Source organism: Pseudomonas sp. MOIL14HWK12:I2, from assembly GCF_000510745.1.
In the GTDB taxonomy this organism is placed as follows: Bacteria; Pseudomonadota; Gammaproteobacteria; order Pseudomonadales; family Pseudomonadaceae; genus Chryseomonas; species Chryseomonas oryzihabitans.
The window spans coordinates 653311-878552 of the sequence record NZ_KI783313.1 but is presented as its reverse complement, the minus strand read 5'-3'; the positions used below and the strand labels follow the sequence as shown (position 1 = coordinate 878552).

At 66.9% G+C, this 225242-nt stretch carries 205 protein-coding genes and 2 pseudogenes (1 of these 207 running past the window's edge); 61 read left to right on the top strand and 146 right to left on the bottom strand.

The genetic code is table 11. The annotated features are described in order from the left end of the window. The 6 genes and pseudogenes from PSK12I2_RS0120355 to PSK12I2_RS0120330 all read right to left on the bottom strand — a co-directional run. Nucleotides 1-1817: the 5' portion of a hybrid sensor histidine kinase/response regulator gene (locus PSK12I2_RS0120355; RefSeq protein WP_027599838.1), read on the bottom strand. It extends 370 nt beyond the left edge of the window; only the first 1817 of its 2187 coding nucleotides appear in the window; the start codon lies at nt 1815-1817; its stop codon lies off the left edge, out of view. Further along, nucleotides 1814-2341: a chemotaxis protein CheW gene (locus tag PSK12I2_RS0120350; protein WP_027599837.1), complete on the bottom strand. Its 528-nt coding sequence runs from the start codon at nt 2339-2341 to the stop codon at nt 1814-1816. Before PSK12I2_RS0120350 ends, PSK12I2_RS0120355 begins: the two co-directional genes overlap by 4 nt. Beyond that, nucleotides 2338-3588: a protein-glutamate O-methyltransferase CheR gene (locus PSK12I2_RS0120345; RefSeq protein ID WP_027599836.1), complete on the bottom strand. Its 1251-nt coding sequence runs from the start codon at nt 3586-3588 to the stop codon at nt 2338-2340. The genes PSK12I2_RS0120350 and PSK12I2_RS0120345 overlap by 4 nt, the downstream gene beginning before the upstream one ends. Then, entirely contained in the window at nt 3585-4040 is a 456-nt protein-coding gene (locus PSK12I2_RS0120340) for a chemotaxis protein CheW (RefSeq protein ID WP_027599835.1), read from the bottom strand. The genes PSK12I2_RS0120345 and PSK12I2_RS0120340 overlap by 4 nt, the downstream gene beginning before the upstream one ends. A 2-nt stretch (nt 4041-4042) precedes the next feature. Beyond that, entirely contained in the window at nt 4043-5848 is a 1806-nt protein-coding gene (locus tag PSK12I2_RS0120335; protein WP_027599834.1) for a methyl-accepting chemotaxis protein, read from the bottom strand. 218 nt (nt 5849-6066) lie between these two features. Continuing rightward, nucleotides 6067-6243, bottom strand: a pseudogene (locus PSK12I2_RS0120330) (general stress protein); the annotation flags it as partial. A 672-nt stretch (nt 6244-6915) separates the two neighbouring features. On the opposite strand from PSK12I2_RS0120330, the gene PSK12I2_RS0120320 reads away from it, so the two are divergent. From PSK12I2_RS0120320 to cysE, 3 genes are read left to right on the top strand one after another with little or no spacing between them, the layout of a single operon-like run. Beyond that, nucleotides 6916-7458 carry a helix-turn-helix domain-containing protein gene (locus PSK12I2_RS0120320; RefSeq protein WP_027599832.1) on the top strand — a complete coding sequence of 181 codons (543 nt, stop codon included), beginning with the start codon at nt 6916-6918 and terminating at the stop codon, nt 7456-7458. A 9-nt stretch (nt 7459-7467) separates the two neighbouring features. Then, on the top strand, nt 7468-8034 hold the full coding sequence (locus tag PSK12I2_RS0120315; protein WP_037007875.1) for a GNAT family N-acetyltransferase: 567 nt from the start codon (nt 7468-7470) through the stop codon (nt 8032-8034). A gap of 15 nt (nt 8035-8049) precedes the next feature. After that, a complete protein-coding gene (cysE, locus tag PSK12I2_RS0120310) occupies nt 8050-8838 on the top strand; it encodes a serine O-acetyltransferase (protein WP_027599830.1) in 789 nt (262 codons plus the stop codon). On the opposite strand, the gene PSK12I2_RS0120305 is transcribed toward cysE, so the two are convergent. From PSK12I2_RS0120305 to PSK12I2_RS0120290, 4 genes are all read right to left on the bottom strand, one after another. Next, complete coding sequence (locus tag PSK12I2_RS0120305; RefSeq protein WP_027599829.1) at nt 8820-9560, bottom strand: NUDIX domain-containing protein; 741 nt, start codon at nt 9558-9560, stop codon at nt 8820-8822. The genes cysE and PSK12I2_RS0120305 overlap by 19 nt on opposite strands. 5 nt (nt 9561-9565) lie before the next feature. Then, entirely contained in the window at nt 9566-12091 is a 2526-nt protein-coding gene (locus tag PSK12I2_RS24215) for a mechanosensitive ion channel family protein (protein WP_037007874.1), read from the bottom strand. A 65-nt stretch (nt 12092-12156) separates the two neighbouring features. After that, complete coding sequence (locus tag PSK12I2_RS0120295) at nt 12157-13200, bottom strand: AraC family transcriptional regulator (protein ID WP_027599828.1); 1044 nt, start codon at nt 13198-13200, stop codon at nt 12157-12159. Continuing rightward, a complete protein-coding gene (locus tag PSK12I2_RS0120290; protein WP_027599827.1) occupies nt 13197-14219 on the bottom strand; it encodes a hypothetical protein in 1023 nt (340 codons plus the stop codon). Before PSK12I2_RS0120290 ends, PSK12I2_RS0120295 begins: the two co-directional genes overlap by 4 nt. A gap of 228 nt (nt 14220-14447) precedes the next feature. On the opposite strand from PSK12I2_RS0120290, the gene PSK12I2_RS0120285 reads away from it, so the two are divergent. From PSK12I2_RS0120285 to PSK12I2_RS0120275, 3 genes are all read left to right on the top strand, one after another. After that, complete coding sequence (locus PSK12I2_RS0120285) at nt 14448-16469, top strand: NADPH-dependent 2,4-dienoyl-CoA reductase (protein WP_027599826.1); 2022 nt, start codon at nt 14448-14450, stop codon at nt 16467-16469. Between the two features lie 287 nt (nt 16470-16756). After that, nucleotides 16757-18070, top strand: coding sequence for a chromosome partitioning protein ParA (locus PSK12I2_RS0120280; RefSeq protein WP_171991242.1), 1314 nt, complete (start codon nt 16757-16759; stop codon nt 18068-18070). An 11-nt stretch (nt 18071-18081) separates the two neighbouring features. Then, a complete protein-coding gene (locus tag PSK12I2_RS0120275; protein ID WP_084222125.1) occupies nt 18082-19005 on the top strand; it encodes a 1-aminocyclopropane-1-carboxylate deaminase/D-cysteine desulfhydrase in 924 nt (307 codons plus the stop codon). Here the strand turns inward: PSK12I2_RS0120275 and PSK12I2_RS0120270 are convergent. Further along, entirely contained in the window at nt 18978-19958 is a 981-nt protein-coding gene (locus tag PSK12I2_RS0120270) for a DUF1853 family protein (RefSeq protein ID WP_084222124.1), read from the bottom strand. The genes PSK12I2_RS0120275 and PSK12I2_RS0120270 overlap by 28 nt on opposite strands. A gap of 40 nt (nt 19959-19998) precedes the next feature. Here PSK12I2_RS0120270 and PSK12I2_RS0120265 point away from each other — a divergent pair, with 40 nt between their 5' ends. From PSK12I2_RS0120265 to PSK12I2_RS0120255, 3 genes are read left to right on the top strand one after another with little or no spacing between them, the layout of a single operon-like run. Next, complete coding sequence (locus tag PSK12I2_RS0120265) at nt 19999-20883, top strand: NAD(+) kinase (protein ID WP_007158929.1); 885 nt, start codon at nt 19999-20001, stop codon at nt 20881-20883. Then, on the top strand, nt 20883-21842 hold the full coding sequence (locus PSK12I2_RS0120260) for a metallophosphoesterase (protein ID WP_027599823.1): 960 nt from the start codon (nt 20883-20885) through the stop codon (nt 21840-21842). Before PSK12I2_RS0120265 ends, PSK12I2_RS0120260 begins: the two co-directional genes overlap by 1 nt. Further along, nucleotides 21839-22708, top strand: a complete 870-nt coding sequence (locus PSK12I2_RS0120255; RefSeq protein WP_027599822.1) for a rhomboid family intramembrane serine protease — start codon at nt 21839-21841, stop codon at nt 22706-22708. The genes PSK12I2_RS0120260 and PSK12I2_RS0120255 overlap by 4 nt, the downstream gene beginning before the upstream one ends. Here the strand turns inward: PSK12I2_RS0120255 and PSK12I2_RS0120250 are convergent, their stop codons facing one another. After that, on the bottom strand, nt 22709-23026 hold the full coding sequence (locus PSK12I2_RS0120250; RefSeq protein WP_231501006.1) for a hypothetical protein: 318 nt from the start codon (nt 23024-23026) through the stop codon (nt 22709-22711). A gap of 75 nt (nt 23027-23101) precedes the next feature. Beyond that, nucleotides 23102-24868, bottom strand: a complete 1767-nt coding sequence (locus tag PSK12I2_RS0120245) for a thiamine pyrophosphate-requiring protein (RefSeq protein ID WP_027599820.1) — start codon at nt 24866-24868, stop codon at nt 23102-23104. 252 nt (nt 24869-25120) lie between these two features. Between PSK12I2_RS0120245 and prmB the strand changes: the two genes are divergently transcribed. Then, nucleotides 25121-26035 carry a 50S ribosomal protein L3 N(5)-glutamine methyltransferase gene (gene prmB / locus PSK12I2_RS0120240; protein ID WP_027599819.1) on the top strand — a complete coding sequence of 305 codons (915 nt, stop codon included), beginning with the start codon at nt 25121-25123 and terminating at the stop codon, nt 26033-26035. 50 nt (nt 26036-26085) lie between these two features. Further along, complete coding sequence (locus PSK12I2_RS0120235) at nt 26086-27405, top strand: DEAD/DEAH box helicase (RefSeq protein WP_027599818.1); 1320 nt, start codon at nt 26086-26088, stop codon at nt 27403-27405. Between the two features lie 54 nt (nt 27406-27459). Here PSK12I2_RS0120235 and PSK12I2_RS0120230 read toward each other — a convergent pair whose 3' ends face one another. The 4 genes from PSK12I2_RS0120230 to PSK12I2_RS0120215 form a co-directional block, all read right to left on the bottom strand. Continuing rightward, nucleotides 27460-29295 (bottom strand): bifunctional diguanylate cyclase/phosphodiesterase, encoded by a 1836-nt coding sequence (locus PSK12I2_RS0120230; protein WP_027599817.1) that lies wholly within the window; start codon nt 29293-29295, stop codon nt 27460-27462. A 114-nt stretch (nt 29296-29409) separates the two neighbouring features. Beyond that, nucleotides 29410-30372 carry an L-histidine N(alpha)-methyltransferase gene (egtD, locus tag PSK12I2_RS0120225; protein ID WP_027599816.1) on the bottom strand — a complete coding sequence of 321 codons (963 nt, stop codon included), beginning with the start codon at nt 30370-30372 and terminating at the stop codon, nt 29410-29412. 3 nt (nt 30373-30375) lie between these two features. Then, nucleotides 30376-31659: an ergothioneine biosynthesis protein EgtB gene (gene egtB, locus PSK12I2_RS0120220; protein WP_027599815.1), complete on the bottom strand. Its 1284-nt coding sequence runs from the start codon at nt 31657-31659 to the stop codon at nt 30376-30378. A gap of 98 nt (nt 31660-31757) precedes the next feature. Continuing rightward, entirely contained in the window at nt 31758-32987 is a 1230-nt protein-coding gene (locus PSK12I2_RS0120215) for a carbohydrate porin (protein WP_027599814.1), read from the bottom strand. Nucleotides 32988-33193: 206 nt separating this feature from the next. On the opposite strand from PSK12I2_RS0120215, the gene PSK12I2_RS0120210 reads away from it, so the two are divergent. Both PSK12I2_RS0120210 and PSK12I2_RS0120205 read left to right on the top strand, forming a co-directional pair. Then, nucleotides 33194-34138, top strand: a complete 945-nt coding sequence (locus PSK12I2_RS0120210; RefSeq protein ID WP_027599813.1) for a 2-hydroxyacid dehydrogenase — start codon at nt 33194-33196, stop codon at nt 34136-34138. 53 nt (nt 34139-34191) lie between these two features. Next, on the top strand, nt 34192-38538 hold the full coding sequence (locus PSK12I2_RS0120205) for a DEAD/DEAH box helicase (protein ID WP_027599812.1): 4347 nt from the start codon (nt 34192-34194) through the stop codon (nt 38536-38538). Nucleotides 38539-38541: 3 nt separating this feature from the next. Here PSK12I2_RS0120205 and PSK12I2_RS0120200 read toward each other — a convergent pair whose 3' ends face one another. Next, nucleotides 38542-39267 (bottom strand): TorF family putative porin, encoded by a 726-nt coding sequence (locus tag PSK12I2_RS0120200; RefSeq protein WP_027599811.1) that lies wholly within the window; start codon nt 39265-39267, stop codon nt 38542-38544. A gap of 469 nt (nt 39268-39736) precedes the next feature. Here PSK12I2_RS0120200 and PSK12I2_RS25320 point away from each other — a divergent pair, with 469 nt between their 5' ends. Further along, the gene (locus PSK12I2_RS25320) at nt 39737-39868 is read left to right on the top strand and encodes a hypothetical protein (RefSeq protein WP_007158915.1); all 132 of its coding nucleotides are present in this window, start codon (nt 39737-39739) and stop codon (nt 39866-39868) included. A gap of 70 nt (nt 39869-39938) precedes the next feature. Here PSK12I2_RS25320 and PSK12I2_RS0120190 read toward each other — a convergent pair whose 3' ends face one another. The 5 genes from PSK12I2_RS0120190 to PSK12I2_RS0120170 all read right to left on the bottom strand — a co-directional run bounded on the left by PSK12I2_RS0120190 (nt 39939) and on the right by PSK12I2_RS0120170 (nt 44217). Continuing rightward, nucleotides 39939-40703: an ABC transporter ATP-binding protein gene (locus PSK12I2_RS0120190; RefSeq protein ID WP_007158914.1), complete on the bottom strand. Its 765-nt coding sequence runs from the start codon at nt 40701-40703 to the stop codon at nt 39939-39941. A 34-nt stretch (nt 40704-40737) separates the two neighbouring features. Then, on the bottom strand, nt 40738-41850 hold the full coding sequence (locus tag PSK12I2_RS0120185; RefSeq protein ID WP_007158913.1) for a succinylglutamate desuccinylase/aspartoacylase family protein: 1113 nt from the start codon (nt 41848-41850) through the stop codon (nt 40738-40740). Nucleotides 41851-41887: 37 nt separating this feature from the next. Beyond that, complete coding sequence (locus tag PSK12I2_RS0120180; protein ID WP_007158912.1) at nt 41888-42598, bottom strand: ABC transporter permease; 711 nt, start codon at nt 42596-42598, stop codon at nt 41888-41890. Beyond that, nucleotides 42595-43335 (bottom strand): ABC transporter permease, encoded by a 741-nt coding sequence (locus PSK12I2_RS0120175; RefSeq protein WP_007158911.1) that lies wholly within the window; start codon nt 43333-43335, stop codon nt 42595-42597. Before PSK12I2_RS0120175 ends, PSK12I2_RS0120180 begins: the two co-directional genes overlap by 4 nt. Before the next feature lie 102 nt (nt 43336-43437). Further along, nucleotides 43438-44217, bottom strand: a complete 780-nt coding sequence (locus PSK12I2_RS0120170) for a transporter substrate-binding domain-containing protein (protein ID WP_007158910.1) — start codon at nt 44215-44217, stop codon at nt 43438-43440. A gap of 393 nt (nt 44218-44610) precedes the next feature. Here PSK12I2_RS0120170 and PSK12I2_RS25110 point away from each other — a divergent pair, with 393 nt between their 5' ends. Further along, nucleotides 44611-45006 (top strand): GNAT family N-acetyltransferase, encoded by a 396-nt coding sequence (locus PSK12I2_RS25110; RefSeq protein ID WP_177324660.1) that lies wholly within the window; start codon nt 44611-44613, stop codon nt 45004-45006. Between the two features lie 3 nt (nt 45007-45009). Further along, nucleotides 45010-45495: a hypothetical protein gene (locus PSK12I2_RS0120160; protein ID WP_027599810.1), complete on the top strand. Its 486-nt coding sequence runs from the start codon at nt 45010-45012 to the stop codon at nt 45493-45495. Here the strand turns inward: PSK12I2_RS0120160 and PSK12I2_RS0120155 are convergent. The 31 genes from PSK12I2_RS0120155 to PSK12I2_RS0120005 all read right to left on the bottom strand — a co-directional run bounded on the left by PSK12I2_RS0120155 (nt 45435) and on the right by PSK12I2_RS0120005 (nt 82590). Further along, the gene (locus PSK12I2_RS0120155) at nt 45435-46538 is read right to left on the bottom strand and encodes an FUSC family protein (protein ID WP_027599809.1); all 1104 of its coding nucleotides are present in this window, start codon (nt 46536-46538) and stop codon (nt 45435-45437) included. The two genes, PSK12I2_RS0120160 and PSK12I2_RS0120155, sit on opposite strands and share 61 nt — an antisense overlap. A gap of 3 nt (nt 46539-46541) precedes the next feature. Continuing rightward, nucleotides 46542-48263: an ATP-dependent DNA ligase gene (locus PSK12I2_RS0120150; protein WP_027599808.1), complete on the bottom strand. Its 1722-nt coding sequence runs from the start codon at nt 48261-48263 to the stop codon at nt 46542-46544. Beyond that, nucleotides 48260-49279: a ligase-associated DNA damage response exonuclease gene (locus tag PSK12I2_RS0120145; protein WP_027599807.1), complete on the bottom strand. Its 1020-nt coding sequence runs from the start codon at nt 49277-49279 to the stop codon at nt 48260-48262. Before PSK12I2_RS0120145 ends, PSK12I2_RS0120150 begins: the two co-directional genes overlap by 4 nt. 61 nt (nt 49280-49340) lie before the next feature. Then, nucleotides 49341-50087 (bottom strand): uroporphyrinogen-III C-methyltransferase, encoded by a 747-nt coding sequence (cobA, locus tag PSK12I2_RS0120140; RefSeq protein WP_027599806.1) that lies wholly within the window; start codon nt 50085-50087, stop codon nt 49341-49343. Between the two features lie 241 nt (nt 50088-50328). After that, on the bottom strand, nt 50329-51129 hold the full coding sequence (locus PSK12I2_RS0120135) for an ABC transporter ATP-binding protein (RefSeq protein WP_017642296.1): 801 nt from the start codon (nt 51127-51129) through the stop codon (nt 50329-50331). A gap of 12 nt (nt 51130-51141) precedes the next feature. Next, nucleotides 51142-51987, bottom strand: a complete 846-nt coding sequence (gene ntrB, locus PSK12I2_RS0120130; protein WP_017642297.1) for a nitrate ABC transporter permease — start codon at nt 51985-51987, stop codon at nt 51142-51144. 29 nt (nt 51988-52016) lie between these two features. Beyond that, the gene (locus PSK12I2_RS0120125; RefSeq protein WP_027599805.1) at nt 52017-53342 is read right to left on the bottom strand and encodes a CmpA/NrtA family ABC transporter substrate-binding protein; all 1326 of its coding nucleotides are present in this window, start codon (nt 53340-53342) and stop codon (nt 52017-52019) included. 289 nt (nt 53343-53631) lie between these two features. Beyond that, nucleotides 53632-54876, bottom strand: coding sequence for a nitrate regulatory protein (locus tag PSK12I2_RS0120120; RefSeq protein WP_027599804.1), 1245 nt, complete (start codon nt 54874-54876; stop codon nt 53632-53634). Nucleotides 54877-54939: 63 nt separating this feature from the next. Further along, entirely contained in the window at nt 54940-56610 is a 1671-nt protein-coding gene (locus tag PSK12I2_RS0120115) for a bifunctional protein-serine/threonine kinase/phosphatase (protein ID WP_027599803.1), read from the bottom strand. A 73-nt stretch (nt 56611-56683) separates the two neighbouring features. Beyond that, a complete protein-coding gene (locus PSK12I2_RS0120110) occupies nt 56684-58717 on the bottom strand; it encodes a M13 family metallopeptidase (RefSeq protein ID WP_177324659.1) in 2034 nt (677 codons plus the stop codon). A gap of 150 nt (nt 58718-58867) precedes the next feature. Then, the gene (gene nuoN, locus PSK12I2_RS0120105) at nt 58868-60319 is read right to left on the bottom strand and encodes an NADH-quinone oxidoreductase subunit NuoN (RefSeq protein ID WP_027599801.1); all 1452 of its coding nucleotides are present in this window, start codon (nt 60317-60319) and stop codon (nt 58868-58870) included. A gap of 7 nt (nt 60320-60326) precedes the next feature. After that, complete coding sequence (nuoM, locus tag PSK12I2_RS0120100) at nt 60327-61859, bottom strand: NADH-quinone oxidoreductase subunit M (RefSeq protein ID WP_007158896.1); 1533 nt, start codon at nt 61857-61859, stop codon at nt 60327-60329. Between the two features lie 27 nt (nt 61860-61886). Continuing rightward, the gene (nuoL, locus tag PSK12I2_RS0120095) at nt 61887-63734 is read right to left on the bottom strand and encodes an NADH-quinone oxidoreductase subunit L (protein ID WP_027599800.1); all 1848 of its coding nucleotides are present in this window, start codon (nt 63732-63734) and stop codon (nt 61887-61889) included. After that, complete coding sequence (gene nuoK, locus PSK12I2_RS0120090) at nt 63731-64039, bottom strand: NADH-quinone oxidoreductase subunit NuoK (protein ID WP_007158894.1); 309 nt, start codon at nt 64037-64039, stop codon at nt 63731-63733. Before nuoK ends, nuoL begins: the two co-directional genes overlap by 4 nt. 25 nt (nt 64040-64064) lie before the next feature. After that, nucleotides 64065-64577, bottom strand: coding sequence for an NADH-quinone oxidoreductase subunit J (gene nuoJ / locus PSK12I2_RS0120085; protein WP_027599799.1), 513 nt, complete (start codon nt 64575-64577; stop codon nt 64065-64067). A 9-nt stretch (nt 64578-64586) separates the two neighbouring features. Then, nucleotides 64587-65135: an NADH-quinone oxidoreductase subunit NuoI gene (gene nuoI, locus PSK12I2_RS0120080; protein WP_007158892.1), complete on the bottom strand. Its 549-nt coding sequence runs from the start codon at nt 65133-65135 to the stop codon at nt 64587-64589. A 10-nt stretch (nt 65136-65145) separates the two neighbouring features. Then, a complete protein-coding gene (gene nuoH / locus PSK12I2_RS0120075; RefSeq protein WP_007158891.1) occupies nt 65146-66156 on the bottom strand; it encodes an NADH-quinone oxidoreductase subunit NuoH in 1011 nt (336 codons plus the stop codon). Then, on the bottom strand, nt 66153-68870 hold the full coding sequence (gene nuoG / locus PSK12I2_RS0120070) for an NADH-quinone oxidoreductase subunit NuoG (RefSeq protein ID WP_027599798.1): 2718 nt from the start codon (nt 68868-68870) through the stop codon (nt 66153-66155). The genes nuoH and nuoG overlap by 4 nt, the downstream gene beginning before the upstream one ends. Nucleotides 68871-69010: 140 nt before the next feature. After that, nucleotides 69011-70360 carry an NADH-quinone oxidoreductase subunit NuoF gene (gene nuoF / locus PSK12I2_RS0120065; RefSeq protein ID WP_017642309.1) on the bottom strand — a complete coding sequence of 450 codons (1350 nt, stop codon included), beginning with the start codon at nt 70358-70360 and terminating at the stop codon, nt 69011-69013. Continuing rightward, nucleotides 70357-70857 carry an NADH-quinone oxidoreductase subunit NuoE gene (gene nuoE / locus PSK12I2_RS0120060; RefSeq protein WP_007158888.1) on the bottom strand — a complete coding sequence of 167 codons (501 nt, stop codon included), beginning with the start codon at nt 70855-70857 and terminating at the stop codon, nt 70357-70359. Before nuoE ends, nuoF begins: the two co-directional genes overlap by 4 nt. Nucleotides 70858-70859: 2 nt before the next feature. Continuing rightward, nucleotides 70860-72644: an NADH-quinone oxidoreductase subunit C/D gene (nuoC, locus tag PSK12I2_RS0120055; protein ID WP_017642311.1), complete on the bottom strand. Its 1785-nt coding sequence runs from the start codon at nt 72642-72644 to the stop codon at nt 70860-70862. Nucleotides 72645-72695: 51 nt separating this feature from the next. Next, complete coding sequence (locus PSK12I2_RS0120050) at nt 72696-73370, bottom strand: NADH-quinone oxidoreductase subunit B family protein (RefSeq protein ID WP_007158886.1); 675 nt, start codon at nt 73368-73370, stop codon at nt 72696-72698. Nucleotides 73371-73380: 10 nt separating this feature from the next. After that, complete coding sequence (locus PSK12I2_RS0120045) at nt 73381-73794, bottom strand: NADH-quinone oxidoreductase subunit A (protein ID WP_007158885.1); 414 nt, start codon at nt 73792-73794, stop codon at nt 73381-73383. A 258-nt stretch (nt 73795-74052) separates the two neighbouring features. After that, a complete protein-coding gene (locus PSK12I2_RS0120040; RefSeq protein WP_027599797.1) occupies nt 74053-74814 on the bottom strand; it encodes a secretin N-terminal domain-containing protein in 762 nt (253 codons plus the stop codon). Then, nucleotides 74811-75341 (bottom strand): hypothetical protein, encoded by a 531-nt coding sequence (locus PSK12I2_RS0120035; RefSeq protein ID WP_027599796.1) that lies wholly within the window; start codon nt 75339-75341, stop codon nt 74811-74813. Before PSK12I2_RS0120035 ends, PSK12I2_RS0120040 begins: the two co-directional genes overlap by 4 nt. A 12-nt stretch (nt 75342-75353) precedes the next feature. Next, on the bottom strand, nt 75354-76532 hold the full coding sequence (locus PSK12I2_RS0120030) for a cupin domain-containing protein (RefSeq protein WP_027599795.1): 1179 nt from the start codon (nt 76530-76532) through the stop codon (nt 75354-75356). 58 nt (nt 76533-76590) lie between these two features. After that, entirely contained in the window at nt 76591-77961 is a 1371-nt protein-coding gene (gene purB / locus PSK12I2_RS0120025; protein ID WP_027599794.1) for an adenylosuccinate lyase, read from the bottom strand. Between the two features lie 87 nt (nt 77962-78048). Then, nucleotides 78049-78669 carry a high frequency lysogenization protein HflD gene (gene hflD / locus PSK12I2_RS0120020; RefSeq protein WP_007158880.1) on the bottom strand — a complete coding sequence of 207 codons (621 nt, stop codon included), beginning with the start codon at nt 78667-78669 and terminating at the stop codon, nt 78049-78051. Continuing rightward, nucleotides 78666-79775 carry a tRNA 2-thiouridine(34) synthase MnmA gene (mnmA, locus tag PSK12I2_RS0120015; RefSeq protein WP_027599793.1) on the bottom strand — a complete coding sequence of 370 codons (1110 nt, stop codon included), beginning with the start codon at nt 79773-79775 and terminating at the stop codon, nt 78666-78668. Before mnmA ends, hflD begins: the two co-directional genes overlap by 4 nt. Before the next feature lies 1 nt (nt 79776). Further along, a complete protein-coding gene (locus PSK12I2_RS0120010) occupies nt 79777-80229 on the bottom strand; it encodes an NUDIX hydrolase (protein ID WP_007158878.1) in 453 nt (150 codons plus the stop codon). 129 nt (nt 80230-80358) lie between these two features. Then, a complete protein-coding gene (locus PSK12I2_RS0120005; protein WP_027599792.1) occupies nt 80359-82590 on the bottom strand; it encodes an NADP-dependent isocitrate dehydrogenase in 2232 nt (743 codons plus the stop codon). Between the two features lie 423 nt (nt 82591-83013). On the opposite strand from PSK12I2_RS0120005, the gene PSK12I2_RS0120000 reads away from it, so the two are divergent. Continuing rightward, the gene (locus tag PSK12I2_RS0120000) at nt 83014-83223 is read left to right on the top strand and encodes a hypothetical protein (RefSeq protein ID WP_007158876.1); all 210 of its coding nucleotides are present in this window, start codon (nt 83014-83016) and stop codon (nt 83221-83223) included. Between the two features lie 100 nt (nt 83224-83323). Here PSK12I2_RS0120000 and PSK12I2_RS24205 read toward each other — a convergent pair whose 3' ends face one another. The 4 genes from PSK12I2_RS24205 to PSK12I2_RS0119980 form a co-directional block, all read right to left on the bottom strand. Next, complete coding sequence (locus PSK12I2_RS24205) at nt 83324-83506, bottom strand: hypothetical protein (RefSeq protein ID WP_007158875.1); 183 nt, start codon at nt 83504-83506, stop codon at nt 83324-83326. 141 nt (nt 83507-83647) lie between these two features. Further along, nucleotides 83648-85114, bottom strand: coding sequence for an inorganic phosphate transporter (locus PSK12I2_RS0119990; protein ID WP_007158874.1), 1467 nt, complete (start codon nt 85112-85114; stop codon nt 83648-83650). 82 nt (nt 85115-85196) lie between these two features. Next, nucleotides 85197-85553 (bottom strand): 6-carboxytetrahydropterin synthase QueD, encoded by a 357-nt coding sequence (gene queD / locus PSK12I2_RS0119985; RefSeq protein ID WP_074583066.1) that lies wholly within the window; start codon nt 85551-85553, stop codon nt 85197-85199. 105 nt (nt 85554-85658) lie between these two features. Next, nucleotides 85659-85916: a hypothetical protein gene (locus PSK12I2_RS0119980; RefSeq protein WP_007158872.1), complete on the bottom strand. Its 258-nt coding sequence runs from the start codon at nt 85914-85916 to the stop codon at nt 85659-85661. 114 nt (nt 85917-86030) lie between these two features. Between PSK12I2_RS0119980 and PSK12I2_RS0119975 the strand changes: the two genes are divergently transcribed. Further along, the gene (locus tag PSK12I2_RS0119975; protein WP_027599790.1) at nt 86031-86648 is read left to right on the top strand and encodes a hypothetical protein; all 618 of its coding nucleotides are present in this window, start codon (nt 86031-86033) and stop codon (nt 86646-86648) included. Here the strand turns inward: PSK12I2_RS0119975 and PSK12I2_RS0119970 are convergent. The 3 genes from PSK12I2_RS0119970 to PSK12I2_RS0119960 form a co-directional block, all read right to left on the bottom strand. After that, nucleotides 86603-88474 (bottom strand): ABC transporter ATP-binding protein, encoded by a 1872-nt coding sequence (locus PSK12I2_RS0119970; protein WP_027599789.1) that lies wholly within the window; start codon nt 88472-88474, stop codon nt 86603-86605. The genes PSK12I2_RS0119975 and PSK12I2_RS0119970 overlap by 46 nt on opposite strands. A 95-nt stretch (nt 88475-88569) precedes the next feature. After that, nucleotides 88570-89124: a peptidylprolyl isomerase gene (locus PSK12I2_RS0119965; protein ID WP_027599788.1), complete on the bottom strand. Its 555-nt coding sequence runs from the start codon at nt 89122-89124 to the stop codon at nt 88570-88572. A gap of 62 nt (nt 89125-89186) precedes the next feature. Beyond that, nucleotides 89187-90077, bottom strand: coding sequence for a LysR family transcriptional regulator (locus tag PSK12I2_RS0119960; RefSeq protein ID WP_007158868.1), 891 nt, complete (start codon nt 90075-90077; stop codon nt 89187-89189). A 172-nt stretch (nt 90078-90249) separates the two neighbouring features. Between PSK12I2_RS0119960 and PSK12I2_RS0119955 the strand changes: the two genes are divergently transcribed. The 3 genes from PSK12I2_RS0119955 (at nt 90250) to rarD (ending at nt 92671) form a co-directional block, all read left to right on the top strand. Next, a complete protein-coding gene (locus PSK12I2_RS0119955; protein WP_027599787.1) occupies nt 90250-90840 on the top strand; it encodes a DUF3060 domain-containing protein in 591 nt (196 codons plus the stop codon). A 74-nt stretch (nt 90841-90914) separates the two neighbouring features. Next, nucleotides 90915-91766 (top strand): EamA family transporter, encoded by an 852-nt coding sequence (locus PSK12I2_RS0119950; protein ID WP_007158866.1) that lies wholly within the window; start codon nt 90915-90917, stop codon nt 91764-91766. Then, the gene (rarD, locus tag PSK12I2_RS0119945) at nt 91763-92671 is read left to right on the top strand and encodes an EamA family transporter RarD (protein WP_027599786.1); all 909 of its coding nucleotides are present in this window, start codon (nt 91763-91765) and stop codon (nt 92669-92671) included. The genes PSK12I2_RS0119950 and rarD overlap by 4 nt, the downstream gene beginning before the upstream one ends. Here the strand turns inward: rarD and PSK12I2_RS0119940 are convergent. From PSK12I2_RS0119940 to puuE, 4 genes are read right to left on the bottom strand one after another with little or no spacing between them, the layout of a single operon-like run. Continuing rightward, entirely contained in the window at nt 92668-93168 is a 501-nt protein-coding gene (locus tag PSK12I2_RS0119940; protein ID WP_027599785.1) for an ureidoglycolate lyase, read from the bottom strand. The genes rarD and PSK12I2_RS0119940 overlap by 4 nt on opposite strands. Continuing rightward, complete coding sequence (gene alc, locus PSK12I2_RS0119935; RefSeq protein WP_027599784.1) at nt 93165-94172, bottom strand: allantoicase; 1008 nt, start codon at nt 94170-94172, stop codon at nt 93165-93167. Before alc ends, PSK12I2_RS0119940 begins: the two co-directional genes overlap by 4 nt. Nucleotides 94173-94196: 24 nt before the next feature. Next, nucleotides 94197-94709, bottom strand: coding sequence for a 2-oxo-4-hydroxy-4-carboxy-5-ureidoimidazoline decarboxylase (gene uraD / locus PSK12I2_RS0119930; protein WP_027599783.1), 513 nt, complete (start codon nt 94707-94709; stop codon nt 94197-94199). After that, nucleotides 94706-95614, bottom strand: a complete 909-nt coding sequence (gene puuE, locus PSK12I2_RS0119925) for an allantoinase PuuE (RefSeq protein WP_027599782.1) — start codon at nt 95612-95614, stop codon at nt 94706-94708. Before puuE ends, uraD begins: the two co-directional genes overlap by 4 nt. Nucleotides 95615-95830: 216 nt before the next feature. On the opposite strand from puuE, the gene uraH reads away from it, so the two are divergent. Continuing rightward, nucleotides 95831-96202 carry a hydroxyisourate hydrolase gene (uraH, locus tag PSK12I2_RS0119920; RefSeq protein WP_027599781.1) on the top strand — a complete coding sequence of 124 codons (372 nt, stop codon included), beginning with the start codon at nt 95831-95833 and terminating at the stop codon, nt 96200-96202. A 68-nt stretch (nt 96203-96270) separates the two neighbouring features. On the opposite strand, the gene PSK12I2_RS0119915 is transcribed toward uraH, so the two are convergent. After that, nucleotides 96271-97317 (bottom strand): SGNH/GDSL hydrolase family protein, encoded by a 1047-nt coding sequence (locus tag PSK12I2_RS0119915; protein WP_007158859.1) that lies wholly within the window; start codon nt 97315-97317, stop codon nt 96271-96273. Between the two features lie 187 nt (nt 97318-97504). After that, nucleotides 97505-97828, bottom strand: a complete 324-nt coding sequence (locus tag PSK12I2_RS0119910) for a helix-turn-helix transcriptional regulator (RefSeq protein WP_027599780.1) — start codon at nt 97826-97828, stop codon at nt 97505-97507. A gap of 107 nt (nt 97829-97935) precedes the next feature. On the opposite strand from PSK12I2_RS0119910, the gene PSK12I2_RS0119905 reads away from it, so the two are divergent. Both PSK12I2_RS0119905 and PSK12I2_RS0119900 read left to right on the top strand, forming a co-directional pair. Further along, a complete protein-coding gene (locus PSK12I2_RS0119905) occupies nt 97936-99033 on the top strand; it encodes an NADH:flavin oxidoreductase/NADH oxidase (RefSeq protein ID WP_027599779.1) in 1098 nt (365 codons plus the stop codon). A 143-nt stretch (nt 99034-99176) separates the two neighbouring features. Continuing rightward, nucleotides 99177-100340: a pyridoxal phosphate-dependent aminotransferase gene (locus PSK12I2_RS0119900; protein WP_027599778.1), complete on the top strand. Its 1164-nt coding sequence runs from the start codon at nt 99177-99179 to the stop codon at nt 100338-100340. Nucleotides 100341-100553: 213 nt separating this feature from the next. On the opposite strand, the gene guaD is transcribed toward PSK12I2_RS0119900, so the two are convergent. From guaD to xdhA, 4 genes are read right to left on the bottom strand one after another with little or no spacing between them, the layout of a single operon-like run. Beyond that, entirely contained in the window at nt 100554-101858 is a 1305-nt protein-coding gene (guaD, locus tag PSK12I2_RS0119895) for a guanine deaminase (RefSeq protein WP_371100760.1), read from the bottom strand. A gap of 36 nt (nt 101859-101894) precedes the next feature. Further along, entirely contained in the window at nt 101895-102722 is an 828-nt protein-coding gene (gene xdhC / locus PSK12I2_RS0119890) for a xanthine dehydrogenase accessory protein XdhC (RefSeq protein WP_027599776.1), read from the bottom strand. After that, complete coding sequence (xdhB, locus tag PSK12I2_RS0119885) at nt 102719-105118, bottom strand: xanthine dehydrogenase molybdopterin binding subunit (RefSeq protein WP_027599775.1); 2400 nt, start codon at nt 105116-105118, stop codon at nt 102719-102721. The genes xdhC and xdhB overlap by 4 nt, the downstream gene beginning before the upstream one ends. Then, nucleotides 105111-106550, bottom strand: a complete 1440-nt coding sequence (gene xdhA / locus PSK12I2_RS0119880) for a xanthine dehydrogenase small subunit (protein WP_027599774.1) — start codon at nt 106548-106550, stop codon at nt 105111-105113. Before xdhA ends, xdhB begins: the two co-directional genes overlap by 8 nt. Before the next feature lie 314 nt (nt 106551-106864). Here xdhA and PSK12I2_RS0119875 point away from each other — a divergent pair, with 314 nt between their 5' ends. Continuing rightward, nucleotides 106865-109441: an EAL domain-containing protein gene (locus tag PSK12I2_RS0119875; RefSeq protein ID WP_256204007.1), complete on the top strand. Its 2577-nt coding sequence runs from the start codon at nt 106865-106867 to the stop codon at nt 109439-109441. On the opposite strand, the gene PSK12I2_RS0119870 is transcribed toward PSK12I2_RS0119875, so the two are convergent. From PSK12I2_RS0119870 to cydP, 8 genes are all read right to left on the bottom strand, one after another. Beyond that, nucleotides 109431-110063, bottom strand: a complete 633-nt coding sequence (locus tag PSK12I2_RS0119870; protein ID WP_027599772.1) for a LysE family translocator — start codon at nt 110061-110063, stop codon at nt 109431-109433. The two genes, PSK12I2_RS0119875 and PSK12I2_RS0119870, sit on opposite strands and share 11 nt — an antisense overlap. Nucleotides 110064-110218: 155 nt before the next feature. Then, the gene (locus tag PSK12I2_RS0119865; RefSeq protein WP_037007873.1) at nt 110219-112180 is read right to left on the bottom strand and encodes a methyl-accepting chemotaxis protein; all 1962 of its coding nucleotides are present in this window, start codon (nt 112178-112180) and stop codon (nt 110219-110221) included. Between the two features lie 513 nt (nt 112181-112693). Further along, entirely contained in the window at nt 112694-114655 is a 1962-nt protein-coding gene (locus PSK12I2_RS0119860; RefSeq protein WP_037007959.1) for a methyl-accepting chemotaxis protein, read from the bottom strand. Between the two features lie 217 nt (nt 114656-114872). Then, nucleotides 114873-115175 carry a cyd operon YbgE family protein gene (locus PSK12I2_RS0119855; protein WP_042133531.1) on the bottom strand — a complete coding sequence of 101 codons (303 nt, stop codon included), beginning with the start codon at nt 115173-115175 and terminating at the stop codon, nt 114873-114875. Then, on the bottom strand, nt 115156-115272 hold the full coding sequence (gene cydX, locus PSK12I2_RS24700) for a cytochrome bd-I oxidase subunit CydX (RefSeq protein ID WP_007158843.1): 117 nt from the start codon (nt 115270-115272) through the stop codon (nt 115156-115158). Before cydX ends, PSK12I2_RS0119855 begins: the two co-directional genes overlap by 20 nt. A 23-nt stretch (nt 115273-115295) precedes the next feature. Then, nucleotides 115296-116435, bottom strand: coding sequence for a cytochrome d ubiquinol oxidase subunit II (cydB, locus tag PSK12I2_RS0119845; protein WP_027599768.1), 1140 nt, complete (start codon nt 116433-116435; stop codon nt 115296-115298). Between the two features lie 10 nt (nt 116436-116445). Next, nucleotides 116446-118059, bottom strand: coding sequence for a cytochrome ubiquinol oxidase subunit I (locus PSK12I2_RS0119840; protein WP_027599767.1), 1614 nt, complete (start codon nt 118057-118059; stop codon nt 116446-116448). A gap of 33 nt (nt 118060-118092) precedes the next feature. Further along, entirely contained in the window at nt 118093-118236 is a 144-nt protein-coding gene (gene cydP, locus PSK12I2_RS25105; RefSeq protein ID WP_169742405.1) for a cytochrome oxidase putative small subunit CydP, read from the bottom strand. A 259-nt stretch (nt 118237-118495) separates the two neighbouring features. Here cydP and PSK12I2_RS0119830 point away from each other — a divergent pair, with 259 nt between their 5' ends. Together PSK12I2_RS0119830 and PSK12I2_RS0119825 are read left to right on the top strand one after the other, a co-directional pair. Continuing rightward, complete coding sequence (locus PSK12I2_RS0119830; RefSeq protein WP_027599766.1) at nt 118496-118756, top strand: hypothetical protein; 261 nt, start codon at nt 118496-118498, stop codon at nt 118754-118756. A 166-nt stretch (nt 118757-118922) separates the two neighbouring features. Next, the gene (locus tag PSK12I2_RS0119825) at nt 118923-119837 is read left to right on the top strand and encodes a membrane dipeptidase (protein ID WP_256204006.1); all 915 of its coding nucleotides are present in this window, start codon (nt 118923-118925) and stop codon (nt 119835-119837) included. A gap of 28 nt (nt 119838-119865) precedes the next feature. Here the strand turns inward: PSK12I2_RS0119825 and PSK12I2_RS0119820 are convergent, their stop codons facing one another. Then, nucleotides 119866-121053, bottom strand: a complete 1188-nt coding sequence (locus tag PSK12I2_RS0119820; protein ID WP_027599764.1) for an NAD(P)/FAD-dependent oxidoreductase — start codon at nt 121051-121053, stop codon at nt 119866-119868. A gap of 191 nt (nt 121054-121244) precedes the next feature. Further along, on the bottom strand, nt 121245-121748 hold the full coding sequence (locus tag PSK12I2_RS0119815) for an Lrp/AsnC family transcriptional regulator (protein WP_197027415.1): 504 nt from the start codon (nt 121746-121748) through the stop codon (nt 121245-121247). A gap of 138 nt (nt 121749-121886) precedes the next feature. Between PSK12I2_RS0119815 and PSK12I2_RS0119810 the strand changes: the two genes are divergently transcribed. Beyond that, nucleotides 121887-122822 carry a DMT family transporter gene (locus PSK12I2_RS0119810; protein ID WP_256204005.1) on the top strand — a complete coding sequence of 312 codons (936 nt, stop codon included), beginning with the start codon at nt 121887-121889 and terminating at the stop codon, nt 122820-122822. 25 nt (nt 122823-122847) lie between these two features. On the opposite strand, the gene PSK12I2_RS24200 is transcribed toward PSK12I2_RS0119810, so the two are convergent. Continuing rightward, complete coding sequence (locus PSK12I2_RS24200; RefSeq protein ID WP_027599761.1) at nt 122848-125316, bottom strand: PAS domain-containing protein; 2469 nt, start codon at nt 125314-125316, stop codon at nt 122848-122850. A 548-nt stretch (nt 125317-125864) separates the two neighbouring features. Between PSK12I2_RS24200 and PSK12I2_RS0119800 the strand changes: the two genes are divergently transcribed. Next, nucleotides 125865-126857 (top strand): dienelactone hydrolase family protein, encoded by a 993-nt coding sequence (locus PSK12I2_RS0119800; protein WP_027599760.1) that lies wholly within the window; start codon nt 125865-125867, stop codon nt 126855-126857. A gap of 261 nt (nt 126858-127118) precedes the next feature. Then, a complete protein-coding gene (locus PSK12I2_RS0119795) occupies nt 127119-127568 on the top strand; it encodes a DMT family transporter (protein WP_027599759.1) in 450 nt (149 codons plus the stop codon). Between the two features lie 67 nt (nt 127569-127635). Here PSK12I2_RS0119795 and PSK12I2_RS0119790 read toward each other — a convergent pair whose 3' ends face one another. The 6 genes from PSK12I2_RS0119790 to PSK12I2_RS0119765 form a co-directional block, all read right to left on the bottom strand. Next, the gene (locus PSK12I2_RS0119790) at nt 127636-128538 is read right to left on the bottom strand and encodes an allantoinase PuuE (RefSeq protein WP_027599758.1); all 903 of its coding nucleotides are present in this window, start codon (nt 128536-128538) and stop codon (nt 127636-127638) included. 52 nt (nt 128539-128590) lie between these two features. After that, the gene (locus PSK12I2_RS0119785; RefSeq protein ID WP_027599757.1) at nt 128591-129460 is read right to left on the bottom strand and encodes a MurR/RpiR family transcriptional regulator; all 870 of its coding nucleotides are present in this window, start codon (nt 129458-129460) and stop codon (nt 128591-128593) included. A gap of 36 nt (nt 129461-129496) precedes the next feature. Next, nucleotides 129497-130732, bottom strand: coding sequence for a cysteine desulfurase-like protein (locus tag PSK12I2_RS0119780; protein WP_027599756.1), 1236 nt, complete (start codon nt 130730-130732; stop codon nt 129497-129499). A 20-nt stretch (nt 130733-130752) separates the two neighbouring features. Next, on the bottom strand, nt 130753-131487 hold the full coding sequence (locus PSK12I2_RS0119775; RefSeq protein WP_027599755.1) for an amino acid ABC transporter ATP-binding protein: 735 nt from the start codon (nt 131485-131487) through the stop codon (nt 130753-130755). Continuing rightward, the gene (locus tag PSK12I2_RS0119770) at nt 131484-132161 is read right to left on the bottom strand and encodes an amino acid ABC transporter permease (RefSeq protein ID WP_027599754.1); all 678 of its coding nucleotides are present in this window, start codon (nt 132159-132161) and stop codon (nt 131484-131486) included. The genes PSK12I2_RS0119775 and PSK12I2_RS0119770 overlap by 4 nt, the downstream gene beginning before the upstream one ends. A gap of 64 nt (nt 132162-132225) precedes the next feature. Next, nucleotides 132226-133002 carry a transporter substrate-binding domain-containing protein gene (locus tag PSK12I2_RS0119765; RefSeq protein ID WP_027599753.1) on the bottom strand — a complete coding sequence of 259 codons (777 nt, stop codon included), beginning with the start codon at nt 133000-133002 and terminating at the stop codon, nt 132226-132228. Nucleotides 133003-133575: 573 nt separating this feature from the next. Between PSK12I2_RS0119765 and PSK12I2_RS24195 the strand changes: the two are divergent. Then, a pseudogene (locus tag PSK12I2_RS24195) lies at nt 133576-134757 on the top strand (glutamate carboxypeptidase). A 48-nt stretch (nt 134758-134805) separates the two neighbouring features. Here the strand turns inward: PSK12I2_RS24195 and PSK12I2_RS0119755 are convergent. Next, nucleotides 134806-135768 carry an endonuclease gene (locus PSK12I2_RS0119755; protein ID WP_027599752.1) on the bottom strand — a complete coding sequence of 321 codons (963 nt, stop codon included), beginning with the start codon at nt 135766-135768 and terminating at the stop codon, nt 134806-134808. Nucleotides 135769-135998: 230 nt separating this feature from the next. Here PSK12I2_RS0119755 and PSK12I2_RS0119750 point away from each other — a divergent pair, with 230 nt between their 5' ends. Then, entirely contained in the window at nt 135999-136208 is a 210-nt protein-coding gene (locus tag PSK12I2_RS0119750; RefSeq protein WP_027599751.1) for a hypothetical protein, read from the top strand. Between the two features lie 94 nt (nt 136209-136302). Here PSK12I2_RS0119750 and PSK12I2_RS0119745 read toward each other — a convergent pair whose 3' ends face one another. Continuing rightward, nucleotides 136303-136557: a DUF2790 domain-containing protein gene (locus PSK12I2_RS0119745; RefSeq protein WP_027599750.1), complete on the bottom strand. Its 255-nt coding sequence runs from the start codon at nt 136555-136557 to the stop codon at nt 136303-136305. 239 nt (nt 136558-136796) lie between these two features. Next, a complete protein-coding gene (locus tag PSK12I2_RS0119740) occupies nt 136797-137237 on the bottom strand; it encodes a GNAT family N-acetyltransferase (RefSeq protein ID WP_027599749.1) in 441 nt (146 codons plus the stop codon). A gap of 444 nt (nt 137238-137681) precedes the next feature. Here PSK12I2_RS0119740 and PSK12I2_RS0119735 point away from each other — a divergent pair, with 444 nt between their 5' ends. Together PSK12I2_RS0119735 and PSK12I2_RS0119730 are read left to right on the top strand one after the other, a co-directional pair. Beyond that, complete coding sequence (locus PSK12I2_RS0119735; protein WP_027599748.1) at nt 137682-138032, top strand: CidA/LrgA family protein; 351 nt, start codon at nt 137682-137684, stop codon at nt 138030-138032. Next, the gene (locus PSK12I2_RS0119730) at nt 138025-138711 is read left to right on the top strand and encodes an LrgB family protein (protein ID WP_027599747.1); all 687 of its coding nucleotides are present in this window, start codon (nt 138025-138027) and stop codon (nt 138709-138711) included. The genes PSK12I2_RS0119735 and PSK12I2_RS0119730 overlap by 8 nt, the downstream gene beginning before the upstream one ends. 50 nt (nt 138712-138761) lie before the next feature. Here PSK12I2_RS0119730 and PSK12I2_RS0119725 read toward each other — a convergent pair whose 3' ends face one another. From PSK12I2_RS0119725 to PSK12I2_RS0119700, 6 genes are all read right to left on the bottom strand, one after another. Next, the gene (locus tag PSK12I2_RS0119725; protein WP_027599746.1) at nt 138762-139262 is read right to left on the bottom strand and encodes a hypothetical protein; all 501 of its coding nucleotides are present in this window, start codon (nt 139260-139262) and stop codon (nt 138762-138764) included. Between the two features lie 187 nt (nt 139263-139449). Next, entirely contained in the window at nt 139450-140007 is a 558-nt protein-coding gene (locus PSK12I2_RS0119720; RefSeq protein ID WP_027599745.1) for a hypothetical protein, read from the bottom strand. Nucleotides 140008-140289: 282 nt separating this feature from the next. Continuing rightward, nucleotides 140290-140718 (bottom strand): nuclear transport factor 2 family protein, encoded by a 429-nt coding sequence (locus tag PSK12I2_RS0119715; RefSeq protein WP_027599744.1) that lies wholly within the window; start codon nt 140716-140718, stop codon nt 140290-140292. 302 nt (nt 140719-141020) lie between these two features. Beyond that, nucleotides 141021-142859, bottom strand: coding sequence for an amidohydrolase (locus tag PSK12I2_RS0119710; protein WP_027599743.1), 1839 nt, complete (start codon nt 142857-142859; stop codon nt 141021-141023). A 73-nt stretch (nt 142860-142932) separates the two neighbouring features. Continuing rightward, complete coding sequence (locus PSK12I2_RS0119705) at nt 142933-143496, bottom strand: antibiotic biosynthesis monooxygenase (protein WP_027599742.1); 564 nt, start codon at nt 143494-143496, stop codon at nt 142933-142935. Nucleotides 143497-143562: 66 nt separating this feature from the next. Further along, nucleotides 143563-144249, bottom strand: a complete 687-nt coding sequence (locus PSK12I2_RS0119700; protein ID WP_027599741.1) for a hydrolase — start codon at nt 144247-144249, stop codon at nt 143563-143565. A 269-nt stretch (nt 144250-144518) separates the two neighbouring features. Between PSK12I2_RS0119700 and PSK12I2_RS0119695 the strand changes: the two genes are divergently transcribed. Further along, nucleotides 144519-144980 (top strand): Rid family hydrolase, encoded by a 462-nt coding sequence (locus PSK12I2_RS0119695; protein ID WP_027599740.1) that lies wholly within the window; start codon nt 144519-144521, stop codon nt 144978-144980. Here PSK12I2_RS0119695 and PSK12I2_RS24190 read toward each other — a convergent pair. Beyond that, entirely contained in the window at nt 144977-145978 is a 1002-nt protein-coding gene (locus PSK12I2_RS24190) for a LysR family transcriptional regulator (RefSeq protein ID WP_051398762.1), read from the bottom strand. The two genes, PSK12I2_RS0119695 and PSK12I2_RS24190, sit on opposite strands and share 4 nt — an antisense overlap. A 273-nt stretch (nt 145979-146251) precedes the next feature. On the opposite strand from PSK12I2_RS24190, the gene PSK12I2_RS0119685 reads away from it, so the two are divergent. After that, entirely contained in the window at nt 146252-146473 is a 222-nt protein-coding gene (locus tag PSK12I2_RS0119685; protein ID WP_027599739.1) for a hypothetical protein, read from the top strand. Nucleotides 146474-146602: 129 nt separating this feature from the next. Here PSK12I2_RS0119685 and PSK12I2_RS0119680 read toward each other — a convergent pair whose 3' ends face one another. From PSK12I2_RS0119680 to PSK12I2_RS24185, 11 genes are all read right to left on the bottom strand, one after another. Further along, nucleotides 146603-146848, bottom strand: coding sequence for a hypothetical protein (locus PSK12I2_RS0119680; RefSeq protein ID WP_027599738.1), 246 nt, complete (start codon nt 146846-146848; stop codon nt 146603-146605). A 288-nt stretch (nt 146849-147136) separates the two neighbouring features. Further along, nucleotides 147137-148726, bottom strand: a complete 1590-nt coding sequence (locus tag PSK12I2_RS0119675) for a gamma-glutamyltransferase family protein (RefSeq protein WP_156930166.1) — start codon at nt 148724-148726, stop codon at nt 147137-147139. 11 nt (nt 148727-148737) lie between these two features. After that, nucleotides 148738-149610, bottom strand: a complete 873-nt coding sequence (locus PSK12I2_RS0119670) for an ABC transporter permease (protein ID WP_027599736.1) — start codon at nt 149608-149610, stop codon at nt 148738-148740. Continuing rightward, nucleotides 149607-150554, bottom strand: a complete 948-nt coding sequence (locus tag PSK12I2_RS0119665; RefSeq protein ID WP_027599735.1) for an ABC transporter permease — start codon at nt 150552-150554, stop codon at nt 149607-149609. The genes PSK12I2_RS0119670 and PSK12I2_RS0119665 overlap by 4 nt, the downstream gene beginning before the upstream one ends. 2 nt (nt 150555-150556) lie before the next feature. After that, a complete protein-coding gene (locus PSK12I2_RS0119660) occupies nt 150557-152059 on the bottom strand; it encodes an ABC transporter substrate-binding protein (RefSeq protein ID WP_027599734.1) in 1503 nt (500 codons plus the stop codon). After that, on the bottom strand, nt 152056-153144 hold the full coding sequence (locus PSK12I2_RS0119655; RefSeq protein ID WP_027599733.1) for an ABC transporter ATP-binding protein: 1089 nt from the start codon (nt 153142-153144) through the stop codon (nt 152056-152058). The genes PSK12I2_RS0119660 and PSK12I2_RS0119655 overlap by 4 nt, the downstream gene beginning before the upstream one ends. Then, on the bottom strand, nt 153141-154127 hold the full coding sequence (locus PSK12I2_RS0119650) for an ABC transporter ATP-binding protein (protein ID WP_027599732.1): 987 nt from the start codon (nt 154125-154127) through the stop codon (nt 153141-153143). The genes PSK12I2_RS0119655 and PSK12I2_RS0119650 overlap by 4 nt, the downstream gene beginning before the upstream one ends. Next, on the bottom strand, nt 154124-154846 hold the full coding sequence (locus PSK12I2_RS0119645; protein ID WP_027599731.1) for a FadR/GntR family transcriptional regulator: 723 nt from the start codon (nt 154844-154846) through the stop codon (nt 154124-154126). Before PSK12I2_RS0119645 ends, PSK12I2_RS0119650 begins: the two co-directional genes overlap by 4 nt. A gap of 635 nt (nt 154847-155481) precedes the next feature. Then, nucleotides 155482-156843 carry a CitMHS family transporter gene (locus PSK12I2_RS0119635; RefSeq protein ID WP_027599730.1) on the bottom strand — a complete coding sequence of 454 codons (1362 nt, stop codon included), beginning with the start codon at nt 156841-156843 and terminating at the stop codon, nt 155482-155484. A gap of 86 nt (nt 156844-156929) precedes the next feature. Further along, entirely contained in the window at nt 156930-157634 is a 705-nt protein-coding gene (locus PSK12I2_RS0119630) for an S-adenosylmethionine--2-demethylmenaquinone methyltransferase (protein ID WP_027599729.1), read from the bottom strand. Further along, on the bottom strand, nt 157631-158527 hold the full coding sequence (locus PSK12I2_RS24185) for a DUF1932 domain-containing protein (RefSeq protein ID WP_037007868.1): 897 nt from the start codon (nt 158525-158527) through the stop codon (nt 157631-157633). Before PSK12I2_RS24185 ends, PSK12I2_RS0119630 begins: the two co-directional genes overlap by 4 nt. A 212-nt stretch (nt 158528-158739) precedes the next feature. On the opposite strand from PSK12I2_RS24185, the gene PSK12I2_RS0119620 reads away from it, so the two are divergent. Further along, complete coding sequence (locus PSK12I2_RS0119620) at nt 158740-160704, top strand: sigma-54-dependent Fis family transcriptional regulator (RefSeq protein WP_042133590.1); 1965 nt, start codon at nt 158740-158742, stop codon at nt 160702-160704. 228 nt (nt 160705-160932) lie between these two features. On the opposite strand, the gene PSK12I2_RS0119615 is transcribed toward PSK12I2_RS0119620, so the two are convergent. The 3 genes from PSK12I2_RS0119615 to PSK12I2_RS0119605 form a co-directional block, all read right to left on the bottom strand. Next, nucleotides 160933-162156: an MFS transporter gene (locus tag PSK12I2_RS0119615; protein WP_027599727.1), complete on the bottom strand. Its 1224-nt coding sequence runs from the start codon at nt 162154-162156 to the stop codon at nt 160933-160935. A gap of 383 nt (nt 162157-162539) precedes the next feature. Beyond that, the gene (locus tag PSK12I2_RS24180) at nt 162540-163448 is read right to left on the bottom strand and encodes an EthD domain-containing protein (protein WP_051398761.1); all 909 of its coding nucleotides are present in this window, start codon (nt 163446-163448) and stop codon (nt 162540-162542) included. A 168-nt stretch (nt 163449-163616) separates the two neighbouring features. Continuing rightward, nucleotides 163617-164342: an SDR family NAD(P)-dependent oxidoreductase gene (locus PSK12I2_RS0119605; RefSeq protein WP_027599726.1), complete on the bottom strand. Its 726-nt coding sequence runs from the start codon at nt 164340-164342 to the stop codon at nt 163617-163619. 103 nt (nt 164343-164445) lie between these two features. Here PSK12I2_RS0119605 and PSK12I2_RS0119600 point away from each other — a divergent pair, with 103 nt between their 5' ends. After that, nucleotides 164446-164838, top strand: a complete 393-nt coding sequence (locus tag PSK12I2_RS0119600; RefSeq protein WP_027599725.1) for a helix-turn-helix domain-containing protein — start codon at nt 164446-164448, stop codon at nt 164836-164838. A 181-nt stretch (nt 164839-165019) separates the two neighbouring features. Here the strand turns inward: PSK12I2_RS0119600 and PSK12I2_RS0119595 are convergent, their stop codons facing one another. Next, nucleotides 165020-165745, bottom strand: a complete 726-nt coding sequence (locus tag PSK12I2_RS0119595) for an RNA methyltransferase (RefSeq protein WP_027599724.1) — start codon at nt 165743-165745, stop codon at nt 165020-165022. After that, nucleotides 165745-167394 carry an NAD(P)/FAD-dependent oxidoreductase gene (locus PSK12I2_RS0119590; RefSeq protein ID WP_027599723.1) on the bottom strand — a complete coding sequence of 550 codons (1650 nt, stop codon included), beginning with the start codon at nt 167392-167394 and terminating at the stop codon, nt 165745-165747. Before PSK12I2_RS0119590 ends, PSK12I2_RS0119595 begins: the two co-directional genes overlap by 1 nt. A 244-nt stretch (nt 167395-167638) precedes the next feature. Here PSK12I2_RS0119590 and rlmE point away from each other — a divergent pair, with 244 nt between their 5' ends. Together rlmE and PSK12I2_RS0119580 are read left to right on the top strand one after the other, a co-directional pair. Further along, complete coding sequence (rlmE, locus tag PSK12I2_RS0119585; protein WP_007158737.1) at nt 167639-168259, top strand: 23S rRNA (uridine(2552)-2'-O)-methyltransferase RlmE; 621 nt, start codon at nt 167639-167641, stop codon at nt 168257-168259. A 352-nt stretch (nt 168260-168611) separates the two neighbouring features. Then, nucleotides 168612-168983 (top strand): hypothetical protein, encoded by a 372-nt coding sequence (locus PSK12I2_RS0119580; protein WP_027599722.1) that lies wholly within the window; start codon nt 168612-168614, stop codon nt 168981-168983. Nucleotides 168984-169105: 122 nt separating this feature from the next. Here the strand turns inward: PSK12I2_RS0119580 and PSK12I2_RS0119575 are convergent, their stop codons facing one another. The 3 genes from PSK12I2_RS0119575 to PSK12I2_RS0119565 all read right to left on the bottom strand — a co-directional run bounded on the left by PSK12I2_RS0119575 (nt 169106) and on the right by PSK12I2_RS0119565 (nt 173183). Further along, entirely contained in the window at nt 169106-170764 is a 1659-nt protein-coding gene (locus tag PSK12I2_RS0119575) for a methyl-accepting chemotaxis protein (RefSeq protein ID WP_027599721.1), read from the bottom strand. 786 nt (nt 170765-171550) lie between these two features. Further along, nucleotides 171551-172297, bottom strand: a complete 747-nt coding sequence (locus tag PSK12I2_RS0119570) for a BPL-N domain-containing protein (protein WP_037007865.1) — start codon at nt 172295-172297, stop codon at nt 171551-171553. 133 nt (nt 172298-172430) lie between these two features. Continuing rightward, on the bottom strand, nt 172431-173183 hold the full coding sequence (locus PSK12I2_RS0119565; protein ID WP_027599719.1) for a DeoR/GlpR family DNA-binding transcription regulator: 753 nt from the start codon (nt 173181-173183) through the stop codon (nt 172431-172433). A gap of 104 nt (nt 173184-173287) precedes the next feature. Between PSK12I2_RS0119565 and PSK12I2_RS0119560 the strand changes: the two genes are divergently transcribed. After that, complete coding sequence (locus tag PSK12I2_RS0119560; RefSeq protein ID WP_027599718.1) at nt 173288-173884, top strand: NUDIX domain-containing protein; 597 nt, start codon at nt 173288-173290, stop codon at nt 173882-173884. Nucleotides 173885-173964: 80 nt separating this feature from the next. On the opposite strand, the gene PSK12I2_RS0119555 is transcribed toward PSK12I2_RS0119560, so the two are convergent. Both PSK12I2_RS0119555 and PSK12I2_RS0119550 read right to left on the bottom strand, forming a co-directional pair. Further along, nucleotides 173965-174525 (bottom strand): DUF1993 family protein, encoded by a 561-nt coding sequence (locus PSK12I2_RS0119555; RefSeq protein ID WP_027599717.1) that lies wholly within the window; start codon nt 174523-174525, stop codon nt 173965-173967. A 40-nt stretch (nt 174526-174565) separates the two neighbouring features. Further along, nucleotides 174566-175198, bottom strand: a complete 633-nt coding sequence (locus PSK12I2_RS0119550; RefSeq protein WP_027599716.1) for a pyridoxamine 5'-phosphate oxidase family protein — start codon at nt 175196-175198, stop codon at nt 174566-174568. 305 nt (nt 175199-175503) lie between these two features. Here PSK12I2_RS0119550 and PSK12I2_RS0119545 point away from each other — a divergent pair, with 305 nt between their 5' ends. Beyond that, a complete protein-coding gene (locus tag PSK12I2_RS0119545) occupies nt 175504-176208 on the top strand; it encodes a glutathione S-transferase family protein (protein WP_027599715.1) in 705 nt (234 codons plus the stop codon). A gap of 58 nt (nt 176209-176266) precedes the next feature. Here PSK12I2_RS0119545 and PSK12I2_RS0119540 read toward each other — a convergent pair whose 3' ends face one another. Further along, nucleotides 176267-178282, bottom strand: a complete 2016-nt coding sequence (locus tag PSK12I2_RS0119540) for a U32 family peptidase (RefSeq protein WP_027599714.1) — start codon at nt 178280-178282, stop codon at nt 176267-176269. Nucleotides 178283-178640: 358 nt separating this feature from the next. Between PSK12I2_RS0119540 and PSK12I2_RS0119535 the strand changes: the two genes are divergently transcribed. Next, nucleotides 178641-180014, top strand: coding sequence for an MFS transporter (locus PSK12I2_RS0119535; protein ID WP_144959075.1), 1374 nt, complete (start codon nt 178641-178643; stop codon nt 180012-180014). A gap of 81 nt (nt 180015-180095) precedes the next feature. On the opposite strand, the gene PSK12I2_RS0119530 is transcribed toward PSK12I2_RS0119535, so the two are convergent. Continuing rightward, the gene (locus PSK12I2_RS0119530; RefSeq protein ID WP_027599712.1) at nt 180096-180995 is read right to left on the bottom strand and encodes a LysR family transcriptional regulator; all 900 of its coding nucleotides are present in this window, start codon (nt 180993-180995) and stop codon (nt 180096-180098) included. A 97-nt stretch (nt 180996-181092) separates the two neighbouring features. Between PSK12I2_RS0119530 and PSK12I2_RS0119525 the strand changes: the two genes are divergently transcribed. Both PSK12I2_RS0119525 and PSK12I2_RS0119520 read left to right on the top strand, forming a co-directional pair. Next, nucleotides 181093-181713 carry an RraA family protein gene (locus PSK12I2_RS0119525; RefSeq protein ID WP_027599711.1) on the top strand — a complete coding sequence of 207 codons (621 nt, stop codon included), beginning with the start codon at nt 181093-181095 and terminating at the stop codon, nt 181711-181713. A gap of 15 nt (nt 181714-181728) precedes the next feature. Next, the gene (locus PSK12I2_RS0119520) at nt 181729-182598 is read left to right on the top strand and encodes an NAD(P)-dependent oxidoreductase (RefSeq protein ID WP_027599710.1); all 870 of its coding nucleotides are present in this window, start codon (nt 181729-181731) and stop codon (nt 182596-182598) included. A 59-nt stretch (nt 182599-182657) separates the two neighbouring features. Here the strand turns inward: PSK12I2_RS0119520 and PSK12I2_RS24175 are convergent, their stop codons facing one another. After that, complete coding sequence (locus PSK12I2_RS24175) at nt 182658-183566, bottom strand: LysR family transcriptional regulator (RefSeq protein ID WP_037007863.1); 909 nt, start codon at nt 183564-183566, stop codon at nt 182658-182660. Between the two features lie 103 nt (nt 183567-183669). Here PSK12I2_RS24175 and PSK12I2_RS0119510 point away from each other — a divergent pair, with 103 nt between their 5' ends. After that, entirely contained in the window at nt 183670-185196 is a 1527-nt protein-coding gene (locus PSK12I2_RS0119510; RefSeq protein ID WP_027599709.1) for an NADH-quinone oxidoreductase subunit L, read from the top strand. Then, nucleotides 185193-187640 (top strand): YbcC family protein, encoded by a 2448-nt coding sequence (locus PSK12I2_RS0119505; RefSeq protein ID WP_027599708.1) that lies wholly within the window; start codon nt 185193-185195, stop codon nt 187638-187640. The genes PSK12I2_RS0119510 and PSK12I2_RS0119505 overlap by 4 nt, the downstream gene beginning before the upstream one ends. Nucleotides 187641-187718: 78 nt before the next feature. Here the strand turns inward: PSK12I2_RS0119505 and PSK12I2_RS0119500 are convergent, their stop codons facing one another. The 3 genes from PSK12I2_RS0119500 to PSK12I2_RS0119490 all read right to left on the bottom strand — a co-directional run bounded on the left by PSK12I2_RS0119500 (nt 187719) and on the right by PSK12I2_RS0119490 (nt 189835). Next, nucleotides 187719-188135, bottom strand: coding sequence for an NUDIX domain-containing protein (locus PSK12I2_RS0119500; protein ID WP_027599707.1), 417 nt, complete (start codon nt 188133-188135; stop codon nt 187719-187721). 119 nt (nt 188136-188254) lie between these two features. Beyond that, nucleotides 188255-188470: a hypothetical protein gene (locus PSK12I2_RS0119495; protein WP_027599706.1), complete on the bottom strand. Its 216-nt coding sequence runs from the start codon at nt 188468-188470 to the stop codon at nt 188255-188257. A gap of 210 nt (nt 188471-188680) precedes the next feature. Continuing rightward, a complete protein-coding gene (locus PSK12I2_RS0119490; RefSeq protein WP_027599705.1) occupies nt 188681-189835 on the bottom strand; it encodes an epoxide hydrolase family protein in 1155 nt (384 codons plus the stop codon). A gap of 88 nt (nt 189836-189923) precedes the next feature. Here PSK12I2_RS0119490 and PSK12I2_RS0119485 point away from each other — a divergent pair, with 88 nt between their 5' ends. After that, nucleotides 189924-190532 carry a TetR/AcrR family transcriptional regulator gene (locus PSK12I2_RS0119485; RefSeq protein ID WP_027599704.1) on the top strand — a complete coding sequence of 203 codons (609 nt, stop codon included), beginning with the start codon at nt 189924-189926 and terminating at the stop codon, nt 190530-190532. Nucleotides 190533-190625: 93 nt separating this feature from the next. On the opposite strand, the gene PSK12I2_RS0119480 is transcribed toward PSK12I2_RS0119485, so the two are convergent. The 10 genes from PSK12I2_RS0119480 to PSK12I2_RS0119435 form a co-directional block, all read right to left on the bottom strand. Next, nucleotides 190626-191333 (bottom strand): FadR/GntR family transcriptional regulator, encoded by a 708-nt coding sequence (locus PSK12I2_RS0119480; RefSeq protein WP_027599703.1) that lies wholly within the window; start codon nt 191331-191333, stop codon nt 190626-190628. Nucleotides 191334-191397: 64 nt separating this feature from the next. After that, a complete protein-coding gene (locus PSK12I2_RS0119475; RefSeq protein ID WP_027599702.1) occupies nt 191398-191736 on the bottom strand; it encodes an L-rhamnose mutarotase in 339 nt (112 codons plus the stop codon). A 29-nt stretch (nt 191737-191765) separates the two neighbouring features. Then, a complete protein-coding gene (locus PSK12I2_RS0119470) occupies nt 191766-192776 on the bottom strand; it encodes a zinc-binding alcohol dehydrogenase family protein (protein ID WP_027599701.1) in 1011 nt (336 codons plus the stop codon). A 112-nt stretch (nt 192777-192888) separates the two neighbouring features. Then, nucleotides 192889-193905 carry an aldo/keto reductase gene (locus tag PSK12I2_RS0119465; protein WP_027599700.1) on the bottom strand — a complete coding sequence of 339 codons (1017 nt, stop codon included), beginning with the start codon at nt 193903-193905 and terminating at the stop codon, nt 192889-192891. A 14-nt stretch (nt 193906-193919) separates the two neighbouring features. Continuing rightward, the gene (locus tag PSK12I2_RS0119460) at nt 193920-194864 is read right to left on the bottom strand and encodes an ABC transporter substrate-binding protein (protein WP_027599699.1); all 945 of its coding nucleotides are present in this window, start codon (nt 194862-194864) and stop codon (nt 193920-193922) included. A 30-nt stretch (nt 194865-194894) separates the two neighbouring features. Continuing rightward, on the bottom strand, nt 194895-195881 hold the full coding sequence (locus PSK12I2_RS0119455; protein WP_027599698.1) for an ABC transporter permease: 987 nt from the start codon (nt 195879-195881) through the stop codon (nt 194895-194897). 37 nt (nt 195882-195918) lie between these two features. Then, entirely contained in the window at nt 195919-197469 is a 1551-nt protein-coding gene (locus PSK12I2_RS0119450; RefSeq protein ID WP_027599697.1) for a sugar ABC transporter ATP-binding protein, read from the bottom strand. Nucleotides 197470-197823: 354 nt separating this feature from the next. Beyond that, nucleotides 197824-199059: a nucleoside permease gene (locus PSK12I2_RS0119445; protein WP_037007855.1), complete on the bottom strand. Its 1236-nt coding sequence runs from the start codon at nt 199057-199059 to the stop codon at nt 197824-197826. Nucleotides 199060-199107: 48 nt separating this feature from the next. Then, a complete protein-coding gene (locus PSK12I2_RS0119440) occupies nt 199108-200178 on the bottom strand; it encodes a sugar phosphate isomerase/epimerase (RefSeq protein ID WP_027599695.1) in 1071 nt (356 codons plus the stop codon). A 2-nt stretch (nt 200179-200180) separates the two neighbouring features. Then, nucleotides 200181-201353, bottom strand: coding sequence for a Gfo/Idh/MocA family protein (locus PSK12I2_RS0119435; RefSeq protein ID WP_027599694.1), 1173 nt, complete (start codon nt 201351-201353; stop codon nt 200181-200183). 162 nt (nt 201354-201515) lie between these two features. On the opposite strand from PSK12I2_RS0119435, the gene PSK12I2_RS0119430 reads away from it, so the two are divergent. Beyond that, nucleotides 201516-202511 carry a LacI family DNA-binding transcriptional regulator gene (locus tag PSK12I2_RS0119430; RefSeq protein WP_027599693.1) on the top strand — a complete coding sequence of 332 codons (996 nt, stop codon included), beginning with the start codon at nt 201516-201518 and terminating at the stop codon, nt 202509-202511. Between the two features lie 24 nt (nt 202512-202535). Here the strand turns inward: PSK12I2_RS0119430 and PSK12I2_RS0119425 are convergent, their stop codons facing one another. The 4 genes from PSK12I2_RS0119425 to PSK12I2_RS0119410 form a co-directional block, all read right to left on the bottom strand. Further along, on the bottom strand, nt 202536-202772 hold the full coding sequence (locus PSK12I2_RS0119425; protein WP_027599692.1) for a hypothetical protein: 237 nt from the start codon (nt 202770-202772) through the stop codon (nt 202536-202538). Continuing rightward, complete coding sequence (locus tag PSK12I2_RS24965) at nt 202769-203080, bottom strand: hypothetical protein (protein WP_156930165.1); 312 nt, start codon at nt 203078-203080, stop codon at nt 202769-202771. The genes PSK12I2_RS0119425 and PSK12I2_RS24965 overlap by 4 nt, the downstream gene beginning before the upstream one ends. A gap of 90 nt (nt 203081-203170) precedes the next feature. Further along, nucleotides 203171-203383 carry a hypothetical protein gene (locus tag PSK12I2_RS0119415; protein ID WP_177324658.1) on the bottom strand — a complete coding sequence of 71 codons (213 nt, stop codon included), beginning with the start codon at nt 203381-203383 and terminating at the stop codon, nt 203171-203173. Nucleotides 203384-203677: 294 nt separating this feature from the next. Beyond that, nucleotides 203678-204565 (bottom strand): LysR family transcriptional regulator, encoded by an 888-nt coding sequence (locus PSK12I2_RS0119410; protein WP_027599689.1) that lies wholly within the window; start codon nt 204563-204565, stop codon nt 203678-203680. 202 nt (nt 204566-204767) lie between these two features. Between PSK12I2_RS0119410 and PSK12I2_RS0119405 the strand changes: the two genes are divergently transcribed. From PSK12I2_RS0119405 to PSK12I2_RS0119385, 5 genes are read left to right on the top strand one after another with little or no spacing between them, the layout of a single operon-like run. Then, nucleotides 204768-206150, top strand: coding sequence for a glutamine synthetase family protein (locus PSK12I2_RS0119405; RefSeq protein WP_027599688.1), 1383 nt, complete (start codon nt 204768-204770; stop codon nt 206148-206150). Between the two features lie 11 nt (nt 206151-206161). Continuing rightward, entirely contained in the window at nt 206162-207655 is a 1494-nt protein-coding gene (locus PSK12I2_RS0119400) for an aldehyde dehydrogenase (RefSeq protein ID WP_027599687.1), read from the top strand. 55 nt (nt 207656-207710) lie between these two features. Continuing rightward, nucleotides 207711-208988: an FAD-binding oxidoreductase gene (locus PSK12I2_RS0119395; protein ID WP_027599686.1), complete on the top strand. Its 1278-nt coding sequence runs from the start codon at nt 207711-207713 to the stop codon at nt 208986-208988. 45 nt (nt 208989-209033) lie between these two features. Further along, the gene (locus tag PSK12I2_RS0119390; protein ID WP_027599685.1) at nt 209034-209780 is read left to right on the top strand and encodes a gamma-glutamyl-gamma-aminobutyrate hydrolase family protein; all 747 of its coding nucleotides are present in this window, start codon (nt 209034-209036) and stop codon (nt 209778-209780) included. Nucleotides 209781-209838: 58 nt separating this feature from the next. Continuing rightward, nucleotides 209839-211380, top strand: coding sequence for an APC family permease (locus tag PSK12I2_RS0119385; RefSeq protein WP_027599684.1), 1542 nt, complete (start codon nt 209839-209841; stop codon nt 211378-211380). A 30-nt stretch (nt 211381-211410) separates the two neighbouring features. On the opposite strand, the gene PSK12I2_RS0119380 is transcribed toward PSK12I2_RS0119385, so the two are convergent. Then, complete coding sequence (locus PSK12I2_RS0119380; protein ID WP_177324665.1) at nt 211411-212556, bottom strand: MFS transporter; 1146 nt, start codon at nt 212554-212556, stop codon at nt 211411-211413. A 173-nt stretch (nt 212557-212729) separates the two neighbouring features. On the opposite strand from PSK12I2_RS0119380, the gene PSK12I2_RS0119375 reads away from it, so the two are divergent. Next, the gene (locus PSK12I2_RS0119375) at nt 212730-213341 is read left to right on the top strand and encodes a TetR/AcrR family transcriptional regulator (protein ID WP_027599682.1); all 612 of its coding nucleotides are present in this window, start codon (nt 212730-212732) and stop codon (nt 213339-213341) included. 16 nt (nt 213342-213357) lie between these two features. Here PSK12I2_RS0119375 and PSK12I2_RS0119370 read toward each other — a convergent pair whose 3' ends face one another. Both PSK12I2_RS0119370 and PSK12I2_RS0119365 read right to left on the bottom strand, forming a co-directional pair. Next, nucleotides 213358-213897 carry a nuclear transport factor 2 family protein gene (locus PSK12I2_RS0119370; RefSeq protein WP_027599681.1) on the bottom strand — a complete coding sequence of 180 codons (540 nt, stop codon included), beginning with the start codon at nt 213895-213897 and terminating at the stop codon, nt 213358-213360. Between the two features lie 204 nt (nt 213898-214101). After that, entirely contained in the window at nt 214102-215808 is a 1707-nt protein-coding gene (locus PSK12I2_RS0119365; RefSeq protein ID WP_027599680.1) for an amidase, read from the bottom strand. A gap of 228 nt (nt 215809-216036) precedes the next feature. On the opposite strand from PSK12I2_RS0119365, the gene PSK12I2_RS0119360 reads away from it, so the two are divergent. Then, a complete protein-coding gene (locus tag PSK12I2_RS0119360) occupies nt 216037-216975 on the top strand; it encodes a cation diffusion facilitator family transporter (protein ID WP_027599679.1) in 939 nt (312 codons plus the stop codon). A gap of 7 nt (nt 216976-216982) precedes the next feature. Here PSK12I2_RS0119360 and PSK12I2_RS0119355 read toward each other — a convergent pair whose 3' ends face one another. Together PSK12I2_RS0119355 and PSK12I2_RS0119350 are read right to left on the bottom strand one after the other, a co-directional pair. Further along, nucleotides 216983-218239 (bottom strand): DUF2254 domain-containing protein, encoded by a 1257-nt coding sequence (locus tag PSK12I2_RS0119355; protein ID WP_027599678.1) that lies wholly within the window; start codon nt 218237-218239, stop codon nt 216983-216985. 6 nt (nt 218240-218245) lie between these two features. Next, a complete protein-coding gene (locus PSK12I2_RS0119350; protein ID WP_027599677.1) occupies nt 218246-218878 on the bottom strand; it encodes a cyclodeaminase/cyclohydrolase family protein in 633 nt (210 codons plus the stop codon). Between the two features lie 184 nt (nt 218879-219062). Here PSK12I2_RS0119350 and PSK12I2_RS0119345 point away from each other — a divergent pair, with 184 nt between their 5' ends. The 4 genes from PSK12I2_RS0119345 to PSK12I2_RS0119330 all read left to right on the top strand — a co-directional run bounded on the left by PSK12I2_RS0119345 (nt 219063) and on the right by PSK12I2_RS0119330 (nt 222496). Further along, on the top strand, nt 219063-220430 hold the full coding sequence (locus PSK12I2_RS0119345) for a gluconate:H+ symporter (protein WP_027599676.1): 1368 nt from the start codon (nt 219063-219065) through the stop codon (nt 220428-220430). Between the two features lie 13 nt (nt 220431-220443). After that, entirely contained in the window at nt 220444-220992 is a 549-nt protein-coding gene (locus tag PSK12I2_RS0119340; protein ID WP_027599675.1) for a chromate transporter, read from the top strand. Beyond that, nucleotides 220989-221513, top strand: a complete 525-nt coding sequence (locus PSK12I2_RS0119335; RefSeq protein ID WP_007158686.1) for a chromate transporter — start codon at nt 220989-220991, stop codon at nt 221511-221513. Before PSK12I2_RS0119340 ends, PSK12I2_RS0119335 begins: the two co-directional genes overlap by 4 nt. A gap of 71 nt (nt 221514-221584) precedes the next feature. Further along, nucleotides 221585-222496, top strand: coding sequence for a bestrophin family protein (locus tag PSK12I2_RS0119330; protein ID WP_027599674.1), 912 nt, complete (start codon nt 221585-221587; stop codon nt 222494-222496). Nucleotides 222497-222905: 409 nt separating this feature from the next. Here PSK12I2_RS0119330 and PSK12I2_RS24170 read toward each other — a convergent pair whose 3' ends face one another. Together PSK12I2_RS24170 and PSK12I2_RS0119320 are read right to left on the bottom strand one after the other, a co-directional pair. Continuing rightward, nucleotides 222906-223091: a DUF1272 domain-containing protein gene (locus PSK12I2_RS24170; protein WP_256204015.1), complete on the bottom strand. Its 186-nt coding sequence runs from the start codon at nt 223089-223091 to the stop codon at nt 222906-222908. A 25-nt stretch (nt 223092-223116) separates the two neighbouring features. Next, nucleotides 223117-224103 (bottom strand): GlxA family transcriptional regulator, encoded by a 987-nt coding sequence (locus PSK12I2_RS0119320; RefSeq protein ID WP_027599673.1) that lies wholly within the window; start codon nt 224101-224103, stop codon nt 223117-223119. A 137-nt stretch (nt 224104-224240) separates the two neighbouring features. Between PSK12I2_RS0119320 and scpB the strand changes: the two genes are divergently transcribed. Then, nucleotides 224241-224987, top strand: a complete 747-nt coding sequence (gene scpB, locus PSK12I2_RS0119315) for an SMC-Scp complex subunit ScpB (protein ID WP_027599672.1) — start codon at nt 224241-224243, stop codon at nt 224985-224987. Nucleotides 224988-225242 lie beyond the last annotated feature (255 nt).

Sequence of the window (225242 nt, the reverse complement as noted above, 5' to 3'; positions counted from 1 at the left end):
ACCCGCCGGCTGTCCAGGACGGCGCCGCTCTGCACCTGGCGCAGGCGGCCTTCGCCGAGCAGGCGCTCGATGCCGGTGAGCAGATCGGCGACGTCCAGCAGGAGCACCGGACTGCCGTCGTCGAGCAGCGCCCCGGCGGTGACCGAGCGCAACTTGCCAAAGATCTCGTCCAGCGGCTTGAGCGCCAGGCCCTGCTCGCCCCGCAGGCGATCCACCACCAGCCCGTAGCGCCGGTCGCCGCTGCCGATCACCAGCACGGCGAGATCGCCGCTGGGCGGCGCGCCGTCCAGCTCCAGCAGCTGATGGGCGGCGACCAGGCCCAGGCGATCCTCGCCGAGCAGGAAGAAGGCCTTGCCCTCCAGCGAGTGCACCGCGGCCGGATCCAGGCGCAGCACCCGTTCGATCCGGTTGACCGGCAGGGCATAGGCCTCGCCGGCGATGTCGACGATGAGGGCGCGGACGATGGAGCGGCTGACCGGAACCAGCAGGTGGGTGCTGAAGCCCAGCCCCGGGCGGGTTTCCAGGCGGACCTCGCCATCCAGGGCGCGAATGGCGTCAGCCACCACGTCCAGGCCCACGCCGCGCCCGGACAGCTCGGTCACCGTCTCCTTGAGACTGAAGCCGGGCAGCAGCAGGAATTCCAGTAACTCCGCCGGGCTCAGCTCGGCGGCCACTGGCGGCGGACTGAGGCGGCGGGCGATCACCGCGGCGCGGATGCGCTCCAAGTCCAGGCCACGACCGTCGTCGTGCAGACTGACCTGCAGGCGGCCGGCGACATGCCGCGCCTCGAGGCGAATCTGGCCGCACTCGGGCTTGCCCAAGGCGCGGCGTTCGGCCGGGGTTTCCAGGCCGTGGTCGACGGCGTTGCGCAGGAGGTGATTGAGCGGGCTTTCCAGCCGCGCCAGCACCTCGCGATCGATCAGGGTGTCGGCGCCGTCCACCTGCAGCACGGCGTCCTTGTCCAGCCCCCGGGCCAGGTCGCGCACCAGTCGCGGAAAGCCCTGGACGGCATCGCGCAGCGGGCGCATGCGCACCCCCAGCACCTCGTCCAGCAGTCCCTGGCAGACCCCAAGCAGGCGCCGCTCATAGGCTTCCAGAGCCTGCAGCTGCTGCTGATAGCGATCGAGCAGGCCTTCCTGGCGCTGACGCAACTCGCTGCTGACCGCCTGGGCCTGGCCGAACAGTCCCTGCAATTCGGCGCGATAGCCCTGGAAGCCCTGGACCAGGCCATGCAGGCCGAGGCCCATGACCCGCGCCTCGCTGGTGAGGGCGAGAATCTGGTTGAAGCGACCACTGTCCACCCGCAGCGGATCCCGACTGCGCTCGGCGTCAGGTGCCGGTTCGTCCTGGACCGCCGGGGCAGGCATCGGCTCCTGGGGGGCGGCCACGACAGGCGGGGGCGCTTCGCTGTCAGTGGCGCTGAGCGCCTGCGCCAGTGCCCGCTGGGCATCACGCTGCTCGCGCTGCCAGCGCTGGCTGGCGGCTTCGTCCAGGCGACTGACCTCGCCGAGGACGTCGACGCAGCGAAACAGCTGGTCGATATCCGCCGGTCCGAGCCTGCGGCGCCCGGCCTGGACGGCGACCAGGCAGTCCTCCATGGCATGGGCCAACTCCACCAGGCCGTCGAGATCGACGATGCGCGCCGCACCCTTGATGGAATGGGCCGCGCGCATCATCGGCTCGATCACCCCCGTGTCTGAGGGATCGCGCTCCAGACGCAGCAGGCCGGCATCCAGCGGCTGCAGATGACTCTGCACTTCGCTGGCGAAGAGATCATAGAGGGACATCTCGCGCACATCGCGCGGTGGCTGGCTCATCGCAGCGCCTCCTCCAGGGCCCGCTCCAGCCGTGGCAGATCGAGCAGGCCGACCTGGTACTCGCCTTCGCGATAGACACCGCCCAGATAGCTGAGTAAGTCGCCGCCCAGGGTCGCGGGAGGCGGCTGCACCTCGCCGGGGGCATAGCGCTGCAGCCCCAGCACCTCGTCCACCTGCACGGCCCAGTCGCGGCGGCCGACATGCAACAGCAGCAGGCGCGGAAAGCCACGGGTCTGGTCACCCGGTGCCACCGCCAGCAGCAGCTCCAGGGCAATGCAGGGCTGGAGCTGGCCGCGTACCGGGACGATGCCGCGGAGCAGCGGCGAACGCCGGTGAGGAACGCGGTGCACGGCGGTGGGTTCGGTGGCGGTCACCAGGCAACTGCCCGGCAGCCCCAGCCATTCGGCGCCCAGACGAAAGACCAGGGCGCTGGCCGAGCGCGCCTGGCGGTCGTCCAGGGGTTCGGCATAGTGCTCGGCCCAGGCGGCGCGCTCCAGGGCGCTGAGTTCACGATTCAGGCTCATGCGTCGTCACCGGCGCGGGTCTGGATGCGCGCGGCGCGCTCGCGCAGGCGTCCGGCTTCGTCGAGGCGGCCGGCTCTTTCGCAGATCAGCGCCAGGCGACAGAGGGCGGGATAGTGCCCCGGCTCCAGATAGAGGGCCTGGCGCAGCGCCCGCTCGGCTTCGGCGGCGCGGTCGTCGGGCAGGATCAGCGCCAGCAGGAAGTGGGCACCGGCCTGGCTGCGATCCGCCTCGAGCATGTTGCGCAGCAGCGCCTCGGCTTCGGCGCCACGCCCGGCGTCGGCCAGGCGCTGGGCTTCATCGAGCGGCTGAGCGCTGCTGGCGACCGGTGTTATCGGAGCGGGTGCGGGTGTGCTTCTGGCGCGCAGGCGGGCGGGCAGGGGCGGCGCCGGGGGCGGCGGTCGCACCGCGGCCTTGCGCCGTGGCGACGCCGGCTGCGGGTGCGGACGCGCGGGTTCGGCGCCTGCGGCCTGGCGTTTGACCAGTGCCGAGGCGTGGGCCACGCCCAGGCTGGCGAAGCCATGCCGCATGGCGCTGACCATTTCCGAACTGCCGACGCAGAGCAGGCCGTCGTCGTGCATCAGGGCGGCCAGGTGGCTGAGAGCACGGCCCTGGGTCTGGTCGTCGAAATAGATCAGCAGATTGCGGCAGAGCACCACGTCGAAGGGCGCGCCGTCGCGCAGGCTGCCCAGCTGCAGGATGTTGCCCTGGCGAAAGCGCACCTGGTTGCGCACCCGTTCGGCCAGGCGCTGGCGATCGCCCTCGGCGTCGAAATAGCGATCGCGAAAGCCGAGGTCGCGGGCGCGAAAAGAGTTGCGCCCATAGAGGCCGCGGCGGGCGCGCTCCAGGGACGGCTCGTTGATGTCCACCGCGGTGACCTGGAAGGCCTGTGCGGGCAGGCCGGTATCGAACAGCGCCATGGCCAGGGTATAGGGTTCTTCGCCGGTGGAGCAGGGCAGACTGAGCAGCCGCACCGGCGCGCCGCTGCGGGCGTGGCGCTCCTGGGCGAAGCGGGCGGCGTGGGCGATCGCCTGGGGATCGCGAAAGAACCAGGTCTCGGGGATGACCAGCAGGTCCAGCAGATCGGCGAATTCGCCTTCGTCGTCGAGGATGCGCGCCATATAGGCCTCCGCATCGCCCTCCTGGCGCTCGCGCAGGCGCTGGCGGATGGCGCGACCGAGCATGTCGTCGGCGATGGCCAGACCGGTGCGCGCCCGCACCAGGGGCGCCAGCCGGGGATCGAGCTTCACGCGGCCTCCTGGAACAGCAGGGCGGCCAGGGTTGGCGAGAGCAGCCGGTCGGGTTCCAGCCACAGCCAGAGGCCCTCGGGCGTCTCCAGCACTTCGCCGAGCCAGGGGTAGTCGGGCAGGCGGACGCCGGCCGGTCGGGGCATGCGGGCGGTGACCCGGCGCACGCCGGCGACGCCTTCCACCACCAGGCCGAGCGGACGGCTACCGCCCTCGGGCAGGGTGAAGTCCACCAGCAGGATGCGGGTGTCCTGGCGCGCCCGGGCCGCCGGGCCGCCGCTCATGGCGGTGACGTCGACCACCGGGATCGCCGCGCCGTGCAGATTCATCAGGCCGGCGACGCCCGTGGGCGCCGCAGGAAAGCGGGTGAGCTGCAGCAGGGGCAGCACCTGGCGGATCGCCGTCGTCGGCAGGGCCGCCGCGGCCTCGGCCAGCTGGAAGACCAGGATCTGCATGCTCAACGGGTGACCGAGAAGGTGGCGACGCTGCTCTGCAGGTCCTGGGCTGCCTGCTGCAGGTACTGGACCGCCTCGCTGGTAGCCTTGAGCGCCTCGGTGGTCTGCTGGGTGCTGTCGTTGAGCTGGGTGATGGTCTCGGCGATCTGGCCGGCGCCCACGGCCTGGGACTGCATGCCCTCCAGCACGATGTCGAAGCGCGCCGGCAGCTTCTGCACGTCCTCGATCACCTCGGCCAGCTGGTCGCTGACGCTGGCCACCTCCTGCACGCTGCGGCGGATCTCCTCGGAAAACTTGTCCATGCCCATGACGCTGGCGGACACCGCGGAATTCATGTCCTTGAGCATCTGCTCGATGTCGTCGGTGGCGGCGGTGGTCTGGTCGGACAGCCGGCGGATCTCGGTGGCCACCACCGAAAAGCCCCGCCCCGCCTCGCCGGCCTTTTCCGCCTCGATGGCGGCGTTGAGCGACAGCAGGTTGGTCTGATCGGCGACCTTGGTGATGGTGGTCAGCACCTTGTTGATGTGGCTGGACTTCTCCGACAGGGCGGCGAGCTTGGCGTTGATGGAATCGGTGGCGGCCACCATGCGCTGCATGGTGCCGTCCATGCTCGCCAGGCTGCTACGCGCCTGCTCCGCGCCCTGGGTGGTCTCGTCGGCGACCTGCACGGCTTCTTCCATGGTGCGTACCAGGGCGTTGGCGTTGGCGGCGATCTCCCGCGTGGTGCTCAGCACTTCCACGCTGGTCTGCGCCTGCTCGATGCTGGTGGCCTCCTGCTGGCGGGAGGAGGCGGCGATCTCGGTGGTGGAAGAGGTCACCTGGATACCGGCGCGCTGCACCTTGGCGATCATGCCGCGCAGGTCCTCGATCATCTTGCTCAGGCCGCGAGCCAGTTGGCCGATGGCGTCGTCGCCGGTGACGCTGGTGCGCCCGGTGAGGTCGCCCGCGGCAGCCCGGTTGACCACCCCGAGCAGGTCGTCCACATCGGCGCGCAGGCGGTGCATCAGCGCCTGTTCGCGGGCGTGGTCGTCCTGGATCTGCTGCGCCATCTGATTGAAGGCCAGGCCCACCTGGGCGAGTTCGTCACGGCCTAGCACCTGCACCCGAGCGCCGCTGTCACCGGCGGAGATGCGCGCCACGGTGTCGGTCAGGCGCCGAATCGAGCGTAACAGGTGATGGGACAGCAACCAGGCGATGAGGGCGGCCAGCAGGACGCAGAAGGCGCCGCCGGCCACCAGGGTCCAGGTCAGCTGGTCACGCACTTCCTCGGTATGGCCCGCCCGTTGCGCGGACAGCCGGCGCTCTTCGTCGCCTATGCCCTGGATCTGCTGGCGCAGGTTGGTGACCTGGGTGGACAGGGCGGTGACCAGCGGTTCGTTGGCCAGTTGAGCGGGACTGAGATTGCCCGTCTCGCGCAGGCGCAGGAGGGGCTCGAAGGTGTTCTGCCGCCAGTTGTCGAGATCGGCGCTCAGGCGCGCGAAGCGCTGCTGCTGGCTGGCGTTGTCCTGGGTCAGTTGCTGGGGCACACGGACGGCCGCGGTCAGGGACGTCAGCGCCTGGCGCGCGGTATCGGCATCGGCGCTAGCGCCTGAGTACCAGAAGGTGCGCAATCTGGCGCGGGTTTCCAGCAGGTTGTTGTCCAGCGCCGTAACCGACAGCAGCACCTCGGCGGTGTGCCTGTCCCAGCGGTTGGCGTCGACCAGGCTCTGCAAGGCGGCATAGGTCAGCCAGAGCAGCAGGACCACCAGGGCGATGATGGCGGCGAAGCCGGCGAAGAGTTTGTTCTGGATGCGAATGTTGTTGAGCATGGGCACCGGCGCAGACGGACAGAAGCAGGGAGAGCGAGCCCTGGGGACCACTCGGGTTGTCCGATAAAAGTAGCACGGTCATGCATTTGTGTGAGTTGGAACTCACTGGAGGAGCAGGATAGGCGGCGGGCGGCGGGGCAGGAGGGTAAGCGAGAAGCAAAGGTAGCAGCCGGCCCGGAGTCTCTGATCCGAGGCGGCTGCCATGGGGGCAGAATGCCTCAGGTCGCCGCGGCGTCGTTCGCGGCCTCGGGACGGCGGGTGCCATGGCTGTTCTGGCCACCCTTGCGCCCGGCTTCGGACGCCCGGGCCGGGTTGTTGGCGAAGTTGCCGCCGCTCGCCCGTCCGCCCTTGCGACCCGCCTCGGCGGCGCGCTCGCGATTGTTGGCGAAGTTACCTGGATTGCTACTTTTGTTGGCCATAAGAACTTCTCCCACTTTCAATTATTGAACAGTTGAATGCGTGCCCCCAAAGGCTAAGCGATTCGGATATTGAGAGTAGGGGTTTATAAAGCGAGTTCGAGCGGGCTGATGGAGGGATATATTGTTATACGAGGTGCAACTTCGATACAGACTTAAACTTGAACTTTGTCCTGCTAGAGCCGTTTCCGGAAAAGTTGTACAGGAGCTGTAAAAGAATTCGGCCAAGGTCGGAATGACTTTCCGGTTGGAACCCCTGTCTGGCGCTGAAAATTCTTGAAACATCTTGCTGCAGGGAGCGTTTTCGCTGGGGTTTGATGCGCTCAGGCATTCAGACGCCTTTATCGAAGTCGCGTTCTGGAGTCGCTTGAAAATTATCATCTTCGTCGCGCGTACCTGCTTGTTCGATGTTACAGAGTAGCGCTCTTTCGATGCCGGTGGAAGAATGCGGACGGCTTGGCTAGAGCCTCTCGTTGCTGAATGGTCCGGAAAGGCATCTGGATATAACGACGTGCCCGGTAAAGAGTTTCTCCGATAAGGTTTAACGCGATATCAACTTTGGCAGCGGCCTGATGCGACAGGGGTAGCACAGCACTAACCTTGCACTTTTCTCTCTTATGTGAGAAAAATTCCCTGAATCGGGAGGTGGTCATGCTGGATCAACAACTGGCGGTAAGGCTCAAGGCGCTGCGCCTGGAGCGTGAATGGTCCCTGGAGCAATTGGCGTCCTTGAGTGGGGTCAGTCGCGCGACGCTGTCTCGCCTGGAGAACGCCGAGGTCAGCCCGACCACGGCGGTGCTCGGGCAACTCTGTTCAGCCTACGGCCTGACCCTGACGCGCCTGCTGCACAGCGTGGAAAGCCGCTATCCGGCCCAGGTCCAGCGCCAGGCGCAGCAGATCTGGAGCGATCCCGCGCAGGCGTTCACCCGCCGTTCGGTGTCGCCGCCGGCCCAGGCCCTGGCGGGTGAGGTCATCGAAAGCGCGCTCGGGCCGGGCGTAGACATCCGCTACGAGGCATCGCCCCGCCCAGGCCTCGAACACCATCTGCTGCTGCTCGAAGGCGAGTTGCAGCTGTGGATCGAAGACCAGTCCTACCGCCTGGGCGTCGGCGATTGCCTGCGCTATCGCCTCTGGGGCAGCAGCCGCTTCCTCAGTGGTCCGGCGGGCGCCCGTTATCTCCTGTTCATGATCTGAGGTGTGTCCATGAGTGCGTCCCTGCGTATCGAGCAGCTCGAGGCTGCCGCCTTCACCCGTCAGCTGGATGACTTTCAACGCCTGCTGGCCGCCTGTGTCGAGCAGGGCGCCAGCATCGGCTTCATCCTGCCGCTCGCCGACAACGTGAATCGCCGTTTCTGGACCGAAGCCGTGGCGCCGGGCCTGGCCCGGGGCACCCGGGTGCTGTTTGCCGCGCTGCAGGACGACCGGGTGGTCGGCAGCGTGCAGCTGGTGCTGGATACCCCGGCCAACCAGCCGCACCGCGCGGACGTGGTCAAGTTGCTGGTGCATCCGGACTACCGGCGCCAGGGACTCGCGCGCCGGCTGATGCAGGCGGTGGAAGCGGCCGCGCGGGCCGAAGGACGGGAATTGCTGACCCTGGACACCCGCAGCGACGACCATGCCGAGCCGCTCTATCTGTCCCTCGGCTATCAGGTGGTCGGCAGGATTCCCGGCTATTCCCTGGATGCCCGCCAACCGGAACGCCGCGACAGCACCACCCTGATGTACAAGACGCTGAACGCTGTGCCCGTTAAGCTGGGCGCCTTTAGTTAAGGACGCCTATCCGCCATGCCGCCTCGCTCCGCTCCCGAACTCTGGCAACTCCTGCGCGCCCAGGCCGAGGCCGGGCGTCGCGATGCCCCGGCCCTGGCCGCGGGGCTGACGCGCGCGCTGCTGCAGCCGGTGGATCTGACGGCAGCCCTGGTCCGGCGCTGCGCCGAGGCCCTGGCGGAGGATCCAGGGCAGGCCGAGGCCCTCGCCGAGCGCTTCGCCGCCCTGCATGCCGAGTGGCCAGAATTGACCGCGGCGGCCTGCGCGGACCTGGAAGCGGTGCTGGCGCGGGATCCGGCCTATGCCAGCCTGCTGGAGATCTTCCTGTTCTCCAAGGGCTTCCTGGCGCTGCAGACCCAGCGCCTGAGCCATGCCCTCTGGCGCAACGACGAGCGGCTGCTGGCCCTGCACCTGCAGGCGCGTTGCAATCGGCTGCTGGCCATCGACATCCACCCGGCCGCCCGGCTGGGGCGCGGCATCATGCTCGACCACGGCACCGGTATCGTCATCGGCGAAACCGCGGTGGTGGAAGACGACGTCTCCATCCTGCAGCAGGTGACCCTGGGCGGCACCGGCAAGGAGCAGGGCGATCGGCATCCCAAGGTGCGGCGCGGGGTGATGATCGGTGCCGGGGTCAAGATCCTCGGCAATCTGGAGATCGGCGAAGGCGCCAAGATCGGCGCCAACAGCGTGGTCCTGCACCCGGTGGCGCCCCATACCACGGTGGTGGGCATTCCCGCCCGTCCGGTGGGGCGTCCGCGCGACGCTCATCCGGCCGAGAGCATGGATCAGTCCTTCGACGGCTGAGCGAGAAAGACCTCGGCCTTGGGATAGCGCTCGCTGTTCAGCGCACTCGCCTGCAGGCCCTCGGCCTGCGCCAGGCTGCGCACCAGCTCGCGATTGAAGGCGCTGTTGCCCGGATCCGCCAGGTACTCGGGCAGCGCCAGCCAGCGGGCGTCCTCGATCTCCTCCGGATCCTGGATGGCGATCTCGGCACTCAGCGGATCGAGGCAGCAGACCACATAGAGATTGGACTTGCCGAAGCGGTAGGGATGGGTGGTCACCAGGCCGACCACGCTGCGAAAGGCGCTGCGGATGCCGGTTTCCTCCCAGACTTCGCGGACCACCGCCGGCGCCAGGTCTTCGCCCAGTTCGACATGGCCGCCCGGCAGCTTGTAACCCTGGCTGCCGCGCTCGCGGATCGCCAGCAATTCGCCGCGGTCGTTGAGTACCAGGCCGCCCACACCCAGGCTGTGGGTCGGCACGAAGGGCGCGAAGGCCGTGGGGGTGCCGCGCCAGACCAGGGTCAGCTCCTGCTCCAGGCAGTTGTGAAAGACGAAGCCGGCGGCGGTGGCGATCCCCACCAGATCGCCGAGGGCCAGGGGCAGGGTCAGCCAGATCAGGTTGCGTCCCTCGCGCCGGGCGCGGTCGAGCAACTCCTCTAGTGCCGGGGCGAAAGCCTCGCGGTCGGTGGGCAGCGAGGCGGCATCGATGATCAGGCCGTTGAAGGCGTCTTGGCGGTACTGCACGGGGTTCACTCCGCAGGGCGTGACGGGATGGGCGTGGAGGGTACGATACCGGCTTCGCTGGGCAGCAGCAGACTGGCGCGCGGATTGGCGATCTCGATGCCGCGCTCGCGGAAGCGTTCGAGGATGCGGCGATTGAGTTCGCGCTGCACGCCCCAGCGGCCCTTGTCGAGGCATCTCATCTGGCCGGCGATGGTCACCATGGAGCCGTCGACGGCGTCCACGCCCCAGATCTCCAGATCGGCGAGGATCAGCTCCTTGAAGGCATCGTCGGCGCGCATGCCGGCGCCGATGTCCTTGAGTTCGGCGATGACGCGCTCGATGTCTTCCTCGTAGCCCACGCTGATGCGCAGGGCGGCGTTGCCCAGACCGCGGTTGATGTTGTTGACCGCCGACACCGAGCTGAAGGGCACGATGTGCAGGGAGCCGTCGCCGGCGCGCAGGCGCACGGTGCGGATCGACAAATATTCCACGGTGCCCGAGACCCCGGCCACGGTGACCCAGTCGCCCACCTGCATGGCGTTTTCCAGCAGCAGGAAGATGCCGGTGATGAAATCCTGCACCAGCTTCTGCGAGCCGAAGCCCAGCGCCACCCCGATGATGCTGGCGCTGGCCAGCAGCGGCGTGGTGTTGATGCCCAGCTCGCTCAGGGCGGTGAGGCCGACGATCAGCGCGACCAGGATGAACAGGCCGGTGCGCAGCATGGGCAGCAGGGTGCGCAGCCGGGCGGCGCGCACCGTATCGCCGCGTTCGCTCCAGCTGCTCAGTCGCCGGTTCACAGCGGCGTTGGCCCCTTCCCAGATCGCCACGGCGATGATGGCGGCGATGAGGATGGTGAGGAAGGCGGACAGCAGGTTGCGACCGATGCTGCCCTCGCCGAACCAGTCCAGCACGCCCCAGCCCCAGGACTGGAACAGCGCCAGGGCGGTGATCAGGGTGACGATCACCCCCACCAGCCAGCGCGCCAGCGGATAGTAGCGCTGCAGGTGCAGATCGCTGCCGCTGGCGCCTTCGCTCGCCGCCGGCTGGAACAGCCGACCCAGCAGGCCGAGCAGGAACACCGCCGCCAGGCGCCCGAGGATGACGATGCCGGCGGACAGCGCGACGAAGTTCATCAGCCGCGGCAGACCGTTCTCGATGTCCAGCGCCCACATGGTCCAGCCGCCCATGACGAACACCGCGGCGAACACCGCCCAGACCTGGCCCAGCCAGGCGCGCAGCACGGCCAGGGCACCACTGCCATCCTGACGCCCGGCGATGCGCGCGGCCACCGGCCGGCGCACGTGGAAGATCAGCCCCACCACCAGCAGGTGGGCCAGCAGCGAGACCAGCTTGACGATGGCCTCGCGGCCTTCTTCGTTGGCGCCGAGGATGTCCGCGGCCTGGGCCAGCGCCAGGCCGAAGGTGATCAGGGCGACGAAGGCGTGCAGCCAGCGCAGCAGGGTGCAGGCGAGGGGCGCCTTGACCTTGAGCAGGCGGATGCCGTGGGCGGCGGGGTCGATCAGGAGGCGAATGACGATCAGCGCCAGGCGGGTGGTGAGGTAGGCGCCGAGGAAGCCGCCGACCAGCTCGCGCAGGTTGGCATCCGAGCCCACCAGATAGTGGATGAGCAGCGCCGCCATGGCCCAGAAGGCCAGCAGCGGCAGCACTTCCAGCACCAGCAGCCCGAGGGCGAAGGGCAGGTGTCGCAGGGTGGTCCAGTGCTCTTCGCCGCTGCGTCGGGCGGAGCTGGCGGGAGCGGGATCGGCCGGGATGGAGCTGGGCGCGGGCTCATCCGGCACCGGTGCGGCGCTATCGGACGGGGCGATGGGCACCTCTTCGAGCTGATCCACGCCGTCGCGCTGGGTCATGACCAGGGCCACCGCGGGTTCGGCCGGGCGGGTGGCGGCCTCTTCGGCCGCGGGTGCCGCGGCCGCAGGCGGTGACGGCTGGGCCGCCTGCTGCTGGGCTTGGCGGCGGGCGCGGCTGTCGGCGTGATCGGCCTGGCGCTGCAGCCGTTGCCGAGGGCGCTGGAGTGCTCGACGGATCAGCCACTCGACGAGCAGGCCGGCGGCGAAGAGGGTGGCCAGGGTCAGCATGGCCTGCAACAGGGCCCGGCGACCCGCTTCGGAGGTGAAGCTGGCGCGCGACCAGTCCGGCAGGCTGCGTACCGCCCGCTGTACCTGATTCAGTTCGCTGCCCAGGTTGTCGGCCCAGCGCCCGACGCGACTGAGCGTCTGGGCGATCAGGCCATTGGCTTCCAGGGGCACCAGCGTCTTTTCTTCGCCTGTAGCCGCGGTGGCGGCCGTGGCCGGCGCAGCGGCGGTTGTTGTGCTCGCCGGCGCCGGGTTGGTCGCGGCCGCGCTGGCCGGCTGGCTGGCAATGGCCTGCAGGGTCAGGATCAGGTCCTGGCGCCGCTGCGGATCCTGCAGCAGGGCCGCGACCTGGCGCGCCTGCTGGGGATCGAGGCCGGTCGCGGCCTGGGCGGGGGGTTCGGCGGCGCGCAGCGGCAGCGCCAGGCACAGCAGTAGCAGGGCAAACAGGAAATTGGGCATGGGGCGAGCGCAGTCCTGGTGAAGGATCAGGCAGTTAGGACCCACGATCGGCGCCTATGCTCCCTTCAGCCGGCCACGCCCTGCCGCTGCAGGCGCCGCCAGTCGCCGGGGGTCTGGTCGGTCCAGCGCTTGAAGGCGCGCTGGAAGGCGGCGGGGGAGGCGAAACCGAGCAGGTAGGCGATCTCGCCGAAACTGGCCTCGGTGTCACGGATATAGGCCAGGGCCAGGTCGCGGCGGGTCAGGTTGAGCAGGGCGCGATACTGGGTGCCTTCCTCGGCCAGCTTGCGCCTGAGCGTCCAGGAGGGCAGGCGCAGCCGGCTGGCGATCTGTTCCAGGGTCGGCTCGCCATGCCGCAACAGCGGCCCCATGACCTCGACCACCCGCTCGGTGAGTCCGCGGGTGCGGGTCAGCCGGCCGTGCTCGGCGTCGCTCAGCGCCAGCAACTGGCGCCAGGTGGCCGGGCAATGTTCGGGACCGGACCGGCTCAGGGTCGCGGCTTCGAGCAACAGGGCATTCTCCGCGGCGCCGAATTCCACCGGGCAACCAAAGGCGGTCGCGTAGGGCGCGAGGTCCGCCGGGGCAGGGTATTCGATGAGCACGCGGCGCGGTTGCAGCGCCTGGCCGGCCACCGTGCCCAGCAAGGCCAGCCAGGCGCTCAGCACCGCGTCCACCACGAAGCGGTTGTAGGCGTTGTAGGGGCTGATGCTATAGAAGTGCAGCCAGGCGTCGCGACCCTGGGCGGCATAGCGCGACCGACCCCGGTAGTTGCGGCCATAGAGCGGCTCCAGCCTGAGCAGCGTCTCGGCGGCGTGGCGCACGTCCGGCGCCTGGCCCACGGTGACGCCGGCGAGACCGAGAAAGGCCGGGCGCATCGCCCGACCCATGGCCAGGCCCAGTGCCGGATCGCCGGTCAGCTCCAGGGCGGCGTGGCCCAGGCGCATGTAATGGGGAATCGACAGCCGTCCGCCGGGTTCGGCCAGCCGCGCCGCGCTCAGGCCGAAGCGCGCCAGCAGGCCGGCGGCATCGGCGCCCCGCTGGTCGACGGCCGCGGCCAAGGCCAGCACGAAGCCGGTGGAGAGATCGCCCAGGCGCAGCGCCGGCGCGCTCATAGCCGCAGATTGATCAGCTTGCTGCCGGCCCGGGCAGGATCGGTGGCGGCTTCGGCGTCCGGGGTGAAGGCCCGGCTGCCGCCGCCGGCCTGCCATTCCCAGAGCCGTCCGCGCAACTGCACCTCCAGCGCGGCGCGAATGCCGGCGGCGCGCAGACGCTGCACATCGAAGGGCGCCGGTGCCGGGGTGGCGCCCGAGGCGAGGGCGGGGATCGCCAGCAGTTCCACCTGGGGATCGTCGAGCACCCTGGCGCGGCCGGTGTCGCTGCCCTGGATGACGCCCAGACGGCCCAGCGGCGTCTCCAATCGCAGCAGGGGTGGACTGAGATCGTCGCCGCGTTCCCGGGCTGTCAGGGGCCGCACCAGCGGCTGGCCGAGCACCTTGCCATCGGGTCCGAAGACCAGGGTGACATTGCGCAGCGGTCCCGTGCCCACCTGCAATTCGCCGTCGACCAGGGTCGGACCGGGCAGCACGATGGAGCCAGCCACCAGGGTGACACCGTACTGGCGGGCGAGTCCGCCGAAGAGTTGCTGATAGGCGCTGGCCATGTCCCAGGCCTTCATGCGCAACAGGCTGTCGGCCAGGCGCCGGTCACCCTCGGCCTGGAACCAGGCGCGGGCCACGCGCAGCGGATTGCCCAGCAGCAGCCACTGGATGGCGTCTTCGCTGCGGGCGGCGGCATAGACCTCGGGTTTCTCGCCCATCAGCGCCAGCGGAGTGCCCAGGTGTTCGGGCAGCACCACGATGGTCTGGGCGCCGATCAGACCCAGGCGCCGCGCATTGGCCAGATAGGCATCGAGCTTGAGGCGCAGTCGCTCGGGATTGCCGTAGTCCAGGGCGATCAGCTCGGGCTCGATCCCCAGCAGGTTGCCGGTGGTGGCGGCCGCCGGCGTGGTGGTCAGGTCCACCGCCAGGCTGCTGCGCAGATCCGACAGGTAATGGAAGGCTGGCCGCTGGGCCACCCAGCCCGCCAGTACGGCGAACAGGGCGATCAGCACCAGGAACACGAGCTTGCGCATCGGCACTCCAGAGCGGTCCGGCCTCCTGGGCCGGGCGGGATAAAGGTGCTCAGGGTAGGAGACCAGACCGCCACTGCCAAGGGGCGGCTGTGCATTTGGGTAAAGAGGTTGTCATTTCCGGTGATTGAGACGGGGGCGCGCTCCTCCTATCGTTGCGCCAGGCTTTCCCAGAAAGGCCAACCACCGGAGACCGCCATGATCGAGCTTGCCGCCCGTAATACCACCCCTATGGATAACTATCCGTATCTGCTCGAACCTCTGCCCGTGGGGTCGATCACGTTGCGCAATCGCGTGGTGATGGGGTCCATGCACACGGGGCTGGAAGAGCGGCCCGGCGGTTTCGCGCGGATGGCGGCCTTTTTCGCCGAGCGGGCACGGGGCGGGGTGGGGCTGATCGTCACCGGCGGCATCGCGCCGAACGAAGAGGGCGCCGTGGCCAAGGGCGCGGCCAAGCTGACCACCCCCGAGGAAGCCGAGCATCATCGGCCGGTAACGGACGCGGTGCACGCCGCCGGCGGCCGTATCTGCCTGCAGATCCTGCACGCCGGGCGCTATGCCTATAACCCCCAGCTGGTGGCGCCCTCGGCGCTGCAGGCACCGATCAATCCCTTCACCCCGCGCGAACTGGACGAGGCCGAGGTGGAGGGGCAGATCGCCGCCTTCATCCGCTGCGCCACCCTGGCGCAACAGGCCGGTTACGACGGCGTCGAGGTGATGGGTTCCGAAGGCTACTTCATCAACCAGTTCATCGCCGCGCGGACCAATCACCGCACGGATCGCTGGGGCGGCGACTTCGCCCAGCGCTGCCGCTTGCCGCTGGCCATCGTCGAAGGCATCCGCGCGGCGACCGGTCCGGATTTCCTGATTATCTTCCGTCTCTCGCTGCTGGACCTGGTGGAGCAGGGCAGCACCCCCGAGGAATGCCTGCAGCTGGCGCTCTGGCTGGAAGCCGCCGGGGTCAGCCTGATCAACACCGGCATCGGCTGGCACGAGGCGCGCATCCCCACCATCGCCACCCTGGTGCCACGCGGCGCCTTTGCCGCCGTCACCGCCCAGCTCAAGGGCCGGGTGCGGGTGCCGCTGATCGCCACCAACCGCATCAACACCCCCGAGGTGGCCGAGGCCATCCTCGCCGCCGGCCAGGCCGACCTGGTGTCCATGGCCCGCCCGCTGCTGGCCGATCCGGATTTCGTCGCCAAGGCCGCCGCCGGCCGCGCCGACGAGATCAACACCTGCATCGCCTGCAACCAGGCCTGCCTGGACCATACCTTCGCTGGCAAGCTGACCAGCTGCCTGGTCAATCCGCGCGCCTGCCACGAGACCGAATTGCAGATCCTGCCCGCCGCCGAGGCCCGCACCTTCGCCGTGGTCGGCGCCGGGCCGGCTGGCCTGGCCGCCGCCTGCACCCTGGCCCAGCGCGGCCATAAGGTAGTGCTGTTCGAAGCCAGCGAGCGGATCGGTGGCCAGTTCAACGTCGCCCGGCGCATTCCGGGCAAGGAAGAATTCGGCGAGACCCTGAGGTATTTCCAGCGGCGCCTGGAGCGACTGGGGGTGGACGTCCGCCTCAACCATCGCGTCAGCGCCGGCGAGTTGCAGGCCGAGGGCTTCGCCGCGGTGATCCTGGCCACCGGGGTGACGCCGCGGGTGCCGCCCATTCCGGGAGTCGACCATCCCAAGGTACTGGGCTATCTGGATGTCCTGCTGGAGCGCAAGCCGGTAGGCCGACGGGTCGCCCTGATCGGCGCCGGTGGCATCGGCTTCGACGTGGCGGATTTCCTCACCCATGGCCACCAGGAGGCAGAGCCCATCACCGCCTTCTACCGCGAGTGGGGCATAGACCCCAGCTTCAGCAGCCGTGGCGGCCTGGCCCCGGCCGCACCGCCGGCAGTGCCGCGCGAGGTCTGGTTGTTGCAGCGCAAGCCGGGCAAGCCCGGCAAGGGCCTGGGCAAAACCACCGGCTGGATCCACCGCGCGCGTCTGCAGCAGCGCGGCGTCAAGGCCATTGGCGGGGTGGAATACCTGGGCATCGACGATGCCGGTCTGCACCTGCGCCTGCCCGATGGCGGCGAGCAGGTGCTGGACGTCGACAACGTCGTGCTCTGCGCCGGCCAGGAGTCCCTGCGCGAGCTGGAAGACGAGTTGCTCGGCGCCGGCATGGCGGTGCATCGGGTTGGGGGCGCGGATGTCGCCGCCGAACTCGATGCCAAGCGCGCCATCGATCAGGCCACTCGCCTTGCCGCCGAGCTGTAACTCTTCGTTGCAATCAGGGATGATTTCTGTGATCCACTCCGCATAACATCGGTTCCGGACCGACCCTCGTCCCAATGTCTGGCCTCTCTTCCATCCCGCCGACCAGGATTGGCTAAGCTGCCGTCCTGATGCGTCGGGTGGGGGCCCGGCGCGTTGGAGCAGTCGGGCGGCGACGCGGATCAAGCGCGTCGCCGCCAGAGGTCGGCGCGCGGATGCAGGTCCGGTCGCCAATTGGCGAGAGGCCGGCCTCGGTATTCATGTGGGATCGACAGAGCACGCGGCGAGAGATGGCAGAGACGTTGAACGAAGAGGCGGTACTGACCCCGGTGGTGCTGGGGTTCGGCGACCAGGGTGTGAATCGCGCCTTGCTGTTTCCCGATTTCCAGGCGCTCTGGCAGGGCGACCAGACGCTGCTCGACTGCGCCGGACGGCGCCATCGCTTCGTCTATCTGCTGCTGGACGACCACCGCCGGGTCAAGGCCGCGGTGTTTTTCCTGCTGGCCTTCGATGCCCAGGGCAGTCCGCTGCCGGAGTGGGACCTGCCGCTTACGGAGCTGGCCGAGCGCGGCGATGTCGGTCCCGACCTGGGCGCCGGGCCGATTCGCCTGGCCAGTCGCAGCCACTGTCCGATTTCCTGGCACCAGGGCGATCTCTGGGATCCGCGCAGCGAGGCCGAGCATGACGACTGGCAGGCGATCCGCGACTGCCTGGGTCTGGTCGCGCCGCGCGATGGCGAGGTGGAACTGGCCGGGGAATATCATCCCAGTGCCGCCGACGGCATCGATGTCGAGGCCCGTCTCGAACGGGTCCGCCGCATCCTCGCCCAGGAACACCAGGAGGCGCTGGACAAGCTGATCGCCGGCCAGCGCACCCGGCTGCTGACCCTGACCCGCCAGCACCAGGAAGACCTGGCCCGCCTGCAGCGCGATGCCGACGAGGCGCGCGCCGCCAAGGCCGAGCTGGAGGTGCGCTACGCCGCCCTGGCCCAGCACCTGGAGCAACAGCACGACCTGGCCCGCCAGGAGCGCGAGGAACTCAACGAACAGATGCGCACCCTGGAGCGCAATGCCCTTTACAAGATCGAGGCGCTGCGCATCCAGTCCGAAGCCGAAAGCGAAGCCCGGGTGGCCGCCGCGGTGGGCGAGCTGAAGAATCAGCTGACCATCCGCGAGGTGGAACTCAAGTACCGCGACGAGCTGGACGGCCAGTTGCAGGAAGACATCCGCCAGCTGCGCGAGCGCTGCGCCCAGCTGATCGGCGACAGCAACGAAGGCCAGCTGGAGCGCCTGGCGCGCCAGGGCATCCTGTTCGTCACCTTCCAGCCGGGGGCGGGTCATCTGATCCTCAGCCGCCAGGACGTGCCGCGATTCAGCGCCGATCCCCTGGGCTATGTCGCCGAGCACTGCAAGGTCAGCCGCGAGCAATACCAGCGCTGGCTGGAGCATCACCAGCAGCCGGTGTGCCAGGCCGAGGTGGAGGGCGAGCGCTGCGGGCGGCCGGTGGTGCGGGTCGAGCATCCCGCCCAGTTCGATCCGCTGCGCTCGACGCTGTGCGCCGAGCACCGCGGCGATGACAGCGATGGCGACGTCGCCAATCTCTGAATCCCCGGCGGATGACATCTCTCCCACCCGCCGCGCTGCAGGAGGTGCAGCTCGCCGCCCTGGCGCCGCGCGACCTGCGCCTGGCGGTGCTGCGCCTGGATCAGCGCCCGGCCGCGCATAACGGCAACAAGGGCTACAAGCTGCGGCCCTGGCGCGAACGCCTGGCCCGGGGCGAGGGCCGTGGGCTCATCAGTCTCGGCGGTGCCCACTCCAATCATCTGCATGCGCTGGCCGCCCTGGGTCGGGAAGACGGCTTCGCCACTGTCGGCCTGCTGCGCGGCGAGCCCTGTCTGACGCCCACCGTCCAGGATCTGCAGGCCCAGGGCATGACCCTGCACTGGCTCGGCTATGGCGGCTATCGCCGTCGCCATGACGCCGACTTCTGGCAGCCCTGGCAGGCGCGCTATCCCGGGTTGCTGCCCATTCCCGAGGGGGGCTGCGACGAGCAGGCCGCCGCGGCCTGCGCGGCCATCGTCACGGAGTTGCGCCAGGGCCTCGCCGCCCTGGACTGGCCCGATTGCCAGCAAGTCTGGCTGGCCGCCGGCACCGGCACCACCCTGGCCGGGGTGATCCGCGCCGCCGATCCCGCCTGGCAGGTGGTGGGCGGCCTGGCGGTGCCGCCCGGGCACGGCGTCGAAGCCAACCTCGACCGGTTGCTCGCCCAGCACACGGTCCCGAACTGGCGCCTGCTGGACGCCAGCCGCGGTGGCTTCGGCCGCCTCGATGCCGAACTGGCCCGGGCCATGGCGGAGTTCGAGGCGCAGACCGGGATCGCCCTGGAGCCGCTCTATACCGGCAAGCTCTGGCTGGCCCTGCGCCAGGCAATCGAGGGCGGCGCGCTGGCCCCGGGCAGTCGCCTGGTGCTGATCCACAGCGGGGGCCTTCAGGGCCGCCGCGCGCTGGAGCCTCAGCTGGCGAAGTGGGTCGGCGGCTGAAGCGGCCAACCCCCAGGCACCAGGAACAGCCGGGCATCCTCGTCGCCGCGTGCATCGCGCCGCACCAGCAATTGCGGCCAGATCGGCTCGCCGTCCGGCAGCGGCAGGCAGGGCGTGTCGGCCACTGCGGGTGCCAGCCAGTGGCCCTTGGGCAGCACCTCCCAGGGACCCTCCGGCAGTTGCCCGCGCGCGCACCACAGCTGGGGTTGTCGGGATGGCAGGGCGTCCGCCGGCCAGGGCAGGGGGCTATCGAGCGGCTGGAACAGATAGCCGCCCAACCACAGCGCCGCCCGCGGCGGGGCGATGTCCAGCGCCGCCAGGCTGGCCCGGGCCAGGGGCGTGGCCGACAGCGGCAACTGGCGCTGGCGCAGATGGGCGAGCTTGCGCGCCAGCTGGTCTTCGCCGCCGGGGCCCAGCCAGCGGGGCGCGTCCGCCGGGCCTTCGCCCAGGTAGAACTTCACCGCCAGTTCCAGGTGATGGACCCCCTCAGCGTCTTCCACCAGCAGGTCCAGTTCACCCAGGGTACGGTCACCGTCGCGCAAGGGCAGGTTGGCCGCGCGCAACCTCAGCCCCGGCGCGCGCTCCAGGGCGAATTGCCAGAGTCTTTCGTACTGGCGCCCCAGGCGGCGATCGCTGCCCTGGGCGAGCCAGGTCGCCAGGGCCGCGGGGGCCGCGTCCTGTTGCCGCAGCCAGTCGGCCAGACGTTCGGGGTGGGTCGCCCAGTCGCTGGCGGCCAGCGGATGACGGGTGTCGGCGGCTGCCAGCAAGGGCGGCGCGACCAGGGTCCAGGCGAGATCGCGCACCTGGGGCTGGCTCAGGCGGCGGGGCAGGGCGTGCAGCTCGGCGAAGGGCGTCATGGTGCCAGCATAGGCCAAGCCGGGCCGCTGCGGATCACCGGCGGCGACCCGTGGTCGGATGAGGGCGGTTTGCCGCTGCCACGGGCTTTCGCCCATACTTTCCGCACTTTCCAGCCAACGGGGCCGCCGGCGCGTCATGGACTCCTTTCGTAACATCGGCATCATCGGTCGACTCGGCAGCACCCAGGTGCTGGACACCATCCGCCGGCTCAAGACCTTTCTGCTGCAACGCGGGCGCAACGTCATCCTGGAAAACACCATCGCCGAGGTGCTGCCCGGACACGGCCTGCAGACGGTGTCGCGCAAGCTCATGGGCGAGATCTGCGACCTGGTGATCGTGGTCGGTGGCGACGGCAGCCTGCTCGGCGCCGCCCGCGCCCTGGTGCGCCCGCGGGTGCCGGTGCTGGGGATCAACCGCGGCAAGCTGGGTTTTCTCACCGACATCCGCCCCGACGAGCTGGAGACCAAGGTCGCCGAGGTGCTCGACGGCCAGTACCTGATGGAGACGCGCTTCCTGCTGGATGCCTTCGTCGAACGCGGCGGCGAGATGATCGGCCAGGGCGATGCCCTCAACGACGTGGTGCTGCACCCGGGCAAATCCACCCGGATGATCGAATTCGAGTTGTACATCGACGGCCAGTTCGTCTGCAGCCAGCGCGCCGACGGCCTGATCGTCGCCACCCCCACCGGTTCCACCGCCTACTCGCTGTCGGCGGGCGGTCCCATCATGCATCCCAAGCTGGATGCCATCGTGGTGGTGCCCATGTATCCCCACACCCTGTCCAGCCGGCCCATCGTGGTCTCCGGCGACAGCACCCTGTCGATCCTGGTGTCGCCGAACATGACGATCTATCCGCAGGTCTCATGTGATGGCCAGAATCATTTCACCTGCGCACCCGGCGATACCGTGACCATTCAGAAGAAGCCCCACAAGCTCAGGCTGATCCACCCGCTGGATCACAACTACTACGAGATCTGCCGGACCAAGCTCGGCTGGGGCAGTCGCCTGGGAGACGATTGATGCCCCGCGGCTACGATCTGATCGGCGACATCCACGGCTGCGCCCATACCCTGGACCTGCTGCTGGAGCGCCTCGACTATCAACAGGTGGACGGCGTCTGGCAGCATCCCGAACGCCAGGCGATCTTTCTCGGTGACCTGGTCGATCGCGGCCCGCGCATCCGCGGCGCCCTGCGTCGGGTGCGCGCCATGGTCGAGGGTGGCCATGCCCACTGCATCCTCGGCAATCACGAACTCAATGCCCTGGCCTGGCACACCCCGGCGCTCCCCGGCACCGGCCAGACCTGGGTGCGCGAACACACCCCCCGTCATCGCCAGCTGATCCAGGAGACCCTGGCCGCCTTCGCCGATCATCCCGGCGAGTGGCAGGACCACCTGGACTGGCTCTACACCCTGCCGCTGTGCAAGGACTTCGGTCATTTCCGCATCGTGCATGCCTGCTGGGATCAGCGGCTGATCGACGAACTCCTCCACCACTATCCGGACGCCTGCATCGACGAGGACTTCGTCCGCCAGTCCATCGTTGGCGGCAGCCTGGCCAGCCGAGTGGCCTCGCGCCTGCTCAACGGCGTCTCGCTGCCCTTGCCCCACGGCCTGCGCCTCACCGGCAGCGACGGCTATGTGCGGGCGCGCTTTCGCACCAAGTTCTGGGAAAGCGATCCCCAGACCTATGGCGACGTGGTCTTCCAGCCGGATGCGCTGCCGGCAGAAATCGCCTGCGAACCCCTGAGCGACGAGGAAAAGGCCGGGCTGCTCTGCTACGGCGAAGAGGAGCCGATGCTGTTCGTCGGTCACTACTGGCGCGACGGCCATCCCGAACCCCTGCGGCCCAACCTGGCCTGCCTGGACTACAGCGCGGTCAAGTACGGCAAGCTGGTGGCCTACCGCCTCGACGACGAACGCCAGATCGATCCGGCCAAGTTCGTCTGGATCGACGTCCAGCGCGAGGAGGGGCGATGAACCAGCCGCAACCCGTGCTGCGCGTGCCCCTGGGCCGCGACCTGCTGGGCTTCACCCGCCTGCTGCGGCGCCTGCAGATCCGCCACCGGGTGGTGGAAGAGGGCGACAGCCAGGTGCTCTGGGTGCTGGACCCGGCGCGGGTCGAGGAGACCCGCAGCCTCTATGAGCGCTATCCCGATGGCGATCCGCGTGGCGAGGTCCAGACCGCCCGCGGCCCCCGCGGCTTCGGCCTGCTGGCGCAACTCAAGGCCAGTCCGGTCAGCGCCGTCTTTCTCGCCATCACCCTGCTGCTGGGCCTGGCCACCGAACTGGGCGACAACCTGGCGCTGATCCACTACCTGACGCTGCAGGAATTCCGCCTGATCGACGCCGAGCACATCGCCTTCCTCGATCTCGACGCCAGCCTGGCCCGTGGCGAATGGTGGCGGCTGGTCACTCCGATCTTCCTGCACTTCGGTCTGCTGCACCTGGCGATGAACGCCCTCTGGTACTGGGAGCTGGGTCGGCGCATCGAATTCCGCCAGGGCGGCCTGATGCTGCTGCTCCTGACCCTGGTGTTCGCCGCCGGCTCCAACCTGGTGCAGTACGCCTGGACCGGCCCGGCCCTGTTCGGCGGCCTGTCCGGGGTGCTCTATGGCCTGCTCGGCCACTGCTGGCTGTTCCAGTGGCTGGCGCCCAATCCGGCCTATCGCATGCCGCGCGGCGTGGTGGCCATGATGCTGATCTGGCTGGTGATCTGCCTGACCGGCGTCTTCGACCTGCTCGGTTTCGGCTCCATCGCCAATGGCGCCCATGTCGGCGGCCTGGTGCTGGGTTGCCTTACCGGCCTGCTGGGCGGTGGCCTGGCACGCCTGCGGCAGCGCTAGCTAGCGCCGCCGCTTGAGCTCGGGCGAGAGGCTCAGGGCATTGCGATAGCGCCAGCGCCGCTGGCTGCGGCGGCGCAACCAGAGCCCGACCAGCAACAGCAGCGCGCCGCCACCCAGGAAGCCCTGGGCGGTCTCGCGGGCCAGGGACAGATAGGGCGCCAACTGCGGCAGCTGCAGCAGCGCGGCACCGCCCGCCAGCAGCGCGGCCAAACCCGTCAGCACCGAGAGGGTGCTGAGGCCGGCGGCGAGGGAGGTTAGAAAGGGCCGCCGCAGGCGCAGCGGCGGCGGATCGAAACGGTCTTGCTCGGGCAACTGCATGCTCATACCCCAGGCGCTGTAAGGCCGCCGAGGTTATACGCCTCGGCGGTCCTTGGCGAGCCTGAGAGGCGCGGGCTAGCGCAGCAGCTGTCGGGCCCCCTGCTTGAGCATGTCCCAGCGATTCGGATCACCACTGGCGATGGCGCCGAGGAAGGCCCGCGCCTGCTCGAAGCTGATGTGCGGCGGCAACGGCGGCACGCTGGGGTCGGTGACGAACTCCAGCACCACCGGGCGATCCGCTTCGAAGGCCTGCTGCCAGGCATCGGCCACCTCGTCCGGACGATGGATGCGCAGGCCCTTGAAGCCGAGTAATTCGCCATAGCGGGCATAGGGGAAGTCCAGCACGTCCTGGGCCGGGGCGAACTTGGGATCGCCGGCCAGGGCGCGTTGCTCCCAGGTCACCTGGTTGAGATCGCCGTTGTTGAGCACCATGACAATGAAGGTCGGGTTGCTGAATCTCTTCCAGTACTGCTGCAGGGTGACCAGTTCGGCATTGCCGTTCATCTGCATGGCGCCGTCGCCCACCAGGGCGATCACCGGGCGATCCGGATGGGCGAACTTGGCGGCGATCGCATAGGGAATGCCACAGCCCATGGTCGCCAGCTTGCCCGACAGCGACCCCAGCATCTGCCCGCTCATGCGGATGTCGCGGGCATACCAGTTGGTGTGGGAGCCGCTGTCGCCGCAGAGGATGGCGTCGCGTGGCAGCTGACTGGACAGCTCATGGAACACCCGCTGCGGATTGATCGGATCGGCGGGCGCCAGGGCGCGCTGCTCGATGGAATGCCAGGAGTCGGCCACGCTCTTCTCGATGCGCGCGCGCCATTTGTCGTGGGGCTTGCTCTGCAGCAGCGGCAGCAGGCGCCTCAGGGTCTCGGCGGCATCGCCCAGCAGCGGCTGCTCGATGGGATACCTCATGCTGATGTTGCGCGCATGCAGGTCGATCTGCACCGCCCGCGCCTGGCCTTCCTTGGGCAGGAATTCGGTATAGGGAAAGGTCGAGCCGACGATCAGCAGGGTGTCACATTCCCGCATCAGCAGATCGCTGGCCTCGGTGCCGAGCAGGCCAATGGAACCGGTGACATAGGGCAGTTCGTCGGAGACAACACCCTTGCCCAGCAGCGCCTTGGCCACCCCGGCGCTGAGCTTCTCGGCCACCGCCATCACCTCGCTGCGCGCCTGCAGGGCACCGGCGCCCACCAGCAGGGCCACCTTCTTGCCGGCATTGAGGATGTCGGCGGCGGCCTGCAGGTCGTCTTCCTGGGCATAGGGCCGTGGCGGGATGGCACCGGCCCCGGAAAGGACATTGGCGTGCTGGTGCGGCGGGCTTTCCACCGCCGGCAATTGCTGGATGTCGTTGGGAATGATCACCGTGGCCACCTGGCGCTCGGCGATGGCCACGCGAAAGGCGCGGTCGACGACATGGCGCAGTTGCGCCGGATGCACCACCGTCTCAACGTAGGCGGAAACATCCTTGAACAGGGTGTGCAGGTCGACTTCCTGCTGGTAGTCGCTGCCGAGCGACGAGGCGGCCTGCTGGCCGACCAGGGCGACCACCGGCATATGGTCCATCTTGGCATCGTACAGGCCGTTGAGCAGGTGGATGGCCCCGGGCCCGGAAGTGGCCAGGCAGACGCCCACCTCGCCGGTGAACTTGGCATGGGCGCAGGCCATGAAGGCGGCCATCTCCTCGTGGCGCACCCGCACATAGTCGAACTGCTCGGCCACCCGCCCCAGGGCACCCATGATGCCGTTGATGCCATCGCCGGGATAACCGAAGACGCGCTCGACGTTCCACTGCCCGAGGCGCTCCCAGAGATGGTCGGCTACGGTCTTGCTCATGACATTCTCCTAACTGGACCTTTAGGCTTTGTCCAAAAAGTGCCTGCGCTCGGCCATGCTGCGTTAAAAATCCGTTCGGAATGCTCATTTACCACTCGTAAACTCCGCTTCCTCACGGATTTCTGCCTTGCCTGACCTTCGCTCGGCGACTTTTCAAACAAGCCTAGGTTAGGAAGAAGGGGTCCGGCGTTAAGTTCCTGCAGCCGGACCGGGCGCGGGTTAGAATGCGCGGCTGATCATCCGGAGCCTTTCATGAGCGAATCCCGCCTGCGCACCTTGCGCGACCACATCCGCTGGGCCGTCAGCCGCTTCCATGCCGAAGAGCTGTTCTTCGGCCATGGCCACGACAACGCCTGGGACGAGGCCCGCGCCCTGGTGCTGGGCGCCGTGCACCTGCCCTGGGACACCGCCGACCGCTACCTGGACTGCGCCCTGGAAGACGACGAGCGCTACGAACTCGGGGTGCTCTTGCACAGGCGCATCCAGGAGCGCGTGCCGACCGCCTATCTGCTCGGCGAAGCCTGGTTCTGCGGCCTGCCTTTCACCGTCGACGAGCGGGTGCTGGTGCCGCGTTCGCCCATCGGCGAGCTGATCGAAGCGCAATTCGCCCCCTGGCTGCCGGCCACGCCAGCGCGCATCCTCGATCTCTGCACCGGCTCGGGCTGCATCGGCATCGCCTGCGCCTATGCCTTCCCCGAGGCCGAGGTGGCCCTGGGCGATCTGTCCTACGACGCCCTGGAGGTGGCCTGGCAGAACATCGAGCGCCACGGCCTGGAGGAGCGCGTCTATACCGTGCAGGGCGACGGCTTCGCCGGCCTGCCGGGGCAGCGCTTCGACCTGATCGTCAGCAATCCGCCCTACGTGGATGCCGAGGACTTCGCCGACATGCCGGCCGAGTACCAGCACGAACCGGCCCTGGGCCTGGCCTGTGGTGACGACGGCCTGGATCTGGTGCGACGGATGCTGGCCGAAGCGGCCGATCACCTCACCGAGCAGGGCATCCTGGTCGTGGAGGTGGGCAACAGCCAGGTCCACGTCGAGGCGCTCTATCCGGAAGTCGATTTCACCTGGCTCGAATTCGAGCGCGGCGGCCATGGCGTCTTCCTGCTCGCCGCCGCCCAGTGCCGCGAGCACCAGGCGCTGTTCCGCAGCCGTCTGGTCCCCTGATCACCTGCGGTCGCCGGTGGCGGCCGCCTTTGTTTACCGAGGTCTACCCCGTGTTTACCGAACTCGCTCTGCACGAGCGCCTGCTCAAGGCCCTCGACACCCTGGGCTTCAAGACGCCCACCCCGGTCCAGGCCGCTGCCGTGGGCCCGGCCCTGGCAGGTCATGACCTGCGCGTCACCGCCCGTACCGGCAGCGGCAAGACCGCGGCCTTCCTGCTGCCGCTGCTGGATCGACTGCTCAAGGATCCCAAGCCGCGTTCCGGTGCCCGCGCCCTGATCCTGCTGCCGACCCGCGAGCTGGCCCAGCAGACCGCCAAGGAAATCGAACGCTTCGGCCAGTTCACCTTTCTCAAGGCCGGCCTGGTGATCGGCGGCGAGGACTTCCGCGTCCAGGCCGCCGGCCTGCGCAAGAATCCGGAGATCCTGGTGGCCACCCCCGGTCGCCTGCTGGAGCAGCGCAACGCCGGCAACGTGGATCTCAAGGACATCGAGATGCTGGTGCTGGACGAAGCCGACCGCATGCTCGACATGGGCTTCTCCGAGGACGTGCTGCAGATCGCCGCCAGTTGCGAGCGCGAAGGCCGCCAGACCCTGCTGTTCTCCGCCACCAGCGGGGGCAACAGCCTGCGTCAGGTGGTCGAGCAGGTCCTGCGCGAGCCGCAGAATCTCATGCTGGACCGCACCGGCGAACTCAACGAAGCCGTGGTGCAGCAGGTGATCCTGGCCGACGAGCCGCCGCACAAGGAGCGCCTGCTGCAGTGGCTGCTGGCCAACGAGACCTATCGCAAGGCCATCGTCTTCACCAACACCAAGGTGCAGGCCGATCGCCTGACCGGCCGCCTGGTGGCCGAGGGCCTCAAGGTCTTCGTGCTGCACGGCGACAAGGACACCAAGGACCGCAAGCTGGCCGTGGAGCGGCTGCAGAGCGGCGCGGTCAAGGTGCTGATCGCCACCGACGTGGCCGCTCGCGGCCTGGACGTCGACGGCCTGGACCTGGTGATCAACTACGACCTGCCGCGCAGTGGCGACGAATACGTCCACCGCATCGGCCGCACCGGGCGCGCCGGCGAGGCCGGTCTGGCGATTTCCTTCGTCACCCATGGCGACTGGAATCTGATGTCCAGCATCGAGCGCTATCTCAAGCTGAGATTCGAGCGTCGTCACCTGCCGGGTCTCAAGGCCAGCTACAGCGGTCCGAAAAAGCTCAAGGCCTCGGGCAAGGCCGCGGGCGTCAAGAAGAAAAAGACCGAGGGCAAGAAGGACGGCAAGGCCAAGAGCAAGGCCAAACCCAAGTCCGAACGCCGTCCCGGCGCCCTGGTGCCGAGCTCGGCCGACGGCTTCGCGCCGCCGCGCAAGCGCACCCAGGAGTGATCTTGCGGCGCGCCTGAGGCGCCAACCCGCGGCGAGACCGCAGGGCAGGGCGCCTCAGTGCTTGGCGGCGTTGTCGAACAGCTGGAAGACCGGCGCACGCCGCGTAGGGCGTCGTTGCAGATCCGGTTGCTGGATCAGCAACCAGGCCTGCAATTCCGGTTCGGGCATGGGCTTGCCGATCCAGAAGCCCTGGCCTTCGTCGCAGCCCATGGCCAGCAGGCTGGCCAGGGCCTCGGCGGTCTCGATACCCTCGGCGGTGATGCGAAAGCCCAGTTGATGGGACAGTTCGATCAGCGAGCTGACGATCAGCCGGTCCTTGGTGCGGTGGGTCAGTTCGCGGACGAAGCTGCGGTCGATCTTGATGGTGTCGGCCGGCAACTCACGCAGGTGCGAGAGGTTGTTGTAGCCGGTCCCGAAGTCGTCGATGGCGATGCCGATGCCCAGCTCGCGCAGGGCGGCCAGCTGCCGATGGATCAGCGCCACGTCACCCAGCAGGGCATTCTCGGTGACCTCCAGCTCCAGGCGCCGGGGGTCGACCGGATAGCGCTGCAGCAGGTCGGTGGTGTGCTCGGTGAAGTCCGGATCGTTCAGGTCATGGGCGGAGATGTTGATCGCCACCCCCAGGCCCCGGCCCTCGCGTTGCCAGGCATAGGCCTGGCTGATGGCCTGCTGCATGACCCAGCGACTCAGCGCGGTGATCAGCGCGGTCTTTTCCGCCAGCGGAATGAATTCCGCCGGACTGACCGGGCCCAGGTGCGGATGCTGCCAGCGCAACAGCGCCTCGACGCTGTGGCAGCGACCGGTGGCCAGATCGATGCGCGGCTGATAGACCAGGCTCAACTGGTCCTCGGCGCGCAGTGCCTGGGGCAGGGCGCTGAGCAGGGCGAAGGCGCGGCGGTAGGCGGCGTCATGCTGCGGATCGAAATACCGGCAGCCGCGCATTTCGGCGCGGGCATCGTCGGCTGTGGCGATCAGGGCACGCAGCCAGTCGGTGGGATGGTCGTCGGTCAGGGACATCACCCCCAGGCCCAGCCGGGTCTGGATGGGAATGCCATTGTAGTCGAGCACCCCGGTCAATTCCTGCTGCAGGCGCTCGAGCAGCGCCCGCTGCGCGGCCTCGTCGGCGTCGTGCAGCAGAAAGCCGAAGCGGGCCGGTCCGAGGCGATACAGCGGTTGTTCAGCCGGTAGCAGGCGGCGCAGGTGCTGCTTGATGGCCCGTTGCAGGCCATCGAAATGCGCCTGGCCCATGGCCTTGATGAAGTCGTTGAGATAGCTCTGGGCGAACAGATCGGCCGCCACCGCCACCACCGAGGTACCGGCCCGGGCCAGGGCTTCGGCATCCTCGCTGAAGCGCTGACCATTGGGCAGCTGGGTGACCGGATCCCAGAAGGCTTCGGTGCGCAGCAATTCGATGTGCTGGCTGGCAAGGGCCGCCAGTTGCTGCAGCGCCACCAGCCGATCCTGGGGCAGGGCGGCGCGGGGAGCGGCATCGAACAGGCAGAGACTGCCGAGCATCAGCCCTTCGGCGGTGCGCAGCGGCGCGCCCAGGTAATAGCGGATGTTCGGTGCACCCCTCACCACCTGGAGGTCGGCGAAGCGTGCGTCATCACGCGCATCTTCGACCTGCAGCGGCACGGTGGATTCCTGCAGGTGCTGGCAGAACGACTGGCCGCGCGGCACGGTGAAAGGCGCGCAGCCTACGGTGGCTCGACAATGGACCTGCTGGCCGTCAAGAAAGCAGATCATTGCATAGGGCACATCGAACAACCGGGCGCAGAGATCGGTGAGATCCTGGAAGGCGCGGTCGGCAGGGCGGTCGATCAGGGCAAGATCGCGCAGCAGTGCAAGACGCTGGCGTTCGTTGGCCGCAGTGAGTGGAGCGGGCTCCATAGCAACGTCTCGGTGCGCTGTAGTAGCAGATTGCTACTTAGAGCGTGATCGGGTCGAGAGTTCCCTCACTACCCGCCTCACAGTCTACCGGTTGTCATTTATCTGTCGAAAGGATCAGGCCGCGAAGTAGAACACGGCGAACAGCCCCTCGGGGTCGGTCCACACCCGCACCTGTCTGAAACCGGCGTCTTCGGCCAGGGCACGAAAGCTCGCCAGGCTGTACTTGTAGGAATTCTCGGTATGCAGCCGCTCGCCTTCGCGGAAGGTGAAACGGCGGCCTTCGAGACGTACCGTCTGGTCGCGGGTACTGACCAGGTGCATCTCGATGCGCGCCTGTTCTTCGTTGAAGAAGGCCAGGTGGCGGAAGCGCTGCGGATCCAGATCGGTGTCCAGCTCGCGGCGGATGCGTTCGAGCAGGTTGAGATTGAAGTCGGCGGTCACTCCCGCGGCATCGTTGTAGGCCGCATCCAGCCGCGCCCTGTCCTTGATCAGGTCCACCCCGATCAGCAGGCCCCCGGTCGCCGGCAGCATCCGGTGCAGATTGCGCAGGAAAACGCCGGCTTCTTCCGGGGTGAAGTTGCCGATGCTCGAACCGGGAAAGAAGGCGATGGGGCGCAGGCCGTCGAGACTGTCGGGCAGGGTCATGGGCCGGCTGAAGTCGGCGCAGGCGGCGCTGACGTCCAGCCAGGGATAGTCGGCCGCCAGACGCTGGGTGCTGCTGAGCAGGAATTCCCGGGAGATGTCGATGCCTAGGTAGCCGGCCGGGTGCATGGCTTCCAGCAGCAGGCGCACCTTGCGACTGGCGCCGCTGCCCAGTTCGACCAGGGCGGCGTCGCGCCCCGCCAGGCGGGCGATCTCACCGGCCGCCGCGGCCAGGATGCCCTCTTCGGTGCGGGTGGGGTAGTACTCGGGCTGCCGGGTGATGGCCTCGAACAGCTCCGAACCGCGCTGATCGTAGAAGTACTTGGGCGACAGCGCCTTGGGGGTCTGGGCAAAGCCCTGGAGCACATCGTCCCGCAGCGAGCTGTCGGCGACGGTCACCGGTTGCTGATCGAAGAAGCGCACGGCTAGGGCCATGGGTCAGACCTCTCTGGCCAGGCGCAGGCCCGAGAACTGCCAGCGCATGGTGGGATAGAAGAAGTTGCGGTAGGTGGCACGCACATGGTCCTGGGGCGTGGCGCAGCAGCCCCCGCGCAGGACCATCTGGCCGGACATGAACTTGCCGTTGTATTCGCCCAGGCTGCCCGGCAGTGGCTTGAAGCCGGGGTATGGGCGGAAGGCGCTGCCGGTCCACTCCCAGACGTCGCCGAACAGCTGGCGCATGCCCTGGTCCGCATTGGCGACCGGTTGCAGGTGATCCTGGTCGACGAAGTTGCCGTGGATCGGCTGGCGCGCCGCCACGGTTTCCCATTCCGCCTCGGTGGGCAGCCGGGCACCGGCCCAGCTGGCGTAGGCATCGGCTTCATAGAAGCTCAGGTGGCAGACTGGTGCGGTTGGATCCACCGGGGTCAGGCCGCCCAGGGTGAAGTGGTGCCAGACGCCATCGAGCTTCTGCCAGTACAGCGGCGCCTGCCAGCCAAGGGTGCGGATGGCCGCGGCGCCGTCGGACAGCCAGAGATCGCTGCGGCCGTAGCCGTTGTCTTCGATGAAGGCCAGGTATTCGCCATTGGTGATCAGCCGATCGGCCAGCTGGAAGTCATCGACGAATTGCCGATGCACCGGCGTCTCGCAATCGAAGGCGAAGCCGTCGCCGCCATGGCCGACATGCCGGACGCCGCCCGGATGGGCTTCCCAGCCCAGGGGCGCGACCGCGGCCTTGGGGCCCTTGGCCAGGTCGGCGCGATAGACCGGATGCAGGGGGTTCTGCGCCAGGATGTGCTTGATGTCCATGAGCAGCAATTCCTGGTGCTGCTGCTCGTGGTGCAGACCGAGTTCCAGGCGCCGGGCGATCTCGGCGGCATGTTCGGCCGGCGGCGCGCTGAGCAACTCGGCCATGGCCGTGTCCACCGCCGCGCGAAAGCGATAGACGTCGTCCACGCCCGGCCGCGACAGGTGCCCGCGGGCCGCCCGCGGAAAGGGCTTGCCGTGGGTCTCGTAATAGGAGTTGAACAGGTAGTCGTAGGCCGGATTGGGCGTCTGGTAACCCTTGAGGAAGGGCTTGAGGATGAAGGCCTCGAAGAACCAGGTGACGTGGGCCAGGTGCCATTTCGGCGGACTGACGTCGGCCATGCTCTGGATGACGTAATCCTCGACGGTGAGCGGGGCGCAGAGCGCCTCGCTGGCCCTGCGCACACGCTGGAAGCGCTCGAGCAGGGTGGTGGCGGTGTCACTCGCTGCGGGCAGCTCGCGGGCGAGAGGATTCATGGCGTTCTCCCTGGTCGGCCTTTTGGTTGTCAGGAAACCGACCGGGCGGCATAAGTTTAGTTCGCCCGGTTATGACGAGCGGTCTCGCTTGCCCCTGTCTACCACCAGGTTTCCAGCTGCACGCCGAAGTTGTTGCCGTGACGGGCATCGCCGAAGGCGCCGCTGTCGGACAGCGCCGTACCGGCCACGGCAGCATCCTGGGCACCGCGGTTCCAGCTGGCGTAGGTCCAGTAGAGGCGGATCTCCGGCCGGTCCATCAGCCCCATGCCGCCCAGCGCCAGGGTCGGCGCCACGGTGACCTTGTTCAGCTTGCGGGTGGCGCCGCTGTCGGGATGGATCTGGTCGTGGCCGAACTCCACCTGCAACTTGAACAGGCGGGTGAAGGCATAGCTGGGCCGCACGCCGAAGGAGTACCAGGTCTGGCCGCCATCGCCGGGGGCGCGGTCGCGCTGATAGAGCGCCAGCAACTGGCCGCCGAAGCGCGGGGTGAGCTGCCAGCGCGGCGATTCGAGCACGCGCAGGCTCTCGTAATCCCTATCGGCGGTCAGGCTGCCGGTGGCGCCCAGGCCGTTGCCCGGCCCGCGACCGTATTGCACGGTGAAGACGTTGACCCCGCCAAAGAACTGCGCCTGCTTGTGCTCGGCGGTGGCCGACCAGCCGCTGTGGGCGTTCTGTACCTGACCGGCGCGCTGGATGTAGGACAGCCCCAGTTCGATCTCGCCACCGGGATTGGTCTTGATGCCGCCCAGGTTCAGGTCGTGGCGGTTGGCCTTGTCCGGCTGGTCGATGTTGTCTTCGCGACTGAAGGCGTAGCTCAGCCGCAGGCCGCTGTCGCCCAGGCCATAGTCCTCCACGCCGAAACCGGTGCCGCTCGGATTCCAGTAGTAGAAGTCGTTGATATGGATGTCGTGACGCTTGTAGTAGCGACGCCCGGCCCAGAGACCACCGCCATTGAGCGCCGGCAGGCTGAGACTGGTCCAGATCTGCGGCAGGCGCACGTTGCCGTTGTCGCCGCTGAAGGTGGGGGGCTGGTCATAGACGTTGTAGAGGCTGGCCATGCCGTGCACCTTGAGTTCGGTGCCATCGACGCCCTTGTACAGGGTCTGGTGCAATTCGAGTTCCCAGTAGGTCTCGCATTCGTTACCCAGGCGGTACTTGGCGGGTGCGCCGGGCAGCTGGAAGCAGCTCTGCTTGCCGCCTTCCGCGGAGCCGCCGACACCCACTCGGCCGTAGCCGCTGAATTCCAGCGCCGTGGCGGTCAGCGGCAGGCTGCCGGCAAGGAAGGCAAGACAGCAGGTGGTGCCGGCCTGGCGGAGAACTCTGGTCATCCCGAAAATCCCTGTGTGGTTGGCGGACGCCGATCGGACCTGGGCCCGGCTCGACAAGTTGCGCGAATTTCCCAGCCGATCAAGGACTTGCCTTGGTTCGAAGGCACGGATCAAGACCGCCGAAATCGGCAGCCTAAAGAGAATGGTTGACGACCACGGCTCCTGCTGGCGACGCTTGGGTTTTGCCTCAAGGAAAGTATTACAAAATGAAACCGACGCTGCTGATGGCCCCGCAATTGCCCCAGGGACTGGTGACCCAGCTCGAAGCCCACTACCGGGTCCTGGGGCCCTTTCCTTCGACCGATCCCGCGGCGCTGCCCGCGGGGGCTGAGGAGGCCGTGGCGCTGCTGACCATCGGCGGCCTGCCGACCCGCGCCGCGCTGCTGGATACCCTGCCGGCACTGCGGCTGGTGGCCTGCTACGGCACCGGCTACGAAGGCGTGGAACTGGACGCCTGCCGCGCGCGCGGTATCGCCGTGACCACGGCGGGTGATGCCAATGCCACCGCCGTAGCCGAATTCGCCTTTGGCCTGGTCCTGGCCAGCGCGCGCCGCCTGCTGCAGGGCGATGCCTTCGTCCGCAGCGGCCGCTGGCAGGGCAACGCCGTCGAGCGCATGCCCCAGGTCCCGGGCCTGGCCGGGCGGCGTCTTGGCATCTATGGCCTGGGCGAGATCGGTCGGCGCATCGCCCGGCGTGGCGCAGCCTTCGACATGGAAATCGGCTACTTCAATCGCTCAAGGCGGGAGGGGCTGGACTATGCCTATCACGGCAGCCTGCTGGAGCTGGCGCGCTGGAGCGACGTGCTGGTGGTGGCGGTCCGCGCCAGCGCCGAGACCGTGGGCGCGGTGGATGCCAAGGTCCTGGCCGCGCTCGGCGCCGAGGGCCATCTGGTCAATATCTCTCGCGGCAGCGTGGTCGACGAGGATGCCCTGGCCGACGCCCTGGAGCAGGGGGTGATCGCCGGCGCCGGGCTGGATGTCTTCGCCCGCGAACCCGAGGTGCCCGAGCGCCTGCGCCAGCAGCCCAACCTGGTGCTCAGTCCCCATGTCGCGGCCAATGCGGCCTCGGCCCAGCAGGCCCAGCAAGAGGTGATGCTGGCGAATATCCAGGCCATGCTGCAGGGGGGCGAATTGCGCAATCGCATCGCCTGAGCCGCCGGTCGGCTTGGGTTGTGGCCCCGGATGACCCCTCCCATATTGGGCGCATGACCTCGAATTCGCCTGCCGCCGTCCTGGCGGACTTCCACCAAGCGCCGCGCAGCTGGTTCACGACGCGCTTTCCCGCCCCGACCGAGGCTCAGCTGCAGGCCTGGCCGGCCATTCGCGCCGGTGAATCGGTGCTGGTGGCCGCGCCTACCGGGTCGGGCAAGACGCTGACCGCCTTCTTCGCCGTGCTCGATGGCCTGGTGCAGGAAGCGTTGCAGGAGGGTGGCCTGCCCGAGGCCTGCCTCTGGCTCTATGTGTCGCCGCTCAAGGCCCTGTCCAACGACATCCGCCTCAATCTCGAAGAACCCCTGGCCGGCATCGGCGCGGCGCTGGAGGCGCGGGGGTTGCCGCCGCTGGCCTTGCGCACGGCGGTACGCACCGGCGATACCCCGCAAAAGGAGCGGGCCGCCATGCGCCGGCGACCGCCGCACCTGCTGGTTACCACCCCCGAATCCCTCTATGTGCTGCTGGGTTCGGATTCCGGGCGGCGAATGCTGGCCAGCGTGCGCGGCGTCATCGTCGACGAGATCCATGCCATCGCCGATGGCAAGCGCGGCAGCCACCTGACCCTGAGTCTGGCGCGCCTGGAGGCCCTCACGGGCCGTCCCCTGCAGCGCATCGGCCTGTCCGCCACCCAGAAGCCGCTGGCCGCCGTGGCCGCCTTTCTGGTCGGCCGCGATGCCCAGGGGCAGCCCAGGCCCTGCACCGTCATCGACATCGGTCATCAGCGCCCCCGCGACCTGGCGCTGGAGGTGCCGCCCATTCCCCTGGAGGCGCTGCTGTCCACCCAGGCCTGGGAGCTGATCTACGACCGCCTGGCCGAACTGGCCGAGGCGCACCGCACCACCCTGGTGTTCGTCAACACCCGCCGGCTGGCCGAGCGCATGGCCCGGCAGCTCTCGGATCGCCTCGGCAATGCCCAGGTGGCCGCCCACCACGGCAGCCTGGCCAGGGAGCAGCGACTGGACGCCGAGCAGCGCCTCAAGCGCGGCGAGTTGCGGTTGCTGCTGGCGACCGCCTCCCTGGAGCTGGGCATCGACATCGGCGAGGTCGACCTGGTCTGCCAGATCGGCTCGCCGGGCTCCATCGCCGCCTTCCTGCAACGGGTCGGTCGCGCCAATCACCAGGTCGGCGGGCTACCCAAGGGACGGCTGTTTCCCACTTCGCGCGACGACCTGGTGGAGTGCGTGGCGCTGCTCGACTGCGTGCGCCGCGGTGAGCTGGATACCCTGCACATCCCCGTGGCGCCGCTCGACGTCCTGGCCCAGCAACTGGTGGCCGAGGTCGCCTGCCAGGAGTGGTCGGAAGCGGGGCTGCTGGCCGTGCTGCGCCAGGCCGAACCCTATGCCGCGCTGAGCGAGGCCGACTACCGGGCCGTGGTGGAGATGCTCAGCCAGGGCTATACGGATCGCCGCGGTCCGCGCGCCGCCTATGTCCATCGGGACGCGGTCAACGGACTCCTGCGCGGCCGCCGCGGCGGCAAGGCGACCGCCGTGATGAGCGGCGGCACCATCCCGGAAAGCGGCGATTTCAGCGTGCTGCTCGAACCCCAGGGCCATACCGTCGGTAGCGTCAACGAGGATTTCGCCTTTGAAAGCCTGGTGGGCGACGTCTTCCAGCTGGGCAACACCGCCTACCGCATCGTCAAGATCGAAGGCAGCAAGGTGCGGGTGGAGGATGCCAAGGGGCAACCGCCCAACATTCCCTTCTGGCACGGCGAGGCGCCGGGGCGCAGCGATGAGCTGTCGGCGGGTCTGGCGCGGCTGCGCGCGGAACTCGAACCCCTGCTGCCCGGCGCCGACGAGCCGCCCGAATCGGCCGTCGCCCGCATTGGCGCGGCCTATGCGCTGGCCGAGGCCGCAGCGCGCCAGCTGGTGGACTATCTCGGTCGGGCGCGCCAGGCGCTGGGTGCCTTGCCGACCCAGCAGACCCTGGTGATGGAAAGATTCTTCGACCAGGCCGGCGGCATGCAGCTGATCATCCATGCGCCCTTCGGCAGCCGCATCAACCGTGCCTGGGGCCTGGCCCTGCGCAAGAGATTCTGCCGCACTTTCAATGTCGAGCTGCAGGCGGCGGCGACCGAGAACGCCCTGATCCTCTCGCTGGCGACCAGCCACAGCTTCGTGCTCGACGATGTCTGGCGCTATCTGCATCCGGCCACCGCCGAGACCGTGCTGATCCAGGCGCTGCTCGACGCCCCGCTGTTCGCCGTGCGCTGGCGCTGGAACGCCACCACGGCCCTGGCGCTGCCGCGCTTCAGCGCCGGGCGCAAGGTGGCGACCCAGGTGCAGCGCATGCGCAGCGAAGACCTGCTGGCCACGGTCTTTCCCGATCAGGTGGCCTGCCTGGAAAATCTCGCCGGCGAGCGCCAGGTGCCGGAGCACCCGCTGGTCCGCCAGACCCTCGATGATTGCCTGCACGAATCCCTCGACAGCCGCGGTTGGCTGGCCCTGCTGGCGCGCATCACGGCGGGCCAACTGACCCTGCTGACCCGCGACCTGCCCGGACCTTCGCCGCTGGCCGCCGAGGTGCTCACGGCCAAGCCCTATGCCTATCTGGACGACGCGCCCGTCGAGGAGCGGCGGACCCTGGCGGTGCAGAATCGCCGCTTCGGCGGTGCCGAGCTCGACGAACTGGGCACCCTGGATCCGGCGGCCATCGCCCTGGTCCGGGAGGAGGCCTGGCCACGGCTGGAAAGCGCCGACGACCTGCATGAAGCCCTGCTGGGCATCGGCTTTCTCACCGAGGCCGAAGTCGCACCGCGGCAGACCCAGGTGCGCCAGCTGGTCAAGGCCGGGCGGGCAGGGCGGCTGCGGCTGCCGGCGGCGACCCTGTGGATCGCGGCCGAGCGACTGCCATTGTTCCAGGCGCTGTTTCCCGGCGTCGCCACCGAGCCGGCGCTCGAGGCGCCGCCGGGTTTCGCAGCGCCCGCGGATGCCGAGGCGGCCTTGGTGGAGCTGCTGCGCGCGCGCCTCACCGCGCTGGGTCCGGTAGACCAGGATGGACTGGCCGCCAGTCTCGGGTTGCCGTCGGCCCAGCTCACACCGGCGCTGCTGGCCCTGCAGGGTGAAGGCTATGTCCTGCAGGGACGCTTCACCGCAGCGGACAGCGCCGGGGAGTGGTGCGAGCGCCACCTGCTGGCGCGGATCCATCGCTATACCCTGGGGCGGCTGCGCAAGGCCATCGAGCCGGTGGCCCTGGCCGACTACCTGAGATTCCTGCTGGAGCACCAGCATCTGACCGGTCCGGCGATCCTGAGAGGCAATGAGGGCCTGGAGCAGGTGATCGGCCTGCTGGAAGGCTTCGAGGTCGCCGCCGCCGGCTGGGAAGGCGAGATCCTGCCCAGTCGCCTGCCGAGCTATCAGTTCACCTACCTCGATGACCTCTGCCGCGCCGGTCGCGTTGTCTGGTTGCGCCTGCCCCAGGCGGGGCGCGGAGGCGGCGGACCGGTCAAGGGTTCGCCCATCGTCCTGCTGCCGCGCCGCCACCTGGCCGACTGGAACAGCCTGACCGAGCCCGCCGGCAGCGAAGTGCTGTCACCCAAGGCGCAACGGGTGCTGGAGGTGCTGACCCACCGCGGCGCCTCCTTTTTCGATGAATTGCTCGGCGAGGCGCGCCTGCTGCGCAGCGAGCTGGAGACGGCCCTGGGCGAGCTGGTAGGGGCCGGTGCGGTCAACGCCGACAGCTTCGCCGGCCTGCGCGCCCTGCTGCAGCCGGCGGCCAAGCGTGGCAGTGGTCGCAGCGGTTCGCGCCGCGGGCGCATGGCGCTCTATGGCGGGATGGAGGATGCCGGCCGCTGGGTCGCCTTGCGGCCCGTCGAGGCGTCGGACGAGGCGCGGCTGCCGGATGCGCTGCTGGAGCGGCTGGTCGGGCTGCTGCTGCGTCGCTATGGCGTGCTCTGCTGGCATCTGCTGCAGCGCGAAAGCGCCGTCCTGCCGCCCTGGCGCGATCTCCTGCGTGCCTGCCATCGCCTGGAAGCCCGCGGCGAAATCCGCGGCGGGCGCTTCATCGCCGGTCTGTCCGGCGAGCAATTCGCCGATCCGGCGGCCATCGCACCCCTGCGTGAGTGGCGCCAGCGTCCGGCGGAAGATCTCTGGGTGTGCGTCTCGGCGCTGGATCCGCTCAATCTGGTCGGTACCCTGCTGCCCGGGGCCAAGGTGCCTGCCGTGGCCGGCAATCGCCTGCTCTATCGCGACGGAGTGCCGATCGCCACGCGGGTGGGAACCAGGGTCGACTGGCTGGTGGAGCTGGACGCAGGAGAACAGGTGCGGGCGCGGCAGGCGCTGCAGCAACTGGGACGGGAACGGCCCCAAGTCGGCATCGGGCGCAGCCTGCTGCGGCAGTAACGACTAGAAGAAGGGGTGCGAGGCCTTGAGCATCAGGGCGCTGTCGCAGTAGGTGTTGTGGCCCGAATACACCGAGCAGTCGGCGCCTCTCAGGCTGGTGCCGCTGTAGGTCAGGTTGAACAGGGTATTCACCCACTTGCGACTCAGATTCACCGACCAGTCGTTGAAGCTGCGCACCATGCCGCCGCTGTCGAGGGTCGTGGGTACGTCCAGCACATAGTTGGTGTACTTGAGCGAGACACCGGTCTTGATCAGCGGCAGGGTCCCCAGGTCGGCATAGACCGAGGCATTGTGGCGCCCCGGGTCATTGGCGAAGGCGGCGCCCAGGCGCTTGCCATAGACGGTCATCCCGGAATACAGCTCGCGACTGGGATCGACGTTCTGGATCAGGTTGCTGTAGTTGATCACGCCCAGTTCGTAGCCATAACCTGGGGCGAAGCGGTGCTTGTAGCCGGCGTAGGTGTCCATCTCCAGCAGCGGCGCTTCCGCGGACGAGGCGTTGTTGGTCGTCCACTGGCCGAAGTACAGCCCGCTGTCGTGGGTGAGATCGAAGCCACCGCCCATGCCGGCGGAGTTCGGTGCGACCAGTCCCTGGGCCATGCTGCGTGACGGCGCCGTGCCCATCTTCAGATCGAAATCCCCTACCTCGCGCTGCATGCCCCAGCTGGCCGCCAGCGCCGGACTGGCCAGCAGCCCTAAAACGAGGAAGAGAGGTAAGGATCTGGTCATGGGAGCACTCCTGCCGTGCCGGTCACGCAAACTTGAGAAAGGATGTGATGGGGATAACAACAAGCAGGGAGAACATCGAGGTGCGAACACCCTGATGACATCGTTGTTATTGGATGAGAAACCGCGGCTAACCCGTTATCGTCCCTCGATGATAACCAACGAAGAGGGCATTTTTTCGCCATTCGTCAGTTTTCAGATCGAGAATTGAACTCGTCGTTAGGCTCCAGACCGTCGAATTTGATATGGGTTCCGATAACAATCGGCAACCGACTGCTCTGCGAGCGAGCATCTACGCGGCCACTGCCGTCCAGTAAAAGACACACTTTTTGACAAAGCGCAGCCCTGTTGCGACGAACAACCGCACGCCAGTGGATTGAATCGACAGGGAAAGGCTCAATATTGTGGAGGAGGGCAGCACGCGCTGCCCGCCATGGCTGTCCCTGACTGAGCGCTGGCTCGAGGAGTTTTCATGAACGACCGTATACAAGCTCTGATGCTGGACCTGCTCGCCCGACTCGGTCTGGTCAAGGCCATCCCGATTCCCAGTCGCGAGCGCGAGCAACTGGCTGCCCAGCGTCGTCGTCAGCAGCAGCGCCGCTGAACGCGCTGATGCGAATCCGAGCGGCGGGCGCCGCCGGGTTCGCGTAGGGTCCCCGGCCGGGGACCCGGGCTTACTTCAGATTGCCGCTGAGAAACTGGCGCAGGCGTTCGCTCCGCGGACTGACCAGCACTTCGCTCGGCGGACCTTCTTCCTCCACCACCCCCTGGTGCAGGAACAGCACCTGGGAAGACACCTCGCGGGCGAAGGCCATCTCGTGGGTCACCATGAGCATGGTACGACCTTCTTCCGCCAGGGCGCGGATCACCTTGAGCACCTCGCCGACCAGCTCCGGGTCCAGGGCCGAGGTGGGCTCGTCGAACAGCATGATCTCCGGTTCCATCGCCAGCGCACGGGCGATGGCGACCCGTTGCTGCTGACCGCCGGACAGGAAGGCGGGGTACTGTTCGGCGACTCGGGCGGGCAGGCCGACCTTGTCCAGGTACTTGCGTGCGCGGTCTTCGGCTTCCGCCTTGCTCACGCCCAGGGCCTTGCGCGGCGCCAGGGTGATGTTGTCCAGCACGCTCAGGTGACTCCAGAGATTGAAGTGCTGGAAGACCATGGCCAGGCGGGTGCGCAGATTCTGCAGCTGGGCCGCATCGGCCACCCGGACGGCGCCGCGATCATCGGCCATGCGAACGGTCTCGCCGTCCAGGGTCATGGTCACGGCGTTGGGCTGCTCGAGGAAGTTGATGCAGCGCAGAAAGGTGCTCTTGCCCGAGCCACTGGCGCCGATCAGGCTGACCACATCGCCGGTCTTGGCCTTGAGCGACACGCCCTTGAGCACTTCGTGGTCGCCGTAACGCTTGTGCAGGCCTTCGACGGTCAGTTTGTACATGGATAGGGATTCCACAGCAGAAAAGAGGTAGGGATCACGGCGAGAGCAGGTAGCCGCTGCGATAGGCCTCGGTGCCCGCCACATGGGCGATCACCATGCCGGCGGTGGCCATGCGGCGATTGGAGCGCGCATAGAGGATGCCGGCGACCGCGCTGCGCACCTCTTCGACGCGATCGCTGATCGGATCTATGACGTGCGCCAGCACCTGGCCGACCGCGATGCGCTCGCCCACCTGGGCCTTGAGCACCAGCACACCGCCCTGGGTGGTCGCCACCGGCTCCACGGCCGCCAGCGGCGTGGCCGGTTGCAGCAGCGGTGGCAGCGGGGCGGCGGTGCCGCTCAGGAAGCCCTGGTGGCGCAGGTAGTTGACGATGGCCTCGGCATCCGCCGCGGCGAGATCATCACGCACGTCCAGTTGGCCACGCAGCTCCAGGGTCACCGACAGGCTGCCCAGGGGCAGGCGCTCGCCAAAGCGCTGGTTGAGATTCCACCAGAGCAGGGTGAAGCATTCATCGAAGGACTGGCCGCCCGAATCGGTGGCGAGCAGGCTGGCTTCGGAACCGAAGTAGCGCGCCAGCGGTTCGACCTGGGGCCAGGCTTCCGGCGTGGTGTAGAGGTGGGCCACGGCGTCGAAATCGCAGTGCAGGTCGAGCACCACCTCGGCGTCGCAGGCCAGGCGCTGCAGGGTCAGGCGCTGACTGTCGAGCTGGGTGGTGGCGGATTCCGCGGCCAGGGCCGTGCGGAAGACCTCGCGCACCAGGGCCTGGTTGGCGGCCACGTCATCGCCGAGGCGCTCGGCGATGACGGCCTCCACCTGGGCGGTCATGTCGCGGAAGCGGCGATTGAAGTTCTGCCCCGTCTCCAGCTCGTAGCGACCGAGGTGGACGTCGGCGACCTGCTGGTCCTGGCCGATGGGGTTGGCTACCGGCACCAGCACCACTTCCGCCAGCAGTTCACCGGCGGCTTCCAGCGCCTTGAGGCGCTGCTTGAGGTGCCAGGCGGTGAGCATGCCGGGCAATTCATCGGCATGCAGCGAGGCCTGGATATAGACCTTGCGACCGCTGTCGGCGGGGCCGAAGTGGAAGCTGTGGATGCAGCGCTCGGTGCCCGGGACCGGGGCGACCAGCGGATGGGTGAGATGGCGCATGACAACTCCGGGGCCGCGCCGGGCGCGGCCGCTTGGGTCAGTGGGTCGGGCCGAGGAAGGCCAGCCAGCGGCGCTCCGCCAGGCGGAACAGGCCGATCAGGATGAAGGACACCGCCAGGTACAGCAACGCGGCCAGGCCGAAGGCCTGGAAGGTCAGGAAGGTGGCGGTGTTGGCGTCGCGGGCGATCTTGAGCAGGTCCGGCACCGTGGCGGTAAAGGCCAGGGTGGTGGAGTGCAGCATCATGATGACCTCGTTGCTGTAGAACGGCAGCGAACGGCGCAGCGCCGAGGGCAGGATCACGTGCACATAGAGGCGCCAGCCGTCCAGCCCATAGGCCTTGGCCGCCTCGACCTCGCCATGGGGCGTGTTGCGGATGGCCCCGGCGAAGATCTCGGTGGTGTAGGCGCAGGTGTTCAGGGCGAAGGCCAGGATGGTGCAATTCAGGCCGTCGCGAAAGAAACTGCCCAGCATCGGCTGGTCACGCACGAAGCCCAGGCTGTAGATGCCGGTGTAGCAGATCAGCAGCTGCAGATAGAGCGGGGTGCCACGGAAGACGTAGGTATAGAAGCCGATCGGCCAGCGCAGCCAGCGGCGCTCCGAAACCCGGGCTACCGACAGCGGCACCGAGACGATGAAGCCGATCACCACCGAGGCCACCAGCAGCCAGAGGGTCATGGCCAGGCCGGTGATGTGGTAGCCGTCGGTCCACAGCAGCGGTTTCCAGTATTGCTGCAGGAGTTCGATCATCGCTTGGCCTCCCGCACGCCGACGTGGTAGCGCCGTTCCAGCGCCCCGAGGATGGCGTTGGTCACGGCGGTGATGAGCAGATAGATGACGCCGGCGACGATCAGGAAGTAGAACAGCTTGAAGGTGCCCTTGCCGGCCTCCTGGGAGGCGCGGACCAGATCGGCCAGGCCGATGATGGAGACCAGCGCGGTGGCCTTGAGCAGCACCTGCCAGTTGTTGCCGATGCCGGGCAGGGCGAATCTCATCATCTGCGGAAAGGTGATCAGGGTGAAGGTCTGCCAGCGGGTCAGGCCGTAGGCCAGGGCCGCTTCGCCCTGGCCGCGCGGCACCGCGAGGATGGCGCCGCGAAAGGTCTCGGTGAAGTAGGCGCCATAGATGAAGCCGAGGGTGGCGATACCGGCGGCCATGGGATCGATGTCGATGTAGTCCCAGCCCATGTAGTCGGTGAGGGCGCCCAGCCAGTTCTGCAGGCTGTAGAAGATCAGCAGCATCAGCACCAGATCGGGCACGCCCCGGATCAGGGTGGTGTAGCTCTGGGCGATGAAGCGCAGGGGTGCGAGGCGCGACAGCTTGGCCGAGGCGCCGAGCAGGCCGAGGATGACCGCCACGATCAGCGCGAAGCCGGCGAGCTTGAGGGTCGTCAGGGTGCCTTCCAGGATCAGCGGGCCGTAGCCATGCAGGCTGAGCGTGCCCAGTCCGATGGACTGCAAGAAGGAGTCGAAGGAATTCTGCTGCATGCGTCTTGGGAGAATCGCCTGGTGAGGCCGCGGGCGCCACGGGCGCCAACGGTCATACGTAAAACGCCCCCGGTGGCACCGGGGGCGTCTGCCGAACCGACCTTACTTGGGATCGTAGAGGTTCAGGTCGCCGAAGTACTTCTTCTGGATCTTGTCGTAGGTGCCGTCGGCGTGGATGGCCGCGATGCCCTTGTTGACGAAGGTCTTGAACTCGTCGTTGCCCTTGCGGATACCGATGGCGGTATCGGCCGGCAGCAGCTCGTCGTGGATGGCGGTGTTGGTGTAGCCCTTGCCCTGGGGCGACTTCATGAAGCCACCTTCGGCCTGCAGCATGTCCTGCATGGCGACGTCGATACGACCGGACACCAGGTCGGCATACACCTGATCCTGGTTCTGGTAGCTCTGGACGTTGACGCCGTTGGGCGCCAGCTTCTGCTTGGCGAAGGTTTCCTGGATAGTGCCCTGCTGCACGCCGACGGTCTTGCCCTTCAGGCTTTCCGCGGTGGCCTGCAGGTTGGCGCCTTCCTTGGTGACCATGGAGGAGGGACCCGACCACAGCAGGTCGGAGAAGTCGATCTGCTCGGCACGCGCCGGGGTCTTGGTCAGCGAGGACAGGATGCCATCGAACTTGCGCGCGCGCAGGCCGGGGATCAGGCCGTCGAAGTCACTCACCACCCACTTGCACTTCACTTCCAGCTTTTCGCAGATGGCGTTGCCCAGCTCGATGTCGAAGCCGACGAAGCTGCCATCGGCGGCCTGGGATTCGAAGGGCGGATAGGTGGTATCCACACCGAAGCGGATCTCTTTCCATTCCTTGGCCATCGCCGAACCGGCGGCCAGACACAGGGCGAGCGCAGAGAGAGTCAGCCAGCTTTTTTTCATGTCGGATCCTAGTGCGAATGTGGATGAAATCATGGCGCCAGTACGACGCCCGTGCCCTCGCGGGAGCAATAAGCTTACCAGTCGGCGAAGATCGTCCCAAATCTGTACGCGGTTGCCGCGTTGGTTACATCCTGTAGCAGCCGACCCAGCCAAGCGGCGCGCATTATGCACCGGAAAGGCGCGGCTTTCCTGCCCGTGGCGGACGAACGCACTGCTTTGGGTCTAAAAAGACACGCGTGCGCCAAAGGTGGGCAAAAAGGTAGCAGAAGACCCAATTCGATAAGACATCGTATCTGCTCGGTAGCAATAGCGGCGTGCGGCTGTGTGCAAAGGAAACGGGAGCGAGGCGAGATGACCTTTCAGGGAGAAGCTGTGGTACCAGGCGATATCCAAGTGGCGACGGTTGATCAGGCTGCGGCGGTCGCCCGCGGTTTTCAGGCTTTCGTCAGCGCCCAGCATCCACAGTTGGCCGAGGAGTCGGCCGATATCCCGCTCCGATTGGTCGTCGTCGAGGATTCCAAGGTCATTGCTGGCCTCTCGGGTCGCGTGTTCTGGCAGGGTCTGGAGATCGAGGTGCTCTGGGTCGAAGAGCGGCATCGTCAGCGGGGATTAGGGCGGCAGCTCTTGCAGCGGGCGGAAGTCGAAGCTCGCGCCCTGGGGGCCCAGGTGGCCTATCTGCGTACTGCCCAGAGCGCAGCCTTCTATGAACGCTGTGGGTACCAGCACTGCGGCTTTCTGCCGCGACCGCTGGGGACAGGCCTGCACAGCTACCACAAGGCATTGGGCTAGCCGGTGGCGCGAGGCCTGGGCAGGCTACTGGCGCTGATCGCCCTGGCCGCCCTCTATGGGGCGCTGCATGATCAGGTCAGCTATGGCCTGGGTCCGGATTACTTCACCTGCCTGAAATTTCCGCAATTCGGCCTGCTCGACACGGCGCTGGCGCCTCATTGGCGAGCGGCCAGGGTCGGCCTGCAGGCCGGCGCGGTGGCCGGACTGCCGCTGGGCCTGGCGCTGCTCTGGCTCGCCCGCGGGCGGCCTGCCGGTGACCGCTATCTCTGGCGCGGCAGCGCGGCCGTGCTGCTCGGCGCACTGGGCTGCGCCCTGCTGGGCCTGGGCCTGGGTTGGCTCGCCCTGGAGCTGGGCAGCGTCCTGCAGGTGCCGGCCTGTGTGCAGGATCGTCGTGGTTTCCTGCTGGCGGCCTGGATGCACGATGGCAGCTACCTGGGCGCCTTGCTGGGGTTGCTGGTGTTCGCCTGGCGCAACCGACGTCGCCGTTGAAGGCGGGCGAGTCCCTGTTCGACGCCGGCCTCCAGCGCCAGAAAGAGCAGGGCGACCGCGCCGCCGAGCAGGGTGCTGCCGATCCGTTCGCGGGCGATGCTGGCCTCGGGCGCGCCGGCCAGGCCGACCATCAGTACCGTGGTGCCGGTGATGAACAGCGTCTGCAGCGAATAGCGCCCGTCCTGCAATAGATAGGCGCCCGCCGCGCACAGCAGGCAAGCGCCGGCCAGGACGGCGGGGGTGTCATCGAGCCAGACCACCGCGCCCGCCAGCAGGCAACCGGCCAGGGTGCCCCCCAACCGGCCGAGGCCGCGCCGCCAGGTGTCGCCCAGGCGCGGCTTGAGCACCAGCAGCGCGGTCATGGGCGCCCAGTAGCCGTGACCGTACTCCAGCAGGCCGGTCAGGGTCTGGCAGAGAGCGACCACGGCGGCGGCATAGAAGCCGTAGCGGCCGAGGCGAAACCTGTCCTCGAACAGCACCACGACCTCGTGGAGGTGGGCCCTCAGGTAGCCGGTGCGCAGCCGCCACTGGGAGCGGTAGAGCGCCTTTTGCATCAGGGCGAAGAGCACCAGTTGCAGCAGCCCGCCGCCCAGCACCAGGCCGCCCCGCAACAGCGCCTGCTGCAGGTCACCGGGAAAGCCACCGGCCACCAGCAGGGCCACCGTCCATTGCTGGGTGATCCACCAGGGACCGTTGCCAACGGCGAACAGCCAGGCACAGCAGGCGGCCCAGAGGGCACCGGCCAGGACCAGCGCCGGCAGCTGATGACCTAGCAGGGAGCCGACCACGGCGGAAAAGGCCATCCCCAGCGCCGCCACCAGCATCGGTGCCAGGGGTTCGGCGGCAAAGCTCTTGTAGGCGCCGAAGCCGACGGTATAGGCGCCGCCCAGGGCCACCACGCAGGGCAGCCAGGCACCCGTCCAGCCGCCGGCGAGCAGGATGATCGCCAACGCCGGCAGGCAGGCCAGCGCCAGGGCCCAGCGCGGTTCCCGCGGGGCCCCTATGGCGCCATCGGCGATCGGCGGCGCGGTCTGACCGGCCATGGGCTAGGCCAGCAGATTCTGCAAGATGTCGAGGGTATCGGCTTCGGCCACCGGCTTGTCGTGGCGCCAGCGCAGCATGCGCGGAAAGCGCACCGCGACGCCGCTCTTGTGGCGCTTGGACAGGGCGATGCCCTCGAAGCCCAGTTCGAACACCAGGGTCGGCTCGACGCTGCGCACCGGGCCGAACTTCTCCACCGTGGTGCGCCGGACGATGGCGTCGACCTTGCGCATCTCTTCGTCGGTCAGACCCGAATAGGCCTTGGCAAAGGGCACCAGGGTGCGTTCGCTGCTCTCCGGCGGACCGTCCCAGACGGCGAAGGTGTAGTCGGAATAGAGACTGGCGCGTCGCCCGTGGCCGCGCTGGGCATAGATGAGCACCGCATCCACCGAGAAGGGATCGACCTTCCACTTCCACCAGGTGCCCATGTCCTTGGTACGACCGACGCCATAGAGCGAATCCTGGGCCTTGAGCATCATGCCTTCGACGCCCAGGGTGCGGGAGGCCTCGCGCTGGCGGGCGAGATCCTGCCAGTCGCGCCCGTGCAGCAGCGGCGAGGGTCTCAGCAGCGGGCTGGCGCAACGGGCCACCACTTGCTCCAGCTCGGCGCGGCGCTGGCGTTGCGGCTGGCTGCGCAGGTCGTGGCCCTGCCATTCCAGCAGGTCGTAGGCCAGCAGGATGACCGGCACGTCTTCGAGAATCTTCTTGCCCAGGGTCTTGCGGCCGATGCGTTGCTGCAGCAGGGCGAAGGGTTGCACGCCGAAGGGGATGGGCGCGGCCGGATCGCGGCCATCCTGCTGCTCGTTCACCTCTTCGCTGCTGAGCAGGGTGTCGGGCGCGGCGTCTTCCTTCCAGACCACGATCTCGCCGTCGATCACGGTGCCATCGGGCAGCGCTTCCGCGAGGGGATGCAATTCGGGAAAACGATCGGTGACCAGGTCTTCGCCCCGCGACCAGATCCACAGCCGACCGTCGCGCTTGACCAGCTGGGCGCGGATGCCATCCCACTTCCATTCCACCTGCCAGTCCTCGGCCGGCCCCAGTTGCGCCTCGAACTGCTCCACCGGCAGTTGCAGGGCGTGGGCGAGAAAGAAGGGATAGGGCTGGCCGCCGCGCTGGGCGTGCTCGTCCGGACTTTCCGGGGCGACCAGGCGGGCATAGCCCTCGGCGGTGGGACGGTGGGAGAGATCGGTATAGCCCACCAGGCGCTGGGCGACGCGCTTGGGATCCAGATCCGCCAGGGTGGCCAGGGCCCGGGTCACCAGCAGCTTGGAGACACCGACACGGAATTCGCCGGTGATCAGCTTGATGCAGACCATCAGACTCTGCCGATCCAGCTGGCCCCACAGTGGCGGCAGGCGCTCGGCCAGCTCCTCCGGAGGCAGGCCGCGCAGGGGCAGCAGGTACTCCTCCAGCCAGAAGGCCAGGCCCTCGGCATTGGCGGCATCGGCGGTGGGAATCAGCAGGGCCATGGTCTCCGCCAGGTCACCCACCGCCTGGTAGCTCTCTTCGAACAGCCACTCGGGCAGGCCGGAGAGGGCCATGGTCAATTCGCGCAGCTGCCGGGTCGGCACCAGCCGACGGGGGCGGCCGCCGGCGAGGAAGTACACCGCCCAGGCGGCATCGGCGGCCGGGGCGCTGCCGAAGTAGTCCACCAGGGCCGCGAGCTTGGCATTGCTGGAGGTGGTGGCGTCGAGACGTCCGTAGAGTTCGGCGAAGGCCTTCATGCCTGGGCCTCCGCAGCGACGGGGGTGTCGTCTTCCTCACCGTATTCGGTGGTGAAGCCCTGGGCGTCCAGCCCCTGGTCGCGCAGGTAGCGCACCAGGGTGGCGACCGAGCCATGGGTGACCATCACCCGCTCGGCGCCGGTCTGCTCGATGGCCCACAGCAGGCCCGGCCAGTCGGCGTGGTCGGAGAGCACGAAGCCGCGATCCACGCCGCGTCGGCGGCGGGTGCCGCGCAGCATCATCCAGCCGCTGGCGAAGGCGTCGCTGTGCTCGCCGAAGCGGCGGATCCAGGTACTGCCCCCGGCCGAGGGCGGGGCGATGATCAGCGCCTGGCGCAACGTGGGATCGCTCTTCTTGAAATCACCGGCGTAGTGGGTCTCGGGAATGCGGATGCCGGCCTCGCGATAGACCCGGTTGAGGGGCTCCACCGCGCCATGGGCGAGGATGGGGCCGATCTCCGGATCGAGGCCGTGCAGCAGGCGTTGCGCCTTGCCGAAGGCATAGCTGTAGAGCACGCTGGCCAGCCCCTGGGCCTGGTTGGCGCGCCACCATTGGTTGACCTCGGCGAAGATCTCGGCCTGGGGTCGCCAACGATAGATCGGCAGGCCAAAGGTGGATTCGGTGATGAAGGTATGGCAGCGCACCGGCTCGAAGGGGGTGCAGGTGCCATCGGGTTCGACCTTGTAGTCGCCCGAGGCGACCCAGACCTCGCCACGGTATTCCAGACGCACCTGGGCCGACCCCAGCACATGGCCGGCCGGATGGAAGCTCAGCCTGACCCCGTGGTGGTCGATGACCTCGCCGTACTCCAGGGTCTGGAGGTTGATGTCGGCACCGAGCCGGGCGCGCAGGATGCCGGCACTGGCCGAGGTGGCGAGATAGTAACCGTTGCCTACCCGGGCATGGTCACCGTGGCCGTGGGTGATGACCGAACGTTCCACCGGATGCCAGGGATCGATGTAGAAGTCGCCGGGCGGGCAGTAGAGGCCGTCCGGGCGAGCGATGACGAGGTCCATGGGCGCCGCTCTGCTGGGGGATTACCCATAGGAACGGCGGCTGGGCTCCGGAGTTCGCCGCTCAGGCCTGGGCGGCGAAGCTCAGGGCCTGTTGCAGGGCGGCTTGGCCGACCACCTCGCCGATCACCAGGATCGCCGGGCTGCGCAGCTGGAAGAGGGCGGCGTCCACCTGCAGATCCTGCAGGGTCGAGCGGCACTCGCGCTGGCTGGGCAGGGAGGCGTTCTCGATCATGGCCACCGGGGTGGTCAGGGCCAGACCGCCGTCCAGCAGGCCCTGCTGGATCTCGGCCAGGCGCGCCACGCCCATGTAGACCACCAGGGTGGTGCCGGTGGCGGCCAGGGCCGGCCAATTGGGCGCGCTGTCGTCCTGGGTGTGGGCGGTGACCAGGGTCACGCCCCGGGCCACGCCTCTCAGGGTCAGGGAGATGCCGCAGGCGGTGGCGCCGGCCAGGCCGGCGGTGATGCCGTTGACGATCTCGCTGCTGACGCCACGGGCGGCCAGCCATTCGGCTTCCTCGCCGGCGCGACCGAAGATGCAGGGATCGCCGCCCTTGAGCCGGGCCACGCAACGGCCCTGGCGGGCATAGCGCAACATCAGTCGATGGATGAAGGCCTGGGGCGTGGAGCGGCAACCGCCGCGCTTGCCGACGCGGATCACCCGGGCGTTCGGGCAGTGTTCGAGCACCGCCGGATTGACCAGATCATCGATCATCACCACCTCGGCCTCGGCCAGGGCGCGCACGGCCTTGAGGGTCAGCAATTCGGGATCGCCGGGGCCGGCACCGATCAACCAGACTTTCCCGCTCATGTAGTGACCTCTCGTATCCAGGGTGGCGACTGTAACGCAAAAAAAAGGCGTCCCGCTGCAAGCAGCTGGGACGCCTTTGTCCGGAGGGTCTTTCCTCGCCGTTGAAGAAAGACCTATGTTGTCTGAGGATTTGCAGGCTTCGTGCCAGTTGCCCCTGCGAGACAAACCCTGGGTTTGCGCGCCCGGGAGACCGTAAAATCGCCCCGTTTCGAGGCGTGTTGCCTTGAAACGGTGCGAATGGTCAGGCTACGGCACCGGGGTGGCTGTGCTTCTCGTAGAGGAAGCTCAGCACCGCGTGGCGATAGCCGTTGTAGCGGGGATCGTCGACCAGGGTGATGCGATCGCGCGGCCGCGGCAGGTCGATGGTGAGGATCTCGCCGATGGTGGCCGCCGGGCCGTTGGTCATCATGACGATGCGATCCGAGAGCAGCACCGCCTCGTCCACGTCGTGGGTGATCATCATCACGGTGTTGCGCAATTCGCTCTGGATGCGCATCACCTCATCCTGCAGATGCGCCCGGGTGAGGGCGTCCAGGGCGCCGAAGGGCTCGTCCAGCAAGAGCACCTTGGGCTCCATGGCCAGGGCCCGGGCGATGCCGACCCGCTGCTTCATGCCACCGGAAATCTCGCTGGGTCTTTTGTGCAGGGCATGGCTCATGTTGACCATTTCCAGGTTGTGCAGCGTCCAGGCATGGCGCTCGGCCTTGCTCTTGGCGCCCCTGAACACCTTGTCCACCGCTAGGGCGACGTTCTCGTAGACCGTCAGCCAGGGCAGCAGCGAGTGGTTCTGGAACACCAGGCTGCGCTCCGGACCAGGACCGCGGACCTCGCGGTTCTCCAGCAGGATGGAGCCGGAGGTGGGTTCGATCAGGCCGGCGACGATGTTGAGCACCGTCGACTTGCCGCAGCCGGAGTGGCCGATGATGGAGATGTACTCGCCGCGTTCGATCTTGAGGTTGACGTCGCGCAGCACCGTGGAGGTCAGGCCGTTGCGGGTGAAGCTCTTGTCGACGTGCTCGATGCTCAGGTAGGGCTGGGCCATGGTGGGAGTCCTCTAGTTCGCGGTGCCGCGGGTGACCAGCCGGCCGATGAGGGCCACCAGCCGGTCGAGCAGGAAGCCGATGACGCCGACGTAGACCAGCGCCAGGATGATGTCGCTGATGCGCGAGGCGTTCCAGGCATCCCAGATGAAGAAGCCGATGCCCACGCCACCGATCAGCATCTCGGCGGCGATGATGGCCAGCCACGACAGGCCCACGCCGATGCGCAGGCCGGAGAAGATGTAGGGCGCGGCGGCCGGCAGCATGATCTTCTGGAAGTATTCCCAGCCATTCAGGCGCAGGACGCGCGCCACGTTGCGGTAGTCCTCGGGGATGTTGCGGATGCCTACCGAGGTATTGATGATGATCGGCCAGATGGCGGTGATGAAGATGACGAACAGCGCCGAGGGGTGGCTGTCCTTGAAGCCGGCCAGGGACAGCGGCAGCCAGGCCAGTGGCGGCACGGTGCGCAGGACCTGGAACAGCGGATCGAGGCCGCGCATGGCCCAGGCCGACTGGCCCACCAGCACGCCCAGGGCGATACCCACCACGGCGGCCATCAGGTAGCCGTAGGCGACGCGTTCGAGGCTGGCCAGCAGTTGCCAGGCCATGCCCACGTCATTGCCGCCGTTGTCGTAGAAGGGCTGGGTGATCAGCTCCCAGGTGTCGTTGACCACCTGGCTCGGCGGCGGCAGGGCCGCGCCGGGGCGACTGCACAGCAGTTGCCAGACGATCAGCAGCAGGGCGCCCACCACCAGCGGTGGCAGGCCATTGCGCAGCACCTGCTGGCCGAAGCGACGCAGACGGGTTTGCGGACGAAAGGTCGCGAGGGCCTTGGGCGGCCGGGTGTGGGCGTTCATCGGCGGCACTCCTTGAGGGATGGTGGACGTTAGGCCTTGAGCGTCAGGCTGGCGAGATAGGCCTTGGGATCGGCGGGGTCAAACACCTTGCCGTCGAAGAAGCTTTCCTTGCCGCGCGAGTTGCCGGCGGGAATGTCGCCGGCCGGGACACCAATGGCCGCCGCCGCTTCGCGCCAGAGATCGGCGCGGTTGACCTTGGCGATCAGGCCCTGGGCATCCAGGTCGCCGGGTAGATAGCCCCAGCGCTGGTTCTCGGTAATGAACCAGAGGTCGTGGCTCTGGTAGGGGAAGGAGGCATGCTCGTTCCAGAACTTCATCAGGTGCGGACTGTTCTGCACCACCCGGCCGGTACCGTAGTCGAAGGTGCCCTGCAGGCGGCCGACCACGTCCTCGGCGGGCGCGCCGATCCAGCGCCGCTTGGCGCAGATCTCGGCGACCTTCGGCTTGTTCGCCGCCACGTCGCAGTATTGCTGGGCCTCCAGTACCGCCTTGAGCAGCGCCACGGTGGCCTTGGGATTGGCCTGGACATAGTCGCCGCGCAGGGCCAGGGCCTTCTCGGGGTGATTGGCCCAGAGCTCGCCGGTGGTCAGGGCGCTGTAGCCGATGTTCTGCTTGATCAGCTGGGCGTTCCAGGGCTCGCCGACGCAGAAGGTGTCCATGTTGCCGACCTTCATGTTGGCGACCATCTGCGCCGGGGGCACCACCAGGGTGGTGATGTCCTTGTTCGGGTCGATACCGTTGGCCGCCAGCCAGTAGCGAATCCACAGATCATGGGTGCCGCCTGGGAAGGTCATGGCGGCCGAGGTCTTCTTGCCAGCGGCCTGGCGCGCGGCCAGGGCGGTCTTGAAGCCGCTGGCGTCTAGGCCGACCTTTTGCTCCTTGTAGTCGTTTGACAGGGAGATGCCTTGGCCGTCGACGTTCAGCCGTGCCAGCAGCGCCATGGGCAGCGGCTGGCCGTTGGGGGTGATCTTGCCGGAGGCCAGGTGATAGACCATGGGGGTGAGGATGTGGGCGCCGTCGATGCCATTGGCCGCCGAGCCCAGCACCAGGTTGTCGCGGGTGGTGCCCCAGGAGGATTGCTTGAGCACCTCCACCTCGGTCATGCCGTGCTTGGCGAACAGCCCCAGTTCGTCGGCGACGAACAGCGGCGCGGCATCGGTGAGGGCGATGAAGCCCAGTTTGGCCTTGGTCGTCTCCACGGCATCGCTGCCGGAGGCCCAGGCGGCGGACCTCAGCCCGGGTGGCAGCAGCGTGAGCGCGGCGCCAGCGCCCAGTACCCCGAGCGACTGCTTGAGGAAACTGCGGCGGGGGAGTCCGCGACCGGCCTGGTCATCGTTACGCGAGCTGTCGTCCATCGTCCTTCCTTATTTCGCGGGCACAAAAAAAGGCATCCACTCTCGGCAGGCTTGGGCTGCGAGCGTGGACACCTTCGTCCGGGGATTGCTGTGGGAGCGCGAGGCGCTCGCCAGGACTTTTGCAGGGACTGTGCCAAGCCCGGAATCCCGGGCGATCCAGGCCTTTGCGGGTCTTGGGCGCACAGTCAGGGGGCGTTTCTCTGCCAGGGTGCGCCCTGGCAGCGCATGGAGGGTGCCGAACGGGCCCGGGCAGCACGATGGCCAATACTGATCGATGAATAGTGCCGACCTAGGGCTCCTGGCCGAGTAGCTGCCGGACCAGCTCGGGCAGCGGCCGGCCGCTGCGCATCGCCAGCCGCTGCAGATGCTGGTGGGCGTCCGCCTCCGGCAGTTGCAGTTGCTGCATGAGCTGCTGCTTGGCGCGCTCCAGCAGCTTGCGCTCGACCAGGGAGCGGCGGGTTTCCTGCAGCTCCGCCTCCACCTCATGCAGGCGTCGGGTCTGCTCGTGCAGCAATTCGAGGATGCCGGGCTGACCTTCGCCTGGCCGGGCTTCACCCAGCGGATTGGCGGTCAGGCTGAACAGCAGCGGCGTGCTCGGCTCGCGGTCGAGCTCGGCCAGGCGGCGGGACAGCTTGCGATGGCTGTCCAGGTCCGCCCGGGCCTGGGCGATGCTCTTCGCACAGCGCGCGCGGAGTTCCAGGACCAGGTGCTGGGCGACCCCCTGCATGGCGTCCAGGCGGCGGGTATTGAGTTCGAACCAGAGTTCGGCCAGCGCCGGCTCCACCTGGGCACTCGCCGAGGTGCGCTGGGCGACGCCGCGCAGCCGTTCGATCTGCGGCCGCGAGGCGCACTCCTGCACCCCGTGCCAGAGGACCAGGGCCTGGGGATCGGCATGATCGAGGAAACCGGCGAAGCAACGGGCCTGGCCACTGTCCAGGTCGTCGAGACGGGCCAGCAGCACGGCATCGAAATGACCCTGGGCGAAGCCGACCACGCCGGTCGCCCGGGCCTGGCCCGCCAGTTCCTTGCCCTGCATGAAGTTGAACAGCGCCACCAGGGCCCGGCTGAGACCCGGGTCGCTCGCCGTGTCGGCCGCCTCGAAGATGACCGCCAGCAAGCCGCCGATCAGGTGCGAGAAGGCCGCGGTGGCCTCTTCCATTCCCAGGCGCCGGTCGAGCACGCCGCGCCTCAGACCCGGCAGGCCATCGAGCAGGTGCAGGACACAGGCGATGCGGTTGAGCAGGCGCGGGCGATCCTGGGCCAGGCTGGCGTCGAAGGTGTCCAGGCCTTCGCGCAGACGCGTCTCGCTGCAGCGCGTCGTCGCCGAATGCCGTTCCAGGGCGCCGCGATAGCGATCGCTGCCCGTCCCCAGCAGGATATTGCTGAAGCCGCGCTCGCGCTGCAGGTCATGTACCAGCGCGCTAGCGACCTCCACCAGCTCGCAGGTCAGGGCAAGACCCTCCAGTTGCTGCAGTTCGCAACGGCGGGCCGCCAGCATGAAACGCAGGGCAGGGGGCATCTGGCGATCGGACATGGGGCGAGACTCGAGCAGGAGGCTGGCCACTGGCCTGCAAAAGCTGCTCCAGACCGGGACGCCTCAGTGGCGATAGAGCCACAACAGCACGAGCACCAGGTTGGCCAGAAGCGACAGGGTCGCGACCACCTGCCAGGTGCGCAGCGGATCGCGGTGCAGCAGCGGCAGGGCGCGGACCGGCGGTTGCCGCTCGCCCTGCTCCAGTAGCAGCAGGGCTTCTTCCGCGGTTTCGAAGCGCTCGGCGGGGTCGACCGCCACGGCCCGCTGCAGCCAGTCGTCGAGCCAGGCCGGTACATCCGGACGCCGGCGCAGGGCGCTGGCCGGCGTGCCGAAGCGTGGGCGCTGGAAGGGCTCCACCTCGCCGTAGGGATAAGCACCGGTCAGCAGCTGATAGAGGGTCACCCCGGCCGCATAGAGATCCTGGGCGGGACTCGGCTCGGCACCTTCGAAGGATTCCGGCGCCCGGTAGCTGGGGGTGCCCGGACTGTCCTGCAGATCCTGGGACAGTTGCGGACAGTAGGCCAGGCCGAAGTCCAGCAGGCGCAGTTCACCATCCTGGCCGCGGTGCAGATTGTCCGGCTTGATGTCGCGGTGAAGGATGTTGCGTCTGTGCAACTGGCCGAGCGCACGCAACAGGCGCGAGGCGACGTCCAGCCAGTCGGCCAGGGCCAGGGGCCCGTCGCTGGTCAGCTGTTGCGCCAGGGTGCGCCCCGGATATTCGCGCTGCACGAAATAGAGGTGGGCGCGCCGTGGCAGCGGATGCACCTCGACGAAGGCGCGGCCGGCGACGCGCCGCAGGAACCACTCCTCCATGAGCAGGGCATGACCGGCCAGGGTGTCGAATTGCAGCGCCGCGGGGAGGGTCTTGAGCAGCCAGGGGCGGCCACCCTCGTCGGTGACCCGGTAGAGCAGCGATTGCCGCGACTCGGCCAGGCGCTCCACCACCGTCCAGCCTTCGAAGGCCTGGCCGGGCTTCAGGGCGGGCAGCGGCGGCCAGGTGTCGGCATTGGCCAGGGTATCGGCCAGGGAGATGTCCGGCAGGCGATCGACCCGCACCAGCAGTGCGCTGGCATTGTCCTGGCCGCCGGCATGCAGGGCGCCAGCCACCAGCGCCTGGGCGGTCGCGTCCAGATCGCTGACGCCGTCGACGAGGATGCGCCTCATGCTGTCTTCGCCCAGCGCGGCCCAGACCCCATCGCTTACCAGCAGCAGGGTTTCGCCGGCTTCCAGCTCGCCTTCGCGAAAATCCACCACCAGGTGGTTTTCCAGCCCCAGGGCGCGGGTCAGCACATGCTGCATGCCGGCCTGCTGCCAGACGTGGTCGACGGTGAGACAGGTCAGCCGTTCGCCGTGCCAGCGATAGGCGCGGCAATCGCCGACATGGGCCAGGGTGTAGCGCCGGCCGCGGATCACCAGGGCGGTGAGGGTGGTCAGCAGTGGCTGGCCATTGCCGGCGGCCTGCAGCCAGCGATTCTGCGCCAGCAGCAGCCGTTCCAGCGCCTGGGCCACCGGCCAGGTTTCCGGAGTGGAGTAGTAGTCCTGGGCCAGGGCCTGAAGGGTGGCGCGCGCCGCCAGGCCACCGTCCGGACAACCGCTGACGCCATCGGCGAGGGCGAACAGATGCCCCTTGGTCGCCGCCAGCGCCGCGCTGGGCTGGACACTGCGCAAGGCGTCCTGGTTTTCCTTGCGCGGACCGGTCGCAGTGGCTTCGGCGAAGGCGAGTTCTAGGGGCATGGACGGGGCGCCAGGGGAGAGAGAAGGCGAGCGATGCAAAAGCGATACCCGCTCGACCGACGCCCCCGGTCCGTCACCAGATTTCCACGCGCTGCTCGTCCGGCCGGACCATGGCATCGCCCGCCTTGCAGCTGAAGGCCTGGGCGAAGGCCGGCATGTTGGATGGCGCGCCGATGGCACGGAATCTCATGGGCGCATGGGGATCGGTGTTGAGGAACAGGCGCGCCTGCTCTTCACGGATCGAGCCCCGCCAGACCCGCGCCCAGTTGAGGAAGAAGCGCTGGTCCTGGGTATAGCCGTCGATCTTCCGGGCAGCCTCTTCCGGCTTCTTCGCCAGGGCCAGTTGCAGGGCGTCATAGGCGGCATTGATGCCGCCGAGGTCGCCGATATTCTCGCCCAGGGTGAGCTTGCCGTTGACGTGCAGTTCCGGATGGTCCGGCAGCGGCCGATAACCGTCGAATTGCTGCACCAGCTTGCCGGTGCGGGCCTCGAAGGCCTTGCGGTCGGCTGGGGTCCACCAGTCGACCTGGTTGCCGGCACCGTCGAACTTGCTGCCCTGGTCGTCGAAGCCATGGCTGGCCTCGTGGCCGATCACCGCGCCGATGCCGCCGTAGTTGATGGCGTCGTCGCCGTCCGGATAGAAGAAGGGCGGCTGCAGGATGGCCGCGGGGAAGTTGATGGTGTTGTCGGTGGGGCTGTAGTAGGCGTTGACCGTCTGCGGATACATGCCCCATTCCTTGCGGTCGGTGGGCTTGCCGATCTTGTCCAGGTCATGCCGGTAGTTGAAGCGCGAGGCGGCTTCCAGGTTGGCATAGAATCCCTGGGGCTGGAGGCTCAGGCCGCTCCAGTCACGCCAGCGCTCTGGATAGCCGATCTTGGGCAGGAAGCTGTCCCACTTGGCCAGCGCCTTCTGCTTGGTCTCAGGGCTCATCCAGTCGAGCTGCTCGATGCGCGCCTTGAGCGCCAGCATCACGTTGTCCACCAGTTCCTGGGCGCGGGCCTTGGCCTGGGGCGAGAAATGCTCCTGCACATAGAGCTGGCCGAGACCTTCGCCCATGGCGCCGTTGACCGCGCGCAGCACCCGCTTCCAGCGCTCGCTCTGCTGCTGCTGGCCGCTCAGGGTCTTCTGGTTGAACTCGAAGCTCTCCTGCTGGAAGGGTCGGGACAGCAGCGGCGCGGCGTCGTCGATCACATGGGCACGCAGATAGGCCTGCCACTGCTCGACGGGGGTCTCCGCCAGCATCCTGTCGAATTCGGCGAAGAAGCCCGGCTGGGACAGCGAAAAGCCCTGCTGGCCGGTGACGCCCTGGCTGGCGAAGAAGGCCTGCCAGTCGAAGTGCGGCGTCACCTGGTTGGCCTCGGCGAAGCTCAGGTAGTGATACTGGTTTTCCGGATTGCGCAGCTCCACCGGCTTGACCGAGGCGCGCGCCAGGCGACTTTCGAAGGCCAGCACCAGTTCGGCCTGGGCGGCGGCCCTGGCCTTGGGTACGCCAGTCAGAACCAGCAGCCGGGCGATGTGGCCCAGATAGGCCTGGCGCAGCTTGGCGTAGTCGGCTTCGGTGTAGTAGTCGGGTGTCGGCAGGCCCAGGCCGCCCTGGTAGGCATAGGCGATCTGCTGTTTGGCATTCTGGTAGTCGGCGCCGGAGCCGAAGGAGAACACCTGCATGTCGCCGCGGGCGAAGCTCTGTTGCAGGTACTTCACGACATCGGCTGTGGTGCGCAATCCGTCGATGGCCGCGAGTTGCGCCTGGATCGGCCGATAGCCGGCGCGCTCGATGGCGGCCTCGTCCATGCCCGAGCGATACAGCCAGCCGATCTTCTGTTCCACCGAGCCCGCTGCCGCGCGATCGGCCCTGCGGGCCGCCCGCTGCAGGATGGCGTGCTGGTCGTTGAGCGATTTCTCCCCCAGGGCCATGAAGGAACCCCAGCGCGACTTGTCCGGCGGGATCGGATTGGCGGCGACCCACTTCTGGTTGACGAAGGTGTCGAGGTCGCTGCAGGCGGTGGCGGGGTCACCCAGTTCGGTGACGTCGAAGACAGTGGCGGCTAAGGCCTGGCCGCCGAGCAGCAGGCCGATGGCGAGGGTGAGGGGTTTCAACGCAGGCATGGGAGAAAAGGGTCTCCAGGAAAGGACAGGAAAAGCAGGGTAGGGCGCCGAGGGTAGCGGTCGGGGCGCGACCCTGCCAAGGGCGGGTCTCTTGCGGACCCCAGAAACGACGATCCCCGCCGAAGCGGGGATCGTGGGCGACGTCCTGGATCAGAACACCGTCAGCTGCGCCAGTTGCAGCAGCGGCTGCGGATAGACGCCGAGGACGAAGGTCGCGATGGAAATGGCGATCAGCATCACGCCACCGGCGCGCTGACCCCAGTTCATCGGCGCATCGTGGCGCTGCAGGCCCTGCTCGGTCAGGTACAGGGTGACCATCACGCGCAGGTAATAGAACAGGCCGATGGCGCTGCCCAGCACGATGGCCGCGGTCTGCCACCACATGCCCGCTTCCACGCCCACGGTGATGACGTAGAACTTGCCGATGAAACCGGCGGTGAGCGGGATGCCGGCCAGGGACAGCATCATCACCGTCAGCGCCGCGGTCAGGTACGGACGGCGCCAGAACAGGCCGCGGTACTCGAACAGGGCATCGGCGTCACGCTGGCCGTTGCTCGGGCTGGACATCAGGGTGATCACGCCGAACGCGCCCAGGCTGGTGAAGACATAGGTCACCAGGTAGACCGCCACGGCTTCCATCGACAGGCCTTCGCCCGAGGCCACTGCCACCAGCAGGTAGCCGAAGTGGGAGATGGAGGAGTAACCCAGCAGACGCTTGAGGTTGCTCTGCATCAGCGCCAGCAGGTTGCCCACCAGCATGGAGGCGATGGCGATGAAGGCGATGGCATCGTGCAGCCAGCCGTCTTCGGTGGCCATGGGCATGGTCTGGAACACCCGTACCAGCACGGCGAAGACGGCGACCTTGCTGGCGGTGGCCAGGAAGGCGCCGACCGGCGCCGGGGCACCCTCGTAGACGTCCGGGGTCCAGAGGTGGAAGGGCACCAGGGACAGCTTGAAGCCGAGACCGACGATCAGCATGCCCAGGCCGATTTCCATCAGCAGGCCGGTGCTGGCCGGGGCGTCCATCTGCATGCCGATGTCGGCGAAGTTGAGGCTGCCGGACTGGGCGTAGAGCAGGGCCATGCCGAACAGCAGGATGGCCGAACCGGCGGCGGACAGCACCAGGTACTTCATGCCGGCTTCCAGGGAACGGCGATTGAAGTAGCTGTAGGCCACCAGGCCGTAGACCGGTACCGACAGCAGTTCCAGGCCGATGAACAGACCGGCGACGTTCTGCGCCGCCACCAGCACCAGGCCGCCGGTGGCGGAGATCAGCAGCAGCAGGTACAGCTCTTCGCGATTGCCCGGATAGCCTTCCATGTAGGCATGCGACAGGGTCATGCAGGCCAGGGTGGCGATCAGGATCAGCGCCATGTAGAAGCAGGTGAAGCCGTCGATGCGCAGCAGCGGGGTGACGTCGATGGCGCCGACGCCCAAAGCCGGAATGCAGGACAGCAGGGCCAGGTTGAGACCGATCACGCCCAGGGTCGGGATGATGGTGTGATCCCGCCGCCAGGCGATGCCCAGCATCACCACCACGGCGGTGAAGCCGGTGATGATGATCGGCAGGAGGGCGATGAAGTGTTCGTAGGTAAAGGTCATGGCGCTCTTACCGGGCGGAAACGAGAGAGGAGAAGGCTTCGCCGAGCCACTGCTGGACACCGGCCATGCTCGCGGCCGAGGTATCCAGCACCGGCTGCGGATAGACGCCGAGCAGCACCAGCAGCACGCCAAGCAACAGCAGCATCGACAGTTCCCGTGCGTTCAGACCCGGCAGGGCGCCTTCGGCCTTGGCCGGACCGAAGTAGGCGCGGTGGATCATGATCAGCGAGTAGACCGAGGCGAACACCAGGCCGAAGGTGGCGATGACGGTGATCATCGGCACCACCGGGAAGGCGCCCAGCAGGATCAGGAATTCGCCGACGAAGTTGCCGGTACCCGGCAGACCCAGAGAAGCCGAGGCGAAGAACAGACTCAGGGCGGGCAGGTAGGGCACCCGCGCCCAGAGCCCGCCCATCTGGCGCATGTCACGGGTGTGCATGCGCTCATAGAGCTGGCCGCAGAGGATGAACAGGCCGGCGGCGGAGAGGCCGTGGGCGATCATCTGGACCACCACGCCCTGCAGCGCCTGGGGGCTGCCGGAGTAGATGCCGATCAGCACGAAGCCCATGTGCGAGACGCTGGAGTAGGCCACCAGGCGCTTGATGTCGGTCTGGGCGAACGACAGGATGGCGCCGTAGAAGATGCCGATGATGCCCAGCCACATGGCGATCGGCGCGAATTCCGCCGAGGCGTTGGGGAACAGCGGAATGGCGAAGCGCAGCAGGCCGTAGGCGGCGGTCTTGAGCAGGATGCCGGCGAGGTCGACGGAACCGGCGGTCGGCGCCTGGGCGTGGGCATCCGGCAGCCAGGAGTGCACCGGCACCACCGGCAGCTTCACCGCGAAGGCGATGAAGAAGCCCAACATCAGCAGGTATTCCAGCTTGGGATCCAGTTGCAGCTGCAGCAGGTCTTCGTAGTCGAAGGTCAGGACGCCGGTCGCACCGTAGTTCACCAGCACCAGGGCGATGATCGCCACCAGCATGATCAGACCGCTGGCCTGGGTGAAGATGAAAAACTTGGTGGCGGCGGTGATGCGGCTCTTCTTGCCGTCCGCGGAGCTATGGCCCCACAGCGCGATCAGGAAGTACATCGGCACCAGCATCATTTCCCAGAAGAAGAAGAACAGGAACAGGTCCAGCGCCAGGAACACCCCCACCACGCCGCCGATGATCCACAGCAGGTTGAGGTGGAAGAAGCCGACGTGGCGCTGCACTTCGCGCCAGGAGCAGGTCACCGCCAGCACACCGAGCAGGCCGGTGAGCAGGATCATCAGCAGCGACAGGCCGTCGAGACCGAAGTGCAGGCTGATGCCGAAGCGCGGAATCCAGTTCATCTGGAATTCCGCGGTCCAGGCGGTTTCGGCGCCAGGGGCCGGAGCCAGGCTGTAGTCGCCGTGGGCCCACAGCCACAGGCCGAGCACCAGCTCCAGCAGCATGGTGAACAGAGCGATCCAGCGGGGCACCAGCGGGCCGGTCTTTTCCGTGAGGAAGCAGAGCAGGCCGCCGATGAAGGGGATCAGGATTAGCCAGGGCAGAAGCATGACGTGTACTTATCCTTAGTCAGGGGGTCAGGCCAGCAGCAGCGCGCCGAGCAGCAGCACGGCGCCTCCCACGATGGAAGCCGCGTACCAGCGCAGACGGCCGTTCTCGGTGATGCTCAGTGCCAGGTTGCCACCGCGCGCCAGCATCGGGATCAGGCCGATGGCCTGGTCGATGGGATCGCGGCGCAGCAGGCGGGCCAGCAGCAGGTACGGCTTGACGAAGATCAGGTCGTACAGCCAGTCGAAGCCCCAGGCGTGATACCACCAGGTCCCGAAGAAGCGACCCGGTGCGCTCTTGGCCAGGCCGTTCACGAAGGAACGCTTGCCGAGGAAGAGCAGGGCGGCCAGCAGGATACCGGCAATGGCGATGGCCCCCGAGGTGATCTCCAGCGAGTGCTTGGCTTCGCCACCGGCATGGCCGATGGATTCCGGCAGCACACCGGCCAGCGGCGGCACGATCATCGCGCCGACAAAGGTCGAGAGCACCAGCAGCACCGCCAGCGGCAGGTTGTGGGCGATGCCGTGGCCGGCATGGGCCTCGGTGTGCGCCTGGCCGTGGAAGGTGATGAAGATCAGGCGGAAGGTGTAGATCGAGGTCAGGAAGGCACCGGCCAGGCCTGCATAGAGCAGGTAGGTGTGACCGCTGGCCATGGCTTCCCAGAGGATCTCGTCCTTGGAGTAGAAGCCGGCGGTGACCAGCGGCAGCGCCGCCAGGGCCGAACCACCCACCACGAAGCTGGCGTAGGCCAGGGGAATCTTCTTCCACAGGCCGCCCATCTTGAAGATGTTCTGCTCGTGGTGGCAGGCCAGGATCACCGAACCCGAGGCGAGGAACAGCAGCGCCTTGAAGAAGGCGTGGATCATCAGGTGGAAGATCGCCGGTTGCCAGGCGCCGACACCCAGGGCCAGGAACATGTAGCCGATCTGGCTCATGGTCGAATAGGCCAGGATGCGCTTGATGTCGGTCTGCACCAGGGCGGCGAAACCGGCCAGCACCAGGGTCACGGCACCGACGATGCCGACCAGGTGCAGGATCTCCGGTGCCAGCAGGAACAGGCCATGGGTCCGGGCGATCAGGTAGACGCCCGCGGTCACCATGGTCGCCGCGTGGATCAGGGCGGAGACCGGAGTGGGACCGGCCATGGCGTCCGCCAGCCAGGTCTGCAGCGGCAGCTGGGCCGACTTGCCGACGGCGCCGCCGAGCAGGGCCAGGGTGGCCAGCACGATCAGCGGATCGCCGCTGGCGAAGACGTCGGGCGCCTTCTGCAGCAGCTCCTGGATGTCCAGGGTGCCCAGGGTCATGAACAGGATGAACAGACCGAAGGCCATGAAGACGTCACCGACACGGGTGACGATGAAGGCCTTCAGCGCCGCGTTGCCGTTGGCGCGCTCGCTGTAGTAGAAGCCGATCAGCAGATAGCTGCACAGGCCCACGCCTTCCCAACCGAAGTACAGCAGCAGCAGGTTGTCGCCGAGAACGAGCAGCAACATGCTGAAGATGAACAGGTTGGTGTAGGCGAAGAAGCGCGAGTAGCCCTCTTCACCGCGCATGTACCAGGAGGCGAACAGGTGGATCAGGAAGCCGACGCCGGTAACCACGCCGAGCATGGTCAGCGACAGGCCGTCCAGGTAGAGCGCCATGTTGGGCGCGAAGCCCTCCACGTTCATCCACTGCCAGAGGACGAGGGTCAGGTGACCGTCGGCGGGCGGCGCGACGTGGAAGTTCCAGCCGACCCAGGCGGCGACCAGCGCCGCCAGGCCCACCGAACCCACGCCGATCAGCGCGGAGAGATTCTCCGACAGCCGACCGCGGGAAAAGGCCAGCAGGAAGTAGCCGACCAGGGGAAAGGCGAAGGTGAGGGGTAGCAGGTTCATCCGTGCATCTCGCTGGCGGCATCGACGTCGAGGGTGTGGAAGCGGCGATAGAGCTGCAGCAGGATCGCCAGGCCGATACTGGCCTCGGCGGCGGCCAGGCTCAGCACCAGGATGAACATCACCTGGCCGTCGGGGGCGCCCCAACGGCTACCCGCGACCACGAAGGCCAGGGCGGCGGCGTTCATCATGATTTCCAGACTCATGAGCACGAAGAGGATGTTGCGGCGGACCATCAGGCCCACCAGGCCAAGGGCGAACAGGGCGCCGGCGAGGGCCAGGCCGTGTTCCAGAGGTATGGCGTTCATTGGCTGTTCTCCAGTCCTTGGCGACTCACTCGCCGATCCCGTCTTTGACGTCGCTGCGACCCAGGTGATAGGCCGCGACCAGGGCACCCAGCAGCAGCATGGAAGCCAGTTCGACCGCCAGCAGATAGGGTCCGAACAGGCTGATGCCCACGGCCTTGGCTTCCACCGAGGTGTGGCCGATGGCGGCGCCGCCCGGGGTGCGCGACAGCACCACCAGCAGTTCCACCAGCAGCGCACCGGCGAGGATCGACGGACCGATCCAGACCTTGGGGGTCAGCCACTTGCGCTCCTGCTCGGCGACGACCGGCCCGAGGTTGAGCATCATCACCACGAAGACGAACAGCACCATGATGGCGCCGGCGTAGACGATGATCTCCAGGGCACCGGCGAAGGGTGCGCCCAGGGCGAAGAACACCATGGACACGGCCAGTAGCGAGATGATCAGGTACAGCAGCGCATGCACCGGATTGGTGTTGGTGATAACCCGGAAGGTGGCCAGGACGGCCACCCCAGCGGAGAAATAGAAGGCGAATTCCACGACAGCTCCTTAGGGCAGCAGGCTCTTCACGTTGATCGGCTCTGCCTCGCTCTGCGCGGCACCCTTGGGCTTGCCCGCGATGGCCATACCGGCCACGCGGTAGAAGTTGTATTCCGGATACTTGCCCGGACCCGAGATCAGCAGGTCCTGCTTCTCGTACACCAGCTCCTGGCGCTTGAACTCGGACATCTCAAAATCCGGGGTCAGCTGGATGGCGGTGGTGGGGCAGGCCTCCTCGCACATGCCGCAGAAGATGCAGCGCGAGAAGTTGATGCGGAAGAACTCGGGGTACCAGCGACCGTCTTCGGCTTCTGTCTTCTGCAGCGAGATGCAGCCGACCGGGCAGGCCACGGCGCACAGGTTGCACGCCACGCAGCGCTCCTGGCCGTCGGGGTCACGGGTGAGCACGATGCGGCCGCGGTAGCGCGGGGGCAGGTACACGGGTTCCTCGGGGTATTGCAGGGTGTCGCGCTTGCGGAAGGCGTGGCCGAAGACCATCACCACGCTGCGCAACTGGGTGTAGGTGCCATGCAGGACGTGCAGGATTTCCTTGATCATGACGGATACCTCACTGGCCGATGGCCGGCGTGGCGCTATAGAGCACCACCGCACCGGTCACCAGCAGGTTGATCAGGGTCAGGGGCAGGCAGAACTTCCAGCTGAAGGCCATTACCTGGTCGTAGCGCGGACGCGGAATGGACGCACGCAACAGGATGAAGATCATGATGAAGAAGGCGGTCTTCAGGGCGAACCAGACAAAGGACAGCCAGGGCAGGGTATCCAGGAAGGGACCGTGCCAGCCGCCAAAGAACAGGGTCACCAGTAGCGCCGAGATCAGCACGATGCCGATGTACTCGCCGACGAAGAACATGCCCCACTTCATGCCCGCGTATTCGATGTGGTAACCATCGGCGAGCTCCTGCTCGGCTTCCGGCTGATCGAAGGGGTGACGGTGGGTGACGGCGATGCCGGCGATGAAGAAGGTGCAGAAGCCGAAGAACTGGGGAATGATGAACCACCAGCCCTGGTGCTGCGCCTCGACGATGTCCCTCATGTTGAAGGAGCCGGTCACCGCGACGATGCCCATTACCGACAGACCCATGAACACCTCGTAGGAGAGGGTCTGGGCCGAGGCGCGCATGGCGCCCAGCAGCGAGAACTTATTGTTGCTCGCCCAGCCGGCGAAGAGCACCGCATAGACGTTGACGCCGGCCATGGCAAAGAAGAACAACAGGCCGATGTTCAGGTCCGCCACGCCCCAGGTGGGGGTGATCGGGATGACCGAGAAGGCCACCAGCAGCGAGCCCATGGCGATCACCGGTGCCAGGGCGAAGATCATCTTGTCGGCGAACGGGGGCGTCCAGTCCTCCTTGAAGAACATCTTCAGCATGTCGGCGCCCAGCTGGAAGGCGCCGAAGGGACCGACCCGGTTGGGACCGTGGCGGTCCTGCCAGAGACCCAGCAGGCGCCGTTCGACGAAGCTCAGCAGCGCCCCGCAGATGACCACCGCCAGCAGGATGACGATGGCCTTGAGGACGCCGATCACCACGGCGATGAGGGTGGGGGTGAGCCAGGTCATGCCGCGGCCTCCTGCAGTCCTTCCACGGTGAGGCCGGCGAAGTCCACCGGAATCCCTTCGAAGCCGGCGGGCAGACCGACCAGGCCGGCGGACAGCTCGGGCTTGATCTGCAGCGGCAGGCGCAATTCCTGACCGGCGACTTGCAGGCGCAGCAGGGCACCTTCGTTGACGCCCAGGCGGTCGGCATCGGCCTTGGCCAGCGCCACGTAGGCGGCCGGGATGCGCTCACGCACCGGCTCGGCGCGCGAAGAGGTCTCTTCGCTGCCGAACAGGTGGTACAGCGGCACGGCCTGGAAGCCGGACGCGGTACCGCGCACGGCAGCGGCCGGGACGGCGAACCAGTTCAGGCGATCGCCCTGGGTCTCGATCAGGCGCACGCCCGGATCGCCGGCGCGCAGGTGACCACCGACCTCGTCCTGGAACTTGTTCCAGGCCTGGGGCGAGTTCCAGCCCGGGGACCAGGCGAAGGGGATCTGCTGACGCGGCTCGGCGCTGCCGGCATAGCCTTCCATGGAGAAGGCGAAGGCGGTGTCGGCGTCCTGGGGCGCGCGCGGCTCGTGCACGCTGAGGTTGGCGCGCATGGAGGTGCGGCCGCTGTAGCGGTGCGGTTCGCGGGCGAGCTTGAGGCCCTTCACCCGGAAGCTGGCGTTGGGCGCGGCGTCACGGATGCCGTCCAGTTGCGGCGCGGCCGTGGCCACGGCGTCGGTGACATGATCCAGCTGGGTCCAGTCCACCGGACGGTTGTCCAGGGTGTTGCGCAGGGCGTGCAGCCAGCGCCAGCCTTCGCGGACCAGGCTGGAGGGATCGTAGTAGCTCGGCTCATAGACCTGGAAGAAGCGCTGGGCGCGACCTTCCTGGCTGACCAGGGTACCGTCGCCTTCGGCGAAGCTCGCCGCCGGCAGCACCAGATCGGCGCGCTGGGCGGTGGCGGTGCGCTGGTGATCCAGCACCACCAGCACCTGGGCGCGGGCCAGGGCCTGATCCACCTGCTGGGCAGGGGCGCGGCGATAGAGGTCGTTCTCCAGCACCACCAGGGCATCGGCCTGGCCGTTTTCCAGGGCCGCGAAGGCGTCTTCGACGGACTCGCCGCCATAGAGCGCCAGACCCAGGCTGTTGGCTTCGGGCACCACCAGACTCAGGGAGCCGGCCTTGCCCTTGGCGGCCAGAGCCTTGGCCAGGTTGGCGGCGGCCTCGATCAGCGCCGGTTCACCCAGGGAGGTACCGGACACCACCAGTGGACGTTCGGCCGCCAGCAGGGTCTCGGCCAGCAGACGCGCCTGCTCGGCGACTTCGTCGCTCAGGCCGTCGACGGCCGGGGCGCTGGCGTCGATGGCATGGGCCACGGCATGGCCGAAACGGGCCAGTTCCAGCGGCGAGCCATGCAGACGGGCGTCGGCGACGTCGTCCAGGCGGGTGGCGGCGACGCTGGCGATGAACAGCGGATTGCGCTCGCTCTGGCCGATATTCTGCACGGCCGCGTTGAGCCAGGGCTGGATCTTCTGCGCCGCGGCCATGGCCTCGGGCTTGCCCTTGACGGACTGCCGCAGGGACAGCGCCAGGCGGGCCGCGGTCTGGGTCAGGTCCTCGCCGAGGACGAAGACGGCGTCATGCTTTTCCATGGCGCGCAGGGTCGGGACGGGCAGGGGGCTGTCCTTGAGCACCTGCAGCACCAGGCGCACATTGGCCAGGTCACGGGCGCTCATGCCGCTGTAGAAGTTCTCGGCGCCGACCAGTTCGCGCAGGGCGTGGTTGCTTTCCAGGCTGGCACGCGGCGAGCCGATGCCGATCACCTTCTTGCCGCGCAGCAGCAGGGCGGCGCGATCCAGGGCGGCGTCGATCCCGGTTTCCAGGCTGCCATCTTTCAGCAGGGCCTGGCGCGGACGATCCTTGCGATTGACATAGCCATAGCCGAAGCGGCCACGGTCGCAGAGGAAATACTGGTTCACCGAACCGTTGAAGCGGTTCTCGATGCGGCGCAGTTCGCCATAGCGCTCGCCGGGGCTGATGTTGCAGCCCGACGAGCAGCCATGGCAGATGCTCGGGGCGAACTGCATGTCCCACTTGCGGTTGTAGCGCTCGGAGTGGGTCTTATCGGTGAACACCCCGGTGGGGCAGACCTCGGTCAGGTTGCCGGAGAATTCGCTCTCCAGGACACCGTCCTCGACGCGGCCGAAATAGACGTTGTCGTGGGCGCCATAGACGCCCAGGTCGGTACCGCCGGCGTAATCCTTGTAGTAGCGCACGCAGCGATAGCAGGCGATGCAGCGGTTCATCTCGTGAGCGACGAACGGGCCGAGGTCCTGGTTCTGGTGGGTACGCTTGGTGAAGCGATAGCGGCGCTTGTTGTGGCCAGTCATCACCGTCATGTCCTGCAGGTGGCAGTGGCCGCCTTCTTCGCAGACCGGACAGTCGTGGGGATGGTTGGTCATCAGCCATTCGATGACCGAGCTGCGGAATTCCTTGGCTTCGGCGTCTTCGATGGAGATGTAGGTCTTGTCGCTGGACGGGGTCATGCAGGACATGACCAGGCGTCCGCGGGTGTCATTCTCGTCGGCGAACTGCTTTACCGCGCACTGGCGGCAGGCGCCGACGCTGCCCAGCGCCGGGTGCCAGCAGAAATAGGGGATGTCGAGCCCCAGGGACAGGCAGGCTTCGAGGAGGTTGTCCGCCCCGTCGACCTCGTACGTCTTGCCGTCTACGTGGATAGTGGCCATAGGGTTTTCTTCTCACCCGCGCAGGGCGGGTCTGGCTAATGGGAAAACGTTCGCGCCGCCCTGGCGATCGCCAGAGGCAGCGCCGGCCGGAGCGGGTCCGGCCAGAAAGCGATGGAAGCGGCCCCCGCGGGGGCCGATCCTCAGGTCACGCTCGCCGAAGCAGTCGGTCGCGGCTCGCTGGGCGCCTTGCGCACACCGGCCTCGAACTCTTCGCGGAAATACTTGATGGCACTACCCAGGGGCTCGACGGCACCCGGTGCGTGGGCACAGAACGTCTTGCCCGGGCCGAGGAAGTTGACCAGCTGCAGCAGGGTGTCCAGATCGCCCTGCTGCCCCTCGCCCTTCTCCAGGCTGCGCAGGAGCTTGACGCTCCAGGGCAGGCCGTCGCGGCAGGGGGTGCACCAGCCGCAGGATTCCCGGGCGAAGAATTCTTCCATGTTGCGCAGCAGCGAGACCATGTTGACGCTGTCGTCCACGGCCAGGGCCAGACCGGTACCCATGCGGGTGCCGACCTTGCCGATGCCGCCGGCGTACATCTGCGCCGAGAGGTGCTCGGGCAGCAGGAAGCCGGTACCGGCGCCACCGGGCTGCCAGCACTTGAGCTTGAAGCCGTCGCGCATGCCGCCGGCGTAGTCCTCGAACAGCTCCTGGGCGGTGATGCCGAAGGGCAATTCCCAGACGCCAGGGTTCTTCACCTTGCCGGAGAAGCCCATGAGCTTGGTGCCCATGTCTTCGCTGCCTTCGCGAGCCAGGCTCTTGTACCAGTCGACGCCGCCCGCGACGATGCCCGGCACGTTGCACAGGGTCTCGACGTTGTTGACGCAGGTCGGCTTGCCCCAGACGCCGACGGCGGCGGGGAAGGGCGGCTTGGAGCGCGGGTTGGCGCGGCGGCCTTCCAGGGAGTTGATCAGCGCGGTTTCTTCGCCACAGATGTAGCGACCGGCGCCGGTGTGGACGAACAGCTCGAAGTCGAAGCCGCTACCGAGGATGTTCTTGCCCAGCAGGCCGGCCGCCTTGGCTTCTTCCACCGCGCGCCGCAGGTTGGCGGCGGCGTCGACGTATTCGCCACGCAGGAAGATGTAGCCGCGATAGGCCTTGAGCGCCCGGGCACTGATCAGCATGCCTTCCACCAGCAGGTGCGGCAGCTGCTCCATGAGCAGGCGGTCCTTCCAGGTGTTGGGTTCCATCTCGTCCGCGTTGCACAGCAGGTAGCGGATATCGAGGGATTCGTCCTTGGGCATCAGGCCCCACTTCACGCCGGTGGGGAAACCTGCGCCGCCGCGGCCCTTGAGGCCGGAGTCCTTGACTTCCTGGACGATGGCATCGGGGGCCAGCTCGGTCAGCGCCTTGCGGGCCGCGGCGTAGCCGTCCTTCGCCTGGTATTCCTCCAGCCAGACCGGAGCGCCGTCTTCACGCAGGCGCCAGGTCAGGGGGTGGGTCTCGGGGGTACGGGCGATGCTGTTGGCAGGCCCGAAGGAGGTCAGTCTCATGCGTATCCCTCCAGCAGTTTGGCCACGCCCGCGGGTTGGACATCGCCATGGGTGTCGTCGTCGATCATCAGCGCCGGGGCCTTGTCGCAATTGCCCAGGCAGCAGACCGGCAGCAGGGTGAAGCGGCTGTCGGCGGTGGTCTGACCCAGGCCGATGCCCAGCTGGCGCTGGATCTCGCCGACCACGGATTCGTGGCCGCCGATGTAGCAGGTCATGCTGTCGCACACCCGGATGATGTGGCGGCCGACCGGTACGCGAAAGATCTGGCTATAGAAGGTGGCCACGCCCTCGACGTCGCTGGCGGGAATGCCCAGCACTTCGCCGATGGCGTAGATGGCGCCGTCCGGCACCCAGCCACGTTCCTTCTGGACGATCTTGAGGGCCTCGATGGACGCCGCGCGCGGGTCCTCGTAGTGGTGCATCTCGTGCTCGATGGCCGAGCGCTCGGTTTCGCTCAGGACGAAACGGTCGGTTTGGATCAGGGTTTCGGTGCTCATGCTCAGCGGTCCACGTCGGCCATGACGAAGTCGATACTGCCCAGGTAGGCAATCAGGTCGGACACCATGCTGCCGCGGATCACGGCCGGGATCTGCTGCAGGTGCGGGAAGCTCGGCGTCCGGATGCGGGTGCGGTAGCTCATGGTGCTGCCATCGCTCGTCAGGTAGTAGCTGTTGGCGCCCTTGGTCGCCTCGATCATCTGGAAGGCTTCGCCCGCCGGCATCACCGGACCCCAGGACACTTGCAGGAAGTGGGTGATCAGGGTCTCGATGTGCTGCAGGGTGCGCTCCTTGGGCGGCGGCGTGGTCAGCGGGTGATCCGCCTTGTACGGGCCCTCGGGCATGTGCTGCAGGCACTGCTCGATGATGCGCAGGCTCTGGCGCATCTCCTCGACGCGCAGCATGCCGCGGTCGTAGCAGTCGCCGTTGTGGGCGATGGGCACTTCGAATTCGAAGTTCTCGTAACCGGAGTAGGGGCGGGCCTTGCGCAGGTCGAAGTCCAGACCGGTCGCGCGCAGGTTGGGACCGGTGACGCCCCACTCGAGGGCTTCCTTGGTGTTGTAGACGGCGACGTTCTTGGTCCGGCCGATGAGGATGCTGTTCTTCATCGCGGCCTTTTCGTACTCGTCCAGACGCTTGGGCATCCAATCGAGGAATTCGCGGACCAGCTTGTCCCAGCCACGTGGCAGGTCATGGGCGACGCCGCCGATGCGGAACCAGGCGGGGTGCATGCGGAAGCCGGTGATGGCTTCGATCACCTTGTAGGCGCGCTGACGGTCGGTGAAGGTAAAGAACACCGGGGTCATGGCACCGACGTCCTGGATATAGGTACCCAGGTACAGCAGGTGACTGTTGATGCGGAAGAACTCGGCCATCATCACGCGGATGAAGTCGACCCGCGACGGCACCTTGATGCCGGCGAGCTTTTCCACCGAGAGGACGTAGGGCAGGTTGTTCATCACCCCACCCAGGTAGTCGATCCGGTCGGTGTAGGGGATGTAGCTGTGCCAGGACTGGCGCTCGGCCATCTTCTCGGCGCCGCGGTGGTGGTAGCCGATCTCCGGCACGCAGTCGACGATCTCTTCGCCGTCCAGCTGCAGGATGATGCGGAAGGCACCGTGGGCGGAGGGGTGGTTCGGACCCAGGTTGAGGAACATGAAGTCGGAATTCTCCGCATGCTCCTTCATGCCCCATTCCTCGGGCTTGAATCTCAGGGTTTCCTGTTCGAGGTCCTGCTTGGCGGCATTCAGCGCATAGGGATCGAACTCGGTCGCGCGCGCCGGATAGTCCTTGCGCAGCGGATGACCCTGCCAGTTGTCGGCCATCAGCATGCGCTTGGGCAGCGGGTGTCCGTCGAAGTGGATGCCGTACATGTCCAGCACTTCCCGCTCGTACCAGTTGGCATTGGGGAAGATGCCGGTGGCGGTGGGCAGGCGCAGGTCGTTGGCGGAGAGGGCCACCTTGAGCATTACATCGCTATTACGGTCGATGGACAGCAGGTGGTAGAAAACGGTGAAGTCCGCGTTGGGCAGGCCGCGGCGGTGGGTCCGCAGCCGCTCGTCCACGCCATGCAGGTCATAGAGCATGACGTAGGGGCGGGGCAGATTGCGCAGGAAGCGCAGTACTTCGATGATTCGTTCGCGTGCCACCCAGATCACCGGCATGCCGGTACGGGTGTCTTGCAGGGTCAAGGCGTCGGCGCCGAATTGGCCCTGGAGTTCGCCAACCACCGACGCTTCGCCGGCAGGGGCGAGCGCAGAGGCGGACAGAGCGGTGTCTGCGGTCATGATGTTCCGTCGCTAATCGATCGTCGTCAGCGTGCAGGTCCCGAAGGGGACTTACACTTCGTCTGGGCTGCGCAGGTTGGTGACCTGGATGCGGCGCTCGCGGTTCTGCTCGCGCTGCGAAGGCATCTCGGCGCGGTAGATACCCTGGTCGCCCACCACCCAGGAAAGGGGGCGGCGCTCTTCACCGATGGAGTCCTGCAGGAGCATTAGGCCCTGGAGGAAGGCTTCGGGGCGAGGCGGGCAGCCGGGCACATAGACGTCGACGGGCAGGAACTTGTCCACGCCCTGAACGACCGAGTAGATGTCGTACATACCGCCGGAGTTGGCGCAGGCGCCCATGGAGATCACCCACTTGGGTTCCAGCATCTGTTCGTACAGGCGCTGGATGACCGGGGCCATCTTCATGAAGGGGGTGCCGGCGATGACCATGAAGTCGGCCTGACGCGGCGAGGCCCGGATGACTTCGGCGCCGAAGCGGGCGATGTCGTGGGGCGCCGTGAAGGCGGTGGTCATTTCCACATAGCAGCAGGACAGGCCGAAGTTGTACGGCCACAGGGAGTTCTTACGCCCCCAATTGACCGCGCCCCGCAGGACATCTTCGAGCTTGCCCATGAAGATGCTGCGGTTGACCTGACTTTCGACGGGGTCGGCCACGGTTTCCCGCTGGCCGGCCGGATAGCGGTCTACTGCCGCATCGGGATCGATCCGGGTGAGATTGTATTGCATTGCCAAAGCCTCATTGTTTCGACTTCGCCTGCCGCTCGCGACGGCTCGCAGGCGCCCAATCGAGCGCTCCGATTCGCCACAGGTAGACAAGACCCGCCAACAGAATTGCTATGAAAATGGAGGCTTCCACGAAGCCGGCCCATCCCGATTCACGGATGGACACCGACCAGGCGAAGAGAAAGAGGGCTTCGACGTCGAAGATCACGAAGAGCATCGCGACCAGGTAGAACTTGGCAGAGAGACGGAGACGGGCACCCCCGGTGGGGACGATGCCGGACTCGAAGGGGTCGTTCTTGCTGCGGCCCACGGCTTTGCTGCCGAGCAGGCTCGAGACTCCGAGCATGAAGGCAATCAGACCAACCACGCCCAGGAGAAATACCGCGAAGCTCCAGTTGTGGGTCAGTAGGCTGATCGACTCAGACATGCTTTGAATCCTTAATTATTGGGTATCAGGCGCTATCAGTGCGACACGGTGTCGCAAGACAGACAGATTTTATGCTCTATCGATTCATTCTGTAAATTTATTGGTCCAAAAAGATTCTATTGGACTGCTTTGAATCAAACTAAACAGAACTTCCGGTTTATTTGAGAATGAATATAAGAATTATTCTCAAATAACTTCCTTCTGTTCCTGTGTCCTAGATTGCCAGCCGCGGCAGGAGTTCTGCCGTTCGCCGGTTTGCTAGTCGATGAGATCGGCGCGGATGCTCAGCTGACGGTCGTCACGGCCTTCGGTGGAGTAGTGGCGGACAAGGCCGCTCTGGTCGCCCTCGATCTGCTGCCGGAAGCCGCCCAGGTCCAGCCACTGGCCCAGGGGGCCGCTGATGCGGGTGGCGGCGCTCTGGGTCTGCACCGTGCCCGGACGCATGGCGGCGGCCCGGTCATCGACGCTGCTGATGTCCAGGTGCACCAGATTGCCGCTCAGGCGGGCGGTGACCTGAAAGCCCCGTTCGAGGCGGCGATAATCGGTCTGGGCGTAGCTCTGACCATAGGGCGAGGTCTGGTAGGTGGTCACCGGGACGTCTTCACCGAAGCGGATGAAGGCGGGGTAGCCCTCGGTGACCTGGACGCGCTGGGCGCCATCCTCCTTCTGGTCGGTGCTGTCTTCGATGATGCGTACCTGGGGCGCACGCACGTCGCCGTTTACCGAATAACCCTGACTGGCGCCCGAGCTGCCGGCGCGGGTGGCCAGGGTGATGAGCAGGCGCCGCGGTTGGGTGTCCAGCTGGGCGAGCAGACTCTTGAGTTCGGCCAGCTTGGCCGGCTCGGCATTGACGATCAGCTGATTGCCGTAGACGTTGATCTTGCCTTCGCTGCCAAGGACGGCTTGCAAGGTAGGCAGCAGATCGTCGGCGGTGCGGTATTGCAGGGGTATGACCTCGGTACGAGGCGCCGCCCAGGCGGTGGTCGTCAGCAGCAACAGGAACGCCAGCAGACCTTTCACAGCACCATCCTCCGCAATTCCTGATCCGGCTGGCTGCTGGCCCAGAGGCGATCGAAGACCTGCTGCTGAACCTTGACGGCGGCGCGGTCGCCGTAGCGGACGAAGCCGGTGGGCGCACTGCCCGTGCGGCGCAGCAGGGCCTGGTCGTCGACGATGAGGCAGCTGCCTTCCGGGTGCTGATCGGCCGGTGGCCGCCGGATCAACAGATTGCTGGTCAGGCGTTGCGCCAGGGCGATGAGTCGGTGCCCCTGGCGCATGGCGAGGGCGCTGTCGTTGATGAGGATGCGGACCTGATGCCGCGGATGGCCCAGCAGCAGACGCTTGATCGCCGCCTCGACGGCGAGATTGTCGTAGAGCGGTGCTTCCAGGTCGGGCGTCTGGATGCTCAGCTGGCGGCTGGCTTGGCCGATGAGGCGGACACCGTGCTCACGCAGGGCGTCCAGGCCTTCGAGGCGCAGGGCGAGGTCCTGGCCGAGCTGGGGTTCGGGCAATCCGTCCAGGGTCAGATCGGTAAAGGACTCGTCCACGGCGGCTCCCCATCACTCGTCGTCGTCTTCTCCGGCGAAGATCAGGCTGCCCTGCTGGAGCAGTTCGCGGATCAGGCGCATGGCATCGTCGTCCTGCAGCCAGGGCGCGAGATTGGCCTCGTGCAGGACGTCCGCCGAGCATAGCAGGTCGAGCAGCGGTTGCAGCCGCATGGGCAGCAGGCGGCTCTGGCCGCTGGCGAAGACCATCACCTCGTCTTCCAGGCGACTCCAGGCGATGCGGCCGCTGGGGTTGCGCATCAGCAGGGCGCCTTCGTCGAGTTCCTTGCGCAGCTGCTTGGCGCTGAGGTTTTCTCCGGCGACGCGCTCCGGGTAGCGCGGCTCGGTCATGTGCTGGCCGAACCAGGCCAGCAGCAGGCGATCGTCGCTCAGGTGACGCTCCATCAGGCCGCGCAGCCGCTCGATGGCCTCGGGCGGAATCTCCGCCGGATGCTCGCTGGCCGGGGCGCAGCCGGCGTCGCTGTAGCGCTCGTCCTCGGGGATGAACTGGTTGAGGAAGTCGGTGAAGTGGGTGAGCACCTCGCCGGCACTAGGGGCGCGGAAGCCGATGGAGTAGGTCATGCACTCGTCTTCGGCGATGCCGTCGTGGGCCAGGCCCGGCGGCAGATAGAGCATGTCGCCCGGTTCCAGCACCCATTCGTCGGTCTGCTGGAAGTCGGCGAGGATCTTCAGCTCCAGACCGTCGATCAGCGGGCTGTCGGCGGTGCACGGCTGACCGATGCGCCAGCGACGGCGGCCATGGCCCTGCAACAGGAAGACGTCATAATGATCGTAGTGGGGGCCGACACCGCCACCGGGGGCGGCGTAGCTGATCATGACGTCGTCCACGCGCCAGCTGGGCAGGAAGCGGAAGGCCTCCAGCACCTCGGCCACCTCGGGAACGAACTGGTCGACCGATTGCACCAGCAGGGTCCAGTCACGCTCGGGCAGGCTGGCGAAGGTATCTTCCGGCAGCGGGCCGCGGCGCAGCTCCCAGGTGCGGTCCTGGCCGATGATCAGGCGGGATTCGATTTCCTCTTCCAGCGACAGGCCAGCCAGCTCGTCCGGTTCCAGGGGGCTCTGGAAATCCGGGATGGCCTGGCGGATCAGCAGGGGTTTCTGCTGCCAGTAGTCGCGGAGGAATTCACGGGCGGTCAGGCCGCCGAGCAGTTGCAGGGGTTGATCCGGGTTCATGCACACCTCGCGCAATGAAAAACGCCCGGCGAGGCCGGGCGTGAAAAAGAAGGCAGCCTCAGACCCGACGGGCCTGCTCGGCCGCATTACCGATATAGCCGGCCGGGGTCAGCTGGCGCAGTTCGGCCTTGGCGGCTTCAGGGATTTCCAGGCCGTCGATGAAGTCCTGCAGGGCGCTGGCGCTGATGCCCTTGCCGCGGGTCAGCTCCTTGAGCTTCTCGTAGGGGTTGGCCACGCCATAGCGGCGCATCACGGTCTGCACCGGCTCGGCCAGGACTTCCCAACAGGCGTCCAGGTCTTCGGCGATGCGCGCGGCGTTGAGCTCCAGCTTGCCGATGCCCTTGAGGGTGGCTTCGTAGGCGATCACGCCGTGGGCCAGGCCGGTGCCCAGGTTGCGCAGCACGGTGGAATCGGTCAGGTCGCGCTGCCAGCGGGAGATCGGCAGCTTGCTGGCCAGGTGCTGGAGGATGGCGTTGGCGATGCCCAGGTTGCCTTCGGAGTTCTCGAAGTCGATGGGGTTGACCTTGTGCGGCATGGTCGAGGAGCCGATCTCGCCGGCCACGGTCTTCTGCTTGAAGTAGCCTAGGGAAATGTAGCCCCAGACGTCCCGATCGAAGTCGATCAGGATGGTGTTGAAGCGGGCGATGGCGTCGAACAGCTCGGCGATGTAGTCGTGCGGCTCGATCTGGGTGGTGTAGGGATTCAGGGTCAGGCCGAGGTCGTCTTCGATGAAGGTGCGCGCATTGGCTTCCCAGTCGACGTCCGGGTAGGCGGACAGGTGGGCGTTGTAGTTGCCCACGGCACCGTTGATCTTGCCCAGCGGGCGGATGGCGGCGATCTGCTCGATCTGGCGCTCCAGGCGATAGACCACGTTGGCCAGTTCCTTGCCCAGGCTGGTGGGGGAGGCGGGCTGGCCGTGGGTGCGCGAGAGCATGGGCACGTCGGCGAAGCGATGGGCCAGCACGCGGATCTCGCCGGCGATCTGGCGCATCAGCGGCAGCAGCACCTGGTCACGGCCTTCGCGCAGCATCAGCGCGTGGGACAGGTTGTTGATGTCCTCGGAGGTGCAAGCGAAGTGGATGAATTCACTCACCGCGGCCAGTTCCGGCAGGCCGGCGACCTCTTCCTTGAGCAGGTACTCGATGGCCTTGACGTCGTGGTTGGTGGTGCGCTCGATGTCCTTGACCCGCTGCGCCTGCTCGACGCTGAACTCGGTGGCCAGCTTGTTCAGCAGGGCATTGGCCTCGGCGGAGAAGGGCGCGACCTCGGGAATGCCCGCGTGGGCGGCCAGGCGCTGCAGCCAGCGGACCTCGACCTGGGCGCGGAAACGGATCAGGCCGAATTCGCTGAAGATGGGGCGCAGGGCGGCGGTCTTGCCGGCGTAACGGCCGTCGATGGGCGATACGGCGGTGAGCGAGGAGAGCTGCATGGGCATTCTCTTGGTAGCGGGGGAGAAAGGGGCGGAATTCTACACGCAAAGACCGGGGCTTTAGTACCGCCGCCGGCCGGTCCGGGATCAGCCGTTGCGCAGGGGATAGAGGTTGTCGAGCAGCTTGCGGCGATTGAGCACCAGTTGCCAGCGGTGACCGCCGAGCTGGCGCCACAGGCGGGCCGAGCGAATGCCGGCCAGCAGCAGGGCACGCACTCGCGAGGCGGTGGCTGATTGCTGCAGGTAGCGCATCTCGCCGTGCACCTGGATGCGCTGCTTGAAGGTGCTCAGGGTGTCCTCGTAGAGACCCCCGCAGGCAGCGATGACGTTCTCGTGAGCGACCCCGAAGTGCTCGACCTGGGACTGGATCTGGGTGAGGCGCCGACCGATGAGATCGAGCAGGTCGCCGCGCTTCTCCAGCTTGCGTTCCAGGGCGGTCATCGCCAGGGCGTAGCGCAGCGGCTCGCGCTGCAGGCTGTTGGGGTTGCGCTCCAGGGTGCTGGAAAGCGCGCCGAGGCCCTCGCGCAGAGGCGCGACCTGGCCGCCGTAGACCTCCAGGGTGCTGCCCGGATCGCGCACCAGCAGGCTGCCGAGCAGACAGGCGAGGGGTTCTTCCGCGACCTGGCCGGTGCGTGCCAGCTGGTCGACCAGCACGGCGGCCTGGAAGACGCCGCCCAGGGCGATGAGTTGTTCCTGGGTGCGATTCATGCGGCGGGCGCCTCGGCGCAGGCGGGTTGATAATGTTCGATCACGCCGCCGCCCAGGCAGACGTCGCCGTCGTAGAAGACCACCGACTGGCCGGGGGTCACGGCGCGCTGGGGTTCGTCGAAGACTACCCGGTAGCCGGCGCCCTGGCGCTCGATCCGGCAGGGCTGGTCCTGCTGGCGATAGCGGACCTTGGCGGTGAGGCGGCGCGGTTGGGCGAGCTCCAGGTCATTGACCCAGAACATCTCGCTGACGGTCAGGGCCTCGGCGAACAGCCAGGGGTGGGCATTGCCCTGGCCGACGATCAGCACGTTGCGGGTCAGGTCCTTGCTCAGCACGTACCAGGGATCGTCACCGGCGTCCTTCATGCCGCCGATGCCCAGGCCCTGGCGCTGGCCGATGGTGTGGTACATCAGGCCGTGGTGGCGGCCGATGACCTCGCCGGTGGTGGTCTCGATGTCGCCCGGCTGCGCCGGCAGGTACTGCTTGAGGAAGTCGCTGAAGCGACGCTCGCCGATAAAGCAGATGCCGGTGGAGTCCTTCTTGCGCGCGGTGGCCAGGCCATGCAGCTCGGCGATGGCGCGGACCTCGGGCTTTTCAAGTTCGCCCACCGGGAAGAGGGTGCGCGCCAGCTGCTCGCCGCCCACGGCGTGGAGGAAATAGCTCTGGTCCTTGTTGGCGTCCAGCCCCTTGAGCAGCAGGGTCTGGCCGTCGACGTCGCGACGGCGCACATAGTGGCCGGTGGCGATCAGGTCGGCGCCCAGGGCCAGGGCATAGTCGAGGAAGGCCTTGAACTTGATCTCGCGGTTGCAGAGGATGTCCGGATTCGGCGTCCGGCCGGCCTTGTATTCGGCGAGGAAGTGCTCGAAGACGTGATCCCAGTACTCGGCGGCGAAGTTGGCCGTGTGCAGCTTGATGCCGATGCGGTCGCAGACCGCCTGGGCATCGGCCAGGTCTTCCTTGGCCGTGCAGTACTCGGTGCCGTCATCCTCGTCCCAGTTCTTCATGAACAGGCCCTCGACCTGATAGCCCTGCTCCTTGAGCAAGAGGGCCGAGACCGAGGAATCCACTCCGCCGGACATGCCGACGATGACGCGGGTGCCGTTCACTTCAAAAACCTCTCATATCTACGATCATCGACAGGGGATAGCGGTGCCCGTCCAGGTACTTCTCGATGGCGTCCAGGACCAGGGGGCTGCGCAGCCGGGCCTGCTCGGCGCGGATCTCGTCGAGCGTCAGCCACACCGCGCGGGTGATGTCGGCATCCAGGGCGCGCTCCGGCTGGTGGGCCAGGGGGCGGGCATGGAAGGCCGTGCGATAGTAGGTGACGCCATTGGCCGGGGCGACATAGAGGCCGATGCCGATCACGCCCAGGATCTCCACCTGCCAGGCGGTTTCTTCCAGGGTTTCGCGCCGCGCCGCCTCGATCAGGCTCTCGCCCGGCTCCAGGTGCCCGGCCGGCTGGTTGAGCACCAGGCGACCCTGCTTCTCTTCTTCCACCAGCAGGAAGCGACCGGCGTCTTCCACCACGGTGGCCACGGTGACGTGGGCGTGCCAATCCATCTCGGACTCCGCTATCGGTAATCGCGCAGTATACGCCTTAAGCTTTGCGTGCCCCAAATGCAGCGAACCCCGGCCGGGGCCGGGGTTCGCTGTGATCACCCATTCAGGCTGCGGATGCAGCCCTCAGGTTCAGCCCTTGAGCTGTTCCAGGGCGGCATTGAGCGTGGCGCTCGGACGCATGGCCTGGCGGGTCTTGGCCTGGTCGGGGTGGTAGTAGCCACCGATGTCCACGGCCTGGCCCTGGACGCCGTTCAGCTCGGCGACCACCTTGGCTTCGTCGGCGGTCAGCGACTTGGCCACCGGCTCGAACTGGGCCTTGAGCTGGGCGTCTTCGCTCTGCTCGGCCAGGGCCTGGATCCAGTACAGCGCCAGATAGAAGTGGCTGCCGCGGTTGTCCAGTTCACCGGCCTTGCGCGACGGCGACTTGTTGCTGTCGAGGAACTTGCCGTTGGCCTGATCCAGGGTCTTGGCCAGGATCTTGGCCTTGACGTTGCCGGTGGTCTCGCCCAGGTGGTTCAGGGATTCGGCCAGGGCCAGGAATTCCCCCAGGGAATCCCAGCGCAGGTGGTTTTCCTGCACGAACTGCTGGACGTGCTTGGGCGCGGAGCCGCCGGCACCGGTCTCGAACAGGCCGCCGCCGTTCATCAGCGGGACGATGGACAGCATCTTGGCGCTGGTGCCCAGTTCCATGATGGGGAAGAGGTCGGTCAGGTAGTCGCGCAGGACGTTGCCGGTTACCGAGATGGTGTCCTCGCCCTTGCGGATGCGCTCCAGGGACACGCGGGTGGCTTCCTCGGGCGCCAGGACACGGATGTCCAGACCGTTGGTGTCGTGGTCCTTGAGGTAGCGCTCGACCTTGGCGATGACCTGGGCGTCGTGGGCGCGGTTCTGGTCCAGCCAGAAGATGGCCGGGGTGCTGCTGGCACGAGCGCGGTTGACGGCCAGTTTGACCCAGTCCTGGATCGGCGCGTCCTTGGTCTGGCACATGCGCCAGATGTCACCGGCCTCGACCGGATGCTCGAAGACCACCTTGCCCTGGTCGTCGGTCACGCGCACGGTGCCGTCGGTGGGGATCTGGAAGGTCTTGTCGTGGGAGCCGTATTCCTCGGCCTTCTGCGCCATCAGGCCGACGTTGGGCACGCTGCCCATGGTGCTGGGATTGAAGGCGCCGTGCTGCTTGCAGTCCTCGATCACCACCTGGTAGACGCCGGCATAGCAGCGGTCGGGGATGATGGCCTTGGTGTCCTGCAGGTTGCCTTCGGCGTTCCACATCTTGCCGGAGTCACGGATCATGGCCGGCATGGAGGCGTCGACGATGACGTCGCTCGGCACGTGCAGGTTGGTGATGCCCTTGTCGGAGTTGACCATGGCCAGCGCCGGGCGCTGGGCGTACTGGGCGTCGAAATCGGCCTTGATGGCGGCCTGGGTGGCTTCCGGCAGGCTGGACAGGCGGGCGTAGAGGTCGCCGATGCCGTTGTTGCGATCGAAGCCGGCTTCTTTCAGGGCGGCTTCGTGCTTGGCCAGGACGTCCTTGTAGAACTCGCCGACGATGATGCCGAACATGATGGGGTCGGAGACCTTCATCATGGTGGCCTTCAGGTGCACGGAGAACAGCACGCCCTGGGCCTTGGCGTCTTCGATCTGGGCGGCGATGAAGCTCTGCAGGGCCTTGCGGCTCATGGTCGAGGCGTCGACGATCTCGCCAGCCTTGACCGCGGTCTTCTCTTTCAGGACCTTGCTGCTGCCGTCCTTGCCGATCAGTTCGATCTTCAGGCTGCCGGCGTTCTCGATGGTGGCCGAACGCTCGCTGCCATAGAAGTCATGGGCGTCCATGTGGGCGACGTGGGACTTGGAGTCGGCGCTCCAGGCACCCATGCGATGGGGATGCTTGCGGGCGTAGTTCTTGACCGACAGCGGCGCGCGGCGGTCGGAGTTGCCTTCGCGCAGGACCGGGTTCACGGCGCTGCCCTTGACCTTGTCGTAACGCGCCTTGACGTCCTTTTCCTTGTCGTCCTTGGGCTCGTCCGGATAGTCCGGCAGGGCGTAGCCCTGACCCTGCAGTTCCTTGATCGCCGCCTTGAGCTGCGGGACCGAGGCGCTGATGTTGGGCAGCTTGATGATGTTGGCTTCGGGAGTGGTGGCCAGTTCGCCGAGTTCGGCGAGGTGGTCGGAGATGCGCTGCTCTTCCTTCAGGTACTCGGGGAAGAGGGCGATGATGCGGCCGGCAAGGGAGATGTCACGGGTTTCGAGGGCGACGCCGGAGGAGGCGGTGATGGCCTCGACGATGGGTAGCAGCGAATAGGTCGCCAGGGCGGGCGCTTCGTCGGTCAGGGTGTAGATGATCTTCGACGTGGTGGACATGTCTTGCTTTAACTCCTCTTTATCACAGCTGTGGCGCGAAGCCGGGCGAGCGAGGATCGACCCTTGAGTCGATAGACGCCCCAAGAAGGCGTTATCGGGCCGCGCGACAGGCGCGGCGGCGATGGACGTGCGATGCGACAAAGCGTCGCTGCGGAAATTGCGGGATCGGCCGATACAGCCAGCGGAACCGGCAGGGCCTGCAGCGACCCGTCAGTCGGCGGAGTATATCAGCGCGGCGCCTGGCGTGCATTCGTACTGCCGCGGCCTGGCTGTGGGCAGATGTTGCGGCTGTGACGGGTCTGGTAGAAGCGCACAGCTGCATCGAGCAACCAGGTCAAGAGGCTTGACCATTCGGCGGCTGGCGCTGCACGGCAGTTGCTTAAGGGACTAAACTATTGCCCCTCTTAATCTGATGAGGTCGTTATGAAAACCAAGGACAATGCGTCCAAGAGTCGTTCCTGGGCTATCGTCGGGCTGGAAACGCTCGTGATCGTCGCCCTGTCGCTGTACGTCGCCTTCGGCGCCGGGCTGTTCATCAAGCACCACTGCTGGGACACCCTGACCCCGCAGCAGCAAGACCAGATCCTCGAGCAGATGAGCCGCAGTGCTCAGGAAAATACCCTGCTCACCTGATTCGCCTTCGCTCGAATCCCTTCCTTTCAAACAATAAGAATCCTTCTTTTTCTCCCGCGCACTCCCTGGGTGTCGAGGGGGCCTCGTCACGTCCGCTTTTCTAGCAGACCAGGTGTTTGCCTGGACTCACGGGGGCGGTGGGGGTGGCCTTGGGCAGCACGCTGGGCGAGGAGGTCGCCACGGGTCTGGCGCGACGTGCCAGGCGCAGCATGGCCCAGAGTATGGCCAGCGCCAGGGCCAGCCAGCCCAGAATCAGAAGAAGGATGTAGGTCGCAGGAGTCATTGACGTTCACCGTACGGCTGTCTCGGAAAGGTGTCTCTGCTGGGACACATTTCACTAGACTCGTCAATAGCTATCCTGTTCAGGCTTTCCCGACGAGGGGTCCGACCGGGCGCCGCCGATGCGGCGCCCGGTCGGCGCGGATCACAGGAACAGGTGCGCCAGCCAGAACAGGCCGGCGGAGAGGGCCATGGAGGCCGGCAGGGTCAGGACCCAGGCCATCAGGATGTTGCGCACCGTGCTGCCCTGCAGGCCGCTGCGATTGGCGACCATGGTGCCGGCCACGCCCGAGGACAGCACGTGGGTGGTGGAGACGGGCAGGGCGAAGACGTTGGCCATGCCGATGGCGGCCACGGCCGTCACCTGGGCGCTGACGCCCTGGGCATAGGTCATGCCCTGGCGCCCGATCTTCTCGCCGACGGTCAGCACCACCCGGCGCCAGCCGACCATGGTGCCGATGCCCAGGGCCAGGGCGACCGCGATGATGACCCAGAAGGGCGCGTATTCGGTGGTGCTGGTGAGATCCTTGCGCAGGCGGCTCAGGTCGTCGCGATCGCGCGCGGTCAACACCGGCAGCTTGCTCACCTTCTTGGCGGTGTCGTCCAGGCACAGCAGGTAGCGGCGCACCTGCTGGCGATGGTCGTCGCTCATGGCCCGGTAGTCGGTGATGCCTTCCAGATCGGCCAGCAGTGCCTGCAGTGTCGGCACGGTCATGTGCGGGGCGCAGCGGAATTCCTGGGGCAGATCGCGATTGCCGGGCACTTCGGCGAGGAAGTCCTTGAGGTTGTCGCCCTGGCGCTCGTAGAACTGACCCAGGTGGATGGCGGCGTCGCGGGTGCGCTCGATCTGGTAGGTGGTGCTGTCCAGGTCCAGTACGAACTTGGCCGGGACGATGCCGATCAGCACCAGCATGATCAGGCCGATGCCTTTCTGGCCATCGTTGGAGCCGTGCACGAAGCTCATGCCCATGGCCGAGAGGACCAGCATCAGACGATTCCAGAACGGCGGGTGCTTCTTGGCGTCCACTTCGCGGCGCTGTTCCGGGGTCTTGTGCATCTTCGACAGCGGCCGCCAGCGCTTGAGGGCGAGCAGCAGCAGGCCGGCGACGGCGAAGCCGGCCAGCGGCGAGAAGATCAGCGACAGGCCGATGTCGATCGCCTTCTGCCAGTTCACCCCTTCGCTCATCGGGATGCCGGTGAGCAGGGCGTTGGTCACGCCGACGCCGAGAATGGAGCCGATCAGGGTGTGGGAACTGGAGGCGGGGATGCCGAAGTACCAGGTGCCCAGGTTCCAGGTGATGGCCGCGGCGAGCAGGGAAAACACCATGGCCAGACCGTGGCCGGTGTTGACGTTGATCAGCAGCTCCACCGGCAGCAGGTGGACGATTGCGTAGGCGACGCCAACGCCGCCGAGCAGCACACCGAGGAAATTGAAGATGCCGGAGAAGAACACCGCGAGGTGCGGCGGCATGGCCTTGGTGTAGATCACCGTGGCGACGGCGTTGGCGGTGTCGTGGAAGCCGTTGATGAATTCAAAGGCCAGCACAAAGGCCAGGGCCAAGACGAGGCTGATGGCGACCCAGGCGTGGAGTCCGCTGAAAAGTTCGAACATGGGGATACGTCGACAGTTGGCAGGCGCGAATTATGGCAGAAAAATGACTGCCGCCATCGCCACCTTGAATGGGAGGGGCGAATTAGTCGCCGCGGTAGATGCAGCCGCAGGTGCAGGTCTCATGGACGCGGACCTGGCTGAGCTCGGGCAGCTGGGGCTTGAGTTGTTGCCAGATCCAGCGGGCGAGCACCTCGCTGGTGGGGTTCTCGAGGCCCGGGATGTCGTTCAGGTAGTGATGGTCGAGACGCTCGTACAGGGGTTTGAAGACGGCCTTGATGTCGGCGAAATCCCGGACCCAGCCGGTATGGGGATCGACTGCGCCTTCGATGTGCAGGCCTACCTTGAAGGAATGCCCATGGAGACGGCCGCACTTGTGACCTGCCGGAACATTGGGCAGGAAGTGCGCGGCTTCGAAAATGAATTCTTTGAAAATTTCCACGATAACCACTCGCGTTGGGCCACGGGGTGTGGCGGCTGCGGGGCGGCAGTCTATCAGCTCGACAGCGCCTTGCCGAACCTAGCGCTGCCCGGCAGCGGCCAGCGGCTAGCCCGGCATCGACCAGGGTTCCAGCAGATGGCCGTCGTGCGCCAGTTCCAGGCGGGTCCGTTCGATCAGCGCGGCGAGGTGGCCGGCATGGCTGTACTGGCTGCGGGCGACGTGGGCGACCGAGGCCAGGACCTGGCTGCCGTCCGTCACCGCGAAGGAAAAGCTGGCGTCGCTGGGGTCTTCACGGACCTCGCCGTGCAGCGGCAGAAAGGCCTTTTCGACGATGTGGACGGCACGGGCGAGATCTATGGTCATGGACGGATTCCTCTGCAGATCGCCTTCTATAGAGGACCGGGTGGCGGAGAAATTCTGATTTGCCAACGCCTGCGGGCTTAGGCAGTCTCCCGGTCTTTGTCTGGACGTTTCCCCATGCGCAACAGCAATCCTCGTACCTTCTGGGCTCTGGTTGGCCTGGCCGCAGTCTTCGGTCTCGCCGGCCTGATCGGCAATCGGGTGGGCTGGGAGCGACTGGAGATCGGCTATCGGACGGTGCCGTCGCCCAGTGGCCTGGACATCGGCGTGGCGGGGCAGGTCATCACCGGTCTGCCGTCGCTGTGCATAGCCCTGGCGCTGGTCACCATAGTGACGGCGCTGATCATCCGCGGTGGCCGTCGCTTCCGTTCGCGGTTGCCCCTGCCGGTGACGGCGGCCATTCTCTGGGTGCTGCTGGCGGGCCTGCTGGTGCTCTTCTATCCCAGTACCCTAGCGTTCCAGTGGGAGAACCATCGCAGCGCGGCGGACATCGACTTCTATGTGCTGCAGGAGCGCCAGGGCCCGTTCCAGGGTACCGCGCAGAAAAGCCAGCGCCTGACCTACTACCGCGACTGCGGCGCCACCGGACAGGCGGCCTGCCCGGTGTTCGAGTGCGTGGTGGAAAGACGCAGCTGGCTGGGCGGCCTGCAGAAGATCGAAGGCTTCTACCCGGGGCTGGACCAAGAGCGTCAGTTGGAGCTGCTGCGCACCCGCTGCCTGCCCGGCACGCCGTGACCAACGAAACCGCCGGTCTGGTGGCGCCATAGGCGGGCATAGAGACCGTTGTAGGCGATCAGCTCGTCGTGGGAACCCATCTCGACGATCTGGCCGCGCTCCATGACCACCAGGCGATCCATGCGCGAGATGGTCGACAGCCGGTGGGCGATGGCGATCACCGTCTTGCCTTCCATCAGGGTCTCCAGACTCTCCTGAATGGCCGCTTCCACCTCGGAATCGAGGGCGGAGGTGGCTTCGTCGAGCAGCAGGATGGGCGCGTCCTTGAGCAGGGTGCGGGCGATGGCGATGCGCTGACGCTGGCCGCCGGAGAGCTTGACGCCGCGCTCACCCACCTGGGCGTCCAGGCCGGTACGGCCATGGGCATCGGTGATGCGGGCGATGAAGTCGTCGGCCTTGGCCTTGCGCAGGGCCGCGTGCAGCTCCTCGTCGGTAGCCTCGGGGCGGCCGTAGAGCAGGTTCTCGCGAATCGAACGGTGCAGCAGCGAGGTGTCCTGGGTGACCACGCCGATCTGGCATCTCAGGCTTTCCTGGGTGACGTGGGCGATGTCCTGGCCATCGACCAGGATGCGACCGCCTTCCAGGTCATAGAGGCGCAGCAGGACGTTGATCAGGGTGGACTTGCCGGCGCCCGAGGGGCCGACCAGGCCGATCTTCTCGCCCGGGGCCACGTCGAGGGTCAGGCCTTCGATGATGCCGGCGCCCTTGCCGTAGTGGAAATGGATGTCCTCGAACAGCACGGCGCCACGGCTCACCTGCAAGGGCTTGGCGTCCGGGGCATCGCCGACCTGGCGCGGCTTGGCGATGGTGCTCATGCCGTCCTGCACCATGCCGATGTTCTCGAAGATGCCGTTGACCACCCACATGATCCAGCCGGACATGCTGTTGATGCGGATCACCAGGCCGGTGGCCAGGGCGATGGCACCCACGGAGATGACGCCCTGGTGCCAGAGCCAGAGGGCGAGGCCGGTGGTGCCGGCGATGAGGAAACCACTGAGGATGGCGATGGTCACGCCCATGGCGGTGATCAGGCGCGCGGCGCTCTCGGCCTTTTCGGTCTGCTCTTCCATGGCCTGGCGGGCGTATTGCTCCTCCTGGGCGGAGTGGGAGAACAGCTTGAGGGTGGAGATGTTGGTGTAGCCGTCGACGATGCGCCCGGAGAGCTGCGAGCGGGCTTCGGAGGCGATGGCCGAGCGCTCCTTGGTCTGGGGCACGAAATACCAGAGGGCGATGACGTAGCCGATGATCCAGAGGACCAGGGGCACCATCAGCCAGACGTCGGCCTGGGCGAACAGGATCAGCGAGGTGACGGCAAAGATCAGCACGTGCCAGATGGCGTCCACCGCCTGCACCGCCGAATCGCGCAGGGAGACACCGGTCTGCATGATGCGGTTGGAGATGCGCCCGGCGAAGTCGCTGTGGAAGAAACCCAGGCTCTGCTTGAGCACATAGCGATGGTTCTGCCAGCGGATCAGGGTGGTGAGGCTGGGGGTGATGGTCTGGTGCACCAGCAGGTCATGCAGGCTGATGAACAGCGGCCGGATGACCAGGGTAACCACTGCCATCCAGATCAGGGTGCCGCCGTGCTCCTGGAAGAACACCGTGCTGTTGGGCGCGCTGCCGGCCAGGTCGACGATCTGGCCGATGAAGTTGAACAGGGCGACCTCGATCAGGGCGCCGATCAGACCGACCGCCAACAACAGGGCGAAGGCCGGCCAGGCTTGCTTGAGGAAGTGGAGATAGAAGGCGCCGACGCCAGTGGGCGGCATTTCATCGGGGGCTTCCCGAAATGCATCGATGAGGCGTTCGAAGCGGCGAAAGATCATGCGGGGTCCTTGTGAGGAGGAGACGGCGTCTCGCACTGGGGCCTCGCCTGGTTGACCGGACGACCGCCAGCGGATCGTCCGGCAGGACGGGTCGGCTACAGCCGTTTGGCAGCGAGAATCATGACCGGTTCACGGGGAATGTCGCGCAGCATGCCCTGGCGGGTGGTCTGCACCCCGGCGATCTGGTCGACGACTTCCATGCCGCGCACGACCTTGCCGAACACCGCATAGCCGAAGTCGCGCGAGCCGTGGTCGAGGAAGGCATTGTTCTCGACGTTGATGAAGAATTGACTGGTAGCGGAATTGACGTCCGAGGTCCGCGCCATGGCCAGGGTGCCACGCAGATTCTTCAGGCCGTTGTCGGCTTCGTTCTTGATCGGCGCCTTGGTGCGCTTTTCCTGCATGTCGCGGGTGTAGCCGCCACCCTGGATCATGAAGCCGGGAATGACCCGGTGGAACAGGGTGCCCTTGTAGAAGCCGCTGTCGACGTAGCCGAGGAAGTTCTCGGTGCTGACCGGTGCCTTGGCCGCGTCCAGCTCGACCTCGATGTCACCCTTGTTGGTGCTGATGAGCACGTGCGGATTGTCCGCGGCCCAGGTGGAGGAGGCGACGAACAGCGCGCAGGCGGCAAGCAGGGCTTTGAACATGATGGATCCTTGAGTGGCGGAGACGACTGGCGAACGATAGCAACCCGGCCGGCACCCCGCCACGGTCAGCGTGGCAGGGCATGCTTGCGCAGCAGGTTCATGAGGATCTGCGAGGCCGGGCCCAGCTCGTGCTGGCGGGTCTTGTAGAGCTGGAAGGGATGGAAGCGCTGGGCGCCCTGTTCCAGGGGCAGCGGCTTGAGCAGACCGGCCTCGAGATCGGTCTGGATGGCGTCCCGGGGCAGCCAGGCGAAGCCCAGGCCGTCACGCAAGAAGGTCGCCGCGGTGCTGATGCTGCCCACCGTCCAGCGCTGCTCGGCGGCCAGCCAGCCGGCATCCCGTGGCTGGGCGCGGCCGCTGTCGCGGATCACGATCTGCAGCTGTTCTTCCAGATCGGCGGTCACCAGGGTGCGCTGCAGCTGGTGCAGCGGATGCTCGGGATGGGCGACGGCGACGAATTCCACGGTGCCGAGGGAGGCCCCCAGGTGCGCGGCGATGACCAGCCCGGTGATCGCCAGGTCCGCCGAGCCGTCGAGCAGGGCCTCTTCCACGCCGGACAGCACCTCTTCGCGCAGCCGTACCCGGCAGCCACGACTTTGCGGCATGAATTCGCGCAGGCACAGCAGCAGGGGACGGGTGGGGTAGGCGGCGTCCACCACCAGCCGCACCTCGGACTCCCAGCCCTGTTCCATGTGGTAGGCCAGTTCCTCCAGCTGGCTGGCCTGCTGCACCAGGCGGCGCGAGCGGCGCAGGAGCACGGCGCCGGCATCGGTCAGCACGGCGCGGCGTCCCTCTAGGCGCAACAGCGGCACGCCGAGCTGCTCCTGCATGCGCGCGACGGTATAGCTGACCGACGACTGGGAGCGATGCAGCACCTCGGCGGCCTGGGCGTAGCCGCCGTGATCCACCACCGCCTGCAGGGTCCGCCACTGATCGAGGGAAACGCGAGGAGTCTTCATCAAGCGCTCTGGGCTCACGAAAGGGCGCATGTTAGTGCCTAGCCTGGCAATGGCAAAACGCGGCGTCCATCACGGCATGAAAAAATGTCGGCTGGCGGGTCAAATGTCCCGCCGGCGCCAGCCTCCAAGCCTGCCGATGAGTTTCCCACTCTAGGCAAGACAAGGAGTCTCCATGTCGTCATTCAAGGCGTTGCTGGGTTGCTGTCTGGTCATCGCGCCGCTGCTGGTCCAGGCCGAGGAATCTCGCGCGGCGGCCGCCGATCCCATCGATATCGAAGGCATGAACATCAGCCGGACCCTCGACTGCGAGGGGCGCGACGTGTCCCTGTCCGGCGAGGGCAATACCCTGACCCTGAAAGGCCAGTGCGGTGAGGTGTCGGTCTATGGCAGCCATCATCGCCTGGTGCTCGACAGCGCCCGGGCGCTGACCATCCATGGCCTGGGCAACGTGACCACGGTCAGGGGCGCCGTGGCCAGCCTGAGCATCGGCGGCGGCTATCAGCAGGTGCAGGCCAATGTGCGCGGCAGCGATGGCCTGGCCAAGGTCGATGCCTACGGCTACGGCGCCAAGGCGCGCCTGACCCTGCTCAGCCAGGCCGACATCGCCGTGGGTGGTTCCAGTCAGCAGGTCTACTGGTCCCGCGCGGCCGGGGTGGCCGAGCCCAAGACGCTGGTCTCGGGCGCCGACAACGTACTGCAGGCCAACCAGTCGGTGGCGGGCCTCACCGGCGGCGAACCCTCGGGCCTGAACGCCACCCGCTAGGCCGTGAAGGGCCGGGGGTTTCCCTCGGGCGGCGGGCACGTTAAGGTCGCGCACCTTTTTCGTGCGTCGCCGTCATGCCTTATCTCCTGCTCGTCACCCTCATCTGGGCGTTTTCCTTCAGCCTGATCGGCGAATACCTCGCCGGTCGGGTCGACAGCGACTTCGCCGTGCTGGTCCGCGTGGCCATCGCCTTCGTGCTGTTCCTGCCTTTCACCCGCTGGCGCGGGGTGCCGGGACGCTTCGCCCTGGGGCTGATGGCGGCTGGCGCGCTGCAATTCGGCATCACCTATCTATGCCTGTATCGCAGCTTCGCGGTGCTGACGGTACCCGAGGTGCTGCTGTTCACCGTGCTCACGCCCATCTACGTGACCCTGCTGGACGACGCCTGGCAGCGGCACTTGCGAATCTGGTCGCTGCTCGCCGCCGTGGTGGCGGTGGGCGGCGCGGCCTTGATCCGCTTCCAGCCGCTGACCGGTGACTACCTGCTGGGTTTTCTCCTGCTGCAGGTGGCCAACCTGACCTTTGCCGCCGGCCAGGTGCTGTGCAAGCACCTGGGGCATGCCTATGCCGGGCAGGGCGCCCTGCATCGCCATTTCGGGCTGTTCTTTCTCGGCGCCCTGCTGGTGGCGGCGCTGTCCTTTCTGCTGTTCGGCAATCCGGCGCGGTTGCCCGGCACCCTGTTGCAGTGGGGCGTACTGGTGTGGATGGGCGTCTTCGCCACGGCGCTCGGCCTCTACTGGTGGACCCTGGGCTCGCTGCGGGTCAACGGCGGCACCCTGGCGATCATGAACGAAGCCCATGTGCCGGCGGGCCTGCTGGTCAGCCTGCTGATCTGGCAGCACCCGGCCGATCTGCCTAGGCTGTTGCTGGGCGGTGGGATCATCCTGCTGTCGCTATTCATCAATCGTCTGGGGCGTCAGTCATGAACGTGCTGTCCGGCAAGGGCCTGGGCCTTTCGGTGCTGTCGTCGGTGCTGTTCGCGCTGATGCCGGTGTACTTCGCCTGGCTGGCGCCGTTGGACGGCCTGCAGGTGGTGGCCCTGCGGGTGGTCTGGTCGCTGCCCATGGTGCTCCTGCTGGTGCTGCTGCTGCGGGAGGGCAGGGCCCTGTGGGGCACGCTCAAGCGACTGGTGCGCGAGCCCCGGCTATGCCTGGCGATCCCGGCGGCGGCGCTGCTGATGGGCATCCAGTGGTGGGTGTTCGTCTGGGCGACCATGAACGGCGAGGCCATGGCCATGTCGCTGGGCTACTTCCTCTTGCCCCTGGCCATCGTGCTGACAGGCCGGCTGGTCTATGGCGAGCGGCTGCGGCCGCTGCAGCGCCTGGCGGTCGGCTGCGCGCTGCTGGGGGTGGTCAACGAGGTCTGGGTAACCGGGGCGCTGTCCTGGGTCAGCCTGCTGCCAGTGGTGGGCTATCCGCCGTATTTCGTCCTGCGCCGCTGGATGGCGGTGGACGCCTTGTCCGGGTTCGTCCTGGAGATGGTCTGCCTGCTGCCCTTCGCGCTGCTCGCCCTGCACTGGTTCTCGCCCGGCGTCATCCTGCAGCAGTCGCCCTGGCTCTGGGCGCTCCTGCCAGGCCTGGGCCTGCTCAGTGCCATCGCCTTCGCCGCCATGCTGGCGTCGAGTCGCATGCTGCCGCTGAGTCTGTTCGGCATCCTCAGCTATGTGGAGCCGGCGCTGCTGGTGTTCGTCGCCCTCTATGTGCTCGGCGAGCAGCTGCCGGAGGGCGCGATCTGGACCTATGGCCCCATCTGGCTGGCGGTGGCCTGGGTCTGTCTCGACAGTGCGCGCCTGCTGCGCAAGCAGCTCAGGCGCGCGCCAGTGGCGCCCTAGAGCGCCAGGGTCGGGCACTCTGCGGCCGCGAAAAAGAACTCGTCGCAGTTGGGCAGACTGCCGGCGCGATCGACGATGAGGAATTCGTCTTCGTCGCGCAGGGCCAGCACAGGGTGGTGCCAGACGCCGGCATGGTAGTTGATGCCCTGGCGACCATCGGTGCGGAAGACGCGGATGGCGCCGGCATCCGGGACCGTCGCCGGCGGCGCCACCACCACCAAGAAAGGCTCGCCGCGCAGCGGCACGAAGGCCTGGCTGCCGTGGGGATGGCGTTCGAGCATGGCGATGGTCAGCGGATAGTCCAGCCGCCGGGCGCGAAAGATGCTGATGATCGCCGCGCCGTCCGCCGGCCCCGTCTCGACTCGCGCCAGGGCGTGGTATCTCTGGGTCGAGCCGTTGTTGATGGGATACCAGTCCCGGTCCGCCGTCTCTATGACCTCGCCGAAGGGCGCGAAGCCCTCGGCGGTCAGCGGCTCGATGCGCAGTGGCCGGCTCATGCCTGGCCCCGCGCCACCTTGCCGAACAGTCGCAGTCGGCTGACGCCGCCGTCCGGGAAGATGTTCAGGCGCACATGGGTGATGGGGCCGAGGTCGCGCACCTGCTCGCGGAAGCTGTGCTCCTGGTGCATCTGCAGCTTTTGCGGCGGCAGCAGCTCCTTCCAGAACAGACTCTGGGTCTCGATCTGACCGTCGGTGCCGCCGCGCACATAGGCGCCCTGGATCTGGCAGCTGTCCGGGTAGTTGCCCTTGAAGTGCAGGGTGTCCACCAGAATTTCCTCGACGATGCCGGCGTGGCCCAGGGCGACGATCACCCAGTCGTTGCCGGGGGTGCGGCGGCGCGCGGTTTCCCAGCCGTCGGCCATGCTGGCGGCGCGGCCCGGGTTGAGGATGTTGCTCATGCGGCCATAGTGCTCGTCGTTGCAGGCCAGGGCGCGACCGCCGTTGAGGGCGGCGGCCAGATCCAGCACTTCGTCGTCGGCCTGGGCCGACCAGTCGCGGTGGGGAATGCCATAGACCCGCAGGCGGGCCACGCCGCCATCGGGATAGATGTTCAGGCGCAGGTGCGTCCAGGGGCGATCGTCGCTGATGGCATGGTAGTGATGGCTGTTGCCCTGCATCTCGATGGCCGGCAGCACCTCGGTCCAGGCGGCATCGGCGGCCGGGTCGCCCTCGGCGCAGAAGCAGGCTTCCAGGGAGGCCGAGGGCGGGTAGTTGCCGGTGAACCAGCGGGTGTCGATGTCGACGCCCTTGATCGAGCCGGGCACGCCCAGGCGGATGACCGCATGGTCGTAGCCTTCGAAGCGCTTGCGCCGCGACTCCCAGCCGTCCATCCACTTGCCGTTGTCGTCGTAGACGCCTTCCTTCCACTCCGGCTCGTGGGGCTGGAGCATGCGGTCGGCGGCGGCGAACCAGTCGTCGGTGACGCTGATGACACGGGTGCCGAGGCGGGCATCGGCGAGGTTGAGGTACTTCTCGAAGGGCGCAGCGTAGGTGCGTTTCATGGGGTGCTCTTGTCGGGGGAGGGGTCAGAGGGTCTGCAGGCGGAAGAGGGCGATGCGGTCGATCTCGGCCAGGGCGCGCTGGAATTCCTGCTCCGGACTGTTGGGCAGGCGTTCCTCGAAGGCGGCCAGGATCAGGTGCCGGTTGCTGCCCTTCACCGCCATGATGAAGGGGAAGCCGAATTTGGCGCGGTAGGCCTCGTTGTGGCGGGTGAAGCGTTCGAGTTCGTCCGGGGTGCATTGATCGAGGCCGGCACCGGCCTGTTCGCCACTGCTGGCGGCGGTCAGTTCTCCAGCCAGGGCGGCGCGTCCGGCGAGATCCGGGTGCGCCTGGATCAGCGCCAGCTGTTCGGCCTGGCTGGCGCGGGCGACCTGGGCGGCGAGGCGCTGGTGCAGGGCTTCGACGCTGTCCGGCAACGGCTGGCCCTCGTCGAAGGCGCGCTCGGCGACCCAGGCGGAATGCTCGTAGATGCCGCCAAAGGTCGCGACGAAGGCAGCGCGCTCCAACTGGCTGGGGGTGACGGTCTGGAAGGTGCTCATGCCGGCGGATGCTCACTGTGCCAGTGACGGGCGATGTCCACCCGCCGGGCGAACCAGACGCGCTCATGGCTCTGGGCGTATTCGAGGAAGCGCTTGAGGCCCACCAGGCGACCGGGGCGACCGATCAGCCGGCAATGCAGACCGATGGAAAGCATCTTGGGCGCGGTGGCGCCTTCTTCGTAGAGGGTGTCGAAGGCGTCCTTGAGGTACTGGAAGAATTGCTCGGCGGTGTGGAAGCCCTGGACCTGGGTGAATCTCATGTCGTTGGTGTCCAGGGTGTAGGGGATCACCAGGTGCGGCTTGCCGGTGGGCGTATTGGGTTCCCAATAGGGCAGGTCGTCGTCGTAGGTGTCGCTGTCGTAGAGGAAGCCGCCTTCCTCCATCACCAGGCGCCGGGTATTGGGCCCGGTCCGGCCGGTGTACCAGCCCAGCGGTCGTTCGCCGGTCAGTTCGGTGAGGATCTGGATGGCGCGCTGCAGATGGGCGCGCTCCTCGGCCTCGTCCATGTACTGGTAGTCGATCCAGCGATAGCCGTGACTGCAGATCTCGTGGCCGGCCTGGACCATGGCGCGGATGACCTCGGGGTGGCGCTCGGCGGCCATGGCCACGGCAAAGATGGTCAGGGGCACCTGGTGCTTGGCGAACAGTTCCAGGATGCGCCAGACGCCGGCGCGACTGCCGTATTCGTAGAGCGACTCCATGGACATGTTGCGTACGCCCGGCAACGGCTGGGCGGCGACCATCTCGGAAAGGAAGGCCTCGGACTCCTTGTCGCCGTGGAGGATGTTGCGCTCTCCACCCTCTTCGTAGTTGAGCACGAAGGACAGGGCGATGCGGGCGTCACCCGGCCAGCGTGGGTGGGGCGGCTGGGCGCCATAGCCGATGAGATCACGGGGATAAGTCATGGAAGGGGCATCCTGGCAGTCGAGATGTTTTGTATACAATGTTTGGAGACCTTTGCCGAGTCCCAGCAAGAATCCTGCCTAACTGGTCTGACCGGTCTGAAGACTTTCGGCCGGCTGGAACGCGCCCAGGCTGCAAACAGTGCCTCTGGCAGGGCTGTATACAATCGCTGGCTGAAAAACTGTTAGGCTGGCTCATCACCCTGCAGGAGCGCTCCCATGTCCGTTTCTTCCCCTGGCGGTTACCTGACGACCCATGTGCTGGACACCGCCGGTGGCTGTCCGGGCGCAGATATCGTCTTTCGCCTGTACCGTCTGGAGGGGGCCGCGCGGCAGGCCATGGGTGAAGGGCGGACCAACGCCGATGGCCGCAGCGATACGCCGCTGTTGCAGGGCGACGCCTTCACGGCAGGGGTCTATGAGCTGGAGTTCGAGGTGGGCGCCTACTACCGGCGCCGCCAGGTGGCGCTGGATGAGCCGGCCTTTCTCGATACCGTGGTCCTGCGCTTCGGCCTCGCCGACGAGGGCGCGCACTACCATGTACCGCTGCTGGTCTCCCCCTACAGCTACTCGACCTACCGCGGCAGCTAGCGGCAACTGCTCCGCGGCGGTGCGCTTCCGCCCGAATCGGCACCAGGGTAGGGCGTAGGTCCGCGGAGCTAGTGGAAGGTCGGCTCGGTGTTGAGTCGCGCGGTGGCGAGCAGCGGACGATCCGGCACGGCACTGCCGGGCCAGGTCTGGGCGATGCGTTCCAGCACTACCTGGGCCAGCATGCTGTGGGTACGACTGGCGAAATGCCCGCGGGCGCCAAAGATATAGGCCTGGTCAGCGCCCGGTTCGACGTAGCTGTCCGGATCGCAGAATTCGCGACCGGGGAGACAGGCATCCCCTTCGGCATGGGTAAAGCCGTAGTTTCCGTAGTGAGCGAAGACCTCTTCCATCACCCGATAGGCATCCACCAGCAGCAGACGGTCTCCGGCCGGCAGGTTGGCCTGCAGGGTATCGTTGTAGAGCTTGACCAGCTCATGGTTGCGCTGCGCCACCTGCTCGGTCCAGGGCTCGAGATAGGGCGCCTTGCCGTAGTCGGTATTGTTGAGCACCACCAGCCGCTGGGCACCCAGGCTCAGCAGATAGCGCAGCAGCTTGACCTCGTTCAGGGCCGTATGCCGGATCCGCGCCTCGACCTGTTCGCGGACCTCGGGGGGCAACGGGGCGTCGGCCATCAGCGCGGCCTTGAGCTTCTTGTCGTAGAAGGGGCCGATGATGTCATTGCCGCCGATCTGCACCAGCACCAGGTCCTGCTGGCGGAAGCGGCCGTGCTGCATCTCGAAGTTGCGGATCTGCTGGGAAAAGGCCAGTGGCGCCTCGTTGTGGTCGAAGCCCGGCTCGGTGAAGCTGCCGGTCACGGCGCCGCCCTCGGCGTAGCAGAGACCGTCGGGGTCGCTCGGCCCCTCGTGGCCATAGCCTTCCACCTGACGATTCGGGCCCAGCTCGATGCCGTAGGCGTCGGCGATTTCCTGCGGGTAGGTACGACCGGGATTGGTCGCATAGATGTGGCCGAAGGTGCCGCAATCCATGAGGCTGTCACCAAAGGCGATGACCCTCTGGATACCCCGCGCCTCGGCGATGGGCTCGGGGCTGGGTACGAGGGCGAGTAGCGCGGCGACACCTGCCAGTGCGGTCGCCAATCCCCAGTGCTTGCCCATCCTCTACCTCCCGGCAGCGCCCAGCGTCTGTGCTGCCCGTGCTTGTTGCAACCTTCATACCGGGAAGAGCGGAAAAAACGGCGGAGAGTTCCCCGCGCCCGGACCAGCCGAGACGGCAGGCGACGACAGGCAAGGACCTCGGGTGGGACGGGGCGATTGCGGCCCGCCCGCTGCCATTCAGGGTGGGTCAGTCCGGCTTAGCCGCGGGATCGGAAGACTGCGCCAGGATGGCGGCCATCAGACCGGGGAAGCGCTGATCCAGGTCTTCGCGCCGCAACTGGTTCATGTGCGTGGTGCCCGCGTTGCGGGTATGCACCAGGCCGGCGTCGCGCAGGACACGGAAGTGATGCGACATGCTGGACTTGGGACGGCCGCCGTCGAGTTCGCCACAGGTGGCCTCGGCGACCCGCGCCAGATAGCGGACGATATCCAGGCGCACGGGATCGCTGAGCGCGTGGAACAGACGCTCAAGGGAAAATTCGTCGGGACTGGGATGTTTGAAAGGGCGCATGCGCCAATCATACACCGGGGGTTGGCGATTATGTTATGTTCGATTAATATCGAATTAACGAACAAGACTTCAACGTACACCTTGTCACCATACGGGAGACCGCTCAGATGTCCGCATTGTTCCAACCCTTCACCCTCAAGGACGTGACGCTGCGCAACCGCATCGCCATTCCGCCCATGTGCCAGTACAGCGCCGTGGACGGCGTCATCAACAACTGGCACCAGGTCCACTATGCCGGCCTGGCCCGTGGCGGTGCAGGTCTGGTCGTCGTCGAGGCCACGGCGGTATCGCCGGAAGGCCGCATCACGCCCGGCTGCGCCGGCATCTGGTCGGACGCCCATGCCCAGGCCTTCGTGCCGGTGGTCCAGGCGATCAAGGCCGCCGGTTCGGTACCGGGCATCCAGATCGCCCACGCCGGTCGCAAGGCCAGCGCCAACCGGCCCTGGGAAGGTGACGACCATATCGCCGCCGACGACGCCCGCGGCTGGGACACCATAGCCCCGTCCGCCGTGGCCTTTGGCGCCAACCTGCCCAAGGTCCCCAAGGCCATGACCCTGGACGACATCGCCCGGGTCCGCCAGGACTTCGTCGATGCCGCCAAGCGGGCCTACGAGGCCGGCTTCGAGTGGCTGGAATTGCACTTTGCCCACGGCTACCTGGCGCAGAGCTTCTTCTCGGTGCATTCCAACCAGCGTGACGACCAGTACGGCGGCGACCTCGCCGGCCGCAGCCGCTTCCTGCTGGAAACCCTGGCCGCGGTGCGCCGGGTCTGGCCGGAGCATCTGCCGCTGACCGCGCGGTTCGGCGTGATTGAATATGACGGTCGCGACGAAGAGACCCTGGCCGAATCCATCGAGTTGGCCCAGGGCTTCAAGCGCGAAGGTCTGGACCTGCTGAGCGTCAGCATCGGCTTCTCCACCCCGACCGCCAACATCCCCTGGGGCTCGGGCCTGCTGGCGCCCATCACCGAGCAGGTGCGCAAGGCGACCGGGCTCAAGGTGGCCTCGGCCTGGAACATCGACACCCCGGCCCTGGCCAACCAGGTGGTGGCCGACGAGCAGCTGGATCTGGTGATGGTGGGTCGCGCCCACCTGGCCGATCCGCACTGGCCCTACTATGCGGCCAAGGCCCTGGGCGTCGACAAGCCGTCCTGGGTGCTGCCGGCGCCCTACGCCCACTGGCTGGAGCGCTATCGCACCAGTTGAGGCTGAAGAAATGGCGGCCGCGGACCGGCGGCCATTTCTACTGGCGAGTGGCCAGTATGATAGCTAGCTAATCGTTAGGCCCGCACCTTGCATGACGTCAAAGCGATCCATCGCTGCTCTATCGTCATACAGGGAAAATTGTCATGTCCGAGATGTCTCGTCGCTCCTTCGTCAGCCTGGCCACCCTGGCCTCCGCCGCAGTTCCGCTGGTGGGCTGGTCCCGTCTGGCTGCCGCGGATACGGCCGCGCCGCCCGTGCGGGAAAAGGTGCTGATCAACTACAACGAGAATCCGCTGGGACCTTCGCCCAAGGCCGTGGCCGCCATGCAGCGAGGGGCGGCCCTGAGTGGCCGTTATCACTTCGAGTATCAGGAGCAGCTGATCGAGCTGTTCGCCCGCCAGCACGGCTTGCCGAAGGATCATGTACACGCCTTTTGCGGCTCCAGCGAACCCCTGCAGTACGCGGTGATGGCCTTTACCGGGCCCCGCAGCCTGGTGCTGGCCAACCCCAGTTACGAAGCGGCCATGGTGGCAGCCAAAGCCAAGGGGGCACCGGTCCACGAGGTTCCGCTGGACGCCAGCCATGCCCACGACATTCCCGCGATGCTGGCGGCGGACAGCCAGGCCGGGCTCATCTACATCTGCAATCCGAACAACCCCACCGGCACCGTCACGGCACGCGAGCGCATCGAATTCGCCATCGCCAATCGCCCCAAGGGTAGCGTGGTGATGATCGACGAGGCCTATATCCACCTGAGCAACGAAAAGAGCTGCCTGGACCTGGCCGCGCAGCATGACGATGTTCTGGTCCTGCAGACCTTTTCCAAACTCTACGGCATGGCCGGCGCCCGACTGGGCTTCGCCGTGGGTAAACCGGATTTGCTGGCCAGGCTGGAGGTGTTCGGCGGCGAGAATGCCATTCCGGTCGCCGCCATGCTGGGTGGCATGGCCAGCCTGGAGGATCGCCAGCTGGTAGCGCAGCGCCGCAAGGAGAATGCCGCCACGCGCGACGAGACCCTGGCCTGGCTTCGTCAACGGGGCTTCGCCTGCACGGCCTCCCAGGGCAACTGCTTCATGGTCGATACCGGTCATCCGGGCCAGCAGGTGATCGCCGCCCTGGCCAGGCGCAACATCGTCATCGGTCGCACCTGGCCGGCGTGGCCGACCTGGGTAAGGGTCAGCGTCGGGTTGCCGAATGAGATGAAGGCCTTCCGCGAAGCCTTCGTCGCGGTGCTCAAGGACCCGACGGCGCTGGCCGGATTCACGCCTTTGGAACGCCAGGGTGGCCAATTGGCGCAGCTCGCCTGATCCGCCGATAAAGCGCTTGTAGGGTGGCTAACGGCGCAGCCTTATCCACCCTGCCGCGGGCCTGCCAGTGGAAAACGCGGCGCGGTTTTCCACGCTACCGGATCGAGGCTCGGGCTTGGTCGTTTGGGTTTGTTGGGCTTCGCTAGGCTCAACCCAACCTACGTTGATGGGTAGGTTGGGTTGAGGCGGCTCCAGCGGCGAAGCCCAACAGGTTCAGCTGTCGCGGCCATGCACCCGGCGACCTGCGGCATAGGTCTCGCGCACCACGCGGTCGTCGGCGAGGGTGGTAAGGACGAAGAGGGTTTCTTCCAGGCTCTTGGACTGCTGCAGGCGGTAGTCCAGCAGCGAGGTGGCCTTGAGGTCGAGCACCACGAAGTCGGCGTCGTGGCCGGGGGCCAGGCTGCCGATGCGGTCGTCCAGGCGCAGGGCGCGGGCGCCGCCGAGGGTGGCCAGGTAGAGCGACTTGAAGGGGTGCAGGCGATGGCCGCGCAGTTGCTGCACCTTGTAGGCCTCGCCGAGGGTCTGCAGCAGCGAGAAGCTGGTGCCGGCGCCGACATCGGTACCGAGGCCGACATTGACCTTGAAGGCTTCCATCCGCTCTAGATCGAACAGCCCGCTACCGAGGAAGAGATTGGAGGTGGGGCAGTGGGCCACCGCCGAACCGGTGTCGTGCAGGCGCTGGCATTCGGCGTCGCAGAGGTGGATGCCGTGGGCGAACACTGAGCGCGGACCGAGCAGCTGGAAGTGGTCGTAGACGTCCAGGTAGTGGCTGCGCTCCGGGAACAGCGCCTTCACCCAGTCGATCTCTTTGAGGTTCTCGGAGAGGTGGGTGTGCAGGTAGACGTCCGGGTGCTCGGCCAGCAGGCGGCCGGCGGCTTCCAGTTGCTCCGGCGTGCTGGTGGGGGCGAAGCGCGGGGTGACGGCGTAGTGCAGTCGGCCCTTGCCGTGCCAGCGCTGGATCAGCGCCTTGCTGTCGGTGTAGGCGGACTCGGCGGTGTCCTGCAGATAGTCCGGGGCGTTGCGGTCCATCAGCACCTTGCCGGCGATCATGCGCAGGTCGAGGCGTTCGGCGACCTCGAAGAAGGCATCCACCGACTGCGGATGGACACTGCCGAACACCAGGGCCGTGGTGGTGCCGTTGCGCAGCAGTTCGCCGACGAAGACCTCGGCCACCTCGGCGGCCTTGGCCGGATCGGCGAAGGCACCCTCGGTGGGGAAGGTGTAGGTGTCCAGCCAGTCCAGCAGCTGTTCGGCGTAGCTGGCGATCATGCCGGTCTGCGGATAATGGATATGGGTGTCGACGAAGCCGGGGGTGATCAGGGCGTCGCGATGCTCGATGACCTGGGTGCCCGCGGGCAGGGTGGGCAGCAGTTCGGCGGCCGGACCCATGGCCTGGATGCGGCCGTCCGCGACCAGCAGCAGGCCGTCAGCGTGGTATTCGTAGGAGGCGTCCAGCCCCACCTCGGCCGGGTCGGCGAGGCTGTGGAGCAGGGCGGCGCGATGGGCGATGGCAGTCATAACGATCTCTGAAAGACGAAGCGGCGGAAAAGGGGATCAGTTGGGCGCGACGGCGTTGACCAGGCGCAGCGGCTGGTCCGCCTGCTGGGCCTGGCGGCCGTAGTGGGCGATGACCTCGCCGGCCACGGCGATGGCGATCTCCAGCGGCAACTTGCCCTGGACCTCGGGCAGGCCCAGCGGGCAGCGCACCGTGGCCAGGCGGTCGGCGCCGTGGCCACGGGCGGCGAGGCGGTGGCGGAACTTGGCCCACTTGGTCCTGGAGCCGATCAGGCCGAAGTAGCCATGGTCGCCGCGGGCGAGGATGGCGTCGGTCAGCTCCAGGTCCAGGGGGTGATTATGGGTCATGACGATGTAGTAGGCACCCGCCGGCATGCGGGCGATCTCGTCGACCGGCTCGTCGGTAACGATCTTTTCCACGCCAGCGGGCAGGACGGCGGGAAACTCCTGGGGCCGCGAGTCGACCCAGCGCACGGCGCAGGGCAATCCCGCCAGCAGCGGCACCAGGGCGCGAGCGACATGGCCGGCGCCAAAGACGATCACCGGGACGTCCTGCGCCAGCTGAGGTTCGAACAGCAGGGTGGTGACGCCGCCACAGCACTGGCCGAGGCTGGCGGCCAGGGAGAAGCGTTCCAGGCGCGGCTGGCGGGTGCCGGCGGCGAGCATTTCCCGGGCGATGTCCACGGCGCGGTATTCGAGATGACCGCCACCGATGGTCAGGTGCTGCTCCTCGCGCCCCACCAGCATCTTGGTGCCGGCGTCGCGGGGCGTGGAGCCCTGTTCGTCGGCCACGGTGACCAGCACGCAGGGTTCGCCGCGCGCCTCGAAGTCGGCCAGCAGGGCCAGCCAGCCACGTTTGGAGTTCATGCGGGCTCCTCCGTGGCGGGGACCGGGGTGGTGTGCAGCTCGGCGGCCAGGCGGCGCATGCGCTCCACGCCCCAGAGTACCCGCTCGGGGGTGGCGGGCGCGTCCAGCGCGGGATGGAAGCGGTAGTCCGCCACGCTGGCCACGGCGTCCTGCAGGGCGCACCACACCGAGATGCCGAGCATGAAGGGCGGCTCGCCCACGGCCTTTGAGTGGAAAACCGTAGCCTCGGGATTCTGTCGATTCTCCACCAGCCGTACGCGCAGATCCGGTGGCACATCGCTCACTGCCGGGATCTTGTAGGTGGAGGGACCGGCGGTGAGCAGCTTGCCGGCGTCGTTCCACACCAGTTCTTCCATGGTCAGCCAGCCCAGGCCCTGGACGAAGCCGCCTTCCACCTGGCCGATGTCGATGGCCGGATTCAGGGAGGCACCGACGTCGTGGAGGATGTCGGTGCGCAGCAGGCGGTATTCGCCGGTGAGGGTGTCGATCAGCACCTCGGAGCAGGCGGCGCCGAAGGCGTAGTAGTAGAAGGGGCGGCCGCGCGCCTGGTCGCGGTCGTAGTGGATCTTGGGCGTGCGGTAGTAGCCGGTGCTGGAGAGTGACACCTGGCCGACGTAGGCCAGCTGGATCAGCTCCTCGAAGCTCAGCAGGCGATCGCGCACCCTGACATGGCCATTGCGGAAGTCGACCTCTTCGGGCCCGACGTGGAAGTGTCGACTGGCGAAATCGATCAGCCGGTCCTTGATGGTCTGGGCGGCATTCTGCGCGGCCTTGCCGTTGAGATCGGTGCCGCTGGAGGCGGCGGTGGGCGAGGTGTTGGGCACCTTGTCGGTGTTGGTCGCCGTGATCTGGATGCGGGCTATGTCGACCTGGAAGACCTCGGCCACCACCTGGGCGACCTTGGTGTTGAGCCCCTGGCCCATCTCGGTGCCGCCGTGGTTCAGGTGGATGCTGCCGTCGGTGTAGACATTGACCAGGGCGCCGCCCTGGTTGAGAAAGGAAGAGGTGAAGGAGATGCCGAATTTCACCGGGGTCAGGGCGAGGCCCTTCTTCAGTACCGGACTGTTCCGGTTGAAGTCGCGGATGGCCGCACGACGCGCCTGGTAGTCGCTGCTGGCGGCGAGGTCCGTGGTCATCTCCTCGAGCAGGTTGTCTTCCACCACCTGGTGGTAGTGGGTGAGATTGCGCGTCTCCTTGCCGTAGTAGTTGCGCCGCCTGACCTCCAGCGGATCGAGACCGCGATGGCGGGCGATGGCGTCCATGACGTTCTCGATGGCCAGCATGCCCTGGGGGCCGCCGAAGCCGCGGTAGGCGGTGTTGGACGCCAGGTGGGTCTTGCATCTGTGGCCGGTGATCTGGGCATTGCCGAGAAAGTAGGCGTTGTCGGCATGGAACATGGCGCGGTCGATGATGGCGTTGGACAGGTCCGGCGAATAGCCGCAGTTGCCTGCCAGTTCGAAGCGGATGCCCAGCAGCCGGCCGTCTTCGTCGAAGCCGACGTCGTACTCGACGTGGAAGGGATGGCGCTTGCCGGTCATGTGCATGTCTTCAAAGCGCGGCAGGCGCATCTTCACCGGGCGCCCGGTGAGATGGGCGAACACCGCGCAGAGCGCCGCCGGCATGCCGGCCTGGCTCTCCTTGCCGCCGAAGCCACCGCCCATGCGTCTCATGTCGACGGTAACCCTGTTCATGGAGACGCCGAGCACCTCGGCCACCTGTTTCTGCACCTCGGTGGGATTCTGGGTAGAGGAATAGACCAGCATGCCGCCGTCTTCGGTGGGCATGACCGAGGCCACCTGGGTTTCCAGGTAGAAGTGCTCCTGGCCGCCGATGGCCAGTTCGCCCTGCAGACGATGGGGGGCAGCGGCCAGGGCGGCGGCCGCGTCACCCAGGTGGTGGCTGTGGCTGGGCGAGATGAAGTGCTCGCGGCGCAGCGCTTCCTTGACGTCGAGGATGGCCTCCAGCGGCTCGTATTCGACGAGGGCGGCCTGGGCGGCGCGGCGGGCAGCGTCAAGGCTGGTAGCGGCCACCGCCAATACCGGCTGGCCCAGGTACTGCACCTCGCCATCGGCGAGCAGCGGATCGCCGGGGAGGACGGCGCCAATGTCCAGCTGGCCCGGTACGTCGGCGGCGGTGATGGCCAGGGCCACGCCGGGAATCGCGTAGCAGGGCGCGAGATCGATGTGTTTGATCCGCGCATGGGCGTGCTCGCTCATGCGCGCATAGACGTGCAACTGGTTGGGGAATTCCAGGCGATCGTCGATATACAGGGCCTCGCCACTGACATGCTTGTCTGCGCTCTCGTGCTTGAGCGATTTTCCGACGCCGGTGGCCAGGCCGGCGGCGAAGGCCGCGGCCATTTCCTCGGGGGTGCGAACAGGGAGGGTGCTAGACATGGGCGGTGACCCTCGTGGCGAGCGTGGGCTGGGTGGTCTCCAGGTGACATTTGCGCAGCAGATTCTGCGCCGTCAGCAGGCGGTATTCGCGACTGGCGCGAAAATCCGACAGCGGGGCGAAATCCTCGGCCAGGGCCTGGACGGCGCGTTCGATGGACGCGGTATTCCAGGGCTGGCCGAGCAGCGCCTGCTCGCAGTGAGCGGCACGCTTGGGCGTGGCCGCCATGCCGCCGTAGGCGATGCGTACCGCCGCGACGTGGTCCTGGTCGAGCTCCAGCGCGAAGGCGGCGCAAACCGCGGAGATATCGTCGTCCAGCCGCTTGGATACCTTGAAGGCGCGAAAGACCAGGCCCTCACGCGCCCGCGGCACCCGGACCGCCTGGATGAATTCGCCGGGCTCCAGGGCCGTCTTGCGGTAGTCGAGAAAGAAATCGTCCAGAGCCAGTTCACGCAGGCGTTCACCCTGGCGCAACAGCAGGCTGGCGCCCAGCGCCAGGAGCAAGGGCGGACTGTCGCCGATGGGCGAGGCATTGCCGATATTGCCGCCCAGGGTGCCCTGGTTGCGGATCTGCAGGGAGGCGAAACGCTGCAGCAGGGCGCCGAAGTCCGGGTAGTCGGCGGCCAGGGCGGCGGCACAGTCGGCCAGCGGAGTGGCGGCGCCGATCTCGATAGAATCGTCGCCGACGTTGACGCCGCGCAATTCCGGGAGGTTGCCCAGGTAGATCAGGGTCTCCAGACGGCGATGCTGCTGGGTGACTTCTAGGGCCAGGTCGGTACCGCCGGCCAGCAGGCGCGCCTCGGGGTGCGCCTGGTAGAGACCGGCCAGTTCGCTCAGGGTGGTGGGGCTCTGGCAGCGCCGGTTGGCGCCCTCCAGACGGGTGTCGGGTGATGGCGCCAGGGCCTCGAGGCGCTCCAGGGTCTGCTGCTCGCGGGCATCGAACTGATCCGGCTTACGGCCGGCGCAGGCCTGCTCGGCTGCGGCCAGGATCGGCCGGTAGCCGGTGCAGCGGCAGAGATTGCCGGCCAGGGCCTCGTGGGTGGCGGCGCTGTCCGGTGCGGCAACGTTCTTTTGCAAGGCGAACAGCGACATGACGAAGCCCGGGGTGCAGTAGCCGCACTGGGAACCGTGGCAGTCGACCATGGCCTGCTGCACGCTGTGCAGGCGGCCCTGGTGCTTGAGGTCTTCCACGCTGATCAGTTGCCGACCGTCCAGTGCCGCGACGAAGGTCAGGCAGCTGTTGACGGTGCGATAGCGCAGCTGGTCGCCGTCGGGCTCGGCCAGCACCACGGTGCAGGCGCCACAGTCGCCCGAGGCGCAGCCTTCCTTGGTGCCGGTCTTGCCGCAGCGCTCGCGCAGGTACTGCAGCACGGTAAGGTTGGGATCGAGCTGCTCTTCAACGCGCAGCTCCTGGTCCAGCAGAAACCTGATCACGGCCGCTCTCCACCTGGTCTCGAATGCCTTGATGGTGGGTAAAGCTGACCGATAGGTCAACATTTGCCCGGGTGAGTGGCGCCCCTCTGTCGTTTTTGAGCAAGAGGGGCAGGAAAGGCTGCGCCGTCCTGGCGCACTCGGTACGTCGGCGCCCATGGATGGTGCAAAAGCAGCCGCTCTAGCGAGCTCTTCTGCGGAATATTTATGCGGGGGCTTCAAGCCGCCCAAGGCAGTGCCGATATAAAGGCAGACGATTACGGCCTGGCCGCCTGCCGTCAGCACCCTCGTACAACCCGTTGCAACAGGTCGCTATCGTGCCTACCCAACTCAATCGTGTCGCCCGTCAGGCCTCCCTCGGCTTCTTCGCCCTGGTCACCCTCATCTTCGCCCTGGCGGGCTGGATGCTGTTCGACCTGTGCGCGCGCATCGACGAGCAGCAACGCCACCACAGCGAGGCGGACGCCCAGCGCGCGCTGGAAACGCGGGTGGACAAACTGGGTCGGGTGCTGACCGATTATTCCTTCTGGCTGGAGGCCTATGCGCGGACCAATAAGAAGGTCGACGTCAACTGGGCCTACGAGGAGGACAATGTGGGGCCGTCCCTCTACAGCGGCTACGGAGTGAACGGCGCCTTCATCCTGGCACCCAATGGCGTGACCCGCTATGCCGTGGTTGGCGGCGGCCGCAGCAAGATGCAACTGGACACCTGGCTCGGCGACGACCAGACGGCGCTGCTGGCGCAGGCGCGGGAACGCTCGCTCAAGGATGGCTATGCCCAGGGCTATTTCCTGATCGATGGCCAGCCGGCCAGCGTGCTGGCCGCGGTCATCCGCCCGGATGCGACCTACCAGGACTTCAAGCGGCTGTCCTATATGGTGTTCGTCGACATCCTCACGCCGGACAAGCTGGCCCAGCTCGGGCACGCCTTCGAATTGCCCGGGCTGACCGCGGAGCCCGGGGACCTGCCCGCCCTGGCGGAGCGGCCGACCCTGGTGGTGAGGTCCGATCCGGGTATCGCGGTGACCTTCCACTGGCTGGTGCATGGCATGGGGCATCGCCTGCTGACGCAATTCGTGCCGCTGCTGGCGACCATGTGTGGCCTGGCGCTGCTGCTGGTCTGGTACCTGCGCCGGCGGATCGCCCTGGCGGCGCGGCAGACCGACGTGGCCGAAGATGCCCTGAGGCACAGCGAGCAGCGCTTTCGTACCGTTTCCGAGGCCTCGTCCGACTGGATCTGGGAGAGCGACGCCGAACAGCGCCTGGTCTATCTCTCGGAGCGCTTCGTGGCCGTCACCGGCTTCAGCCGCGAAGACTGGCTGGGGCGTCCGCTGCACGAGTTGCTGGGCTACCCGCCGAGCCAGGTCGAGGAGGTGGCCCGGACGCCGCTGGCGGCCGGCCGCACCCGCCGTCCGCTGCCCTGCGAGATGCGCGATGCCCAGGCCAAGCTCAGGTACTGCCAGCTCTCGGCGCAGCCCATCATCAGCGGCGGCCTGCTGGCCGGCTTTCGCGGCACCGTATGCGACGTGACCGAGGAGATCGAGGCCAAGGCCCGCATCGAGCACATCAGCCGGCACGACGCCCTGACCGGACTGGCCAATCGTCATCAGCTGCACCGCTACCTGGCGCAGCGCTTCGCCGAGGGCGTCAGTGCCAGTCAGCCGCTGCATCTGCTGGCCCTCGACCTAGACCGCTTCAAGCCGGTCAACGACTCCCTCGGCCATGGGGCGGGCGATCAGGTGCTCTGCCAGGTCGCTCGCGAATTGCGCGCCAGCGTCCGGGAGGGCGATCTGGTCGCGCGCATCGGCGGCGATGAATTCCTGATCGCGGTGAACGGCTGCCTGAGTGCCGAGCAGGTGAGCCTGATGTGCAACCGGATGCTGGAGGGCATCGGCCGGACCATGCGCATCGACGAGCACGACATCAATATTGGCGCGAGCATCGGCATCGCCCAGGCGCCCCAGGATGGCCATGGCGCCGAGGATCTGCTGCGCTATGCGGACATCGCCCTGTACGAAGCCAAGGCCGCCGGGCGCAATACCCTGAGGTTCTACGAGCCCACCATGAACCAGCGCATCCTCGAGCGGCGCCAGCTGGAGACCGAGTTGCGCCTGGGATTGCAGCGGCTGGAATTCGAGCTGGATTTCCAGCCGCGATTCGACGCCAGCAGCCAGCGCCTGCTGGGCGCCGAGGCGCTGGTGCGCTGGAACCATCCCACGCGCGGTCGCCTGGCACCGGCCGAATTCATCGGGGTGGCGGAGGAGACCGGACTGATCCTCGGCCTGAGCGACTGGGTGCTGCAGGAAGCCTGCAGCCAGGCGGTGGTCTGGGAGCCGGAGCTGATCGTGTCCATCAACCTGTCGCCGCTGGAGTTCCAGCGCGACGATCTGGTCGCGCGGGTGCGCAAGGTGCTCGACCGCACCGGCATCGATCCGGCGCGGGTCGAGCTGGAGCTGACCGAGAACGTCCTGCTGGACGACGCCGCGGGCGCCCTGGAGTTGATGAAGAAGCTCAAGGCGCTGGGGGTGCGACTGTCCATGGACGACTTCGGCACCGGCTATTCCTCGCTGAGCTATCTGCGCACCTATCCCTTCGATTGCCTGAAGATCGATCGCAGCTTCGTCTCCAACATCGAGGTGAGCGAGAGCAACGCGGCCATCGTCGAGGCCATCGTCAGCATGGGCCGTGCGCTGTCGCTCACGGTGGTGGCCGAGGGCATCGAGACCGCCGGCCAACTGGCGCGCATCGCCGATCTCAGGTGCGACCAGGCCCAGGGCTTCCATCTGCAGCGACCGCTGTCCCAGGCGCGTTTCGCCACCTTGCGGCAGGAGCAGTCACGACCGCGGGAAGCGTCCAACGACGCCAGTCGCACCCTGGTCGCCACTAGGCACTAGGAGAGCCCAGGGCCGCACCCAGCAGCAGCGCGGCGAACAGCAGAAAGAGTCCGCCCGCCGCCCGGTTCAGGCGCGCCAGGGTGGAAACCGCGGTCAGGCGGGTACTCAAGGCTGCTGCGGCCCCGGCGTAGCTGCAGTGAATGAGGAGGCTCAACAGGCAGAAGCTCGCCACCAGCAGCACCAGCTGCGGCAGCACCGGGCGGTCGGCCTGGATGAAGGGTGGAAACAGCGCCAGAAAGAAGATGATCAGCTTGGGATTGGTGAGGGACACCAGCAGCCCTTGCCGGAGGCGTCTGGCGACGCCGATCGCCGGCCGGGTCGTGCCGGTCCATTGGCCTGGGAGCGAGCCCTGGCGCCAGCGATTCAGACCCAGCCAGCCCAGATAGAGCGCGCCGAGCAGTTGCAGCCCCTGCAGCGCCCGTGGCGAACTGCTCACCAGGGCGCCGAGCGCGGTGCTGGACAGAATGGCTACCAGGAGGATGCCCAGCACCACACCGAGGATGCCTGGCAGGGCGCCGCGCCACTGCAGCAGCAGGGCGTTGTTGACCGTGAGCAGCACGCCCGGACCGGGACTGGCAATGGTGAGGCCGCACAGCAGCAGGTAGAGGGCAAAGGTATCCATGGCGTTTCCAGGCGGTCTGGTGGCCGGTCCTGGGCTGGCCGGTCCCCGCTGCCGGCAACCAGTCGCTGACAGCGGCGCCCAGTCTGGCGACAGGGCGCGCCGGCGTCGCCATCCAGAGGGGCGGCTTTTCCACCGTACAGCGGCCGGCGCGGGGCTCAGGCCACCTGGAAGCGCCCCACCAATGACTGCTGGGCGTCGGCCAAGCGGGCCAGTTCGCGACTGGTGACCGCGGTCTGCTCGGCACCGGCGCTGACCTGGATGACCAGCTCATGGATGTCGCTGACGTTGCGGCTGATGTCTTCGGCGACCTGGCTCTGCTGCTCGGCGGCCGAGGCCACCTGGATATTGCGATCGTTGATCAGGGTCACGCCCTCGGCGATCTCGCTGAGCAATTCGCCGGCGCGGAGCATGTTGCCGGCGCCGGTCTGCACCTGGCCGAGGGTCTCCTGCATGGCCTGGGCGGCGCGGTCGGTGCCGCTCTGCAGGCGGCTGATCATCTGCTGGATGCTGCCGGTGGATTGCTGGGTCTTTTGCGCCAGGGAGCGTACCTCGTCGGCCACCACGGCAAAGCCGCGACCGGCCTCACCGGCGCGCGCCGCCTCGATGGCCGCATTCAGCGCCAGCAGATTGGTCTGCCCGGCAATGCCATTGATCACGTCCAGCACGAGGGAGATGGCGTCGCTCTCCTGCTTGAGTTCGGTGATGATCTGCGCGGTGCGCTCGGCCTGCACCGACAGTCCCTGCACCAGGCCGATGGTGGCCTGCAATTCGTGGCGACCCTGGCGGGTGCTGGCCTCCACCTGTCGCGAGCCCTCGGCGGCTTCGCTGGTGCTACGGGCGACATCCTTGACCGTGGCGCTCATCTCGGCGATGGCGGTGGCCATCTGATCGGTGCCCAGGCGTTGCTGGGTCACGTTTTCGCTGGTCTGGATGGCGACCGCCGAGGCTTCTTCGGCGGCGGTGGCGACCTGCTGGGTGGCCGCGCCGATCTCCTGGATGACCTGGCCGAGTTCCTGGCTCATCAGATTGAGGTTGCCGGTGATGGTGCCGAATTCGTCCCGGCCCTGGTAGACGCAACGGGCGCTGAGGTCGCGGGTCGCCAGGCGGTTGAGGGTGCCGTTGACCTGTTCGACCGCCTGCTTGATGTTGCGGATGACCAGCCACGCCAGCACCGAAACGGCCACCAGCAGCACCAGCATCAGGCCGAGGGTGGTCCAGAGATCGCGGCTGGCGCCGGCGCGTAGCTGTTCGGTGGTGGCGATGATGCTGGCGCCCAGCTCCGTTTCCAGGGTGCCCAGCTGATCGATGCGCTGGGTGGCCAGGTCGAACCAGGTGTCCGGCTGCACATTCAGCGGTCTACCCGGCGTCGTGTAGAGCGCGCGCCGCTGCAACTGCGCCAGCTCCAGGGCACCGGGCTGCTTGAGGAGGTTCTCGAATCGCTGGACGACCTCGGGCGCGGACCTCTGCCTGAAGGCGTCGGCGTAGGCGGTGAATTCGCCGAGATTGCGTGCGATCTGCACCAGTAGCGGCAATTCCAGCCGATTCCTGCTGAAGGCTATCCCCAGCAGCGCGCGCTCGCGGCCGGCTCTTTCCTTCATCTCGACGAACAGATTCAGGGCATTCAGGGCGCGCTTGATCGCCGGATCCTCGACTTCGGCTTCGAGCTTGCTGTTGTAGCCGATCAATGCCTGGATCATCTCGGTATAGGCGGCACTGGATTGGGTACCGCTGATCGTCAGGCCGTCCACGGTGGTGCGCACCCCGGGCAGGCCGTCGAGGAGCTTCAGCACGGGTTGCAGGGCGGTATCGTCGCTGGCCACCCGGGCGCGCAAGGCGCCTTGGGCCTGGTCGCTGTCCTGGCGATAGGTTCGCAGGTCGTCACGCACGGCCGTGCCGCCACTGCTGAGAAAGGCGCCGCTGGCGCCCCGTTCGCGTTGCAGGTAGGTGATCAGGGTGCTGACGTCTTGCGCCGTGGCGCTGGCGGTCACGGTGTGATCGAGATTCTCCAGCGTCTGGTAGCGCTCCTTGAGGAAGAGACCGCAAATCAGCAGAAAGCCGGTCAGGGGCAGGAGCAGGATCAGCAGCAGCTTGGTACTCAGGGCGGCGTTCTTCAGCATCGGTCAGTCCTTCTATAGATGACCCTCGCGCTTGCTGGGACGCGAGGGATCGGTTCCATGAGAGGTCACCGCGCAGGCATCGCCGGAAAGGATTCCGCTGCGCAAAGCCTGACTGTTGCTTGCGGAAATACCCGGGTAGCGGATGCGCGCGCATGACCGGCTGTAATGTCTGCAAGTAGCGTGCTAGAGCGGTTCGTGGGTGTTGCTTGCCGATTCCCTGCTTCGTCTGGAACCGCGGAGTCGCCACCGAGGCTGAAGGGCAATGGCGGCAAAGGCCTGCGGTGGAAGGATCAAGCCGGGGCAGACGGTAGAACTCGGTACAGAGCACTGACTTCCGGGTTGGGGGCAGGCTGGGCAGTGCCGAAGGGCGACCAAGCCCAACGACAGGGCAACGCGGGGAGGCGCGGAGGCGGGAGAGGATAGCGGGCGCGGGAAGAGCGAACTTGCAGCGGATGGCCAGAGAGGGGGACCTGGAGCTGTCCTCCTCGCTGGCCATCGAGTGCCTGGGTGGGGTCAGGCCACCCGGAAGCGGCCGACCAGCGCCTGCTGCTGTTCGGCGAGGCGCGCCAGTTCGCGACTGGTGACCGCGGTCTGCTCGGCACCGGCGCTGACCTGGATCACCAGGTCGTTGATGTCGTTGACGTTGCGACTGATCTCTTCGGCGACCTGGCTCTGCTGTTCGGCGGCCGAGGCGACCTGGATGGTGCGGTCGTTGATCAGGGTCACGCCCTCGGCGATCTCGCCCAGCAGCTCGCCGGCGCGAACCACATTGCTGGCGCCGGTCTGCACCTGGCTCAGGGTTTCCTGCATGGCCTGGGTGGCGCGGTCGGAGCCGGTCTGCAGATTATTGATCATCTGCTGGATGCTGCCGGTGGATTGCTGGGTCTTTTGCGCCAGGGAGCGAACCTCGTCGGCCACCACGGCGAAGCCACGCCCGGCCTCACCGGCGCGAGCGGCTTCGATGGCGGCGTTGAGAGCCAGCAGATTGGTCTGTTCGGCGATGCCGCGGATCACGTCCAGCACCGAGGAGATGGCATCGCTCTCGTGCTTGAGTTCGGCGATGATGTCCGAGGTCCGTTCGGCCTGCACCGACAGCCCCTGCACCAGGCCGATGGTGGCCTGCAATTCGCGACGACCCTGGCTGGTGTTGCCCTCGACCTGGCGCGAGCCCTCGGCGGCTTCGGTGGTGCTGCGGGCGACGTCCTTGACCGTCGCGCTCATCTCGGCGATGGCGGTGGCCACCTGATCGGTGCCCAGGCGCTGCTGGGCGACGTTCTGGCTGGTCTGGATGGCGACCGCCGAAGCCTCCTCGGCAGCGGTGGCGACCTGGACGGTGGCCGCGCCGATCTCCTGGATCACCTGGCCTAGCTCCTGGCTCATCTGGTTGAGGTTGCCGGTGATGGTGCCGAACTCGTCCTTGCCCTGATAGGCGCAACGGGCGGTGAGGTCACGGGTGGCCAGGCGGGTGAGGGTGCCATTGACCTGTTCGACCGCCTGCTTGATGTTGCGGATGATCACCCAGGCCAGCGCCGAGACGGCCACCAGCACCAGCAGTACCAGGCCCAGGGTGATCCAGAGGTCGCGACTGGCATTGGCGCGGGCCTGCTCGGCCTGGGCGCCGACGCTGGCGCCGAGGTCCGCCTCCACCTTGCCCATCAGGTCGATGCGCTGGGTGGCCAGGTTGAACCAGTCCTCCGGCTTGACGCCCAGGGCGTCGCCAAGGGGAACGGTAAAGGCCAGTTGCTGCAGGCGGCTGACTTCCTGGGCGCTGGGTTGCTTGAAGGTGTCGTCGAGCTGGCGGATGAACTCGGGCGTGGCCTTGCGCTGGAAGGCGTCGGCATAGGCAGAGAATTCGCCCAGGTTGCGGGCGAAGCGCGACAGCAGGCTGGCGTCGAAGCGATTCTGGTTGAAGGCCAGACCCAGGAGCACCCGCTCGCGACCGGCGCGTTCCTTCATCTCGACGAACAGATTGAGGGCGCCCAGGGCGCGCAGGATGGCCGGATCGTCGACCCCGGCTTCCAGCGAATGGGTATAGCCGATCAGCGTCTTGATCAGGTCGGTGTAGGCCGCACCGGACTGGGTGCTGTTGAGCGCCAGGCCGTCGACCTTGGTGCGCAGCTCCGGCAGACCGTCCAGGGCACGCAGCAGGGCCTGGATGTTTGCATCGCTACCGCTGGCGAGGGTCTTGAGTTCGCCATGGGCGTTGTCGCTGTCCTGGCGGAAGGTCTTCAGCTTGTCCTGCATCGACTTGCCGCCGCTGCCGAGAAAGACGCCGCTGGCGCCGCGTTCGCGTTGCAGGCTGGTGATCACGGCGCTGATGCGTTGCGCCGTGGCACTGGCGGTGACCGTGTGCTCCATGTCCTTGAAGGTTTCGTAGCGGTCGGCGGTGTAGAGGCCGGAGATCACCAGGAAGCCAGCCAGCGGCAGCAGCAGGATCAGCAGGAGCTTGGTACTTAGGGGGGCATTCCTGAGCATGGTGGACTTCTCTGAGGCGGTCAGCAGGGGCGCCGGCGGCAAAGCGATCAGCCGTCGTGGGCGAGGTCGATTGCGGTTATGTCGGCACCCCGGGACGAACCTTTATAGTCAGGTTAATCAGTGGTGCGAGTGAGGGTGCGCCAGGCTGTATGTCAGGCGGTACGCCGGGTGGTGCGTGCTGCGCCCGGGGAGGCCGGGCGCTAGGGTCGGACATCGATCAGCCCAGCTGCGCCCTGAAGAGCAGGGCGTAGCCGAGCACCAGCAGCGGCCAGCCCACCGCCGGCCCGAACACCAAGCGCCAGAGCCACAGGCGCGGCACGAAGCCGACGCCGTGGACCAGTCCGGCGGACACGCCCAGCATCACCGCCATCAGCAGCGGATGGCTGTAGTGGCCGCTGGCGTCGAGCATCAGCCCGGGGTGGATCAGCAGCAGCAGGGCCAGGGGCGCCGCCAGCAGCAGGGACAGCGTCCGCCCCAGCGGGTGGACGCGGGGCAGGGCTTCAGCATTCGGCGTCGTCATGGACGTCCAGCTCCCGGGTGCTTTCCAGCCAGAGGGCGTTGATGATGCCGAAGCTCGCGGCGAGCAGGACACCGAGGATCCAGGTGAAGTACCACATGGCGTGTCTCCTTGAGAGGCTGATCAGTAGAGGCCGTGGGGGTTGGCGTCGATGAAGCGGTCATCGACCTTGCCCCACATGCGGACGTAGCTCCACAGGGTGTAGGCGAGGATGAGCGGCACGAAGAGGGCCGCGGCGACGAACATGATGCCCAGCGTCTTGTGGCTGGAGACGGCGTCCCAGACGGTCAGGCTGGAGGCCGGATCCAGGCTCGACGGCAGCACGAAGGGAAACAGCGCGCAGCCGGCGGTGGCGAGGGTGCCGACGATGGCCAGGGCCGTGCCGGTAAAGGCCAGACCGGCCTGGCGCCAGCTGCTGCCCAGCAGCGCGAGGACGCTGCCGAGTACAGCCACGACCGGGGCGATCAGGGTCAGCGGTTGGGCATGGTAGTTGGCCAGCCAGCCCGGGTTGCCGGCTGCCACCACCTTGTGCAGCGGATTCAGGGCGGTGCCCGGATCGCCCTGGCTGATCAGCACGTAGCCGTCGATGCCATGGGCCAGCCAGACGCCGGCGAGGCCGAAGGTGGCGAGATGCAGCAGGGCGCACAGGCCGGTGGCGCGGCGGGCGCGCTCGCCCAGGGCCTGGTGGGTGCGCAGCATCAGCCAGCTGCCGCCATGGGCGCAGAGCATGGCCAGGCTGACCCCGCCGCAGAGCAGCGCGAAGGGGTTGAGCAGGGCGAAGAAGCTGCCGCTGTAGGTGGATCTGAGGGTGTCGTCGAGCTGGAAGGGCACGCCCTGGAAGAGATTGCCGAAGGCCACGCCGAACACCAGCGCCGGAACCAGGCTGCCGGTGAACAGGCCCCAGTCCCAGGCGCTGCGCCAGCGGGTGTTGTCCAGTTTGCTGCGGTAGTCGAAGCCCACCGGGCGCAGGAACAGGGCGAAGAGCACCAGCAGCAGCGCCCAGTAGAGTCCGGAGAAGGCGGTGGCATAGACCATCGGCCAGGCAGCGAAGAGGGCGCCGCCGGCGGTGATGAACCACACCTGGTTGCCGTCCCAGTGCGGGGCGATGCTGTTGATGGCGGCGCGGCGTTCCTTGTCGGTCTTGCCGATCAGGGGCATGAGGATCATGGCCCCCATGTCGAATCCGTCGGTGAGGGCGAAGCCGATCAGCAGCACGCCGATCAGCACCCACCAGATGAGCTTGAGGACTTCATAGTCGAACATGGCGGTCTCCTCAGACGTTGGCCGGGGCAGCGGGCTTGGCCACCGCGGCCTGGCGCAGGGCGTCGCCGACCTGGGCGGCGCGTTCATGGAAGTAGCGGCCGGTATGCAGGCTGCTCGGGCCGAGGCGGGCGAAGCGGATCATCAGGTACAGCTCCACGATCAGCAGCAGGGTGTAGAAGGTGACCAGGGCGCCGATGGAACCCCAGAGGTCGGCTGGGGCCAGGGTCGAGGCCGACAGGTGGGTGGGCAGCACCTCGCTGATGGTCCAGGGCTGGCGACCATGCTCGGCGACCCACCAGCCGGTCTGGGTGGCGATCCAGGGCAGGGGCAGGCTGAACAGCGCCCACTTCAGCAGCCAGGGTTTCCTGAGTTCGTTGCGCCGGGTCGAGGCCCAGAAGGCGCAGAGGAACAGGGCCAGCATCAGCACGCCGCTGGCGACCATGATGCGGAAGGTCCAGAACACGCTCGCCACGTTGGGGATGGTGTCCAGGGCGGCCTTGCGCACCTGCTCGTCGGAGGCGGCAGGCAGATCCTTGGTGTATTTCTTGAGCAGCAGGCCATAGCCCAGGTCATGCTTGCGGGCATCGAAGGCGGCGCGGGTAGCGGCGGAGTCGTCGCCGGCGCGCAGGCGCTCCAGCAGGGCATAGGCCTGGGCGCCGCTGCGGATGCGTTCTTCGTAGTGCTTGACCAGATCCTTGATGCCGGTGACCTGCTCGGTGGTGGAGCGGGTGGCGATCAGGCCCATCACATAGGGGATCTTTACCGCGTAGTCGGTGCGCATCTCCTGCTGGTTGGGGATCCCGAACAGGGTGAAGGAGGCAGGGGCTGCCTCGGTGTTCCACTCGGCTTCGATGGCGGCCAGCTTGACCTTCTGTACCTCGCCCACGCGATAGCCGGATTCGTCGCCCAGCACGATCACCGAGATGACTGCGGCCATGCCGAAGGCGGCGGCCACGGCGAAGGAACGCCGGGCGAAGCCGATGTCGCGGCCCTTGAGCAGGTAGTAGCTGGAGATCGCCAGGACGAAGATGGCGCCGGTGACATAACCCGAGGCCACGGTGTGGACGAACTTCACCTGGGCCACGGGGTTGAGCAGCAGAGCGCCGAAGTCGACCAGCTCCATGCGCATGGTGACGTAGTTGAATTCGGCACCGACCGGATTCTGCATCCAGCCGTTGGCCACCAGGATCCACAGCGCGGAGAGATTCGAGCCCAGGGCCACCAGCCAGGTCACCAGCAGGTGCTGCCCTTTCGACAGCCGCTCCCAGCCAAAGAAGAACAGCCCGATCAGCGTCGATTCGAGGAAGAAGGCCATCAGGCCCTCGATGGCCAGGGGCGCGCCGAAGATGTCGCCGACATAGTGGGAGTAGTAGGCCCAGTTGGTACCGAACTGGAACTCCATGGTCAGGCCGGTGGTGACGCCCAGGGCGAAGTTGATGCCGAACAGCTTGCCCCAGAACTGGGTCATGTCCTTGTAGACCTGTTTGCCGGTCATCACATAGACCGACTCCATGATCCCCAGGATCACCACCAGCCCCAGGGTCAGGGGCACGAAGATGAAGTGATACAGCGCGGTCATGCCGAATTGCAGGCGTGACAGGTCCACGACGGATTCCGAGATCATCCCGGCAATCTCCTCAAGCGAAGGGAAGGGGTACTAGTCCAGCAGGTGGGCGCTGACCGCCTGGGTGGCGTTGGGCGGCACCGTGGGGGCGCTGAACCAGAGGCTCTTGATCGCCATGAGCAGCGCCAGCTTGATCAGCAGGATGATCAGCAGTTCCTTGACCAGGCGTCCGTTCATGGCGACCTCGCGAGCCGTGGCGCCGCTCCAGGACGGAGTGGCGGCTGCATGCAGGATGCGCCTGCTGACCCTGGGCAAAACTGATCCAGATCAATTGGCCAGTGGCCATCGCCTGGGGCAGGTTGTCGCAGTCGTTCAGGTCGGGTTCAGAGGGGTTAAGACAGCGTTAAGACGCCTGGGCGCAAGGTGGAACCGTGACTGACGCCGGCCCGCTGCCGCGGCGACGCCAGCCCCCGTGTTCAAGACAGGAGGATCCACCATGAACGTCTTCAACAAGATGGCCGCTCTCGCCCTGCTCAGCACCGCCAGCTACACCGCCATGGCCGCCGAGATCAACGAAAGACGCGCCCAGGCCGCACTGCAGCCCAAGGCGGCCCAGTCCGAGGTCGTCGCAGTGCAGGCGCAGGCACCGGCACGCTGGGACCAGGTGCTCGATCCCCAGGCCTATGGCCAGGCGTCGGTGCGCTATCAGGCAAGGGTCGTGGATCCGGCGCTGCTGCGGACCGTGAACGTCGGCTAGCGTCGCGGCGGGTCGGGCGGATCCTGCCCCTGTCCGCATGCTATGTTGCATCCCTCGAGACGTGCGCAGGGGGACGCCGATGCAGCCGGTCACAGCCATAGCCGCGGGACTTGGGCCGATCCGCTGGGAGGCGCATGCCTGCCTGCCCCTGGTGCCGGGGCAGGACATGTCCGGCTTGCATCGCTATCGCGCGGCCGGCTTCCATCATGTGTCGATCAACGTCGGCATGGACATGACGCCTTTCGCGACGGTGGTGCAGACCCTCGCGGATTTCCGCGCCTGGCTGGCGCGGCATGAGCCTCACTTCCGTCTGGTCGGCACGGTGGCCGACATCCACCGGGCGCGTGAGCAAGGCAGGCTGGCCGTATCCTTCGATCTCGAAGGCTCGACCATGCTGCTCGACGACCCGGCGATGGTTGGGCTCTATGCCAGTCTCGGGGTGCGCCAGATGCTGCTCGCCTACAACCGCGACAACAGCTGTGCCGGGGGTTGCCATGGCGCGGGGGGCGGTCTGACGGCGCTGGGTCGCGAGATGGTGGCGGCCGGCAATGCGGCGGGCATCACCCTCGACTGTGCCCACGCGAGCGAGCGCGCCAGCCTGGAGATCATGGCGGTGTCGACACGGCCGGTGGTCTTTTCCCACACCAACATCAAGGCGCTCCACGAGCATCCGCGGACGGTGAGCGATCGCCAGATCCGCGCCTGCGCCGACCAGGATGGGGTGATCGGCTTGACCGGTCTGAGTCTCTTTCTGGGCGATCCCGCGGCTTCGGTGGCCAGCTTTGTCCGCCAGATCGACTACCTGGCGGAGCGGGTCGGGATTCGCCATATCGGCATTGGGCTGGATACCGAATTGTGCCCGGCCGACCATGACCTGCCCGCTGGCGTCGACGCCGAAGACTGGTGGCCCGCACGCCACTATGGACAGCCGCATGGTCATACCCAGCTGCAACCCGAGGCGCTACCTGAACTGGTACGCCAACTGGCGGATCGGGGCTACACCGCCGCCGACATCGACGCCATCCTGGGCGGGAATTTCCTGCGTATCGCGTGCCAGACCTGGCCGTCTGCGGCTGCCTGAGTCCAGGCGCAAAGCGCTTTCCTTTGGCCTAGACATACTGCGCCGCCGCGTAACCCGACGCCCAGGCCCACTGGAAGTTGAAACCGCCCAGGTGGCCGGTGACATCCAGCACCTCGCCGATGAAGTACAGGCCGGGCGACTTGAGCGACTCCAGGGTTTTGGACGACACCTCGCGGGTGTCGACGCCGCCCAGGGTGACCTCGGCGGTCCGGTAGCCCTCGGTGCCCGCCGGGACCAGTTGCCAGTCGTGCAGGCGGGCGGCGATGACCTTGAGTTCGTCCGGGGTGTATTGCTTCAGCGGCCGGGACTGGAACCAGCTGTCGGCGAGCAGCGTGGCCATCTTCTTGGTGAACAGCTCGCCCAGCAGGGTCTTGAGTTCGCTGTTGGGCCGCGCCTGGCGCTGCTCGGCGAGCCACTGGGCCAGGTCCAAGTGCGGCAGCAGGTCGATGCTGAGGCTGTCGCCGGGTTGCCAGTAGGAAGAGATCTGCAGGATCGCCGGACCGCTGAGGCCACGGTGGGTGAACAGCAGATTCTCGACGAAGCTCTGGCCGTTGCAGCTGATCCGGCAATCTTCCACCGCCGTGCCGGACAGGGCGCTGCAGAATTCCTTGAGCTGCGGATCGGTGATGGTGAAGGGCACCAGACCGGCGCGGGTCGGCAGCAGCTGATGGCCGAACTGGCGGGCGACCTGATAGCCGAAGCCGGTGGCGCCGAGGGTCGGGATGGACAGGCCGCCGGTGGCGATCACCAGGGACTCGCCACGCACCGGGCCCAGGCTGGTCTGCAGCTGATAGCCGCCCGGGTCGAGGCGGGCGATCTCCTGCACCGAGGTATTGAGGCGGATGTCGACGCCGCCCTGTTCGCACTCGTCCAGCAGCAGGGCAAGGATGTCGCTGGCCTTGTTGTCGCAGAACAGCTGGCCGAGCTTCTTCTCGTGATAGGGCACGCCGTGCTTGGCCACCAGGGCGATGAAGTCCCATTGGGTGTAGCGCGCCAGGGCCGATTTGCAGAAATGCGCGTTCTGCGAGAGGAAGTTGGCGGGCTCGCAATAGAGGTTGGTGAAGTTGCAGCGGCCGCCGCCGGACATGAGGATCTTCTTGCCGGCCTTGTTGGCGTGGTCGAGTACCAGTACCCGGCGCCCACGCGCCGCAGCGCTCAGGGCGCACATCAAACCGGCGGCGCCGGCACCGATGATGATGACCTGGGTATCGAACACTGTGACTCCTTACCGAGAGAAAGGGGCCACTGGCCCGCGGCGGCGCATGTTACCCGATCGCTCGCCCGGGGTGGATGGCCGCCGTCGCGTCGCGGGTCCGGCTGTCCGGCACCTCCCATAGGCGCGGGCCGGGGCGGGCGGCGATCCATGGGCACCCTCGGCCATGGCCGGACGCGCGGCAGCGGGCAGTCTCAGCGACGGCTGCCCGCCGCCCGTCCGCGCAGGTGATTGGTCGGTAGGGCGGTGGTGTACTTCACCTGGCTCAGGGCGAAGCTCGATCTGATGCTGGCGACGACGGGGATGGTCGTGAGGCAATCCAGCAGCAGCGTCTGGTACTTGGCCAGGTCCTCGCTCACCACCCTAAGCATGAAGTCGGCCTCGCCGCTCATCAGGTAGCACTCCATGACCTCCGGACGCTCCTTGATCGCATCCGTGAAGACCTCCAGCGACTGCTTGTCCTGCAGCTTGAGCGACACATGCACGAAAACGTTGATGGCGAGCCCCAGCGCGGCCGGATCGACCAGGGTCACGGCGCCGCGCAAGACGCCATGCTCCTTCATGTCCGCCACGCGCCGCCAACACGGGGACGTCGAGAGTCCGGCGATTTCCGCCAGTTCGGCATTGCTCAGTTCGGCGTTCTGCTGCAGGGCATCCAAGATGCGCAGGCTGGCATCGTCGAGTTTGGCGCGGTTCACGGTAGGAATTTCCTCTTTCCGAGCTCTACAGGGTTGGATGTACCGATCTTTCCATTTCTCACAAAGAGAAAGGTGCGTTTTCGCGCGCGAGCGGAAATAGCATAACTCCGAGTGATCCATGGGCAACAGGGTGGCATCGTGAGCGCTACGATTCGGCAAAACCTCGACCTTCCAGGCAAGGCCTTCGGGCTTTCCTCCACCTATGTCGCGCTCGGCGTCATGGTGCTGCTGTGGGGTAGCAGCTGGCCGGTGACCAAGCTCGCCCTGCAATCGGTGCCGCCGCTCTGGCTGGCGACCGTGAGATTCGCCAGCGCCGCGATCTGCCTGTGCCTCTACCTGGCGCTGCGGGGACAACTCAGGCTACCCACCCGGCAGGACCTGCCGATCATCGCCAGCGTGGGACTGCTGCAGATGATGACCTTCACCGGGCTTGGCATGGTGGCCATGGTGCAGATCGACACCAGCAGGGCCGTGCTGCTGGCCTACACCACGCCCCTGTGGTGCGTGCTGGTCGCCTGGCTGCTGTTTCGCCAGGCGCCGTCGCGCCTGCAGCTGACCGGATTGTCCATCGGCATGGCCGGGGTGGTCGTCGTCTGCAGTCCCGCGGAACTCGACTGGACGCAGCCGGGCACCGTGAAGGGGGCACTCTTTCTCCTGCTCGCCGCGGTGAGCTGGGCGCTCGTCATCCTCCACGTGAAGCGCCATCGCTGGGTGACGTCGCCGCTGGCACTGGCACCCTGGCAGATGCTGCTGGCCGTGGTGCCCCTGGCCTTTGCCGCCTGGCTGAGCGAAGGCTGGCCGACCGCCGTGACCCTGGATACCCGGCTGTTGCAGGAGCTGTTCTTTATCGGTCCGATCGCCACCTCGGCCTGTTTCGTCATCTCGGCGGAGTTCGGTCGGCGGATTTCCACCTTCGCCATGTCGACCGTCACGCTCGGGGTGCCCCTGGTGGGAACCCTGGCGTCCTGCCTGGCGTTTGGCGCCACCGTGTCGAGCCTGTTCGTCGCCGGGCTCGGCCTGGTGGTGGCGGGGGTGCTCGTCTCGGCCCTGGCGGTGCGCCCCGGCCGTGCCTGAGCCTGACCGTCCGTACCGCGGCGCCCTAGATGGTCAGGTGCGTCGCGGTTTCTTCGAGGATCTGCTGCAGCCGGCGTGACAGGGCCTCCGCCGAATAGGGCTTGTGGATCAGCTCGAAGCCCTGGGCGCCATTGGTCGCCAGGACGTGGCTGTAGCCGGAGGTCAGCAGGATCGGCAGGCAGCGATAGAGGCGTCTGATCTCGATGGCCAGCTCCAGCCCGCTCATGCCGGGCATGACGACGTCCGAGAAGACCACGTCGAATCGACCCGGCTGGTCGGCGAGCAGGGCGAGGGCGCGCTCGGCGTTGGTGGCCAGGACTGCGTGGTAGCCGAGATCGCCCAGCAGGTCGACGGCGAAGCTACCCACCTCGAGATTGTCCTCGACCACCAGGACGGTGATCCCACCGCCATCGACCGTTGCCGTGGCATCAGCGAGGGTCGGTTGCGGCCCGCTGGCCGGCGCGAGCGGCAGATAGAGGTGGAAGGTCGTCCCGCGGCCGACCTCGCTGGTGACCCGCACCTCGCCACCGGACTGCTTGATGAAGCCGAACACCTGGCTCAGGCCGAGTCCGGTACCCTGGCCGACTCTCTTGGTGGTGAAGAAGGGTTCGAAGATCTGCTCCAGGTGTGCCCGGGCGATGCCACTGCCGTTGTCCGCCAGGGTGATGGCCACGGCCGGGAGGTCCAGCGCTGGCTGAGCCCCGCTGGCCGGAATGCCGGCGACGGTCATTACGCCTATGGTCAGGCGTCCGGCACCGCTCATGGCGTCGCGGGCGTTCACCGCGATGTTCACCATCGCGGTATCGAACTGGCTGGGGTCGGCATAGACCAGGCACGGGTCATCGCCTACCTCGAGCTCGATGCCCACCTGCGAACCCAGCAGGGTTTCCAGCATGTCACCCATGGCCAGGACATTGTCCCGCGCGGAAAACACCTCGGGCGCCAGGGCCTGGCGCCGGGCGAAGGCCAGCAGTTGCCCGGTCAATCGCGCGGCGCGATCCACGGTGGTGGAGATCGCTTCCAGGTAGCGCTCGCGTCGCGCATCGCTGAGGTTGGGGCGCTTGAGCAGGTCGCAGGAGGTGCGGGCGACGGTGAGCAGGTTGTTGAAGTCGTGGGCCACGCCCCCGGTGAGCTGGCCGATGGCTTCCATCTTCTGCGCCTGGCGCAGGGCGTCTTCGGCGGCCGCGAGATCCAGCGTCTGCTGGCGTTGCTGGGTCACGTCGCGCACGGTGGCATAGATGAGTTCGCCGTTGCGCGTGGCATTCCAGGAAAACCAGCGGTAGGTGCCGTCGCGGTGGCGATAGCGGTTTTCGAAGCTGACCAGCGCCATGCCCTGCTTGACGTCGCGAAACGCCTGGCGCGTGGCGACGAGGTCGTCATCGTGGACGAAGGTCAGGAAGGGACGGGCCTTGAGCTCGTCGAGCGACCAGCCCAGGGTCGCCGTCCAGGCCGGATTGAGGTTGACGAAGAAGCCTTCGAGGTCGGCCACGCACAGCGGATCGGTAGAGCAGTTCCAGATCTGGTCGCGCTCGGCGGTGCGCTCCGAGATGCGTAGCTCCAGCTCGTCGTTGAGCGCGGCAATGGCTTCGGCACGGGCCTGCTGCGCCTGCTGGGCGAGGATGCGACTGCTGATGTCGCGCGAGATGCAGACGATCTTGACCTCGCCGGTGCCGGCCACCGCGAAGGGCGAACAGGACACCTCCCACCAGCGCGGCTCGCCCCGGGCCGTGGGGCAGAAACCCTCGACCCGGGTGCCCTGGCCTTCGACGGCGCGCCTGACGGCGTGGCGGATCTTCTCGACCTCCGCGTCAGGCCAGAGCGCGGCGTATTCGCAGCCCATCACCTGATCGACGGACTGCAACTGGTTGAGCTCCAGGCCCTGGGCGTTCATGAATTCGATATGGCCCCCGGCGGAGAGGACCTTGACGCAATCCAGGCTGGCCTGGAGCAGGCTGCGGGAAAAGCCTTCGCTGTGCAGCACGTTGCGGGCGGCCACGAAGCGGCGCTGGGCGCCGATCTCCAGCGCGATCATGCTGGCGAAGAGTTCGAAGGCGGGCAGGATCTCCGGGCTGCTGGGGTTGGCCGGCTGCGGATCGATGGCGCAGAGGGTGCCGAAGAAGCTGCCGTCCTCCAGCACGATGGGGACCGAGATATAGCTGCGCAGGCCGTACTGCCTGGGCGTGTGATGGTGGCGATAGAGCTCGTCCCGCGCCACGTCGTCGATCACCACCGGCTGGCGATGGTCGCGGATCTCGTCGCAGATGGTCGATTTGACGTCCAGTTCGCCACCGGGCTCCAGGCCGAAGCCGATCAGGTCGAGGGTACTGCAGGCGATCCAGCGATCGTCGGTCACCCGGGCGACGGCGGCGAAGCCCATCCCTGTCATCCGGCAGACCACGTCCAGGATCCTGGGTACCGCGGCGATCTCGGCAATGAGATCGATGTCCTGGGACAGGAGGTACGAGGGGACTGGAGTCGAGGTGAGGGTGCTCATCGGGTCGCTCGTACGGTGCCCTGCCGGGGCAGCGGGGAAGATGGCGAGCGACAGGTTGAAGCCTCCAACACGGATGCTAGAGGTATTCGTCACAGGCCGTGCGCGGCCAGTATAGCGAGCATCCAAGCGAAGCGGGTGACAGGATGCCCACCGGTTTGCGATGGGCGTCTCCGTCTCTAGCCTGAGGCCGCGGCGGGTATGGCCGTGCGACTGCCCAGGGGCTGGCTGGCACTGGCGTTGAACAGCGCGGTGAGGGGCGCGTAGTTGTAGAAGGCAGTGATGGCCTCGGCCAGGGAGGCGCTCTGCGTGCCCGCCAGCGGTTTCGCCGCTGGCGCGGGGAGAATCAGAGGAAGCCGTCCTGGTGCATTTGGGAAACCTTTGCAGCGGAAAAGGGCGGCCGCTCAGAGGCTAGGAGGTTCGTACCTCAGGGCAGGATTGCGGGCAAAGGTGCCCATTCTGGCTAGTGCGGCGGGTTCTGCTCGCCGTCTTTCCAGCAGGGCACCGCCGATTGGCTACCCTGGGAAGACCTCACAAGAAGGATGCAACCGATGCGCTACCTGTCCGCTGGAACCCTGCGCCCCTTGCTCGCGGCCATTGCCGGTCTTGCCAGTGCCACGGCTTTCGCCGCCACCGCGCCCGCTACCGATATCCCCGCTCGGCAAGAGGTGCTGACCTTCACCTCGCTGACCCTGAGCGATCAGCAATTCCTGACGGGGGACCAGGGCGGCACCGAGGTTCTGCTGGGCGGCGTGCTGTCGCTCCCGCCCGGCGAGGGCAGGGTGCCGGTGGTGATTCTGCAGCATGGGTCGGGCGGGGTGGGGGCCAACATCACCTATTGGCAGCGGCAGTTCAATCAGGCCGGCATCGCCACCTTTGCCGTGGATGGCTTCTCGGGCCGGGGCATCACCAGCACCGCCACCAATCAGGCTCAGCTGGGGCGGCTCAATTTCGTCCTAGATGACTATCGCGCCGGTGCCTTGCTCGCGCGGCATCCCCGCATCGATACAGGCAAGATCATCCTGATGGGCTTTTCCCGCGGTGGACAGGCCTCGCTCTATGCCGCCATGGAGCGCTTCGACAAACGCTGGAAAAGTCAGGACTTCCAGTTCGCCGGCTATCTGTCGTTCTATCCCGACTGCTCGATCAGCTTTCGCGAGCAGGACCGGGTCGTCGCCAAGCCGCTGCGCGTCTACCACGGCCTGGCCGACAACTACGATCCCTATTCCCGCTGCGAGGGCTATCTCGCCACACTCAAGCAGCAGGGCGCCGATCTCGGGGTGCACACCTATCCTCACGCCGAGCACGGCTTCGACAGCCCCTATGTCTGGAGTCCGGTGGTGGTCGCGAAGGGTAGCCAGACCGTGCGTGAGTGTCGGATCACCGAGAACGCCAAGGGCGAGTTGATCAACCAGCAGACCGGCAAGGTCTTTTCCTATCAGGATAGCTGCGTGGTGCTGGGGCCCAAGGTCGGGCCCGATGCGGAGGCGACCCGGCAGGCCACCCGGGATGTGCTGGCGGCGGTCAGGGCCATCGTGAAATAGGGCTGACGCTCGACATCGGCCCTGGCGGAGGAGGGCGCAGGACCGCATCGGGGTTCGAGCGGATCGCCTGGCGGGACCGGCACGCATCCAGGCGGCGAGTCAGGCCCGCTGGTCGAAAAAGCGGCCAATATCCCGGTGTAGAGCCTTCACGCGTGAGCGAGACGGCACTTTTACAAGATGTGTCCAGTCGTAATTCAGGCCTCGCGGGGTCGCTTGAGCGGCCCCGCGTCTCTCCCATGCTCCGCTCCGAGACGACTCCTGATGAATACTGCGAACTGGGCTTATATCCTTATCGTCGTTGCCGGATTCCTGCAGGCTGCCGGTGCGGCCATGAACGGCTCGCTGAACAAGGCGCTGGTCAATCCCTGGCTGGCGACCTCGGTGTCCTTCGTGATGGTCACCTTCGTCGCGATCGGGCTGTTCATCTGCATGCCCAGGCCGCTGCCTTCGGTGAGCCAGATCGGCGACATGCCCTGGTGGGCACCCCTGGGCGGCATCGCCGGTGCGGTGGCGGTCTTTGCCGGTCTGCTGTTCATCCAGCGCCTCGGCGCAGCGCCGGTGAACGGCGTCACCATCACCGCCAACCTCATCGCCAGCCTGGCCATCGATCACTTCGGCCTGTTTTCCATGGAACAGCATGCGGTCAACGGCTGGCGGCTGCTGGGCGCGATCCTGATGATCGCCGGGGTGGTGCTGATCGCCCGGTTTTGAAGCCACACCCCGGTAATCCCGGGACAGCGGAGGCCTTCGAAGCGCCTCCGGATTCATGGGAACCGGGCTAGCCGTCAGCCCTTTCCAGCCAGGCGCGGGCGATCTCCTCGCGGGTCGCGAACCAGACCCCTTCAAACTGCCTGGCGTATTCGATGAATCTCTTGATCGCCCGGACCCGACCCGGACGACCCACCATGCGTGGGTGCAGTCCGATCGACATCATGCGCGGTCCGGTCGCGGAATCCTCGTAGAGGACCTCGAAGCTTTCCTTCATGTATTCGAAGAAGTCCGAGGCCTGGGACAGGCCGGGCGAATTCCAGTAGCGGAAGTCGTTGACGTCGGCGGTATAGGGCACGACGAGATGGCGGCTGCCCTCGACCTCGACGAAGTAGGGGACGTCGTCGTTGTAGGCGTCGGAGTCGTAGAGAAAACCGCCTTCCTCGGCCACCAGCCGGCGGGTGTGGATGCTGGCGCCGTAGCGGCAGTACCAGCCGACCGGCCGCTTGCCACAGGTGCGCTCGAAGGATTCGACGGCGAGGCGGATATGCTCGCGCTCCTCTGCTTCGCTGAGGCGAAAGACTTCCTCCCAACGATAGCCATGGCTGCAGATCTCGTGGCCACCGGCGACGGCCGCCTGGGCGACGTCGGGATTCTGTTCGAAGGCCACCGCACAGGCGTGGAAGGTCGCGCGTACCGATTGCTCGTCGAGGATGTCGAGGATCCGCCAGATGCCGACCCGGGAGCCGTATTCGTACATGGATTCCATGGCCAGGTTGCGGGTGCCGGCGGGGATGGCGTAGCTGCCCCATTCGGTCATCGACTCCTGGTCCGGATCGCCCATGGCGAGCGAGCGCTCGGAGCCTTCCTCGTAGTTGATCACCAGGCTGATGGCCAGACGGGCGCCGTTGGGCCAGGTGCCTTGCGGACGTTGTCTTCCATAACCGACCAAATCGCGTGCAGGTGACAGCATCGGGATCTACTCCTGAAGTGATTGTTGTGAACTACCCGGTGAGCGCTTGGGCTCAGCAGTCGATGTCCTTCAGCCGTTCATGGTCGAAGGCGCCATCGGTATCGCCCTGGCTGAAGGCGAGTCCCATGGCCAGGGTCTGGGCGATACAGAAGGAGGCGGTGAGGGAGCGAAAGCCCAGCAGCTCGGCATCGTTGACCTCTATCACCGTCTCCGCCATCTTTCCGATCGGACTTAACACGGTGTCGGTGATGGCCACCAGCGTCACACCCGCCTCGCGCGCCTGCCGGCAGGCTTCGACGGTGTCCCTCGCGTAGGGTGGAAAACTCACCGCGATCAGCAGGTCGTCCTGGGCGATGGCGCTGACCTGTTCCGGCAGGGTGCCGCCGCCACCGCTGATCTGCACGGCGCGTCGGCCCACGCGGGCCAGGGCGTAGCTCAAATAGGCGGCCACCGGAAAGGCCCGCCGCAGACCGATGACGAAGGTTGTGCGCGCCAGCTGCAGATGGGCGATGGCGGCTTCGATATTGGCCTGCTGGTCGCCTTCCGCCAGGTGTTCCAGGGACACGATATTGGCCTGGCTGAATTCCCGCAGGATCGCCCCGACGTCGCTGGGGTCATCCAGCAGCTTTTCCCCACCGTAGTGCCGGATGCGCTCGCTGTGGGTGGCCGCGGCCTGTTGCAGCGGCGCGCGAAACAGCCGCTGCAGATCCTTGAAACCGGCGAAACCCAACGCCTGCGCCAGCCGGATATAAGCCGCCGGGGCGATGTTTGAGCGCTTGCCCAGTTCGGCGACCGTGCTGAGGGCGATCTCGTGGGGATTGTCGATGAGGAAGCGGGCCGCATCGCGCAGGCGCTCCGACAGGTGTTCGTGCTGGGCGGTTATGCAATCGCGCAGCTCCGCAAGGGTTTCCGGTAAGGCCATGAAAAACGCTCGGCAGGTGGAAAGGAGAGGCGCCGGTCAGCGCAATTCGGTGATTGCCTGATCGAGCGCGGCGATGAGACGGTCGATTTCTTCGAGCGTGTTGTAGTGCGCCAGCGACACCCGTACCACACCGCCCTGGGGCGCCAGGCCCAGGGCTTCGATCAGGCGTCGGGCATAGAAGTCGCCGAAGCGGATGCCGATGCGCTGCTCGTCGACCTTGAGCACCACGGCTTCCGAGCGCACGCCTTCCACCACGAAGCTGATCGTGGGCACGCGCGCCTGGACGCTGGTCTTGCCGATGATGCGGACCCCGGGGCGCTGGCGCAGAAAGCCCAGCAGTCGTTCGGCGAGGGCATCTTCCTGGATCTCGAAGGCGTCGAATGCTGCCTGCATCCGCTCTCGCTCGCTACCCTGGATGCCCAACTGGTTGGCGATGTCGAGCAGGTAGTCGGAGATGCCGATGCAGCCAAAGGACAGCTCGTAGTTGACGTTGCCGGGCTGCAGTTTGTAGGGCACCACGTCCTGGCCGATGAAGAAGTGGTTGAGGCTGGGAAAGTCCAGCAGCAGGTCACGACGGCCCCAGAGCACGGCAAAGTGCGGTCCGAAGGTCTTGTAGAAGCTGTAGACATAGAAGTCGGCGCCGCTGGCCTGTACATCGACCAGCCGGTGTGGCGCATAGGCCACCGCATCCACGCACAGCTGCGCCCCCACGGCATGCACGCGGCGGGCGATCTCGGCGACGGGATTGATCGAGCCGAGGATGTTGGAGGCGTGGGTCACGGCTACGTAGCGGGTCTTGTCGCCGAGCAGCGCCTGCAGGTCGTCCAGTTCCAGCTCGAGGCTGTCGGGATCGACCTCCCAGACACGCAGGGTGGCGCCGCGGTCTGCGCAGAGCCGGACCCAGGGGCCGATGTTGGCCTCGTGGTCGCAGTTGGTGACGATGATTTCATCACCGGGCGCGATCGAGGGGGCGATGGCGCGGCAGAGTATCTGCAGCAGGTGGGTGGTCGAGCCGCCCATGATGACTTCGTCGGGATGAGCCGCGTTGATCAGCTGCATGACCGAGCGGCGCGCCTGCATCACCCGTTCGCCGGCCGCGACCGAGGGCGCGTAGGAGGCGCCCAGCTGGACGCTGCTGTTGAGCAGGTAGTCGGCCACCCGGTCGGCGACCCCTTGCAACACCATGGAACCGCCGGCGTTGTCCATGAAGGCGTAGTCGCCGGCCAGACCGGGAAACTGCTTGCGAACGTATGCGATATCGAGGGGATTCACGCGACTCTCTCCAGCCAGGATCAGTGGTGCAGGATGGCCTGCAGGAAGGCCCGGGTGCGGGGTTCCTGAGGGGCGGTAAAGAAGGGTTCCGGGGTGTTCTGTTCGACGATGCGGCCGCTTTCCATGAAGATCACCCGGTCGGCGACGCGCCGGGCGAAGCCCATTTCATGGGTCACCACGACCATGGTGACGCCGGAGCGGGCCAGGTTCTGCATGACGTCGAGCACCTCGCCGACCATCTCCGGGTCCAGCGCCGAGGTGGGCTCGTCGAAGAGGATGGCGCGCGGCTCCATGGCCATGGTGCGGGCGATGGCGACCCGCTGCTGCTGGCCGCCGGACAACTGGCTCGGGTACTTGTGGGCGTGATCGCCCATGCCGACCTTGACCAGCAGCTCCCGCGCGCGGGCGTGGACCTCGCGCCGGTTCAGGCCGCGCACCCGGATCGGCGCCAGCGAGACGTTGTCCAGGACGTTCAGGTGCGGATAGAGGTTGAAGCTCTGGAAGACCATGCCCACTTCGCTGCGAATACCGGCCAGGCGCGGTCCGTTCTCGACCCGTTCCCCGGCCACGCGGATATGGCCCTGCTGATAGTTTTCCAGCAGGTTGATGCAGCGGATCAGCGTCGACTTGCCGGAGCCGGACGGGCCGAGGATGACCACCACCTCGCCTTCCTCCACCTGCAGATTGATGTCGCTCAGCGCCTGGAAATTGCCGTAGTACTTGTCGAGGTGTTCGATGTCGATCAGGGTGCTCATGCGGTCTTGCCTCCCATGGCATTGCGTCTTTCGACCCAGCTGACCAGTTGCACCATGGGCAGGAGCAGCAGCAGATAGAGCAGGGCGGCGCCCACCAGCGGGGTAGGGTTGGCCGTCAGGGCCTGGGCCTGGGTGGCCTGCTTGAGCAGGTCCGGCATCGCCACCACCGAGGCGAGGGCGGTGTCCTTCATGACGTTGATGCAGTTGCTGGTCATGGGCGGCAGCACGATGCGGATCGCCTGGGGCAACACGACGTCGCGCATGGTGTTGAAGAAGCTCATGCCCTGGGCGGCCGACGCCTCGAACTGACCGCGGGGAATGGCTTCGATGCCCGAGCGAAAGATCTCGGCGCTGTAGGCGCAGGACACGAGGGACAGCGCGCTGGCCGCTGCCGCGAAGGAGGACAGGCGGATCCCGACGAAGGGCAGCGCGTAATAGATCAGGACCAGCAGGACCAGCAGCGGGATGGACCTCATGATGTCGATGTAGATGCGTGCCAGCAGCCGGACCGGGGCGTAGGAATACAGCCGCAGCAGCGCCAGCAACAGCCCGCCGACCAGCCCCAGGACGATACTCACGAGGCCCAGCAGCACGGTTACGCCCAGGCCCCGGATCATCAGGGGGAGCGATTCGACGAGCACGTTCCAGTTGAAGAAGGTTTGCAGAAGATCCATGGGATACCTCGGTCACGGCCCGGGGCGCGCGGACGGCGTCCCGGGCCTGCAGCAGCGGCAGGACTCACTTGGGCGCGGCGGAGACCTTCAGGGTGCTCGACTCCTTGTCGGCCTCGGTACCGAACCACTGTTTGTGGATGGCGCCCAGGGTGCCGTCTTCCTTCATCTTGCTGATGATGTCGTTGACCTGATCGCTCATGGCCCAGCCCTTTGCATGCATCAGCGAATAGCGTTCCCCTGTGGGGATGCGGGCGACGACGGTGAATTGCGGCTTGTCCTTGATGTAGTAGAGGACGGCGGGGATATCGCTCAGGTAACCATCGATGCGCCCGGAGCCCAGGTCCAGCATGGCCGGTGACAGCCCTTCGTAGCGCGAAACGTCGGCGAACTTGTATTCGTTCCTGTGCTGGCCGATCCACATGTCGCCGGTGGAGCCGGTATCGACACCCACGACCTTGCCATTCATGTCCGCCAGGCTTTTCACCTTGGAGTTGGTCAGGGCGGTCAGCGACTGGTCGCTGTCGAAGTAGGGTTGAGCGAAGGCGACCGATTCCAGGCGTTTGGGCGTGATGGTGATGGACGAAATCGCGATGTCCACGCGTTTCGACTGCACCGCGCTGAACAGCCCGTTGAAGGGAATGTTGACGAAATCCACGGTCTTGCCGGCCCGTTTCGCCACTTCCTTCACCACATCGACTTCAAAGCCGACGAAGTCACCCTTGGCGTCCTGGAACTCCCAGGGCACGTTGCCGACGTTGGCACCCACCGTCCAGTCGGCTGACCAGGCGGGCAGGGCTACGGCGGCGGTCATGAGCAGACCCAACGCTATCTTCGCTTTCATCTTCACTCCCTATTTTTCGGTGCGGTCAGTGGCTTGTTCCTTACGACGTCGAGCCGAGAGTAAGGCGATGAATTTTTTTATTCAATAGTCTTTTTTGATGAATATTTTGCTCCAAAATTGTGCGAAGCAGCTCGATGAATGCGCTGCTGTAGGGGCTTTGCGCGGGTTTTCCTGGCTGCATTTTCAATCGATGGCCGGCGCTAGACACCTCCAGCGTCCGGTCACGCGTATGCCCGAAAATGAGTCACGAGCCTTCTGGCTAGACGCTCGGGCCTACAGCTCTCTTGTTGTCAGCGGACGAATGACAGCCTCCTCTGCAGCAGTGCGGCCGGAGCGTGGGCGACTGGCCTTGGGCTAGCTCTGGCTACGGGCGTGTCTGGTCCCTGGATACTTCCTCAGGACAAGCACCACCGGCAGCCAGCTACGGGCTCTGGCCGGTTTGGAACGGCGCGAATTTCCCCTATGTCCTTGTTGCGACTACAGTTGTCTGACTAATCCAACAATGCCAACAAGGAAAGCCCGATATCCGCTCCGTTCTTCCGCACCACCCTCGCTGCCGTTCTCGCCTGCTGCATCGCCTTGCCCGCCAGTGCCGCGCTCGATGCGCGCATCCAGACCGCTGCGGAGCAGGCCAAGGCGCCGACGCTCAAGCTGCTGGAGCAACTGGTCAACATCGACTCGGGTTCCGGCTACGAGCCCGGCCTGAGCGAGGTGGGCAAGCTGGTCAGCGCGGAATTGAAGACACTCGGCGCCACGCTGCAATAGGTGCCCAATACCGCGCCGGACAAGAGCCAGCACCTGGTGGCCACGCTCAAGGGCAGCGGCAAGGCGAAGATTCTCTTGCTGGCGCATATGGACACGGTGTTCAAGGAAGGCACCGCCAAGGCCCGGCCGTATCGCACCGATGAAAAACGCGCCTATGGTCCGGGCGTGTCCGACGACAAGGGCGGCATCGTGGTCGCCCTGGCGGCGCTGGAGATCCTCAAGCAGCTCGACTTCAAGGACTACGGGCAGATCACCCTGTTGCTGGACGCCAGCGAGGAAACCGGCTCCCAGGCCGCCACCGAGCTGATCGCCAGTACCGCCAAGCAGCACGACGTGACGCTGAATCTGGAGCCCGGTCGACCGGCCGATGGCCTGGTGGTGTGGCGCAAGGGCAGCGCCACCGCCGTGGTGGAGGTCAAGGGCAAGTCGTCCCACGCCGGCGTCTCGCCGGAGCTGGGGCGCAACGCCGCCACCGAGGTGGCGCACCAGGTGCTGCAACTGGGCAACCTGGGCGATGCGGAAAAGAAGACCTCGGTCAACTTCACCGTGATCGAGGCGGGCGAGCGCATCAACGTGATTCCCGATCACGCCGTGGCGAAGGCCGACGTCCGCGCGGCGCTGCCCGAAGAATTCGACCGGGTGGAAAAGGACCTGGCGCGCATCGCTGCCAACAAGCAGATCCCCGATACCGAGGTGACCACGCGGCTGGAGCGTGGCCTGCCGCCGATGCCGCAGACGGCGGCGAGCGATCGGCTGCTGGCCATGGCCCAGGGCATCTATGGCGAGCTGGGCCGCAAGCTGACCGTCGAAGGCAGCGGTGGCGCCGCGGATGCCAGCATCGCCGCCGGTGCCGGCGTGCCCACCCTGGACGGCTTCGGCATCGTCGGCGGCAAGCTGCATACCCCGGAGGAGTACGTCGAACTGGACAGCGTGGCGCCGCGTATCTATCTGCTCACGCGCATGCTGGTGGAGCTGTCCAAGGGTCAGTGACGGCCTGGGCCCCCTGATGCATGGGGGCCAGCGCCCAGCGGCCAGCGATCAGGGCGCGCAGTTGCCCGCCTTGGTGAAGCCGGCCGCCTTCGCCTCGGCTTCCGAGGCGAACGTGACCTGGTTCTTCGGCGACACCTGGGCGTAGCTCGGGCAGCCTTGCGGCAGGTGATAGACGTGGCTGTTGCGGTTGCCGATGATCGCGCCCTGGCTGGCAGCGGCAGGGCTATCGGTCCTGGCCGGTGCCTTCGGCGCCGATTTCGGTCCGGGCAGCGGGCTGACGATGCCGTCGCCGACCGGCTGGTAGCCCAGCGTCCAGTGCCGCTCGCCGGACACGAAGGGATTGCCGTAGCCCATCACCGCGGCGATGCGTCTGTCCCGTTCGCGCTCCCAGGCGGTGACCGGCTGCTGCTTGTCCCAGGCCATGAGCAGTTGCTGCTGCTGGCGCGACATGTTTAGGCCGTAGCGATCGAACATGTAGAAGGTGACCCGGGCGACCAGTCCCTTGACCTCGTCGCGCGGTTCGGCGGCGCGTTCCTGGAAGTCGATCCTGGTCGTGCAGCGGCCATATTGGGGCTGCACGCCCTGGGCCATGCCGTAGTTGAAATTGGCCCGGTCCCCATTCACCTCGCCCACGGCGGGGTAGAGGTTGAAGAGGTCGGCCTCCATGGCCCGGAACACCGGGTCATCCGCCACGCAGTGTTCGCGGCCGCCGTTCTGCCAGCACTGGCGCTGATGACCAAAGGTCCAGGCCGGCACGATGTGCTCCCATTCGGTGCGCTCCCCACGGGTTTCCTGCTTGCGTGCCTGGAAGCCGCAGGAGGCGGCATCGACGCGCCCCCCGGACTTGCCGACCCACTCCCATTGGCAGCCGCAATAGAGGTCGCCCTGGGCGCTGGTGTTCTGGTCGAAATAGACTTTTTGTTTGGCGATTACCTTGGCTTCGACAAAGGTATCGGGCGCAGCGGCGAACGCGGAGGAGGCCAGCAGCGTGGCCAGGAGAAGCGAGAGCAGAGGACGCATGTATCTTCACGGCTTATCTAGGGCGCCGAATTGTATAGCTTTTGCCGGGCTGATGGCGGGTGCAAAGGTTCGGGGGACTCAAGGAAGCGCTCTAGCCCGAGGGGTCGGGAAACACCGCGGTGGAACGCATATTCAGCAACAATGAGATTCGCTACGATTTGTGAACCAAATCTCAAAAACTTGTCTGATGACGCAGTCTGCACATCTGTCCGGAGTTTTTTATGAATGGCCCCAACCCCTGCTGTGATCTGGGTATGAGCACCTCGTTGCTGGAGCAGGAGCTGGCCGAGCGCAAGACGCGTCTGGCCCAGGCCCATGCCCATGCCCAAGCCCAGGCCGATGCCCAGCGCCAGTTCCTGTCCTATGCGGACGAGCACGCCTGCATCGCCGTGCTGGAGCGGGCGCTGGCCAAGGCCTATCGGTTTTTCTAGTGTCTGGCTGCCGGCGCCTGGCGTGAGGCGCCCGGAGTCCGGCTTAGGGAGGCGCCTATTCAGGCGCTCCTTCGGCACTGGGTCGACTAGCGCCTCAATTCTGGTTGTAGCAGCCGTTGCCGAACACCTGGTAATCCAGCTCATGCTCCCGGCCAGCGTGATCCAGGTAGTCGAGGCGGGCCGTGACGATCCCGCATTGGGCGCTCAGGTCGGTCTGGCTGACAACCCGGTCGACGTCGAGGGGAACGAAGAAGCCGGGCTGGTCGTGGATCAGGGCGGGATGGTCGGGAGCGGCCAGGGCGGAGCCGGTGGCGAGCAGACCGAAGAGACCGAGCAGCAGTGCTTTCATGATGAGTCCTCTTGAGTGGGGTAGCTATTCGCTGACCGGGCCACTCTAGGAGGACAGGGGGGACGTCAGCCTGACCTGCGCATGACAAATTGGTCATGGAGGCTGCGCGGCGTCTAGGGAATGTCGGCAGGACCGGCACTACGCGCGGGTACGGGACCAGCGAGGTCGTACGCAAGGTGCAGAAGCACACGGCATTCCTAACGGGCAACCTGTACCTGCTACCCAGACCTGGCGGTCCCCTAGGCGAGCCGCTCCCGCAAATAGTAAATATCCCATTCCGCTTCGCTCACCTGTTGGAACCCATGACGCCGGTAGAAGGCATTGGCCTTGCTGCCGCGCAAGGCGCCCAAACGGATGGAGAGCTTCCGGGCATCGGCATCCGCGAAGATCCTGCCCAGTACCTCACTGCCTATGCCCTGGCCCTGATGCTCAGGTAGCACGTAGAGGTGATCGAGCAGCAGATGATCCGGAAACGGGCGGACGACAAAGAAGCCAACGTTGACGCCGTTGATCTCGACGAAGTGACAGTATTCAGGATCAAAAGCGTTCAAAAAGCGTGCTCTGGCGCGCTCGGGATCGAACCGGCCAAGCTGCTCCAGGCTTTCGCGCATCGCCGCAATGCGTATGCCTACCAGCAAGTCTGCGTCGGCAGACGTTGTGGGTTGGAAGGTGAGCTGCATGGGATACCGGTCTGAGAGGGCTGGAGGAATATTCGACTATACCAAGCGAGATCGAAGGCGGACGGCGGAAGGTGCACGTTGCCGCTCCCTAAGGTTTCGATCGATCGTGGAGACTGCAGGAACGCTGGTGCGCGGCAACCCCTGCCGTGCGCTACGGCTCAGACCGAGCAATCCAGCGTCTTGCCCGGCACCTGGCGCCGCCCCCAGGAGAGCATGACCATCACGAGGACGCAGCCGACCAGGATGGCGCCCGACCAAGGCGAGCGCCTCTCACCTATCCCGGCAGGGAGGTGCCCAGCCCTTTTCAGATGCGCCTATAGTGAGTCCGCGCGTAGCAGGTGAATGTTGAAGCGCCTTATCGGCAGCGATCGATACTCCTGCCGTATCCAACGGGCCGGTGCGGCGCGTGCGGGCTGCGCAGAACAACAAGGTAATGGAGTGCTTATGCCTATAGCGGGCTTCTTGATGCTGGTGGGTTGCTATCTGGCGGGTGTCTATCTGACGACTCATATAGGCGGCATTCCGGCCAGCGTCATAGGAATCATCGTCCTCTTCGCCCTGCTGATGCTCTTGCGTCGCGTGCCGGAAGGCGTGGAGACCATGGCCGGCAACCTGCTCAAGTACCTGCCGCTGATGCTCGTGGTGCCGGCGGTGGGCATCGTCGATTTCAGCGGTCTCGAGGCGTCGGTGTGGTTGCGCCTGGTACTGGTCATCGCGCTGTCTCTGCTGGTCACGGTGCCGCTGTGCGGCTGGTTGCTGCAGTACCTGATCGGACGGAGCAAAGACCATGGCTGATCAATCCCTTGCACCCCTGCTGGCCCTGTCCCTGACGCTCGCGGCCTATCAGCTGGCGCTCGTGCTGCAGCAGCGCCTGCGCCTGGTCATGCTGCAACCGGTGCTGGTCACCACGGCCATCGTCGCCACCGTGCTCTGGATCGGTGGCATTCCCTACGAGCAGTATCGAAGCGCCAGCGGGATGCTCGCTATGCTGCTCGGGCCCACCACCGTGGGCCTGGCCGTTCCGCTCTACAAGAATGCCCAGCGGGTGAGGGCACTCTGCACGCCGCTGCTGATAACCCTCGTGGTCGGTGGCGTGGTGGGCGTCTCCCTGACCCTGGCCCTCGGCTGGCTGTTCGGCTTGTCCGAGACCCTGCTGATGAGTCTGGTGCCCAAGTCGGTCACCATGCCGATCGCCTTGCCGCTGGCGGATCATTTCGGTGGCATCGCGCCCCTGACCGCGGTGATCGTCATGCTGACCGGCGTGATCAGCACCACGCTGGCGCTGCCGCTGCTCAAGATCTGCAAGGTGGAGGATCCGGCGGCCCGCGGCCTGACCCTGGGTATGAACGGCCATGCCATAGGCACCGCCCATGCGTTGCGCGAAAGTCAGGAGACGGCGGCCTTTTCGGCACTTGGCATGATCCTGCTCGGCATCCTGACGGCACTGGTACTGCCCTGGGTGCTAGGTACCTGAGCGACCTTGCCCGAGCGGGCGGGAAGGGGCGTGGCAGGCCAGTCCGGGCGTCACGGCCTCGGGGGCTCCTGCAGGGCTCGCCGCAGACCGGCATGGCCCAACGAAAAGGCGATGCCGTCCTCGGCCAGGCCCAGACCCGCGTTGATCCAGGTGTCAGCGGCGTAGCGCTTGCGCAGTCCTATCGCGACCCGGGCGGCGACACAGGCCGCCGTCGCCCCGATCATGGCAGGCAACAGCCGCGGTTGCCGCCGCGCGCCGGCGAGAGCTGCCGCGCTGAGGCCGCCGGACAGGGCACGGACCAACATAGAGGGCGCTATGGTACGGTCCGGGGCGAAGGGCAGTTTGTCGCCCAACAGCTCGCCGGCCGCCAGGGGCAGCAGGTACTGCCGTACGGGCTGCGACGCGAGCGTGCGAGCGGGTTCGCAAGCTTCGTCGAGGTCCGCACGTTCCGCCAGTGCCCGGCTGACCAGGGTCGGCGCCAGCATGCTGCGCATGCCCGTCACCACGCCAATGGCCAAGGCGCCCCACAAGACATTGCGGGCTGTCGTCATCGTCGAGTCTCCCAATGGTCGTTCCAATAGGGACCGAATCCACGGGTGGCTGTTCAGCTGGATGGCACCACGGGTCGCACGCCTGCTCGTATCCAGGGATGCCCGCCTTCCGGTCTCGCGGCGCGGACGCTCTCGCTACCGGTCCTGTCGTCAGGAAGCGGCGACGCTCCTGCCGGATGGGGTGTGATCAGGCACTTAGCAGTGCCCGGACGTGGGGCCGCCAGGGTTTGTGGACCAGCCGGCCCTTGAGCAGGTCGGCATCGGTATCCAGCAGCCGCGAGGTCCGGAAATGGTCCCAGTCGTGCTGGAAGGCCGAGCGCGAACGCAACAGCTGGAGCTGCGCCAGCACCACCCGTTCTTCCTCGGCCGAGCTGCAGGGGTCGATCCAGTCGATGCGATGGCGCTCGCGATCCACCTTGCCGGCCATGACCAGGTGGCCGTGGCGATCGGAGACGGAGATCCGCTTGGGGTGAAAGTCGAGCGCCGCCACGGGGGTCGGATAACGATCCTGGCGGACCGCCGCCAAGGCGATCCGGAGGACGTCATCGAGCACGCCGCACTGGCCGAGCTGGACATGCCCGGCGACATGGAAGGTGCCATGCCCGGCGTCTTCGAAGCGCTTCATCGTCCCGTGCAGCAGGATGGTGAATTGCCGCTCGAACAGATCCTGGCGAAGCGAAGTGCCCGGTACATAGGGGTTGCTGACGAAGGGCTGGCCTTCGAAGTGTCGAATGATCAGATCCATGATGCCTCCAGCGTCCTGGAATCCATCATGCCCCCGAAAGGATGATGGATTCCTTAAGGGTAGACGACGCAGGCGGGAAGCCAAGTCGGGCCGGTGATCCGCACCCCGCCCGGCGGAGGGAGTAGGGACCTTGCCATCTGATCATCGCCGCACCCCATGGCTTGCCTGGAGCAGGGACGGAGGGTGCGCGCCCGAGCCGTCCACCTGAATTCGGCGGGCGGCTCGTGAGGAGGCAGGTGCGCGCCCGAGGCCTAGGCGAGGTTCAGTGACTGCTCGGGGCTATCAGAAGCGAAAGGCCTGGCGACCGATCAGCAGCCAGTGGCCGTTCTGTTTCTGCCAGATCTGGAAGTTTTCGATTTCGGTGGGCACGACCTTCCCGCTGTTCACGGCCTGGGCGGAAAAGTGATTGCGCACCAGGGCGACGTCGCCGGACAGCGTGATCTTCTGATTGAGCATCTTCAGCTCGTTGAAGGCGCTTTTGCCCGTTTCGATGTCGGCGATGAAGGCCTTCTTGTCCTGAATGTTGCCGCTCGAATGGCCGTAGGTCAGGTTGTCCGCGGTCAGGGCATCGAGTTGCGCGATATCCTTGTGCCACATGGCTTGGGTCAGCTTGTCGACCGCAGTGGCGACATCGCCTTCATCGCCGGTAGCCGCGGCGACATAGCCGCTGAACAGACACAGGAAACCTACCGCCAATTTCAGCTTTTTCATGCGCGTATCCTTTTGTTGTAGTTGTCGGAAAGGGGGCGTAGCAGACGTCACAGGACGACCCTTCTTGTCGGTCATCGTATGACTACTGGATTGTGCCTGGCGGAAAGGCGTAAGGCCAGCCCTGGCCACATTCCGCGGAAGGCGGAATGCCTGGCCTGTTGGCTGCGACTGGCTGGCACCTGCAGGTGCCCGCAGAACCCAACCCGAGGCCGGCAAGCGCCGGGATGCTGGGCCCGAGGCACCTCATGAGTGGTCATTGCCGCGACCGCAGCGAGTCGACAGCGATTGACGGCGGTGCAGGGCTAGAAGGCGAAGCACGAGCAGCCGAAGGCCCCCCAGAAGCCCTGGTGGTCACTGACCGGCACCGAGCTGCGGCGTGCGCGATCGTGCTGGTGCTGGTGAACGGCGCAGGAGCCGATGCACTGGTGGAGGCTGGCCGCCAGCGGGGCCGCGGGACGCCAATGGCCAGGTACGATGGCCACCGGTGACCAGTCCGGCATGACCGGTACGGCTGGCGGTGCCAGGTCAGCGAATTCGCCGGCGGCATGCACCACCTTGCCCCCGACCACCGTCAGCACCGATTCGAGCCATTTGATCTGCTCTTCCTCGACGCTGAAGAAATCGGCCGAGAGCGCCACCAGATCGGCCAGCTGGCCGACCTTGAGCTGTCCCTTCTTGCCTTGCTCGCTGGAGAACCAGGCGCTGCCGTGGGTGAAGAGCTGCAGGGCGGTGGCCCGGGGCAGGCCTTCCGGATAGAGGGTCATGCCGCCGACGGTCTTGCCGCTCACCAGCCAGTAGAGCGCGGTCCAGGGGTTGTAGCTGGCCACCCGGGTGGCATCGGTACCCGCCCCGACCGGTACGCCTTCGGCGAGCATGCGCTTGATCGGCGGGGTGGCCTCGGCCGCCTGGGCACCGTAGCGGTCGACGAAGTATTCGCCCTGGAAGGCCATGCGATGCTGGATGGCGATGCCGCCGCCCAGGGCCCGGACACGCTCGATGTTGCGCGGGCTGATGGTTTCGGCGTGATCGAACAGCCACGGCAGGCCATTGAAGGGGATGTCGCGATCGACCTTTTCGAAGACATCGAGCATCCGCGAGATGGACTCGTCATAGGTGGCATGCAGCCGGAACGGCCAGCGCTGCTCGACCAGATGGCGCACCACCGGCTCCAGTTCGTCTTCCATGCTCGGGGCCAAATCCGGCCGGGGTTCGAGAAAGTCCTCGAAGTCGGCGGCGGAAAACACCAGCATCTCGCCGGCGCCGTTGTGTCGGAGAAAGTCGGTGCCTTGGTGCAGGGTGACGCTGCTCGTCCAGTGCTTGAAGTCGTTCAGCTCTTCCTTGGGCTTCTGCGTGAAGAGGTTGTAGGCGATGCGCACGGTGAGCTGGTCGTTGTCGGCCAGCTGCTGGATCACCTGGTAGTCCTCCGGGTAGTTCTGGAAGCCGCCGCCGGCATCGATGGCGCTGGTGACGCCCAGGCGATTGAGTTCGCGCATGAATTGCCGGGTGGAGTTGACCTGGTATTCCAGCGGCAGCGTGGGCCCTTTGGCCAGGGTCGCGTAGAGGATGAGGGCGTTGGGCCGGGCGATCAGCATGCCGGTGGGATCGCCCTTGGCATCGCGCTGGATCTCGCCGCCGGGTGGGTTGGGGGTGTGACGGTCATAGCCCACCGCCCGGAGCGCCGCTCGATTCAACAACGCGCGATCGTAGAGGTGCAGCATGAAGACCGGCGTGTCCGGCGCGGCCCGATTCAGTTCCTCGACAGTAGGCATGCGCTTTTCGGCGAACTGGAATTCCGTCCAGCCACCCACCACCCGCACCCACTGCGGCGTGGGCGTGCGCTCGGCCTGCTCCTTGAGCATACGCAGGGCATCCGCCAGCGACGGAACACCCTCCCAGCGCAGCTCCAGGTTGTAGTTGAGGCCGCCGCGGATCAGGTGCAGGTGCGAGTCATTGAGGCCGGGGATCACACAACGCTGCCGCAGATCGATCAGCCGCGTCGCCGTGCCACGAAAGGCCATGGCCTCGGCATCGGTGCCCACCGCGATGAAGCGGCCATCCCTGATCGCCACGGCGGTGGCCTGGGGTTGCTGGGGATCGACGGTGTGCAGGCGGCCATTGAACAGAATCAGATCGGCGCTCATGGGTAGGGTCCTTGTGAACGAACGGAAGGGTTGTAGAGGGCGAAAGGGTGAGGGCAGGGGCCGGGGCCACGCCCTAGGCGGGGTCGGCGGTCAGCCAGGGACCCAGCATCCGCGTGGCCAGCGGCATGAACAGGTACACCACCAGCACCACGATGCTCAGGGTGATCAGCAGGTTGCTCATCAGGTAGCCGGACAACCAGGGCGCCACGCCGAATACCGGTTGCCAGAGCGCGGGTACCAGCAGACTCAGGGGCAGAATGACCAGGAAGCTGACGACCACCTGCTTCCATCGCGGCGGTGCCTGCTCGGCCGGCCGGGGCGCGAACCAGAAGTCCTTGCCGAGCCGGACCTCGGTGTTGTCGCCGTCCTGCAGCCATCCCTGTGCCTGGCTGACCAGCCACTGACGGGCGGAGGACGCGAGCCAGTCCTGCAGGTGCTGCATCTCGTCGAAGCGCAGCACCGAGGTGAATTGCAGGGCATCGCCATGGCGTTCCCGGCCGACGTCCACCCCGAGGTGCCCGGGGAATTGACTGGCGGCCTCGATGGTCTGGTGCAGCCAGGTTTCGTAGCGTCGTTCGTGCTGCGGATGGACCTGGTGGCGGACGACCAGGGTCGCGGTAGTAAGAGCGGGGTTCATGAGCAGGACTCCTGCCTGGACTGGGGAAGCGCCAGCCCCGCCTGATACGGTGGGGCTGGCAGGGGCTCAGACGGCGGCGGCGACCGGGGCCAGGGTGGGGCCGTGGGCGATACGCTCGGGGGCCTTGTGCACCATGGTGTAGGCGTAGTCGACGCCCATGCCGTAGGCGCCGGAATGCTCCTTCACCAGGGCCATGACGGCGTCGTAGGTCTCGCGGTTCTTCCAGTCGCGCTGCCATTCCAGCAGGACCTGCTGCCAGGTCACCGGAATCACGCCGGCCTGGATCATGCGCTGCATGGCGTAGTCGTGAGCGGCCTGGGTGGTGCCACCCGAGGCGTCGGCGACCATGTAGATCTCGTAGCCGGCATCGTGCATGGCGGAGAGGGCGAAGGTGGTGTTGCAGACTTCCGTCCAGAGGCCGGAAACGATGATCTTGTTGCGGCCATTGCGCTTGAGCGCATCGCGCACCTTCTGGTCGTCCCAGGAGTTCATGGAGGTGCGCTCCAGCAGCGGCGCCTCGGGGAACACGGCGAGCAGCTCGGGATAGGTGTGGCCGGAGAAGCTTTCGGTTTCGACCGTGGTGATGATGGTCGGCACGTTGAAGATCTTGGCGGCCTTGGCCAGGCCGACGGTGTTGTTCTTCAGGGTCTGGCGATCGATGCTCTGGACGCCAAAGGCCATCTGCGGCTGCTGGTCGATAAAGATCAGCTGGCTGTTCAGGGGGGTCAGGACTTCGGTTTTGGAGTTGTTCATGGCTTCACCTATCGATTGAGTGTGGTTTGGGATGTGCTCCGGGCGGCGATCTGGGCGGCTCGCCTTCAAGGGGGCGATGGCCTCGTTCGCAGCGGTTGTGACCGGAACTGCTATCCAAGGTAAGGGATCAATCGAGGCTGTGCTTGTGCACTTTTGCGCCTTTGAAAGCGCAAATTTGCGCCATTGGATTCGCCAGGGGGCTGCTAGGGTGTGGCCTTCCAATCACCCGGATTCCACAGCGCGAATCCACTTTCCGCGAGGAACAGGCAATGGCAGCAGCACAGTTGAGGGACAAGGACACGGCGTACTGGGGCGTACCCTGGGAGCAGGCCTACGGCTATCCGCAGGCCCGTCGGGTGGGTGACGAAATCTTCGTCTCGGGGCAGTTCAATCACGACGCGGACGGCAATCTGGTAGCGCCGGCACCGCTGGACAGCGAGGGCCGCCCCAGCGACTTTTCCACCATGGGCGAGCAGATGCGCACCGCCTACGACAACATCGCCACACTGCTCGCGCTCTATGGCGCCACCCTGCAGGACGTCGTCGAGGAAACCCTCTATGTGCTGGACATGGACGCCGCCTTCGCCGTCGTCGGCAAGGTGCGCAAGGCGGCCTACGGCTGCGAGGCACCGCGCTGCGCCAGCAACATCATCGGGGTTTCGCGGCTGGCCCAGCGCCCGCAGCTGATCGAGATCGCCTGCCGGGCGGTGATTGGCAGTCGCGCGCGCTAGGCAGAGGCTTCGCGCTCTTCGGGCGCAGTGGCAAACGGGCGCTGACCTTCCACCAGCGCCTTCTGCTCGGCCACCGCCGCCGCACAGAACGCCATGAAGGCCTTAACACGCCAGGACTTGCGGATGTCCTGATGGGTCAGCAGCCAGAGTTCGTCGTTGAGCTCCGGCACCACCGGCCCCACGCGCACCAGGCCGGGCGTGGTATCGCCCAGCATGCAGGGCAGAAAGCCGAAACCCAGCCCCGCCACGATGGCCGCACTGGCGGCGGCGACCGAATCGGTACGGTAGGAGACATCCTCAGGCGCCACCCGGCATTCCAGATAGGCAGCTGCCTTGAGGTTGGCCAGGGCGGAGGTGTAGGACACCCAGGCCTGACCGGCCGCATAGGGATCCTCCTGCCGCGCACCGCCACGACTGCCATAGGGGGCCCAGGCGATGGTGGCCAGCTTGCGCCCGACCAGGCTGTCGGCGGGCTTCCTAGTGGCCCGGATCGCGATGTCGGACTCGTCGCGGGCCAGACTCAAGGTCTGATTCCCCACCAGCACCTCGATGGTCATGCCATCGTTCGCCGCCTTGAAATCGGCGATGATGGGGGTCAGGAAGTACAGCAGCAGCGAGTCGCTGGTGGTGATGCGCAGCTTGCCCAATGGCCCCTGGGCGGCGCGGGATACCCGTCGGGCGACGCTGACGATATCCAGTTCGACCCGCTCGCCCAGGGCGCGGAGCTCTTCGCCTTCGACGGTCAGCTGGTAGCCGGAACGCCGATGGTCGAACAGGGCGACACCCAGGGTTTTCTCCACCTGCGCGACCCGTCGGGAGACGGTGGAGACGTTGATGCCTAGTTTCTTGGCGGTCGCCGCGCGATTGCCGGACTCGCTGAGGGCCTTGATGATGCGCAGGTCGTCCCAGGACAGCTGGCTGACCGCCGCCCCCACATCCCAGCGCGCTGCAGCCTGATCAGGTTGGCTTGGAGAAGCCGGTTTTGCTGAGGCGTCCACACCTGAGGTTCCGTCGGTTGTTGTCGGGCATCATACGAAAAAGGCCATGGCAGAACCACGGTCGGGCAAGGGCGCTGGCGGTACCTGCAGCCATGCGGGCCTTCCACGGGCGTATTTGGCGGGCGGTCACTGGCGATTCCCCCCGGCCAAGTGCCGCTCAGTCATCAATATGGACAGTTCATGCGATAACTGATGTATTCATCAGGCCGTCACGAATGATGATGGCAATAAGCCAGTCGGCAATCGACAGCAGTGCGTTCAGGTAAGACCACCATGGGCATCGACGACACCGAATTTCCGCCTCGCTTCACCCTGACCAGTCCGCTGGACCTGAACCGGGTCATGGATCAGGCCCGCCTCGATCAGGGCTTCATGCGCCGGGTCATCACGGTGCTGGAAGAGTGTGGTGTGGACGATCGTACCGACGACGAAAATGCCCTGCTCGAATGGGCACGCAGCTTCCAGCGTCGCCAGCCGGACGAGGCTGAAGGCTAGAAGAACAGAGGTGCCCGCGCCGGGCGTTGGCCCACCTGGTTCAGGCATTGCGCCTGGTCCGGGCCTTTCCGCGGCCGACCGATCCTTGGAGGGGCAGCCACGGCCTCCCGATCCGGCGTAGACGTGGCGTCAGCCCTGATCCGGGCTTCCCGTGGGAACCGTTTCCGCCACCAATCCCAGAGGCACAGGCGCCAGCAGCGCCGTCTCGGCCACCATGTCGGCCACCCGTTCGTTGAGATCCTGTACGGCCTGGAGCACAGCCTGGACGTTCGGATCGTCGCAATCGACCTTGCCCAGCCGCCTGGCATTTTCCTGTAGCTGACGATGGAGGCCGAGCAGGGCCTCCCGGGCTTGGCTCTGGGGATCAGGATGCATACTGGGTCTCGGATTCTTGTCTGGTTGATGTCACCGGGCCACTATGTCTACGTTGCTTTGGTATCGCAATAAACATTAATACGATGCTGCTATGTTTCGACGAGTGGTGGTAGGGGCAGGGGCAGGGGCAGGGGCAGGGGAGCGGATAGGCACGGTGTGGCTGAAACGTTCTGGTCAGATTTCCAGCCACACCCTGTCACGCCCAAGTCTGACCAATCTCGGCACCTCAAGCTGAGGTCGAGTAGCCTGAGGCGCCGCGCCTGGCCTGCGGGGCCGCCGCTTTCGGCTTCAGTAGCCGGCCACCAGGCCATCCTTGCGCGGATCGGAGCCGCCCACGTAGCCACCGGCAACGCGCTGGATGATCTGGGCGCCGCCGAAGGCGAACACGCCGGAGGGCTCTTCCACCGTCACCTCGTGGCCCAGGGCCCGCAGTGCTTCCAGGGTGGCCGGGTTTAGGCTGCTTTCCACCGCGACCCGGCGGCCACCTTCGAGGCGCCAGCGTGGTGCGTCGGCGGCGGCCTGGGGATTCTGCCGGTACTTGAGGATGCGCAGCATCAGTTGCAGGTGCCCCTGGGCCTGCATGGGGCCGCCCATCAGGCCGAAGGCCATCAGCGGGGTGCCGTCGGCGTTCATGGCGAAGCCGGGGATGATGGTGTGGAAGGGTCGCTTGCCCGGCGCCACGCTGTTGACGTGATCCGGCGCCAGGGTGAAGCCGGCGCCGCGATTCTGCAGGCTGATGCCGGTACCCGGCACCACCACGCCCGAGCCGAAGCCCATGTAGTTGGACTGGATGAAGGAAATCATCATGCCGCTCTCATCAGCCGCCGACAGGCAGACGGTGCCGCCGGGGCGTGGGGCGCCATAGCCGGGATCGCCGGCACGCGACCCGACCAGCCCGGCGCGTTCGCGCAGGTAGGCCGGGTCCAGCAGGTGTTCGGCCTGGACGCGCATGTGCGCGGAATCGGTGACGTGCTGGTAGAGATCGGCCAGTCCCAGCTTCATGGCCTCGATCGAGCGATGCAGGGTGGCGGGGCTGTCCACGGGATCCGCGCCGATACCGGCGGCTTCGAGGATGCCCAGGCCGGCGAGGGTGGCGATGCCCTGGCCGTTGGGCGGCAACTCGTGCACCACGGCGCCGGCGAAGGGTACCGAGAGGGTGTCGATCCAGTCGGCCCGGTGGGCGCGCAGATCCTCTTCGTCCAGCACCGCTCCGTGTTCGCGGGCATGGCGGGCCATGGCCTGGGCCAGTTCGCCCTGGTAGAAGGCAGCACCGTTGCTTTCAGCGATGGCCTCCAGGGTTCGCGCGTGCTCGGGCAGGCGTACCAGGGTGCCGGCCCGGGGTACGCCGTTGGCCAGGAAGCAGGCGGCGAAACCGGGTTGGTCCTTGAGCTGCTCGGCGCCGCGGCGCCAGAGTTCGGCGATCACCGGGGTGAGCAGGAAGCCGTCGCGGGCATAGTGGATCGCCGGGGCGGCGAGGGTGGTCAGCGGCAGCTTGCCGTAGCGCTGGGCCAGGGCGACCCAGGCCGAGACAGCCCCGGGCACCGTGACCGCGCCCCAGCCGCGCGCCGGCATGGCGCTCTGGCCGGCGAAGTATTCCGGCGTCCAACCGCGCGGTGCGCGGCCGGAGGCATTGAGGCCCTGCACCTTCTCGCCGTCCCAGACGATGGCGAAGGCGTCGCTGCCGATGCCGCAGCCGGTGGGTTCCACCACGGTGAGCACCATGGCGGCGGCCACCGCGGCGTCCACCGCGTTGCCGCCGCGGCGCAGCATCTCCACGCCGGCCTGGGCGGCCAGCGGCTGCGAGCAGGCCACCAGGTTGCGGCCCATGACCGGCGAGCGAGCCGAGGAATAGGGGTTGTGATAGTCCAGATCGGGCATGGCGAAGGGTCTCATTGGTGACGAGGATCAAGGGCGTCGCGCAGGCCGTCGCCCAGCAGGTTGAAGCCGAGGACGGTGAGGTAGATGCAGACGCCCGGGGCGATGGACATCCAGGGCGCCTGCTCCATGAAATTCTTGGCGGTGTTCAGCATGGAGCCCCAGGAGGGCATCGGCGGTTGCTGGCCGAGGCCGAGAAACGACAGGCTGGCCTCGGCGAGGATGGCGGCGGCGATGGTCAGGGTGGCCTGGACCACCAGCGGCGAGAGGATGTTGGGCAGGACGTAGCGCCAGAGAATCCAGCGATCCAGCAGGCCGATGGCGCGCGCCCCCTCCAGATAGTCCTCGTGGCGGATGGCGAGCACCTGGCCGCGGGTCAGGCGGGCGAACACCGGCATGGCGGACAGGCCGATGGCGATCATGGCGTTGCCCAGACTCGGGCCGAGAAAGGCGCCCAGGGCGATGGCGAGGACCAGGAAGGGACAGGACAGCAGGGCTTCGACCAGGCGTGAGACCACGGCGTCTAGCCAGCCGCCGAAGTAGCCGGCGACCAGGCCCAAGGGCACCCCCACCAGCAGGGCGATGGCCACCGAGACCACGCCCGCCAGCAGGGAACTGCGCGCGCCCCACAGCAGGCGCGAGAGCAGGTCGCGCCCGAGTTCGTCGGTGCCCAGCCAGTTCAGCGCCGAGGGCGCCTTGCGTACCGCCAGGAAGCTGGTCTTGAGCGGATCGAAGGGGGCCAGCCAGGGTGCCAACAGGGCGGCCAGGGCGAAGGTCAGGATCAAGGCGGCGCCGAGCAGCGCGCCGCGATTGGCGCTGAACTTGCGCCAGAAGGGCGAGCGCGCGGGTCTCAGGGTGGCCGGGCGGGGCAGGGTCAGGGCGTTCATGCGGCGTGCCTCAGGCGCGGGTTGATCAGGCGGTAGAGCAGGTCGGCCACCAGGTTGAGCAGCACGAAGCCCACCGCCACGCAGAGCACCACCCCCTGGACCACCGCGTAGTCGCGGTTGAACACGGCGTCGACGATCATCTTGCCGAAGCCGGGGATGCTGAAGACCTGCTCGGTGAGCACCGCACCGCCGAGCAGTTCGCCGAACAGCAGGGTGGTGAGGGTGACGATGGGCATCAAGGCATTGCGCAGGGCATGGCGCAGGATCACCACGCGCTCGCGCAGGCCCTTGGCTCGGGCGGTGCGTACGTAGTCGGCGCGCAGCACCTCCAGCATGGCCGCTCGGGTATGGCGCATCAGGGTGCCGGAGAGGCCGGCGCCCAACACGAAGGCCGGCAGGATCAGGGTGCGCAGGTTGCGCAGCGGGTCCTCGTGGAAGGGCACGAAACCGGAGGCCGGCAGCCACTGCAACTTCACCGCGAAGAGCAGGATCAGGAGGATGCCGAGCCAGAAGTGCGGGATGGAGATGCCGGACAGGGCCACCAGATTGGCGCCGTAGTCGACCGCCGTGCCCCGGCGTACCGCGGCGAGGATGCCGGTGGGGATGCCGATGAGCAGGGCGATGACGATGGCCAGCAGCGATAGCTCCAGGGTCACCGGCAGCTTTTCGGCGATCAGCGCCGTCACCGGCTGGTCGGTGCGCAGCGAGATGCCCAGGTCACCCCGCAGCACCCCGCCCATCCAGTGCAGGTACTGCACCGGTACGGGATCGTTCAGCCGGTATTTCTCGCGCAGGAATTCCAGCACCTGGGGATCACGCTCCTCGCCGGCCATGGCCAGCACCGGATCGCCCGGCAGCAGTTGCTGCAGGGTGAAGACGAACAGCGACACCAGCAGCAGGGTGGGCAGGGCACTCAGCAGGCCACGCAGGAAGAGGCGCAGCATGGCTATTGCCCGCGGGTGACGCCGGCCAGGCGAATTAGGCCGTCGGGATTGGGGACGAAGCCCTTGAGATCGGCGCGGGTGGCGATGATGCGCGGGTCGAAATAGAGATAGAACACCGGCAGCTCCTCGCGCAGCAGGGTCAGGGCCTGGGCATAGAGCGCCTGACGCTGGGCCTGGTCATTGATGGTGCGGGCCTGGTCGAGCAGTTGATCCAGCGCGGCGTTGCAGTAGCGGCCGTCGTTCTGGTTGCCCTTGCAGGTGACGAATTGATGCACGTTGCCATCCGGATCGGGGCGGCCGGACCAGGCGCTCAGGCCGAGCTGGAAGTTGCCGGCGTGCTGTTCGGCCAGCAGGGTGGCGTATTCGGTGGCGACCAGGTTGACCTCGAAGCCGGCCTCGGCGGCCATGGCCTGGATCAGCTGGCCCACCTGCTGGGCGATGGGGTTGTTGGCGATCTTCAGCTCCACCTTGACCGGCAGGCTGACGCCGGCGGCCTTGAGCAGTGCCTGGCTGCGCGCCACGTCGCGGGCCGGCACGGCGAAGGCCTTGTCGTAGTAGGGGCTGCTCTGCGGGAAAGGCTGCACGCTGGGCGCATAGAGGCCCTCGAACACCACCTGGTTGAGCGCTTCGCGATCCAGCGCCAGGTCGAAGGCCTGACGCACGCGCTTGTCGCCGGCGAAGGGATTCTTCGCCCGGTCGCCGTTGGCCATGTTCACCATCAGCTGCATGTAGCCCAGGCCCGGGGTGTTGTAGAGGGTGAAGCCGGCCTGGCCCTGCAGGCCCTTGACGTCGGTGGGCGCGACCCGCTCGACGATGTCCAGGTCGCCCGAGCGCAGGTTGGCGAGGCGCACTGAGGTGTCCGGGATGGGCAGGAAGATCAGCCGGTCGAAGTGGTAGGCGCTGGCGTTCCAGTACTGGGGGAAGCGCTCCAGCACGATGCGGTCCTGCTGCACCCGCTGCACGAAGCGATAGGGACCGGAACAGACCGGCTTGCTGCCAACGTCGCCGGTGGACGCCTTGGGCGCCAGCATCATGCCGGCGCGGTCGGAGAGCTGGGCGAGCAGGGTGGCGTCGGGTTGCTTGAGGCGGATGCGCACGGTCTGGGGATCGACCACCTCGACGGTATCCACCGAAGCCAGTTCGCTCTTGCGCAGCGAGTCGGGCAGGCTGCGGGCGCGGTCCAGGTTGAATTTCACCGCGGCGGCGTCGAAGGTCTCGCCGTCATGGAAGGTCACGCCCTGGCGCAATTGCAGCGTCAGGCTGCGGTTGTCGTCGCTCCACTGCCAGGCGGTGGCCAGTTGGGGCACCAGCTCCAGCTGTGGCGAGACGTCTACCAGCTTGTCGCACAGGGCGGTGTAGACCAGCCGCCCCGAATAGGTCCGCGAGCGGTGCGGATCGAGCACGTCGGGATCGTCCTGGATGCCGATGCGCAGGGTGGTCTCGGCCAGGGCGGAGCCGCCGGCCAGGAGCAGAAGGGTGGCGGTGAGCCAGGCGGAGGCTTTCATGGGGTGGACTCCAGAAGGGATTGATGACGGTTGAACAGGGCCAGGCGGCGCGTGAAGGCGGCGCTGGTGGCGATCAGCGGCGGCGGTGAGGAGCCCGCGCCGGCGATCTCGCGCCAGAAGTGGCAGGCCACCCGGCCTTCGCCGGCGGCGGATTCCAGCAGCGGCTTGGCCTCGCGGCACAGCGGCCGGGCGTGGGGGCAGCGGGTGTGGAAGCGGCAGCCGCTGGGCGGCGCCGTGGGGCTGGGCAGGTCGCCGCCGAGCAGGGTGCTTGGCCGCCGCGCCCGCGGATGGTTGACCGGCACCGCGGCCAGCAGCGCCTGGGTGTAGGGATGCAGGGGCGTCTCGAACAGCGCCTCCACCGGCGCCAGTTCGACGATCTCGCCCAGGTACATCACCGCCACCCGGTCGCTCATGTGGCGGATCACGCCGAGGCCGTGGGCGACGATGATCAGGGTCAGGCCGAAGCGTGCCTTGAGGTCTTCCAGCAGGTTCACCACCTGGGCCTGCACCGAGACGTCCAGCGCCGACACCGGTTCGTCGCCGAGCAGCAGCCGCGGCTCGGCGGCCAGGGCCCGGGCGATGCCGATGCGCTGCCGCTGGCCGCCGGAGAATTCGTGGGGGTAGCGCCCCGCCAGCTCCGGCGCCAGGCCCACGGTGCGCAGCAGCTCGGCCACCCGCTCGGCGCGCTGGCCCCGATTCAGCGGCTGGTGCAGCCACACGGGCTCGCCAACGATGTCGGCCACGCTCATGCGTGGATTCAGCGAGGCGAAAGGGTCCTGGAAGATGATCTGCAATTCCTGACGCACCTGACGCAGCGCCGCCGGGCTGAGGTTGCCCAGGTTGCGGCCTTCGTAGATGACGTCGCCAGCGGTGGGCGCGAGCAGGTTGAGCAACAGGCGGCCGAGGGTCGACTTGCCCGAGCCGGACTCGCCCACCAGCGCCAGGGTCTCGCCGCGGCGCACCGTGAAGGAGACATCGCTCACCGCCTGTACCGGCGGCTTTGGGCGTTGCAGGAAACCGGCCTGGCCACCGAAGTGCTTGGTCAGGCCGATGGCTTCGAGGATGGGACGTTCCACGGCATTCATGCGGGGGTCTCCAGGTGCTGTTCCAGGGGCGCGCGCAGGCAGGCCACCTGCTGCCCAGGAGCGAGTTCCACCAGGGGTGGCGGCGCGACGCGACAGGCATCGAGGACGAAGGGGCAGCGGCTGGCGAAGCGGCAGCCCGCCGGCATCTCGGCGGGCGTCGGCACCCGGCCGGCGATGGTCGCCAGGCGTCCCGTGCGCGGTCCCAGCGAGGGCATGGAGCCCATCAGGCCGAGGGTGTAGGGATGCTGCGGATCGTCGAACAGCTGGGCGACCGGGCCGGATTCCACCACCCGGCCGGCGTACATCACTGCCATCTCGTCGGCGACCTCGGCGACCACGCCGAGGTCGTGAGTGATGAGGATCATGGCGCTGCCGGTCTCGGCCTGCAGACTGGCGATGAGTTCGAGGATCTGCGCCTGGATGGTCACGTCCAGCGCCGTGGTGGGCTCGTCGGCGATGATCAGCGCCGGGTCGTTGGCCAGCGCCATGGCGATCATCACCCGCTGGCGCATGCCGCCGGAGAGTTCGTGGGGATAGGCCGCCAGTCGCTGGGTCGCCGCCGGCACCCGCACCTTCTCCAGCATCTCCAGGGCGCGCTGCCGGGCAGCCGACTGACTGCCACCCCGATGGCGCAGCACGGTTTCCATCAACTGTTCGCCGACTGTGAAGGCCGGATTCAGCGAGGTCATCGGCTCCTGGAACACCATGGCCAGGCGATCGCCGCGCAGGTCGCGGCGGCGCGCCTCGGGCATGCCCAGCAGGTCCTCACCCATGAAGCTGGCTTGATGAGCGCGGACCTGGGCGCTAGCCGGCAACAGCCCCATCAGCGCCATGGAGGTCACGCTCTTGCCACAGCCGGATTCGCCCACCAGGGCCAGGGTACGGCCTGGCTGCACGGTAAAGCTCAGGCCTTCCACCACCGCGGCCGGCGCTCCAGCGAAGCGTACGCTGAGGTCGTCCACCACCAATACCGGGGCGCTCATAGGGCCTGCTCCAGGGTCTGTTGCAGCACGCTGTCCAGTGCCAGCTGCAGGGCGCGCAGATGGGCGCGCATCACCGCCGCGGCGCGGACCGGATCGCGGGCATCGAGGGCTTCCACCAGGGCCTGGTGGTCATCGTGGTAGGCCAGCAGGCGCTGGGCATTGCGCGCCCGGTGGCGCAGGTCGCGCCAGATCGGGTCCAGGCGGATGGCGTCGAGCATCTCGAACAGGTCCAGCAGCAGGCGATTGCCGGCGGCCTCGGCGATGCTGCGGTGGAAGGCGCTGTCCCACAGCTCGATGGCATCGGCATCCTCGCTGCTGCCCAGGCGTTCGAAGGCGGTGCGCTCGGCCATGCGGCGAATCAGGGCGCGCTGTTCGCCACTGGCGCGCTGGGCGGCCAGGGCGGCGAGATTCGGCTCCAGGTGCAGCCGTGCCTCCATCACCTCGCTGAAATTGGTGCGCGCCGACAGCTGGGTCAGGGTGAGGGCTGCGCTCGGCGGCGTGGGCCCGACGTAGGTGCCCTTGCCCTGGCGGCGCCACACCTGGCCCTCGGCTTCGAGCACCGCCAGGGCACGGCGGATGGAACGCCGGCTGACGCCGAATTCACTGGCCAGCTCGCGCTCCGGCGGCAGGGGTTTGTCGGGGAGGTTGCTCTGCTGGGCCACCAGGTTGCGCAAGGCATCCAGGGCCAGGCGGGCACTATCGTCGGTGTGGATCTGCATCGAACCTTTGCCTCTTAGGTCTGGGCCGTCTCCCGCTGCGAAACGCGCTAACAACGCGATCGCAGGGGAGATGCGAATACCTGAGGCGGGTGCAAGGCCGATGCCATTTGAAATTGGTTCGCTGGACCTTTCAGCGCGAGGCTCTGGGGCGATGCCTGGATTCCGGTCGCGGTCCGGACCCGCAGCATTGGTTCGCGTCTGGGCGAACCTTTGTCCGGCTACTCACGAGACGCTGCGCCAGGATGGAGCCCGGTTGCACCGGAGCGGCGCGTTGGGGATGTCACTCAGCGTCTGCCCCGATACTCCGCCTTCGACGCTGAGCGGATCGATGCAACGGATAGCCAGATCTTCCCCGTGCTGCCGGACCCTACGTAAATGTTCGGTCCCGCTGCCGAGCGCTGAATGGACAAAGCCGCGGAAGAGTCTTCGTGGCGGTCAGTGTCCAGGCCTCGCCCAGGAGAGCGTCGATAAGGACCATTAAAGGGCTACATGTCTCGCCACTGCACATGGCTGTGCCGAATGCCTGGATGGTCTACTCGGCATTCGGCTGCATGCGCTTCTACGTCTGGTCCAACACCACCCGCGGGGACGTCGCCGCTTGCCATCCCAGCTAACAGCCGACTGGCATCAGGGCGTCAGCCGATGGGCAGTTCACCGGTCACGATGGCGGTGACGATGAACAGGCCAAACATCGGTAGCGACCACTTGAAGAATTCCTTCTGGTACTCGCCGAAGGTCATTTCCGTTCGATTCATCAGCAGGAACAGCCAGGCGACGGTGGGACTCGCATAACGCAGGGCCTGCCCCATGAATGAGGCCACGCCGATCTCGGTGGGGGTGATGCCGAACTGATAGGCGATGGGCGCCACCACCGGCAGGATGCCGAAGTAGTAGGCGTCCACCGGCAGCGCATAGCAGGCGATGGCGCCGAGGAAGGCGAAGGCCAGCGCCGTATGGCTGCCCATGGACTCGGGAATCAGCCCGGCGATGCTGGTAGCCACTGCGGCGGCCATGCCGCTGCCGTTGAAGATGCCGAGGAAGCAGCCCGCCGCCAGAATGATGGACGCGACGGCGATGGCGTCACCGCCATTGGCCGTGATGCGCTCGCGCTGTTCGGTGGCGCTGTAGTTCACGGCCAGGGCGATGGCGGTTCCCAGCATGAAAACGATGGCGCCACTGGCCCAGCCGGCCAGCAGCGTGACCAGCATGATCACGGTCAGCGCCAAGTTGAACAGGAAGAGGCGGGGGCGCTTGAATTCCCGGTCGTTTTCCTGGATGACAGTGACCATGTCCTCGATCTGCTGCGGCGTGACGATGGCGCGTTCGCCGGGGATGTAGCCGAGCCGCGCGCGCTCTTTGCGCCCCATGAGATAGGCCATGCAGAACACATAGACGAAGGAAACCCCCAGGATCGGCAGGATCGCCACGAAGAGGGTATTCACCTCCACGTTCAGCACCGCGGCGGCGCGTGCCAGCGGGCCGCCCCAGGGCAGGCAGTTGCCCAGGCCACAGGGCAGGATGATGAGCATGGCCAGGTTCGACAGCTTCAGCCCCATCTGCTTGTACAGCGGCAGGAAGGCGCTGGTGATGATCAGGATGGTGGTAGTGCCATCGCCGTCCAGGGTCACCACCGAGGAGGTGAAGGCCGTCACCAGGATGATCTTCAGGGGATCACCGTTGGCCTTGCGGATGAGATAGGTACACAGCGGATCGAACAGCCCCACGTTCATCATCAGGCTGAAGTAGAGGATGGCGAAGAGGATCATCACCGTGGGGTTGACTGTGCCCAGCGCCACCTTGCCGCTCTGGCTGTTGGAGTAGAACAGGCCTTCGCGAATCCAGGTGACCAGGGATTCGAAGGGGACGCCGCTGGCTATGCAGGCCAGGGCGCCGGCGGCCAGGGAGACCACGATCAAGCCGGTGAAGGGTGACAGCTTCTGCCGGATGACCAGGAACAGAAAGGCGATGATCAGCGCATAGCCGAGGAAGGTCAGCATTCGGAGCAACTCCCAGTCTTATTGTTATCGGGACGCGAAACGAGTGGAGCGGGAGGAGTCCTGGTGGTGGACTCCTCGGGCGACGGTCAGCGCTTTTCCAATAGCGCGGTCACCCAGTCCGGCGCCAGCGGCGGCAGGGGCTCACCCTGGGCACGACAGCGGGCATAGTCGGCGATGATCGTGCGGCGCTGCGCCTCGTAGGCGTCCTTCTTCTCCGCGGCTTCGAGCACCTCCAGCAGGCGGGCGCGAGGCACCACGGTGATGCCGTCGTAGTCGCCGAAGACCAGATCACCCGGGGCGACCTCGACCCCCGCGCACTGGACCGGCACGTTGATCCGACCGGGGCCGTGCTTGGCCGGGCTGCGCTGCATGAAGCCCTTGGCGTAGATCGGGATGTCCAGCTCCGCCAGCGGGCGCCGGTCACGCACGCAGCCATCGACCACCAGACCCGCGAGACCCACCGCCTGGGCGGCCCCGGCCATTAGGTCGCCCAGATAGGCACGCTCCCGGTTCGCCTTGCCGGCCACCACCAGTACGTAGCCCGGTTGCCCCTGGTAGATGGCGACGTGGATTGGGAAGTTGTCGCCATCCTCGGTATCCACGGTGCAGGCAGTGCCCAGTAGGAGCTTGTCCGGGTCCAGCGGCAGCAGATCAGCGTCCATGCAGCCGCTGCGGGGGATGCCCAGGCTCTGCATGCCATCGCACAGCTGCGCCGGGCTGAGCGCGCGAAAGCGCTCGAGCAGCACGGCGGGAATGAGTTCGGGTAGCGGCAGGTACTGATCGGTGTTCATCGCGACGACTCCTGTTGGGCGCGGGTGAAATGGACGATGGCGGTGCGGTAGTCCAGCTCGCTACCCCCGGAGCCGAGTTCGGTGTGCCAGTCCTGCTGCGCCAGTTTCAGAAGTTGATCGCGGGTCGCGATGGACATGCTGGCATCAACGCCCACCGCCTGCAGGGTCGCGACGACGTCGTCCAGTTCGGCGGCGCGGCGTTTGGCATGGATGAGCGTGCGGGCGGTGAAGGTGTCGGCCAGTTGCGTCACCGTCTTGCCATCGAGGGACTCGCTGAGGGAGGCGACCAGGGTGTCGAGCACCCCGAAGCGCTCGGCCGCCTGAAAGGATTCGAGGAATAGTTGCGGCAGCCCCTTCATCACCACGCTCTTGAGCATCTTGATGGCCGAGGCGGCGCCGGGCTCGGCCTCCAGGACGGTGAGGCGCATGCCATAAGGGGTAAGGGCGGCGGCGAAGGCCGGCGCCGCGCTGCCGGCCAGCAGCATCGGGACGCGGTGATTGTTGCCCGGCACGGTGCCCATCACGGCGCAATCGCAAAAGCCAACACCGGCGGCCCGTGGCAGACGCTCTATGCGCTGCTTGACCCCGGGCGCCGCGGAATTCAGGTCCAGGTAGTCCTGGCCTGCGGTCAGCAGTGGCAGGATGCGCTCAGCCAGGGCCAGGGCGCTGCTTGCGCTGGTGAGGCAGAGTACGAAGCGTGCTGCCTTGCAGGCCTGCTCGGGGCTGTCGAACAGCTCCACCCCGGCCTGGGCAGCGCGCTGCCGGATCAGCGGGCCCACCTTGGCATCGTCGCGATAGGCGTCGTAGGCGCCCAGTTGCAGTCCTTCCGCAGCGCCCAGCCCGAGGGCCAGGTGATAGGCGGCCTCGCCGAAGCCTATGAAGACCATTTTCATCGCCAGCTACCTTCTTGGTGTTGTTTGCACAGTAGCGGCGCAAGGCTTGTGCCAGATCGCTCAGTCGTGTCAGGCCGAACTGAAAAAATTATTGCAATCAAATGGATAGGAAGACGTCACGGTTTTCCGCCGAACGCTGCGAAGCTAAAGTCATGGCGCGAGTTTGCAAAAGCTTTCAAGCTGGTGAAAGGCCTGAAACAAGAAGAACGTCAATGAATGCCGAGCCAAACCCTTCCGTGTCCGCCGGTCTGTCCGGTCGAATCGCCATCATCGCACCCTCGCGCACCCTTACCCTGACCATGCAAGCGTTGCTCGCCCGGCGCGGGTTAGCGCTGCCCGTGGTGGAAGCGGTACAGGGCGACGCCCTGCGTACCGCCCAGCACCTGCTGGACCAGGGCGCCGTGGTCCTGATCAGCCGTGGCAAAACGGCCCACCGCCTGCGGGAGCACTTTCGCGTGCCGGTGGTGGAGCTCAGGCACACCTTCTTCGATTGCATCAATGCCTATCGGCAGGCGTTGCGCATCTCACCTCGGGTCGCCTTTCTTGCCACCTCGGACGGCTACGCGCGGATTCTCGTCAGATCCCACCCCTTCATGCCCGATGCGCACATCTGCGTGATAGATCCGCTCGCCAGCAGTCACGAGATCGAAGCCCGCCTGGACGAACTGCAGGCCCAGGGCATCGAGGTCACCATCGGCGGGCTGTCCTTCGCCGATGCCGTCACCGCCCGCGGTCTGCATTTCGTGATGTCCGATACCGATGGCGACGCTGCCGCCGAGGCCCTCGACGAAGCCCTGCATCTGCTCCGGATTGAGGACGAACGCCGCGGACAGCGCCAGGAACTGCAGCGTCGCTACGAGCTGATCCAGGCGATCCTCGATTGCGTGTCCGAAGGCATCTTCAGCGTCGACGGCGCGGGCCGGGTGACCCGTCTGAACCAGGTCGCGCAGTCCTACATGGGGGATCTCGCCTGTGGCGATCTCATCCTCGACCTGCCCATCGGGCGCTATTTCGAGCCGGCGTTGCAGCAGGGAAAGGCGGTTCGCGGAGCCTTGCTGGACATCGGCCGCCACTCCCTGACGCTGAGCATCGCTCCCGTCGAGCTGGATGACCAGGTCATCGGCGCGGTCGCCACCCTGCAGAAGCAGACGGACATCAGGACCTTGGAGCGCAAGATGCGGCGAGCGATCGCCAGCCAGCACCTGGCGCGGCGCACCTTCGCCGATATCGTCGGCAGCAGTCCCGCCCTGCAGCGGGCGAAGCGGCTGGCCCAGGCCTACGCCAGCGCTGACAGCACCCTGATCATCGAAGGCGAGACCGGTACCGGCAAGGAACTTTTCGCCCAGAGCATCCACAATGCCTCGGCGCGCTGCCATGGCCCCTTCGTGGCCATCAATTGCGCTGCCTTCGCCCCCGGGGTGCTGGAAAGCGAGCTGTTCGGCTACGTCCGGGGCGCCTTCACCGGGGCGTCCAGCGAGGGCCGTATCGGCGTCTTCGAGCTGGCCCATACCGGTACGCTGTTCCTCGACGAGATCAGCGAAACCTCCGCGGATATCCAGCTCAAACTGCTGCGTACCCTGCAGGAGCGGCAAGTCGTCCGCATCGGCGACGACAAGGTCACGCCGGTGGACATCCGCATCATCACGGCCAGCAACAAACCCCTGCTTGAGCAGGTCGCCAGGGGGTTGTTCCGGGAAGATTTCTACTACCGGCTCTGCGTCCTGCGCCTGACGCTGCCACCGTTGCGCGAGCGCCGTGACGACCTGCCCGAATTGCTGGACCGGCTCCTGGCCGAGCCCTCCGCAGTGACCCGGGCGCTCACCCAGACCTTGCTGACTCGACTCGCCGACTACCCGTGGCCAGGCAACGTGCGCCAGCTCGCCAATCTGGTCGAGCGCCTGGGCGTCATGCTCTCCTGCGACCTACCCGCCGACGAGTTGCTCGACGAGCTGCTCGGCGACCTGCCCCATCCCGAGGTGTCCCCGCCGGCAGCACGGGCGGCCGCGTTACCCGACGAGCGCGCGATCCTGCATGCGGCCCTCAGCGCCGTGGGGGGTAATCGCAAGCAGGCCGCGGCCCGGCTCGGCATCAGCACGGCGACCCTCTGGCGGCGGATGCGGCGCTATCTGGATGAGGATCCCGCCTGCTTCAATGGCAGTCGCTATGGCGAACGCTGAGGGGATACCGACGCTGTGCGCGCTAGGTATCCGAGCCTGCAGAGGATGGTCGCATCACCATCCTCGGCAGCTGACACCGTTCACGTAGCGAACGGGGATGGCGATGGCTGCCGCCATCAAGAGATGCGGGTATTGCGTATCCTGACGTCCTTCTGGCACATGTCTCCCATATTCTTGCCACTTCGATTCAGCGTTCACAGGGGCAAGCTATACCTGCGAATCGGCACTTCATTCCTTTTTGGCATTGAGATGGCTTTCCACTGCACGGAACGTCAGCAACAGCAGACCGGCGATGCCGAGCGTGAGGGGTGCGCCTAGGGCGCTGGCGAGCAAGCCGGCGAGCAGGCCACCCACCGCCTCGAAGCCGAAGCGCATGGCGATGTACAGGGCGATCACGCGGCCACGCAGCGCTGCCGGGGCATCGCCCTGCAACAGCATGTTGGTGCTGACGTTGTTGGCGGTGATGCCGAAGCCCAGCAGGGCCAGCAACGGTAGCGCGAAGGGAAGCGGCAGCTGGAACGCCAGCAGGCACAGGGCCAGGGCGCAGCACAACTCGGCGATGAAGATCACGCGCCTCAGGCGGTGCAAGGCGCCGGCGAGGGCGAGCATGATCGTGGCGACGAAGGCACCCGCACCGGCGGCTCCCCATAGCCACCCCAGCATCCGGGCATCGCCGAGGTAGAGCGTTTTGGCCAGTACCGGCAGCAAGACGCTGTAGTTGGAGGCCAGCAGGTTGACGGCGACCACCCCCAGCATCAGGCGCCGGACCGAGAAGGTATTCCAGACGTAGTCCAGGCCTTCACGAAACATCTGACTGGTCGAACCGCTGGCTTTGGCGGTCGCGCTGCCCTGAACCTTCGTCAGGCCCAGCAGCAAGGTGGCAAAGGCGATCGCCGTGATCAGGAAGCACAGCGCTTCGCTACTGGCGGCGATCAGGGCGCCGGCCAACGGCGGGCCGATGAAGCGCGCGGCGTTGATCAGCATGGCATTGAGGGCGAGGGCGTTGGGCAAATCGCTGGCGTCGGCCACGAAGCTACCGATGAGTGCCTGTCTGAGCGGTGTTTCCAGGGCATTCAGCAAGCCCAGGAATAGAGCCATGGCGATCAGGATCGGCGCGTCGATCCAGCCTTGCCAGCTCAAGAGCGCGAGCAACAGCGATTGGATCGCCAGCAGCGACTGCGCCGCGATCAGGCAACGGCGTTTGTCGTGGCGGTCGATCCAGGCGCCGGCGATCGGACCTACCAGCAATTGCGGGGCGAGCGTCAGAAAGGTGATGACGCCCAGCAGGGTGGCGGAAGCGGTGACGTGATAGGCCATCCACGACAGCGCGACCTGTTGCACCCATTTGCCCAGGGTCGACACGCCCTGGCAGGCGAAATAGATCTGGAAGTCACGATGGGCGAGCGCCCTTACAGCGGTGGGCCAACGGGAGGGCTGTGCAGGTTTCGCCAAGAAGGCTGTCTCCAGATTGACTCGGCAGGCAGCGGCCGGTCCGGCAGGTCAAGTGCGGCACCGCGACAACCAGCACGGCGATGCTTGGGACAAGAGCGGCTACCCCCTGGCGCTCATGCCATACAGGGCGGGCAGTGCGCAGAACCCGTCATCAGGCCGGCCGTTTCAAGTTGCGGGGTAACAACCAGCTATGAGCTGGCTTTTTAGAATGTCATTTCGTTTTGTTGTTTGCAATGGCCAGCCCGCCAGCCCGAGCAGCCGGGCTGGCAGAAGTTGGCGGGACGAAGGTCTCCTCGTCTGGCCCTAGCGGCCGGCACGGCGCCGTTGTCGAGCATGGGGTGAACAACCAAGCCGGCCGGAAGTAGGACCGATGGCCTTCAGTCCTAGCGTGGGGTCGATGCCGAGGAGGGCGCATCGTTTTCCGGTAACGCGCCGTGACGAAGCAGATGCACGACTTCGTCCTGCGTCTGGTTGACCGCCCCGAGGCGTTCGATCAGTTCGGCCGCGCGACTGCCGCGCAGGCCGGCGGTGGTGAGCTGGCCGGCATGGACGTAGGTGTAAACCCCGGACACGGCGAATGCCTTACGGCAGGCGATGTGCCGCGCCTGTTCGGGCAGGCTGCTGCGAAAGGCTTCGCTGGCGAAGAAACGTCGGCGTTCCAGTGGCGAGGCGAAGACGATCTCCACCATCGACAGCGCCGCGCGGATGGCATCGGCCCGGTGCGCCACGTCGGGCGACGGCGGATGCTGACCGTCGTTGACGAAGGGCACGCACGGGTGGACGCGCACTTTCAGGACGGCCGCTTGGGTGGCCAGCCAGGGGCCCAGGTGGCTCAGCAGATAAGTGTTCAGGTCCTCGAGGCTGTCGCGGGGATGCAGATGGAGCTGCAGGCGATCCAGCTGGTCGGGACCGTTGTGCTGCTCGTCCGCCAGCGTGTTCTTGAAGGCATGCGAGCCATAGGGCAGATCATAGGCAAGCGTCTCGGCGAACATGTTCTGCTCGTCGCTGAACAGCACGGGGCTGGCGGCCTGGAAGGTACGCTGATGCGCCTCGTCAGCGAAGCCGATCTCGACCATTCCATCCAGTTCGTAGTCGGGAATCTCGCGGATGCCCTCGGCCAGCGGCCACAGATGGGCGTCCTGCTCTCGGTCGAAGTGGTATTGCACGTAGTGACCGAGCCCCGGCAGACGGGCGCACAGGGGACCGTGGACATCACGCCAGTATTGCGCGAACAGGTCATGGGGCACGCGTTCGCGACGCTTGACCGTGGTGTAGCTGTTGAGAGTGATCATGGGGGCGCATTCCTGAAGGCGAGACTTGGAAAGTGGACCCCTGATGTTGGCGATAAGCTCCGGACGTTCGCGAGCGAGATCCCGGGCCATGGTGCGTACCTACCCGCCCGGACCCGGACGCGCTCGATCCGTGGAGCGCGTCCTGAACATCCAGGCGCGAGACGCTTGTCAGACCTGCGCCATGCCACCGTCGACCGGCAACTCGGCGCCGGTGATGAAGCTGCTCTGGTCGCTGGCGAGAAAGAGCGCGGCCGAGGCCACTTCCCCGACGCGTGCCATCCGGCCGAGCGGGATCAGCCTGTTCAGCTGCTCCCGTACCTCCGCCGAGGTCGCCGCCATCATGGCGGTGTCCGTGGGGCCCGGCGCGACGACGTTGACGCGGATGTTGCGGGGCGCCAGTTCATTGGCCCAGGTCCGCGCGAAGGAGCGTACCGCCGCCTTGCTCGCCCCATAGACGCCATAGCCTGGGGTGCCGATCGCGGCGGCGATGGAGCCGATCAATACGATGGTGCCGCCAGCGGGCATGATCGCCGTCGCCGCCTGGGTGGCGAAGAGCAGGGCGCGTACGTTGAGCGCGAAGGTGCGGTCGAAGTGCTCTGTGGTGAGGGTCTCGAGCGGTGCGAACTCCGAGAGGCCGGCGTTCACCACCAGCACATCCACCCGCCCGGCTTCGCGCCGCACGCGGTCGAAGAAGGCGGCAAGGGCCGTCACATCGGACGCATCGAGGCTGCGCGCGAGCAACCTGCCCGCGCCGCGTTCGACGTCGCGGGCCTGGGTGCGTCGACTGCTGGCGTACACCGTTGCGCCCTCGGTCGCGAAGCGTTCCGCGATGGCCCCACCGATCCCGCCATGACCACCGATCACGACGGCGACTTTTGCTGAAAGTATGCTCATGGATCCTTACCCGGTTGCTGTGGCTGTCCAGGAGCACGGTATCATTCGTATATCTGCTCGCAAGAACGCACCTGAGGGTGCCTAGATATCCAGGCGGATACCCATGTCCAGCAACGAGCTCGAACTCCCGCTCGACGTCAGTGCGACGCGTCCCATCCTCGAACACATCGGCAACAAGTGGGCCGTGCTGATCCTGAGCGTCCTGTGCACGCAGCCGGCGCGCTTCAACGATCTCAAGCGCCGCCTCCACGGCATCACCCACAAATCCCTTTCCGAGGCCCTGAAGCGGCTCGAGCGCAACGGCCTGATCAGTCGCAAGGTACTGCCGACACAGCCGATCGGCGTCGAATACACCATCACCCCGCTTGGCAGCTCGCTGCGCGAACCCTTCGCCGCGCTTTATAGCTGGGCCCTGGCCCATGGCGCCGCCATGGAAGAGGCGCAACGGGTCTACGACGAGTCGCGAAAGGGAGAAGGGCAGGACGAGGACCTCTAACGCCCGTGATCTGGGTTCCCCGCTCTTGCCAGCGTAGCGGACGGGCGTGGCGCTTCAGGGACTGCCGGTGAATCCCCGGCAAGAGGCTTGCTGAGTCATGAGCGCGGGCGGGACGGCCTCTCTTCGCCTGGGAGGCGCCACGCCGCCCTCTGGAACGGCCACCACGCGGCGTGCGTCAGCGCTAGCGACTCAACTCATAGGCGCACATGTTAACCGTGGCCGCCAGATTCAGGGACTCGATGGCGCCCGAACCGCCGATGGTGAAGGGCTGGGCGTTCAGCGCCGCCAGCTGCTCGCGCGGAACGCCGCGGGCTTCGTTGCCGAAGAGGTAGCAATCGAAGGTCTTGAACTGGTCCGACTGAACGGGCGTGCCCTGCATGTCCAGGCAGGCGAGGCGGGGGAAGCGCTGCTGCAGGCCGGCGAGTTCGACGTCGAGTTCCAGCGGGGTGTGGAAGATGGCGCCCATGCTGGCGCGGACCACCTTGGGGTTGTAGGGATCGACGCTGCCCGGGCTGAGCAGGCAGCGGAAGCGCCCGAACCAGGCCAGGGTACGCAGGATGGTGCCCAGGTTGCCGGGATCCTGGATCTCGTGCAGATAGACGGCGCGCTCGCCCTCGACCGCTGCTGCCACGGGCTCCCGGGGCATGGGCACCACTGCAAGGATGCCCTGCGGGGTCTTGGTGTCGGCGAGCTGTGCCATCTGGCGGTCGCTGATCAGGTGCGTCCGGAACGGACTCTGCCAGTGTTCGTAGGCGCCCGTCACATAGAGTTCAGCGCGCTGCAGCGGGGGGTGCTGCAGCGCGGCCTTTTGCAGTTCCAGCGCCAGGTGCTCGCCCTCCACCAGGAAGTGGCCGAATTCGGCGCGGTACTTCTTCTGGTGGAGCTTCTTGATGTCGTCGAGCTTCATCAACCCGCGGCCCGAACCAGCGGCGCGTCCTGCGCGTCGCCTTCCGCGAGCATCGCCTTGGCCAGGGCCTCGGCGACCTTGATGCCGTCCACGCCGGCGGAGAGGATGCCGCCGGCGTAGCCGGCGCCTTCCCCGGCGGGATAGAGACCGCGCAGATTCAAACTCTGCAGGCTGTCGTTGTCGCGGGTGATGCGCACTGGCGAAGAGGTGCGGGTCTCGATGCCGGTCAGGATGGCGTCATGGCGGTCGAAGCCGCGGATCTGCTTGCCGAAGGCGGGCAGGGCTTCGCGAATGGCCTCGATGGCATAGGCGGGCAGCGACGGCGCCAGATCGCCCAGGCGCACGCCGGGCTTGTAGGAGGGCTCGACTTCACCGAATTCGGTGGAGGGCGCGCCGCGAATGAAGTCGCCGACCAGTTGGCCGGGCGCGCAATAGTCGCTGCCGCCCAGTTCGTAGGCGCGCGATTCCAGGCGCTCCTGCAACTCGACGCCGGCCAGCGGATCGCCGGGGAAATCCTGCTCGGGATTGATGCCCACCACGATGCCGGAGTTCGCGTTGCGCTCGTTGCGCGAGTACTGGCTCATGCCGTTGGTGACCACCCGGCCCGGCTCTGAGGTGGCGGCCACCACGGTGCCGCCCGGGCACATGCAGAAGCTGTAGACGGCGCGGCCGTTCCTGGCGTGATGGACCAGCTTGTAGTCGGCGGCGCCGAGTTCCGGGTGGCCGGCGTACTTGCCCAGGCGGGCCTGGTCGATCATGCCCTGGGGGTGTTCGATGCGGAAGCCGACGGCGAACGGCTTGGCTTCGATGTACACGCCCTGGCGGTGCAGCATGCGGAAGGTGTCGCGCGAGCTGTGGCCCAGGGCGAGCACCACATGGCGGCTGTGCAGGGTTTCGCCGCTGGCGAGCACCACGCCTTCGAGCTGGCCGTCGTTGATCACCAGGTCGGTCACCTTGCTCTCGAAGCGGACTTCACCACCGAGGGCGATGATCTCTTCGCGCATGGCGGCGACCACGCCGGTCAGGCGGAAGGTGCCGATGTGCGGCTTGCTGACGTAGAGGATCTCTTCCGGCGCGCCGGCGCGGACGAATTCGTGCATCACCTTGCGGGCGTAGAACTTCGGATCCTTGATCTGGCTGTAGAGCTTGCCGTCGGAAAACAGCCCCGCACCGCCTTCACCGAATTGCACGTTGGATTCGGGGCTCAGCACCTTCTTGCGCCACAGCGCCCAGGTGTCCTTGGTGCGGCTGCGCACGTCCTTGCCGCGCTCGAGCACGATGGGCTTGAAGCCCATCTGGGCTAGCAGCAGGGCGGCGAACAGGCCGCAGGGACCGAACCCCACCACCAGCGGGCGCTCGGTCAGGTTGGCCGGCGCCTGGCCGACCGGGTAGTAGCCGGTGTCCGGCGCCGGACGCACGTGCAGGTCATTGGCGAAGCGCGCCAGCACCGCCGCCTCGTCGCGCACTTCCAGGTCGATGATGTAGATGAACAGGATGACGCTGTTCTTCTTGCGCGCATCGTAGCTGCGCTTGAACACGGTGAAATCGAGGAGGTCGGCGTCGCTCAGCTTCAGGCGTTCCAGGATGGCCTGGCGCAGCTCGGCGGGGGTGTGGTCAAGCGGCAGAGACAGTTCGTTGATGCGAATCATGACAATAATCCTGGCCGGTGACTCCGGCAAAGGAAGGGACGAGGGGGGTAGGGCGGCGATTGTACCCGGCGGCTCCAGCGCTGTCAGGCCGGGACGATGGGCGCTCCACTAGGCGGCCTGGCGGTCGCTCGGGCGATCCCCGATTCGTCCCCGGGCGTTATCGGCTTATAATCGCCGCCACTTTGCGGCCGGCCCGACCTGGCGCGCGTCCGCTCCTCACCCGCTTTCCCGTGGTAGCTCCAACATGAAAAGATCCAAAAGCAGCCGTCGCTGGCTGGATGAACACGTCAACGATCCCTACGTCAAACGCGCTCAGAAAGACGGCCTGCGCTCGCGCTCCAGCTACAAGCTGATCGAGCTCAACGAGAAGGACAAGCTGATCCGTCCCGGCATGCTGGTCATGGACCTGGGCTCCGCGCCCGGCGGCTGGTCGCAGGTGGCCGGCGGCATCGTTGGCGACAAGGGCCGCGTGGTGGCCACCGACATCCTGCCGATGGGAGCCCTCGACAACGTCGACTTCGTCCAGGGCGACTTCACCGACGATGCCGTCTTCCAGAAGATCCTCGGCGTGCTCGATGGCCGCCAGCCCGATCTGATCGTCTCCGACATCGCGCCCAACATCAGCGGGGTCGCGGCCGCCGACCAGGCCGCCGCCATGTACCTGGTGGAACTGACCCTCGACATGGTGCGCCAGGTGCTCAAGCCCGGTGGCAACTACGTGGTCAAGGTGTTCCAGGGCGAAGGCTCCGATGTCTTCCTGAAAGACGTACGCACCTCCTTCGAGAAGGTGTCGATCCGCAAGCCCGAAGCCTCGCGTCCCCGCTCGCGCGAGGTCTATCTGGTGGGCAAGGGTTTCAAGGGCTAGTTCTGGCCCTTGCTGCCGGCGCGGGCCTGCCAGATGGCCCGCCGAGATGATCTTCCGCCGTGCTGTTTCGTCATTAATACCTGCCGCTACCCGTCGAGTATTGGCGCCGGATCCTGGAGCTGCTGCAGCACATCGACGCGTCTTTCGAAAAGCCGCTCCCTTGCTCAGGAGACGCTGAGAATCCCGTAATCAGGGCCAAGGCGAACTGGCATTGCTCTTCAGCGCTATCCCGCAACTGTGAAGGGATGTTTCCGGCAGGAGTTAATTCCTGGGCGGCTGCTAGGGTTTCCTATTCATCTGCGCTCAAGCAGTTGTTGCGGTGATCTCGTGCCGAAAACTGGGGGCGGAAGAGATGAATACCTATGTGTTCGAGACGGCCAGAAGATTGCTGACTGACATCTATGGCGCCTTGTACGAGATGGAAAGCGGGCATGGTTTCAGATGCGTGAAGGCCGAGCGAGGTCAGATATTCCTGTATCGGCCCGTGGCGGGTCTGGCCGAGGGCAATCTGGGCGAGATCGCCTTCGAGATCGAATCCCATGCCAGGCGCGCAGGCCGAGGGGTCGTCGAAACCCGACACTTCTTCAGGCAGTTGAAAGTCGCCAGCGGCCACCCCACCGAGCGTGACAGTCGCTATGACTGGCCGCGGATCGGCTTCACCGATAAGGAAGAGGTCACGGCTATCGTGCTCGAGCTCAAAGCCTTTCTCGGCGTGGGCCGCTGAGGCTTTCCAGCAGACAGCCTGGCCAGGGATCCTGACCAGCGTCCATCCGGTGTCTTGCAGGCAGAGGTGCTCACTCTGGGGTGAGCACCTCTGCCGAAGGGGACCATGTTGCCGGACCGGTCTCAGGCCGGCTCTTCGAAACGGGCATAGCCGACGGGGATGCCGCCTTGGCTGGCGTGCCGCGAGTTGTCGACGAGAGCGGCCGCCCGCTTGGCCAGCCCCGGTCCCGAGCGCTTGGTAGCGGGGCGCGACAGATCTTGGCCGGTCAGGGTGCTGTTCAGGGTGAAGAACTCCATCAGTTGCTGGAGCAATTCGGCCTGGCTGCTCATCTCTTCGGCGGTGGCGGCCAGTTCCTCGGAGGCCGAGGCGTTCTGCTGGGTGACCTGGCTCAGCTGCAGCATGGCGCTGTTGATCTGCTCGACGCCGGAGGTCTGTTCTTCCGAAGCGGCAGTGATCTCCTGCACCAGGTCGGAGGTCTTGCTGATGGAGGGCACCATCTCGTCCAGCAGCGAGCCGGCGCGCTCGGCCAGGGCCACGCTGCCCTGGGCGACGTTGCTGATCTCCTGGGCGGCGACCTGGCTGCGCTCCGCCAGCTTGCGCACCTCGGACGCCACCACGGCGAAGCCCTTGCCATGCTCGCCGGCACGGGCCGCCTCGATGGCGGCGTTGAGGGCCAGCAGGTTGGTCTGGTAGGCGATGTCGTCGATGATGCTGATCTTGGCCGCGATGGTCTTCATCGCCACCAGGGTGTCCCTGACGGCCTGGCCGCCTTCGTTGGCCTCGCGATTGGCCTTGCCGGCCATGCCATCGGTGACCTTGGCGTTCTCGGTGTTCTGGGCGATGGAGGCCGACATCTGCTCGACGCTGGCACTGGTCTCCTCGACGGAGGCGGCCTGCTCGGTGCTGGCCTGGCTGATGCTCTGGGCGGTGGCGGAGATCTCTTCCGAAGCACTGGCCAGCCCATCGGAGGCACTGCGGACATCGCTGATGATCTGCGACAGGCGTTGGTTCATACCGTCCATGGCGCGCAGCAGGGCGGCGGTCTCGTCACGGCCCTCGGCGTCGATGCGCTGGGTGAGGTCGCCAGCGGCCAGGCGATCGGCGATCTCGACGGCGGCGCGCAGGGGTCGGGTGATGCTGCGGCTCATAAGGAAGCCCAGCAGGATGCCAAAGGCCACGCCCCCCGCGATGATGCCGATCAGCATGACCCGACTGCGGGCATAGATCTGGTCGGTGAGGTCGTTGGCGTCGCTGGCGTTCTGCTCCTTGCGCTTGGACAGCTCAGTCATCAGCACGCCCACCTGGTCGCCATAACGGCGGACACTGACCAGCTGGTTGTCCAGCTCGGGATCGGTGTCCCGCAGCGTTCTCTTGCCCGCGATCGCCATGGCCTGGTCCAGTTGAGAGGTGTAGCTGCCGAGCAACTCGTCGATCTGCCGGAAATTGGCGGCCGACGCCTCGCTGCTGAACAGGGGGCGGGCCTTGGCGAGATTGTCCCGCACGTTGGCCAGGCCCAGCTTGACCTCCGCCTGGGCCCGATTGCGATCCTCTTCGGAAGTTGCCAGCAGGTAGTTGCTGCGCGCGCGGCCGATAAAGACCAGGTTCAGATTGGCCTCCTTGATATAGGACAGCCCGAGCAACTCGTTCTGATAGAGCTGAGTTGCCAGATCGTTGATCTGGCTGCTGTTGCTCAGACCTGCCAACCCCACGACCAGGCTGATGGACGCCACGGCGATAAAGGACACGATGAGGCGGGTGCCAATCCGGAAATTCTTGAACATCTGAAAGCTCCTGCTTAGGAAGGCTAGTGTTCGCGACTAGCCAGGACTGACGACGGAATAGTGACGTCAATAGGCAGGCTTTCGGATCGGGTTCAACTAAATTTATAGTGGCCTAACGCCACTTCGATAAATAAAAACAGTTGTTGTAGTTAGCGTTAATATTCTTCCGATAATTGTTTTCACGCTAATGGTGGCGTGTGGCGAAGTTCCAGGGCGTTGTGTTCGGGCAATGCGCCGACAGTCGCTCGCGACCCCGTAGGGCTAAGCGAAGCGGACGGTAGGCGGCGCGTTGAAAGGCAGTTTCGACAGTCCAAATCGCGCATTTGGTGGATCGCGCCTCAGCGGCGTTCTGCGTAGCCACGAGTCTTGGATCCTGCAACGGTACGGATGAAGCGCGGAAGGTGGGCGGGATCATGGTTCAACTGTGCGTGGGTTCAGCGAGTAAAGTTGTGAGTAGGTGCAGCGAGTTAAATCCTGGGGCAGTTCTCTCAATCAGATTGGTCTATCTGCCAAAGTTTTAGTTGGAAGTTTTATTTTGATGGATATGGCTACAACGTTTCCATTGTTTTTTTTATATCTAGGCGCTGGCCGGAAAAGTTGGTGTTTGAGCCTTCGGCAGTTAGTGGGAGGCACAGCAAGAGTGGTAAGGTCATGTTCGCCCGCGTCCATCCCCTGGGCGCTACATAGTCCAACTGATCTCGCCACTCTGACCGTCAATTGCGCCGGCCTGCGCAAAAGGGGCAGGATGGTCTGCCCGCCAACACGTCTCACCGCCAGAGCACGGCCTCAGCGCAGGGTTTCGTCCACCAGGCTCTTGAAAAGCGACGTCCGAGGCCGGCTCGCCGGTGGGATGTCGGCCTGTTCGAACCAGCTCGCATCGGCCTCCGGATGCGGTCCGCTCAGGGCCACCACGCCACGGCCGAAGGGATAGCGGGCCGCGGCTATGTCCCCGTTGGCATAGGTCGCCAGCACCCGAACGCCAGGCGCATGACTGGGCGGTAGATAGGGACCGTCCTGGTAGAAGACGTTATCGTCGCGACCGGCCCAGCGTACGGCGACCGCGGCGTCGTCGATGGTGGTCACGGGAAAGCCGGGGCGTCCCACCTCCGAGTCCAGATCGTCGGGTATGAGCCTGAGGTTTCCGGCATCGGCTAGGTAGGCGCCCATGCACAGCCCCAGATAGCGTCCGCCCTGGGCAACGTAGTCACGCAGCGCGGCGCTGCGCGCATTGCCAAGGCTGGCCAGGGCGGCGGGAATGTCCTGGCCGCCGCCCGGCTGTACATAGAGGCTGTAGCGGCGCAGGTTGGCGGGCGTGATATCGATGCGTTCCGCCGGGCCGACGAAGTCAACGCGATAGCGCGGGTCCAGCCGTTCGATGGCCGTCCGGACCGTTTCGGAGCAGTCGTCGCACCCCGCAGGGCCGCGGTAGACGGCCACGGCCACGGTGGGCTGGGCAGCCTGGGCCAGTGGCAAGGGACCGGCCAGACAGAGGAGCGCCAGCGCGGCGCGTCTTACTCCAGTTGAAAGCGTCATCCGCGGGACTCTTTTGCAGGGGGCTCTGGGATTGGCAAGCGGCATCAGGCTTTGGCCTCGTCCATTCAAGGGCCGAAACACGCCGTTACGGGTCAGCTTAACAGGCGAAGGGCGTGCCAGGACGGTAGGAGCGTCAGGCGTGGATCACGGAAAGCGCCGAACGCAGCGCCCCGAGCGTCTCGTCGTCAGGCGCCGCGTCCGTTACCAGGGTGCTGACATCGGCCAGCGGGATGATGCCGTAGGGAGAGGCCGCGCCGAGTTTTTCCCGCGTCGCCAGCACAAAGGTCTCCGCCGCCTGGCGGCTGATGATGCGCTTGATCGCGGCTTCCTCGGCATTGCCGGTGGTGGCGCCCGTCTCGGGATGCAGCCCGGTCACGCCCATGAAGTAGCTGTCGACCCGCACCCGGGCGATGGCCTCCGCACAGGCCGCGCCCAGGGTCACGATGGAATGCTTGAACAGGCGGCCACCCATGAGCTCGACCTCGATCAGCGGATGCTCGACCAGCTCCACCGCGATGTTCGGGCTATGGGTTACCACGGTGATCTCAAGCTCCTTGGGCAGGTGGCGGACGAGCTGGACATTGGTCGTGCCGCCATCGATAAAGACGATCTGTCCCGGTTGGATCAGGCGGATGCCCGCCTGGCCGAGCGCCACCTTGCTGGCCGTGGACGTCTCTTCACGCCTGGCGTAGTCCGCGACGGCAGCCGACGCCGGCAAGGCGCCGCCATGCACGCGTTGCAGCACACCTTCCGCCGCCAGTTCCCGCAGATCGCGGCGAATGGTGTCTTCCGATACCCCCAGCTGCTGGCTGAAGGCCTTGGCCACCAGTCGGCCTTCCTGGCGCAGCACCTGCTGGATAAGCGCCTTGCGTTCACGGGTCAGCATCGGAGACTCCTGCACGAAAATTCTTGACGTTGCACGAAACTGCACGAATTCTAACGCGCAGCCCCAGAGCGGTAAACACCGTTCGCCAACCCAGAGGATCGCCCATGAGCATCGCCCCGCGTATTCGTGTCGAAGAGGTCGAGGTGTTGTCTGACGACTGGTTCGTCCTGAAGAAGACCACCTTCGCCTTCCTGCGCAGTGACGGCACCTGGCAGCGGCAATCGCGAGAGACCTACGATCGCGGCAATGGCGCGACCATCCTGCTCTATGATCCCCGGCGGCGCACCGTGGTGCTGACGCGCCAGCTGCGTTATCCGGCCTTCGTGAACGGGCACGACGACCTGCTGATCGAAGCGCCCGCCGGCCTGCTGGACGCGGCCGAGCCCGAGGTGCGCATCCGTGCCGAGGTCGAGGAGGAGACGGGCTTTCAGGTGCGGGAGGTGCGGCAGGTGTTCGATGCCTTCATGAGCCCCGGCTCGGTGACCGAGCGGCTGCATTTCTTCGTCGGCGAGTACGCGCCGGGCGATCGCAAGTCGGCCGGGGGTGGCAATGTCGCGGAGGGTGAGGACATCGCCGTGCTCGAGGTCGACCTGGACGAGGCGCTGGCGATGATCGATGCCGGGACCATTCGTGACGGCAAGACCATCATGCTGCTGCAGTACGCGGCCCTGAAGCTCAGGCCACACCTGGCGGTCAGCTGATCGCCAAGGCTGACGACCAGGGCTCTGGCAGCCCCTCTCGAATCCGGGAGACGTGGCTCCGGGCGCTGACCGCCTGGCAACTAGGAGGACGCGCCGGGCCTCAGGAAGGGCAGTACATGGGCGACGTAGTCGGCCTTGCCCAGCTCGACGCCCTGGGCGCGGAGGATGGCGTAGGCGGTCATCACGTGAAAGTAGAACTGCGGCAGCGCCCAGTCGCGGACGTACTGTTCGGCGGTGAAGTCGAACACCAGTCCCTGGGGCAGTTCGTGAGCGACCGGCGCGCCCTCCTTGATGGGCGACCCTTCGCCGGCGATGGCCTGTACCTGGTCCAGGGTTTCGCGGATGCGGGTCTGTGCCTGGGCGAGGGTGCCCGGTTGTTCGGTGGCGTTGCGGCCTTCGTTGAGCAGGTCCGTCAGTTCGGGCGGAAAGACCTGGTCGTGCAGGCGCAACATCCCTTCCTGGGCCTGGACGCAGGCGAAGCGGATCTGGGTGGCGAGCGGGAACATGTCGGGCGCCAGGCGGGCGACCAGCAGGGCCTCGGCGGCACCGTCCGGCCGTTGGGTCTCGGCCTTGCCGAGCCAGGCCGACAGGGCGCCGAGCAGATTCGTATAGGTGGGAACGAGGATATCGGTGAAGGTCATTGCGAGTCCTTTATGGGGCTGGAGTCAGGGCCGGGCAGCCCTAGTAGAGCGTGCTGGCGATACGCTGCGGCAAGGCCTGGTCGTAGGCGTCGCCGTCCACCTGCGTCGGGCAGAGCTGCTTGAGGATGGTGCCGGGAGAGGGCAGCGCGCTGCGCGCCAGGTGCCTGGAGGGATCCCACAGGCCGGCCCGGATCACCGCGCGGCTGCACTGAAAGTAGACGCTGGTGACCGTGACTTCCAGTACGGTCCGCGGGCGCTGACCCTTGACCTCGAAGCGGGCCAGCAAGGCCGGATCGACCGCTATCCGGGCGGTGCCGTTGATGCGCAGGGTTTCGCCGATACCGGGGATCAGGAACAGCAGCGCCACCCGGGGATCCTGGAGGACATTGCGCAGCGTATCCAGGCGATTGTTGCCCCGGCGGTCCGGCAGGTAGAGCGTCCTGGCATCCTCGACATGCACGAAGCCCGGCGCATCGCCGCGCGGCGAGGCATCCAGTCCCTGAGGCCCCGAGGAGGCCAGGACCATGAAGGACGCGGCTTCGATGAAGGGCTGGTAAACGGGGTGGATGTGATCGATCTCCTTGAGGATCGAGGGTGCTGCGACCTCGCCGTAGAGGCTTTCCAGCGCCTCCAGCGAGCTGGGGTAGTCCTGCGCGGGGTTGTCCTGCTCCATGTGCGACTCCTGGTTCGAGGTGCTTTGCGCGCCTTCTCGCGCGCTGGTTTTCCGGCGCCTGGCGTTCGCGGCAGCCAAAGGGTTGGCTGAACTGTAGCCGATAGGCGAGGTGGGGGCTCGGTCTGTGAGCAGGTTCCCCCGAGCGTCGCCGGGCTAGCGACCTTCGCCATGGCGGACCAAAGAAAGCGCAAGCGGTCGGGTGCTTATAGCCGTTTGCCGCTGTCCCAGAAGACCTGATCGGTGGCTGTGCGCGACCCGACCGTCACCCGTGAATCCCCATTGGTTAACCAAGAGAAGACATCCTGATGAGCCTTCCGCTACGCCTGTACGAACTGACCGGTGCCGACGACAGCTGCCGCTTCAGCCCCTATTGCTGGCGCATACGCCTGGCGCTGGCGCACAAGGGGCTGCCGGTCGAGACCATTGCCTGGCGCTTTCACGAGAAGGAGGCCATCGCCGCTTCGGGGCAGGGCAAGGTGCCGGTGCTGGTGGATGGCGAGCAGTGGGTGAGCGACAGCTGGGCCATCGCCGAGTACCTGGATCGCCAATACCCCGAGCGGCCCTCGCTGCTGGGCGATGCTTCGCTCAATGCCACGACGCGCTTCATCAACCAATGGGTCGCGGACAGCGTCCATCCGGCGCTGGCGCGGGTGATCCTGCCCGACGTCCATGCGGTGCTGGATGAAGCCGATAAGGACTATTTCAAGCGGACCCGCGAAGCGGCGTTTGGCGTCTCGCTGGAGGCCCTGGCTGGACAGCGCGAGGCCTCGTTGCAAGCCTTCCGCGAAGTCCTGAAGCCCCTGCGCAGCACCCTGGCACTGCAGGATTACCTGGCGGGTGAAGCCCCGGCCTATGCCGATCACATCGTCTTTGGCGCCTTTCAGTGGGCGCGGATCGTCAGCAAACAACCCCTGCTGGCCCAGGACGACCCCATTACGGCTTGGTGTGGGCGGATGCTCGACGCCTACAACGGACTGGCGCGGCAGACACCCGCGGCAGCCGAGCGCTAGCGAATCGAGCCGGCGGATCGCTGCTGGCTAGCCAGCAGCGACGTCAGCCCCTCAGGGCTCAGTGACTGTACCCAGTCGGCTTGTGGCGGATGGTCTTGAGCAGGTCTTCCGGGCTGATGCTGGCGAGCGCCTTGGCCGCGGCCTGGCTGCCGGGCAGCGGCAGGTCGAGGATGTGGCCCTTCATCTTGCCCACCACATGCATCTCGCAGGGCTTGCAGTCGAATTTCAGGGTCAGCACCTCGTCGCCGTGGACCAGTTGCATCGGCGCGACCTTGGTGCGCACGCCGGTGACGCCCTTGGCCTGCTTGGGACAGAGGTTGAAGGAGAAGCGCAGGCAGTGCTTGGTGATCATCACCGGCACCTCGCCAGGCTCTTCATGGGCCTCGTAGGCCGCGTCGATCAGTTGTACGCCATGGCGATGATAGAAGTCGCGGGCCTTCTGGTTGTAGACGTTGTAGAGAAACGACAGGTGCGACTCGGGATACACCGGCGGGGGACAGCTCTCGGCCTTGCGGCTGCCGCGCGGGTGGGCGGCGACGCGGGCAGCGGTCAGCTGCTCGATGGCCTCGCGGCGCAGCGCCTTGAGTTGCGAATTGGGCACGAAGAAGGCCTGGGGTGCATCCAGGGTCACATCCAGGGCGTGGTATTCGGTGGTGCCCAGCTGGGTTAGCAGATCGCGCAGGCCATCCAGCGCCTGCTCCGGCTTGTTGGCGGCACCGAAGGGACCGTCCAGGGCAACCGAAACACTGACGCCTTCCTCACTGGTGACGGTCAGCTGTAGCCGCTGCTCGCGCAGCTCGGCCTGCCAGTGCACGCCGATGCGGCGCTCGGCGCTGGTCTTGAGCAGGGCCTGCTGCCAGTTGTGGTCCAGGTTGCGCGACAGCGGATGATTCGGGCGCAGGCGGAACAGCCCCTCGGGCATCTCGTTGGGTTCGACGCGATAGCGATAGCGCTTCTGGCCGTCCTCCTCGAATTCGCCCTTGAGCTCGGCGACGTTGGCGCGAAAGCCCACCACCTCGCGCTTGACCAGCACATTCAGGCCGTCGCCGTTGGAGAGCGGCTCCTCGGTCACGGCAATGAAGTCGCGCTTGCCGACCTTTTCCACCTGACCCACTGGCAGACCGGTAAAGGTCGGCGAGTCGAAGGCGCCGATGTCCACCTTGCGGTCGGTGACGAAATAGTCGGTGCTGCCGCGGTGGAAGGTCTTGTCCGGATCGGGCACGAAGAAGTGCGCCGTGCGACCGCTGGAGGCGCGCGCCAGGTCGGTGCGGTCTTCCAGGATCTCGTCGAGCAGCTGGCGGTAGTAGGCGGTGATGTTCTTCACGTAGCCCATGTCCTTGTAGCGGCCCTCGATCTTGAAGGAGCGCACGCCGGCCTCGACCAGGGCGCGCAGGTTGGCGCTCTGGTTGTTGTCCTTCATCGACAGCAGGTGCTTCTCGAAGGCCACCACCCGACCCTGGTCATCCTTCAGGGTGTAGGGCAGGCGGCAGGCCTGGGAGCAGTCGCCGCGGTTGGCGCTGCGACCGGTCTGGGCGTGGGAGATGTTGCACTGGCCGGAGAAGGCCACGCACAGGGCGCCATGGATGAAGAATTCGATGGCCGCGTCGGTCTCGGCGGCGATGGCCGAAATCTCCTGCAGATTCAGCTCGCGCGCCAGCACCAGCTGGGAGAAGCCGGCCTGGTCGAGAAACTTGGCCCGCGCCAGGGTGCGGATGTCGGTCTGGGTGCTGGCATGCAACTCGATCGGCGGGATGTCCAGTTCCAGCACGCCCAGGTCCTGCACGATCAGCGCATCCACGCCCGCGTCGTACAGCTGGTGGATCAGCGTGCGCGCCGGCTCCAGCTCGTCGTCGTGCAGGATGGTGTTGATCGTGGTGAACACCCGCGCATGGTAGCGGCGGGCGAATTTCACCAGCTCGGCGATCTCGCTGACCTCGTTGCAGGCATTGTGCCGCGCACCAAAGCTCGGCCCGCCGATGTAGACGGCATCGGCCCCATGCAGGATGGCCTCCCGAGCGATACCGACATCGCGGGCAGGGCTGAGCAATTCCAGATGGTGCTTGGGCAGGGACATGGCGTTTCTTCTCGATCAGGCGTGGCACGGCAAGGCGCGCATTGTAGCGGGCGAGGGGGAGGAGGGCACGCCTGGGGTGCTGGGTGGTTGGGCCAGCCCATCAACCGGGGCAGGATTCACAGCCCCGCCGGCTGACCGACAGTTATCCGTGTTTCCGCCCCTTATTCCTGCCCATAGAGTGCAGCGATCGCGACCCGCAAGCTGGCTGCCAAGGGCTCAAGCATCGCTATCCCGCCAACTGTGGACGCTGCTCATTCCTAAGGGGAATGAATGCCTGTGCCTCTTTATCGCTTTTTTCCATTAATGGGCCGTCGTAAAACCTCCGTCACCTTTAATAAACATAAAAATCGGAGGACTCATGACCGAATCCCTGGCTTCAAAGCCGGCACCGGCAGTGGCGGAACGGGCAGCGTTACAGACGCGGTCGAGGACCCGCTATCGCTGGGTGGTACTGGCGGTCATCGTGGTCGTGTACATGCTCGCCGCAGCCGATCGGGCCAATATCGGGATCGCCTTGCCCTATATCCAGAAGGAGTTCGGCGCGACCAATGCCGAGGTGGGTCTGCTGGTCAGTGCCTTCTTCCTGTTCTACTCGCTCGGTCAGATACCGGCGGGCTTTCTGCTGAGTAAGGTCAGCGTGCGCGTGGTCGCCCCCGCGGCGATTGGCCTGACTTCGCTCGTGACGCTGCTGATCGGCACCTCCCACAGCATCGGTATGCTCAAGATCTATCGCTCGGCGCTGGGCGTCGCAGAAGCTGCCTTGCCCCTGTCGATGTTGAGCACCATCAACCGCTGGTTTCCGCCGCGGGAAAAGGGCACGGCTACCGGCGCCTTCCTGTCCGCCGCCAAGATGGGCGCGGTGATAGCACCGCCATTGGGGGCAGCGCTGATTCTGCTCGATGGCTGGCGCACCATGTTCATCGCCTTCGCCCTGCCAGGCGTGCTGCTCGCCTTGCTGTGGTGGTGGCTCGTCCCCAATGATCCGAGAGCCTGCAAGCAGGTCAGTGACGCCGAAGCCGAACACATCGAAGACCAGACGACCGCGCACAGCGAGTCGGTCCGTAAGCACCGGGATTTCGGCAGGCTCGACCGCGCGCTGCGCTATGAGCGCACCCCCCTCCTGGATACGTCCCGCTCCGTGTTCAGGTCCTGGAACATCTGGGGCTGTGGATTGGGCTACCTGCTGATGACCGGAGTGGTGAACGTGCTCCTGGCCTGGCTCCCCAAGTACCTGGGCGAGGTAAAGCACTTCGAACTGATGCAGGTCGGCTTCGTGGCGTCCTTGCCCTTTGTTGGCGGGGTGCTCGGCAATATCGTCGGCGGCTGGCTGTCGGATCGAATCCTGGACCGCCGTCGGAAACCGACCATGATGATCAGCGCCGTAGCGACCTGCGTGATGATGGTCGCTCTGGTTTACGCACCCAACGGGCTGCTCGCGGTCAGCCTGTTGCTGTTCGGTACCGGCTTTCTGCTCAATATCGGCTACTCGTCGTTCTCGGTCTATTCGATGGGACTGACGACCAGAACGACCTATCCGGTGGCTGCATCCGTGGTCAACAGCGCGGGCCAGGCGGGGGGCGCCATGGCGCCGCTGATCACCGGCTTCCTGCTGGATAGCTACAGCTGGACGGCGGTGTTCATCTTCCTCGGCGTCTGCTCCTTGGCTGCGCTGGCCTTCGTGCTGACCATTTCCGAACCGGCTACCGCGCCGGTCGAGGCCTCTGCTGACTAGGGGGCGGAACCTTGGTCCAGGATCACGGCCGTCTGCTGCGCTGTCGCTCTGGTAGCCGCAGGACGGTCTGGCGATAGCGGGCTAACGCTGCAACTGTTTCGTGAAGTCGCAGAGTTGCGTCGCCAGCGTGGCGATCTCGGCGACGAAGGTCGAGGGCCGATCATTGCGGTACATCGCCATGTAGGGAACCGGTGGCAGCTCGGGATCGGTCTCGACGATGACGAGTTTGCCTTCGTCCACCAGCGGGCGGAAACATTCGCGTGGCAGGTAGGTGACGCCCAGGCCCGCCGAAGCCAGACCGAGCATGGCGGTGAGGCTGTCGGAGGAGAGGATCTTGGGCAGCTCTATTCCGCGTGCATGCAGCCAGCGATTTACGAACAGGCCCGATCCTGACTTCTTGCCCTGCATCAGCATGGGATACTTGGCCAGCTCGGCCAGGCCCACCACGCCTGAACTCCGGACCAGTCCCGGCGCGGCCATCCAGGCATTCTCCACGGTCGCGAGGGGTACGCTGGTGACCTCGGGCGCCGTGAAGGTGTCCGGTATCACGATGAGGTCGACCAGATCGTCCATCAGCCGCTCGTGCAGATTGCGACTCATGTCGACTTCCGGCTCCACCGTAAGCCCGGGGAAGTCGGCGACCAGACGCGTGACCAGGCGCGGTAGCCAGGTCCAGGCGGTAAGTTCGGTAACGCCCAGTCGCAGACGGCGGGTGGTGACGTGCTTGCCGTCCTTGAGCGAGGTGATGCGCTCGTTCAGATCGAGCATCTCGCGCGCAATGACCAGCAGCTCCTCGCCCTCGGCGGTGAAGCGGGCACCCCGCTGCGAGCGATCGAACAGCTGCAGGCCGGTGGAGGACTCCAGCTCCTGCACCCGTTTCGAGATGGCTGACTGGGTGGTGTTGAGATGCTCGGCGGCCCTTTCGAAGGTACCCAGACGTTCGATCCAGTGCAGCGCCAGCAACTGGCGTAGTGTGACCACGGGCATTCCTCCAGGGCATGAATGGCCATACCTTAATATCGCTTTTTCTATTTGGCCACGGGCCTATCCTCGACGTTATCCAACAAGAGGAGCCCTTATGAACGTCAACGCTTCCAGTCCGACCTCGCTGGTCGAAGCCTTTGCCCGCACCTCCACCTCGATCATCAGCGACTGTCTCGACCGGCTTCCAGGCGCTCCGCTGCGGCCCTTCCACCGGATCGAAGGCACCATGGCCGGCCTTGCGCTCACCGTCAAAGTACCCGCCGGCGACAACCGGGCGATCCACCAGGCGCTGGAGCTCCTCGTCCCTGGCCAGGTGCTGGTGGTCGATGGCGGTGGCGACCTGAGTCGCGCCCTGATGGGCGACATCATGGCGGCTATCGCGGAAAAGCGCGGTGCCGCGGGCGTCGTCGTCGATGGGGCGATTCGCGACCTGGCGACGATCAGCAAGGGCAGCTTCCCCATCTTCGCTCGCGGGGGCTATCACCGTGGCCCCTACAAGAACGGTCCGGGGGAGATCAACGTGCCGGTGAGCATTGGCGACATGATCGTTTCACCAGGAGACCTCGTCGTGGGTGACCATGACGGCATCGTCGCCTTTCCCCTGGCCCAGGCGGCGGAGCTGCTCGACCGTTGCCTGGCGACCGAGCGCAAGGAAGCGGAAATGCTCGCGCAGATTGCCGCGGGAACCTACCGGGGCGCCTACGCGGCCCACTGATTACGGAACAAGCAAATGAAACTAGCGATTATCGGCGCAGGCGAAGTGGGCCTTACCTACGCGCACCCCTGGGCGGCAGCAGGCCACGAGATCCTCTTGTGTGACCTCAAGCCTTCACCCAGGGCCCAGGCCTTCGCGAAAGAGCATGACGTGGCTCTCGTCACCTCGATGGAGGATGGGGTAGCCGATTGCGATGTCGTCGTCTCCTGCGTATTCGGCACTGTCTCGCTGCCAGTCGCCGAGCAGGCCCTGGCCCTTATGCGGACGGGTGCGCTGTTCATCGACATGACCACCGCGGATCCGGAGCAGATCAGACGAGCCGCGGCCATCGCGGCCGAGCGCTCCATTCCCTATGTGGACGTGGCCATCCTGGGGGCCATCGCCTTGACGCACGCGAAAACCAATCTGCTGGCCGCCGGTATCGGCCTGGAGCGTGCGGTCGTCCTCTTTGCCGAAGCCGGGGCACCGCTCAAGCCCGTCGAGGGCGGCGCCGCGGGCGATGCAGCCGCCCTGAAGATCCTGCGCAGCGTGTTCACCAAGGGACTGGAAGCCTTGACCATCGAGTGCTTCATGGCGGCCGAGAAGCAGGGTGTCACGGAAAAGCTTCATGACGCCCTGAGCGATATCGACCAGGCCTCATTAAGAGACTTTCTCGGCGCCCTCATTAGGACGCATGTCGTGCATGCCCCGCGCCGTCTCAAGGAAGTGGAAGAGGCCGAACGCCAACTGCGGGCCGCCGAGCTACCGGTGGCGGTGCTGCCTGGGGTGAGGGAGGTATTCGCTCGGACATCCGCGCAGCTGGCACACGCGCCTATCGACACGGCATCGCCGAGTCTTGGCCAGGCCTTCGATTGGCTGTTCAAGGCCAATGGCGTGGTGAGGTAGCGGGGCACTCGATATGACGCCGAGCGAATGTCACCGCTCGGCGATCTCGTTAACCGGGATCAAAGCGCCTCTGGCGCTGAGGCGGCATCCGGCACCCCTGGCTGCCCCAGCAACTCCTCCAGAATGCTCAGCCTGAACTGCCGCTGCAGGGTCACCGCATAGAAGCGCTCGGCGATTTCGGGCACCTCGGCGTAGAGCTGCAGCGCGCCGCTGCGCAGTTCGTCCTGGACCACCACGGCGGGCAGCAGGGCCATGTCGCCGGAGTCGCGGGCGAGCAGGCGCAGCAAGGCCATGTCGTCGACCTCCGCGCAGATGCGGGGCGTCAGCCCCTGGCCGCTGCAATAGACGTCGAACTGGCTGCGCACGTCGCTGCTGCGACCGGGCACGATCAGGCGGGCCTGTTGCAGGTCGCGGTGGAGATCGAAGGGGCGACTGTCCTGGCGCGGCGGGCCGATCAGGCACACCGGCTGGCGATGCAGCAGGCGGCATTGCCAGGTGCGCTGGCTGTCGGCGCTCACCGCCTGGTTGGTCAGCACCACGTCCAGCTTGTGCAGCGCCAGGCGCTCCAGCAGTTCGTCCACGCTGCCGGACTCGAGGGTCAGCACCAGGTCTTCACGACCGAGGAAGGGGCGCAGCAGGTTCTCCTGGAAGTTGCGCGAGAGGGTCGCCACGGAGCCGATGCGCAGCGTCTGGTTGGCTTCCTGGGTGTTCTGCAGGGTGTCCTGCAACTCGCTGCCCAGGGCGAAGATGGTCTCGGCGTAGTCCAGCACTAGCTGCCCTGCTTCGGTCAGCCGCAGGCTGCGTCCGGAGCGGATGAACAGGGGGTGGCCGAGCTGATCCTCCAGCACGCGGATCTGGGTGGAGAGGGCGGACTGGGAGACATGCAGCGCCTCGGCGGCGCGGGTGAGATTGCCTTCCTTGGCCACGGCCCAGAAGTAGTGCAGGTGGTGAAAATTGAGGCGGCGCATGCTTCGTTCTTCAAAAGTGAACGTTAGGTTCTGATCAATCTATTTTAAATAATTCGTACACATCCTGAAACTATCGGTATCTGGTGTTCATGGAGTGTGCGCGATGTCTAGCCTGCCGTTTTCCCTGGCTCCCCTGTTGCCCTGGGTCTATGCCCTGGCGCTGTTGCCCGCAACCGTCCTCGCTTCACCCAGCCGACTCTGGCTACCCGCACGGGTCGCGGGTTATCTGGGCGTCTTCCTGGTGCTGGCGGCCTGGCTGCAGGCGCTCCACGACACCCGGCACCCCGACCGCCTGGGTCTGGCGATGGCCGGACTGGTTAGCCTGCTGGCGCTGGTGATCATCGAGTATTCCCGGCGCTATCTGGAGGGGGAGGCCGGGCAGCGGCGCTATGTGCTCGCGCTGCTGGGCACCCTGGCGGCGGTGGCCACGGTGGTCACCAGCGGCAACCTCGTGCTGGTGGCAGGTGCCTGGATCCTGTCCAGTCTGTGCCTGCATCTATTGCTGACCTTCTACCGCGAACGCCCCCAGGCGGTCGTCGCAGCCCACAAGAAATTCCTCGCCAGCCGCCTGGCTGATATCAGTCTGCTGCTGGCGACCCTGCTGCTGGTGCAGGCCGGCGGGAGCAGCCAGATTTCGCTGATCCTCACCACCGTGACCGCCCAGGTGCAGGCGGGGGGACCGCTCGGCTGGGAATGGCAGGGCGCGGCGCTGCTGCTGGCGCTGACGGTGATCCTCAAATCGGCGCAGTTGCCGGTGCATGGCTGGCTGATCCAGGTGATGGAGGCGCCCACGCCGGTCTCGGCCCTGCTGCATGCCGGGGTGGTCAACCTGGGCGGCTTCGTGCTGCTGCGCTTCGCCCCGCTGTTTTCCGCCGCGGTGCCGGCGCAGAGCCTGCTGGTGCTCATTGGCGGCCTGACCGCGGTCCTGGCCGCGCTGGTGATGATGACCCGGATCAGCATCAAGGTCCGCCTGGCCTGGTCGACCTGCGCGCAGATGGGCCTGATGCTGCTGGAATGCGGGCTCGGTCTGTACGAACTGGCGCTGGTGCACCTGCTGTCCCACTCGCTCTACAAGGCCCATGCCTTCCTCGCCGCCGGCGAGACGGTAGCCCACGCCCGCCAGCATGCCCTGCAGCCGCCGGCACCCACGCTCGAACTGGGCGGCCTGCTGCGGGCGCTACTGGCAGCTGCGCTGGCGCTGCTCCTGTTGCAAGGCCTTTGGGGCTGGCTGCTGCCCAGCCATGAGCTGCCCCTGGTGGCTCTGACGCTATTGGCGATCGGCCTGGCGCCCTGGTGCCTGCGCCGCGACCAGCCCGCCCATGGCCTGCTCATGTTCGGCCTGCTGCTCGGCGCTTACCTGCTGTGGCATCAGGCGGCCGGCTGGCTGCTCGACCAGCACCTCGCCACGGCGCCGCTGCCACTGACCGTGGTGGCCATGGCCATGCTGGTCGGCCTTTACCTGGTGCAGGGCCTGCTGCTGGCCCGGCCGCACGGCGCCCTGGCGCAACGGCTCTATTCCCTGGCTTTTGCCGGTTTCTACCTGGACGAGCACTTCACCCGCCTGACCTTTCGCCTGTGGCCGGCGCGTGCGCCCCAGCCCCTGAACGCAACCCTTGGAGACCGCGCATGACCGTCCTCGAAACACTTCCCAGCCTTGAGCACCAGGCCCTGCATGAGGCCGCCCGGCAGGCCTGTGCGCGCATCGCACCGACCTGGCCGCTGGATCGCATGATCGCTGTGAACCCGCTGTGGGAGCGGCGCGACCAGGCCTGGCAGGCCGTGGCCGCGCAACTCTGGCAACGGGCAGGCAGCCGCCTGACCCTGGAAGCGGGCGACTATCGCCAGGCCTGGCGGGAGGGGCGTATCGCCGAGCGTCATCTACAGCAGGCGCTGGCCGAGCAGGGGACGTCCGGCAAGCCGACCTGGCTACTGGAGGCGTTGGACGCTCCCGCCGAGGTCGGGCAAGGGTTGCCGCTGCTGGAAGATCTGGCCGAGCCAGGGATCCCGCTCCCGGGCTGGCCGGCGCTGATCACCCACCAGATCGGCCAGAGTTGCGCGGCCTGGTTCGATCACGAACAGGCGGATTGGCGTCCGTCAGACGGTGGCGGGCTCTATCAGACCTGGCGCGCCAGCCTGCTGGCTGACCGGGGCTTGAGCGTACTCAGCGGTTGTCGCGAGCTGCACCAGCGGATCGCCGAATTGCCGGCACTACCCGAGGCGGCCCTGGAGGCGGCGGTCGACCGCCTGGGGCTGCCGGCATCAGACTGGGCCGCCTGGTTCGACTGCCTGCTGCTGCGCAACTTGGGCTGGGCCTCCTGGTGCGCCTATCGGCGCTGGGAGGCCCGGCTACAGGGAGAGGACGACCGCACGCTGCTGGAGTTGCTGGCCATTCGCGCGGCCTGGGAGTGGCTGGTGGATGATCGGCGGCGCGATGCCGACAGTCGTTGGCAGTGCTGGCGGGCGGCTTGGGAGGAGGGCTTGCAGCGGATGCCTTCGGCCAATTGGCAGGCCCTGCAGCTGTGGCAGCGCGCCGACGAGCTGGCCTGGCAGGAGCACCTGCAGCAGGCGCTGTGCCACAGCGTACCGGCGGCCTTGCCCCCGGTGCCACTGGCCAAGCTGTTCTTTTGTATCGACGTCCGCTCCGAGCCCCTCAGGCGCGCCCTGGAGCAGACCTGCCCGGCCTTGGAAACCGGCGGTTTCGCCGGCTTCTTCGGGCTGCCCATCGCCTTTACCCCGCTGGGTACCGGTGCCACGCGCCCGCAACTGCCGGGCCTGCTCGCGCCGCAACTGCAGGTCAGCGAGGGCAGTGGCGATGCCATACGGGATCGGCAATTGGCACAGGTGCGTCAAGATCGTCTGGCGCGGCTGGGTCGCTGGCGGCTGTTCGAGCGGCTGCCGGCCTCGACCTTCACCCTGGTGGAAAGCGTCGGGCTGGGCTATGCCGGGGCGCTGTTGGGACGGACCTATGGCCTGGCCGGTGGCGCGTCTTCGCCCGAACTCAGCGCCTGGCGCCGCCATGAGCGGCAACAGCTGCAACCACAGCTACCGGAGATGTCACAGTTGCAGCGGGTCGAGCTGGCCGGGCGGATCCTCAAGGCCATGGGCCTGAACGGACCGGTGCCGCCCCTGCTGGTGCTGCTCGGCCATGGCAGCCAGAGCGCCAACAACCCTCAGGCGGCGGGTCTGGATTGCGGCGCCTGCTGTGGTCAGAGCGGCGAGATCAATGCGCGGCTGCTGGCCGGCCTGCTCAACGATGCCCAGGTGCGCGCCGGGCTGCGGGTGCGCGGACTCGACCTGCCGCCGCACTGCCAGGTACTGGCCGGGCTGCACAACACCACGACGGATGAGGTGCAGGTCTTCGGGTGCGAGTCGCTTCCGGCAGAGCTCCAGCCCAGCTGGCAGCGCCTGCGGCTGGCACTGGACAGCGCCAGCGCCGAGGTGCGGCGGCAGCGGGCGGGCAAACTGGGCCTGGCGCCGCTGCCGCCGCAGCCGGAAAGATTGCTCGGCCAGCTGCGCCGGCGGGCCCGTGACTGGGCGCAGACCCGGCCGGAATGGGGCCTCGCCGGCAATGCCGCCTTCATCGCCGCACCGCGGGCGCGCACCCGCGCGGTGGACCTGGAGGGCCGCGCCTTCCTGCACGACTACGACTGGCGGCAGGACCAAGAGGGCAAGGTGCTGGAGCTGATCATGACGGCGCCCATGGTGGTGGCGCACTGGATCAACCTGCAGTACTTCACCTCGACCACCGACAACCTGCGCTTCGGCAGCGGCAACAAGTTGCTGCACAACGTGGTGGGCGGCCATATCGGCGTGTTCGAAGGCAACGGCGGCGACCTGCGCACCGGTCTGGCGCGCCAGTCGCTGCACGACGGCCAGCAATGGATGCACCGGCCGCTACGCCTGCACGTGGTGATCGAGGCACCGCGCGCGATGATCGACCAGGTGATCGCCAACCACGCCGTCGTGCGCGATCTGGTGCGCAACGGCTGGCTGCACCTGCTGCGTCTGTATGGCCTGCCGGCCTGCCTCGAGCTGCGCACGGCCGGGGGGTGGCAGCCGTTGCCCAGAGTCTGACGCTTGCCGGCGCCAGGCTACCCGAAGTTTCAAGCGGCCTGGCAGCTGCATCCGAGACCGAGGGGGCAGGGCCCCTTGCTAAGAGGTCAGCAGTTGCCGCCTCAGCAGGGGAAGGATCACGTCGCGAGTCAGGGGCGCCAGCGGCAGATCGCCGGGTTCGTCCACGGCTACCCACACCGCGTCTTCGATCTCGGCGGCAGGCACCGCCTGGTCCCACGCGCGCAGGGCGACCTGATACAGCGCGCAATCGACCCTGAACCCGGGTTCGTTGGCGGCGGGCGCCAGATAATTGCCGAGAAAGGTCGCAGCCTCTGCGGTGATGACCAGACCGAGCTCTTCCTGCAGTTCGCGGATCAGGGCTTCCAAGGGTTGCTCCCCCGGATCCACCTTGCCGCCCGGTTGCATGAAGGCGGTGGTGCCACCCTTGCGCACCAGCAGCAGCTGCCGGCGTTCGTTCAGGAGGATGGCAGCGGCGATGTGGAGGGTAGGGGTCAAGGCATACGTCCCGGTAAGCGTGGGCGGATCACCCTGCAGTGAAGCGAGCGAAAAGGCAATCTCGGCGGTCCTGGCTACGCCTGGTCATGAGGGCGCGTGGCGGCCGTCGAAGATCTGTTTCAGCGATCGCTGTGCAGCGCATAGCCATTGAACCCTGCCGCGAACAGCAGGGCGCCCCAGAGGAAGAGGTCCGTCTGCAGGAATTCGCGCTTTATCGAAGCGAACTTGATGCCGCGTTGCAGGGAAAGGGAAGGATCGATTAGCCACCCCAGAAGCACGGCCGCCAGGCCCAGTATCATGGCGATAGCGCCGATGCTTTTCAGGACGTGCCTCACCTTGGTAACCCTCTGCGCGAAAACGGCATTCAGCGAATGATCGCCCGGGGGTCAAGGGTATCGAGCGGTAAAGGGCCGCGTGTAAAACTTCCTGAACGCTTGTAAACAAGTGTTAAAGCGCGGCCCCGGCCTACCATCAGCTAGGCGCTCACCAAGCGGCCCGGGGCCTTTGATCCAGGCGGCTACTGCGCTGCCTCGGGTAGGGCGCCCTCAACGCAGCATCCGAAAGGTCTCCCGCAGATCCGCCACGAATTGCTCCGGATTCTCCATCGCTGCGAAGTGTCCGCCGTGATCGGCCTCGCCAAAGAACCGCAAATCGGCGAAGCGCCGCTCGGCCCAGCGGCGGGACAGCCGCAGCTGCTCGCCGGGGAACATACTGACGCCCGCGGGTAGGGGAAGCGGCGCGCTGGGCATGCCGTTCGCCATCTCGCGCATGGCCTCCCAGTAGAAGCGCGCCGAACTGGCGCCGGCATTGGGCAGCCAGTAGAGCATGATGTCATCGAGTAGATGATCCAGCGCCAGGACGCGCTCGGGCTCGCCCGCGCTGTCCGAGACGTCCTGGAACAGGGCGTAGATCCAGGCCGCCAGGCCTACGGGCGAATCGGCCAGGGCGAAGGCCACCGATTGCGGGCGGGTCGTATGCAGCTTCATGTAGCCCGAGTATTGGCGTTCATAGCGTGCGGCGTCGGTGAGCATCTTCTGCTCGGCCGGCGTGGCCTCGGCCACCTCCTGCGCGGTGGGCTGGAACATCACCATGTTCAGGTGCACGCCGGCCAGGCCAGTCGGGCGCATATGGGCCAGGGCCGTGGTCACCGCGGCGCCCCAGTCGCCGCCCTGGGCCAGCCAGTGATCGCCATAGCCGAGTCGGCGCATGAGTTCGATCCAGGCCTGGGCAGTGCTGCCCACTCCCCAGCCGGGTTCGCTCGGCTGGTCCGAGAAGCCGAAACCGGGCAATGCGGGAATGACCAGGTGAAAGGCGTCAGCGGACTTTCCACCATAGGCTACCGGGTCGGTGAGCGGACCTATCACCTCGCGAAACTCCAGCACCGAGCCCGGCCAGCCATGGGTGAGCAGCAGTGGCGTGGCCGCCGGTTCGGCGGAGCGCACATGCAGGAAGTGGATGCCGAGGCCATCGATCTCGGTGCGGCTGCTGCCCCAGCCGTTCAGCAGGGCCTCGGCTGCCCGCCAGTCGTATTCGCCGCGCCAGCGCTCCACCAGCGCTTGCAGGCGCGCAAGCTGCGGCCCCTGGCTGCCGTCGTGGACCGTCTCGCGATCAGGCCAGCGCGTGAGTCTGAGTCGTGCCACCAGCTCGTCGAGCTGGCTTTGCGGGACGTCGATGGGAAAAGGCTGGATGGACGCTGTCATGACTGGCCTCGAGACGGAAAAGCGAATTCAGATAACTGAACGTTATCGTTCAGTTTACAGCCTCTGTCAATCCGCCTAAGGTTCGCCCATGAACGAGATAACCAAACCCCGCGGCGGACGGCCGCGCCGCGAAGAAGCGGGCGATGTCGATCGCCGCCTGCTGGACGCTGCCTTCGAACTCTTCCTCACCCAGGGCTTTGCCGGGACCTCCTGCGAGGCGGTGGCGCGACAGGCCGGAGCGGGCAAGGCCAGCCTCTATGCACGCTTTGCCAACAAGGATCAGCTGTTCGAAGCGGTGATCCGCCGTCATTCGGGAACCCTGCCGCAGATCGAGCCCTTGCCCTCCGGCTTGCCGCTCGCGGAGCGCCTGCGACTGGCCGGGCAGGACATGCTGGAGCACGCTTCACGGCCGGAGACGCTGGCGATGATGCGACTGGTGATTGCCACGGCCGATCGCTTTCCAGCGGTGGCAGCCGAGGCGACCCGGATTGGTTGGGAGGCAGGGCGCCTGCGGGTGCGGCAGGCCATCGAGGCGGGCCCAGACCAGCCGGATAACGTCGCGCGCCTGCTCGAGGGGTTCATCGATCTGGTCTTCGCGCCGCATCAGTTGCGGGCGCTGCTGGGTGACGATCCTCGGGAATTAGAGGCCCAGGCCGCGCAGCGGATCGAGCGGGCGATCCGCCTGCTACTGGGCTGAAAGGGTCTGGCGGCCTATCGCTGGAAGGCTTCAGCGGCGAGCCACCCCGTCCGCGCCTGTCGCCCTCACTCCTCACTCCTCACTCCTCACTCCTCACTCCTCGCTGGACGCGAACCCCTCCAGCCAGCGCGCTTCCGAGCAGAGCAGGTGGTGGCGCATGGCGGTCTGGGCGCCGATCAGGTCGCGGGCTTCCACGGCGCGCAGGATGGCCTCGTGCTCGGCCACGGCGACGCCCCAGGTCTTCTGGCTTTCGGTCTGCTCGGCGACATGGGTGGAGATGGGGCTGTGGCGCTCGTCGAACAGCGAGGTAATGATGCGCACCAGCGTGGAGTTGCCGCTCATCCGGGCCAGCCGGCAGTGGAACTTGCGATCGTCCTCCATGGGCGACAGCCCCTGGGCGATCTTGTCGCTCATGTTCTGGATGCACTTCGCCAGGTAGCGGTAGTCGGCCTTGCCACCCAGGGAGCAGGCCAGCACGATGGCCGCGCCTTCGATGATCGCCCGGGCATGCATTAGCTCCGAAGGACTCTCGCCGAGGGTGGAGGTCCGCGCGCCGTTGTTCAGCAGGGCCGCGTTCACATAGATGCCGGAGCCCTGGCGAACCTCGATGCTGCCTTCGATTTCCAGGGCGATCAGGGCTTCGCGCAGCGACGGCCGGGAGACGCCCAGCAACTGCGCCAGGTCGCGCTCCGGGGGCAGGCGGGTGCCGGCTTCGATGGCGCCCTCGCGGATGTGCTGGCGCAGGCGGTCCGCGATCTTCTGGTAGAGCTTTCTTTCGGTGGTGGCAGTGGGCAGCGTCATCGATGAAACCTGCATCTTCAAGGGCTTCAGTATCTCATGGGCTACCCGGATCGGCGCCAGCGACCTAGGGCAGGGCCGCCAGCTCGAACAGCGGGGTCGCCAGCTGCCACTTTTCCGATCCCGCCTCCGGCGAGGACAGCTGATAGCGCGCCATCAGGGTTTCCCATTCCTGGACCTTCGGATTGCGCTGTTCCAGCTCCTGCATGCGGGCGAAGGAGAAGTCCGGCCCCGCCTCGAGCAGCATGGTCAGGCAGCAGCCGAGGCGCCAAATGGTCATGTTGGCGACGCCGGCTTCGCGCAGATGGGCGATGACCTCGGGCCAGACCGCCGCGTGCTGGCGTTCGTATTCGGCGATGAGTTCGGGGTCGTCCCGCAGGTCCAGCAACAGGCAGTAGCGTGTCATGGTCTCGCTCCTCGGCCAGGTCAGGCCCGTTAGATTTCGACGATGGCTTTGACGACACCGCGGGCCGGGTCCAGCAGCTCGGCGAAGCGGGTGGGCAACTCGGCCAGTTGCAGGCGATGGGTATTGAGCGCCTGGTCCGGGATCAGGCCTTCGCGCAGGCAGCGCTCGACGTGCTGGAAGTCCTCGGCGGTGGCGTTGCGACTGCCGAGCAGGGTGGTCTCGCGCTTGTGGAATTCGGGGTCGGCGAAGCGGATGTGGTCCTTGACCACCGAGATCAGCACATAGCTGCCGGCATGGGCGACGAATTCGAAACCCCGCTCGATGGCGCGGGCGTTGCCGGTGGCGTCGAACACCACATCGAAGAAGTCGCCATCGGTCAGCCGCGCCAGTTCGTCCTTGTCGCCGTCACCGACGGTGACCGTGGCGGCGACCTTCAAATGCTGGCGACAGAACGCCAGGCGATCGGTGCGGGTGTCGAGGACGGTGACCTGGGCCCCGGCGATACCGGCGAAGATGGCCGCGGCCATGCCGATGGGACCGGCGCCCACCACCAGCACGCGCTGGGCCTGGCCCAGGCCCGAGCGGCGCACGGCATGGGCGCCGATGGCGAGAAATTCCACCATGGCCGCCTGGTCGAGGCTGAGGCCCTCGGCCTTGAAGACGAAGCGGTCGGGCAGGCTGAGGTATTCGGTGAGGGCGCCGTCGCGATGCACGCCCAGGACCGCGATCCTGGTGCAGCAGTTGGTCTTGCCCTGGCGGCAGGCGATGCACTGGCCGCAGGACAGATAGGGCACCACGTAGACGACGTCTCCCGCCTGCAGGCGCCCGCTGTCGTCGGTTTCCTCGACGACGCCGGAAATCTCGTGGCCCATCACCCGTGGGTATTCCAGATAGGGCTGGTTGCCTTCGTAGATGTGCAGGTCGGTGCCGCAAACGCCGACCCGGCGGATGCGGATCAGGGTTTCGCCTTCGCCTCGGGCGGGCTTGGGCGTATCGCGCGAGACCAGCAGGCCGGGTTTTTCACAGATGACGGTCAGCATAGGAAGACTCCGCATCGCATCGGGATGCACGTTGGATTCAGGGCCGGGCGCTCGTTGGGAATGGCAGCGAGCGTCCGTCGCCACAGAGGCGGGTGGAAAGGGCGGTGCGGCTTCATGCCGGGGCTCCCGCCACGGGAGCGTCGGCGTCCAGCAGGCCGCGCTGCTTGAGGGTGCTCCAGAACTCCGCCGGAATGGGCGTCTGCAGCCAGGCCAGGTTGTTGGCGACCTGCTCGGCGCTGCGTGCGCCGATGACTGCCGAGGCGACCGCCGGATGGGCCAGGGGAAATTGCAGGGCCGCGGCGGCCAGGGGGATCGCGAAGTCGCGGCAGACCTCCTGCAGCGCCCGCACCTTGGCGACCACCGCCAGCGGCACGGCGCCATAGTCGAAGTGCTGGCCACCGGCGAGGATCCCGGAGTTGAACACTCCGCCGGCGACGATGGCGTGGCCCTGGGTCCGACAGCGATCGAGCAGGAGCTTCAGGCTTTCCTGTTCCAGCAGGGTGTAGCGACCGGCTAGCAGGGTGCAGTCCAGCGGGCACTCCCTGAGGCTGTCGACCACCACCTCCCATTCGTTGACGCCGAGGCCGATGGCCTGGATCTGGCCACTGCTGCGCAGCTCTTCCAGGGCGCGGAAACCGCCGCCCCGGGTCAGCGCCTGCCAGTGGAGGTCGTGCCGCTCGCCGTGGGTGCGGCGGCCGATGTCGTGTACATAGAGGATGTCGATCCGCGCCAGCCCCAGTCGCTGCAGGCTGTCTTCGTGGGACCTCAGGATGGCGTCGTAGCGGTAGTCGTAGACCGGCTTGAAGGGCAGCGGCCGTTCCCAGCCGTCGCCGTTGGCGCGCTCGCTGCCATTGGGCGCGAGCAGCCGGCCCACCTTGCTGCTGAGCACGAAGTCATCCCGTGGCTGTTCGTCGAGAAAGGCACCGAGGCGATGCTCCGAGCGGCCATAGCCATAGAAGGGCGCCGTGTCGAAATAGCGGATGCCCTGCTGCCAGGCGCCGGCCAGGGTGTCGACGGCCTGCTGCAGCGGCATGTCCCGGTACAGCCCGCCCAGCTGGGAGCAACCGAGCCCCAGCACCGGCAGGGCCAGCGGGCTTTTCGCCAGGGGACGCCGTTCGGAGAGATTCATCGCCAGGCCTCCGCTCAATAGAGCACGTTGCGTGCGTCAGGGCTGTCCAGGTTGGCCTTGTCGATGAGCAGGACGCCGGTGTCGATGAACTTGGGCACCTTCTGCTTCTCGATGACCTTGATCACCGTGGCGACCGATTCCAGGCCCATGCGATAGGAACTCTGCACCACGATGGCGTCCAGGGTGCCGTCGCGGACGAAGCCCTGCAGGTCTTCGTTGCCGTCGAAGCCGATGGCCTGCAGCTTGCCGGCCTTGCCGGACTGGGCGATGGCCCGCGCCATGCCGACCGCGGTGGGTTCGTTGGCGCCGTAGATGCCCTTGAGGTCGGGATTGGAGGCCAGGACGTCGGTGGTCTGGTTGAGGGCGTTGGCCATCTGCGACTGGGAATAGAAGGGGCCCACCACGGTCAGCTGCGAATGCTGCTCCAGGTACTTGCGGAAGCCGCCGACCCGGCCCACTTCCGAACCGGTGCCCGGCACATAGGACATGATGGCGATCTTGCCGGTCTTGCCGACCTTTTCGATCATGCGCTGGGCGGACAGCTCGCCGGCCTTGTTGTTGTCGGTGGAGAGAAAGGACTGGTAGTAGGGCGCGCCGCTTTCCGCCACCGAGGAGTCGATCAGCACCACCGGGATATGGGCTTCCCAGGCCTGCTTGATGGCCGGGACCAGGGCATCGGGGTCGGACGGCGCCAGCACGATGCCCGAGACGCCACGGTTGACCGCGTTGACCACCATGTTCACCTCGTCCGCGATCGCCGATTCCGACGCCGGTCCCTGGAAGGTGACCTTGTAGTTGGCGTGCTGTTTGGCCGTTTCCTGCACGCCCTTCTGCACGTTCTGCCAGTAGTTGGAGTTGGCACTCTTGACGATGACGGCGATCTCGCCGTTACCGGCCAGCGCCAGGGAGGTCGCGGCGGAGAGGGCGACACCCAGGACCACTTTCTTGAAGTTTTTCATCGGTCGTTCCTTGTTGTTGTTATCGAGGGTTCACTTCTTGCGGTTGCGGAGCTGGTCGATACAGACGGTCAGCAGGATCACCAGGCCGATGATGATCTGCTGGGTGAAGCTGGAGACGCCGAGCATGTTGAGGCCGTTGCGCAAGACGCCGATGGTGAAGGCGCCGATCAGGGTGCCCGACACGCTGCCGATGCCACCGGAAAGGGAGGTGCCGCCGATCACCGCGCTGGCGATGGCGTCCAGTTCGTACATCACCCCTTCGTTGGGCTGGGCGGTGACCAGGCGTGACATCAGCACCGCGCCGGTCAGGCCCGCCAGCACGCCGGACAGCACATAGGTGAAGAGGGTGACCGCGCGCACCTTGACCCCGGAGAGGCGGGCCGCTTCGGCGTTCGAGCCCACGGCGTAGATGTGGCGACCCAGGCGGGTGCGGCTGAGCACCAGCCACAGGGCGATGGCCAGCACGATCATGATGATCACCGGGTAGGGGATGCCCGGAAAGATCACGTTGGGAAAGCCGTCGTCGCCGATGCGTTCGATGCGCCCCAGGGTGCCGTTGCCGAGCGTGCCGAAGGCGGCGCCGAGGCCGGAGATGGGCTGGGCATCGGTCAGTCGCAGCGCCAGGCCGCGGGCCACCAGCATCATGCCCAGGGTGGCGATGAAGGGCGGCAGCTTGACCAGGGTCACGAACAGCCCGTTGATCGCCCCGCAGATCCCGCCGACGATCAGGCCGACCAGGATGCCCACCTCGATGGACGCGCCGGCCTTGACCGCCATGGCGTTGGCCACGCCGGCCAGGGCTAGCACCGAGCCCACCGAGAGATCGATGCCGCCGGTAATGATCACCGCCGTCGCGCCGAGGCCGAGAAAGGCGATGGAGGTGACCTGCAAGGCCACGCTCATGCCATTGCCCATGGTCAGGAAGGCGCTGCTCATGGAGGAAAACACCGCGATCAGCGCCAGCAGGCTGACCAGGGCGCCAAACTTCTGCAGGAATTCTTTTTGTTTTTCGGTCATTTCTCTGTCTCGCTCGACACGCGTGGGCGAGCTGCCGTCAGTGCGACGTGCAGCCGGAGGCGTAGTGCATGATCTGGTCCTGGGAGGTGGCCCGGGTCTCGACGTCGCCGGTCAGGCGACCTTCGTGAAAGACCAGGATCCGATCGCTCATGCCGAGCAATTCCGGCAGCTCCGAACTGATCAGGACGACCCCGATGCCCTGGGCCGCCAGCTGGTCCATCATTTCGTAGATGGCGTACTTGGCGCCGACGTCGATACCCCGGGTGGGCTCGTCGAAGAACATGATCCGGGCGTCGCGGAACAGCCATTTGCCGATGATGATCTTTTGCTGGTTGCCGCCCGAGAGATAGCGGGTGACCTTGTCGATCGTGGGCGTGCGGATGTCCAGCCGCCGCACGTAGTCCTGGGCGACCCGCGCCTCCTCGCCGAAGCGAATGAACCCCAGCGGCCCGCAGAGGGCGTCCAGATTGGCCAGGGTCAGGTTGTGCGCCAGGGTCATCTTGACCGCCAGGCCGTCCTTCTTGCGGTCCTCGGACAGGTAGGCGATGCCTTCATCGATCCCGTCGCGCGGACTGCGGATGGTGACCGCGCGGCCGTTGATCTCCACCTCGCCGGCATCCAGCCGGTCGGCGCCAAAGATCGCCCGGGCGATCTCGGTGCGGCCGGCGCCCATGAGGCCGGCGAAGCCGAGGATCTCGCCGCGGCGCAGCTCGAAGCTGATGTCCTGGAAGACCCCCTTGCGGGTCAGGCCCCGCGCCCGCAGCAGCACCTCGCCGGTGGGCACGGCGGTGCGCGGCGGGAATTTCTCGTCGAGGGAGCGCCCGACCATGCCTGCTACGATGGCGTCGACACTGGTCTCAGCGAAGCGCTGGGTGGAGACGTAGCGACCGTCGCGCAGGATGGTCACCCGGTCGACGATGTGGCGCATCTCGTCCAGCCGGTGCGAGATGTAGAGCATGCCGACGCCGCGCGCCTTGAGGTCCTGGATGACCTTGAACAGCGCCTGGGTCTCGCTTTCGGTCAGGGAGGAGGTCGGTTCGTCGAGGATGAGTACCCGGGCGTCCAGCGACAGCGCCTTGGCGATCTCCACCATCTGCTGCTGGGCCACCGACAGCTTGGAGACCGGCGCGCGGGGGCTGATGGCCACGCCCAGGCGTGCCAGGCAGGCTTCGGTGTCCGCCTGCATCTTGCGTCTGTCGATCAGGCCGAAGCGCACCGGCTCGCGGGCCAGAAAGATGTTTTCCGCCACCGTGAGGTGGGGCACCAGGTTGAGCTCCTGGTGAATGATGGCGATGCCCACCTGCTCGGCTTCCGACACCGACTTGAACTGCCGCTCTTCGCCCAGGTAGCGGATCCGCCCCTCGTCCGGCGGCTGCTGGCCGCTGACGATCTTCATCAGGGTGGACTTACCGGCGCCGTTCTCGCCGCAGATGGCGTGGACTTCACCCGGGTAGAGGCTGAGGCTGACATCGTTGAGGGCCACGACGCCGGGAAAGCGCTTGGAGATGTTTTCGAGCGTCAGACAGGGCGCGGGCGCAGCCGGTACGGGGCCGCCACCTTCGCCGCGGGGCGATGGGGTATCCAGCATGGTGCTCTCTCTTGTTGTTGTTCTAGGGTCGCTGCCCTATGTGAGATCCATGGCAGGGAAAGCTACACCCCAGTCTGGATATCTGGCAAGACCAATTGGATTTTTTCGAATTGGTCTTGCCAGAGTGCGGTCTGATTAGTGAAAGCCTTCTTGCTCAAGGCAGGCGATGGGCGCGGGAGGGGCAGGCGCTCGGGCCAGCGTGGCCTTGCTGCAGAGGAGGGCGCGGGAGGGATAGCCCCAAGGCGCAGACCGGCAGGCGCAGCGCCTGGGCCACGGGTCTAGCTGGATCGTCGGGGAGGAAGGCGCTGATCGGAGGCCCGACCCAAGTCGAGGCGGGCCTCCGATCGCAATGTCCTAGCGCAGGGGCGCAGCCGCCGTGGCGCGTGCCGGGCGGGCGTCGCGGAAGGTGACCAGGAAGGCCAGCAGCACGCCCAGGGAGAACAGCGCCGGGAACAGCCAGATGCCCTGCCAGTCATGGCCGGCGGCGCTGGCGTAGTGGTCCGAGACCATCCCGGCGACCCGGAAGCCGACCAGCATGCCCACGCCATAGGTGGCCAGGGTGATCAGGCCCTGGGCCGCGCTCTTGTTCGCTTCGCCGGCCTTGGCGTCGGTATAGATCTGCCCGGAAACGAAGAAGAAGTCGTAGCAGACACCATGCAGGGCGATGCCCAGCAGCAGGTAGGCGAGGGCGTCACCCTGGGCGCCCAGGGCGAAACAGCCATAGCGCACCGCCCAGGCGAGCATCCCCACCAGCAGGGTGCGCTTGAGGCCGAAGCGGCGGATGAACAGCGGCAGCAGCAGCATGAAACCCACCTCCGACACCTGGCCGAGGGTCATCATGCCGGTGGGATTGGCCACCCCCAGTTCGGCGAGAAAGAGGTTGGCGTTCTGGTAGTAGAAGGCCAGCGGAATGCAGATCAGCACCGAGGCGGCAAAGAACACCGCGAAGCTGCGGTCCTTGAGCAGGCGCAGGGCGTCCAGGCCGAGCATCGCGCCCAGGCCGCCGCGGGTGGCCGGCAGCGGCGCGGTGCGCGGCAGGCTGAAGCTGTAGAGACCGAGGATGAGGGAAGCCGCGGCGCCGAGCAGGAAGGTGTTGCGCAGGGCCCCGGCGGCGATGCCGCTGCGGCTGTCCCAGGCGAAGACGAAGCTGATCGCCAGGCCGGCGGCAATCCAGCCCAGGGTGCCCCAAACCCGGATCTTGGCGAATTGCCGGGCTGGATCGGCCAGGTGGCGGAAGGCCACGGAGTTGGCCAGCGCCAGGGTCGGCATGTAGCAGAGCATGTAGGCCAGCACCAGCGGATAGAAGGTGGTGAAGTCGGCCGCCGCATAGAGCTGGTAGAGCAGCACCGCGCCGGCCAGGTGCAGCAGGCCGAGGATGCGCTCGGCGTTGAAGTAGCGATCGGCGATCAGGCCGATCACGAAGGGTGCCAGGATCGCGCCCCAGGACTGGGTAGCGAAGGCCTGGCCGATCTGGCCGCCGTTGGCGCCCAGGGTATTGCCGAGAAAGGTCGCCAGGGTGACGAACCAGCTGCCCCAGATAAAGAACTGCAGGAACATCAGGGTGCTCAGGCGTAGCGAAAGTGCGTTCATCGTCGATTCCTTGTTGTGGGTTATGTGACGAAAAAACGAGGCGGGTCCTTACTCCAGGCCGAGCATCCGCCGATTGCGCGCCGGGTCGGCGTCGCTGCCGGCGAAGTCGTCGAAGGCGCGGGTGGCCGGCTGGATCAGGTGGCGCTGGATGAAGGGCGCTCCTTCGGCCGCGCCCTGGGCCGCGTCCTTGAGGCAGCACTCCCATTCCAGCACCGCCCAGCCGTCGAAGCCGTACTGGGTGAGCTTGCTGAAGATGGCGCCGAAATCGACCTGGCCATCGCCCAGGGAACGGAAGCGTCCCGGCCGCTCGGCCCAGTCCTGGTAGCCGCCATAGACGCCGCTGCGGGCATCGGGACGGAATTCCGCGTCCTTGACGTGGAACATGCCGATGCGCGCGTGATAGCGGTCGATGAAGCCCAGGTAGTCCAGTTGCTGCAGGACGAAATGGCTGGGGTCATAGAGGATGCGCGCGCGGGGATGGTCGTCCACGGCCGCCAGGAAGCGCTCGAAGGTGGCGCCGTCGTGCAGGTCCTCGCCCGGATGCAATTCGAAGCAGAGGTCGATGCCTTCTTCGCCGTAGACGTCGAGGATGGGACGCCAGCGCCGGGCCAGTTCGGTGAAGCCCTCGTCCACCAGGCCGGCGGGCCGCTGCGGCCAGGGATAGACATAGGGCCAGAGCAGGGCACCGGAAAAGCTCGCCACCGCCTTGAGACCGAGGCGGCGACTGGCCTTGGCGGCCAGCTTGAGCTGCTTGACCGCCCAGGCCTGGCGCTCCTCCGGACGACCGCGCAGCGCCGGCGGGGCGAAGCCGTCGAAGGCCTCGCTGAAGGCCGGATGCACGGCCACCAGTTGCCCCTGCAGGTGGGTGGAGAGTTCGCTGATGGCCACCCCGGCGTCGGCGCACTGCCCGAGCAGTTCGTCGCAGTAGTCCTGGCTGGCGGCGGCGCGTTCCAGATTCGGGCACTGCGGGCCCAGCGTCGGCAGCTGGATGCCGCGGTAGCCGAGGTCCGCCGCCCAGCGTGCCAGGTTGGGCAGGGTGTCGAAGGGCGGCTTGTCGTCGAGAAACTGGGCGAGAAAGATCGCCGGGCCCTTGAGGCCGTGACGAGCGTTGGCGGCCATGTTCAGGCTCCTAGGGTCGGTAAGGGGGTCCAGGTGCCCTGGCGCCGATGGCTGGCCAGGGCGGTTTCGATAAAGGCCAGGCCGCGCCAGCCGGTGGTGATGCCGGGCAGGCCCGGCGCGGGGTCGGCGGGATTGCGAATGGCCGCGGCCAGCTCGCGATAGAGATTGGCCAGGGCTTCGAGATAGCCCTCCGGGTGCCCGGCGGGCAGGCGCAGGCGCTGCTGGGTGCCGGCACTCAGCCAGGGCAGACCGAGGCCGGCGCGCAGGGTCTGCGGCGGTTGGTCGAGGCTGCGCTGCAGCAGGCTGTTGGGTGCCTGCTGCTGCCATTCCAGACTGCCGCGCTCTCCGTAGAGGCGGATGCGCAGGCCATTCTCCTCGCCAATGCAGACCTGGCTGGCCAGCAGGCTGCCGCTGGCGCCCGCGGCGGTTTCGAACAGCACCATGACATCGTCGTCCAGCCGCCGACCGGGCAGGTGGCTGCGCAGGTGGGCACTGAGGCGGGTGATGGGCTGGCCGCCGATGAATTCGGCGAGGCTGAAGGCATGGGTACCGATGTCGCCCAGGCACCCGCCCGGGCCGGAGAGGGCCGGATCGTCGCGCCAGGCCGCCTGCCGGTTGCCGGTGGCGGCCAGGTCCTGGGCCAGCCAGCCCTGGGGGTATTCCACATGGATCTTGCGCAGCGCCCCCAGCTCGCCGCGGGCGACGCGCTCGCGGGCTTCCCACACCAGGGGATAGCCGAGGTAGGTGTGGGCCAGCGCATAGCGCAGCGGCCGGGGCAGGGCGGCCAGCGTTTCCGCCAGGCGCTGCACCTGGGCCAGGGAGATGCCGGCGGGTTTTTCCGAAAAGACGTGGAAACCGGCGCTCAGGGCCGCCTGGGCGATGGGCACATGGAGATCGTTGGGCGTGACGATCACCAGCAACTCGACCCGTTGCTCGGGGGGCAGCCGGGCTTCGCTGGCCAGCAGGGTCTCCCAGGAGGCATAGACCCGTTCGGGCGCCAGATCCAGCTCGCGACCGGTCGCCTCGTTGTTGGCCAAATCACGGCTGAAGGCGCCGCAGACCAGTTCGAGCGCGCCATCCAGGGCCGCGGCGCGCCGATGGGCCGCGCCGATGAAGGCGCCCTGGCCGCCACCGATCATGCCGTAACGGACCTTGCCGCCGGTTTCAGCCTGCATCCTCTTACCCTCGGTCTGTTATTGTGTTGAGTGTAACCGGTTACATCTGCGGGTATTTGGAGCCTGCGGCGATCTTTAGTCAAGCGCCCGGCGGACGTACGGCTTGCCCGCACGCCGGGCTTTGCGCACAGTTGCACCCTTTCCCACGCCAACCGAGGCCGCATGTCCAATATCCGCAGGGTCGCCGAACTGGCCGGGGTATCGGTCGCGACCGTCTCGCGCACCCTGAAGAATCCCGAGGTGGTGGCGCCGGCGACTCGCGAACGGGTGCAGGCCGCCGTGACCGCGGCCAACTACCGGCCCAACGCGATGGCGGTGCAGTTTCGCTCGCGCCGCACCGGCAACCTGGTGGTGCTGGTGCCGCTGATCGCCAACAGCTTCTTCGCCCGCGTCATCGCCGGGATCCAGCAGGCGGCCCAGGCGGCGGGGTATCGGGTGCTGCTGTGCGATACCGCGGGCGACGAGGCCCGCGAGCGCGAGTACGCCGAACTGGTCTATGCGCGGCAGGCGGATGGGGTGATCCAGCTGCGCGCCTTCGATCCCTTCGCCGGTGACCCCGACGCACCGCCGGTGGTCAATGCCTGCGAGGTGCTCGCCGAGCACGCCTGGCCCAAGGTGCGGCTGGACAATCGCGCCGCCGCCCGCTGCCTGACCGAACACCTGCTGGCGCTCGGTCACAGGCGCATCGCCCTGATCAAGGGACCGGAACGCAGTCCGCTGACCTTGGAACGCCTGGCGGGTTATCAGGAGGCGCTCAACCAGGCCGGTGTCCCGCTGGATCCTGACCTGCTGCACCCGGGTGATTTCACCCTGGCCGCCGGCGCCGCCGCGGCGCGGGCGCTGCTGCGGCTATCGGAGCGGCCGACGGCACTGTTCTGCTGCAGCGACGAGATGGCGATCGGCGCCCTCCAGACCCTTCGCGGCGCCGGGCTGCGGGTGCCCGAGGATCTGTCCCTGGCCGGCTTCGACGACATCGCCTTCGCCGCCTACAGCGATCCCCCGCTGACCACCATCGCCCAGCCCGCGGAAGCCTTCGGCCAGCGCGCGGTCGCCCTGCTGCTGGAGACCCTCGCCGGTTCGCCACCGCCCCGCCGGGAGGTGGTGCTGCCCTTCGAACTGGTGGTGCGGGGCAGTACCGGCCCCTGCCTCCCTGGCTGAGAGGCCGGTTGCGCGGAGGTCCGGTCAGACGCGGGAGGCGCGCACCAGCGCCAGTCGCTCGCGGATATAGCTGTCGTTGGCGATCGCCTGGACATCGAAGGGGATGGCGATCGCGCGCCGATCGGCGCGCGAATACAGGCGCGCGAAGATCGAGCCGTCCGGGCAGGTCGGGCTGACCAGCACGGTCCAGCCGTCCAGTTCACGCGTCAGGCGCTGCATCAGTGTTTGCGTGGGCAGGGTGGCGAGTTTGGCGTTCTTCATCGGTCTGGCCTTGGATGCTGGGTGATGACTTCATTGGGGGCTCGGCGCCGCTCGGCATCACGCTCGCCGGACGTGCTCGAGCCAGCCGTGCGGCGCAGTCGCTCCAGCAGTCTGGACAGCGTCGGACGCCTCGCGGGGTGGCGCCGCGCCAGGGCGCTGGTGAGGACGGGTGGCTGCCGGCTGCCGGTCGTGTCGTTCAGCTTTTCGAGAACGGAATCGAGCCGGTAGCTCTTGATCTGCGAATGGACGCTCATGCTGGACGGAGCCTGATCGTGCGCGCCTTCCTCCTTGAGGGCGACGTTACCCAAGGTCTGCTTTTGCCGGCAGCGGCACGGATCACCAGGAGGCGTTTCGCCTAAGAGTGCCGCGCCGCCTGGACTTGCATTGTCAGTCGTCAGCTAGCTTGTTTCCGTGGCAAGTCGAACCGCGACTTCCTCCACCAGTTGGATAGTTTCCGCCGTCAGGGCTTCGAACTGAAAGAGCATGTCCTGCAGTTGCGGACTGCCCATATCCACATTGCGCAGTTGATCGATTCTCAACGTCAGCAATCTGTGGATCTGCAGCAGGCAGTCACGATCAGGATTCTCGGGTATGGCGAACAGGCGGCTCATCGTTGTCTCCATGGACAGGTTCCTCACGCCCATAGATATCGCCTAACCCGCTTGTTTTTTAAGGCAATTCGTCGCCGACGATCTACTTGGAAAGAGCGCCTTGCGTGCTTGACTCTGGTTGTCGGAAGAGCGCTTGAGGGCTCTTGGTCGCATTAGCGACTTTATCTTCAAAAAGCTCGTGAAGAATGCGTGAAAAATTCATTAAAACCTTTTTAGGTGGTTGTTTAAGTGGGACGTGGTGTTTCAAAAGTTTTAGGCAAGTTGGCAGCAAAACCGACGAACGAACGCTTCGTTTCAGGCCTGACAGACATCCGCTATCCGCGCCTTCAACAGATTCGCCAACTCATCGAAGAGGATCTGCACCGAGCGCAGCGACAGATTGTCCGGACGAGTCAGCAGCCAGATATCGGTGTCGCAGCCATGCAGCGCCGGACCCAGGCGTTCGACGCCCTCCAGGCTGCTGATCATGAAATCGGGGAGGGCGGCCACACCGAGGCCGGCGCCGACCAGGCTGCCGACCGAGGACATGCTGCTGCAGCGATAGCGCGGGGTGAGGCTGGGATAGGCCTGGCGCAGCCAGGTCACCGAGACGTGATCGGCCAGGGAGTCGTCCGGGGCGATCCAGGGCAGCTCGGTGGCCAGCTGGCCGTAACCGCTGCGATAGCGTTCGTGACCGCAGACGAAATAGGAGCTGCGACCGAGCCGGCGGCCGATCAGGTGTTCGGGCGGGGCGTTGGACAGGCGCAGGGCGATGTCCGCATCCCGTCGGCTCAGGCTGGCGAAGGTGTTGGAGGTGGCGACTTCCAGGGCGACCGCGGGATAGCGCGGCATGAGGTCGGCGAGGCCGGGCAGCAGCAGGCTGCGCAGCACGGCATCGGTGCAGGTCAGGCGGACCGTGCCGCTGATGACGTTCTCGCCCTGGGTGAGGGCGATGCGCGCCGCATCCAGCGCCTGTTCGGCGCGCTCGGCCTGTTCGGCGAGGGCCTTGGCGCTCTGGGTCGGGGTGTAGCCGCGGCGGGTCTTGTCGAACAGCGCGACCTGCAGATTGGCTTCGAGCTTGCGGATGGCGCGAAAGACCGTGGAGACGTCCACCTGCAACTGTTCCGCCGCGCGGGCCAGGGTCCTGCCGCGGACCAGGGCAAGGATCAGCTTGAGATCGGCATGACCTATCTGATATTGCATCGGTGCATTCTTCCTTTGCCGATTCGCCGATATAGGTTGCGCTCATGCCAATTTATACTGGCCTGGCCCCCCAAGGCCAATCAGGTGGAAGGGCGGACCTTGCAGACAGGGTCGGCGCCTGCAGCAACCACCGCCCACAGCCACGCTGCCAGACCCGCACGAGCAAGCACAACGAAGCGGGCCAGCGTCAAGGATGCCTCCCATGAATTCGATATCCCCCCGCGTCGTCCAGCTCACCGAAGCCAACGGCTTTCTCAAGGAGCACCCCGAGATCCAGTACGTCGATCTGTTGATCACCGACATGAACGGCGTCATCCGGGGCAAGCGCGTCGAGCGGGCCAGTCTCTCCAAGGTCTATGAGCGCGGCATCAATCTGCCGGCTTCGCTGTTCGCCCTGGACATCAACGGCTCCACGGTGGAAAGCACCGGTCTGGGCCTGCACATCGGCGACGCCGACCGCACCTGCTTTCCCATTCCCGGCACCCTGAGCTACGAACCCTGGCAGAAGCGCCCGACCGCGCAACTGCTGATGACCATGCACGAACAGGACGGCTCGCCGTTCTTCGCCGATCCGCGCGAGGTGCTGCGCCGGGTGGTGAAGAAGTTCGACGACCTGGGGCTGACCATCTGCGCCGCCTTCGAACTGGAGTTCTACCTGATCGACCAGGAGAACGTGAACGGCCGGCCGCAGCCGCCGCGCTCGCCGATCTCCGGCAAGCGGCCGGTCTCCACCCAGGTCTATCTGATCGACGACCTGGACGAATACGTGGATTGCCTGCAGGACATGCTGGAAGGCGCCAAGGAGCAGGGGCTGCCGGCCGATGCCATCGTCAAGGAATCCGCGCCGGCGCAATTCGAGGTCAACCTGCATCACGTCGAAGACGCCATCAAGGCCTGCGACTACGCGGTGCTGCTCAAGCGGCTGATCAAGAACATCGCCTACGACCATGAGATGGATTCCACCTTCATGGCCAAGCCCTATCCCGGCCAGGCGGGCAACGGCCTGCACGTGCACATCTCGCTGCTGGACAAGCAGACCGGGCAGAACATCTTTGCCACCGACGATCCCGAGCACCATGCGCCGCTGCGCCATGCCATCGCCGGCATTCTCGAAACCCTGCCGGCGTCGATGGCCTTCCTCTGCCCGAACGTCAACTCCTATCGCCGCTTCGGCGCCCAGTTCTATGTGCCCAATGCGCCGAGCTGGGGCCTGGACAATCGCACCGTGGCGGTGCGCGTGCCCACCGGCAGCAGCGAGGCGATCCGCATCGAACACCGGGTCGCCGGGGCCGATGCCAATCCCTATCTGATGATGGCCTCGATCCTCGCCGGCATTCACCACGGCATGACCCAGCGCCTGGAGCCCTGCGCCCCGGTCAGTGGCAACTCCTATGAGCAGCTCGAACAGAGCCTGCCCAACAACCTGCGCGACGCCTTGCGCCGGCTGGACGACAGCGCGGTGATGAACCAGTACATCAGCCCCGAGTACATCGACATCTTCGTCGCCTGCAAGGAAGCCGAGCTGGAGGAGTTCGAGACCACCATCTCCGACCTCGAATACAACTGGTACCTGCACACCGTCTAGGAGGCGTGATCATGACCGTGCTGACGCAACAGGACTGGGAGCAGCGTGCCCAGGCGTTGACCATCGAAGCCCGTGCCTTCATCGACGGCCGCTACCAGGCCGCCCAGGGCGGCGCGACCTTCGCCGACCTGAGTCCGGTGGATGGTCGCCCGCTGGCCCGGGTGGCCAGTTGCATGGCCGAGGATGCCGAGCTCGCCGTGCAGGCTGCGCGGGCGAGCTTCGCGCGAGGCGACTGGGCCCATCGGGCACCGGCGCAGCGCAAGCGGGTGCTGATCGCTTTCGCCGATCTCTTGCTGGCCCATGCCGAGGAGCTGGCCCTGCTGGAAACCCTGGACATGGGCAAGCCGATCAGCGATTCGCTCGCCATCGACGTGCCGGCGGCGGCCAATGCCATCCGCTGGAGCGCCGAGGCCATCGACAAGGTCTACGACGAGGTGGCGCCCACGCCGCGCGACCAGCTCGGTCTGGTGACCCGCGAACCGGTCGGGGTGGTCGCGGCCATCGTGCCCTGGAATTTCCCGCTGATGATGGCCTGCTGGAAACTGGGGCCGGCGCTGGCCACCGGCAACTCGGTGATCCTCAAGCCGTCCGAGAAGTCGCCGTTGACCGCCATTCGCATCGCTGCCCTGGCGCTGGAGGCCGGCATCCCGGCGGGCGTGTTCAACGTGCTGCCCGGCTACGGCCACACCGTCGGTCAGGCGCTGGCGCTGCACCCGGACGTCGATACCCTGGTCTTTACCGGTTCCACCCGCATCGCCAAGCAGCTGCTGGTCTATGCCGGCGAGTCGAACATGAAGCGCGTCTGGCTGGAGGCGGGTGGCAAGAGCCCCAACATCGTCTTCGCCGACGCCCCGGACCTCAGGGCCGCGGCCGAGGCAGCCGCCGCGGCCATCGCCTTCAACCAGGGCGAGGTGTGCATCGCCGGCTCGCGGCTGCTGGTCGAACGCTCGATCAAGACGCGCTTTCTGGCCCTGGTGGCGGAGGCGCTGCAGGCGTGGGCGCCCGGCCATGCCCTGAATCCCGATACCCGCGTCGGCGCCCTGGTGGACGAAGGCCATCTGCGCACCGTGCTGGAGTTCATCGAGGCCGGCCGCGCCGAGGGGGCGCGACTGGTGAGCGGCGGTGAGCGGGCCCTGAGCGAAACCGGCGGCAGCTACGTCACGCCGACTATCTTCGAAGGCGTGGACAACGCCATGCGCATCGCTCGGGAAGAAATCTTCGGCCCGGTGCTGGCAGTGATCGACTTCGATGGCGAAGCGGAGGCCGTGCGCATCGCCAACGACACCCCCTATGGCCTGGCCGCCGCCGTCTGGACGAGCGACCTCTCCCGCGCCCATCGTGTGGCCCGCGCCTTGCGTGCGGGCAGTGTTTGGGTCAACCAGTATGATGGCGGCGACATGACGGCGCCCTTCGGCGGCTTCAAGCAGTCCGGCAACGGACGCGACAAGTCGCTGCACGCCTTCGACAAATACACCGAACTCAAGGCGACCTGGATCAAGCTCTGAACAGGCGCGGCGGCCCGGGCGTTCGCGCCGGAGCCGCAGGCAGAGGAATCTCACCATGCAACAACACGTCGGCAGTTACTACGCGGCTTCGCGCAACATCCACACCGAATACCCGGTGCTCCAGGGCAGTGTCGACAGCGACGTCTGCGTCATCGGCGCCGGTTACACCGGGCTTTCCACCGCGCTGTTCCTGCTGGAGCACGGCTTCAGCGTGACGGTGCTGGAAGCGGCGCGGGTCGGCTTCGGCGCCTCCGGGCGCAATGGCGGCCAGATCGTCAACAGCTACAGCCGCGACATCGATACCATCGAGCGCCAGCTGCCACCCAGGCAGGCGCAACTGCTGGGCGAGATGGCCTTCGAAGGTAACCGCATCATCCGCGAGCGCGTCGCCCGCTACGACATCCAGTGCGATCTCAAGGACGGTGGCGTCTTCGCCGCCCTGACCGGCAAGCAGCTCGGTCACCTGGAAGCCCAGCAGAAACTCTGGGAGCGCTACGGCCATACCCAGCTGCAGCTGCTCGACAAGGCCGGCATCGGCAGGGTGGTCGGCACCGATCGCTACCTGGGTGGCCTGCTGGACATGAGCGGCGGCCATATCCACCCGCTCAACCTGGCCCTGGGCGAGGCGGCGGCCGTGGCGTCCCTCGGCGGCAAGATCTACGAGCAGAGCGCGGCCACCCGCATCGACCGCGGTGCCAACCCCGTGGTGCATACCGCTCAGGGTCAGGTGAAGGCGCGCTTCGTGGTGGTCGCCGGCAACGCCTACCTGGGCGGGCTGGTGCCGGAACTGGCCGCCAAGTCCATGCCCTGCGGCACCCAGGTGCTCACCACCGAGCCGCTGTCCGAGGAGCTGGCGCGCAGCCTGCTGCCCCAGGACTATTGCGTCGAGGACTGCAACTACCTCCTCGACTACTTCCGCCTCAGCGCCGATCGCCGGCTGATCTACGGCGGGGGCGTGGTCTATGGCGCGCGGGATCCGGCGGACATCGAGGCCATCATCCGGCCGAAGATGCTGCAGACCTTTCCGCAACTCAAGGGCGTGAAGATCGATTTCACCTGGACCGGCAACTTCCTGCTGACGCTGTCGCGCCTGCCCCAGGTGGGCCGCCTCGGCGACAACATCTACTACTCCCAGGGCTGCAGCGGTCACGGCGTCACCTACACCCACCTGGCCGGCAAGGTACTGGCCGAGGCCCTGCGCGGCCAGGCCGAGCGCTTCGATGCCTTCGCCGGCCTGCCGCACTATCCCTTCCCGGGCGGGCAACTCCTGCGCGTGCCCTTCACCGCTCTGGGCGCGACCTACTACCAGTTGCGCGATCGCCTCGGTATCTGACCCTGTCCGCCCGCCGCGTACCGGCGGGCACTCTGGAGATAAGCCATGTCCCCTATGCCCCTCATCGGCGTGACGGCGTGCCGGCAGACGCTCGGCAAATACGATTCCCATACCGTCGGCGACAAGTACGTCGAGGCGGCGGGTCATGCCGGCGTGCCGGTGGTGCTGCCGGCGCGCAGCGTGCCGAGCGATCCGCAGGCGCTGCTGGCGCACCTTGACGGCCTGCTGTTCACCGGCTCGCCCTCCAACGTCGAGCCCCATCACTACCAGGGACCGGCAAGTCTCGCCGGCACCCACCATGATGCCGCGCGCGACGCCTACACGCTGCCGCTGCTGCGCCTGGCCATCGACCGCGGCATTCCGGTGTTCTGCATCTGCCGCGGCTTTCAGGAGCTGAACGTGGCCCTGGGTGGCAGCCTGCACCAGCGCGTCCAGGAACTGCCCGGGCATGCCGATCACCGCGAGCCCCAGAGCGAGCTGCTCGCCGAGCAGTACGCGCCCACGCACCCGGTCACCGTGCCGCCTGGGGGGGTGTTCGAGCGCCTCGGCCTGCCGGCCAGCTTCCAGGTGAATTCGCTGCACAGCCAGGGTATCGCGCGCCTGGCGCCCGGGCTGCGCATCGAGGCCCAGGCGCCGGATGGGCTGGTGGAAGGGGTATCCCTGGCCAATGCTCCGGGCTTCGTCGTCGGGGTGCAGTGGCATCCCGAGTGGAATTTCCGCGACAACCCCGAATCCCTGGCGCTGCTGGACGCGTTCCGCGACGCCTGCCAGCGCCATGCCGCCGCGCGCTAGGCACCTTGCCGCACACGCCGCACTCTGAATAACAAGACCAACAGCAGGACAGAGACCTATGACTGAACAGCGCAAGGGCACGCCGGCCGGCGGCTCGGACACCGCCGGGCCGGCCGCCCTGGCCGATCCGTCCGCCAAGGGCCTGGCCGCCGGCTCCCTCGGGCTGCTCGCCTGCGTGGTGCTGGGCATCTCCACCATCGCCCCCGTCTACACCCTGACCGGCGCCCTGGGCCCCACCGTGCGCGAGGTGGGCGTCTATCTGCCCGCGGTCTTCATCGTCGGCTTCCTGCCGATGCTGCTGGTGGCCCTGGGGTATCGCGAGCTGAACGCGGTCGATCCGGACAGCGGCACCTCCTTTACCTGGTCGACCCGCGCCTTCGGTCCCATGATCGGCTGGATCGGCGGCTGGGGCCTGGTCACGGCCACCACCATCGTGCTGTCCAACCTCGCCGGCGTGGCGGTGGACTTCTTCTACCTGTTCCTCGCCCAGCTCAGCGGCCGGGCGGAGCTGGCGGCGCTGTCGCAGCACCTGCTGGTGAACGTCGTCACCTGCTGCGTCTTCATCGCCATCGCGGTCTGGATCAGCTGTCGCGGCATCGGCATGACCATGAGCGTCCAGTACGGCCTGGTGGCCCTGCAGCTGCTGGTGCTGATCGGCTTTTCCCTGGCGGCCTTCAATGCCGCGCCCGAGGCGGCGCCGGTGGTCTTCCACCCGGAGTGGTTCAATCCCTTCAACGTCGAATCCTTTTCCGCCTTCGCGGCGGGGCTGTCGCTGTCGATCTTCATCTTCTGGGGCTGGGATGTCTGCCTCACGGTGAGCGAGGAATCGGTGGGCAGCCAGAAGGTGCCGGGGCGGGCGGCCACGGTCACGGTGCTGCTGATCCTGCTGCTGTACCTCTTCACCGCGGCGGCGACCCTGCAATTCGCCGGCATCAGCGAAGCCGGCCTGGGCCTGGGCAATCCGGAGATCCAGGAAAACGTCTTCGCCCACCTGGCCGGTCCGGTAATGGGGCCGCTGGCGATCCTGATGTCCATTGCGGTGCTGGCCAGCACCGCCGCCTCGCTGCAGTCCACCTTCATCTCCCCGGCGCGCACCCTGCTGGCGATGGGGTACTACGGCGCGGTGTCGCGGCGCTTCGCCCATATCTGCCCGAGATCGCGCACGCCGCGCTATGCCACCATCGCCGCGGGCATCGCCACCGGCGGCTTCTATGTGGTCATGCGCACCCTGAGCGACAACGTCCTCGCGGACACCATCACCGCCCTGGGCATGATGATCTGCTTCTACTACTCGCTGACCGCCTACGCCTGCGTCTGGTACTTCCGCCGCAGCCTGTTCGACAGCCTGCGCCATGCGCTGCTGCGTGGCCTCTGCCCGTTGCTGGGCGCCATCATCCTCTCGGTGATCTTCTGGCAGACCGCCATCGCCAGCCTCTCGCCGGACTTCGGCAGCGGCTCCCACCTCGGCGGCATCGGCCTGGTGTTCATCATCGCCGTGACGATCCTGGCACTGGGCCTGGTGCTGATGCTGTTCGCCCGCTGGCGCGCGCCGGCGTTCTTCCAGGGCGAGACCCTGGAGGCACAGCCGCACCAGGGCTGAAGAGGCGGGCAGGGCGCCCGCACCCCGGGGTCAGTGACCCATGACCGCTGAGCCGCTCGCCCGGGTGCCGGCGGGAAAGCCGTGGCGCCGGGCAGTGGCGGCGATGGCCAGGGCGCTCAGGGACAGCGCCACCACCGCCCAGCTCAGCGCCTGGGGGCCGATGCCGTCCAGCAACAGGCCGCCGAGGATGCCGCCCCCGGCGATGGCGCTGTTCCAGGTCACCACGTTCATCGCCAGAGCAGCATCGGCGCCACTCCCCGCGGTATCCGCCAGGGCGGTCTGCAGCAGGGTGGCCGCACCGCCAAAGGTCAGGCCCCAGCCAAAGACGCCCAGGTACTGCAGCGGCGCCGAGTCACGATTGAGTCCCAGCAGCAGCGCGATCGCGGCGAAGCCGAGGAGACTCAGCAGCACCGCTCGCCGCAGGCTGTGGTCGACGATCCGCCCGGTGATCCAGATCCCCAGCAACGAGGCCGCCCCGAAGCTCAGCAGCACTCGATCGACCTGATCGCCCAGCCCGGCCTGGGCGACGAAGGGGGCGATATAGGTGTAGAGCAGGTTGTGGGCCAGCATCCAGGTAAAGACCACGCCGAGGATGGCGCGAATGCCGGGCGTGGCGAACACCTGGCGCAGCGGCAGGCGCTGCCCCTCGGTCTGCCCCGGATAGTCGGGCACCTTGGCCAGCACCCAGACGATCAGGCCGAGGGTGAGGGCGGACATGCAGGCAAAGGCCAGCCGCCAGCCCAGCAGCCCGCCCAGCCAGGTCCCCAGGGGTACGCCCAGCGACAGGGCGACCGGCGTGCCGAGCATGGCGATGGCCATCGCCCGCCCTTGCAGGCGCGGCACTACCAGGCGCCGGGCATAGCCGGCCAGCAGACTCCAGGCGAGGCCGGCCGCGGCCCCGGCGGCGAAGCGGGCGACCAGGGTCAGCGGATAGCTGGAGGAGAGCGCGGTGAGGGTGTTGAACAGCAGAAAGCCCAGGATGGTCGCCAGCAGCACCCGGCGGCGCCGCCAGCGCGCCGTCGCCAGGGTGAGGGGAATGGCGGCAGTCAGCGAGCCGGCGGCATAGGCGGTCACCGTCTGCCCGGCCAGCGCATTGGAGACCTGGAGCCCCTGGGCGATTTCGGGGAGCAGGCCGGCCGGCAGCGTCTCGGTCATGATGCAGATGAAGCCGGTCATCGCCAGCGCCAGCAGCGCGGCCACTGGCAGGCGTTCAGGGTTGGGGGTCGCGGTCACGGCTAGGCTCCTTAGATATGTATCGATCGGTATATATCTAAGCAGCAGGTCCTCCAGCTGGTCAATGAATTCTGTATCGTCTAGTATAAAAATCGATTTTGACGAGGAGTACGGCTGTGGCTCAGGTGGGGCGTCCGCGGTCCTTCGACCGCACCCAGGCAATCGATGACGCGATGCTGCTGTTCTGGCGCTATGGCTATGAGGCGACCTCCCTGAGTCGGCTCAAGGCGGCGATCGGCGGCGGCATCACCGCGCCCAGCTTCTATGCGGCCTTCGGTTCGAAGGAGGCGCTGTTCAAGGAGGTGGTCGCCCGCTACATGGAGACCCATGGCCGGGTGAACGATCCGCTGTTCGACGAGACCCTCGCCCCGCGGGAGGCGATTGCCTCGGCCCTGTCTCGCTCGGCGCGGATGCAGTGCGACGAGCACCTGCCCAAGGGCTGCCTGGTGGCGCTCGGCACCCTGGGCTCCTATGCGGATGAAGACTCCAGCATTCCGCTGCCCCTGCGCGAGGCCCGTGCCCGGATCCGCGCCGGTCTGCTGGCCTGCGTCAGGCGCGGTATCGACCGTGGCGATCTCGCGGCGGGCACCGAAGCGCCTGTCCTGGCGACGCTGTTCGAAGGCTTGCTGCTGGGCATTTCACCCATGGCGCGGGATGGCGTGGCGTTGCCCGTGATCGAGGGCGCCATCGCCCTGGCGCTGACGCTCTGGGACGCTCATCGGCCGTGATCGCACGGGGGTGGCGTCAGGGCGCCTGCCGTTCTGCGCTGGGCATGGCGGGCGAGGAGTCTGCCAGGGCTATGCGGTCGATGACGTCCTGGTAGGGGACGAGATCGAGAAAGGCCTCGACCTGGGTCGCCCGTGCCCCGTCCATCCTGAAGATCCACACGTATTCGTTGCGATAGGGCGCGCCATCGCGCGCGGTGGCCGTGCCCATCCAGCGCACCACGACCTGATCCTCGCGTGCCCAGATGCCCTCGACCCGGGGCACGATGGGCGTGGCCAGGCGCTGCGCGAAGGGGCGGACGGCGCGTTGCAGAAAATCCTCGCGGCCATGGTAGGTGCCCGCTGCCGGACCGCTGCCCCGGATGGTCCAGACCACCGTGGGCGAGAGCAGGTCGTCGAACAGACTGCCGCGGCCCGCGCTCCAGTTCGCGAAGGCCCGTTCGACCAGGCGTTGGTTGCGTTCAGCGGTGGATTCGGCGGCTGCGACGCCGCTCCAGAGAGTACTCAGGAGGGGGAGCGCCAGCAGCACGCTCCCGGTCAGACGTTTGGCTGGATTCATGGCGGTAGGCTCGTGCAGGTCGGAATGAGGTGGGCAGCGGCGCCGGCAAACGGCACCTGCCTGGAACCCACCTTAGGCCCCTGGCGGCGTCCGCATAACCGGCCCGGGGCTGGACACTCCGGTTAGCGCGCCTTGACGTCAGGGGTCATCCTCCGATTCCGGCCGCCGGGTGAAGCCTGGCGGCCAGCGTCCACGCCTTCTGTCTCAACCCACCAGCGGCGGCGTCCGCGGCGGTATCTGGCGCTTGGAGCCGGTCGCCTCGTAGGCGGCGGCCAGGCGCAGCAGGTTGGCGTCGTCATAGGCGCGACCGGCGAAGGTCAGGCCCACCGGCATGCCGATGTCGGCCATCACGCCCATGGGCACGGTCACGGTCGGCACGCCCAGGTGGCGGATGGCGAGGTTGCCGTTGGCGACCCAGACGCCGTTGCTCCAGGCGATGTCGGCCGAGGCGGGATTGATCTCGGCATCCGCCGGGGCCACGTCGGCCACGGTAGGAAAGAGCACCGCGTCCAGGCCCTGGGCCTCGAGCCAGTCTTCCAGGTCCAGCTTGCGCGTCCGTTCCAGGCCGCGCAGACCGTCGGGGAGGGTGGTGATCTGCTCCAGGGTCTTGAGCCCCCGCTCGGCCATGCGCACGTATTCGGCCATGCCGGCGGCCAGGTCGCCTTCCCGGTTGGGCAGGGTGCCGGGCTCGTGGGGAAAGATCAGTTCGCCGTCGACGTCCACCAGGCGATTGAGTTTGGGATCGTTGTTGTCGCGCAGGAAGGTGTCGAAGCCCCAGGCGGACAGCTCCCAGAGTTCGTCATGGAGAAATTCCCGGGAGACGATGCCGCGGTTGAATACCGTGGGCGCGCCGGGGCGGTCGCCTTCGCAATTGGAGACCAGCGGGAAGTCCACCTCGATCACGCTGGCGCCGGCGGCTTCCAGCGCCGCGCGGGCCTGTTCCCAGAGGGCGATCACCGAGTCGCGGGTCTGGATGCGCTGGCCGGTGGGACCGCCGATGCCGGGATTCTCGCTGGTGCCGGCGTCCGGATCCTGGTTGATGAACATGCGCGGCACGCCCAGGCGCTTGCCGGCCAGGGCGTTCGGACCGGTGGCCAGGGCCGGGTAGGACGCCGGACGTACCGCCGAGGCCAGCGGCAGCGGCACCCAGGGTTGCAGGCGCCAGAGGTCGCCGGAGGTATCGGGATCGTCGGCCACCACCACGTCGAGCACTTCCAGCAGATCGGCCATGGTGCGGGCATAGGGCACCACCACGTCCATGGTCGGCGTCAGCGGCCAGTTGCCGCGCACCGAGATGATTCCGCGCGAGGGGGTGTAGGCGCACAGGCCGTTGTTGGACGCCGGGCCGCGGCCGCTGGACCAGGTTTCCTCCGCCAGGCCGAAGGCGGCGAAGCTGGCCGCGGTGGCGGTGCCGGCGCCATTGGAGGAGCCGGAGGCGAAGGGCGCGGTCAGGTAGCCGGCGTTGTAGGGGCTTTCGGCGCGGCCATAGACGCCGCGCTGCATGCCGCCGTTGGCCATGGGCGGCATGTTGGTCTTGCCCAGGCAGATGGCGCCTGCAGCACGCAGCCGCTCGATGGTGAAGGCGTCGCGCTGGGCGACCAGGTCCTTGAAGGCCGGGCTGCCGGAGGCGGCGGTAAGGCCCTTGACCAGGTAGCTGTCCTTGGCCGTGTAGGGGATGCCGTCCAGCGGCCCCAGGGTCTCGCCACGGGCACGCCGGCGATCGGACGCGGCCGCTTCGGCCAGGGCCCCGGGATTGCGCACCACCACGGCATTGAGCGCGGTGGCGCTGCTGGGTGGATCGTAGGCCTCGATCCGGGCCAGGTAGGCCTCGACCAGCGCTACCGCAGTGGTCTGGCCGGTTTCGAGTGCGCGACGCAACTCGGCGATGGAGCGTTCGGTAACTTCGATCATGGTGGGTCGCCGTTGAGGATTCCACGGTATGGGACAGGCGGCTGCCAGAGATCCCGGGAGAAAAAAGCACCGCTGCAGTGTACACCCGAAGCCCACCGCCTTTTGATTGCGTCCGCGCATGGAAGCCTTGCCGGACCGCCCATGCAGGTTGAGCTGTCGGCCTCTATGCTTGGCGTTAACTCAACCCGTTGGCCACGCCTGGAGGCGATCCCGTGGCCGGAGTCGATCATGCTGAAATGGCTGAGCAACGAGCGCAGGATGCTGCGCTTTTCCATTGCCGTCACGGTGCTGCTGGCGGCCGTGGGTATCGCCTTCGGGGTGCTGTCCGGTTCCTATGCCATCGTCTTCGACGGCTTCTATTCGCTGACCGACGCCTTCATGAGCGGCGTGGCGCTGCTGGTGGCCATGCTGATCCACCGGCATGCGCAGGAACCGGAGGGCGATCGGCGGCTGGCCGAGCGCTTCAACATGGGTTTCTGGCACCTCGAACCCATGGTCCTGGCGCTCAACGGCAGCGTGCTGTGCATCGTGGCCTGTTACGCGCTGGTCAACTCGATCATCAGCCTGATGAGTGGCGGCAAGGCACTGGCATTCGGCATGGCGCTGCTCTATGCGCTGGTCGCGGCCTTGAGTTGCTTTGGATTCGCCGCCCTGGTGCACCGGTTGAACCGCGACATCCAGTCGGACTTCCTCAGGCTCGACATCAAGAGCTGGATCATGTCGGGCAGCATCTCGGCTGCTCTGGTGGTGGCCTTCCTGATCGGCGCGCTGGCCCAGGGCACGGCCTATGCCTGGATCACGCCCTACATCGATCCCCTGGTGCTGTCGATCATCTGCGTACTGATCATCCCCATACCGCTCAGGCTGGTCTGGCAGGCCGTCAGGGAGATCCTCATGGTGACCCCGCCGGAGCTCAAGCGGCAGGTCGATGAAGTCGCCCGGGGCATGGTCACGCGCTTCGACTTTCTCGACTATCGCGCCTATGTGGCCAAGGTCGGCCGGGCGCGGCAGATCGAGCTGTACTTCATCGTGCCCCTGGGGTGGCCGGCCAAGACCCTGGACGAATGGGACGCCATCCGCGACCAGATCGGCGAGGCCATCGGCGGCGAGGGGCCGGACCGCTGGCTGACCATCGCCTTCACCACCGATCCGGCCTGGTCGCGCTAGCGCTGCACTACTCGCGCGCCGTGCAGAGGCGTTCGACGTCCGCGGCCAGTTGCTGGAGGATGACGCGGTCCTCGACCTGGCCAAGGGTGGCCTCGGCGCGGGCCAGCGCCAGGCGCGAATGGCGCAGGCACTCGCGCCTGATCCGGGCATCGCCCTGGACCGCCAGGCGCCCCAGGGCTTTCTGCAGTCGCATGCCCACTTCCACCAGCGGCGCCGCATCGCGACCCACCGGCAGGAAGAAGTCGTCGAACAGGTCATCCAGCGACAGCTCCGGCACCTCGATCCGCGGATAGCGGGGCTCGACCGCTTCCCGCGGTTCGGTGAGCGTCGTCAGCAGCCGTTGCGCGCGACCGAGGATGGCGATGGCGGTGCCCGAGTCGCTGCGCGAGGGCACCAGCGCCCCGGTGGCGATCTCGCCCAGCACCGTCAGGCCGAAGCGCGGATCCTGGTCGTGTACCCGGCGGGCATCCAGGGTGAAGGCGGCGCGCAGGCGCTGGTCCTTTTCCGGTGGCAGGCCCTCGACCCAGAGCAGCGGTTGCGCCGGATCGAGAAAGGCGCCGGGCAGGGCGGCCAGGCGCAGGCGACCCTGGTCGCCGCAGAGGTCGGCCAGCAGCGGCATGTCCACCCGTTGCAGATAGCCGGTGCGATCGGCCATGACCGGGCGGCCGCTGGCGGGCTCATCGACGGGCGCCGCCACCCCCCCCAGGTATGGCTGGGCCAGCCAGCGCTGCAGACTGTGTCTGGCGGCGTCTTCGATGCTGTCGCTGGTGGCATCCAGTTGGCCCAGTCGCGAGAGATGGTCGATCCAGCGCAGCAGGGTAAAGACGATCAGCAGGATCACCACCAGGGTCACGGCGAAGAGCACCACCCGGCCGTTATCGCCGTAGAGCCCGGTGCTCAGGGCGATGATGCCGACCAGGCTGAACAGGAAGGAGCCGAGAAAGGTGGCCAGGGCGTTCTGGGTGGTGCTGTCTTCCAGGAGCAGCGGATAGGCACGGGGCGTCACGCTGCTGGCGGCGGCGTTGTAGGCCGTCACCATGGTGCTGAGGGAAAAGGTGGTCACCGCCAGCATGCTGCTGGCGATGATGGTGAGGATCTTGTCGACCGCATCGGCGCCGACCTTGGCCGGCAGCGAGGTCGGGATATGGTCGCGCAGGAGCAGGGCGAGGAGGGCGGTCGCCACCCCGGCGACCGAGAACAGGGTGGCGCGAAACCACAGGCGTCGCTGCAGTCCGCGCAGGACCCAGCCCAGGCGGGCCAGCACCGCGCGTCAGCCCATGGCCGGCGGTACGGGGGTGGCGCTCAGCTGGGCGAGACGCTGGTCGGCCTGCTGCTGGAGCTTGTCGCGCATCTGCCGGGCGGCTTCGCGGGCGTCGCCGGATTTCAGGCCATTGCGGTCGGCGTCCACGGTGGTGAGCACCGCGCCCAGGGCACCATGGACCAGGCGGCCACCGGCCAGGGTGTCGCTGCGCAGCGGCTCGACGGTGAGCGGCGTGGCCGTGACGGCCAGGTCCAGGGCCTCCAGGCACAGTTGGGCGGTGGCGATGGGGATCTGCACGGCATTGGCCGCGGCCAGATTGAGCGCCTGCTGGCGGCGTTCGCCCTCGGCACTGGCGCCGCTGGCCTGGCGATCGGCTTCCAGGTAGTTGGCGAAAGCCTGCACATCGGCATCGGCACAGGTGCTCAGGGCTTCCTGCAGGCGCTCGCCGACGGTGATCAGGTCGGCGTGGCGGGTCACTGGTTGGCGCTGCTGGCTGAGCTTGAGGCCCTTTAGGATCAGGGCGACACCCAGGCAGGCCGCCACGGTAGCCGCCGCGCCACTGCCCGGGGTGGGCAGGGTGGAGCCGGTGCCGTCGCGGAACTGGGCGAGGGTCTGCTGCCAGAGAGTAGAGGTTTCGTTCATGCCAACCGCCTGCAAGCAAAGGGTAAGGGATTCGGTCACGACCGAACGCTGTTTGGATCGTGCGAAACGGCTGAGGTTCGCAAGCTAAGTGCAATAAGCGACAGGCTTTATTTCGATTTACGTCGTACCTCGGCCGGCGTTCGGTTAAGGTGATCCTGAAACAATAAGTTACAAGGAGTCACCCGTGGATCCTGCTGCGCTCGCCTGGGTCGCCCATGACACCCGGCTGATCTCGTGCTGCCTGGCCGCCATCCTGGCCATCGTCCTGCTCATCGGCGTCACCCGCCTGCCGCCCTTCCTGTCCATTCTCATCGGCACCTTCATCGCCGGCCTGGGCGCCGGCTTGCCCGCCGAAGGCGTGGCCAAGGCCTTCAGCAAGGGTGCGGGCGGCATCCTCGGCGAGGCGGGCATCATCATCGCCCTGGGCTCCATGCTCGGCGCGCTGATGGCCGAGTCCGGCGCCGCCGACCGCATCGCCAGTACCCTGCTGGGGCTGGGCAAGGGCCGCAGCCTGCCATGGGTGATGGCGCTGGTGGCCATGGTCATCGGCCTGCCGCTGTTCTTCGAAGTGGGCCTGGTGCTGATGGTGCCCATCATCTTCGTCATGGCGCAGCGCTCCGGACAGCCGCTGCTGCGCATCGCCATTCCGGCGCTGGCGGGCATGACCACCCTGCATGCCCTGCTGCCGCCGCATCCGGGTCCGCTCATTGCGGTCGGCGCGCTGCACGCGGACCTCGGCCTGACCATGCTCCTGGGGCTGGCGATCGCCATCCCGGCGGTGATCCTGGCCGGCCCGCTGTACGGCGGCTGGCTGTCGCGGCGCATGACCATCCAGCCGCCGGCGGAACTGGGCGAGCTGTTCAGCGCCCGCGACCAGCATGCCCGCCAGCCGGGTTTCGGCCTGTCGCTCCTGGTGATCCTGCTGCCGGTGCTGCTGATGCTGGGCAGCACCTTCGCCAAGGTTGCCCTGGATCCCCACAGCGGTCTGGCGGAGGGGCTGAAGTTTCTCGGTGAACCCCTGATCGCCCTGGGTCTCGCCGTGCTGGCGGCCACGGTGCTGCTCGGCTGGGGCAGCGGCATGCCGCGCGAGCGCGTCGGCGGCGTGCTGCGCAAGAGCCTGGCACCCATCGCCGCGCTCCTGCTCACCATCGGCGCCGGCGGCGGCCTCAAACAGACACTGCTCGACGCCGGCGTCAGCCATACCGTGGCCAAGGTCGCCGAAGGCGCCCATCTGCCCTACATCCTGCTGGCCTGGCTGATCGCCGTGGCGCTGCGCCAGGCGACCGGTTCGGCGACGGTGGCCACCACCACCACGGCCGGGATCCTCGCGCCAGTAGTGGCCGGGCTGGCCGGTCCCCAGGCTTCGCTGATCGCCCTGGCCATCGGCGCCGGCTCGGTGTTCTTCTGCCACGTCAACGACGCCGGCTTCTGGATGGTGCGCGAATACTTCGGCCTGGAGCTCAAGCAGACGCTGTGGGTCTGGTCGGTGCTGCAGACGCTGGTTTCCGTCACCGGCCTCGCGGGTACGCTATTGTTGTCGCTCTGGCTCTAGCTGAGAGGTGCCCATGGAGACCGCCACCCTGAACCGCCCGCGCCGCCGCGATCTGTTCCTGGGCTTCTTCGGCCTGGGTATCACGGCCTTCGGCGGGGTGTTGCCGCTGGCGCGACGCTACCTGGTGGAGAAGCGGCGCTGGCTGTCGGCGGAGGAATTCACCGAGTTGCTCGGCCTCTGCCAGTTCCTGCCGGGCGGCAACATCATCAACCTCTCGGTGGCCGTGGGCATGAGATTCGCCGGCTGGAGGGGCGCCCTGGCCGCTGCCGCCGGACTGCTGGTGGGGCCGACCCTGGTGGTGGTCGGCCTGGGCGTGCTCTATGACCGCTACCACGACGATCCGCTGGTGGGGCGTGCCTTCGCCGGACTCGCCGCGGCGGCGGCCGGGCTGCTGGTGGCCATGGCCGTCAAGCTGGTCCAGCCCCTGCGCGGTCGCTGGCTGGCCCTGGGCATCGCCAGCCTGGCCTTTCTTGCCCTGGCGCTGCTCAAGCTGCCGCTGCTCTGGACCATGCTGGCGCTCACCCCCATCAGCGTGCTGCTCAGCTATCGGCAGGGCCTATGAGCACGACTCTGCTGGCCCTGGCGCTGATCTTCACCCAGCTGTCGCTGCTGGCCTTTGGCGGCGGTAACTCGGTGCTGCCGGAGATGCAGCGCCAGGTGGTGACGGTGCACGGCTGGATGAGCGCCGCCGACTTCGCCGCTCTGTTCGCCCTGGCCCAGGCCGCGCCCGGTCCCAACCTCATGATCGTGCCGCTGATCGGCTGGCACGTGGCCGGCTGGCCGGGGCTGCTGGTGACCTCCCTGGCCAAGTTCGTGCCGTCCTCGCTGCTGACCTTGGGCGTGCTGCACCTCTGGCAGCGCTTCGCCGATCGCCCCTGGCGGCGGCATCTGCAGGCCGGGCTGGTGCCGGTCACCGTCGGCCTGGTGGCGGCCAGCGCCTGGCTGGTGGGCAGCAGCGTGGCCACCGCGCCGCTGTGGGTGCTGATCCTGGCGGCAGGCGCCCTGGGCTCGCTGTTCACCCGCTGGCATCCGCTGTGGCTGCTGGCCGGCGGGGCCCTGGTCGGGGTGCTGTTCGGACCCTGAACCGCGAGGGGCCCCAGGCACTGCCGGACGCGGATAGCGTCGAAGTCCTTACCTCAATCGAGAACACCGCTGTGATCACCCGTCCCCAGAATCCCTCGCTGCGCGAGCTGCTGTTCACCGTGCGCGGCTCCATCGTCCAGGCGATCTGGCCCAAGCTGCTCTATGTGGTGCTGCTGAGCCTGGCGGTGACCCTGAGCCATGGCGTCTTCCTGCGCTTCGACTTCGGCCTGACCACCACGCCGCTGACGCTCTGGGGTTTGACCCTGGCGATCTTTCTCGGCTTTCGCAACACCACCGCCTACCAACGCTTCTGGGAGGCGCGCGGTCTGTGGGGCGAATTGCTGATCGCCGGGCGCAACCTGGCGCGCCAGGTCGAGACCCTGCTGCCGGGGCTGAGCTCGACCGAGCGCCGCCAACTGCTGACTCCGCTGCTGGCCTTCGGTTATTCCCTGCGTGACCACCTGCGCCGTGAAGCGCCGTCGGCCGATCTGCAGCGCGTGTTGGTGGGAGAGGATGCTTTGCTCGCGGCACCGCACCGACCCAGCGCGCTGATCCGCCGGCTGGGCACCCGGCTGGTCGCCAGGGCCCGCGAGGAAGGCCTCGGCGATCCGCTGATCGCCAACCTCGACCACCAGCTGGACCGGCTGACCGCGGTGCTCAGCGGCTGCGAGCGCATCCGCCAGACGCCCATTCCCTATCCCTACATCCTGATGCTGCACCGGGTGGTGCACGTCTATTGTTTCCTGCTGCCGTTCTGCCTGGTGGACAGCCTGGGCTGGTTCACGCCCCTGGCGGTGCTGGTGCTGGCCTACACCTTCTTCGGCCTGGACGCCCTGGGCGACCAGATCGCCGATCCCTTCGGCACCCAGCCCAACCACCTGCCGCTGGACGCCCTCAGCCGCGGCCTGGAGATCGCCGTGCTGGACCTGCTGGGCGAGCCTACGCCCGAGCCGATCCGGGCGGAGGCGGGGTTGTTGCGGTGATGGCAGGGCGGATAGCCCCCTATCCCCGTGGGAGAGGGCTGGAATGAGGGCACGCCTCACCGCGGACACTGGGCACGACAGTGCGCCCACGGTGATAGCCTGATGACCGATCGGCAGCTACCGGTTCCGCAAGCGCCGAACGCCTGCACGAATAGCCCCCTCTCCCCGTGGGAGAGGGTTGGGGTGAGGGCACGCCTTACCGCTGACACTGGGCACTACAGTGCGCCTACGGTAATAGCCTGACGATCGATCGGGAGCCTACCGGTTCCGCGAGCGCCGAACGCCTGCACGAATAGCCCCCTCTCCCTGTGGGAGAGGGTTGGGGTGAGGGCACGCCTCACCGCGGACGCCCAGTGGAAAAGGCTGCGCCGTTTTCCACGCTACGGCTGTCGATAGGCCCGGCGTCGATTCAATCTTCCGGGTCCTTTGGTACCCGCCGCGGTCGCCTGAGCAACTCCCCCTGGCAATTCGGGCAGCGCTGCTGTAACGGCCCCGCGGCGCATTCCGCGCAAAAGGTGCACTCATAGGAGCAGATCAGCGCCTCCTCGCTCTCCATCGGCAGCGCCTTGGCGCAGTGTTCACACGAGGTACGCATGTCCAGCATGACCGTCTCTCCCTGATCAGGCGCCAAAGCGCGCTGCGTAGTCCTGGGGGCTGACCGCCAGGTGCTTGTGAAAGGTGCGCCGGAGATTTTCCGGATGGCCGAAGCCGCACAGGCGCGACACGGTGGCGATGGACGCCTGGCCGTCCTGCAGGAGCGCCCGCGCCGTCTCCAGGCGGACCTGCTCGACATAGCGCCCCGGTCCCATGCCCACCTCGCGGCTGAACAGGCGCGACAGGGTGCGCGGCGCCATATGGGCGCGCTCGGCCAGGCGCTCAAGACCCAGGTCTTCCCCCAGGTGACCGGGAATCCAGTCGAGCAGGGCGGCCAGTCGCGGCGTCCGCCCCGGATCGGGCGCCAGGCAGGCGCTGAATTGCGCCTGGCCACCGGGGCGGCGCAGGAACATCACCAGTCGGCGCGCCACCGCCAGGGCCAGCGGACGCCCCAGGTCGGCTTCCACCAGCGCCAGCGCCAGGTCGATGCCGGCGGTGACGCCGGCCGAGGTGAAGACATGGGGATCGCCATCGCGTCCCTGGGGATCGTAGGTATGCAGGCGATCACCCTGCACCGCGATGGCTGGAAAGGTTGCGAGTTCGTCGACATAGGCCCAGTGGGTGGTGGCGCGCCGGCCGTCCAGCAGCCCGGCACTGGCCAGCAGCAGGGCGCCGGAACACACCGAGCCGAGTCGTCGTACCCGGGGTTCCAGGTCGCGCAGCCAGGCCAGCAGCCCGGCGTCCTGGCGCAGCGTCTCGATGCCCAGGCCGCCGGGGACGAGCAGGGTGTCCACCTCGTCCACGTCGAGGTCGTACCAGCTCTGTTCGGCCTGGATGCCGATCCCGGCGGAGGTACGCACCAGCCCTTCGGCGGCGCCCAGCAGGCGCAACTGATAGTGGGCGGGCAGCCCCTGGCGCTCCCGTTCCAGATTGGCCGAGGCGAACACCTGCAGCGGACCGGTGACGTCCAGACTCATGACATCGGGATAGAGCAGGGCGGCGATCAGCGGCATGGGTGGCTCTCCGTAGCGATCTGGCGAGGATGCCCTGGCCGCCAGGCTGGCGACAAGGTCAAACACCCCACGGATCTGGCCATCCTGCGACAGGTTGGATTTGGCGGCACCCGCGCCCGGCCTTATCATCGCCGCCCATGAACTACACCGATCCCAAGCAACTGGCGCCGCTGCTGGAAGCCATCCTGCTCGCCGCCGGCCGACCTCTGACCCTGGAGCGCCTGGCCGAACTCTTCGAAGAGTACGAACGCCCCGAGCCCGCCCACCTGCGTGCTGGTCTCGCGGTGCTCGGCGGCTCCTGCCGCAAGCGCGGCTTCGAACTCAAGGAGGTGGCCTCCGGCTATCGTCTGCAGGTGCGCGAAAAGTACGCGCCCTGGGTCGGACGGCTCTGGGAAGAGCGCCCGCCGCGCTATTCCCGCGCCATGCTGGAGACCCTGGCGCTGATCGCCTATCGCCAGCCCATCACCCGCGGCGAGATCGAGGAGGTGCGCGGGGTGGCGGTCAACAGCCAGATCGTCAAGACGCTGCTGGAGCGCGACTGGATCCGCGTGGTCGGCTATCGCGACGTGCCCGGGCGCCCGGCCATGTTCGCCACCACCAAGACCTTTCTCGACTATTTCGACTTGCGCAGCCTCGACCAGCTGCCGCCCCTGGCCGAAGTCCGCCAACTGGAGCCCGAGCCGGCCTCGGTGCTGGAAGACCCCGAACTGAGCCTGGCGGCCCTGGGTGTCGGTGATGCGGAAGCAGCGGAGGAGGGCTCCCTGGTGCTTCCCGAACGAACCAGCTTCCGCACCCTGCTCACCGAGCTGGACGCCATGGAAACCGGCCTCAAGACCGATTTCGATGATCTGCAGCAGGCGGCGGATGAAGAGGAAGAGGTTTGATGCGGGAGGTGTTGGACTTCACTGTGCTCAACCCAAGCTCCATCTCCATCGCGACCATTGTGGTCCGCTGATGCCGGTAGACGAACGCCTGCTCGGGTAGCCCCCTCTCCCTTAGGGAGAGGGCTGGGGTGAGGGGACCCTTCGTGGCGGATTTCCAAGTGGAAAAGGCTGCGCCGTTTTCCACGCTACGTTGCTTTCCTGGCCGCGGAAGACCAACCGCTCGCTCGAACAACCCTCTCTCCCCTAGGGAGAGGG

Excerpts from the sequence above, each read along its gene's own strand:
- PSK12I2_RS0120350 (WP_027599837.1), bottom strand. The coding sequence starts at position 2,341 with ATGAGCCTGAATCGTGAACTCAGCGCCCTGGAGCGCGCCGCCTGGGCC.
- PSK12I2_RS0120340 (WP_027599835.1), bottom strand. The coding sequence starts at position 4,040 with ATGCAGATCCTGGTCTTCCAGCTGGCCGAGGCCGCGGCGGCCCTGCCG.
- PSK12I2_RS0120335 (WP_027599834.1), bottom strand. The coding sequence starts at position 5,848 with ATGCTCAACAACATTCGCATCCAGAACAAACTCTTCGCCGGCTTCGCC.
- PSK12I2_RS0120320 (WP_027599832.1), top strand. The coding sequence starts at position 6,916 with ATGCTGGATCAACAACTGGCGGTAAGGCTCAAGGCGCTGCGCCTGGAG.
- PSK12I2_RS0120315 (WP_037007875.1), top strand. The coding sequence starts at position 7,468 with ATGAGTGCGTCCCTGCGTATCGAGCAGCTCGAGGCTGCCGCCTTCACC.
- cysE (WP_027599830.1), top strand. The coding sequence starts at position 8,050 with ATGCCGCCTCGCTCCGCTCCCGAACTCTGGCAACTCCTGCGCGCCCAG.
- PSK12I2_RS24215 (WP_037007874.1), bottom strand. The coding sequence starts at position 12,091 with ATGCCCAATTTCCTGTTTGCCCTGCTACTGCTGTGCCTGGCGCTGCCG.
- PSK12I2_RS0120295 (WP_027599828.1), bottom strand. The coding sequence starts at position 13,200 with ATGAGCGCGCCGGCGCTGCGCCTGGGCGATCTCTCCACCGGCTTCGTG.
- PSK12I2_RS0120290 (WP_027599827.1), bottom strand. The coding sequence starts at position 14,219 with ATGCGCAAGCTCGTGTTCCTGGTGCTGATCGCCCTGTTCGCCGTACTG.
- PSK12I2_RS0120285 (WP_027599826.1), top strand. The coding sequence starts at position 14,448 with ATGGATAACTATCCGTATCTGCTCGAACCTCTGCCCGTGGGGTCGATC.
- PSK12I2_RS0120280 (WP_171991242.1), top strand. The coding sequence starts at position 16,757 with ATGGCAGAGACGTTGAACGAAGAGGCGGTACTGACCCCGGTGGTGCTG.
- PSK12I2_RS0120275 (WP_084222125.1), top strand. The coding sequence starts at position 18,082 with ATGACATCTCTCCCACCCGCCGCGCTGCAGGAGGTGCAGCTCGCCGCC.
- PSK12I2_RS0120270 (WP_084222124.1), bottom strand. The coding sequence starts at position 19,958 with ATGGGCGAAAGCCCGTGGCAGCGGCAAACCGCCCTCATCCGACCACGG.
- PSK12I2_RS0120265 (WP_007158929.1), top strand. The coding sequence starts at position 19,999 with ATGGACTCCTTTCGTAACATCGGCATCATCGGTCGACTCGGCAGCACC.
- PSK12I2_RS0120260 (WP_027599823.1), top strand. The coding sequence starts at position 20,883 with ATGCCCCGCGGCTACGATCTGATCGGCGACATCCACGGCTGCGCCCAT.
- PSK12I2_RS0120255 (WP_027599822.1), top strand. The coding sequence starts at position 21,839 with ATGAACCAGCCGCAACCCGTGCTGCGCGTGCCCCTGGGCCGCGACCTG.
- PSK12I2_RS0120250 (WP_231501006.1), bottom strand. The coding sequence starts at position 23,026 with ATGCAGTTGCCCGAGCAAGACCGTTTCGATCCGCCGCCGCTGCGCCTG.
- PSK12I2_RS0120245 (WP_027599820.1), bottom strand. The coding sequence starts at position 24,868 with ATGAGCAAGACCGTAGCCGACCATCTCTGGGAGCGCCTCGGGCAGTGG.
- prmB (WP_027599819.1), top strand. The coding sequence starts at position 25,121 with ATGAGCGAATCCCGCCTGCGCACCTTGCGCGACCACATCCGCTGGGCC.
- PSK12I2_RS0120230 (WP_027599817.1), bottom strand. The coding sequence starts at position 29,295 with ATGGAGCCCGCTCCACTCACTGCGGCCAACGAACGCCAGCGTCTTGCA.
- egtD (WP_027599816.1), bottom strand. The coding sequence starts at position 30,372 with ATGGCCCTAGCCGTGCGCTTCTTCGATCAGCAACCGGTGACCGTCGCC.
- egtB (WP_027599815.1), bottom strand. The coding sequence starts at position 31,659 with ATGAATCCTCTCGCCCGCGAGCTGCCCGCAGCGAGTGACACCGCCACC.
- PSK12I2_RS0120215 (WP_027599814.1), bottom strand. The coding sequence starts at position 32,987 with ATGACCAGAGTTCTCCGCCAGGCCGGCACCACCTGCTGTCTTGCCTTC.
- PSK12I2_RS0120210 (WP_027599813.1), top strand. The coding sequence starts at position 33,194 with ATGAAACCGACGCTGCTGATGGCCCCGCAATTGCCCCAGGGACTGGTG.
- PSK12I2_RS0120205 (WP_027599812.1), top strand. The coding sequence starts at position 34,192 with ATGACCTCGAATTCGCCTGCCGCCGTCCTGGCGGACTTCCACCAAGCG.
- PSK12I2_RS0120200 (WP_027599811.1), bottom strand. The coding sequence starts at position 39,267 with ATGACCAGATCCTTACCTCTCTTCCTCGTTTTAGGGCTGCTGGCCAGT.
- PSK12I2_RS25320 (WP_007158915.1), top strand. The coding sequence starts at position 39,737 with ATGAACGACCGTATACAAGCTCTGATGCTGGACCTGCTCGCCCGACTC.
- PSK12I2_RS0120190 (WP_007158914.1), bottom strand. The coding sequence starts at position 40,703 with ATGTACAAACTGACCGTCGAAGGCCTGCACAAGCGTTACGGCGACCAC.
- PSK12I2_RS0120185 (WP_007158913.1), bottom strand. The coding sequence starts at position 41,850 with ATGCGCCATCTCACCCATCCGCTGGTCGCCCCGGTCCCGGGCACCGAG.
- PSK12I2_RS0120180 (WP_007158912.1), bottom strand. The coding sequence starts at position 42,598 with ATGATCGAACTCCTGCAGCAATACTGGAAACCGCTGCTGTGGACCGAC.
- PSK12I2_RS0120175 (WP_007158911.1), bottom strand. The coding sequence starts at position 43,335 with ATGCAGCAGAATTCCTTCGACTCCTTCTTGCAGTCCATCGGACTGGGC.
- PSK12I2_RS0120170 (WP_007158910.1), bottom strand. The coding sequence starts at position 44,217 with ATGAAAAAAAGCTGGCTGACTCTCTCTGCGCTCGCCCTGTGTCTGGCC.
- PSK12I2_RS0120155 (WP_027599809.1), bottom strand. The coding sequence starts at position 46,538 with ATGGCCGGTCAGACCGCGCCGCCGATCGCCGATGGCGCCATAGGGGCC.
- PSK12I2_RS0120150 (WP_027599808.1), bottom strand. The coding sequence starts at position 48,263 with ATGAAGGCCTTCGCCGAACTCTACGGACGTCTCGACGCCACCACCTCC.
- PSK12I2_RS0120145 (WP_027599807.1), bottom strand. The coding sequence starts at position 49,279 with ATGGACCTCGTCATCGCTCGCCCGGACGGCCTCTACTGCCCGCCCGGC.
- cobA (WP_027599806.1), bottom strand. The coding sequence starts at position 50,087 with ATGAGCGGGAAAGTCTGGTTGATCGGTGCCGGCCCCGGCGATCCCGAA.
- PSK12I2_RS0120135 (WP_017642296.1), bottom strand. The coding sequence starts at position 51,129 with ATGGCCCAGCCCTACCTGAGCATCGAGCACGTCGACAAGAGCTTCACC.
- ntrB (WP_017642297.1), bottom strand. The coding sequence starts at position 51,987 with ATGAACGCCCACACCCGGCCGCCCAAGGCCCTCGCGACCTTTCGTCCG.
- PSK12I2_RS0120125 (WP_027599805.1), bottom strand. The coding sequence starts at position 53,342 with ATGGACGACAGCTCGCGTAACGATGACCAGGCCGGTCGCGGACTCCCC.
- PSK12I2_RS0120120 (WP_027599804.1), bottom strand. The coding sequence starts at position 54,876 with ATGTCCGATCGCCAGATGCCCCCTGCCCTGCGTTTCATGCTGGCGGCC.
- PSK12I2_RS0120115 (WP_027599803.1), bottom strand. The coding sequence starts at position 56,610 with ATGCCCCTAGAACTCGCCTTCGCCGAAGCCACTGCGACCGGTCCGCGC.
- PSK12I2_RS0120110 (WP_177324659.1), bottom strand. The coding sequence starts at position 58,717 with ATGCCTGCGTTGAAACCCCTCACCCTCGCCATCGGCCTGCTGCTCGGC.
- nuoN (WP_027599801.1), bottom strand. The coding sequence starts at position 60,319 with ATGACCTTTACCTACGAACACTTCATCGCCCTCCTGCCGATCATCATC.
- nuoM (WP_007158896.1), bottom strand. The coding sequence starts at position 61,859 with ATGCTTCTGCCCTGGCTAATCCTGATCCCCTTCATCGGCGGCCTGCTC.
- nuoL (WP_027599800.1), bottom strand. The coding sequence starts at position 63,734 with ATGAACCTGCTACCCCTCACCTTCGCCTTTCCCCTGGTCGGCTACTTC.
- nuoK (WP_007158894.1), bottom strand. The coding sequence starts at position 64,039 with ATGAACGCCATACCTCTGGAACACGGCCTGGCCCTCGCCGGCGCCCTG.
- nuoI (WP_007158892.1), bottom strand. The coding sequence starts at position 65,135 with ATGATCAAGGAAATCCTGCACGTCCTGCATGGCACCTACACCCAGTTG.
- nuoH (WP_007158891.1), bottom strand. The coding sequence starts at position 66,156 with ATGACCTGGCTCACCCCCACCCTCATCGCCGTGGTGATCGGCGTCCTC.
- nuoG (WP_027599798.1), bottom strand. The coding sequence starts at position 68,870 with ATGGCCACTATCCACGTAGACGGCAAGACGTACGAGGTCGACGGGGCG.
- nuoF (WP_017642309.1), bottom strand. The coding sequence starts at position 70,360 with ATGAGACTGACCTCCTTCGGGCCTGCCAACAGCATCGCCCGTACCCCC.
- nuoE (WP_007158888.1), bottom strand. The coding sequence starts at position 70,857 with ATGAGCACCGAAACCCTGATCCAAACCGACCGTTTCGTCCTGAGCGAA.
- nuoC (WP_017642311.1), bottom strand. The coding sequence starts at position 72,644 with ATGACCGCAGACACCGCTCTGTCCGCCTCTGCGCTCGCCCCTGCCGGC.
- PSK12I2_RS0120050 (WP_007158886.1), bottom strand. The coding sequence starts at position 73,370 with ATGCAATACAATCTCACCCGGATCGATCCCGATGCGGCAGTAGACCGC.
- PSK12I2_RS0120045 (WP_007158885.1), bottom strand. The coding sequence starts at position 73,794 with ATGTCTGAGTCGATCAGCCTACTGACCCACAACTGGAGCTTCGCGGTA.
- PSK12I2_RS0120030 (WP_027599795.1), bottom strand. The coding sequence starts at position 76,532 with ATGAACCCGGATCAACCCCTGCAACTGCTCGGCGGCCTGACCGCCCGT.
- purB (WP_027599794.1), bottom strand. The coding sequence starts at position 77,961 with ATGCAGCTCTCCTCGCTCACCGCCGTATCGCCCATCGACGGCCGTTAC.
- hflD (WP_007158880.1), bottom strand. The coding sequence starts at position 78,669 with ATGAATCGCACCCAGGAACAACTCATCGCCCTGGGCGGCGTCTTCCAG.
- PSK12I2_RS0120010 (WP_007158878.1), bottom strand. The coding sequence starts at position 80,229 with ATGGATTGGCACGCCCACGTCACCGTGGCCACCGTGGTGGAAGACGCC.
- PSK12I2_RS0120005 (WP_027599792.1), bottom strand. The coding sequence starts at position 82,590 with ATGTCCACCACGTCGAAGATCATCTACACCCTGACCGACGAAGCGCCC.
- PSK12I2_RS0120000 (WP_007158876.1), top strand. The coding sequence starts at position 83,014 with ATGAAAACCAAGGACAATGCGTCCAAGAGTCGTTCCTGGGCTATCGTC.
- PSK12I2_RS24205 (WP_007158875.1), bottom strand. The coding sequence starts at position 83,506 with ATGACTCCTGCGACCTACATCCTTCTTCTGATTCTGGGCTGGCTGGCC.
- PSK12I2_RS0119990 (WP_007158874.1), bottom strand. The coding sequence starts at position 85,114 with ATGTTCGAACTTTTCAGCGGACTCCACGCCTGGGTCGCCATCAGCCTC.
- PSK12I2_RS0119980 (WP_007158872.1), bottom strand. The coding sequence starts at position 85,916 with ATGACCATAGATCTCGCCCGTGCCGTCCACATCGTCGAAAAGGCCTTT.
- PSK12I2_RS0119975 (WP_027599790.1), top strand. The coding sequence starts at position 86,031 with ATGCGCAACAGCAATCCTCGTACCTTCTGGGCTCTGGTTGGCCTGGCC.
- PSK12I2_RS0119970 (WP_027599789.1), bottom strand. The coding sequence starts at position 88,474 with ATGATCTTTCGCCGCTTCGAACGCCTCATCGATGCATTTCGGGAAGCC.
- PSK12I2_RS0119960 (WP_007158868.1), bottom strand. The coding sequence starts at position 90,077 with ATGAAGACTCCTCGCGTTTCCCTCGATCAGTGGCGGACCCTGCAGGCG.
- PSK12I2_RS0119955 (WP_027599787.1), top strand. The coding sequence starts at position 90,250 with ATGTCGTCATTCAAGGCGTTGCTGGGTTGCTGTCTGGTCATCGCGCCG.
- PSK12I2_RS0119950 (WP_007158866.1), top strand. The coding sequence starts at position 90,915 with ATGCCTTATCTCCTGCTCGTCACCCTCATCTGGGCGTTTTCCTTCAGC.
- rarD (WP_027599786.1), top strand. The coding sequence starts at position 91,763 with ATGAACGTGCTGTCCGGCAAGGGCCTGGGCCTTTCGGTGCTGTCGTCG.
- PSK12I2_RS0119940 (WP_027599785.1), bottom strand. The coding sequence starts at position 93,168 with ATGAGCCGGCCACTGCGCATCGAGCCGCTGACCGCCGAGGGCTTCGCG.
- alc (WP_027599784.1), bottom strand. The coding sequence starts at position 94,172 with ATGAAACGCACCTACGCTGCGCCCTTCGAGAAGTACCTCAACCTCGCC.
- uraD (WP_027599783.1), bottom strand. The coding sequence starts at position 94,709 with ATGAGCACCTTCCAGACCGTCACCCCCAGCCAGTTGGAGCGCGCTGCC.
- puuE (WP_027599782.1), bottom strand. The coding sequence starts at position 95,614 with ATGACTTATCCCCGTGATCTCATCGGCTATGGCGCCCAGCCGCCCCAC.
- uraH (WP_027599781.1), top strand. The coding sequence starts at position 95,831 with ATGTCCGTTTCTTCCCCTGGCGGTTACCTGACGACCCATGTGCTGGAC.
- PSK12I2_RS0119915 (WP_007158859.1), bottom strand. The coding sequence starts at position 97,317 with ATGGGCAAGCACTGGGGATTGGCGACCGCACTGGCAGGTGTCGCCGCG.
- PSK12I2_RS0119910 (WP_027599780.1), bottom strand. The coding sequence starts at position 97,828 with ATGCGCCCTTTCAAACATCCCAGTCCCGACGAATTTTCCCTTGAGCGT.
- PSK12I2_RS0119905 (WP_027599779.1), top strand. The coding sequence starts at position 97,936 with ATGTCCGCATTGTTCCAACCCTTCACCCTCAAGGACGTGACGCTGCGC.
- PSK12I2_RS0119900 (WP_027599778.1), top strand. The coding sequence starts at position 99,177 with ATGTCCGAGATGTCTCGTCGCTCCTTCGTCAGCCTGGCCACCCTGGCC.
- guaD (WP_371100760.1), bottom strand. The coding sequence starts at position 101,858 with ATGACTGCCATCGCCCATCGCGCCGCCCTGCTCCACAGCCTCGCCGAC.
- xdhC (WP_027599776.1), bottom strand. The coding sequence starts at position 102,722 with ATGAACTCCAAACGTGGCTGGCTGGCCCTGCTGGCCGACTTCGAGGCG.
- xdhB (WP_027599775.1), bottom strand. The coding sequence starts at position 105,118 with ATGTCTAGCACCCTCCCTGTTCGCACCCCCGAGGAAATGGCCGCGGCC.
- PSK12I2_RS0119870 (WP_027599772.1), bottom strand. The coding sequence starts at position 110,063 with ATGGATACCTTTGCCCTCTACCTGCTGCTGTGCGGCCTCACCATTGCC.
- PSK12I2_RS0119865 (WP_037007873.1), bottom strand. The coding sequence starts at position 112,180 with ATGCTGAAGAACGCCGCCCTGAGTACCAAGCTGCTGCTGATCCTGCTC.
- PSK12I2_RS0119860 (WP_037007959.1), bottom strand. The coding sequence starts at position 114,655 with ATGCTCAGGAATGCCCCCCTAAGTACCAAGCTCCTGCTGATCCTGCTG.
- PSK12I2_RS0119855 (WP_042133531.1), bottom strand. The coding sequence starts at position 115,175 with ATGACGACGCCGAATGCTGAAGCCCTGCCCCGCGTCCACCCGCTGGGG.
- cydX (WP_007158843.1), bottom strand. The coding sequence starts at position 115,272 with ATGTGGTACTTCACCTGGATCCTCGGTGTCCTGCTCGCCGCGAGCTTC.
- cydB (WP_027599768.1), bottom strand. The coding sequence starts at position 116,435 with ATGTTCGACTATGAAGTCCTCAAGCTCATCTGGTGGGTGCTGATCGGC.
- PSK12I2_RS0119840 (WP_027599767.1), bottom strand. The coding sequence starts at position 118,059 with ATGATCTCGGAATCCGTCGTGGACCTGTCACGCCTGCAATTCGGCATG.
- cydP (WP_169742405.1), bottom strand. The coding sequence starts at position 118,236 with ATGAACGGACGCCTGGTCAAGGAACTGCTGATCATCCTGCTGATCAAG.
- PSK12I2_RS0119830 (WP_027599766.1), top strand. The coding sequence starts at position 118,496 with ATGAACGTCTTCAACAAGATGGCCGCTCTCGCCCTGCTCAGCACCGCC.
- PSK12I2_RS0119825 (WP_256204006.1), top strand. The coding sequence starts at position 118,923 with ATGTCCGGCTTGCATCGCTATCGCGCGGCCGGCTTCCATCATGTGTCG.
- PSK12I2_RS24200 (WP_027599761.1), bottom strand. The coding sequence starts at position 125,316 with ATGAGCACCCTCACCTCGACTCCAGTCCCCTCGTACCTCCTGTCCCAG.
- PSK12I2_RS0119800 (WP_027599760.1), top strand. The coding sequence starts at position 125,865 with ATGCGCTACCTGTCCGCTGGAACCCTGCGCCCCTTGCTCGCGGCCATT.
- PSK12I2_RS0119795 (WP_027599759.1), top strand. The coding sequence starts at position 127,119 with ATGAATACTGCGAACTGGGCTTATATCCTTATCGTCGTTGCCGGATTC.
- PSK12I2_RS0119790 (WP_027599758.1), bottom strand. The coding sequence starts at position 128,538 with ATGCTGTCACCTGCACGCGATTTGGTCGGTTATGGAAGACAACGTCCG.
- PSK12I2_RS0119785 (WP_027599757.1), bottom strand. The coding sequence starts at position 129,460 with ATGGCCTTACCGGAAACCCTTGCGGAGCTGCGCGATTGCATAACCGCC.
- PSK12I2_RS0119775 (WP_027599755.1), bottom strand. The coding sequence starts at position 131,487 with ATGAGCACCCTGATCGACATCGAACACCTCGACAAGTACTACGGCAAT.
- PSK12I2_RS0119770 (WP_027599754.1), bottom strand. The coding sequence starts at position 132,161 with ATGGATCTTCTGCAAACCTTCTTCAACTGGAACGTGCTCGTCGAATCG.
- PSK12I2_RS0119765 (WP_027599753.1), bottom strand. The coding sequence starts at position 133,002 with ATGAAAGCGAAGATAGCGTTGGGTCTGCTCATGACCGCCGCCGTAGCC.
- PSK12I2_RS0119750 (WP_027599751.1), top strand. The coding sequence starts at position 135,999 with ATGAATGGCCCCAACCCCTGCTGTGATCTGGGTATGAGCACCTCGTTG.
- PSK12I2_RS0119745 (WP_027599750.1), bottom strand. The coding sequence starts at position 136,557 with ATGAAAGCACTGCTGCTCGGTCTCTTCGGTCTGCTCGCCACCGGCTCC.
- PSK12I2_RS0119740 (WP_027599749.1), bottom strand. The coding sequence starts at position 137,237 with ATGCAGCTCACCTTCCAACCCACAACGTCTGCCGACGCAGACTTGCTG.
- PSK12I2_RS0119735 (WP_027599748.1), top strand. The coding sequence starts at position 137,682 with ATGCCTATAGCGGGCTTCTTGATGCTGGTGGGTTGCTATCTGGCGGGT.
- PSK12I2_RS0119730 (WP_027599747.1), top strand. The coding sequence starts at position 138,025 with ATGGCTGATCAATCCCTTGCACCCCTGCTGGCCCTGTCCCTGACGCTC.
- PSK12I2_RS0119725 (WP_027599746.1), bottom strand. The coding sequence starts at position 139,262 with ATGACGACAGCCCGCAATGTCTTGTGGGGCGCCTTGGCCATTGGCGTG.
- PSK12I2_RS0119720 (WP_027599745.1), bottom strand. The coding sequence starts at position 140,007 with ATGGATCTGATCATTCGACACTTCGAAGGCCAGCCCTTCGTCAGCAAC.
- PSK12I2_RS0119715 (WP_027599744.1), bottom strand. The coding sequence starts at position 140,718 with ATGAAAAAGCTGAAATTGGCGGTAGGTTTCCTGTGTCTGTTCAGCGGC.
- PSK12I2_RS0119710 (WP_027599743.1), bottom strand. The coding sequence starts at position 142,859 with ATGAGCGCCGATCTGATTCTGTTCAATGGCCGCCTGCACACCGTCGAT.
- PSK12I2_RS0119705 (WP_027599742.1), bottom strand. The coding sequence starts at position 143,496 with ATGAACCCCGCTCTTACTACCGCGACCCTGGTCGTCCGCCACCAGGTC.
- PSK12I2_RS0119700 (WP_027599741.1), bottom strand. The coding sequence starts at position 144,249 with ATGAACAACTCCAAAACCGAAGTCCTGACCCCCCTGAACAGCCAGCTG.
- PSK12I2_RS0119695 (WP_027599740.1), top strand. The coding sequence starts at position 144,519 with ATGGCAGCAGCACAGTTGAGGGACAAGGACACGGCGTACTGGGGCGTA.
- PSK12I2_RS0119685 (WP_027599739.1), top strand. The coding sequence starts at position 146,252 with ATGGGCATCGACGACACCGAATTTCCGCCTCGCTTCACCCTGACCAGT.
- PSK12I2_RS0119680 (WP_027599738.1), bottom strand. The coding sequence starts at position 146,848 with ATGCATCCTGATCCCCAGAGCCAAGCCCGGGAGGCCCTGCTCGGCCTC.
- PSK12I2_RS0119675 (WP_156930166.1), bottom strand. The coding sequence starts at position 148,726 with ATGCCCGATCTGGACTATCACAACCCCTATTCCTCGGCTCGCTCGCCG.
- PSK12I2_RS0119670 (WP_027599736.1), bottom strand. The coding sequence starts at position 149,610 with ATGAACGCCCTGACCCTGCCCCGCCCGGCCACCCTGAGACCCGCGCGC.
- PSK12I2_RS0119665 (WP_027599735.1), bottom strand. The coding sequence starts at position 150,554 with ATGCTGCGCCTCTTCCTGCGTGGCCTGCTGAGTGCCCTGCCCACCCTG.
- PSK12I2_RS0119660 (WP_027599734.1), bottom strand. The coding sequence starts at position 152,059 with ATGAAAGCCTCCGCCTGGCTCACCGCCACCCTTCTGCTCCTGGCCGGC.
- PSK12I2_RS0119655 (WP_027599733.1), bottom strand. The coding sequence starts at position 153,144 with ATGAATGCCGTGGAACGTCCCATCCTCGAAGCCATCGGCCTGACCAAG.
- PSK12I2_RS0119650 (WP_027599732.1), bottom strand. The coding sequence starts at position 154,127 with ATGAGCGCCCCGGTATTGGTGGTGGACGACCTCAGCGTACGCTTCGCT.
- PSK12I2_RS0119645 (WP_027599731.1), bottom strand. The coding sequence starts at position 154,846 with ATGCAGATCCACACCGACGATAGTGCCCGCCTGGCCCTGGATGCCTTG.
- PSK12I2_RS0119635 (WP_027599730.1), bottom strand. The coding sequence starts at position 156,843 with ATGCTGACCTTCCTCGGCTATGCGCTGATCATCGCCTTTCTGTTCCTG.
- PSK12I2_RS0119630 (WP_027599729.1), bottom strand. The coding sequence starts at position 157,634 with ATGAACACCGATCAGTACCTGCCGCTACCCGAACTCATTCCCGCCGTG.
- PSK12I2_RS24185 (WP_037007868.1), bottom strand. The coding sequence starts at position 158,527 with ATGAAAATGGTCTTCATAGGCTTCGGCGAGGCCGCCTATCACCTGGCC.
- PSK12I2_RS0119620 (WP_042133590.1), top strand. The coding sequence starts at position 158,740 with ATGAATGCCGAGCCAAACCCTTCCGTGTCCGCCGGTCTGTCCGGTCGA.
- PSK12I2_RS24180 (WP_051398761.1), bottom strand. The coding sequence starts at position 163,448 with ATGATCACTCTCAACAGCTACACCACGGTCAAGCGTCGCGAACGCGTG.
- PSK12I2_RS0119605 (WP_027599726.1), bottom strand. The coding sequence starts at position 164,342 with ATGAGCATACTTTCAGCAAAAGTCGCCGTCGTGATCGGTGGTCATGGC.
- PSK12I2_RS0119600 (WP_027599725.1), top strand. The coding sequence starts at position 164,446 with ATGTCCAGCAACGAGCTCGAACTCCCGCTCGACGTCAGTGCGACGCGT.
- PSK12I2_RS0119595 (WP_027599724.1), bottom strand. The coding sequence starts at position 165,745 with ATGAAGCTCGACGACATCAAGAAGCTCCACCAGAAGAAGTACCGCGCC.
- PSK12I2_RS0119590 (WP_027599723.1), bottom strand. The coding sequence starts at position 167,394 with ATGATTCGCATCAACGAACTGTCTCTGCCGCTTGACCACACCCCCGCC.
- rlmE (WP_007158737.1), top strand. The coding sequence starts at position 167,639 with ATGAAAAGATCCAAAAGCAGCCGTCGCTGGCTGGATGAACACGTCAAC.
- PSK12I2_RS0119580 (WP_027599722.1), top strand. The coding sequence starts at position 168,612 with ATGAATACCTATGTGTTCGAGACGGCCAGAAGATTGCTGACTGACATC.
- PSK12I2_RS0119575 (WP_027599721.1), bottom strand. The coding sequence starts at position 170,764 with ATGTTCAAGAATTTCCGGATTGGCACCCGCCTCATCGTGTCCTTTATC.
- PSK12I2_RS0119570 (WP_037007865.1), bottom strand. The coding sequence starts at position 172,297 with ATGACGCTTTCAACTGGAGTAAGACGCGCCGCGCTGGCGCTCCTCTGT.
- PSK12I2_RS0119565 (WP_027599719.1), bottom strand. The coding sequence starts at position 173,183 with ATGCTGACCCGTGAACGCAAGGCGCTTATCCAGCAGGTGCTGCGCCAG.
- PSK12I2_RS0119560 (WP_027599718.1), top strand. The coding sequence starts at position 173,288 with ATGAGCATCGCCCCGCGTATTCGTGTCGAAGAGGTCGAGGTGTTGTCT.
- PSK12I2_RS0119555 (WP_027599717.1), bottom strand. The coding sequence starts at position 174,525 with ATGACCTTCACCGATATCCTCGTTCCCACCTATACGAATCTGCTCGGC.
- PSK12I2_RS0119550 (WP_027599716.1), bottom strand. The coding sequence starts at position 175,198 with ATGGAGCAGGACAACCCCGCGCAGGACTACCCCAGCTCGCTGGAGGCG.
- PSK12I2_RS0119545 (WP_027599715.1), top strand. The coding sequence starts at position 175,504 with ATGAGCCTTCCGCTACGCCTGTACGAACTGACCGGTGCCGACGACAGC.
- PSK12I2_RS0119540 (WP_027599714.1), bottom strand. The coding sequence starts at position 178,282 with ATGTCCCTGCCCAAGCACCATCTGGAATTGCTCAGCCCTGCCCGCGAT.
- PSK12I2_RS0119535 (WP_144959075.1), top strand. The coding sequence starts at position 178,641 with ATGACCGAATCCCTGGCTTCAAAGCCGGCACCGGCAGTGGCGGAACGG.
- PSK12I2_RS0119525 (WP_027599711.1), top strand. The coding sequence starts at position 181,093 with ATGAACGTCAACGCTTCCAGTCCGACCTCGCTGGTCGAAGCCTTTGCC.
- PSK12I2_RS0119520 (WP_027599710.1), top strand. The coding sequence starts at position 181,729 with ATGAAACTAGCGATTATCGGCGCAGGCGAAGTGGGCCTTACCTACGCG.
- PSK12I2_RS24175 (WP_037007863.1), bottom strand. The coding sequence starts at position 183,566 with ATGCGCCGCCTCAATTTTCACCACCTGCACTACTTCTGGGCCGTGGCC.
- PSK12I2_RS0119510 (WP_027599709.1), top strand. The coding sequence starts at position 183,670 with ATGTCTAGCCTGCCGTTTTCCCTGGCTCCCCTGTTGCCCTGGGTCTAT.
- PSK12I2_RS0119505 (WP_027599708.1), top strand. The coding sequence starts at position 185,193 with ATGACCGTCCTCGAAACACTTCCCAGCCTTGAGCACCAGGCCCTGCAT.
- PSK12I2_RS0119490 (WP_027599705.1), bottom strand. The coding sequence starts at position 189,835 with ATGACAGCGTCCATCCAGCCTTTTCCCATCGACGTCCCGCAAAGCCAG.
- PSK12I2_RS0119485 (WP_027599704.1), top strand. The coding sequence starts at position 189,924 with ATGAACGAGATAACCAAACCCCGCGGCGGACGGCCGCGCCGCGAAGAA.
- PSK12I2_RS0119480 (WP_027599703.1), bottom strand. The coding sequence starts at position 191,333 with ATGACGCTGCCCACTGCCACCACCGAAAGAAAGCTCTACCAGAAGATC.
- PSK12I2_RS0119475 (WP_027599702.1), bottom strand. The coding sequence starts at position 191,736 with ATGACACGCTACTGCCTGTTGCTGGACCTGCGGGACGACCCCGAACTC.
- PSK12I2_RS0119470 (WP_027599701.1), bottom strand. The coding sequence starts at position 192,776 with ATGCTGACCGTCATCTGTGAAAAACCCGGCCTGCTGGTCTCGCGCGAT.
- PSK12I2_RS0119465 (WP_027599700.1), bottom strand. The coding sequence starts at position 193,905 with ATGAATCTCTCCGAACGGCGTCCCCTGGCGAAAAGCCCGCTGGCCCTG.
- PSK12I2_RS0119460 (WP_027599699.1), bottom strand. The coding sequence starts at position 194,864 with ATGAAAAACTTCAAGAAAGTGGTCCTGGGTGTCGCCCTCTCCGCCGCG.
- PSK12I2_RS0119455 (WP_027599698.1), bottom strand. The coding sequence starts at position 195,881 with ATGACCGAAAAACAAAAAGAATTCCTGCAGAAGTTTGGCGCCCTGGTC.
- PSK12I2_RS0119450 (WP_027599697.1), bottom strand. The coding sequence starts at position 197,469 with ATGCTGGATACCCCATCGCCCCGCGGCGAAGGTGGCGGCCCCGTACCG.
- PSK12I2_RS0119445 (WP_037007855.1), bottom strand. The coding sequence starts at position 199,059 with ATGAACGCACTTTCGCTACGCCTGAGCACCCTGATGTTCCTGCAGTTC.
- PSK12I2_RS0119440 (WP_027599695.1), bottom strand. The coding sequence starts at position 200,178 with ATGGCCGCCAACGCTCGTCACGGCCTCAAGGGCCCGGCGATCTTTCTC.
- PSK12I2_RS0119435 (WP_027599694.1), bottom strand. The coding sequence starts at position 201,353 with ATGCAGGCTGAAACCGGCGGCAAGGTCCGTTACGGCATGATCGGTGGC.
- PSK12I2_RS0119430 (WP_027599693.1), top strand. The coding sequence starts at position 201,516 with ATGTCCAATATCCGCAGGGTCGCCGAACTGGCCGGGGTATCGGTCGCG.
- PSK12I2_RS0119425 (WP_027599692.1), bottom strand. The coding sequence starts at position 202,772 with ATGAAGAACGCCAAACTCGCCACCCTGCCCACGCAAACACTGATGCAG.
- PSK12I2_RS0119415 (WP_177324658.1), bottom strand. The coding sequence starts at position 203,383 with ATGAGCCGCCTGTTCGCCATACCCGAGAATCCTGATCGTGACTGCCTG.
- PSK12I2_RS0119410 (WP_027599689.1), bottom strand. The coding sequence starts at position 204,565 with ATGCAATATCAGATAGGTCATGCCGATCTCAAGCTGATCCTTGCCCTG.
- PSK12I2_RS0119405 (WP_027599688.1), top strand. The coding sequence starts at position 204,768 with ATGAATTCGATATCCCCCCGCGTCGTCCAGCTCACCGAAGCCAACGGC.
- PSK12I2_RS0119400 (WP_027599687.1), top strand. The coding sequence starts at position 206,162 with ATGACCGTGCTGACGCAACAGGACTGGGAGCAGCGTGCCCAGGCGTTG.
- PSK12I2_RS0119395 (WP_027599686.1), top strand. The coding sequence starts at position 207,711 with ATGCAACAACACGTCGGCAGTTACTACGCGGCTTCGCGCAACATCCAC.
- PSK12I2_RS0119390 (WP_027599685.1), top strand. The coding sequence starts at position 209,034 with ATGTCCCCTATGCCCCTCATCGGCGTGACGGCGTGCCGGCAGACGCTC.
- PSK12I2_RS0119385 (WP_027599684.1), top strand. The coding sequence starts at position 209,839 with ATGACTGAACAGCGCAAGGGCACGCCGGCCGGCGGCTCGGACACCGCC.
- PSK12I2_RS0119380 (WP_177324665.1), bottom strand. The coding sequence starts at position 212,556 with ATGACCGGCTTCATCTGCATCATGACCGAGACGCTGCCGGCCGGCCTG.
- PSK12I2_RS0119370 (WP_027599681.1), bottom strand. The coding sequence starts at position 213,897 with ATGAATCCAGCCAAACGTCTGACCGGGAGCGTGCTGCTGGCGCTCCCC.
- PSK12I2_RS0119365 (WP_027599680.1), bottom strand. The coding sequence starts at position 215,808 with ATGATCGAAGTTACCGAACGCTCCATCGCCGAGTTGCGTCGCGCACTC.
- PSK12I2_RS0119360 (WP_027599679.1), top strand. The coding sequence starts at position 216,037 with ATGCTGAAATGGCTGAGCAACGAGCGCAGGATGCTGCGCTTTTCCATT.
- PSK12I2_RS0119350 (WP_027599677.1), bottom strand. The coding sequence starts at position 218,878 with ATGAACGAAACCTCTACTCTCTGGCAGCAGACCCTCGCCCAGTTCCGC.
- PSK12I2_RS0119340 (WP_027599675.1), top strand. The coding sequence starts at position 220,444 with ATGGAGACCGCCACCCTGAACCGCCCGCGCCGCCGCGATCTGTTCCTG.
- PSK12I2_RS0119335 (WP_007158686.1), top strand. The coding sequence starts at position 220,989 with ATGAGCACGACTCTGCTGGCCCTGGCGCTGATCTTCACCCAGCTGTCG.
- PSK12I2_RS24170 (WP_256204015.1), bottom strand. The coding sequence starts at position 223,091 with ATGCGTACCTCGTGTGAACACTGCGCCAAGGCGCTGCCGATGGAGAGC.
- PSK12I2_RS0119320 (WP_027599673.1), bottom strand. The coding sequence starts at position 224,103 with ATGCCGCTGATCGCCGCCCTGCTCTATCCCGATGTCATGAGTCTGGAC.
- scpB (WP_027599672.1), top strand. The coding sequence starts at position 224,241 with ATGAACTACACCGATCCCAAGCAACTGGCGCCGCTGCTGGAAGCCATC.